The sequence below is a fragment of the Micromonospora sp. HM134 genome (assembly GCF_007833915.1).
Taxonomy (GTDB): Bacteria; Actinomycetota; Actinomycetes; order Mycobacteriales; family Micromonosporaceae; genus Micromonospora; species Micromonospora wenchangensis.
In genome coordinates, this window is sequence record NZ_CP041061.1 from 4,981,014 (window position 1) to 5,211,699 (window position 230,686).

A 230,686-nucleotide genomic window follows, 5' to 3' on the forward strand; every position below is an offset into this window, starting at 1 on the left:
CAGGGAGCCGAGGTCCGGCTCGATGCCGCGCTCGACCAACAGGACAACGAACCGGTCCGCCAGGACGGTGAAGACCGCCAGGTCGACGGCGATCGCGATCAATGGGGCGGTCCACTGCTTGTCGTTCGGCACAACGCCCTCCTCTTTTAGTCAGCTTGACTATATCATCGACGAACAATTACGCTCGGCAGGGAAGTCCTCACCGAGGCGGCAGCTCGGCTGAGCATCTCCATGGGTCGCCCCCTCGGCCCGCACCTCGCAAATCACCCGCAACCGCAGAACCGGACCCGGTTGCATCCATTGACAGTCCAAAAAGGACGAACAGCGAGAGACGTACGAGGAGTGTCTGATGATCGTCGTACTGGTGGCGCTCGAAGTGGAGCGCAGCGAGATCAGGAAACGCCTACGGGACATACGTGTCGAGCGGCACCCCGCCGGCACCCACTTCGACGTGGGCACCCTCGCCGGGACCGGCGACGGGCCAGGCCGCCAGGTCGCGCTGGCGCTCGTCGGACGCGGTAACCCCGCCGCCGGGGTCATCGCCGAGCGCGCCATCAGCCACTACCGGCCGAGCGCGATGCTCTTCGTCGGGGTGGCCGGCGGACTGCGCGACTGGCTCGCCCTCGGCGACGTCGTGGTCGCCACGAAGGTGTACGCCTACCAGGGCGGGCGCAGCGAGGACAGCGGATTCCGGGCGTACCCGCAGGCCTGGCCGATCGCGTACGAACTGGAGCAGGTCGCCCGCCACCTCGCCCTCGACGGAGGCTGGGCGAGCGGCCTGCACCCGGCACCGAAGGTCCACTTCGAACCTATCGCCGCAGGCGAGGTGGTGCTGAACGGGCGCACCACGCCGGAGGCGCAGCGCCTGCACGAGCACTACGCCGACGCCGTGGCGGTGGAGATGGAGAGCGCCGGCGCAGCGCACGCCGGACACGTCAACCACGCGGTGCCGACGGCCACCATCCGTGGCATCAGTGACCAGGCCGGCGGCCGCAAGGACCAGACCGACGCCGAGGGATGGCAGCCCAGGGCCGCGGCACACGCGGCGGCGTTCGCGCTGGCGTTGGCCGCCCGGCTCGACCACGGCGACGCCGGCACGCCGACCGCCCCGGACGACAGCCGCTACACGGTGCACACGTCGGGGGCGCAGTCCCCGGTGATCGGCACCGGCGGCACCATCCACGGCGGCGTGCGCCTCGACTACCGGGGGGAGCAGGGAGATGGCTGAGGTTCCCCGTCAGCACGTACACACCTCCGGGGCCAACTCGCCGATATTCGCGACCGGCGGCACCATCCACGGTGGCGTGCACACGTACTACGTCGGGCCGAACGACCCACCCGAGAAGAAGTACGAGGTGGCGGTCCGCCTGCTCGATGGCGGCATGTCCCGAGCCGCGGAGCAGTTGCTGGCCGAGGTGCTCGCCACCTCGTACGGTCACCGGCCGGGGGTGTGCTACCACTACCTCGTCGCCACGCTCAGCGACCGGACCCTGAGCGCTCTCGACGATCGGCACCTGCAGGCGTTGGGCAACGCCCGACGGCTGGTCGCCAAGGGCGGCGCCCCGGGCCAGGAGAGCGCCAAGGACTTTCTCGACCGCAAGCGGCTGGGCAGCCTGGTGGCCCTCATCGACTTCGCGATGGGCATCAGCGACCGTGCGACGGACGTCGGCGTCAGGGCAACCTCGGGGACCAACCTCGAGGAGATGGCAGCGGCGTACGGGAACCTTCCCGAGGAGCACCAACGGCACCTCGACGGCCTGCTCGCCGGCCCCTTCAAGGACGAGGTGTTCCGTCGGAACGCCGACCGGGTCCGGGAACAACGCTCCGGCGACATCCTCGACCGTCGGCAGCGCGTCTGGAAGTTCTTCGAACCCGACCCCGCTGAGCCCAGGGAACTCGGCGGGGCGCAGGTGCCGCCGTCACGGAGCCTGACCCTGACCCGTTGGGCCGGGCTGGCGCTGGGGGTGGTCGGGACGGTCGGCGTCGCGGTGCAACTCGGCCTGGTCGGCGCGTTCACCACGCTGGCGATCACGCTCGTCCTCGCCGGGATCGGTGTGCCCCTCGCCGGCTACGCGCGGTGGCAGCGGCAGCACCGCCGCACCCTGCTCGCGTTCTACGCTGATCGATTCCACGGTGGCCACGGCCTGGGTGTGACCGTCGATCCGGAGGCGATGGACGCTGCGACCCGCACGGTCGAGGCGGTCTTCGCGAGTCTCGCACCGGGACAGCAGACGAGCTGGGAACCGATGACCCTCGGGCTGCGCCAGTCCCTCGCCCGCGAATTCGCGCTGCTCTACGACGAGTCGGAGCTGCGCAACGGGCACCTGCTGTGGCTCGCCCGCTGGCATGCCCGGCAGACCCGCGACGTTTGGAGCACCCGCCGGCTACTCACCTACGAGGACACGTACCGCGAGCGGCCACTGCTGAGGCGGGCCGAACAGTTCGCGGTTGCCCTGCTGGCGGTCGCGGCGCTGCTGGTGCTCGCCCGGTTGCTGCCCGACGGCAGCACGGAGTCGGGGCTTCCGCTGCTCGTCGCCGCAGGCGGCATCGCCCTGCTCTGGTACTCCCAGCCGAGGTTGTGGACGCGACAGTCGACCTACCGGATCGTGTCCCGGGAGCGGGCCGAGCGGTATGAGGCCGAGCAGGCCGAGTGGCAGCGGTGGAGTGCGGTCCTGAGTGACCGTCCCACCGACCAGGAGATGGCGACGTGGCTGGCCCAGGATGTCTTCGTGTTCAAGGCGGACATGCTCCGTGAACGGGGAATCCCCGCCTCGGAGGTGGCGTACGCCCTTGAGCTGACCACCGGCGCGGCGGGGGCGAGCAGTGCCCGGGTCATCTACGGGCCGATCCGCTACTCGCGCTACGTGCTGACGCTGTTCCTGCTGACCGCGACGGGTATCCGCTACTTCTGCTCCGAACTGGACTTCACCAACGGCGAGCTGCACGGATCGAGCCGTCGCTCGATTCCCTACGGCGGGCTGCGTGAGGTTGAGGTCACCGAGCAGAGCATCCGCCGCCCGGCGTCCCCGATCGCGCAACCGCAGATCACCTCCGGAGGTGTCTCCGTGTTCACCGGTCCCTCCATGGAAGTGCACATCCAACAGCGGCACTTCGTCGTCCGCACCGACACTCTCGGCACCATCAGTCTCGAACTGGGCGACTTCGTGCAGATGCGGGACGGTAGGGAACCGGAGGGGCTGGTCGCCCGGCTGGCCCTCGACAGCACCGGCGTCAACGACGCACTCGACGTCCTCGAAACGGTGGTGGTGGACGGCGCCGCCTGGCTGACCAAGGAGTTGAACCGCCGCCGCGGCGGCGGCCTGTGGGGCCGGGAGCCGGGGGGCATCGAAGCCGGCCAGGAGCGCATCACCGATGCGAACAGCCTCGGGCACGACACCGGCCCGGGGGGTACGCGGTGAGCCGCACGGCGATCGCGGCCGTGATCGCCGTCGTGCTGATCTGCCTGGGTGGCTGCTGCCTCGGCGGGGGCGTCGTCCTCGGCAGTTCCATGCCCTACGAGTGGCAACTGCCCGACGGTGACAATCCGGCCTCGGACAAGAAGCTCGGGATCATGGGGCACGTCGCCTACCAGCCTCCGTTGCTGCCGGTGCAGTTCGTGCTCAACTCGGACGGCAGCGTGGAGGTGCAGACCGACGACGTGTCCATCGTGACTCCGCTGGGGGTGTTCGGGGTCGGTGCCGACGGTGGTGTCCGCGACGCCGGTTCGTCGGTGCGCATCCTGCGGGCGGAGCCCGCCGACGTCACCCAGTTGCTGGTGTGCCCGATCGCGGCCCGCGAGAAGCCCGACGCCACGTGCGAGACCTTCCGGATCAACAGCGGCCGCAAGCTGCGGATCACCATGGACGGCCGCTTCGTGCAGGAGGTGGAGCGCAACCGCATCGTCATCTTCGTCGCGGCCGGTGCGAAGATCGACGTCGCGGACGCGGGTGCGACGTCGAAGAACACCGAGGTGTACGGCCCGGCCCGCATCGACGTCGAGAAGGTGACCTTCACCGTGAACGGTGAACACACCTACCTGGACCTGGAGCGCAGCCAGTCCGGCACGACCGCGGACGTCGCCTTCGACCACGTCACCCACAGACTGGAACTGGTGAACGGGGCACAGGTCTCCCGGGTGCTCCGGCCGCAGATCTTCGACTCGGTGACCACCGACGATCTTCCGAGCGAGGCGGACTGCCTTGCTCAGCGGGAGTGGAGTGACGAGTTTCCGCCGCTCACCGTCGCGCAGCGGATGGTGCGCCTGGGTCGGGGGGTGGACAACCCGGTGGCGGCACCGCTCGCGGCCTGCGTCAAGACCGCCGAGGCTGATCTCGGCTACGTCGTCATCTGGCCGGGCAGCGAGTGGTTCACCGGAAAGCCGAAGTTGACCTTCTACAGTCTCGTCTGGGTGCGGTGACCCGTGGTCGCCGCGTCTCACCGCCAACACCCTGACGCCCGCGTCACTCATTCTGCGTCGCCGGGTTTTCGGGTCCTGTCGGCGTTCCGAACTGGTTTTCGCCGGCACCTTTCCAGGTCGATGCGGATGGTCGGGTCAGCGCTTCACCGCCAGCGTGAGGCCGTCGGCGAAGGACAGCATCGCCAGGTCGACCCGGTCGTCGGCGAGCAGCGAGACGTTCAGCTTCCGGATGGTGACGGTGTCCCGGTCCTGGTGTTCCTCGTCGAGCACCCGGCCGAAGAACACCGTGTTGTCGAGGACGACCAGCCCGCCCCGGCGGACGAGTCGCAACGCGGCCTCGTAGTAGTCCGGATAGCCCGCCTTGTCGGCGTCGATGAACACCAGGTCCACCGCGCCCGGTCCGAGTTCGCGCTCCAGGTCGGCCAGGACCTCCCGCGCTGCACCGATGCGTACGTCGATGCGGTCGGCCATCCCGGCACGATCCCAGTACGGTGCGGCGATCATCGGCCACCGCTCGGAGATGTCCACCGTGATCAGCCGGCCACCGGGTGGGAGGGCCCGGGCCATGCACAGGGTGCTGTAGCCGGTGAAGGTCCCGACTTCGACCACCGGAAGCGACGTCGCGGTCAGTCTGACGAGCAGGGCCAGCAGCTGGCCCTCTTCCGGCATGATCTGCATCGCCCGGCCCATCGGCAGGGCGGCGGTCTCCCGACGAAGGTCGGCGAGGATCTCGTCGTCGCGCAGCGAGACCTGCCGGACGTAGTCGAGCAGGGCCTCGGTGAACTCAGTCTGCTGTGCCATCCGCATCCCATCCGGCTCGTATCTCCAGGGCGTCACGCAGCCCGGTCCGTGAGGTGGCCCCGAGCTTGGGGTAGACCTTGTAAGGGTGTCCGCTGACGGTGCGGTCCGACAGGCGCAGCCGGACGGCGATCTGCTTGTTCGTCAGGCCCTGGGCGGCGAGCCTGGCGACGGACTTCTCCTGCGCGGTGGGCCCGGCCGGTCCTTCGGCGGGCCGGGCGGCACGTAGCTCGTTGCGGGCCCGTGCCGCCCACGGTCTGGCGCCGAGGTCGAGGTCCGTGCGCAGGCAGTAGAGGAGCTGATGCAGACCCGGGTAGGGCAGGTCGGCTTCGGCGGGTGCGCCGGTGACCCACACGACGCGGCGGCCGGCCCGGCGGGCCTGGTCGTCGGTGGCGCGCAGCAGGGCCGTCTTGCCGCTGCCGACCCCGCTGCCGACCAGCAGGGCGGGGAGGCGTGCGCGGCCGCGCAGCAGTGCGTCGAGCAGTTCTCTCTCGGCTGATCTGCCGGTCAGCTCGGGCCGGTCGTGGGGCGGTGCCCGGTGTCGCCCGTCGTCGGGTGCCGGGTCGGCGAGCAGGGCGAGCTGATGCCGGGAAAGCACCTGGTGACTCCCCACCGATCGATGGGATGGACCCTTTCCCCTCGCGGTCATCGGCGCTGGGCCACCGCCAGGACGTAACCGGCCGCGGCGACGCCGCTGCAGCGCCGGAACAGTTCGACCAGCTGGTCGAAGTACGCGGGTACGATCCTGGCGACGAAGTCGGCCCGGACCTCACGCATGCGGTCGGACAGCACCGCGAACGCCCGCATCACGTTGGCGCTGAGGTCGTCGAACTCCAGGGCCTCGGAACCCGCCCGGTCAAGTCTGTCGGGCAGGGCGGCGATGGCGCGGCACTGCGTCACGGCACAGATATTGTCGATTATCTCTTGTTCGGGGCCGCCTGCCGGGTGTCTGTCGATGATGGCGGCGATGACCAGTCGTGCGCCGGGGCGCAACACGGTGCCGATCTCCTGGAGCGCGCGGTCCTGGTCCGGCATGTGGATGAGGGATTCGATGGCGAAGGCCCCGTCGAACATACCGGGTGCAAACGGCATGTTCATGGCGTCAGCGTATCGGAAATGTACGCGGTGGGCGACGCCGAGTTGCCGCGCGCGGGCTCTGGCCGTGTCGATCTGCCCGTGGCTGACGGGGATTCCCGTCAGCACCGTCTCGTGCCGGGTGGTGGCGAGCCGCAGCGACGCGGTGCGGCATCATGTCGGTGAGCCGTCCGGAGGCCTCGGCGACGCAGGCCCGGTCCGCGTCGTCGGTCCAGCAGCCGACGTGGATGTTGCCGTCGAGCAGAGTGGTGAACAGTTCGGTCATGAGGTCGTACATGTGACCGACGTCGGTCGATACCGGCGCTGACTTCGGTTGGCCGCTGTCGCGATTGGATGTGCGGTGACATCCGATCCGACAGCTGGGGGCAAGGTGGCCGAGCCTGTCCTCGTGCGCAGGTTGACCGACCAGGAAGGTCAGAAGCTGCAGCAGATCGTGCGCCGGGGCAGCACAAGCTCGGTGCGGTACCGGCGCGTGATGATGCTCCTCGCATCGGCCGGCGGCAACCGGGTTCCGGTGATCGCCCAGCTGGTGCAGGCCGACGGGGACACCGTCCGTGACGTGTCCACAGGGTCGTTCAGATCGGCCTGGCCTGCCTGGACCCTCTCGTCGTGATCCGTCCTCCCTCCGCGTCGCTTCACGAGGGATAACTAGCCGTCGTAGCGTTGCTGAGCCTCGAGCAGGGCGTCGGTGTGGGCGCCGAACCAGCTCAGCAACGCGCACAGCGGTTCGGCCAGGCTTTCCCCGAGCGCGGTGAGGGTGTAGGTCACCTGCGGCGGCGTGGTCGGCTCGACGTGCCGATCGACCAGGCCCGAGCGGGCGAGGGACTTCAGGTTCTGTGACAGCATCTTCTGGCTGATGCCGCCGATGCGCTGGTGCAGCGCCGAGAAGCGGTGTGGGCCGGTGATCAACGCCGCGATGATCAACGTACCCCAGCGGGTGGTCACCTGATCCGCGATCGCGCGCGAGGGGCACCGGCTGTCGAAGGTGTCACCGGCGAGCAGCCGGTACGCCGACTGCAGTTCAGAACTTACCGCCATGCAAGCAGCTTACGAAAAGGTGCCTACTTACTGCCAGTGAGCAACTTCCCTAGTCTGAGCGGCATGAACGAACTGCAGGACCGCACAGCCCTCGTGACCGGCGCTGCCAAGGGCATCGGAGCCCACCTCGCCTCCGCCCTCGCGACGGCGGGCGCGTCAGTCATCGTCAACTACCGCACCGACGCCGCCGGTGCCGAACGCGTCGTCAATGACATCGTCACCGCCGGCGGACGCGCAATCGCGGTCCAGGGCGATGTCGGCCGGCGTGAAGACGTCCGAGCGCTGTTCACCACCGCCCGAGAAGCATTCGGACCCATCGACGTCCTGGTCAACAACGCGGCCATCGCCACGTTCACCCCCCTGTCCGCTGTCACTGACGAGGACTTCCACCGGCAGGTCGACACCAACTTCCTCGGCCCGGTGCTGACGATGCAGGCTTTCGCCGCTCAGGAGGACCTCGGCCGCTCAGCGTCCATTGTCAACATCTCCACGGCCGGCACATCCAGCCACCCGGCCTACAGCGCGGTGTACGTGGGTACCAAAAGCGCGCTGAACTCGATCACCCGGATCGTCGCCAAGGAGCTGGCCCCACGCGGCATCCGGGTGAACGCCGTGGCGCCGAGCGCCTCGGAGACCGACGGCACCCGGGCGGCGGGCTTCATCGGCTCACCTGCGGCCGAGGCCGCGATCGCCGAGATCCCGTTGGGTCGCTTGGGCACGCCGGAGGACTACGGCCCCGTCGTGACCTTCCTGGCCTCGGACGCCGCCCGCTGGATCACCGGGGAAGTGTTGTTCGCCAGCGGCGGTCAGCGATGACCGGCACCGGCAGCCCGAGGCGCGTCTGTTGATGCGTCCGCCACCTCACCCGGCGAACGTATGCGGCCAGAGCACCAGATGAGCGGCTGACGCCCGCGCCGGGTCGGCGCATCCTCGATCGGGGGTGCGGGGTGGGTGGTCCGGCGCTCGACCTGGCCCGCTCGTACGACGTGGAGGTCGTCGGCATCACGGTCAGCGACGGCCAGGTGGCGGAGGCCACGGCCCGGCGCAGCGTGGGTGACGGTGGCGGGTCCTGGCGTCCGCCGTGGCTCGGATGCCCGCACAGGTGGGTCCGCGCGGCCGGCGACCACCGCACACACGACTGCGGTGAGCCCTGCACCAGCCGGCGGCAGGTAAGACCGAGGGATCATTCGCGACCATACGATCCACGCTGCCCGACGACCTCGTTCACTGTCCGAGGGGGCGGTAGCGCAGGTGTACGACGCCGTTTCCGAATCGGCGCTCCTCAAGGAGCTCAAGCTCGGCGCGCATGCCGGTCGGTAGCCCTGGTTTACCCCCACCGACGACGATGGGCAGGATGAACAGCTCGCACTCGTCGAGCAGCCCGGCCTTGAATGCCTGTGCCGCGAGGTCGGCGCCTCCGACCATCAGGTCGCTGCTGGCTGTGGCCTTCAGTCCGCGGACGGCGGAGGGGTCGAAACGGCGTTCGACCCGGGTGTCGGCAGTGGGGACTTCGGTGAGGGTGGTGGAGTAGACGATTTTGCTCGCCCCCTGCCAGGCGCTGGCGAAGTCGGCCATGAGGTCCGACTTCGCCGCCAGCGCGGGGTCGGTCTCCCAGACGGCCATCGCCTCGTACAGGCGTCGCCCGTAGAGGAACGTGCCCACCGGCCGCAGGCGTTCGGTTTGGAACGCGAACACTTCGTCGTCGATGGGGAACCAGGCGAAGGTGCCGCGTTCGTCCTCCATGTAGCCGTCGAGCGAAACGTTGTTCATGTAGATCAGCTTTGCCATGCCCCTACCTCTCGGTGGTCAGCTGGGCATTCGCCAGGTTGGCGTCCAGCTTGGTGAAGGCTTGACGCCAGCCCTCCTCGCTCGGCCGCGCCAGATGTTCGGGGAGCCACTGGCGGATCTCCAGTCGCGTCCGACCGTCCGCGTCGTCGTGGAACTCGATGCGCAGTCTCGTCTCGAACGGCTCGATGCCCTGTTGCAGCCGCCCACTGACGCGCATGACACCGTCGATCAACTCGCCGTCGACGACGTCGGTGAGGTCGATGTGGACGTGCACGCGAAGGCCGGGGTCAGCGGCGTTGACCTCGGTCCACCGTTGAAATCCGCCGGGGCGCACGTCGAACGCGATCTCGTCGCGCGGCAGTGAGTTCCCGATCGGACCCCACCACGCCGCCAGGTGCTCGGGTTCGGTGAAAGCTCGGTAGACGAGCTTCCGCGGCGCGTCGAACAGACGCGAGATCGCCAGCTGCGGAGTCGCCGGTCTCATTCCCTCTCCTGATCGTCGTGCGTCGCCGGGTCCGTCGCCCGCTCAGCGGCCTGCATCGCGGCGAGATGGACGTCGAGGCGGGTGAGGGACGAGTCCCACAAACGCCGGTAGCGCTCGATCCAGTCGGCCGCCTCGCGCAGCGGGGCAGCCTCGAGGTGGCTCGCGCGCCACTTGCCCGACCGCGACCGCGAGATGAGCGCGGCGCGCTCAAGCACCTTCAGGTGCCGGGACACCGCCGGCATCGAGATCGACAGCGGAGCGGTGAGCTCGGTGACCGTGGCGTCGCGTGCGGCCAACGTGGCGATGATCGCCCGTCGGGTGGGATCGGCGAGCGCCGAGAACACCGCGCTGAGCTGATCGGTGGCTGCCATCGAAAGCCCTCTCACTTAACCAACGTGTTAAACGTATAGTGTCGCGATCGGCACTGTCAACGAAGGCGTGAACCGCCATGCGCGGCGTGGAGGGCGGCGAGGCGGCAGCCGGCCGATTGCTGGACCGCGGCGTCACCGCCGTGGTCTGCGCTTCCGGCCTGATGGCGCCGGGCGCCACCCGGGCTGCCCGCCAGCGTGGCCTGTCGGTCCCCGGCGACGTCCCGGTCGGCGGGGACGACGATTCGCCGCTGATGGCCTTCACCGATCCGCTGCTGACACCATGCGGCCCGGCGTCGGCCAACCCGCCGGGGGTGCGGGGCAGTCCGCCGCCCGGACGACAACGGGTCCCGGCAGACCGACGTCGTGCCGCTCGGCGTCGCCGGCCGATGCCCGCACTGACGGGTCGACCCGTCGGGGAGGTGTGGTGACCACCGCGCCTCCCCGACCTTCCGGCTCGTCCGCACAGGATCGGCGTCGCCGGGTCGGTCCAGGCACGTCGGCGGCTGCCCCCGCGCGGCGCGGGGGCAGCTGCCGGCTCAGCGCCAGAGGGCCGCGTTGCCGAAATTGGCGGGTTCGGTCTCGCCACCGACGCCGACCGCGTCGGTGGTGGTGATGGCATGAGGTGGCTCCTGCGTCGGTCGTGCGGTCTCTGCTCGGGCGTCGTGATGCGGGACACCGTGCGGTTGGCGGTTGTCCGGTGCGGGTGACGCCGTCGCGGCGTGGACGCGTCGGGTGCGGGGTGGGCGGCACGGAGCAGGATGAGGTCGACCGCGACCCCGACTCGGTCGGCGGGAAAAGCTAAACCTGGCGGTCGACGTCGCCGATCGTCAGCAGCCTGGGCGGTGGACACCGGCGGTGACCGGTCGACCGGTCACCGTGAGAGCGTTAACAGGTGCTGCCCGAATATCTTCACCTGCATCTTTGCCGACTCATCAGCCGCTGATCGCACGCGATGCCACCTACATCGACTTTCGTGCATGAAGGCAGCGTCCGTCAAGATGTGACACCAGTTTTCTCGAAACTTCTGAGCCCTCGGTCGCCGACCACTTCCACCGCAAAGCCCGCACCACAAGAGACGCTGCAATGCAACTTCACCTGCTAAAACGCGGCCCAACCCGCTCGGGGATCAGGCCGACGGGTGGAATAATGTTTGCGTTAACAGTTTCGGATCATTGAAGGGCTCCAGCGCGCTCCGGAGCTGCCCGACGACGGCAAAAGGCCCACCGGGGGCCTCCCGGCCTACCCCCGGAGCGCACGGGGCACCCCGACGGGCCGGATTCGCCCGCCCGACCCGCCGCCGGCCGCGCCACCCACATCACCCGCACCACCTGTCGATTTCGCCCGGCCGGCCCGCGGACACAGTGCCAACGCTTCGCCATTTTCCCTGGTGAGGGAGCTTTCGCAGGCTGCCTCGGGCGGCCGGGGCGGGGGTGGAGCACTGTCGACACAACCATTGACACGCTCTGATGTTAACGTTAACTTGCTCCTCAGTGCAGCAGCTGGGTCACGCCCTCTGCCGCCGATTCGGCTGGTCAGCGCCCCCGGCGTCCGGGCCGCCAGCCCCGACGGCACCGACCAGCGGACTCACCGGGCTGCACGGTCACCTCCCGTCTGCCGGAGTTCGGGCCGACAGGCGGCGTAACGCATGGGCCCACCCGAGCGGGCCCGTGACCTCGTCCACATCTGGAGGACTCCATGAAACGTGGCACTGTCCGGCGTCGAGCGTCGGGACCGGTCGCGGCCCTGGCCACGCTGGTCCTGATCAGCAGCGGCACAGTCGGGACGCCCCAGGCGTCCGCGGCGGCCGCCGGCTGCCAGGTCACCTACACGGTCAGTTCACAGTGGCCCGGCGGCTTCGGCGCTGGCGTCACCATCACCAACCTGGGCGACCCGGTCACCAGTTGGCGGCTCACCTGGAGCTTCGACGCCGGCCAGACCGTCACCCAGCTCTGGAACGGCTCCTACACCCAGTCGGGCGCCCAGGTCGCCGTCACCAACGTGTCCTACAACGGCAGCATCCCCACCGGAGGCAGCACCTCGTTCGGCTTCAACGGCGCGGCGACCGGCAGCAACCCGGCCCCCACCACGTTCACGCTGAACGGCACGACCTGCACCGGCGGCGTCACCCCGACCACACCGCCACCCACCACACCGCCGCCGACCACCCCTCCGCCCACCACGCCCCCACCCACCACGCCGCCGCCGGGCACCCGCCTGCCCTGCGACCTCTACGCCGCCGGCAACACGCCCTGCGTGGCCGCGCACAGCACCACCCGGGCCCTGTACGCCGCGTACACCGGCAACCTCTACCAGGTCCGCCGCGCCTCGGACAACACCACCCGCAACATCACCCCACTGACCGCCGGCGGAGTCGCCAACGCCGCCGCCCAGGACACCTTCTGCGCCAACACCACCTGCCTGATCACCATCATCTACGACCAGAGCGGCCGCGGTAACCACCTCACCCAGGCGCCTCCCGGCGGTTTCCCCGGCCCCGCCCCCGGCGGATACGACAACCTCGCCAACGCCACCGCCGCCCCCACCACGCTCAACGGCCAGAAGGCGTACGGGGTGTTCGTCGCCCCCGGCACCGGCTACCGGAACAACACCACCAACGGCATCGCCAAGGGCGACCAACCCGAGGGGATGTACGCCATCCTCGACGGCACCCACTACAACGGCGGCTGCTGCTTCGACTACGGCAACGCCGAGACCAACAGCCGGGACAACGGCAACGGCACCATGGAGGCCATCTACTTCGGCAACAACAAGGTCTGGGGCTACGGCGCCGGCAACGGCCCGTGGATCATGGCCGACCTCGAGAACGGCCTCTTCTCCGGGGTCAACCAGAAGTACAACGCCAACGACCCCAGCATCAGCCACCGCTACCTCACCGCCATCGTCAAGGGCGAGCCCAACCACTGGGCCATCCGTGGCGGCAACGCCCAGTCCGGCAGCCTGTCGACCTTCTACAACGGCGCACGCCCCAACGTGGCGGGCTACAACCCGATGAAAAAGGAAGGCGCGATCATCCTCGGTATCGGCGGCGACAACAGCCACGGCGCGGCCGGCACCTTCTACGAGGGCGTGATGACCGCCGGCTACCCCACCGACGCCACCGAGAACGCCGTCCAGGCGAACATCGTCGCCGCCGGCTACCGGTGACACCTTCTGCGGCAGGTCATCCCACCACCGTCCGGGCAGGAGACCGTCCAATGTCCTCGTCCTCGCTTCGACTGACCCGCCGCGGCCTGCTCGTCGCGGGCGGCGCCACCGGCGTCGCCGCCGCCACCGGCCTGCTCGGCGTCCGCAACGCCCTGGCCACGGCAGGGCCGCAGAGCTACACGCCCACCTGGGCCTCGGTCGACCAGCACCCACCGGCCGCCGAGTGGTTCCAGGACGGCAAGTTCGGCATCTACTACCACTGGGGGGCGTTCACCGTTCCCGCGTTCGGCAACGAGTGGTACCCGCGCAACATGTACAACAACGGCTCGTACGAGAACAACCATCACAAGAGCGCGTACGGCGATCCGGCGGCCTGGCCGTACCACAACTTCATCAACGGGGCCCGCGACAAGGCGGGCAACTGGGTGCAGTTCGCGCCGAAGCTCAGATCCGCCGGCGGCAACTGGGACCCCAACGAGTGGGCCCAGTTGTTCGTCGACGCCGGGGCGAAGTTCGCCGGCCCGGTGGCCGAGCACCACGACGGCTACTCGATGTGGAACAGCAGGGTCAACGAGTGGAACTCCGTGGCGACCGGCCCGAAGCTGGACCTGCTGCGGCTGCACGCCGACGCCATCCGCGCCAAGGGTCTCAAGCTGTTCGTCTCGCTGCACCACCAGTGGAACTTCGGCGGCTATTACCAGTACGTGCCGCAGCAGTCCAGCACCACCCTGCGCAAGCTCTACGGTCAGCTCGACAACGCCACCGAGCAGCAGCTGTGGACCGACAAGCTGCGGGAGGTCATCGACGGCTACCAGCCCGATCTCATCTGGCAGGACCTCTACCTGGGCCGGATCGACGAGGCCCGGCGACTGGACTTCCTGGCGTACTACTACAACAACGCTGTCACGTGGAACCGGGACGTGGTGGTCACCTACAAGGACGGGTTCAACAACCGCGGTGAGGTCTACGACTTCGAGCGGGGCGGCCCGGCGGGCATCCAGTCCCCGTACTGGCTCACCGACGACAGCGTCTCCAGCAGCAGCTGGTGCTACACCCAGGGCATCGGCTACTACTCGACCACCGCCCTGCTGCACGCGTTGATCGACCGGGTCAGCAAGAACGGCACCATGGTCCTCAACGTCGCGCCGACGGCCGACGGTGTCATCCCCTCCGGGCAGCAGACGATCCTGCGGGGCATCGGCGACCACCTCAGGCGGTTCGGCGAGTCGATCTACGGCACCCGGGCCTGGTCCGTCCACGGCGAGGGACCCACCCAGATGGGCGGTGGGTCCTTCGTCACCCCACGCGCGGGCACCAACCGGGACATCCGGTTCACCCGCAACAAGAACAACACCGTCCTGTACGCGACGGTGCTGGGTTGGCCGGGCAGCACCCTGACCATCTCGACGATGACGTCGAGCCGGGTGAACCTGGGCAACCTGACCGGCGTGCAGCTGCTCGGCTCCACCGCCGGCACGTACGTCAACCTGCCCCGGCCCACCCAGGACGGGTCCGGCCTGCACGTCGCCATGCCCTCGGCGAGCGCTCCGTACAACGCACTCGCGTACGTGGTCAAGCTAACCTTCGTCGGCGCGACCCCCACCGCGACGCCGACCCCGACGCCGACCGGCACCACCGCGCCGCCGGCCGGCCAGGCGACGGCGAAGTACACCATCACCAACTCCTGGGCCGGTGGCTTCCAGGCCGACGTCACCGTCACCGCCGGGGCGTCGCCGATCAACGGGTGGAAGGTCTCCTGGAGCTTTCCCAACGGCCAGGCGATCACCCAGATCTGGAACGGCAGTCACACCCAGAGCGGGGCGAACGTGACGGTCGCCAACGTCGCCTACAACGGCACGCTCGCCGCAGGCGCCTCCACCACGTTCGGCTTCACCGCGACGTGGAACGGCACCAACAACCCGCCGGCCAGCATCACCTGCACCACCAGCTAAGCCCCGGGTCGTCGTCCGGGATTGGGCGGCTGGGGGCGAGGTTCGTCCTGCGCGGTCCGCGCGGAGTCTCCGGTGCGTCGACGTGCCCGGCTTTCCGACGACGGACCCCACGGCGCTGCATGCCGTGGGGTCCGTCGGGATGCGGCCGTCCGGGCCGGCCAGGCTGTTCTACCCACCGGGATCGGACGGTGCGGGCCAGGGCCCGGCCATTGCCCGGCCGCTCAGCGCGGCCGGCCTTCGATGATCGACAGCCAGCCCGGCTCCGGTTTGGCGATGACCCGGGTCAGCCGGAGGCCTGCCGCGTCGAACAGGGCGGCGAACTGCGCCCTGGTTCGCTGCCGGCCGGTGAACGAGGCCAGGATGACCAGGTCGATGCTCTTGCCCGGATGGGCGGCGTCACCCTCGGGCAGGACGGTGTCCAGTGCCAACCACCCCGGCCGTCCGGGTGTTCCTGGCCCGCCGGCAGTCGCGCAGGAATGCGCACACACCGGTCGTCGTCCCAGTCGTGCAGGATGTACTGCAACGCGTGGATGTCCCCGCCGGCCGGCACCTCGTCGAAGAAGTTCCCGGGACGGTCGCCCGCGGTGATCGGCGTCCAACGCGGAAAGTTCGTGTCGGCCGAGGCCCGGCACAGCCGCCTGGCCCTGGGCCGGATTTCGCAACTTTGCTTCTGACGGTTCCGAGACGCGGCCGAGTGTGCTGGCCCGAGCAGCTCCAACCCTCGGCGATCCACCGCGGCGCGGCCGGTAGCGTGTAAGGAGCATCCCTCTGGTCCACCAGCAGTGTCAGTGGCAACTCGTCGACGGTGACCAACCAGCGGGACTACACCCCACCGCTGAACAGCAAGCACGGTTCGATCACCGGCATCACCGATGCCGGGTACAGTGCCGCCACCAGCAGCTGGGGTACCCCGAACTGGGTCCGGCTGAAGTCCTCCGACTTCCCGACTACTACGGTCGGCACTCCAACGGATCGGTCCGCATCGACCCGTACGCCTGTCGACCCCTGCCAGGACCAGATGTGGCGGATGGTCCCCGGCCTCGCGGACTCCGCCGGGGTGTCGTTCGAGTCGGTGAACCGCCCGGGCAACTACCTGCGTCACAAGCGGTTACGTGGCAGGGCTCGCCGCCAACGACTACACCGCCCTCTTCCGGGCAGACGCGACCTTCTACCGCACCGCCGGGCTGGCCGACAGCTCCTGGTCCTCGTTCCGCTCCTACAACTTCCCCGACCGCTACCTGTGCACAGCAACTACGTGCTGCGCATCGACCCCCTCAGCGCGAGTTCGCTGGCGACGGACCGCCAGAGCGCCACCTTCCCCGGGTCACGTCCTAGTCGTTCCGCCCGGCGGCCGAGCGGAACGGTCCGGTGACCGCAGGGCGGCTGGTGGTGCGCCGTGTCCGCGCCGTGAGAGCCGGACGTCAGCGGCAGTGGCGACTGTTGGCGAGCAGCGATCCGCGCACCGGGAGGGCATCATGAACAACCCAGTCACCATCATCGGCGCCGGGCTCGGCGGTCTCGTCCTGGCCCGAGTCCTGTCCGGGCACGGCATGCCGGTGGAGGTCTACGAAGCCGAGGCCACGGCCGCGGCACGGTCGCAGGGCGGAATGCTCGACATCCATGACTACAACGGGCAACTCGCCATTGAGGCCGCCGGGCTGACCGACGAGTTCCGCCGCATAGTGCTGGCGGGCCGCCAGGCGATGCGGTTCCTCGGCACGGACGGCACGGTGCTGTTCGAGAAGGGCGACGACGGCTCCGGCGGACGCCCCGAGGTACAGCGCGGCGACCTGAGGCGAATCCTGCTCGACTCGCTCCCGACTGGCGCGGTCCGCTGGGGGGCGAAGGCCAGGACCGTACGCGGTCTCGGCCACGGTCGTCACGCGGTCACCTTCGCCGACGGCTCGACCATGGAGACGGAACTCCTGGTCGGTGCGGACGGCGCCTGGTCACGGATCCGGCCGCTGCTGTCCGACGCCGTTCCGGAGTACACCGGTGAGTCGTACGTCGAGACCTACCTGTACGACGCCACCACCCGGCACCCGAGGGTGGCGAAAATGGTCGGTGAGGGATCGATGTACGCGCCGTCGGCCACCGAAGGGATCGTCGCCCACCGGGAGAGCGGCGGCACCCTGCACGCCTACATCTCCCTCACCCGCCCGCTGGACTGGTTCGACGACATCGACTTCACCGACCGCGCCACGGCCGCCGCCCGGGTCGTTCAGGAGTTCCAGGGCTGGGCCCCCGAACTCACCGCGCTGATCACCGACGCCGACGGCGGACCGGTCCTGCGCCCGTTGCACGCACTGCCGCTCGGCCACCGATGGGATCGCGTCCCGGGCGTCACGCTGCTCGGTGACGCCGCGCACCTGGTCGCCCCGAACGGCGAGGGCGCGAACCTCGCCATGCTGGACGGCGCCGAACTCGGCAAGGCTCTCGCCGCCCGCCCCGGCGACATCGAGGCCGCCATCGCGGAGTACGAACAGGCCATGTTCCCGCGTACCGCCGAGGTCCCGCAGGACGAGGAGCTGATGGCCAGCATCTTCGGCGGCACGCCACCCGACAGCGTGCTCGCGCTTCTGGCCGAAGAAGGTGAGCGCCCGTGAGCCGGTCCGGCCGGTCCGCGACGGCGTGACGCGCCGCGCTACCGGTCGCTGTCGGTCACGGTGCAGGTGGCAGCCGCCACCTGCACCGTGGTCTGCTGCACGCAGCGACGACCCGCCGCGTACGCCGCGTCGAACCCGTCCTCGTCCAGCGCAGTCTTTCCCCTGCGGGTCAGCTCCCTGACCTGCGGGTCGGTGTGGTCGTGCGCGCCGCGCAGGCGGGCGGCGACACCGAGGAGCGCGGCCGATTCGTGGTGTCTTCCCCGCCGGTCGGCAACCGCGGCCATCTGTACTGTCACCTGGGCGAGGACCGGTGGCTCCCGGGTGGCCCGGGCCGCCTCGTGCGCTACCGCCAGCGCCTCGTCGGCGCCGGACAGGTCGCCCAGTTGCAGAAGGAGCGCTGCCCTGGTGCTACTCACCAGCGCGCGGGCGTGATCGGCCGGGTAGGCCGGGATGACGGACAGCCCCCGCTCTGCGGCGTCGATGAGGTCACCCGCACGGTCGAGGTCGCCGAGCCGCACCCTCAGGGCCGCCTCGTGTATGTCGATGAGGACCAGCATCTCCGTCGAGGACGCGCGCCGGGCGCGCGCTCGTGCGGCGTCGAGCAGGTCTGCCGCCAGATCGGTGTCACCGCGGCGCAGGTGCAGGTCGATCCAGCGCAGGTCGCTGTGGAACTGGTCGCTGACGCCGAGCGCTCCGAATCGGCCGGTCAGCGTCCGGGCCTCGGTGAGGTCGGACAGGGTGCCGTCGACGTCGTCGTACCGCCGCAGGGCCGCACGCATCGGTAGCACGGCAGCCGTGGCCCACTGGTCACCGATGCGCCGGAAGTGGTCCAGCGCCACCTCGACGTGACGGCGCATCCGGTAGAGCGCCCCTTCCTTTTCGGCGATTTCGGCCTGGAACATGTGCGCCAGCCCGGCCGACCACCGGTCGTCGCCGTCGGTGAAACGCGTGAAGGTCGCGAGCGCGGCTGGCTCGTCCTGGAGAAACAGAAGGATCGAACCCAGCAGACGGAAGTGGCCCGGCAGGTGCGGATGGGCGAGCAGCCGACCGGCCAGCTCCTGCACCGTCGTTTGTTCGTCGACCTCATACCGCGCGGAGACGCCGGCGGTGATGTCCGCTCGGTTGAGTAGATAGGCGGCACGGGCGCAGTCGCGTGCGACAGTCCATTCGCCGTTCGCCACCGCCAGTGCCTGCCCCAGCCAATGGATGCCGTCGGCATGGCGGCCACGCATCTGCCAGTACCAGGTGAGGTCGAGAGCGAGAGCGATCGCACCCGTGGCGTCCCCGGCGGCGCACAGATGGTCGAGGGCGGCGAGGATGTTGTCGTATTCTGCGTCGACGATCCCGATCGCGGCCAGTTGGTGGGGTCCACGCAGTCGGGGATCCTGCTCGGCCATCAGCGCGGCGAAGTGGGCCGCGGCCAGGTCACGAGCTCGCCCGAGCGTGCCAGCCTCGGCCAGCCGTTCCCTGCCGTACTCCCTGATTGTTTCCAGCATGCGGTAGCGGCCGGTGGTTGGATCTAGCTGGAGCAACGACCGGTCGACGAGTGTGGCAAGCACGTTCGGGACATCGGCGCTCCCCTCGCAGACTGCGGTGGCGGAGCTGGCCGTGGCGCCGCCGGGCAGGATGGCGACGTGTTCCGCGACGGCCCGTTCGCCGGCGTCGAGCAGATCCCAACTCCACGCGATCACCGCGCGCAGGGTGCGGTGCCGCAGTGGTGCGGTGCGGCTGCCCCTGCCGAGCAGGTGGAACCGGTCGGCCAGCCCCTCCGCGAGGTCGAGCAGCGACAGCGTCCGAAGCCGGGCGGCGGCCAGCTCCAATGCGAGAGGCATGCCGTCAAGTCCACGTACGAGGCGCACGACGTTGGACAGCGTCGTCTCGTCGACATCGAAGCCCGGGCGTACGGCGGCAGCGCGAGCGGTGAACAGGCGTACCGACGCGGTCTGTCGGGCCTGCGCGACGTCGGCGTCCGGGCCGGGTAGTTCGAGCGGAGCCAATGGGACGAGCCCCTCGCCGTCGACCGCGAGGGGTTCACGGCTGGTGGCGAGCACCCGCAGGCCGGGACAGCGGGGCAGCAGCGAGGAGACGACGCGCGCCACGGCGTCGATCAGGTGCTCGCAGTTGTCCAGTAGGAGGAGGATCTCCCGGTCGCTGAGTTCGGTGAGGAGGACGTCGGACTCGTCGTCGCCGGTCCGCCCGAGCGGGCCGCCGGTCCGCAGACCGATCGCGGCGAGCAGAGCCGATATGATCTTGGTGGGGTCGGTGACGGATGCGAGGTCGACCAGCCGTACACCGTCGTGGTAGTCGTGACGGTGGCGGCGGCCGGCTTCCAGCGCGAGGCGGGTTTTTCCGGCGCCGCCCGGTCCGACGACGGTGACCAGCCGCCCGGCCGTGAACAGGGCGGAGATCCGGGCAAGGTCGTCGTCGCGGCCGACAAAGCTGGTCAGAGGCACGGGCAGGTCAGCATTCGGCCGCCCGGCCCCGAGGCTCCCGGCCGGGAGCCCGGGCACGACCGGGTCGGCCGTCGAGGCGCCGGGCGCTGGTCGGGGCGGCTCGGGTCGCAGCAGTCGCAGATGACGCTCACGCAGGGCGGTGCCGGGATCGGTGCCCAGCACGTCGGCCAGCGCCTCGCGGACCCGCTCGTAGACGGCGAGGGCCTCTGCCTGTCGCCCCAGACCGGCGAGCGCGTCCATCAGCAGGGCGGCCGCCCGCTCATGTCCCGGCTGCTCCCGTAACAGCACGGACAGCCGGGCGGTCGCGGCTTCGGCCCGTCCGGAGGACAGTTCAGCACCGGCGAGGTCGGCGACCACCTCGATCGAGGTTTGCACCAGGCGGGTCGCGACGGTGGGCGCGACCGCCGCGATGATTGCGGGCTCGACGCCGGGCCGGTCGCCCCACAGCGCCACAGCCTCGGCGAGTGCCGCCTCTCGGCCGGTCGCGGCGAGTTCCTCGAACCGCACGGCGTCGACATCGGATGCCTCCACCGCCAGCCGGTATCCACCCGCGACCTGTCGGACCACCGTGGGATCCGGGGCGTCCGGGGAGAGCGCGCGGCGTAACCGGGAGACGAGTCGCTGGAGCGCCTGCGTGGGGTCGGACGGCGGGTCCTCCCCCCAGATCGCGTCGACCAGCACGGCCGGTGTGACCGGCCGGCCGCCAGCGAGCGCCAGCCGGACGAGCAGATTCCGCAGGCGCGTTCCGGGTACGGCCAGGGTGGTGTCACCGCGGGCGACCCGGAAGGCGCCGAGCAGGGTGACCCGTAGCCGTTCGCCTCCGTCCATCCCCCGATCCTCCCGCGTTTCCCCGTCCGGTCCGGCGGCGGGGCGGTGTCCGCGCGGTGTGTGCCGCGTGTCAGCGCTGCGCCGCAGGCTGACGCCACTGATTCATCTACAGGAGGACGTCGTGACCGACATCAGGCAGCGCACCGCGGCCGCAGTGGCACTCATGGCCAGCGGAATCATCTACTTCACCGGCGAGTTCGTCGCCGCTGCGGCGTGGACGGATCCGCCCTACAGCTACACCCACCACTTCATCAGTAATCTCGGAGTCCACGGGCCGCTCACCGCGTTCGGTCAGTACATGTACTCCCCGCTGGCCATGGTGATGAATACCGGACTCGGGCTGACCGGCCTGGCCGCGCTGGCCGGAGTCGCGATGCTGAAGGGCCTGCCGGGTGGGCGGCGGGCGGCGACGGTCATCTCGGCGGTCGTGCTGGCGGTTGGCATGGTCCTGGTGGGGCTGTTTCCGGGGGACGGCGGCACTGACGGCACCGACTACCACGGGATCGGCGCGATCTTGGCCTTCGTCGCCGGCAACGTGCTCGTCATCCTGCTCGGTCGAGCGTATCGGCTGCTCGGAATGTCGTCCGGGCTGGGCCGTCTGTTGACCATGTCCGGGACGTTCGGCCTGCTCTCGCTCGTGGTCTTCGGGACCATGGTGGCCTCGGGTGCGGGCGTACTCATCGGCCTGTTCGAACGCGGGATCATCTATCCGTTCCTGATCGGCTTCGTCCTCGCGGGAGCGGCACTGCGCAGACGCCGTGCATAGCCGCCGGAGTATTCCGGAGTACGTAGGTTCTGCCGACGCGGACGCGACAGTCGCCAGGGCACGGTGATCCCGTGCGGGACCGCGACATCGGCCGGGTGCCCTGTCGCGTGGGCGCGCGCCCGGTGACGCCCCTGCGCGGTTTGACCACGAGAGACATGGAGATGACATGAGCGACGACATCACCCGTCTGGTCGGTGCCTGGAAGGCGTTGTGGAACGGAGACTTCAGCGACGTCGATGAACTGATCGCACCTGGGGTAAGGGTGCACGCGGCCCTGGCCGACGGCGGCGACGGCAGCGCGATCGACGACGCCGAGGCCATGACGGGTTGGGTGGCACAGCTTCGCGGTCCACTACCCGACCTGGTGTTCGACATCGAGGTCGGTCCGATCGTCCAAGACGACCTGTTGGCCCTGCGTTGGCGTGCCACGGGCACCTACGGCGGAGGCTTCCCCGGCGCCGGGGCACCGGTCGGCACGCCTGTCGACTTCACCGGCGTCGACCTCCTGCGCGTCCACGACGGTCAGATCATCGAGTACTGGCTCAACTCCGACATGCTGCTGCTCCTTACCCAGCTGCGCGTGCAGTCGGTCGAGCCTTCCGCTGTCTGACCGAATTCCCCAGTTGGGCCGGCCGGCGCCGTGCGGCCGCCGGCCGGCCCGGCGATGTCACGCGCCGAGATCGGAGCGGTGCCGGAGTTGCCGCCGAGAGTTGATGCCGAGCTTGCGGAAGATGTTGCGCAGGTGGGTGTCGACGGTGCGCGGGCTGATGAACAGCTGGGCGGCCACCTCGCCGGACGTCGCGCCGGCGGCGACCAGCCGGGCGATGTGCAGCTCCTGAATCGTCAGCTGGTCGTACGTGTGCGGTGACCGTTGGCGTGGCCGTTCCCCGCTGGCGCGCAGCTCGACGGCGGCGCGTCGGGCGAACGCCTCGAATCCGGCCTCGGACAGCAGGCGGTGTGCCGTGCGCAGGTGCGCTCGGCAGTCCCGCCGGCGGCCCTCGCGTCGCAGCCATTCTCCGTACACGAGATGGGCTCTGGCCCGGTAGGCCGACAACGGGCTCCGTTCGAGGTGCGCGACGGCGGTCCGATACTGCTCCTCGGACCCGGTCACCAACCCTCGGGCGTATGCCGCGATGCCCAGACCGGTGGCGGTCCCGCTGGCGTCGGCGCGTTCCACGAGCGATTCCAGCGCCGAGCTGGCGGCCTCGGAGTCACCGCAGCGGACCGCCGCTTCGACCAGTTCGGGCAGGGAGAAACTGGCGAGGAAGAGGGTGCCGTCCGCGACGGCCCGCCGAGCGGCCGCCAGCGCGGCCGGATAGTCGGCGAGGCCGTTGAACAGCACCGCCGACGCCCAGTCGATGTTGCCGGTCAGGAGACCACTGCCGCTGGTGGTCGCCGCGACCGTGGCCTTCTCGAACAGCGCGAGCGCTTCGGCGCGGCGACCACGCAGGGCCGCCAGATGGATCCGGTGGTAGGGCATCGGCGGCCCGCCGATCGCGTCGGCGATGGCCTCTTCCTCGGCGATCGAGGCCATCGCCAGGCCAGGGTCGGCGGTGAGCGCGCCGTACGACCCCGCCTGCGCGAGCCCAAGACGCAGCAGCAGCGGCGAACCGGACTCGCGGCCGGTCCGCACCAGCCACTCGACGATCGCCGCATACCGATGGGGATCCCAGATCTCTGCCGCGAGCATGAGGGCGAGCGCGGGGTGCTCGATCCAGCCGGGCCTGCCGGAACCGTGGCGGCCGTCGAGAACCTGCCGGATCAGCGGGATCGCGCTGCGGTGGCCCGCCGAGTTCAGCAGGCCCAGCGCATCCAGCACGTCCGGCGGACGCGACGCGGTCGCCGGCACCGACCGCACGGCGGCCAGCACCAGATCGAGCACGCCGCTGGCCCGGCCGACGAGCAGACTCGTCTCGATCGCGTCCAGGAAGCACCTGCGGGCCCGTTCCGGATCCAACCCGGCCAACCGCCTTCCCGCGTGGATCATGAACTCTGGGCCGCTCTCGTCCCGGTGGCTCTGGAAGGCGACCTGTCCCCGCAGCAGGTCGGCGTGGGCGAGCTGGAACTCGTCGAGCCCGGTGTGCTCGACGGCTCTGACCAGGATGGCGGCTCGGTCGGGACGGCCCGCGACGAGGGCGGCCTGCGCCGCCGCGAACGTTCGTTCGAGCCGGCCGGCGGGGTCCAGGGAAAGCTCGGCCGCCCGTTCCAGGAAGGCTGCTGCGGCCACCACGCCCCCGCGCGACCGGGCACGGGTGGCCGATCGGACGAGTTCCGCGGCGACGTCGTCGTCGGGGCCGACGGTGGCCTGGGCTCGGTGCCAGGCCCGCCGGTCCGGGTCGGTGCCGGCGTTGGTCGCCTCGGCCAGTGCCCGGTGGGCCCGCTGTCGTTCCCGCGCCGACGCGGCCCGGTAGACCGCGGACCGGGCCAGCGGGTGGCAGAAGCGAATGTCGGCGGCGAACTCGACAAGGCCAGTCGCGGCCACGCCGGCGCTGGCGGCCGGCACGTCGATGCCCAGCAGCTGCGCGGCCGGCCACACCAGGGTGGCATCGCCCGTGGGGTCGGCGCTCGCCGCGGTCAGCAGGAGACGGGCGTCGTCCGGCAGTGCCGACAGCCGGTCCCGGAAGCTGCGCTCGATGCGGGTCGGTACCGGGGAGGTGTCCGGGGGCCCGAAGCCGCCCGCCTCGGGCAGTTCGAGCAATGCCAACGGGTTACCCCGGGCCTCGGCGAGCAGTCGGCTGAGCACCTGCTCGTCGAGGACGAGGTGCCGTCGGCCCGCGAGCACCGTCCGCGCCTCGGCGTCGGTCAACCCGGTGAGGTCGAGGCCGGGCAGTTCGTGCAGCTCGTCCGAGGCGGGCGACCGCAGCGCGAACACCATGGCGATCGGCTCGTTGGCCACCCGCCGGCCGACGAACGTCAACGCCCTCGCCGACGCCGCGTCCAACCAGTGGGCGTCGTCAACCACGCACAGCAGCGGGCGTACCCGGGCTGCGGCGGCGAGCAGACCCAGCGTCGCCACGCCGATGTGGAAGAGGTCGGGCGTGCCCTTCGCCAGTCCGAACGCGATCCGGAGCGCGTCGGCGTGCCGGGGGGGCAGGTCCGCGAGGTGACCCAGCACCGGCACGCACAGTTGATGCAGCGCGCTGTAGGGCAGTTCCCGCTCGAACTCCGCCCCGGCCACGTGGATCACACGTACGCCGGACGCCGCGTCGCGGGCGTGTGCCAGCAGCGTGCTCTTGCCGATGCCGGCCTCGCCGCGCACCACCAGCGCCCCGCCCCGCCCCGCTTGCGCCTCCCCGGTCAGCTCGTGGAGAACCTTGAGCTCGACCGACCTGCCGACCAGTGAGCCCCGGGAGCCAGCCGCGGATCGCACGCCGGCCAGGCTACCCCCTGTCCGGTCCGAAGGTAGCAGCCGAGAAGTCACGCTGTTCGCCTCCTGCAGTGCGCCAGACGGTTGCCGCTTCCCGCTGATGTGAGACCGAGTCAGCGGCCGGGTGACCGACCGCTGACGATCGAGCGGACGACGCGGGTCAGGAGGCCCAGACGGTGCCCCGAGGCTCGTACTCCAGGATGCGCGTCACCAGATCGGCGGCATCCGCGCCGAACTCACGACGAACGAGGTGCAGTCCCAGATCGAGTCCGGAGGTGACGCCGCCGCAGGTGACCAGGTCACCGTCGTCGACCACGCGGGCCTCGGTGACGAGGCCGCCGAACGCCGCGAGTTTGTCCTTGACCATCTGATGCGTGATGCAGCGCCGACCACGAGTCAGACCCGCCGCGCCGAGCAGCAGCGCTCCGGTGCAGACCGAGGCGACGACCAGGCCGGGGCGCGGTGCCGCGGCGAGTGTCCGCGGTAGGTCACCCTTCGCGATCTCCAGTTCGACACCGGGCCGGGTCGGGCCGGTCAAGCCGCTGCCCGGCACGATCAGAAGATCCGCGTCCCACGGCGACCAACCCGTGCCGACCTCGACCCGGGTGCCGCCACCGGCGGTGATCGTCCGCGGGACGTCGGCGGTGACGTAGTCGATGGTCAGCGGCGCACGGGCGGCACTGCGGGCGATGCTGAAGACCTCGTACGGCCCGACGAAGTCCTGCTCCTCGATGCCGTCGTACAGGAGAACCTGCACGCGCAGCGGGCCGGTCGCCGCGTCGGGCCGGTGGTGAGCTGTCATGCCCCGTTAGTCGTCCCGATCGAGGCTCGGGTTCCGGCTCGATCATCTGTCGTCGACATGCCGCCTGGGCTGGGCGAGCCACCCGACGTCACCCGGAGCGTCCGCGACGACCGCAACGGTTACGCAATTCCCACCGACGCGACGCCGCTCTCCGATGACCGATGGTCTCCGTGTCCACGCGCACGAAGTGATTGAGCAGACAGGAAATCTCATGGCAGTCCGCACCCATGTCGTCGCGGAAGCACCAGTCGCGGCACCGACACGCTGGCAGGATCGGACCGGCCGGATCCTGATGGCGATCACGGCAGCCGCCACCCTGGTGCCGTTCGTCGAGGGCGTCTCCCGCCTCGGGGGTCTCCCCAACGACCTGATCCTGACCGAGTACTGGCGAACCTGTGCCTACATCGTCTTCGCCGGGATGTGGGCCATGCTGGCGGTCGCGCCCCGCAAGCAGCGCGGCATGTGGGAACTCCTGCTCTTCCACAAGCTCGCGGTCACCGTCCAGGCCGCATTCATCCTCGACGTCCCGCACGCGCTGCGGACCCTGTTCGCCGACGGGTTCGTCTCGGCGACCACCATCGCCGCCTACGTGCTGTGCCGTGGCTGGCACACCTGGCGCCGCGGGGCGCTGGGCCCCGACGACAACCGCTGACCGGAGGAACACCGTCATGACCAACCCCGTCACCACGAGCACGACCGAGATAGTCCTACCGGGCGTGGTCGATCCGAGCGGGCTGCAGGTATGCGCCCGCGAACTGCCCGCGCCGGTTGCGGGGCAGGTCGTCCTGCGGATGGAGGCGACCGGTGTGTCGTTCGCCGAGCAGCAGATGCGCCGGGGCAAGTACTACGACCAACCGCCGTTCCCCTTCGTACCCGGATATGACCTGGTCGGCACCGTCACGGCCGTCGGACCCGGCGGGGACACCGACCTGGTCGGACGCCGGTTCGCCGCCGTCACCAAGATCGGCGCGTGGGCCACCCATGTGCTGGTCGAGGCCGCCGACCTGGTTCCGGTGCCGGACGGGGTGTCCCCCGCCGCCGCCGAGACCGTGGTCGTCAACGGCATCACCGCCTGGCAGATGCTGCACCGGCTGGCCAAGGTCCGCTCCGGGAACGTCGTCGTCGTGCTCGGGGCGAACGGCGGGGTCGGCTCCACGCTCGTCCAGCTGGCCCGGCACGCCGGCGTCCGCGTCATCGGCACCGCCTCGCCGCGCCACCACGACGCGGTACGCGCGCTGGGCGCCACCCCTGTCGACTACCGCGAGCCCGGCATGTACCACCGGGTCAGGGCGTTGGCCCCGGACGGTGTGGACGCGGTGTTCGACCACGTGGGCGGCCCCGGTGTGGAACGGTCCTGGCAGTTGCTGCGCAGGGGCGGCACGCTGGTGTCCTACGGCACGGCGGCGACGAAGGACGAGGCGGGCAACTCGCGTCTGCCCGTGCTGAAGCTCTTCGCGCAGCTGAAGCTCTGGCACACCCTGCCGAACCACCGAAGCGCCTACTTCTACAACTTCTGGGCGGGCCACCGTAATCTGGCGGCTTTCCGGCGCAACCTGTCCGAGGACCTGACCCAGGTGTTCCGTCTACTCACCGACGGTGTGCTGGACCCGCAGATCGCCGCGGAGATCCCCCTGGCCGAGGCCGCGTCGGCGCTGACGCTCGCCGAGTCCCGCACCGTCGCCGGCAAAATCATCCTGGTGCCCTGATCACGGATGCCGGTGATGGCCCGGTGGGACACCGACCTGCTCGCCCTCGCCCAGGACGACGAACTGACCCATCATCCCGTCGTCCTCGTGGGCGAGCAGGTGGCAGTGGTACATGTACGGCGTGTTCGGATCGGTGTGGTCCCGAAAGCGCAGCGCCAACCGGTAGCGCTTCCCCTGGACCAGCAGGACGGTGTCCTTCCAGCCGCGCAACGGTGGTTCCGGCATACCGCCGTCGACCGTCAGCACCTGGAACTGCACGTCGTGGATATGGAAGTTGTGCAGATACCCGTTGTCGTTCGTCACCTCCCACACCTCCACGGTGCCCTCCCGGACACCGAAGTCGATCCGGTCCATGGCCATCGAGCGCCCGTTGATCCGATTCGACGCGAGCACGAAGGAGCGTTCCTGGGCGACCGCGCGGCCGGCGAGGTCCGGTGCGGCGCCGAGCACGGCGGGCACGGCGGCGTGGCCGGACAGCGAACCCACGGCCCGGAACTGGCAGATGTCGAAGCGGTCGTCGAAGCCGTCGAGCCGTCCCAGCACCCCGCCGTGCGCCGCCGGGTAGGAACGCAGCTCCACCCGCTCCCCCGGCTCGAAGGCCACCACGATCTCCGCGCGTTCCCCCGGCGAGAGGTAGAGCCGGTCGGTCTCCCACGGCGCGGCGAGCAGACCACCGTCCGTGGCGACGAGCGAGAAGTGCCGATCGTCGGAGAACCCGAAGTGGTACAGGCGCGCGTTGGAGCCGTTCAGCATCCGCAGCCGCACGAGCCGGGTCGTCACGTCGAAGTACGGCCCGATCGTGCCGTTGACGAGGATCTCGTCGCCGATCACACCCAGCGAGCCCGCCAGCGGTTCCCGCTGCACGAACTGCTGTTCCTCGTCGAACGCACGGTCCTGCACGATCATCGGGACGTCGTCGACGCCGTACTCCGACGGCAGGTTCAGCGCCTCGACCCGCTCGTCGTCGACGAGGAACAGCCCGGCCACGCCCCGGTACATGTGGTCGGCGGTCGCGCCGTGTACGTGCGGGTGGTACCAGAGCGTCGCGGCGGCCTGGTCGATCGTCCACTGCGGCGCCCAGGTGTCTCCGGCCCCAATCGTCTGGTGCGGGCCGCCGTCCATCACCGCCGGCAGGTGCATGCCGTGCCAGTGCAGCGACGTCGCCTCGTCCAGACCGTTGTGCACCGCGAACTCGACCCGCTCGCCGCGCCGAGCCCGGATCGTCGGGCCCAGGTACGTGCCGTTCACACCCCAGGTGCGGGTGGCCTTCCCGTCCTTGAACCGGGACTCACCCGGCTGGATGCCGAGCGTGAAGACACGGGCGCCCGAGGCGCCACTCGTCGACCGGGCCAGGGCAGGAATCGACAAGGCCGTGTCGAAGGCGAGCTTCCCCACGGTGTCCCGCTTCACGCTCAGGTAGTAGGCGCCGAAGCCACCGCCACCCAGGGCGACCGCGCCCCCCACTCCCCACCCGAATGCCTTCAGCACCGTACGACGTCTCATGGCACAACCGTTTCGCAGCCGGCGATTCCATCGCGTCGGCGACAACTGCGTAGCCATGAGATCAGCCCCGCGCTACGAGAGCAGCTGGAACAGCTCCAGTTGAATTCCATCGGGGTCGCGGAGGTAGAGGATCTTCGTCCCCGCCAACGCCCCCGCTTCGACACCGTCGCCGTCCTCGAGCACGACCGGATCGGCGTTGACATGCACGCCCCGCTCCACCAAGTCCCGGTGCGCCGTGTCGAGGTCGTCGACCTCGAAACACAGGTGCATCACCCCGACGTCACAGTTGCGTCCGGTGAAGGGCTTCGGCTGCGGGCTGTCGTACTGGATGAGTTCCAGGAGGACGTTGTCGCCGGCCAGCGCGAACGATGCCCGCATCGACGCGTTTTCGACCTCGACGACCGCACCGATCGCCGGGTTCGTGGCGGAGATCGTCACGCCGCTCGGCGCGATGCCGAGGACGTCCTCGTACCACCTCAACGATCGGGCCAGATCGCTGACCGGCACGCCAATATGGTTCATCCTCGTCACTCTGCTCATGAACCCATCCTGGCGAGCGAGCCACGGTGGTGGAAGGCACGGATCTTCCGCGTACCGCTGATACCACCCAATCCCCTGACCGTTGGCGGATCATGTGTTCATGAATGACCTCGGCGCTACGCTGCGGGCCTGGCGGGAGCGTACGGACCCGGATGCGGTCGGTCTCCCGAACGCATCCCGTCGCCGCGTCGCCGGGCTTCGACGTGGCGAGCTGGCGACGCTGGCCGGCATCTCCTCCGAATACGTGGCACGCCTCGAACAGGGCCGGGCCGGCACGCCGTCGGCGCAGGTATGCGCCGCCCTGGCCCGCGCATTACGACTCTCCGACGACGAGGAGGCGCACCTGATGCGCCTTGCCGGCTTCGCCGCGGCCCCGGACCGGATACCCTGCCGGATCCCCGGCAGCATGCGCCGCGTCATCGACCACCTGGGCGACGTCCCGGCGGCCGTCTACGACGCCGCGTGGCGACTTCTGCACTGGAACCGGCTGTTCGCGGCCGTCTTCGGCGATCCCGCGCACTGCTCCGCCGACGACCGCAACGCGCTGATCGTCCAGTTCGAATCCCGAAATACCCGCGTCCGCCAGACCGACACCGAGCGCGCCTACTTCGAACAGTCGCTGGTGGCCGACCTGCGCGCCACCAGCGCCCGCTACCCGAATGAACCCGACGTGGCGGCGCTGATCACGCGCATGGCGGGCAACGACCGGTTCCGCCGACTCTGGGCCCTCGGCACGGTGGCCCTGCACGAGAGCGCACACAAGACCGCCCTACATCCGGACGTGGGCCCAATCCCGCTGGACTCCAACGTCCTGACTACTCGGAACACCGACCTTCGCCTCGTCGTCCTCACACCCCGGCCCGACACCACAGCCCGCGAGAAGCTGGACCGACTGGGTTGACGAGGGCCGGTTCCGCGGCAAGTCGGGCTAGAGCCAGCGCATGCGGGGTGATGTTCCCCGGGTTTCACGGAGCCGCGGCTGCCCCCGGCCTTTCGGTCGCCACGGGCGATGTCTGGTTTGTCGCCGCGTGCTCACCGAGTTCGGTAAGCGGCCTCAGGTGGCCCATCGCGCCCGTGCACGGCAGCGGATCCTTGAGCATCGATGGTCGTTGTTCTCGTCATAATGGGTGCTGCGACCATCACCAAGCGGCGTTCGACGGGTCCGTCCCGGTCGGCCAGCGGCCTACCTACCTGTTGACGGTCCCTCCGAGTTCGCCGATGGCGATGCGTCTTATGGTCACGGTGCGAAGACGGTGCCGACTGAGGTCGGGCCGGTGCGGATTCACGTTCCTCGGGACCGGGCGGGATCGTTCACGCTGCGGATCATGCCACGCATGCCCGCCGTCTGGAGGGGTTCAACGAGGCGATCCTGTCCCTGTACGCCAAAGGACTGACGACCGGAAAGATTTCCGCGCATCTGGCGGATGCGTATGACGCCGAGGTGTCCCGGGAGTTGATCAGCCGGGTCACCGACGGCATCCCGGCCGACATGAAAACCTGGCGGCAACGGCCCCTGGACCGGATCTATCCGGTGGTGTTCATCGACGCACTGGTGATGAAGATCCGGCAGGGGCAGGTCGCGAACCGGCCCGTCTACGTGGCGGTCGGGATCAGCCTCGACGGGGAACGCGACGTCCTCGGCATGTGGGCCGGCACCGGCGGTGAGGGCGCCAAGCAGTGGGCCGGCTACCTCACCGAACTGCGCAACCGGGGTGTGGACGACGTGTTCATGGTCTGCTCCGACGGGCTCAAGGGCATGACCGACGCGATCGAGCAGGTCTGGCCCCTCGCGGTGCACCAGCAGTGCGTCGTGCATCTCGTGCGGGCCAGCCTGCGTTACCCGAATCGCAAGGAGTGGCAGAAGATCACTCCCGCGCTGCGGGAGATCTACACCGCCCCACCGTCGCGGCCGTCGAGGCCCGGTTCGAGGCCTTCGCCGCCGAGTTCGGTGACCAGTACCCGGCCGTGATCCGGCTGTGGCGGACCTCGTGGCCGCAGTTCGTGCCGTTCCTCGACTACGACCACGAGGTCCGCAAGGTCCTCTACACCACCAACATCATCGAGTCCCTGAACGCACGGTTCCGGCAGGCCGCCCGCCGCCGGGGGCACTTCCCCACCGAGCAGGCCGCGATGAAGGTCCTCTACCTCGTCGTCCAACAGAAACGCCGGGGCGGCAGCAGCATCACCGGCCGGGTCTACGGTTGGCCAAAGCCCTCAACGCCCTGATCCTCGCCTACAGCGACCGGATCAACATCCAACAACCTCGATCACACCCAGCGGTCAAACACGGAAAACGCCGCAGGCGGGTCTGTCAAACGAACGGCTCTGTCTCACATTCGGTGGTGACGGTGCGTGCCGGTCAGCCGAGCAGGATGCGGTGTCGCAGAAGGTCGAACCCGGCGCGTCCGTACATTTGTCGCTTGATCAGTTTGGTTCTGGTGTTGACGCCTTCGGTGCCGCCGTTGTGGAAGGGATGGGTCAGGGCGGCGTTGACAGCGGCGCGGTCCAGGCCGAGGCCGCGGGTGAAGGTGTGCAGGTAGGGCAGGTCGGTGGCCTTGACCTCGGCGATCCACGAGTCGAGACGGTCGTCGTTGCCGGCTGCTGGCGTGAGGAGCGCGGCGAACGAGCCGATGAAGCCGGTCAGCGCGGTCATCTGTGGACAGGCGGCGGTGAGGGCGTCGACGAGCGTCCGTTGGTGTTCTGTGAGCTGGTCAGGGTCGGTGAGGAGGTAGCGGGTCAGACGCCTGGGCGACAGAGCTGGGCGGTCGGCTTCAACCCGGCCTTGGGTGATGTAGCGGTAGAGCAGGTTGAGGCTGCCGGTGTAGCCGAGTTCTCTGATCTCGGTCAGGAGTTGGGTGGCGCCGATGGCGGGATCTTGTTGGCGGCGGCGCTGTAGGTGCTCGCGGTAGGGGTCGACGAGGGTAGGTCGGTACTGCGGTGCGCGAACCAGGCGTTCGGGTTCGCTGATCCGGGCGTAGCGTTTGACGGTGTTGAGGCCGAGGTTGAGCCGGCGGGCGCATTCGAGCAGGCCGACTCTTTTGTCGAGCAGGTCGTGGACCTGCTGCCACCGCTGCCGGGTGGTCACCGCCCGCTTACCCTCCTGGGGCGGCAGGCCGGCGGCGGCCCAGCACATACTGTGCGCGGTGACCTCTTTGCGGACGGCCTCGGCGAGGTTGTGCCACAGATGCCAACGGTCGGCGACCTGCACCGCTGCGGGCAGGGCACGGCGGATCGCCTCGGCGTAGGCGCCGGAGGAGTCCCGGCACACCACCTCGACACCGGGATGCTCCCGCAGCCACGTCTCCAACGTGTGGGCCTTGCGGTCGGGCAGCACGTCGACGCGCTGGCGGGTGACCGCGTCGATCAGGACGGTGGCGTAACGCTGGCGACGGCACAGCGCGAAGTCGTCGACCCCGAGCACGCGGGGAACTCTCCGTTCGGGCAGCGGAATGCGTAGCAGCGACCGCAGGGCGGTGTGTCGGGACATGACGACCATCGCCAGGACCGACATCAGGCGAGCGCCGCCCCGGCCGGCCAGATGGCGCACCACCGCAGCGACCTGGGAGATCAGTCGGGGTGTGCGGCGCTGGTAACGCTCCAGAACACCCGGAAGCTGTTCGCGGAACGTGCGGCGGCAGCCCCGCGTCGGGCAGACCAGACGGCGCACGCGTACCCGCAGCACCACCGGCCGGGCATCGACCGACACGTCCGCGAGAGTCCGCTGGTGATACCCGTGCACCCGGCCCGTCACCGCATCGCAGCCCGGACAGGCCACAGGCGTCTCAGGGGTCCGAGCCCGCACCAGAATCTGCTCGCCCTCGTCCGTGACGTCATCGATCACCAGCGGGGACAACCCCGAGAACGCCATCTTCATAAGATCATCGATCTTGCACACATGGTCTCAACGACATCGACCACCCTCGGTCACCACCGAATGTGAGACAGAGCCGAATGTGAGACAGAGCCGTTCGTTTTACAGTCCCGGGCAGCCCGGAGATCATGCGCCGAGTCGGGTCCACCACTGGTGTTGTCCCCAATTGGACTGCCCGGTGTAGACCGCGCCGTCGAAGTTGCTGTCCAGGATCAGGCCCGTCGCCCGGTTGCCCCAGAGGTATGAAGAGATCTGGTGATCATTGCCGATCATGTCCCATATCTGGTAGTTGCCTCCGTTGCACGGCAAGGCGTACACAGCGCCGTTGAGATTGCTGTCCAGGCACCAGCCGGAGGCCCGGTTCACGAAGGTGTACCCCCCGTTCACCACGTTGAGGATCCAGTGCTGATTGTGGACGTTCGGATAGCAGGGAAGCGTGTAGACCGAGTTGCCAGAGCTGTCTAGGCATCGCTTCGTGGCGTAGTTCCTGAGGGCCGTGGTGTCGGCGGCCAGTGCCGGCTGGGCGGCGACCACGAGACCGGACGCCACCAAGCCGATGGTCATGGTGACGCGGATCAGGCTGCGGGTGAGCAGGTTCTTCACAGTACCTCCGATGCGAGTGCTTGACGTGAAGGTACGTTGGCGCCGTTCGGCTCCGCGTCGGTGACAACTACGTACGTGGTGCCACGGAAAGTTAGGTGAACAAGCCCTCTCACCACGACCTCTATCGTCGGCAGAGTGCGAGGAAATTGCCTTGTTTACCGTGCTCACGATCGCCGCGTCCGTTCTGGTCGGGCTCTTCCCCGCCGCCCCGGCGCTCGCCGTGCTGCAGGATGGCCAGGCGACCGGGCAATGGAATGTGCAGGGGCAGAGCCAGGGTGGCAAGGTCCACCGGAGTTCCGTCGGCAGACCATCGTGCAGGGAATCCTTGATGACCCGACGGTCCAGGTCCTGGCGTTGCAGGAGGTGGGCAGCGATCCGCCACCGACGGCTCAGCCGACTGGGCGGATCCTCTACGGCGTGGTCGAGTACTGCTGGAACTGCGGCACCGGGACCCGCCCGAACAACGTCTTCGTCTACTGGACCGATGTCCAACAGCAGCGCTACGGCCTCGCGATCGTCACCCGGGAATCGGTGGTCGACGCACGGCGGTTGACGGCACGGCCGTTTCAACATCATCTGGTGATGCCGAGGATGGTGAATGGCCTGGTCATGTTGCGGTTGGCCCACTGGTGGCTTCGGTGATGTCGGTGCGGCCGTTGAGGCGTAGGGCATTGATGGCGAGGTTGCGGAGCGAGGCGAGTACGCAGGGGCCGGAACGGGTGCGGACGCGGGAGTGGTCCTCGCGGTAGCAGGTGTCTCTGACGAAGCGGAGGGTTTCGATGGTCCATTGGCTGGGGTTGAACGCGGCGATCTGGGCCGGTCCCGCGGTTTCGGCGGGGTGGCTGGTGACGCTCAGTTGCGCGGCGGCGGGCTGTTTGCCGTTGGTGGTGGTGACGTAGCGTTCGACCAGCCAGACCTGGTGGACGTTGGGGAACGGTAGGTCGGGCGGGGCGGGTAGGACTCGCATGGTGCGGCGGGTGGTCCGGCCGTGTCCGGTGTCGGTGTTCTCGTGGCCGATCGGGGTGTCGGCCCAGGGCAGCGCGCCGAGGGCGTGGAACAGGGCTTGCCGGTTTTCCTTGACCGGGAGCACGAGGTTGCCACCCTGCTGGTGGATGAGGTCGGCGGTGGCCTTGACGGTGTGCAGGGCGTCGGCGGTCACGGTCACGTCGCGCAGATCGAGGGTTTCCAGCAGGGCGCGGGCGGTTTCTGGTTCTCGGGTTTCGCGCCGTCGGTGGGCGTTTGGGCGGTGACGACGGCGGTCGGGTCGGGGCAGGGTTAGCCGGTCAGGGCGGACAGCAGGTGCGGTTGTTCGCCGTCGAACCCGACGGCGCCGCGCACGGTATTACCGTCCAGGCGTACCTGTGCCGGTGCGTCGCGGCTGCCGCAGGCCTGCTCGCCGGCCTACGACCGGATGATTGGTCTGGACTTGTTCGACGTCAGCGCCGACGGCGCGATCACCAAGGCCCCGTGTGGCGGTGACCGGGCCGGTCGGTCTCCTGTCGACCGCGGCAAGGACGGCATGAAACGCTGCACCGGCGTCGACGGTTACGGCATCCCGCTCGGCCTCGTCGGCGCTCCGGCCAACCGGCACGACGCACCGTTGCTGCGCGGCACCTTCGAGGAGTGCAGCCGCCAACTGCGCCACCAATGGCCGCAGTGGGTCACCGCCCATCTGGACCGCTGATACGACAGCCGTGGCACCCGAGAGCTGCTCGACGAGATCGGCTTCGACGCCGAGTTCGCCCGCAAAGGCCTGCCCGTACCGATCCAGGTCAGCAAGCGGTGAGTGGTCGAGCGGACGAACTCGTCGATGAACGCGTTCGGCAAGATCCGCTGGTGCACCCACCGCGACGCCACAATCACCGACTTCTACCGGTAACTGGCCGCCGCCGTCGTCACCGTCCGTCACTCATCCACCGGGCACGAACCCTCTACCTCGGGGACACCCGGCCCACCACCCGCCGACTCAAGTGACACCTACTGCCGGTCCCTCTAAGTAATTCCTACCGATGCGATGTCGAGCCCCGCTACCGCATGGTCTCTGTGTCCGAGGTCTGGAGGATCTGACGTGGGCTCTGCACGCAAACGGTTGGCCACGATCATCGCGGCGACGACGGCAGCGACGCTGTTGTCCGCAGTCGAACCGATGACACCGGCGGTGGCGGCCCCGCAGGACCGGGTCACCGCGTCCTGGAACATGCAGGGCCAGAGCGACGGGACCGGGGGGCCTCCGGAGTCGCGGTGGCTGACCGGTGTGCAGCAGATGCTCAACCAGGAAGGGGTGCAGATCGCTGCACTCCAGGAGGCGGGCAGCACACCGCCCGACCGAGCGGTGTGGACCGATCGTCGGTTCGCCGATCCCGGCGTCACCGAGCATCTGTACAACATCGGTTCGGAAAGCCGCCCGGACCTGGTGCAGATCTACTGGGCCGACCCCGGTCAGCAACGCAACGGCCTGGCCATCGTCACCCGGGAGACGGTAAGCGACGCCGTGATCCTGCCGGTGGGCGGACGGTTCAACTCGCGGCCGATGATGGGCGTCCAGATCGGCACCGACTGGTATTTCACCGCCCACGCGCTGTCCAACGGTGAGAACAGCGCCAACGACGCCGCCGACATCATCGAGACGGCGCGGCAGTTCATGGCTCGCCGCCCCACCGGCGAATGGATGGTGCTCGCCGACTTCAACCAGAACCCGGCACGGATGCCGGCCGCGCTACAGAACCACATCGTCGCGGCGAACCAGCCCACCCACCAGGGTGGCCATGAGCTGGACTTCGCCTATGCCAGCAACGAAAACAACAACACCATCAACGCCGAGGTTCGCGGCGGAAACTCCGACCACGCGTACGTCCGTTACGTAGTGAACGCCGGCTGCGGCTCCGGCGGGGGCCTCGCACCCCGGACGACCGCCGACCGGGACTGCTACGCCCCGGTCCCCGGCGACACGTACCGCTTCTTCGCCCGTCACATGGAGAACGCGGTGATCGCGTTGAAGACGAACGACGGCGTCGACATCGGACCGCACGTCAGGACGCCGCGCGGCAGCCTCGACGAGGCCATTCAGGTGCGCTTCAGCACGATTGGAGGCCAGTACCAGCTCGCCTGGCCGCAGGCCGACCCGGCGACCGAGCGGTGCCTGACCTGGGAGACGAACTCCCGGAGCACCGGCAGCACCCTCTGCTCCGAGCAGGCGGAGGTTTCGCGGTGGCAGTTCAAGGACGGGCAGATCTTCACGCCCGGGCTCAGCGGCACCCTGCAGCCCTCCGCCGAGGCTCTCGGATCGCGGCTGATGGTCGCGCAGTCCTTCTACCAGTGGCGACCGGAGCCCCGCAACGGCATCGGCCCGCGCTGGGACCCGATCGGGGAGTTCCGGGACGCCACCCCTGCCGGCTCGGAGACCCACTTCCCCGACCTCGACGGCGACGGCGACGCCGACCACGTCATCGTTCAGCCCGACGGTCGGATACCCGCGTGGCGCAACAACGGCCCCCGATCCACCTGGACCGCCCTCGGTGACATCAGCCCGCCGGACCGGGGTCTGCCCACTACGGTGCACTTCGGCGACCTCGACGGCGACGACCGGGACGACTACATCCGCGTGCTGGCCGCTGACGAGTCGCCAAACGGGATCCGGGTCATACAGGTGTCCCGCAACGAGTCCGACGCCGCGCAGAAACGATGGGGAGCACCCACCATCGTGGCCAACAACCTGCTCTACGAGAACCCGCGCTTCGTCGACATCGACGGCGACGGCGACGACGACCTGATCAACTCGGATCGGCTGAGCAACGCCAGCCTCTGGGAGAACCGGTCCCCGGGCCGGATGCCGGTGCCGGGAGACTGGCACTCGGTCAGCGGCTTCGCGACCCCCGCCGACAGCTATTACCAGACCTCGTTCGCGGATGTCACCGGTGACCGCCGGGCCGACGTGCTGCGCGTCGACTACCCCAGCGGCAAAGTGCTGGCCTGGGAGAACACCGGCGCACCGTGGAGCGCGACGACCGGCTGGCGGTCGCTGGGCCCGATCCGTGACGATGGCCCGTTCGCCGGCACCACCGGCCTGTTCGTCGACCTCGACGCCGACCTGATCAGCGACTTCGTCCTGGTCAACGCCGTCTCGGGTGGTCTCGACGGTTGGCTGCTGCCCCGCTACGGCAGCGCTGATCCCGGCCCGGGACAGCCCGGCCAGAGCGGCGGGCAGGACCTGCCGGCCGGAACGCTGCCGGCGTACGGGGGTGGGCCACCGCGACCGCAGCTCGACGGCCGGCTGTTGCAGAACAGCACGTTCACCGGCACGGACAAGCCGTGGTGGACCAACGCGGGGATGACGCCGAAACTGGAGGGCGGGACCTTCTGCGTGACCGCGCCCGCGTCCACCAACCCGTGGGACGTCCTGGTGGGCCATAACAGCATCTACCTGCCCGGCGGCACCACGTACACGCTGCGGTTCCGCGCCCGCACCAACACGGCGGCGAACCCGCTGATCTACCTCGCGCCCTTCGACAACCCGACGAACGTCACGTACCTGAACAAAGGCTTCAACACCGGCACCGCCTGGAAGGAGTACGAGTACAGCATCATCACGACCTACCCGGAGCCATACCGGTTGGCCCAGCTCCAGTTCCGCCTCGGCAAGTCCACCGCGCCGTACGAGTTCTGCATGGACGACGTGACGCTCACCGGCGTCGAGTACGCGTACCGGGCCGACGCCGGGCCGGACATCAAGGTGAACCAACACGGCTATCTACCCAACGGGCCCAAACGGGCGACGTTGCTGTACGGCGCGTCCCAGGCGGTGCCGTGGACGCTGCGCCGGGCCGGCGGCGGCGCGACGGTGGCGACCGGCCTCACCACCCCGACCGGCTTCGACGCGTCGGCCAGCGCCATCACCCACGTCATCGACTTCAGCCACGTCACGACCACCGGCCGGTTCGAGTTGGTGTACGACGGCTGGGTCGACCGGCCCAGTCACGCGTTCGACATCCGCGCGGACCTGTATGACCGGCTGCGCACCGACGCGACACGGTTCTTCTACACCAACCGCAGTGGGATCGCGATCGACGGGGGCATCGCCGGGGCCGCGTACGCCCGCCCGGCCGGGCACGTCGCCGACTCACCGAACGGTGGCGACACCCAGGTGCCCTGCCAGAAGCCGAAGTCGTTCCTGAACAACTGGACCTGCTCCTACCGGCTGGACGTCACCGGCGGCTGGTACGACGCCGGTGACCACGGCAAGTACGTCGTCAACGGTGGCATCGCCACGTACCAGCTCCTGTCGACGTGGGAACGCAACCGGCCGGCGGCGCTCGGCGACGGCACCCTGGCCGTGCCCGAACGCGGCAACGGGGTTCCGGACATCCTCGACGAGGCCCGCTGGAACCTCGACTTCATGCTGAAGATGCAGGTGCCCGACGGTCTCCCGCTGGCCGGCATGGTCCACCACAAGGTGCACGACGAGACCTGGACCGGGCCGCCGATGCTGCCGCACCAGGACAAGAAGCCCCGGGAACTGCACCGGCCATCGACCGCGGCCACCCTGAACCTGGCCGCCGTCGCCGCCCAGGCAGCGAGGATCTACCAGCCGTACGACGCCGGCTTCGCCGCCCGGCTGCGCGCGGCGGCCGAACGCGCGTACGCTGCGGCCCGGGCCAACCCGGCGCTCTTCGCACCGTACGAGGACCGCAGCGGCGGCGGTCCCTACAACGACGGGGACATCTCCGACGAGTTCTACTGGGCCGCCGCCGAGCTGTACCTGACCACCAGGGACACCACCTACCTCACCGCCGTCCGGGTCAGCCGGTTCCACACCGCCGGTACGGCGTTCAGCCAGAACGGCTTCTACTGGGGATCGGTGGCCGCGCTGGCCCAACTCGACCTGGCGCGGTTCGGCACCGAGCTGAATGACCGTGAGCAGATCACAGGGTGGGTGGTCGCCGCCGCGGACCGGTTGATCTCCTTCCAGAAGGCCGAGCGCTTCGGGCAGACCTACACCCCCACCACCGGACGCTACGACTGGGGCTCGAACGCCTCCATGCTGAACAACCAGGTCGTTCTCGCCACCGCCTACGACCTCACCGGCAACGCCAGGTACGCCGACGCCGTCTTCGAGGGCCTCGACTACCTGCTGGGCCGCAACGCCCTCGGGCAGTCGTACATCACCGGCTACGGCAGCAACGACGCGAAGAACCAGCACAGCCGGTGGTACGCGAAATCGTTCGACGCCCGACTGCCGAACCCGCCCGTCGGGTCGGTCGCCGGTGGGCCCAACTCCAGCCTCCAAGACCCGCTCTCGGCGAGTTGGCTATCCGGGTGCGCCCCACAGCTCTGCTACGTCGACAATCTCGAAGCCTGGTCGGTCAACGAGATCACCATCAACTGGAACTCCGCACTGACCTGGGTAGCCGCGTTCGCGGCCGATGTGGCTGGCCGTCGAGGATGACGGGACTGTCAAACGAACGGCCCGATCCTTGCTGAGCCGAGGGTGACACGGCGACGACAGCCGCTGCGGCCGGTCCGCGGACGCTGTCCGGCCTACAAGAAGCGCTCAGGGTCGAAGCTATCGAGGTCGATAATGCGAACCCGGGGATGGACGTTGGTAAAGCAGCCCGCATCCTCCTCGTTGTCGAATACCTGCAGATCTGGCACGCAGCCGTGCTGCTCGTGCTGCATGGCCTGCGCCGGCGCGCTGTGGGGACCCGCCGAAAAACTTCTGCTGTACGACTTCAGCCGACCCGGCGAACTGCCCAGCGCGGTACGCCTCAATGCCACCTTCCGCAGCCTCGGACAGCTCTGCGGACCGGTGGTGGGCTCGGTACTGCTGCTGCTCGGGCCCAGCACCGGCATCCTGCTCAACGTCACGTTCTACCTGCCGCTCACCCTCTGCCTCAGGTCGTTCTTCGTCGGCGCATCCCTGCAGTCGACGATGCCGGCGTTCGCCGAGGATCTCGACGACGGTCACAGCGGCACCGCCTACGGTGTGCTGCTGCTCGCCACCGTGGCGGGGGGCGGTGCTCGGTGTGCTACCCCCGCCACGCCATGGTTAGACATGTGCCGACCATTCGTGGGGTAGTCGCACCGCCGAACCTGCTGGTTGCCGCCGATCGGCCCACAACACCGGTCGGGCCGATCGCAATCAGATGCGCCCACCGCCGATTCCTCGACACCCCCGGAGCGACGACGCCGGCCAGCACATCGAGCGGAACGTCGCCGGCCAGCGTCAAGCGGTACTCGGTCGCCATGGATAGCCCTTCAGTCTCGTCGCAGGATCTGGATTATCGCCCCGCTGCGCGTCACCGCCACCAGTTCCTTCAACCCTGCGATCGGCCAGCCGTCGAACTGCTTCTGCAACGCCGCGAGATCGCCGCGCCAGTCGTGGAGGTTGAACACCACTCGCTGGGTCTGCCCGCTGGCGATCTTGTCGTCAACCCCGCTCCACACGCCTCGCACGCTCTTCGCCGGCGTCGGGGAGTAGCAGTCGAAGACATGCCCCTGCAGCCAGGACCGTGATGGCTTCGTGCAGGTTGTCGTCACCGGCGGACAGGCTGATCTTTCTGTCGGCGACAAGTTGGCGCATCCGGGTACCGTCCAACAGCCAGCGCAGGAACAGCACGGACTGCTGGAAACAGCTCAGCGCGCGCCGCTTGTTGCGGGTGCACGGCGCTGCCGTTCGGCGTGCACCAGCTTCGACAGGTAGAACACGGTCCGGTCGCGTACCGGCAGGGTGGCGGTGTAGGTGATACTCATGGTCGGCGCGGGGCTCCGTGAAGTTGATCCGTGAGAAGACCACTTCGTATCGGAGTTCCGCGTCCTTGCCCACCTTGATCACGCCCATCGGGGCGATTCCCGTACGTCACCTATCATCCCGGACAGTACTCCCGGGGACCGAAGGCTTACCCGGAGCGGCTCACTGGGAGCGTATCGGAGAGTTACCTGAAGAACGTCCGTCATGTCCTATGGGCCGACCTATCCCCCTGTGCTCGAAGTGCCACGATGCGCCCCAGTCGACGAACTCGATCGGAGTATGCGATTCGGCGGTTTGAGCGTTGAGGTGTCGGCTGCCCGCCGTCCGATAGCTTGATGGTGTGGTTGAGTTCGAGGTTCGTGAGCGGGTCGAGGCGGACGAGGCGGCGTTGGCGGCTCTGGGTGAGCAGGTCGCCGACGGGGGCCGGGTCGCCTTCACCATCCGCGACCACGTGCCCGCCGCTGATGTACGGCGGGCCCGGCATCCGGACAGCGTCGGAGTGATCGCAGAGGCTGACGGGCGGCTCGTGGGGTCCGGGTGGGTGCGGTTCGATCGGGCGCGGATCGGCGGGCAGGTGGTGCAGGTAGGGTTTTTGCACGGGCTGGCCGTACACCCGGACTACCGGCGGCAAGGGGTGGCTCGGGCGATGACCGATTTCCGGTTACGGCGCGTCGAGGCGCGCGGTCCGGGGGTGGTCGCCGTGGCTACCATCCAGCGGGGCAACGCCGGGTCGATGGCGAACGCGGAGTGGTGGGCGTCGCGAGTCACCGGGGACCTGCGGGTCACGCCGGTGCCGATGCGGCGGACCCGGCCAGGGGGCGGGGGTGGTTGGACCGTCCGGGCGGCGGTGCGCGATGACCTCGACACGATCGTGGCGGAGCTTGAACGGCGCTACCGGGACTTCGGGGTGGCGCCGGTGACGGGCCGTGAGGAGTTGACCGCCTGGTTGGAGACTGCGGTCGGGGACATCACCGAGGTAAACTCCTACGTGGTAGTGACGGACCGTCAGGGCCGGCTGCTGGCCGGGCTCGGCGTGATCGACGAGGCACGGCTTTCGGAGATGCGGGTACGCGCCATGCGGTTGGCCGGTCGTGCGCTCGGCGTTGTCGGCGCCGGTGGGATCATGCGGAATCTGTCGGTGACGTGGGCCTGGCATCGTCCGGACTCGGTGGCTGCTGGGCGGTTCCTCTGGCAGACCGTCCGCTGGCGGATGCGGGGTCGAGGCACCGCACTGGTCACTACCGTGGACGTCCGCGATCCGATCCGCGCGATGATCTCGGCACCGGGTTGGCTGCCGTCGACGAGCATCGCATTGGTGATCCGGTCGAGTAGTCCGTGGGACGACGCCCGGCTGCTGGCGGTGCCGTCCTGAGCGTCAGGCCGGCACCGGGCGAAAGAGCTCGGGTTGACGGCGGGCCAGATCGGCCAGCTCGTGCCGGCCGGTCACGCCCACTTTGGCGTACAGGTTGGACAGGTGGTACCCCACCGTCTTTCGCGTGATGAACAGCTCGTCGGCGATCTGTGCGTAGCTCATCCCGGAGACGGTCAGGCTCAGCACGTCGCGCTCTCGGTCGGTGACCACGAACGCTGGCGCGGCGACCGGTACGGGCTCGGCGAGGCGCTGCCGGATCTGATGAACGTACGGGGTGGCGCCGAGCCGTCGGTAGGCGGCAAGCGCCTCCTGCAGCAACGGCCGTGCTCTGTCAGGCGAGACCATCCGCGCCTGGTCGACGTGCATGTGGGCGCGGAACAGCGGCAGGTTCATCCCCGGGTCGCGCAGAGCCGGCTCCATCGCGCGCACGGCGCCGGGTACGTCGCCCTCCTGTTCGGAGGCCAGGGCTCGCAGCCACGACGCGCACGCTGGCGCCCAGGCGGGCAACGGGTCGAGCCGCACCAGTTCCTCGGCGCACGTGCGGGTGTGGTGGGTCGCGCCGGCCCAGGTCGCCGCGACGCCGGCACTGAGCAGCCACAGCGCCGTCGGGCGGTACGACCCGGCCAAAACTGCCTCGATGCTCGGCAGTTCGGCTCGCCCGACCCCGCGCATGCGGTCGCGGTCGCCCTCGGCGTGGGCTCGTAACACCATCAGGTGGGTCAGGTTCGAATCGCCCGCTGCGCGGCCCTGCCGCATCTGCTCGACCAGCGGGGCCATCGCCCGATCCATCTCGTCGAAGCGCCCATCGCCCAGTAGCAGGTACAACGGATAGACCGGATCCGGATCGAGCTCCATACCGAGGTGCATCGAGATCCGGGCGTTCGTCCAGTCACCGAGTAGCCACTGCACGAAACCGAGCCCGAGCGGAATGCGACCGTCAGCGCCGGTAAGCTCACCGCCGCGGAATCGGCGCATCACCTCCTGCAGATCGGAACGGGCGATGTCGAACAGGCCGGCCCGCACCGCGACGATCGCGCGCCGGGCCAGCTCGTAACTCGCCTCGACCGGCACGGCGGCGGCGTCGGACAGCGCGGGGTCCAGTGTCCGCCACTGCTGAGCTGGAGACATCCGAAGATGATCGGCCATGGTGCGCACCAACCGGGCGTGGTAGAAGACGCAGGGATCGTTGATACCCAGATCCTCCGCGGCCCCGAGAACCTCATGCACCTCGCTGGCCGGCCGGCTGGTGCGAAGCATCGCGAAGGCGAGCAGCACACCAGCCCGGTGGGCGGTGAGATTGTCCAGACCGGGGGTGTGCAGCACCCGCCCGAGCATGCCCTCCACCTCCTCGAACTGGTGCGCGGCGAGGCGAATTACCGCCAGCACTACCAACGCCGCCGGATCGTCCGCTCCGTCCGACCCGGCCAGCTCGGCGTGCACGACCGCCGGATCCGACGACAACGCATGATCCATCAATGACTCCAGCAGCCTGCGGCGCCGATGCCCGGGGTCGGTCGTGAGGTCGCTCGCGCCCCGCAGATACCGCGCCGACCGTTGCCAGGCGCGCCGTCGGCGCAGGCTTTGGGCGTACGCGTCGAGGTCACCGGCCAACTGGTCGTCATAGCTGGAGGAGGCCGCGAGCCGCTGGCCGAGCACCTCGCCACGATCGGTAAGAACCTTGGCGATCTGGTGATGCAGGTCGCGCCGCAGCGCAAGCGGCGTCTGCTCGTAGACGGCGGCGCGAACCAGTGCGTGCGTCACCCGGACCGCGCCCGGCTCCGAGCGAACCGCCAGCAGCCCCTGCTCGACGAGCACCTCGATCGCCTCGGAAGGATCGGCGGTGGATAACCCGGCGACGTCGCGCAGAGAGTGCCAGTCAGCACCCCAGACCGCGCAGAGCCGCAGCAGCGCCAACGCCGGCTCGCTTAGCCGCGCTGTACGCTGGGCGACCGTGGCGGCGAAGGCGGCCGGGGCAGGCAGCGACTGCCTGGCGGCGAGGTCGGCCGGATCGTGCTCGTCGAGAAGCGCGGTGACGTAGAGCGGATTCCCGTCGGTGTGCCGGTGCAGCGCGACTGCGGCGTCGCGAGAGAGCTTTTGTCCACGTGCCGTCAGCAGAGTCTCGATCTGGTCGATCGACAGCCCGCTGAGCTCGATTCGCACGAAGAGCCCGCTGCCGGTGCGCAGCCGTTGCCAGCGCGGGGCGGCACCGCGCAACCCCGGTCGAGCCCCCACCGCGACGAGCAGTTGGTCGTCGGTGGCCCGACCGACCAGCCAGGACAGCGCGCTGATCGACTCGTCGTCGGCCCATTGCAGATCATCGACGCGTAGCAGCACCGGTCGGTCGAACGCGACTCGGTTCAGATGTTCGCGCAGCCGCTGCGCCGCGAGAAACGGCGCGATCGGCCCGCCAGGTGAGTCATGTGGCAGGTCGACGCCCCACTGAAGCAGGACGCTGTAAGCGAAGCACTCCCCGGGCAGTCCCTCGGCGGCGAGCACCCGAAACCCATCGGCGCGTTCGGCCAATTCGTCGAGCAGCGTGGTCTTGCCGCTGCCCGGCTCCCCCTCGATGAGCATCACGGTACTGCGGCCTGAACGGGCCGACGTCAGCGCCTCGTCGAGCCGACGCCTCACGTCCTCGTGCCACAACCGCACGTCGCCTCCCAGGAAGCCCCTCGTCACGGACTAGGAATTTCGCCCAGGGTGCTGTCGGCCTGGCCGCCGTAGAACTTTATGTGACAACACTGAGCACGCACAGTACGAAGGAGACACCGATGAATCACCTCAGGTTGACGGCCGGCGGACTGGGTCTGGTCCTCGGCGGCGCCGTCCTGGTGGGCATCGCCCCGGCGTCGGCCTCGGCGGCGGACTGCTCGTCGGCCACCGACTACACGGCAGCGGGAACCTACTGTTTCGTCGTGCCCGCCGGTGCCCAGAGAATCAAGTTCGACATCTCTGGCGCGCAGGGGGGCCGGGGCGGAACCCACGGCGCGCCGGGTGGTCTGGGCGCCCAGGTGATCGACGATGTCGCCGTCACCCCCGGCCAGCGACTCACGATCACCGTGGGTGGTTCCGGCGCGGACGGGACGACGGCGCAGGGCGGCGGCAGCGGCTGGGCCGACGGCGGCTTCAACGGCGGCGGCCGGGGCGGTGGCAGCAACGGTATGGTGCCCGCCAGCGGCGGCGGCGGTGGCGGTGCGTCCGACATCCGGAGCGCCGACGGCACGAAGCTGATCGTCGCGGCCGGTGGAGGCGGTGGCGGGGGTGCCGGCGGCGGCATCTTCGGAGGGGACAGCGACGCTTACGGCGGTGGCGGCGGCGACAGCGTGGCAGGTGGATCCGGTCAAGATGGGTTCCGGGAGACCGGATCCTCGTACGAGGGCTCGGGCGGCAAGGGCGGCGGGCAGACCGCCGGCGGCAAGGGACCGAACTTCGAGGGCGGCGCGGCAGTCGCCGGCCCGGGGCAGGGCAACGACGGGGAATGCATCCAGATCGCCGTGTGCTCGCTGAGCACTGACGCGATGGCGCGTACCGGTGGTGGGGGTGGCGGCGGTGGCGGCGGCTGGTACGGCGGTGGCGGCGGCAACGGCGGGCAGGGCGCCTGGCAGGTCGGCGGCGGCGGCGGTGGCGGCGGTGGCAGCAGCAAGGCGTCGGCTTCCGCGACTTACCGACGCGGCGTGAACTCCGGCAACGGACGAGTCCGGATCAGCTACTACTCCACAGTGGCCCTCACCTCGTCGGCCAACCCGAGTACCTACTACAGTCCGGCAGTCTTCACCGCGACCGTCACTCCAGCGGTGAGCACCGGTTCGATGACATTCGCCCTGGGCGGCGTCACGATTTGCCGGGACATCGCGGTACGAGACGGGAGGGCCATCTGTGCTGCCGTCCCCAACACCTCCTGGGTGGTGGGCACGCACGAGATCCGGGCATCGTACTCTGGCTCCACGTCCAGCAGCCCTGCCACGGCCGTCTTGAGCCAGGTGGTCAGGGCCGAGACCTCAATCAAGCTACGGATCTTCGAATTCGGCAACCGGACCGACGACGTCCCCACCGGCCAAGGGCAGGACATCACCCTGGTGGCATCGGTGCAAGCGACGGGTGCACCGGTCCAGCAGCCACTCGGAGCGATCACCATTTACCACGGGACCCGGAAGCTGGGGACCGTCCTGCCGACGGAGACTTCGAGAGGGTTCGCCGAGGCGAGGTATGTGGTCCTGGCAGCCAACATGATCAGCAATTACACGAATTCGTTGCGGGCAGTGTACGAGGGCACCACGACCACGGCCCCGTCCACCGCAACGCTCACCCACTACGTCAACAGTTCCATCACTGGCATCCCCGACAACACGCCCGGGTATCTCAGGTACGTCGGCAGCGGGTGGGCCTACTCCAGCAACCGGCCCTACGGGGACTACGACAATGACATCCACGCCACGGCGCAGGAGGGGGACTACGTCACCTACCTGACACAGGGAGGGCGGCGTATCTCCCTGTTCGGCGAGCGCGGTCCCAACCACGGAACCATCGGCATCTACTGGGACGGCAAGCTGCTAGAAACCGTGGACACCAGCGGCCCAACTGCCAACGAACCCCGGCAACTGCTCTGGACCATGAGGCTGCCCACCGACTACATGTACTCGAACAAAGAGCTGAAAATGGTGAACATGTCGCCGGGCAAGTTGTTCACCGTCGATCAGCTCAACGACGAACCCCGTCCCTGACACGCTGACGGCACCACCGGCCACGGTTCAGCCGACCTTGACACCCACCAGCGATGTCAAGGTCGGCTGAACCGTGCGAGCATAAGCGATCACGTCGGAGCAGTAGTCGGAGACGCAGAGAAGAAGGATTCCCTGGTTCCGGCGGATCCTGCGTGGCGTCTTCACCCATGCAGGACTTCAGAGGGGAAGTTCACGTCCATCGATGGATGTGGTCGAAGGGTCTGTTCCCCACCGGGTTTGATGGAGACTGATGTTCCCCGGGTTTCTCGGAGCCGTGTTGGTTGGCGTCAGGCGACGGATAGGGCGATCGGGTGGAGCCTCTCATACTCGTTCGGGGTGAGCATGCCCAGTGAGCTGTGGCGGCGTTGCCGGTTGTGGAAGATCTCTAGGTACTCGAAGATCGCATTGGCTAGTTCGATGCGGGTGCGCCAGCGGCGGCGGTTGAGCAGTTCGGTCTGCATTCGGCCCCAGAACGACTCGATCATGCCGTTGTCGTAGCAGTCGCCGATGGATCCCATCGACGGTGCCAGGCCGGCTTCCTGGACCCGGCGGGTGAAGGCCCATGAGGTGAACTGGACTCCGTGGTCCGAGTGGATCACGGTGCCGGTAGGTTGGCGGTTGCTGATGGCCATGCTCAGGGCGTTGGTCACCAGGGTGGCGGTCTGGGTGGCGTCGATGGACCAGCCGACGACTTTTCGGGAGAAGGTGTCCAGCACGACTGCGCAGTAGACCTTGCCCTCCCGGGTCGGGTGTTCGGTGATGTCGGTGACCCACAACTGGTTCGGCGACGATCGGGTGAAGTCGCGGTTGACCAAGTCCGCCGCGGTTGGGGTCTGGTGCTTGGGCCGCGGCCTCCGGCTACCGGGCAGCCCGCGGATGCCGGCGCGGCGCATCAGCATCTCGACCGCGTGATAGCCCACGACGAGTCCACGGCCCAGCCGTAGTTCGGCATGCACGCGGCGGGAACCGTAGGTTCCCCTGGAGGCCAGATGCACCGCACGGATCTGTTCGGTCAGCCACGCGTGCCGCAGCGCCCGCTGCGACGGTGGCCGGTTGCGCCAGGCGTAGTACCCGGAAGCCGAGACCTCGAGCACACGGCAGCAGACCTCGACAGGCAACCCCTCAGCGGCCATCCGGTGGATGACCGCGTACCGGCCTTTTGGGGGCACCACCTCCTTGAGCAGTTCGGTCGCACGGCGATGCACGGCCAACTCGGTCTCCAGCTCGGCGATACGCCGCCGAGCGGCGACCAGCTCCGCCTGGTCAGCGGAGCTCACGCCTGGCATCTGACCGGTGTCGATCAGCTCCTGGCGGCGCCAGTTGTAGATCGTCTGATCACTGATGTCCAAGTCACGGACCAGCTCCGCTACCGATCGGCCAGCCTTGAGTAGATCGAGGACCTTACGACGAAACTCGGGTGGGTATCTCCTCGGCACGTCTCTCCTCAACGAATGACGAGCCTGACGAGTCAACCAACCTGACTCCACCGAACCCGGGGAACATCAGACCCTCCGGCGAACCGGGGGAACCTCACTGACAAACCCCATCTCAAACACGCTCTGAGGTTCTTCAACAGGTGCCACCGGTCGGCGACCTGGATCGCGTCAGGTGCTCCCTTGCGGGCGCCGTCGGCATAGCTGCCGCCTCGATCGCGGCAGATGATCTGAACGCCGGGATGCTCGCGCAGCCAGGCGGCGAGGGTGTCGGCGGTGCGGTCGGGCAGCACGTCGATCGGCCGGCGGGTATGCATGTCGAGCAGCACGGTCGCGTAGCGGTGGCCACGACGGCGGGCGAAGTCGTCCACGCCCAGCACCGCCGGTGTCGCCGGCGCCGGGTCGGGGATCCGGCGGATCATCCGGATCAACGTGGAGCGGGACACCGACACCGCCAGCCGCTGCGCCAACCGGCTGCCCGCTCGACCGCCCAAGGCCACCGCGACTGCTTCCAGGTCACCGGCCGCTACGACGGTGTGACGGGCATACCGGCGAGTCAGGCCGGGGACCTGCTCGACGAACGTCCGCCGCCCGCAGTCGGTGTTCACGCAGGTGAATCGGCGGACCGTCAGCGCGACCAGCACCTCGTGACCACCCAACCTGACATCGGCCAGCCTCCGCACATAGCGGCCATGCGCGGTGGTCGACCAGGTGCTGCTGGTATCACACCGTGCCCGCACGGTCTGGGTCGCCGCATCGATCCTGACCCCGACGCCCCGGACCACCACCGCTTCCAACCGCAGGCCCGTCAGGTGCGGCAGCAACGCCGGAATGATCTCCATCCCGGCACCCAACCCGAACTATCGGTGAGCGCGACTCACAAAATGCGTGCCAGAGCCAGTTCCAGTCCGCCGTTGACAGCCGGTGATGCCTCATCCCGGACGCGTCCACGACTTTTTCCGGGGCCCTGCCGCAGTTGGTCCCCTGCGGTACATGCCATCACAGATTCTGCCCGCGCCCGCAACGGCCAAGGGACCGTAGGATGAGGCAACGACCGACCTCCATCGCGAGGCTGCCCGCGAACCCGAATCGACCCGATGAGCCGACTGAACTTTTTCGCAGTCCCCGCTCGATAAAGCCCCAGGTCAGCAAGCGTCGTCCCCGCACGCGCGGGGGTCTTCCCTACTCCCGAGGGTACCCGCCCGGGTCCGTCCAGTCGTCCCCGCACGCGCGGGGGTCTTCCCGCCATCGAGCACCAGCAGCCGTACCCGCAGGCGTCGTCCCCGCACGCGCGGGGGTCTTCCAGTACCGGACCTATCTCGGTCAGGCGCGGGACGGTCGTCCCCGCACGCGCGGGGGTCTTCCGCACCGGCAGCCTTTCCCGTAGGCCCAGTAGGTGTCGTCCCCGCACGCGCGGGGGTCTTCCCAGTGAGAATAGGGGGAACCGGTGGCGCACGAAGTCGTCCCCGCACGCGCGGGGGTCTTCCCGGACCACGGCATGTCGGTCAGCCTCGGCCACGGTCGTCCCCGCACGCGCGGGGGGTCTTCCCATCGATAGCGCTCCTGGAAGGGGTTGGCGCGGGTCGTCCCCGCACGCGCGGGGGTCTTCCCCACATGTCGTCGCCGCCGGCGCGCGGCGTCCAGTCGTCCCCGCACGCGCGGGGGTCTTCCCTGGATTCCGTTGGCCGCGGCGAGCCGAGCGGCGTCGTCCCCGCACGCGCGGGGGTCTTCCCCTGACCGACGACGACTGCCCGCTGTTCCACGTGTCGTCCCCGCACGCGCGGGGGTCTTCCCCGGGGGACGGCGCGGCCTCGGTCTCGTCCTCCGTCGTCCCCGCACGCGCGGGGGTCTTCCCATGGTGCTTCCGGCACGGAGAGCAGTCGTCGTGTCGTCCCCGCACGCGCGGGGGTCTTCCGGCGGGCTTCAGGCCCTTCACCGCGGCGACGAAGTCGTCCCCGCACGCGCGGGGGTCTTCCCCCCTGCCCGCTCATCGCCCGGCCTCCGGGATCGTCGTCCCCGCACGCGCGGGGGTCTTCCCGGGACGGGCACCATCCCACCCGAGGTGATCGCGTCGTCCCCGCACGCGCGGGGGTCTTCCGTACGTGCACGGTGTGGCACACGCCGTGGTGTAGTCGTCCCCGCACGCGCGGGGGTCTTCCGCTGGGTCGGGCGTAGGCACCCTCGTTGCCGGCGTCGTCCCCGCACGCGCGGGGGTCTTCCCGATCGAGCCGATCGAATCCCCGCATCTACCGCGTCGTCCCCGCACGCGCGGGAGTATTCCGGTGGAGGGGATCCCCCTTGACGCGCTCGACGAGTCGTCCCCGCACGCGCGGGGGTCTTCCGTTCGAGACCACCACGTTGCAGTCGCACGCTACGTCGTCCCCGCACGCGCGTGGGTCTTCCGGCGGTGATGCGTGTCCCTATGGGTTTCGTCAAGCGGGGACAGGGCTGGTGGGGCGTGGTTGGTAGGGGATCTTGTCGCGGAGCATGGCGTGGAGGACGTCGCAGCGGCGTCGGGCGAGGCAGATGAGGGCGGCGTTGTGGCGTTTGCCCTCGGCCCGTTTCCGGTCGTAGTAGGCCCTGCTGACAGGGTCGGCCAGGGCGGCGAACGCGGCGAGGAAGAACGCGCGTTTGAGGTTCTTGTTGCCGCCGCGGGGTGGGTGTTCGCCGCGGATGCTGCTGCCGGAGCGTCGGGTCACCGGGGCGAGCCCGGCATAGGCGGCGAGGTGGCCGGGGGTGGCGAAGGCGGTGCCGTCACCGACTTCGAGCAGGATCCGGGCGGCGGTCCTGACGCCGATGCCGGGCATCGAGGTCAGGACCGAGGCGAGAGGGTGCGCATCAAGCATCCCCTCGACCTCGCCGGCGACCTGGTCACGTTGTCGTAGGACGTCGCGGAGGCTGTCGGCGAGGCGAGGCAGGATCGTCTCGGCAGCCTGGGTGCCCGGGACGGTGACGGTCTGTTTGTCCAGTGCGGTCATGATCTGCTCGACCAGCCGCTCACCCATGCGGGGTGCGTGAACGGCGGCGATGGACAGCAGCTTGCGGCGGCCAGCTTTGCGGAGTCCGGCCGGTCCGCCGCAACGTGACAGCAGCTCCAGCACGGCCTTGTGGTGCACTTTCGGGCCGAGGACTCGTTCCAGGGCGGGGTGGATCTGCGTGAGCAGGCCCCGGATCCGGTTGGACACGCGGGTGGCTTCGCCCGCGAGATCGTCGTCGAAGCCGACGAGGACCTCCAACTCGGCCAGAGCCTCGTCACCGGTGTCGACCCGCCGCAGTGTGTGCGGCAGGGTGCGGGCGGCATCGGCGATGACGTAGGCATCGCGGGCGTCGGTCTTCGCCGAGCCGGGATGCAGGTCAGCGATTCGGCGCATCGCCAGGCCGGGCAGGTAGGCCACCTGATGCCCGCAGGCCCTGGCGACCGCGACCGGCAGGGCGCCGATCGAGGCCGGCTGGTCGACCACCACCAGAACCTGGCCGTGACGGGCGAGCTTGCCGAACAGCTGCCGCAGCCGGGTCTCGGTGTTCGGCAACGGCGCGTCGTGCAGCCGCTTGCCGTCCGGCGCCAGCCCGACCGCGTGGTGATCACCCTTGCCGACGTCCAAGCCGAGGTAGACGCCGTATCCGTCGTTCACCGCCACCCGCCTCCACGCATCGCTTCGTGGCCTCGGCCGCAGTCAGGGCGTCGGACTGCCGGCAGCCACGTTACGAAGAGACCTACCCCAACCCTGCGGGTGGCCGTGTCCCTGACTTGTTGAATCGGGGGCAGACGCGAGGGTCTGCAGCCCATAGCGTCCAGGGCGCCGGTCGGCTCAGGTCCGCATGTTCCTTGCCGCCTTTGGGTTGGCTCACTGATAGCGTGCCACGCCGGCCGGCGCCCGGCCGTGGCGTGGCTCGACAGAGGCATGCGATCGATCTTCAAGTCAGGATGCCCACCACGGCGAACGTCACCCCGTCAACGCCGTCGTGGAGAACCTCGCTGTGATCGTGATCGGTATCGACCCGCACAAGTCATCGCTGACCGCTGTCGCCGTCGACAACACAGGGCATGAACTCGCCGCCCGACGCTTCGTCGTCAATGCCGGCACCTTCACCCAGCTGACCAGTTGGGCCCAGCGCTGGCCGCAGCACCGCTTCGCCGTCGAAGGCGCCAAGGGACTCGGCCGCGGCATCGCGCAACAGCTCGCCGCCGCCGGCGCTGACGTCGTCGACGTCCCCGCAACCCTCGCCGCCCGAGCACGGCTGCTGACCACCGGCGGCGGCCGCAAGACCGACGCCACCGACGCTGCCAGCGTCGCCCGAGTCGCCCTGCACCATCACCGGCTCAATCCCGTGCAACCCGAGGATCAGAGCACCATCCTGCGGCTGCTGACCGAGCACCGCGACGACCTCACCCACGAACGCACCCGCATCCTCAACCGCCTGCACGGACTCCTGCGGGAGCTGGTCCCCGGCGGCGCACCCACCGGCCTGTCCGCCGACAAAGCCGCCACGGCCCTCCGAGGCGTGCGACCGGCCACCGCCACCGACGCCTGCCGGCGAGACATCGCCCGAGGTGGGCGCGTCGTCCCCGCACGCGCGGGGTCTTCCGTCCTGACGTCCCCGGCCGGGTGCCGGGGCAGCGTCGTCCCCGCACGCGCGGGGGTCTTCCCGCGTCCGGCCTGGCGGCGTCCCGGTCCGCACAGTCGTCCCCGCACGCGCGGGGGTCTTCCTGCTGCTCGAAGCGGGGGATGCACCACCCGCATGGTCGTCCCCGCACGCGCGGGGCCTTCCCGTGCTCGACCACCCGGTCAACCCGGCTGCCAGTCCTCCCGGATCTCCTGGATTCCCCCTGTCGGGCGGGCTTTCTGCCGTCTCTCCACTCACTGGAGCCCCGCGTGTCGCAGGGAAATATGTTCGATTAGTTCTATCGGCGGAGTCGGGCGGAGAGGATGAGTCCGTCGAGGTCGACGGGTATCCATCGGTCTCGGCCGGCGGTACGAACCGCCCAGCCTTGTTCGTTTCGGGCGGGTTCGATCATGATGGCTTGTCCGTCTCCTACCCGGGTGGCGAGTGTTGTCCAGAGGCGGTCGCGGATACGGGTGCTGGGGTTACCCACGAAGACTCCGGCGGAGACTTCGACCATCCAACGGGTGAGATGGCCGCGGAGTCCTTCGGCGACGGCGGTGAGGACGACAACGGTCAAAAATCCACCTTGGGTTCGTGGACCTCAGGTCCGGTGATGCCGATGAAGGTGGTGGCGTCGAAGGCATCGGCGTAGTCGTTGGCCCAGTTGATGCCGCCGGGGACGGAGCCGAGGGCTTCGTCCCAGAGTTCGAGGGCGTCCTGCTCGGGGGCATCGGCTACCTCGCTGAGCAGAAGTGTCTTGATGTCCTGGACGATGCGGGTCATGAGTTTGCCGTCGGCGACTCGGTCGCGGAAGGCAGTGCGGGCGTCACGTTCGCTGGTGTGGCCTTTGGCGGCGAGGTCAAAGGCGAGGGGGATGGTGTAGTCGGCCTTGTAGAGGTCGGCGATGTCGAGGACGAAGGAAGTGGCGCCGCCAGTGTGGACGAAGCCGAGTCCGGGGCTGGCGCCGAGGCTTACGATCGCGGCGTGGCAGATGCCGTAGAGGCAGCTGTGTCCTGCGGAGAGAAGCCGGTTGACGTCGTCGCCGGTTTCAAATGGTTGGCCGGGTTTGTACAGTCGGCCGTCCCAAGGTACGCCGGTCCGGGCTGAGTGGGTGCGGTAGATCTTCTTGACGCGTGCGCCTTCGCGTCCGCGTAGTTGCTGCATGGTGAGGCCGCTGACGTCTTCGCCGGGGAAACGCATGCCGTACATGCGGCGGGCGACGGCGAGGCGTTCTTTGGTGCGGGTGACCAGGTATGCCTGGCGGAGGAGGAGTTGGGATCCTCGGCTGGGACCGATGCCGGAGGCGTAGAGGCGTACACCTTTCTCGCCGACCCAGCACAGGGCGGTGCCGGAGTCGGCGAGCAGGCGCACGGCGGCGGTGGTGATGCGGGCTCCGGGGCCAACGAGGAGGGTGGCGACCATCGCGGCGGGTATCCGGACGGTGCGTTCGCGGTTGACCAGGACAACCGCGTTGTCGTCACGGTCAATGTGGCAACGTTCGACGTAGACGCTGGAGATACGGTCAGCTACGCGGTGCAGGTCCTGTGGGTCGGCCAGCCACCACATGTCAGGACTCCTGGAGGGGGCGTGGCGGGGCGAGGGTGAGCAGGCCGAAGCCGTAGGCCTTGCCGGTGCCGATACCGTCGAGCAGCGCCGATCGGGTCGCTGCCGGATCGTCGACTTGGAGCAGGCCGTCGAAGGTGACAGCTTCCAGGAGCACGGGTGCGTCTGCGCGGCGGCCATTCTTCTGGAAGCGGAGCCGGTGCCGGTCAGTCGCCCGGACGGCAGACACCTTGTTGTCGTTGATGATGTCGGTCGGGACGGTGCAGCCTGCCCGGTGAAGCTTGGCCAGTAGCCAGTCGACCTGTTCGGGCAGTTTGGTGTGTGCTACCCGAACGCCCCGTGGCCGTTCGCCAGCGAGGCGCTCCGCCTGCGCCTTGGTTGGCCTGATCAACTTCTTGGCGGCGCTGGTGGGGTTGGCCTTGAGTCGGAACGCGAAGGTCCGGCCGCGCTGGATCTGGTCGAGCAGCGGTTCGTACGGTTTGACCAAGGCCTGGGGTTCGTCGGCGTTGGGCCAACCGGCCTGTTCGACAAGGTGTTCCCAGGACGGTTTCGTCTGGGTGAGGACGAGGACGGCTAGATGGTGCTGGTGGGTTTCCAGCCGCCACAGGACGCGTTCTGTGACGGGTTGGTGGCTGAGGCCGCCGAGGACGGCGGCGTGGAGCACTTGGGGGTTGTTCAGCATCCGCTGGGCCTGGGTGCGCAGCGGGTTGAGGTGGATACGGGACAGGTAGGGCATGGTGGCTACCACCCGAGTAGGGCGAAGGGATCATGGTCAGGTTGGCTGTTCTCGGGGTCGCCGGCGGCGAGGCGCACCCATTCTTGGCGGACTCGGCGGGTGTTGAACCCTCGGTGTAGTGGGTCGAACGAGGCGGGCACATCGACGCGGATGTCGTCGCCGTGGTCGTCGTCGACGGTGACCGGCAGGTCCACGGTTGCGGGCATCGTCTTGCGATGGGAGCGGGAGGCGCGGTGGGAGTCGCTGCCTTGCCAGGGCACGCGGTGGAGCACATCGAGGGGCTGTCCGGGCCAGAGTGCGTCACGGTCGACGCGGTGTGTCTCGTCGGGGGTCAGTAGCAGCGGCTGGGTTGGTGGGCAGGATCGCCGGCCGAGGGCCAGGGGGAAGGCCGGGCTACGCAGGGCGTCGACCAAGGTGCGTAGAAGGTCGGTCGGGCCGTTGACGGCGGCGACGAAGACTGCGTCTTGGAGGTAGAAGCGTTGGGTGACGTGGGTGTACTTCGGCGGTGAGGTCGGTTTCTGCACACCCTTGGCGTTGACTGCGGCAGACGGCAGCGGACGGCCTCGGTAGTCGCTGACGGTGTGGTAGTCCCGCAGCAGCGATCCGGGCTGGTCGGTGCGTACACCCAGGCTGAGGCCGAGCAGGGTCTCGATGGAGTCTTGCCGGCGCAGGCCCTGGGCGGCGGCGAGGAGGCCGAGGATCCCGCTCTTGGTGGGCTGGTCGAGGGTGTCACGGCGGTTGAGCTGGCCGCGTCCGCCCCACGACTGCAGAGGCCCGGCCAGCCGGAGTACCAGGCAGAACGTCGAGTCGCTCATCGCGTGGTCGAGGTTCCGGTCAGCCGGGTTCGCACGGTGGCGGTGGTCGCGTCGATCGCGTCGGCGAGGCTGCGCGACTCGCCGAAGGCCCGCGCGATGGTGGAGGCGTCCGCCAGGGCCGGGTCGTAGACGCTGGCTACCGCGAGGGGGGTGAGGCCCCAGGCGTTGCTCGTGCGGTCCACTTCGGTGGCCAGGCGCGTGGTGGCGGCGGCGGCGATGCCGTCGCGGCTACGGATCGGCTTCTCAAAGGCGGTGACGAGGTTGACCGGCTGGTTGGTCCGGACGACGTAGGAGACGAGGCTGGGGATCGTGCGGTGGGCGAAGCTGTTCTGGTGCCCGGTGGGCATGGCAGTGACGAAGGCGTGCAGGAACGCCCGGGCGGCCTCGACAGTCGCCTCAAGGTCTTGGTCGAGGTTGCCGGCGAGCTGCTGCACGTCGAGGGTGGCGAACCGGTACAGGGTCGCGGAGGTGAACTCCACGGTGCCAATCATCGCCGCGCCAGCGTCCTCGTCGGGCTTCTTCTCGTCGTCGACAGCCGTGTAGTAGTCGAACTCGATTTCCACGGGGTGCACCGACAGGGCGTGCGCGACCTGGGTGGCCGCGTCGACGTTGAGGGTGGGGATGTCGGCGACCATCCGGCCGAACAAGGCGACGTCGATCGGGTGCTTGACGGTCAGCTGCGCGCGCACCGGTAGGTCCGCGACGGCCTTGGCGAGCGCGTCGTCGGGCAGCGCGGTCAGCTCGGCGGCCCGGTCGGCGACCAGGTCGACGATCGCGTCGAGTTGGTTCCGGCCGACGAACAGCAGGTAGGCGGTTTCGGTGTCCTTCTTGCCGGGCTTGATGTCCAAGTCGTGTGCCAGCAGCGCGTTGCTCAGCCGGGTCGCGGCCTCGTCGTCGAGGCTCGTCTGGGCGGCCAGCCGTTTGGCCAGCAGCGTTGACACCCGCTTTGTACGGGTTCCCAACTGGCTGGGCGAGTAGTCGAGGTCTTCGGTGAAGGCCTTGCGGGTGGCGCGTTTCCATGCTTGGGAGGAGACACGGGCCCGGCGGGCACCACCGTAGATGGCTTGTTTCGGGCTGCCGGCGTCGTCACGGTTGAGGTTCGACGGCGGAACGGTCTGCAGGATGTGGATGTCGATGTAGGTGTGCGTTTCGGTCACCGGTTCTCCAAAGGTGTGCTGGTGGCTTGCTGGTGTGCGGCCGGGTGCAGGGTGTGTCTCAGGCCGCGGTGCCCGCGTCAGGGGCGGTTTCCGTCTTCTCGCGGTGGGTGAAGTACTGGGATCCCCACCGACGCCGGATCTCGTGCACGTTTTCCGGGTCCTGCCACCTGCACAGGTCCCAGAAGAGCTGGGTGTAGTCCAGTGGCTGTGTCGGTGCGAGGGCACGCAGTTGGGTCACCAGGCCCCGCAGATGGGCGACGACCTCTGTGAAGCTGGTCGCCGTCGCCGCCGCGCCGAACCGGCCAGTGACCGCGTCGGCGCTGAACTTTCCGCTGTCTCGTAGCTTCGCCACTGCCAGGCCCAGTCCGACGTTTGGCTGGTGCACCAGTCTTGACTGGGACTGCTGGTGCAAAGCGAACAGCACCAGCACGGCGTGCTCGGCGTGCAGCTGCGGACTCGCCCAGCCGTCGGCGCGCAGCCGTGTGTAGTGCGGCCACATCGCCGGTACCTCACCAGCCGGTCGTCCCCACCCGCGGCGCAGCGCGGCAAGGTCCGCGCCCTCGGGTGGACTCTTTGCATAGTCCTTTTCCCAGAAGAAGGGGCGGTGTCCCTTCCGCTGGCCCTGATCGTCGGTGCTGGTCATCGCTGCGCCTTCCATTCGCTGGCGTGAGCGGGCTCGACACCGAGGATCTTGCGGACCGCTCCCTCGTACCACGCCTCGGCGAGGCTCGCCCGATACGCCTTCTTCTGCTTTCTGGCTTGCTTGTCGTCTTCCTCACGGCCGAGAAACGCTGTCGGCGGCACGGCCGCCAGCGCGGGCTCCGCGGCTTTGAGCGCCAGTACGTACGCTGACCGCCGCCACGCGTCCTCCGCTTCCTCTCGCCGCTCTGGCTCGCGCTGCAGACCCGCCAGCAAGCGCCGCACCACCCGGTTGAGTTCATGCATCAACGCGTCCCCGGGCCGCAGTCCCTTGTCCCACGGCACCGGATCACCACCGGCGGCCCGCCGCAGGTCGTCGTCGAGCCGGTTACCAGCCCTCCGTAATTCCTCAGCCTGCTCGACCACCGCCTCAACCAGGTGCCGCACCTCACTGGCCCCGAGCGCGGCCAGCGGCAACGGGATCATGTCCGCGAGGATGTCCTCCACCACCGCCGACTGGTTGCCGTATGCGACGCCCACCGTCAGCACCTGCAGCGGCAGGTCACCGACCTCGACGTCACCGAGCTGGGTGAGCAGGATGCTGCTGCTGTACGCGGGCTCGGTGCCCGGCACGGTGGCCAGCATCGGGGTGAGCCCCCGCCACGCATCCCGGCCCGGGGAATGCCGCATCGGCATATGCGATGCCTGGCCGGCGCGTGGCTTGTCGACCCTGCGCCAAGCGGTGTGCGGCTCCACATCCCGCGGTATGAGCTGCAGGCGGTCACCGGCGGTGAGCACCACTCGCCGCACCACGGTCCCCCCACCGGCGTCGCGCTCGGGGATGAGACGTATCCGGCGAGACTGCCAGGTCAGCAGGTCCAACAGCCCCAACGCGGACCGCGTTTCCCAGGCCCCGGTCATCGCTAGCTCACGTCGCCACTGCGGGCGGTCCTCACGCGGCGGCTGCCGCACGATCGGGCTGTTCAACAACAGTGTCTCGAACAGGTTCCGGCCGATCGGCACCACAATGCCCAGCCCGCCACACGGACCGGTGGGGTTCCCGGTGGTCTTGCCGCCCTTCACCTGCGGGTCGTCAGCGGCACCCGACTTGATGGCGGCTGTGTCCCAACACTGCACGGCCAGCATCGCCCTCGCCGCTTCGGCCGGTGTCATCGACGGCGGGTTCGCCTCATTCCGAGACGTGAACAGCGGCACGTTGTTACCGGTCGCGGTCGCCGCGACCAACAAGGAGCTGGGCTTGTCCTCGTCCTTCGCCGTCCGCAGCCCCGCTGCCTGGCCGAACGGTCGGTCGCCGAACAGGTCAAACCGCACCCGATGCTCGTCCAGATACGGCTTGAGTCGACTGAGGTCGACCTGGCCGACCTCCCACCGGTGTTCCCACTCTGCTTCGCTGTTAGGTATGCCGCAGGCGTCCAGGTAGACCGGCAGCAGCACCTGCCGCAGTACCGCCACGGTTTCCAACGGGTTGGAAGTACTTAGTCCGTCGATCTCATGCGCCCGGACCAACACATCCATGAGCGACAAGCACCTCGGATGGCCGCCCTCCACGACCGGTACCCACTCCTGGTCGAGCAGGTTGAACGAGTGTCTCTCCACCAGCACCCCACATGTCTTATGACAACCCCGGTCGCTCGGATCACGCCGACCGGTACGGCGAGCACCTTCGACGGAGCGCGACCTCGCCCACGACGTTCTCGACACAGAAGCCGCTGGCGGGAGCCCCGCGCCTCCGAACCCTACAGTGGATACACAACCTGATATGGCTAAGGGCTACCGGCGTGTTTTGAGACCGTGGCTTGATCAGCGATAGGGTGTGGCTGTCTGGCCAACGCCGGAGTGGTCCGCTGATGTGGCTGGTACAGCGCGGAGCCCGAGGGTGTCCCCGCCAACGCGGGGTGAGTTGCCATGACCGTCATGCCTTGTCTTCCAGCAGTCCGAGCCGGTGGTCGTAGGTGAGTCGCCGGTCACCGAGGACGACCGAGTTGCAGTCGTCGATACAAAGGGCTCGCGCCTTGTGGAGCCACGGGTTGCCGTACCAGCCAGGAAGGGGCTCGAGTGCCTTCGCGGCCTCGGTGACGCGGGCCGGCAGACGTACGGTCGCCCCAATCACCTCCTCGGCGATGCCGCCGGCGCTGACGTCACCGTTAGGGCCGAGGCGACGTCCGCCGAGCGTGTAGTAGCAGTCGCCGATTCTGCGGACAAGGACAGCCTCGACGGTCTCAGGGCCGTCCCGCACGACCGCTGCCAGTTCGTCGTCACTGGGCGCCTCACCCGAGGGACGGTCGTGCAGCCCGGCCAAGGTAGGGGCGCCAAGGTTACTCTCACCGGCGAGCAGAAACTGCTCCGCAGCGTGCCGCCGGGTCTGCTGCTCGGTCTGCCACCTTTTATGCGCAGCCTCGGCTGCCGGCAACCATGCCTCGGGAACGGCGTGGGTGGTGGTGTCGTAGCCTCGGCGAACCAAGTCGGGCACGTCGGCGGGGATGCTCCATCCGCCGACGCCTACGGCTTCGGTGACCAACGCGGCGGCCCGGAGCAGGGAGTAACGCCCGTACACGGCCTCGCTGCCACGCGGGAACGACGGTGGTCCGTCGCGCTGGGCCCGCATACCGGTGACATACACCTTCGGCGAACGCGTACGCCCTGGACGGACATGCCGGTGCACACGGCCGACCCGCTGCAGCGCAAGGTCGATCGGGGCAAGATCGGTGACAAGCACATCCACGTCAACGTCGAAGGACTGCTCGGCGAGCTGTGTGGCCACCACAATCAGCCGGTGCGGGCGCGAGGTCTCACCGCCGGGCGGCCCGAGCAGGTCCAACGCCTTCTGCGTGCGCTCGGCGCGCGCCGCGGTCGTCAGCCGTGCGTGCAGAAGGATCAGGGTGTCGTCGCCCCAACGGTCCATCAGTTCCTGGTAGGTGCGCTGGGCGCGGCCAACCGTGTTGCGGATAACCAAGGCGCAGCCACCGTCACGCAGCTCACCGTCGAGAAGACCCACAACCGGGTCTGGGCTGCCAACGGAGGCCTCCTCCACGATGTCCACGGCCACCCGACTCGCCTCCCGCCATGGAGCTGCTGTCCGGGTCGTGCACGTGGCGGTGTCACCGGAGACAGTCAGCGCGTGCAGAGCGGGATATCCTTCGGTCTCATCGAAGGCCGGCAGCTCGACGTCACGGCGGCCCTGCAGCCCTTGCAGGTAGGCGCGCATCAGGCTCTGCCGCTGCTGCGGCGGCAAGGTCGCTGACAGCAGGATCACCGGCACCCCCGAGTCGGCCAGCCAGCGCAGCGCCTCGTGCAGGAACTGTGACATGTAGATGTCGTAGGCGTGAATCTCGTCCAGGACCACCACTCGGCCGGCCAGGCCGGCATGCCGGAGCATCACATGCTTGGTACGGGTCGCCGCGTACAGCAAGTGGTCAATGGTCCCGACAGTGATCGGCATGAACATGCCCCGCTTCGCCCCAAGGAACCACTGCGCCGGGGCATGCGCGGGACGAATCGTTTGGCTTTGCCCCGTGAGGTCGAACTCGTCCTCGCACCCCATGTCGTCGATACCGGCGAAGTGGATACTGCGCTGGAGGGCGTTCCACTGGGAGTTGAACATGCCCTTGCCGTGCAGCAGACCCACCGGTAGATGCGGATCGACCTTGCCGGCCCACCGCAGCACGCGGTCGAACATAGGGTCACTGGTCGCCTGCGTGGGCATGCCCACGAAGATCCCGTCGAAGCCGAACCGCCGGCCCAGAACCTCGCTGGCAGCCAGCGCCCCCTCGGTCTTCCCTTCCCCCATCGGAGCCTCGATGATCAGCAACCCTGGTACAGCCATCTGCTCGGCCAACGCGACGCACGCGGCCTGCAACGGACGGGCCGCCTTGCCGAACCGCGCTTCTACCAGATCCGGCATCCGACGGTACGCTCCTCCACCCCACCCGCCGCGCAGCTCCAACGTCGCCCAAGCCTTGGCCGCCCGTTCACGCGCCTCAGCCATAGTGACGTCGGGCAGGTGGAAGACACCGCCGAACTGGTCGCTGCTGGCAATCCAGTCCGCCATGATTACGAAACCGGCCAGGCCGAGCTGCTCGCCCCGACGTGGGGTCTTCACCGGAGCCGCACCCGCCAGATCGACGCCGAGGTGACCAGCGACAGCCCGCACCAGCGCCGCCTGCGTCTCCTTCCAGGCGGCACCACTGCCCTGCGCATCAGGGAACCTGCCGGCCGCCGTGAACACGTCGCGACGCGGCGGAACCAAGCCGTGATGGCCAGCCACCATCGGCCAAACCCACTCGACAGCCTCCCGGCTCCACCCCGCCTGCTGCAGCACCGACGAAATGATCACCGCCCCCGCCCGCGTGTGATGCCACCTCATCGACTGCGCATTCAGGCGGCGCCACGTCAGACCGGCGGCCCGGACCCCTTGCGCTATATGATCGACCTTGTTCTGGAACGCCGGGGAAGCCTTCCCCACGTCATGCCAACCACAAAGAAGAGCAAAGAATCGACAACCATTACCGCCGGAGATCTCGTCGAGCCACCACTTAACACGATCAGCGAGATAGCCTTCCCAGATCAACTCCCCGACCGCGGCGGCATCCAGCAGATGCTGCAGCAGCAGGTTGGGATACCCGCCAGCATTCGACTTCCCCCACAAGGCGGCAAGTGCACGGGCATGGTCCGACGACATGGCGGCGACTGTAGAAGCCACCACCGACAAATCCTTACCGTCTACACCTGTTGAGTCGCCTTCCCGACACAAGTCGACTTTGACCCACCCGGGTTCATTTCCGTGCTCGCGAAATCCCATCCAGCGAACCAGCCGTACGACACCGAGGGACAAGACCCTGCGTCGCGTCCGCTGGTGACCAGTGCTCCGAGTGCTCCGTAGGATTGAGCCACACGACGATCGAGAAGGCCCAGCCCACCACCATGACACCGAGACCCACAAAGCTGACCGATGAACCAACTGAATGATTCTGCGATGCCCATGCGATAAATCCCCAGGTCAGCAAGTGTCGTCCCCGCACGCGCGGGGGTCTTCCCCGGGCACGGTCCTGCGGGTGACTTTCCTGGTTGTCGTCCCCGCACGCGCGGGGTCTTCCTCCGTTCACCAAGGAGGTGTCGGTCCAGGTCCCGTCGTCCCCGCACGCGCGGGGGTCTTCCGACCATGAACGTCTTCGGCCTCGAAGGGCGGGAGTCGTCCCCGCACGCGCGGGGGTCTTCCCGGCGCGCTGGTCGGGGGCCTGGCCCTCGTCGTGTCGTCCCCGCACGCGCGGGGGTCTTCCCAGGTTGTAGCCGATGTCGGACCATCCGCGGGTGTCGTCCCCGCACGCGCGGGGGTCTTCCGTAGTTGCCGACGGCGCTTTCGACGTGGCCGATGTCGTCCCCGCACGCGCGGGGGTCTTCCGCAGGAATCCATCCGACGCGAGCTACGCGAGGGGTCGTCCCCGCACGCGCGGGGGTCTTCCGGCGTTGCAGCCGGCGATGGCCGGGGTGCGGCAGTCGTCCCCGCACGCGCGGGGGTCTTCCTCTCGACCTTGCAGGGTTCCTCTGTTGCGCTGGGTCGTCCCCGCACGCGCGGGGGTCTTCCCGCACCCAGCGCGAGGGAGGCGACCACGGAGGCGTCGTCCCCGCACGCGCGGGGGTCTTCCGATCCCGGCGCTCGGCCTGTCGCGGCTGGTCGCGTCGTCCCCGCACGCGCGGGGGTCTTCCCGCCGGGTGGGTCACCCACGCGTACATCGTCACGTCGTCCCCGCACGCGCGGGGGTCTTCCCCCGCCCACACCGCCCGCCGCGTCGCGTACGAGTCGTCCCCGCACGCGCGGGGGTCTTCCGCCCTCTGCCGTCCTCGCGTACCACCCCTGTAGATCGTCCCCGCACGCGCGGGGGTCTTCCTGAGGGTCGGGCCGTACCGACCGGGAGGTCCCCGTCGTCCCCGCACGCGCGGGGGTCTTCCGATCCATACACCCGTACCTGACGCCGCTACCCTGTCGTCCCCGCACGCGCGGGGGTCTTCCCATTGGGGGTCCGGTCGGCTGCGGCACCGACCGGTCGTCCCCGCACGCGCGGGGGTCTTCCCGACGAGATCGGCGGCTGGTCCGTCTCGCACAAGTCGTCCCCGCACGCGCGGGGGTCTTCCCCAGGATGTGTTGAAGGCGTGGCATGCGGCGATGTCGTCCCCGCACGCGCGGGGGTCTTCCGCCGCGGAACAGGGCATCGCGCTGTCCGACCACATCGTCCCCGCACGCGCGGGGGTCTTCCCCGGGGGTGCATCTGCGACGGCCGAGTGTCGAGGTCGTCCCCGCACGCGCGGGGGTCTTCCGGTCGTGAGCAACCCCCGGCCCGGTGACCTCGTGTCGTCCCCGCACGCGCGGGGGTCTTCCCTGGCTGACCCGCACCTTGCGCAGGCCGTTGGTGTCGTCCCCGCACGCGCGGGGGTCTTCCCTCCGGCGGGTCGCGGCAGGGTCCCTAATCCTGGTCGTCCCCGCACGCGCGGGGGTCTTCCCCCTGCAACGGGGAGCCAACCCGGTGACTAGCCGTCGTCCCCGCACGCGCGGGGGTCTTCCCGGCGTACGGGGGCGGCGACCTGCGTGGGAGCGGTCGTCCCCGCACGCGCGGGGTCTTCCCGGGTCGAGTTCGACTTGGCCGGCGCAGTGCCAGTCGTCCCCGCACGCGCGGGGGTCTTCCCGGGTCGAGTTCGACTTGGCCGGCGCAGTGCCAGTCGTCCCCGCACGCGCGGGGGTCTTCCCTCCCGCATCAGCAGGTCGGTGTCGGGGCCCGGTCGTCCCCGCACGCGCGGGGGTCTTCCGTCGGCTGGCACGCGGGACAGGCCGAGGGCCTCGTCGTCCCCGCACGCGCGGGGGTCTTCCTGACGCTGCTGGTGGTGGTGCCGGCTCTGAGCCGTCGTCCCCGCACGCGCGGGGTCTTCCGAGGACCAGGCCGCGACGGCGGTCGAGCGCGAGGTCGTCCCCGCACGCGCGGGGGTCTTCCGCCTCCGCTGGAGCCGGGGGTGATCTTCCGGGCGTCGTCCCCGCACGCGCGGGGTCTTCCCCGGTGGGGTGCTCCCGTAGACCCACGGCAGACGTCGTCCCCGCACGCGCGGGGGTCTTCCGCCGTGGCTCGCCCCGTGGCTGGCCGGACAGGTGTCGTCTCCGCACGCGCGGGGGTCTTCCCTACGCCCGCACCACCGGCGACGTCTCGACCGCCGTCGTCCCCGCACGCGCGGGGGTCTTCCCTGGGCGTCGGACAGGGTGTTGTACAGGCGCGTGTCGTCCCCGCACGCGCGGGGGTCTTCCGAGCGGGCCGTCATCGACGTGCAGCGCACCGACGGTCGTCCCCGCACGCGCGGGGGTCTTCCCTTCACGGCGGAGGGCGTGACCCGGCTGAAGGGTCGTCCCCGCATGCGCGGGGGTCTTCCCCCGCGGGCGTGGTTCGACAGCCTGGACCGCGCGTCGTCCCCGCACGCGCGGGGGTCTTCCCTCGCCAACGACAACCAGGTCGACGCCCTCTGGGTCGTCCCCGCACGCGCGGGGTCTTCCGAGATCGGTTACCGGCTCGGTGCGTACAACCCGGTCGTCCCCGCACGCGCGGGGGTCTTCCCCCGATCGGCATCGTGATCGTGGCATCGGTGCGTCGTCCCGGCACGCGCGGGGGTCTTCCCGGCTTGCCCTGGTCCTCGTAGCGGGGCAGGGTGTCGTCCCCGCACGCGCGGGGGTCTTCCGCGGTTCGAGGTGGTTCAGCCGGCGTCGACAGTTCGTCAGGCTCCCTCGTTTTGAAGCTTGCCGCTGGGATTCAGCATCCCACCTCCGCCGCAGTGCGGGGTGTCAGTCATGCCTGCTTGTGCTCCTGCGGGTTGTGGGGTGTGTATGCGCAGGGTGCAGCTGATGCGGCGGTGGTCGGAGGGCCAGGTGGTGGGGTTGTTGTCGGGTGGGATGTGGATTTGGTAGGTGCCGGGTATGACGGTGGCGGTGTTGAGGAGGGCGTGGTTGGCGAGGATGTAGTCGATGTGTAGGCCGTGGGGGCCGTTGGTGGTGGGTGGGAGTGGGGTGGGTGTGTGGGGGTCGAGTTCGGCGAGGTGGTGGAAGCCGGCGCTGTTGACGCGCTGGTTGGTGGTGGTGTTCCAGGTGCCGATGAGTCGGTCGATGGCGCGGGTGTCGGCGTGCCAGGTTCCGTTGTGGTGGTGGGCTTTGTGGTCGCGGGTGCTGGTGGGGATGTGGGTCCAGTCGGGTGTGGGTAGGTGGGGGCCGGAGCTGGTGGAGTTGAGGTCTCCGGCGATGAGGGTGGGGGTGGGGCTGGTGCCGGAGGTGGCGAGGAGGCGGGCGCGGGCCAGGCGTTGTTCTGGGTCGGCGTAGGGCCAGTGTTCGACGTAGACGTGGAGGCGGTAGGTGGGGTCGGCGCGGAGGCTGAATCGGGTGAGGTTGCGTTTGTCGGGGAACTCGGGTTCTTCTGCGGCGTCGAGGCGGAGTACACGCGGGTCGTAGATGACCGCGGTGGCGAGTGCTCCGGTGTGTAGTTCGCCGACGTAGGGGCGGCCGGTCACCTCGGCGAGGTGTGCCATCGCGGTGTGCAGCGGTCGTCTGCCTCGGGCATGCCAGAACTTCGCTTCGCAGAGCATCAGCAGGTCAGGGTGGGGTCCGTCGAGGAAGGCACGGGCCAGGGGGACGAAGTTGTAGGAGCCGTCGGGTTGGAGTCCGCCGGCTTGGAAGTTGAACAGGGACAGGTCGAGTTCCACGCTCATCGGCTGCTCCCGGGTGCGGTGTTTCGGGCGGTGGCTGGTGATGCCGGCGGCATCACTGTGGAGTGCGTCCAGGGGAAGCCCAGGGCGTCGAGGGCGTCGATGCGGTCGTGGGGGACGAGGTTGCGTTTGCGTTGGTTGCGGAGGTTGTGGGCGATGCTTCCGAGGTTGATGTCGCCTTCGCGGTGGTGGCGGGGCACCCGGAGGTGTCCTTCGCGTGTGTGGAAGGTGGTGAATGCGGCGAGGTGTCGTTGCCAGCGGGCGTCGAAGACTCGCCAGGTGATGCCGAGCTGTTCGAGGGTGAGGATCTGGTCGGGGGTGAGTTCGCTGCGCCGGTGGCGGCCTCGGCAGTTGTGGATGAAGCTGCCGAGGTCGATGTCGCTTTCGCGGTGGTGGCGGGGGACGTCGAGGTGGCCTTCGCGGTGTCGGAAGGTGCGGGCGGCGGTGATGCCTGCGGTCCAGCTTTCGGTGGGTTGGGTGGGTGCTCTGCCGGTGGTGGCGTGGTCGAGGATGCGGATGGTGATGTCCCGCAGGAGGCTGTCGGTGAGGTAGCCGTCGGGCATCCGCAGGAGGACCCGTTCGGGGAGTCGTGGTTGTCGACTACCGGTGCGGGCGTGGTGGTGGCGGGTGTCGAGGTCGGTGGCGAGGGTGTCGTCGTGGGCGCGCATCGCCCACAGCACCTGCAGGGCGGCCATCCACTCGTCGTCGGCGTGCGGCAGTCGGCTGGGGTCGTCGGGCAGCAGCAGGGGAACCAGGATGGTGGCGATACCGGTGCCTCGGGGGTTGCGGCGTAGGGCTCGTCCGACGGTTTGGACGGTCTGGACGGTGGAGCGCATGGGTCGGGTGAGGACGACGGCGTCGACGGCGGGGACGTCGATGCCTTCGGTGAGGGCGCGGGCGGAGGAGATGACGGTCCATCCGTCGTCGGGGGGTTCGGCGAGGCGGTCGAGGTGGATCTGTCGTTGGCGTAGGTTCTGCTGGCCGTCGACGTGGCCGGTGGTCAGCCGGCCTTTCGGCTGTTGTGCGGCGGGGAGTCGGGCTGCTGTTCGGGCGAGGGTGGAGGCGAATTCTCTGCTGTCGGCGACGCGGGGGGTGAAGACGAGGACCCGGCGGAGTCCGAACTCGGCGGCGGCACGCAGGAGTGCGGTCTGGACGACGGCGGTGCGTAGTGGGGCTTCGCCGATGGCGGTGACCCGGTCGTCGTTGACGTCTTGAAGCACACGCAGCGCGTCGTGGGTGCGGATGCCGATGACGACGATGCGGAAGTCGTCGAGCCAGCCGTCGGTGATGGCCTGGCCGAACGGGTACCGGTGCCATACGGGTCCGAACACGCTCGGGTCGTCCATTGATAACGCCTCGTGCGGCTCTCCGTGACGGCGGCCGGGGGTGATGATGCGGGGTGTCGCGGTCATGTTCACCCGGATGGTGGCGGGCAGGTGGGTGTCGTCGTGGATGCGGGCGAACGTCTTGCCCGTGGGGCCGGCGGTGCGGTGTGCTTCGTCGATGATCAGCAGATCGGCGGTCATACCGGCGGCCAGGAGTGCTGTGCCGACGCGGTCGGCGGAGGTGTTGGTGACCGCGAGCAGCCGCATCCGCCCGTGCGGGGCGTGGTGGAGCCATGCGGTGATCTCGTCGGGGTCGGCCAGTACGGGGCAGCTCGTGGGGTCGGTGTGGCCGGCGACGTCGGCGACGGAGTCGTCGCTGCACACCGCCGCCGTGTAGGCGCCGAGGGGCCGCCACACCCGCAGGGTCTGACCGACCAAGGCCAGTGACGGACACACGATCACCACCAGACCCCGGGGACAGCACCGCACTGCCGCGTGCGCCGCGATCAGTGTCTTTCCGGTCCCGCAGGCGGCGATGACCTGTCCCCTGCCGTCGCGGGCGGCACCCTGCACGATCGCCTCGACCGCTTCCTGCTGATATCCGCGCAGCGGCGGCAACGCGTCCAGTAGATGCCTTTGGTGGTCGCGGGGAGCGTCGGGTCGCTGTCCGTCCGCCTTCATACCGCTCGCGGCCGTCATGCCCGCACCACCGGGACAGGAAGGTTCACTGCTGCTCCTGGACTGCTGTTGTCGTGGGTGGTGTGGTGGTGCCGTAGCTGGTTGAGGTGGGCGGTCATGCGGGCGGTGGCGGGATGCCCGGGGTGGGCGCGGTGGTGGCGGGCGATGGTGTCGGCGAGGAGGGCGCGGGCGGCGTCGTGGTGACCGAGGTCGTGCAGGACGAGAGCGGTGGTGGCGCGGACGGCGAGGGTGGAATGCGCGTCAGGGCCGGCGGTGGCGGCCAGGTGATCGGCGAGTTCCCGCAGGAGGTGGTAGGCGCGTTGGTGGTGGCCTACCTGGCGGTGCGCGGTGGCGAGGGTATGGGCGGCGGCGAGGGTGTGCGGGTGGGTGGGGCCGTGGAGGCAGGCGAGGCTGCGATGGGCGTAGTCCGCCCAACGGATCGCCGCCTCGCCATGCAGGAGCGGGGCGAGCAGGTGCGCGGCCTCGGCGTGAACGGCCCCGGTGGCGGTGGTGGTGGGGTCGATGCCGGCGAGGATGTTCCGCAGGACGGTGCGGGCACGCTGCGGATCGGTGCCGGTGAGGTTGCGGGCAAGGTGAAGGTGTCCGGGCGGAACCGGTCGGGGTGGTCGGGTGGTGGGCCAGGTGATGCGCAGGTCGGTGGGATGGTTGCCGGCGGTGATCCGGGTGATCAGCCGGTCGGCGTGGCCGGCGGCGATACTCGCCGCCTTGGGGTGGGTGAGCGTGGGTACGAGATGCGCGGCGTGCCGCAGGACCACTTCACCGACGGCGCTGGCGACTGCTGCCGCGTTCAGCACAGGTCGACGGCACGGTGGTGGGCAGTCATAGACGAGACCGGCCCAGGTGAACACCGCCGTCATCGGGTGTCGGCAGAACCGGCAGTGCAGCAGCCCGTCGGGCAGCAGGACGGGGTCGTCGCTGGTGTGCGTGCTCGATGCGGTAGGTGCTGCGGCGGTGGCATGGGCGCGGGCTGTGGTGACCCAGGTTTGGAGGAGGCGGCGGTCGAGGTGGAGTTCCCGGGCGACGGCGCTGATCGGGCCGCGTCGTCCGGCGGCGCGGGCGGTTTCGACCTGGCGTACGGCGTCGGTGATGACGTCGGAGGTGTAGGTGCGGGGCAAAGCCATCAGGAAGGTCAGTCCCTCGGCAAGACGAACGGGCAGGAAAGCAAACAGGGCGTTGGCGGGGCCGGCCGCAGCGATCACCAGGCCGGCTGGTGGTCAGGGCGTGGGCGCGGTGGCGGGCGTGGTGATGCGGGGCACGAGTGCGGCGGCGGCGTCGATGATGTCCTGCTGGTGGGGGCGCAGCGGTTCGGCCGTATAGCCGGCGACGACCGTGGCGAAGGGGTCGGCGACCCGGGTGGTGGTGCCGGTGAGTTCTTCGAGGACGGCGAGGACGCAGTAGGGCGTGTAGAAGGGGCTGTAGCCGCCTTCGTGGGCGGCGATGAGTCGTCCGTGGCAGAGCCGGTCGGCGGCGTCTACGAGCAGGCGGGTCATCGCGCGGTAGGTGCTGGTGGTGAGCATCTGGCGGGCCATGGGGTCGAAGACGTTGGCGTCGACGCCGTTGGCGAGCAGGATCAGGTCGGGGCGGAAGCGGTCGAGGGCGGGGATGACGACCTGGTGCATGGCCTGGAGGTAGGCGGCGTGGCCGCTGCCAGGGGGTAGGGGCACGTTGAGGGCGTGTCCGGTGCCGTCGGCGATGCCGTTTTCGTGGGTCCATCCGGAGTCGGGTGGGAAGCAGTTGGCCTGGTGTAGGGAGATGGTCAGGACGGTGGGGTCGGGGTAGAAGATGGTTTGGGTGCCGTTGCCGTGGTGGGCGTCCCAGTCGACGATCGCGATGCGGGTCATGCCGTGGAGGGTTTGGGCGTGGCGGGCGGCGATGGCGAGGTTGTTGAACAGGCAGAAGCCCATTCCGGTGTCGGCGGTGGCGTGGTGTCCGGGTGGGCGGGTCAGGGCGTACCCGTTGGTGATGTCGCCGTCGGCGGCGGCGGTGACGAGGGCGAGCAGGCCGCCGGCGGCGAGGCGGGCGATGTCGTAGCTGCCGTGCCCGACCGGGGAGTACCCGTCGCCTGCGTCCCCTCCCCCGCGTCGGTCGCTCTGCGCGCGGATGTGTTGCACGTGTGCGGGGGTGTGAACGCGGAGCAGTTCGGTCATGGTGGCTCGCCGGGGTTCGATGACCATCAGTTCGGCCAGGAGTCCGCAGGCGTGGATGAGTTCGTGGGTGCGGCGTTTCGCCTCGGGGTTCTCGATGTGCACGGCGGGCTGTATCCCGGCGGTGGGGTCGGCGGGTAGCAGGCCGGCGCTGGTGCCGGTGTCGTGCCACAGGTACTCGGGGTGGAAGACGTAGCCGGTGGTCACGGTGATCGCCTCGCAGGGGGGGTTGGCAGACAGGGTTCGGAGCGGTGAGCAGGTGCGCCGAGACGCGGGCAAGCAGGCGCTTGGGAAGCCAGGGCGGCGGGGCGGCAAGCAGCGCGTCAGGGGGTGCCGACGCCGGCGGTGGGTGAAGACGCTCGCCGGGGACGAGGGATCGACCTCGGCAGGTGTGGGTGATCCGGGCCTGGGTTTGAATCCGGCGCGGTGGCGTCGGTGAGGTCGGTGACGAAGGCGTCGATCTGGCCTTGGGTGATGCCGGGCATGCAGATGAGGTGGCTGACGTCGGCGTCGGTGGCGAGGAGCCATTTCGTCCGTACTGCGGTGGGTGGGGTGGGGAGGACGACGGTGAAGGCGTGGGGGTGTCGCCAGGCGGGCCAGCCGGCGGTGGTGAGTTTGTCGACGGTGTAGGCGGCGAGGTGGCGTGCTTCGCTGGCCCGCCATCGGTGTCCTTCGCGGCCGTGGGTGGCGATGGCGTGCCAGAGCAGTGCGGCGGCGAGTCCGCAGCGGGATCCGGTGACGGTGGTGTCGAGGGTTGCGGTGTAGGTGACCGGGGTGCCTTCGCGGCGGAGGCTGTCGCGGATGAGGACCACGCCGCAGGGTGTCGGTACCCCGAGGAACTTGTGCCCGGACACGGTGATGCTGCCGATGCGGCTGTCGTCGTCGAGGCGGAGCCGCCCGTCGAGGGCGAGGGGTATGCCGGACAGGGCGGCGTCGACGTGCACATGCCGGCCGGGCACGTCGTGTTCGTCGAGGATGGTGTGGATGCGGGTGGTGTCGTCGACGGCTTCGGTCATGGTGGTGCCGGCGGTGGCGACCACGATCGCCGGCCACCGCCGGTGGCGGCGTACCCGCACGGCGAGGTGGTCGTAGTTCATCTCCCCGTCCGGGCCAGCGTTGACCACCACGCCGCGTGCTCCGAGCATTTCGATGATCTTCGGGATGGAGTAGTGGGCGGCGGTGGAGTAGTAGATGCGGGCGGTGGGGAGGCGGCGGTGGGCGGTGTGGAGGGCGGAGAGGTTGCCTTCGGTGCCGCCGGTGGTGACGTAGCCCCACCGGTCGTGGGTGGGCATGTGGAGGGTGTCGGCGAGCCAGGCGATGACGGCTTGTTCGAGGATGCGGGTGTGGGGGGTGCCGCTGGTGTCGGTGGGGTCGCCGATGTTGTTCCACAGGCGGTGACCGAGGCGGGCCATCACCTCCCGATGGTCCAGGTCGACCGCGCCGGGGAAACCGATGCTCGTCGGCGCGGCCGTGTCGGCTTCGGCGACCAGGTGGTCCAGGACCGCGGTGACGTCGACCGGGGTACGGCCGAGGTCCGCGGCCTCGGCGAGACCACCCTGACGAGCGGGCGCGGGCGTGGGGGTGTGGGTCATGCCGGACGTCCCGCGAGAAGGTGCCCGGTGAGGGTGCGGTGCAGGCGGGTGAGCTGCGTCCAGGTGTCGCGGGTGACGGTGTCGCCCTGCTCGGTGAGGTGCTCGTGGGGGTTGTAGTGGATGACCCGGTCGGGGTCGAGGGGTTTGGTGCAGCGGATACCGTCGGCGCCGATCGGGGCGTGGGGGTCGCGGTCGACGTGCAGGGCGGTGCCGTCGGTGAGTAGGACGAAGCATTGGCCCTTGAGGTCGAACACCGAACGGCGGCGGTCGTCGCCCGAGGAGCGTAGGGTCCGGGCGAGTTGCTGCCAACGGCCCTGGTCGGAGTCGAGGGTCGTCACGCCCATGCCGACGTAGACGGCACCGGCGGGCAGGGTCATGTCGCCGCCGTTGACCATCGACCCCTGCGGGCCGAGGGGATGCCACCGGCGGCCCGCCGCCCCGGCCCGGGTGATGCTGTCCCCCACGACCTCGGTCAGGTCGGCCAGCAGGCGGGGCAGGTGCTGGGATTCCGGGGAGGCCAGCCACAACCGGTAGGCGGTGTGCAACTGGTAGCCGTGCGGCTGGGCCGCAGCCTCGGAGACGAAGAACAGCATCACCCCGTGCGGGCCGAGCGCGTCACGCTGCCCGTAGCGCTGGTCGGCTTCGATCATGTGTCCGGTGTTCAGGCGTTTCGCCCGGTAGACGATCTGCTGCCGCAGGTCGGCCCACCAGCGGGCCTCGACCGACACCCCACCGTCGGGCTCCCCCGGCTGCGGGGAGGGTGACGGGATGTGCTCGGGCGGGGCCGCATGGACGGGGACGTCCCGGCGGTACGGTCGCTCGTCGGGCATGCGGTAGTCCGGTGGCGGCGGTTGGATCAGGCGGGGTGCCGGTGGGGGTTGGTGGTCCGCCGGTCGGCGGGGGCCGGGCGGTGGTGGCGTCGGCCGGGGTTCGGGTCGCCAGGCCGGGTCCAGCGGATCACTGCTGCTGCGGTAGCCCGGTGCTGCTGGGGTGTGGGCGGTGTAGGTCTTCATGGTCGGGGTGTTCCTCGGGGTTCAGATGGAGATGTGCAGGGCGTCGGGCACGGCGTGGGTCTTCGGGGTGCCATGACCGATGCCGGCGTACACGTCGGGTCGAGTGCGGCGCAGGCGTGCGGCCCACATGCCGCCTGCGGTAGCGGTCGCGGTGAGGATCGCCGGGAGCAGCAGCGGATACGGTGATCCGGGTGCGGCTCCGAGGAGGGAGCCGACGTTGCCGACCATCGCCACCAGGACCACCGACCCGCCGAGCACGCCCAACACCGGTGCGACCTTCCACTGCCAGATTCCGGGGCGTTGACCTCGCACGGCGGGTGGGGCGGCCAGCGCGGCGATCGAGGCGGCGAGGAGGAGGCAGAGCAGGCCGAGTGCGCCGAGGGTGGACAGCCAGGTGAACATCACCGCGACCGGGTCGACCCCGGCGACCGCGAACGCGGCGACGACGAGGGCCGCCACCGCCGTCTGGGTGAGGGAGCCGCCGCGTGGAGCGCTGACCCGGGTCGTGCTATTGGTGCGGGCGAGACCGGTGGGGAGGACACCTTCGCGGGCCATGGCGAACACATAGCGGGCGATGACGTTGTGAAACGCCAGCATCGAGGTGACGACCGCGAACACCAGCACCACCCCGGCAACACCCACCCACACCGTCCCGGCGGGTTCGAGGATCGTGAACGGCAGGCCGGAGGACGGATCGGCGGCTCGGGCGGCGACGGTGTCCGGGCCGGCGGCGACGCCCATCGCCCACGCGGCGGCGGCATACACGCCACCCAGGACGAGAACGGCGGTGATGGTGGCCCGGCCGATCGACCGCCGGTCGACGGCCTCCTCCACGAACGAACCCGGGGCGTCGACCCCCATGAACGCGGCCACGCACAACGCCACCGCCCCACCGATCCCCCCGACCGCCAGACCGGAGACGTCGAACCCCTCCCACGACACCGTCCCGCCGGCCGGGGAGCCGAGGCCGGCGGCGACGAACAGGCCGACGATCAGCAGCGACACCGCGAGGACTCCGCCGAGGACCCAGGTGGACAGGGCGATCGCCCGTACTCCGAGTGCGCTGACGACGGCCCAGGCGATGCCGGCCCATACCCACCAGGTGCCGCCGAGTTGGGCGGCGAGGGTCGCCCCGAACAGGCCGTACAGGCTGGTCTGGATCGCCGTGTACGCGACCAGGGCGACCAGGCCGGCGGCGACACCCCAACCACGGCTGACACTATGGGCGAGGATGCCGTAGTAGGCCGCCGGATGACCGACCTGGCGGGCGAGCGCGGTGTAGCCGACCATCAGCAACGCCACCACTGCGGTGACCAGGAGGAAGGTGAGGGGTAGTGCGGTCACCCGGGTCGTGGCGTAGGTGGTGACCAGACCACCGGCGAGGACCACCATCGGCGCGGACGCCGCCGCCCCGAAGATCGACAGACCGGTCGGGGTCATCGTCCGGCGGGCGAGAGCCACCTGCTCGTGCATGCTCATCGCTGCCCCCGCTGCGGGACGTCCGGGCACGACGGCTTACGGCAGTCCCGTACCGGATGGGTGGTGACGTCGGCGGCGTGCACCGGCACCAGATACACCGCCAGGGGTCGTACCGGGCCGGTGCGCCAGTAGCTGCGGTCGCGGTCGAGCCGCCGCAACGCCACGTCGGCGCGCGGCGTGAACCCGAACAGGTCATGCGTGCCGTCCGGCCACTCCCTGCGGAGCGCGTACCCCCACAGGTGCACCTGGGGTTCGGTGCCGGCGTCGTCCGCGCTGGCGGGGGTGGTGGGGCGGGTGCGGGTGGGGGTGGGGGTCAGCCAGGGCGGCAACCACCACCCCGCTGTACGCCTGCGCGGCGGAACCATAACCAACGGACGCTCGACAACCGTCAACATGAGACAAGCCCTCCTTCGAGGAAACGGGTGCACGGGGTTGACTGGCGGGCCACACGGCCTCCGCCAGCTGCTGATCGGGGGTGACGCCCTACCGGGCGCGCGGTCAGAGAGAACGGTCAGGGAGAACGCGGCGGTGCCGGGAGGAGCCGGCCGCGCAGCGGGGTCACGCCACGGCGCAGCCGTGCCCGTGGGGGTAGCCCGCCACACGCCCGGCTGCTGTCGGGGGCGGGTCGCCACATCCGCCACAGGGCGGGGCCGGCGGGCTCCAGCAGGATCGGTGACCTCGGCTCGTATCCCAGCGCGGCCAGCAGGCTCTCCCGGGGACGACCACCCGGCAGCTCCGCGTACGCCGGAAGACCTTCGGCGTCGAGGGCCCGGTGGTGGGCGGTCAGCAACGTCCGCGCGGTGTCGTCGTGGCCGGGACGCGTGGCGAGGTGCGCCAGGTAGGCGTGGGGGACGTGCGGGACCACGGCGTCGAGGTAGGCGTGCCACAGGGCGAACCGGGACGCGTGCGGGCCGAGGGCCTGGTGCAGGTCGTACATCCACGCCGCCGACGGCACCGGCACCTCCGGCCGCCGCAGCCACACCGCCACCGCCGACCGGTCCCCGGTCGTGTCGACCTGCCCGTGCTCCAGCCCCCATGACACCAGCAGCCGCGCATACCGGCGCAGCACCTCGGGTCGTTCGGCGGCATCCGGCACCAACCAGCCACCCACCGCGCCGACCGACAACGCCTCCGCGACGAGCACCGACAGCGCGTCGAGGTCCGTACCCGAGGCGCGACGTACCACCACCGTCCGCGTCACGACGCCACCCCCGACCCACCTTCAGCGCCGCTGTCCTCGGACGTCTCGGCGACCGCGGTGTCGGTGTGACGTTGTCGCGACGCCCACGCATCCACGTCGAACCCCCGCTGGAATGTCACCGCCACGTGCAGGTCGTCAGGCTCGACACCGCCGATCGGCAGCCACGTCCGCGCTTCCTGAACGAACTCCGGCGGACCACACACCAACACCGCCTGCCCCGCCTCGTAGTGGTGCAGCACCGACCCCAGCAAACTCCCCCGAGCAACCGGATCGACACCACCGTCGCCCGAGAGCACCACCACCACCGTCAACCACTCACCATGCTCCCGCTGCAACTCGTCCAACGCCGCCGCGTCATACAGATCCCCCAACCTGCGAACACCCACCACCAACGTCACCCGCCGCCCGCCCGGCGAGGCCGCAACCTGCTCCACCAACGCCCGCAACGGCGCAAGCCCCGTACCCCCAGCAACGAGCAACAGATCGGCATCACCGGCCGCCGCCAACGACAAGCCCACCTCACACGGCGGCCCCAACCACAGCAACTCCCCCGCCGTCACCTGCCTCACCAGCACGGGCGAGACGACACCACCAGGAACGACACTGACGTGGAACTCCACCGTCCCGTCCGGACGCGGCGCGTTCGCCGGAGACAACCACCGCCACCGCCCCGGCAACCGAGGCGAACACACCGGCACAGCGTCACCCGGCAGATAGTGCAGCCGCCGCACCGGACGCACCGTCACCACCGCGACGCACCCGGACGCCGACACCACCGACTCCACCACACCGAACGTCACCTGCGGGCCGTCGCCCAGCATCTCGGCGCACTGCTCGGCCAGACGCAACACCCGGAAACAACCCTGCTCCCACACCCGGACCAACTCCGGCCCCCACGACTCCCCCGCGAACCGCCGCACCGTGTCCACCACCGCCGCCGCGATCACCGTCCCGTGATACGGATACAGGTCGAACCGCCGGTACAACCGACCCAACACCACCAGCCCCGCCCGATAAGCAGCAGGATCAGCACCGTGCGCGATCAACTCCACCAACGTCGAGAAGAACACCGGCGCAAGCCGCTCCGGCAGAAACCGCACACTCCGATCCACCATGAACGACCAGAAGTACGCCGCCGCCCGATCATGATCGGCGACAGTGCGGGTCAGCGACTGCTCAAGATCAGGCGCGGACATGAACCACTTTCTCCGGTGGATCGTCACGTCCACCCCTCTCGACACCGACATCGGACAACACCGTCCCGGGCACCTCAGGTCCACCCCCTTCGCAATCCATGGAAGGCGCGGAAACGCGGTCACCCGGCAACGGCATCCACGATCATTGACGCGGCCCCGACGCCGCCACCTGTGATCATTGGGAGGTTTCCTTCCCCACAATTCCCCGTGTCGCGGGGAAGTTACATAGACGGCCCGAATTGCGTACGGTGGTGCAGCACCATCGATGGACACGGCTGACGCGGAAGGGCCGCACATGACCGACGGGAATCCCGAGAGCCTGCGGCAGCAACAAACGCGCCTCGCCGCCGAACTACGGTCAGCGGGAAGAACATGGGTCGAGACCGCCGAGGTCTTCCGCGACAGGTTCCGCCTCAATCCCCGCGTCGCCTTGCGCGTCGTGCGCGGATGGAGCCAGGCGAAGGCCGCCGAGGAATGGAACCAGCGCTGGCCCGACGAACCCAAGTCGTTCAAGAGCTTCTCGTACTGGGAGATCTGGCCCGGCAAGGGCGGCTACTCCCCCTCCCAGGACAACCTGGCCCGCCTCGCCGAACTCTACGAATGCAGCGTCGCCGACCTCCTGGCCGACCTGCCGAGCTTCCGCCACCTCGACTCCGCCACCGGATCGACCCCCGTCACGCCCGAGGGGGTGAAACCCGGCCTGCAAGGTGAAATCATGGTGCCGAGCGAGGCGGAGATCCTGCTTCGTGACCTGCTCGGTCGACGCCCCGGCGCCGACGCGGACACCCCGCCACAAGCGGAAACCGCCGGCCTGTACCGCCGACCCGAGGAGGTCAACTTCGCAGAGTTGGCGCAGGTCATCACCATGTGGATGCAACGAGTACCCCACCCCCAGACCCGACGCGACCTCCTCGGCAAACTCACCGCCGCACTCGCCGTCGCCGCGACAGCACCACTGACCGACCTCGCAGGCTTCACCGACAGCGCCACCGCCGCACCCACGCTCACCGATCCCGCACGGTTCGAGCCGGCCACCCTCGCGCACTGCGAAGCCATGATCCCCAACCTGCGTAAACAGGGCGACGTCCTCGGCGCTGCCGCCACCCTGCCCACCGCTCTGGCCTACCGACGCATCGCCGAACACCAAGCCAAAGCCGCACCCCACGGCCCACACCGCGACCACGCCATCGCCACCTACGCCGAACTCACCCAACTCGCCGGCTGGCTCTGCTTCAACATGGGCGACTACCACTCCGCCCAACGCCTCTACGACGACGCACGCACCGCCGCCCACGACGCCCGCGCCGTCGAACTCGTCACCTACATCCTCTGCACCATGAGCCACCTCGCCACCTGGCAAGGCAAACCCCGCATCGGCATCGACCACGCCGTCGCCGCCTCCGCCTGGGCCGACCAGACCGGCAGCCCCTACGCCCGCGCCTACGCCGCCGACGTAGCCGTCCGCGCCCTCACCGCCGACAACCAAAACCACCAATCCAAACAAGCCCTCGACCGCGAGTACGCCGCACTACAGGCAGCGCTAGCCGACCAGAGCCCCAGCCAGTCCTGGTGGTACTTCTACGACGAGTCGTTCTACTGGGCTACCAATGCACAGAACTTGCTGAAGTTCGACGGAGCTGAGCAGGTGCTCGCGGCAACTGAGCTAGCGCTCAACCTCGGCGACCCGGGCAACCTGCACAACCGCTCGTTTCGATTGCTGTATCGCTCGGAGGCGTTTGCACGTCAGAAGAACATTGGTCTGGCCTGCCAGGCCATAACTGATGTCCTAGAACTGACCGCCGTGAAGTCGACACCCCGCGTCGAACAGCGAGTGCAGCAACTGCGGCGCGGACTCGACCCGTGGAAGCGCACCCGAGCGGTGCGGGAGCTCGACCGAGCGATCAACGCCTACCGGTCGCCACCCCTCACCTAACGGAGCGGGCGCACGAACTTGACGTACTCCCGGTAATAAGCACCGGGACCTCCAGGAACAACACCGACCCGCTGCCAGCCCCACCCCTCATAGAGCGCATGGGTACCGGTCGCCGCAGGGTTGGCCGACAGCGTGGCGCGTTCCTCGCGTCGTCCCCTCAGGAACGAATCGTGCAGGCCGCGCCCGATCCCCCGACCCTGCCACGCCTTGCGTACCTCGATCTCAGCCAGGACCACCGTACGTTCGCCACCCCGCTCGTCGGTGAACCCCTCCTCCGGCGGCGGCTGAAGCCCGGCGAACCAGTCCCGGTCCTGCCGCAGGCTGTACCCGAACACGAACCCCACCAACTCATCCCCCACCCGCGCGGTGACCAGCTCATAGTTACGCGCCCCCAACGCCGCCGTGGCCCGACCTCGAAACGCGTCAACCTTTACCGTCGCGTCCTCGCCAGGCACCTGCCCGTACGCATCCGCGTAGACCTCACAAAGCTCGTCCATCAACCCGGCAGCAGCCTCCACACCGAGGCGGGCATACGTCACATCGGTCACGCCCACCACCCTACGGACGCCCCACACCCCACCCCTCCCCGTGCCGCGGGGAATTACGCTGAGCAAGCACCGATGACTCTCGCCGGTCTTTAGCGCCGTGCCGGGCTATTCAGGACCCTTCCTGAAGGCAACGTCACCCTGGGTCCGTGCCGTCGCCGGTAGCCTCGTCGAGCTGCCGGCGCAGTTCTGCGGCCTCGTCGGTCCGACCCAGTCCGTCGAGGACATCGGCGAGGATCTGGTAGGCGGCGAACAACCGCTCGGCGAACACGGCCGGCAACTGTTCGGTCAGACGCTCATAGATGTTGACCGCCTCAGTGACCGCTTCCAGGGCCTCGGCGAAGTTGGCCTGCATGTTCACGCACACCCACCCGTACGCCAACAACGACGTCGCGAGGTCGGGTAGGTAGGCGGCGGGGTTAGCCTCGGCCAACCGCCGGCGGATCGCGACGGCTTCCTCGCTGGGTGCCAACGCCTCCTCCCGCCGACCCACCTCGGCCAGGCGGATGCCGAGGTTGTTCAACGACGCCGCGAGGTCGGGTAGGTAGGCGGCAGGGTTAGCCTCGGCCAACCGCCGGCGGATCGCGACGGCTTCCTCGCTGGGTGCCAACGCCTCCTCCCGCCGACCCACCTCGGCCAGGCGGATGCCGAGGTTGTTCAACGACGCCGCGAGGTCGGGTAGGTAGGCGGCAGGGCTAGCCTCGGCCAACCGCCGGTAGATACCGGCGGCTTCCTCGACGGGAGGGAGGGCCTCCTCCCGCCGACCCAACCTGGACAGCCGGATGCCGAGGTTGTTCAACGACGCCGCGAGGTCGGGTAGGTAGGCGGCAGGGCTAGCCTCGGCCAACCGCCGGCGGATCGCGACGGCTTCCTCGCTGGGTGCCAACGCCTCCTCCCGCCGACCCACCTCGGCCAGCCGGTTGCCGAGGTTGTTCAACGACGCCGCGAGGTCGGGTAGGTAAGCGGCAGGGCTAGCCTCGGCCAACCGCCGGTAGATACCGGCGGCTTCCTCGACGGGAGGGAGGGCCTCCTCCCGCCGACCCAACCTGGACAGCCGGATGCCGAGGGCGTTCAACGACCCCGCGAGATCGGATAGGTAAGCGGCAGGGCTAGCCTCGGCCAACCGCCGGTAGATACCGGCGGCTTCCTCCGCAGGAGGGAGGGCCTCCTCCCGCCGACCCAACCTGGACAGCAGAATGCCGAGGGCGTTCAACGACCCCGCGAGATCGGATAGGTAAGCGGCAGGGCTAGTGCTGTGACCGGAAACGTTGGCCGGGTTGGGTGACACGCCGGTCAGTGGTCGTGGTGGTGGCTGGTGGAGGGTTCAGGCTGTCGGGATGGCAGAACCTGTCCGGGCTCGTCGGCTCAGTGATGACGAGGGCCGGCGACTACAGCAGATCGTGCGGCGTGGGACCGGGTCTCCGATCCGGTTGCGTCGGGCGATGGTGATCATGGCTTCGGCCAGTGGGAACACCGTCGCGGCAATCGCCCGCCTGGTCCAGGGGGACGAGGACGCGGTCCGTGAGGTGATCCACCGGTTCAACGAAATGGGCCTGGCCTGCCTGGACCCTCGGTGGGCGGGTGGCCGTCCCCGCCGAATCAGTGAAGACGACGAAGCGTTCATCGTCGCGACGGCCAAGACCAGACCGCAAGCGCTCGGCCAGCCGTTCACCCGGTGGAGCCTGCGAAAACTCGCGGACTACCTGGCTCACAACCACGGCCCGCGTCGGGTGCTCGTGGGCCGGGAACGGCTGCGGGAGTTCCTGCACCGTCACGACATCACCTTCCAGCGGACGAAGACGTGGAAGGAGACCAACGACCCGAACGCTGAGGCGAAACTCGCCCGGATCGAGGCGGTGACCACGGCGTTCCCGGACCGGGTCTTCGCCTTCGACGAGTTCGGGCCGCTGACGATCCGGCCACACGCTGGCGCGTCCTGGACTCGGGCCGGGCATCCGGACCGGCTCCCCGGCAACTACCACAAGCTGCATGGGGTCCGGCAGTTCCACGCCTGCTACAGCGTCGGCGACGACACCCTCTGGGGTGTCGTGCGCCGGCGAAAGTCCGCGGCGAACACCCTGGCAGCGCTCAAGAGCATCCGGGCCGCCCGCCCTGACGGCGCGCCGGTCTACGTCATCCTGGACAACCTCTCCGCGCATCGCGGCGTCAAGATCCGGCAGTGGGCGGCCCGGAACCGGGTCGAGTTGTGCTTCACCCCGACGTACTCGTCGTGGGCGAACCCGATCGAGGCGCACTTCGGACCGCTGCGGATGTTCGTCGTGGCCGGGTCGAACCATCCCAACCATCCCGCCGCGACCCAAGCCCTGCACAACTACCTGCGCTGGCGCAACGCCAACGCCCGTCACCCCGACGTCCTCGCCGCCCAACGCCGCGAACGAGCCCGGATCCGCTCCGAACGACAACGCCGCTGGGGTCAGACCCCCGCCAAAACGGCGGCCTGAAACCGGCCAACGTTTCCGGTCACAGCACTAGCCTCGGCTAACCGCCGGTAGATACCGGCGGCTTCCTCCGCAGGAGGGAGGGCCTCCTCCCGCCGACCCAAGTCGGACAGCAGAATGCCGAGGGTGTTCAACGACGTCGCGAGGTCGGGTAGGTAAGCGGCGGGGCTAGCCTCGGCCAACCGCCGGTAGATACCGGCGGCTTCCTCCGCAGGAGGGAGGGCCTCCTCCCGCCGACCCACCTCGGCCAGCAGAATGCCGAGGGTGTTCAACGACGTCGCGAGGTCGGGTAGGTAAGCGGCGGGGCTAGCCTCGGCCAACCGCCGACGGATCGCGACGGCTTCCTCGACGGGCGTTAGCGCCTCCTGCCGCCGACCCAAGTCGGACAGCCGCATGCCGAGGTTGTTCAACGACGCCGCGAGGTCGGGTAGGAAAGCGGCAGGGCTAGCCTCGGCCAACCGCCGGTAGATACCGGCGGCTTCCTCGACGGGAGGGAGGGCCTCCTCCCGCCGACCCAAGTCGGACAGCAGAATGCCGAGGTTGTTCAACGACGCCGCGAGGTCGGGTAGGAAAGCGGCGGGGCTAGCCTCGGCCAACCGCCGGCAGATACCGGCGGCTTCCTCCGCAGGAGTTAGGGCTTGGTCGCGGAGACCGGCGTTAGCCAATCGCCGAGCGTGGGTGGAGTGTAGGCGGGCATGCTCGGCGGGGTCGGTGGTGGCGGTCAGTCGGTGTGGGGTGAGGGCGGTGGTGATGGTGGCGGCGGCGATGTCGAGGTCGACGTGCCGGTCGGTGGGCAGAACGCCGTTGATGGCGTCCAGGACATCGGGACCGATACCGGGGATGGTGGCCAGGCGAGTGATGGTGGTGCCGCCGGCGGCCAGAGCCAGGTGCGGGTGTGTGCGCAGGACGGGGTACAGGATGTCGGTGGCCACATGATCCCAGCGGCGGGCAGTCTCCACCAGCACTGTCACGGCGTGCGCTGCCCACGGCGGCGGATCGGTGTCGAAGCGCAGCAGGTGCTCGACGGCGGTGACGGTCCAGTCGTCGCTGTCCCATCCGTCTTCGTCTCCGGTGTGCCGGTGGCCGGGGGTGGACAGGGCGATCAGGTCTTCGCCGAGCCGGTCGGGCTGCAACGCCTGAAAGACCGTGCGGTGGTCCTCGGGTGGGTAGCAGAACCGGTGGTCGTCGATGATCGTGGTGGCGGCGGGTGCGGTGAGCCCGACACGGTGCAGCAGGTCGGTGGCGGTGTCGCGGGGCACGGCGGCGGTGAGCGTGGCCAGATACACCGTACGACCCATCACCTCGGGTGGTGTCTGACGCGGCTCGACCGGACGGTGGTGCAGCGCGTACCAGTGGTCCCGCTCGCGGTCCAGCAGATACGACGACAGCGCGTGCGGGCCGGTCGGCGCTGCCGTGTTGCGGCGGTGGGCGTCGACGGCGACCAGGGCCGCCATGTGCACGGACAGCACCTGCCCGAACGTGTCGTCGGTCAGGTTCGGCGGTGGCCGGAGCCGGTCGGCGTCGGCGACGTCCATCGCGGCGGCGAACCGGTCACGGGCCTGCCGGTACAACACCCCCCGGTCGACCTGCTCCCCCAACGGCGGCAGCGGCTGGCTGGTGGCCTCGACCTGATGGTCACTGCGCAGCCGGGTACGCAGGGCCGGCCACCATGCCGTGGTGGAGCGGGCCAGCAGCAACACCCGCACCGTGACACCGGCCTGCACGTTCATGCTCGTCAGGTGGGTCAGCAGGCTCTGTAGATGGGATACCGACCACCGGTCGGCGTAGTCGACGACCACCAGCAGCCCACCACCGGCAGGCAGGTCCATCCGGTAGCCGCCGGTGAACACCGGCTCGTGCAGCACCCGCCACACCGTCCACCCGGCCTTCGCCCACGCGTCAGCGACATGCCCCGCCAGCCGGGTCTTCCCCTGCCCCCCGGCAGCGTGAATCAGCCGCACCAGCACCCCACCCGGCCGGCCCATCCACTCCGCCACCTCGGCGAGGTCGCCGTCACGCCCGACGAACGGCACCACCCGATGCTGAGCCAACAACAGCCGACTCGGACGCTGCCGCGCCTGTTCCACGGCCACCGTCTCCACCACCGTGGGGAAAGCCTCCACCCGGTACGGCGGCCGAGCGGGGGTGATCGTGACGTCGCCACCCACCCCCGACACCATGATCACATCACCGAACACGACCCCACCATCGAGCCGCTGACCACCCACCGACCGAAACCCGCCCACCGGCTCAGGCACCGATCCCGGCGACGGCCCCACGGGCGCAGTCACGAACTGATGTCCACGTCACTCCGACCCCGCCGAGCACCCTCACCCAGTTCCCACCCGTCACCCGCCAATCATCGACCGCCACACCCGACACGGCACCCTCGCGCCGGGTCGCCTACCCGACACCTGCCAGGAACCGGCAGTCATCAACCGGCGCAGCCACCGAGATCGGAGAGACGGCTCCGATAGGGCCTGACCTCGCCGTACAGACCGACGCGGGTCCACAAGGGCGTAAAAGTCGACTGATCATGGCAGCCGAGGCACGCCGATCATGAGCGCATCGACGGCCAGGCGGTGATGCCGCCATTGCCGCATCGGTCCATCATGGCGTGATGACGCTTGGTAGTCGGCTTCGCGCGTGGGCGGTGGCACTCGCCGTCGGGGTTCTGGTCGCAGGGCTGGGCACGTTCTTGGCGATCCAGGGTCTCGACAAGGCGGATAAATGGGGCAGCGTACTCGGATTGTTCGTCGGTCTGGCGGGTCTGGGCCTGGCGGCGGCCGGTGCGATCGGTGCTCGCCGGCAGGCCGGCGGGCAATTGGTGACCGGTTCGACGATCGGCGGCGGGGTGACCCAGGTACGCGGGGTGGGCGGCAATGTCCGCATCGGCCCGGCCCCCGCGCAGCCTGTGGTGCCGGCACCACCCGGGTCATCGCCGTCGTCGGTGCCGTTTCCTTCACCGAGTGGTGGGCAGGTGGTGGAGGGGTCGTCGACAGCGGGTCCGGTACGGCAGGTCGACGGGGTCGGCGGCGACGTCGAGCTTGACCAGTGACGCGCAGGTGGGGGCCGCCACCGGCTGCCGCGCAGGCGGTGACCGGCAGCGTGGTCTTCGGCGACACCGTGCAGATCGTCGGTGTCGGCGGGGACGTGACCATCAGTCTGGACCGGCCGCCGTACCAGGTCGCCCCGGCTGACGACGCCCCGGTGTCGTTGAGTGCGGCGCGGGCGCGGGCGCAACCGAGTCGGTTGTTGCTGGCCCGGCACCAGATCGTGCCGTTCACCGGCCGTGAGCGCACCCTGGACCGGCTTGCCGACTGGATCGGTGGAGATGCGCCGGTGGCGGCGCTGCTGGTGCACGGTGCCGGTGGTCAGGGCAAGACCCGCCTCGCCGGGCAGGTCAGTGCCTCCTGTGCCGCGCAGGGGTGGGCAGTGTGGCAGGTGACCCACACGCCGACCCCGGTCACCGGGTCCACGCCGGTGTCGCAGGTCGAGCTGCCCGGTGGTGCGGTGCTGGCAGTCGTGGACTACGCCGACCGGTGGCCGGCGTCTGCGTTGCTGGCTCTGCTCACCCAGTTGCGGAATCTGCACGCACGGGCGGGAACCCGGGTACGGGTGCTGATGCTGGCCCGCTCCGACGGCTACTGGTGGCCGGCCCTGGCCGACCGGGCCGACAGCGCCCTGCGCATCGAGGTGGACCAGATGGCGTTGCCGGCGCTGGCCGCCGACAGCGTCGATGACCGGCCGGGTCTGTTCGCCGCCGCCGCGAGCCGCTTCGGGGCCGTCCTGCACGTCGCCGCTCCCACTCAAGGCTGGCCGATGCCGGACCTGAGCGCGGACAGGTTCGGGCAGGTTCTGGCCGTACACATGGCAGCACTGGCCGTGGTCGACGCGGCCGGGCGCGGTGATGCCCTACCCGGTGGCCCGGATGCGGTGTCGTCATATCTGCTGGGGCGGGAACAGGCCTACTGGCATCACCTGCACACCCGAGCCGAAGCGCCCGTGCAGACCCCGCCCGAGGTGATGCACCGGCTGGTCGTCGCGGCGACGTTGACCGGTGCCCGGCCCCGCAGCGACGCCCGCCACGCCCTGACCAACGCCGGGATCGCCGACACGAAACCAGCTACGGACCGGCTCATCGACGACCACAGCACCTGCTACCCGCCGTCGGACGCCCAGACCGTGTGTGAGCCGTTGCACCCCGACCGACTCGGCGAAGACCTCATCGCCCTGTCCACCCCCGGCCATGACAGTGGCACGCGTTTGGCTCGGGACTGGACTTCCGAGGTGATCACCGCCCTGCTCACCACCAGCACCACAGCACCGGCGTGGACCGCGTCCGCGATCACCGTGCTGGTCGAGACCGCGCACCGTTGGCCACACCTGGCCACCACCGTGCTCTACCCACTGATCCAGGCGCATCCACACCTGGCGATCACCGCAGGCGGCGCAACCCTGACCCGGCTGACCCGCATCCCCGGCATCGACCTGACGATCCTGGAAACCCTCGAACCCCTCCTTCCCACCGACCGGCACATCGACCTCGACATCGCCGCCGCCGCCATCACCGACACCCTCACCCACCACCGCCTCACCCACACCACCGACCCCGCCCAGCGAGCCCGCCTGCACGCCACCCACGCCTGGCGCCTCGCCAACGCCGGACAACGACAACAAGCCCTCATCCCCGCAGAGGAAGCCGGCACCATCTACCGCCGCCTGGCCCAAACCAACCCCGACGCCCACCTACCCGGCCTCGCCGCGTCGTTGAACAACCTCGGCGCTTTTCTGTCAGAGCTGGGCCGATGGGAACAGGCCCTCACCCCCACCGAAGAAGCCGCCACCATCTACCGCCGCCTGGCCCAAACCAACCCCGACGCCCACCTACCCAACCTCGCCATGTCACTGAACAACCTCGGCTTGTTCCTGTCGAAGCTGGGTCGGCGGAAACAAGCCCTCACCTCCACCGAAGAAGCCGCCACCATCTACCGCCGCCTGGCCCAAACCAACCCCGACGCACACCTACCCAACCTCGCCATGTCACTGAACAACCTCGGCAACTGCCTGTCGGAGCTGGGCCGACGCGAGCGAGCCCTCACCTCCACCGAAGAAGCCGCCACCATCTACCGCCGCCTGGCCCAAACCAACCCCGACGCACACCTACCGAGCCTCGCCGAGTCGCTGAACAACCTCGGCAACCGTATGTCGGAGCTGGGCCGACGGGAACAGGCCCTCACCCCCACCGAAGAATCCGTCCACATCCGCCGCCGGCTGGCCCAAACCAACCCCGATGCCTATCTACCCGACCTCGCCGCGTCGTTGAACAACCTCGGCATCCGCCTGGCAGAGCTCGGCCGACGCGAACAAGCCCTCACCCCCGCAGAAGAAGCCACCACCATCTACCGCCGCCTGGCCCAAACCAACCCCGACGCCTATCTACCCGACCTCGCCGCGTCGTTGAACAACCTCGGCACTTCCCTGTCAGAGCTGGGCCGATGGGAACAAGCCCTCACCCCCACCGAAGAATCCGTCCACATCCGCCGCCGGCTGGTCCAGGCCAACCCCGACGCCCACCTACCCAACCTCGCCGCGTCGCTGAACAACCTCGGCATCCGCCTGGCAGAGCTCGGCCGACGGAAACAAGCCCTCACCCCCGCAGAAGAAGCCACCACCATCTACCGCCGCCTGGCCCAAACCAACCCCGACGCCTATCTACCCAACCTCGCCGCGTCGTTGAACAACCTCGGCAAGCTCGGCCGACGGGAACAAGCCCTCACCCCCGCAGAAGTGGCCGTCCACATCCGCCGCCGGCTGGCCCAAACCAACCCCGACGCCCACCTACCCGACCTCGCCGAGTCGCTGAACAACCTCGGCATCCGCCTGGCAGGACTGGGCCGACGGGAAGCCCTCACCACCACCGAAGAATCCGTCCACATCCGCCGCCGGCTGGTCCAAACCAACCCCGACGCCCACCTACCCGACCTCGCTGCATCGTTGTGGGCATACGCCTGGATCAGTGTGAGCGTGCAGACCAACCTGCCTCAGGCCCTGGATTCCATCACTGAGGCCATTGCCCTCTACCAGCCCCTCGCCCAGCAGCTACCACAGATGTTCGGTGGACGCCTGTTCTCGGCATACCAGACGCTCGGCGATGTCCTCGATGGACTCGGCCGCAGCGAGGAGGCGACAGACCTGCGCAAACAGCTCGACCAGGCAACCAGCGGGCCGTAGACCAGGACGCGATGACACCCGCTACGACACAGCGGCCTGAACACAGAGATGGCGCGCTCCCGCCGACACACCTCAGTGCGCGCGGAAGCCGTTCTCCAGGTCGAACATCGTGCCCTCGGCCTTGGCGCACAGCGCAGCGACGACCCGGCGTGCCAGCAGCTCCGACATCCGCTCCCGGATCTGCCCTTCGGCGCACCAGGCCCAGCTGCACAGCTCGTCCGGCGGCAGGTGGATGTCGGCCGTGCCCACCTCATCGAGAATGCCACCGTCATAGACGAACATCATGCCCTCGGTGCGACCCGGCCGAGGCGGCACCCAGTCGGTCACCAGCAGCCGACCAGGAACGACCGACTTGCCCAGCTCCTCCTTGACCTCACGGACCGCCGCCTGCCGAGGGGACTCGTCCGCGTCAACGCACCCGCCGACGATCTCCCAGTAGTCCTTGTAGACGGGCTCGACCAGCAACGCCCGCCCACCGGCGTCGGTGAACAAAACTGCCGCGCCCATGCGCTTACGGGGAAGCGTCGCCGTGTAGTCGCCGGATGGTGTGCTCACCTCCGCAGGCTACCCGCGCCAGCGGCCCCTGCACGTCACCTTCGACGGTCTTGGACGGCTGACGAGTCGTCCACTGCCATCGCAGGAAACCGCCCACTCCCTCGTCACAACCGTGATCCTCGAAGCCGGCGTCGAACGGCTGATCAGCTCGTTCGCAGCAGCGTACGACTCTCCCCCGCACCGGCAAGCCGGACCGCTACCTATCGACGCTGCGCTCGGCGATCACGCGGCGCTCGATCCGCTTCCCGGCCCGAGCCCGCACGAGTCGGGTAGCTTCCACTCATGGAGGACTCCCGCCGCCGAACGAACGCCTTCTACCTACCTGAGGAGATGCGCGACAGCAAGATTGCGCCTCAACAGGTCATGTCTGCCCCTCGCCCAGGGTTCGGCACTGTCTATATTCATAAGGGTCGTGACCTAAATCGGCGGGTTGTGTGGGCCGCGAAATGGGTAGACGAAATGCCTGACGGCCAATCGGCGGGTGTCGAGGAATTCGAAGGCACCCGGGACGAGGTTCTGAGGTGGGCAAGGTCGCGTCCGGCAGCGCTCCTCGTTGTGCCGGTAGAATGGGAACCTTACTGGGTTCCGGCACCCGAGAACGATGACGAGATCGATCTCTGATTTCGGTCTGACTGTGTACGGGGGTTGGTGTAGGTCCGGCGCGGGACGTCCTTTCCTGCTGCGCGTAGGGCATTGACCTCGGCATGAGGTTCTCCCTTGCGTCGGTGATACCCCGCGCCGACAACGACACCGTGGCGATCGAGGATGACGCAGCCGACAGGCGGGTCGGACTGGTGGTGCCCAGACCGAACGACGACAGCGTGATCGCGTGCCGCTTCGTAGCCAACTCAAAGCGGACACAATCAGGATGCCTCCTTGAATTTCATCGAGGGTAGGTACGGACGCGGAAGCTACTGGTGCCCGCGAGTGGCAGTGCCACGTCGACCGAGGCCGTCGAGGACTTGCCGTCACGAGCACGGCGTCACCGACCTCCTCGCCGGACTGCCGAGGTTCCGCCACCTCGACGCCGCCACCGGATCGACCCTCACCCCCAGCGGATCGATGGTTTGGTTATGGTCGGCGACGGAGGGTTCGCACGGCTATGTGGGGTGGTGTTGTGGCGAGAACGGTGCAGATCCGTATCTACACTGTCCGGGCGGGGCTGCTGGACGAGTGGGTGGACAAGTGGCAGCGCCTGGTTGTGCCGCTGCGGCTCGATCTCGGTTTCGGTATCCACGGTTCCTGGAAGGACGCCGCGCGCGGTCAGCACATCTGGGTGATCTCCCATGACGGGCCCGAGTCGTTCGAGGAGGCCAATGCCTCTTACTGGGCTTCGGATCGCCGTAAGGCGATGGGGTTGGACCCGGGCGACTACCTGGTGGATGAGGAAACCCGGGAGGTCGAGCAGACGCTATGAGTCCCCGCTGCCCGGAAGCAGGTGGGTTCGCCGCTCGTCGTCGGTAAGCGCGCGGAACACTCGGGTACGGGCTCGGGTGGTCAGCTCGTCCGGGTCGACGGAGTCGGCCCATACACGGGCGGTGCCGTCGGCCGAGCCGGTGACGACATGTCGCCCGTCGGGCAGCCATGCCAGGCTGGTCACGCCGTCGCGGTGGACACCGATCACCTCGCCCTGGTTGTCGTCGACGTCCCAGACCTGGACGGTACGGTCGTCGGAGCCGGAGGCCAGCCGTTGGCCGTCCGGTGCCCAGGCCACCGCGCGGACCCGCTTCTCATGGCCACTGAGCACGAGGGGACGGTCGGTGCCGGTAAGGTCCCAGACGCGGATGGTCCAGTCGGCGGAGCAGGTGGCGAGTCGGTGCTCGTCCGGTGCCCAGCTGAGTCCGTCGACGTAGTTTTGGTGCCCGGAATGGACGGTGCTGTCGCCGGGATATTCGATGTCCCAGACACGCACGGTCCGGTCGTCGGAGCCGGACGCGAGATAGCGACCGCTCGGTAACCATGCCAAGGCACTTACCCAGTCGGCGTGGCCGCGCAGCAGGCCTGCGGAACTGCGGGTGTGGATGTCCCACACCCGCACGGAGTTGTCCTTGCAGCCGGCCGCCAACCGTGATCCGTCCGGGGACCAGGCCAGCGACTCGGCCTCGCCGTCGAGGCGTACGTCGTCGTTGGTGCCGATCAGGTGAACCGCACCGTCGCGCAGGGCCACGGCCAGTGTGTCAGCTGTCGGTGAGCAGGCCAGTGCCACCACCGGCTCCGACCAGCTCAACACCACGGCGGTGCCGTCCGGCTGCCAGACCCGCACGGTGCCGTCGGCGCCCCCGGTGACGACCCGCGCCGCGCGGTCGAGCGCCAGGGTAGTGACCGGCCCCTCGTGGCCGGTAAGCACCTGCTGTTCGGCCCCGCGTGGCTGGATCGTCCATATCCGGGCGGTGCCGTCACCCGAGCCGCTGGCCACCCGCCGTCCGTCGGACGACAGGGCAACGGACCAGGCCACCTGCGCGTGTCCGCGAAGTGCAGCCACCTCACGCAACCGTCGGACGTCCCAGACGTGGATGTTGCCGTCGCCGGTGGCGAACACGATCGTGCGGCCGTCGTCGGGCTGGGCCGGTCGGCGGTAGGACTGACACTGGCGAGCACCCCGCCCAGCTTCCGCGCCTCCACCGAGGCGGTCGCGGTCGGGGCTGAGGCTGGCTTCGAGTCGTCGCTGAATGCGCCGACGATCCCGCTGCCGCAGCAGCACAGGCCGAGAAGTCCGGCGACGGCAACGCCGATGGATTGTTTGGTGGTGAGTGGCTTCGTCACCCGGCCGAGTCTGCTCGCGGCGGGCAGGCCGGTGGATGGGCCGTTCAGACGGAGGCCTGTCCGGAGGCGACTGCAGGTTTCGGTGAACGACATTGTTCCAGCCGACCGTCACGAACACCCCGATGCGTCGGCCTTTCCGCTTCCAACTTCCCGACCCCGTTGAGGCGGACCTCGGGCCGCAGCGCCTGAACCTCTTCGAAGTTGCCGCCCGTCCACAACACGGTCATGGCCCGGCGGGGACCATACCGGCGGTTGCGGGCGGAGAGACTTTTCCGTTTCGGTCGCGCAGCACCTCGTCGGGCACGCCGCCCGTCGCGGCATCACAGCCGGCCATAGCGGTTGCCTCCGTACATCCGCAACGCGCGAGCGACGAGATGCCGATGGGTATGAAGGATGTTGAGCGGGCAGATGCCGACGGCGTTCAGTTTGGGCAGGAAGCGGGGTCCCCATCCGAGGTTGTCGGACTCCGGGAACAGTTCGGGGTTCGAACACCATACGACGAGGTGGTAACGGCCAGCCTCCAGCCGCGTGATCTCGACTCGGTCGAGAGCTTGCCAGGGAAACCAGGAGGTTCCACTGCGGCTGTAGATCTGGATTCCGGCTTTGCCTATCTCCAGCCGGGTGGGATTGCTCGCCAACTTACCGAACGCGATGGTCACGAAGATGAGAAAGGCGTCGGTCAAGCCTAGGAGGACTTTGACGAGGGCAGGGATACCCATAGCGGCGATCACGATAGCCAGGATGATGATCAGGAGTGAGTTGAGGGCAACGACGGTCCAATAGAGGCCACTGTGCGTGGCGAAGGTGGCATATTCGGCCGGCGGGTTGGCCCGGTCGGGGCGCGACACCACCCAGTCGGTTCGTTCGGGGACCGGTCCGGCTGTCAGCTCCACCTGCGGCTTCATCGCGTCGGTACTGGGTGCGGGCTGTTCCACTGGAGGGGACGGCGGTTGCGCATGGTGATGAACGTGCGGTCGCCCGCCGTTGGCGACACGTCGAAGGTCCCAGACGGCGAACCAGAGGAGTCCGAGGAAGGGGACACCGAAACACGCGTTGCCGATCACCGCGTTGCTGACGGTGTTCGGCTCCCATCCCCCGGTGACGGTGATACCGATCGCGAGGACCTCACCGAGGCAGAACAAGCTCGTCATCAGCCACAGGACACCGCGCCCAGTCCATTTCCAGATCGTCAGTCTGCGAGACCTCTTCGCAGCCGCGCTGAGGCCGGCGATGGTCTGCAGGCCGGTAGGCAGACCTGGTCGTGGCGGCGGGGCCTGGATCCACTGCCTGAGCGTCACCGCGTCTGCGGGCACGATTCGACTGCGTACGGCATCCAGCCAGGCAGCCTTGGCGCCGTCTGCGAATCCAATGACGTAGAAGGCGGAGGGTGCGATCTGCCCATGCGCCACCCCGGGCGGCGCGGCATACACCCCGAGGTGGAGAGCGAGTGGTGGTAGCCAGTCGGCGAGGACCTCCCCGGCACCGGTGCGTCCGGAAACAATGCGGTCCCATTGGTCGCGCCACGGTCTCAACCAACTTGCGACCTCGAAGTTGCACGCCAAGAGACCTTCCAGCGCGTACAGGGGAAGTTCCTTAGCTGCGGTCAGGCCGTCGGCGTAGCCGCGGCGCTGGTCATCGAGCCGCTCTTCGGTCGATAGCCCTCCGTCTGCGCGGACACGGGTAATCGTCGCCGGGGGAGGCTCGGCGGGCAGCTGCGTCGTCGGCACGACGGTCGCTCTTGCCACCACTGCCGCTCTGGGCACCGCGGGCGGAGTGACCACAACGGGAGGGACTTGAGCTCTGCGTCCGCCTGGCTCCGCCTGCCGCGCTGTGCCCCTCTGCGAGGGATGCTCGTGGGCTGGGCGGCGGCCGCGGATGTCGACCTCGGCGACGCCGAGATGGCCTTCCTTGGCGAGATGATGGCCGAGAACAAGGATGGAGTCTTCGGTGCGACGAACGACCACGCCGGGTAGTCCGATCCGATTGATCCGCCCCAGAAATTGCGGCTCTGGATCGTCCGTGTCGGCGAGTACCACTGTCAGGTCGTCCGTGAGCATGACGACCGTGTGTTCGTTGACGGCAGTCAACGCACGTATGTTCCCGGCCGGCCCGGACAGGCGCCGCTCCACGGTGAACCGGGACGAGAGTACGAGGAGATCTCCGCCATTCGCCACCACCAGCCTCGTGCTGGTCAGCCAAGTTGCCGCTGTCGCCGAGGTGGGCAGTCGGTACCTCTTCTCGTCGCCTAACTGCGGCCCGACTTTGATCAGGTGAGCCGGCGCAGCCTCGGGTGATCCTCGATCGAGGCACCAGATCGATCCGTCAGGTCTCATCAGGAGATGACTGTCGTGTGGCTTCGCTGACCCGCTGGACACCGTGGTCAGCTGTCCGGCCTTCCAACGCCCGATGCCGTTTCCTCTGGCCATGAAGACGCTGCCATCGGCAGCGGACAGTGAGCCGTTACTGCAGCCCGAGATGGGCACGGCCCAGTTGGCGCGCTTGCCTGCCAGATCCACGGCGAGGATGCCCTGCCCGAGCGTGAGCAGCGGCGTGCGACTCCCCTGGACTCCGAGACCGACGTAACGAAGGTCGTCCTGCGGGATGGGACCGATGGTGGTGACCCGGTCGTCGATCGGTCGCCCCGCAGGTTCGGTCGCCACCCTGGGCGTCGCCGTCGGGTGCTTGAGCAGTTCAGCGATCGGTGTATAGGCGCGGGCCTGGAACGATGCTGCGTCGGTGGCCAGGTCGAAGAGCTCCTGCGGTGACACGAACCCGCTGAGCATCGCCTCCCAGTGGGACTGGTCAAGCAACAGCACGTCGAGGCGTCGGCCCCTGTCGATCTCGGCTATTGCCTCAGCGGTGAAGCCCTTCATCGCCAGAAAGATGCCGGTCACGCCCGCCATACGCTGCTCGACCCGCCGCTGGAGCTTCGCGATCGGGCCCGTGCCTGTTCTTCCCCGCTCCCACTTGGCCTCCAGGATGAAGCGCCGGCCGCCGTAGGTGAAGACAACATCCAACTCGCCGAGACTCCGTTGATCCGACTTTGCCCGCAGACCAAAGGCGGAGAGGAGCTCGGCGATCATCCCGTTGAACCGCTGGCCGCGCGCCTGCTGCGTCTGCCCGGAGCTCAGTTGGCGGAGTGCGTCGTACTCGGCAACAAGCTCGCGCCATTTAGTCGGGTCCTCAAGCACCGTTACATGCTGTCGCATCACGTTCACTGGTCAACAACCACCCGGACAAAGATCCGACCGGACAGGTTGAGCAGGGGTCCGGCTCACGCCCGCATGTCGCTCGAGTCATAGCTGAAACAGTCCTGGTGCCCCTTGAGGTGGCCGCCCGTTCAGCCGCCGCCGGCTTCACCGTGATCGCTCAGCGTATGCGCGCGGTTCAGATCGGGACTCAGGAGATCCGGGCCCGCGTGGCGTCGGTCGGCGGCCACATCGCGCAGGCGCGAAGCGCGGTTGGTGCCGCCGCGGGCCAGGAGTCACCGCAGCAGACAATTGCCGTGTTGGGTTGCGCCGTGGCCACACTGGACGCGGCCACCGCCGCAGTCGCGGCCGCCATCGCCACGCTCGGCGAGCTTCAGCATCTCACCGCCGCATTGCTGCAGGGCGGGCAGCAGGGTCCAATGCTGTCCCAACTGGCGGCGATCAAGCAGGTCCTCGAACAGGTAGGGCAGCGTGGCCATGCTGCGAAGCAACTCGTCGAGGGCGCGTTGGGCGAGGCGCAGGCAGCCGGTGACGTGGGAAAACGACCACGGGTGGCGACGTACCCGGGCAGGGATCGCCGTCACCCCAGCCACCCGTGCACGTCGAAGAAACCGGTCGAAGCCTGCCGGTCCGCAACAAGCGGACGGACCCGACCACTGGGGTATTCAACGGCGAAACCATTGTCAGCCGGGACGATGACGCCTCTGTCGCGGACCTGCACCCGTATCGGGGCGGCGGGTGGCCACGCGTCCTGGTCAGCCACGTCGAGAGCCACGTCGCGGCGCGGATGCGCCGCGACGAACTCGACGAGGGTGAGCTGGTGCTGAACAACACCACATGCGGACTTCGGGATTTCGACCGGGACTGGCCGCTGACCTGCGACAAACTCCTCCCCCCGGTCCTGCCCGCCGGTGCCCGCCTGACTGTCTGGGCGACACAGGACGGCGGACGAACCTGGTGGACCAAAACCTACACAGGAACAGGTGAGAGGGTCAGGTCATGACATACCGCGTGGTGTTCGACATCTGTGAGCAGGAGCTACCTGACGCGGAGGCCGCCCGGGTGTTCCTCGACAAGCAAACGCTGATGATCGGACCACACGGCACCCGGGCGCACGCATTCTGGTTCGCGCCGAGCGGGGCTGACGACGTCCTGCGCCTCGACATCGACTACGACAACGAAAGGGCAGCGCTGCGCTGGCTGCCCGACGGCGGTCACGCGGTGGAACAGCCACCGGCCGAACCGATCGTGGTTCTGGAGTCATCTGACTCCCCTCTGGTCACCATCCCCGCCGAGTTGGCAGTGCTGTCGGTGGAAACCGCCCACCGGGCCGTCATTGAATACATCGCCACCGGTCAACGCCCATCGCTCGTCCGATGGGCAGACCACACGGCATCGCATGAGAAGTAGGGCTGCTGAGGTTGGGAGATGGTCGTGAAGCGGCAGCTGCCGTTTCCGCACACCGTCACTTCACGTTCAAGTCGACGATGACTCCCTGGTCGGCGCAGGCCGACTGCAACCCCGACAGGTGCGTTCCCAGCGGACCCATGAATGCCAGTCCCGCCATCCCGCTGTCGTCGTCCAGCCCCTGCATCTGCCACACCACGTCCACGATCGCCGTTCCGTGCTCGCGTAGCTTCTCGTACCGCGAATCCTCGAAGATCGCCCGTGCCTTCCGGTACTCGGCCTCGGTCATCTTCTTGTCGACGGCGGTGTCACCGCCGGTAGTCTTGGGGCTGCCGTCCATCTTCTTCCCGGCGGCCATCGCCTTGCACGCGGCCACCCCTGAGTCCTCGCGGATGAACTGGTCGTACACGGCGTAACCGCCGAAGCCGAGGACGACGAACACGGCCAGGGCGACGGTCGCGGCAAGGAGGATCGGATTCCCCGTCTTCCCCGCCGACGTGGGTGCCCACGCGGTGGTCCCGGCGTCCGGGTAGTCGTGCTGCTGCCCGTCGGGGCTGACCCACTGCTGCTGCGGGCTGGTGTCCTGCGGGCTGCCGGGGTACTGCGGCATGGTCACGATGACTCCTTGGTCGGATACACGGTTGATGCTGGCCGGTCGGGTCGGCCCGATGGGAGCGACGTCGGCTTGGTGACAGAGAGTGTGGCCAGCTGAGGGATGCGGCTCCACTGGTCGGGCCCGGCATGCACCAACCCGCACCCGAAGGCGAAACCGAAAAGCCACGCCATCCCGCCAGTTTTCTGCGGCTCGATGCCGCAAGCGCAAAGATCGCCAAGCTTTCGGGTAGGGGCCCGTAGGTGGTGCGGCAAATCCCGCTGCCGCCGCCGAACCCGCAGTCGCCTACTCGACAGACGCCCGCCTGAAAGGACCATCCCGCGGCCTGGCTCACCGCCAGCACACTCGGCCGGTGACGAAAGCACTCACCGCCAAACAAACCATCGGCATCACTCTCGCCGGACTATTCGGCGTGTGCTGCTGCGGCAGCGGCCTTGCCGGCGCATTCGGCGACAACAATGACACGAAGCCCGCATCGGCACCGACGGCGTCCGCAACGGTAGAGGCGCGGAAACTCGGCGATGCACTCGCCCCCGACGACACGCCAACCCCCACTCCGAGCCCCACCCGGAAGAAGACCAGCAAGCCGAAACCTGCCCTGTACTACAAGAACTGTGACGCGGTCAGGGCAGCCGGTGACGCCCCGTTGTTCGAGGGGGAGCCCGGCTACCGGCCCGGGTTGGACCGCGACGGCGACGGGGAGGCATGCGAGCCGGGCGGCGGCAACGGCGACCTGGGCGGCTACGACGACACCAACGGCGACGTGTACTACGCCAACTGCACGGCGGTACGCGCGGCGGGCGCGGCCCCGATCCGACGCGGTGACCCCGGGTACTCACGGAAACTGGACCGCGACGGCGATGGGATCGCCTGCGAGTAGCGCCGTCGGTGTGCCGGCTGGGAGGGAACCACCGTCACCTGACCCGGACCGGCCGGCCGCCGCGTCAGGGGATGGGGGGCGTGGGCTTGTCACGGCGATGCATCCCGGGCTCGGGTCCGCTGTATGCCGGGGCCGGTGTCAGTCGCCGGTTGCCTCTCGGGCAGCCCGGTGGGCGGCGACGGCGGCCTGTCGGCGGGCGCTGGCCTCCGCGATGGCCTGGGCGACCCGGTCGGGGCGGCGCAGCGGATTGTGGGGCAGCCGAGGCACGGCTGCCGGGTGGCCGCTGCCGACATCGTCCGGCACCGGTCGGGTGGCTTCGCGCCCGATCGCCCGCAGAGGGGTCGGTCCGCTCGGGGTGTCGAGGGTGGAATCGGGGCCGCCGTCGCGTGTGCGCGCAACAGCAGGGTCCGTACGGACGACGGTGGCTTCTTCCTGGGTTGTCTCGCTCCTCGTGGTTCCTCCTGGTTCCTCTGTCACCCGTTTTCCGGGGGACGTGGGGACGGTTTCCGGGGGACGTGAGGACGCATTTCGGGGGACGTCGTGCCCGGTTTCCGGGGGGCGTGGCCGATCGGGCTCCCCGGTGTCGTCCCCCGTTTCCCGGGGGACGTGAGGGGTGTCGAGGTGCAGGCGGTACCGGGCGGTGTGGGTGCCGTCGCGCCGCAGGGACGCCTTCCGGTCGGTGCTGATCGCTCCTGCGGCGGCCAGGGGGCCGATGGCCCGTTCGACGGCTTTGATGTCGGCGCGGGTGAGCGGTCCGCTCCTGCCCCGGCCGAGGGCGAACTCGGCGAGGGCGTGGTGGCCCCGACCGAACCAGGGGCGGGCGTCGTCGTCTCTGGATACGGCGGCCATGTAGGCGAGTAGTTGCATCGAGGTGGCAGGTACCTTGCCGGCGTACAGGGCGTACGCGGTGAGGACGTTGCTGGAACCCACAGAAGCCGCTCCTGATCTGTCGCGCGGACAAGACGGTGCCGAGCCGAACGGCGGGACAACGCCGCCCGGCTCGGTGGTCAGGGGTCATGCGCTATTACCGGCGCGCGGTTCATGCCTCCCGCATGAATGCCGATGCCACGCTCTGGATGCACATTGCACATTGCACATTGCGTGCGTCTTGGCCTACTGGTTTCGCCCGGGCCGCACGGAGGGCTGACCGCCCAGGCCGGATCGGATGCGGGCTGGCATATCGCCGGTCAGTGGTCCCGGGCAGTCGGACCATCTGTCCTACAGAGACGGCGGTCGCACTGGACGAAGTGCTTGGCCACGTGTTATATCGGCCATTGGCGGAGTTCGACGCGGCGGGCACGTACGCGGTGTTCCACTACGACGACGAGACCGCTGGCGAGGCGATCGAGGACCTCGATCCCGGAGAACTCGTGGCCGACGTCAACGGCAGGTCAGGCGACCTCGGCGGTGACCGGCTCCATCCCGACCGCTGGGTGCCGGACCTGGCCAGGTCGGCGTTCGTCGCCACGCAGGTGCGGCCCGCCGCGCTCCAGCCGCTGATCACCGCCACGACCGACGACGACCGGGCCGTGGTGTGGGGCAGGGACATCGGCCAGGCGCTGAAGGCCGGCTCGCTGAGTCTCGACGAGCTCAGCCCCGACGGCTACCGGCAGTATCCCCATCTGCTCCTGCGGCCACGGACGGACGGCTCGCTGCTGGACGCGATGCGCGCGGCGACGTGGACGATGAGCGCTCCGGACGGCCTGTGCGACATCGGTGCCAGCCTCGTGCGGCACGGGTACGTCACGTCCGAGGTGAGTGTGGTCGACACCCGCTGGGAACCGACCCTGGACCAGATCGGCGACGACGCGTTACGACGACACCTGCACGGGCTGTGCCTCGACGCCCGCTGGGCGCGGATCGCCGGCGCGCACTTCCTCGGCCCCGGTGAATGCCCAGGTCCCCAGATGTGGATACTGCCGTCGCCGGTGGCGAATACGATCGTGCGGTCGTGCGATGCCCAGGCGACCCACCTCACCGGTGTGCCCTGACTACCGATCACGTGCCGGGTTTCGCTGGTTGTCACGTCCCACCCGGACGATCTGGTCATTCCCTCACTTCGCTCCGTCACCATGTCGAGCTTGGCGAGCTCGGGGGACGACACGTATGGCCTCCGCGTCGATGTCAGCCCCTCTGGGTAACCTGTGATCATCGCTCGTTACGAGCCAAAGTGATGAATCGGGCAAACAGAGGGTGATGGTGAGCGCAGTCGAGCAGGTGTTTCTGGAGCGCGACGCGGTCTTTCCAGTGAGTCACGGCGAGGTGTTCACCAGGCGATGGGTCGTCGATGTGCTGCTCGACCTGACGGGCTACACGGTTGATCGCGACCTCGGCGTCCTCTACCTCATCGAACCGTCCTGTGGTTCGGGGGCATTTCTCGGGCCCGCCGTCGAGCGTCTGATCGCCTCCGCGAGCTCCCACGGGCGAGACCTGGCGACGCTGGCTGATGCGATCCGTGCCTATGACCTCCAGCCCGAGCACGTTCGTGCGTCGCGGGCTCTATGCCGGGATCTCCTCGTTGCCGCAGGCGCAGCACAGCCGACCGCGACGTCGCTGGCCGCGACCTGGGTCCGGCGCGCTGACTTCCTGCTCGACGATGTAGGGGACCGCAAGGCTGATGTCGCGATCGGCAACCCGCCCTACATCCGCTACGACGACCTCGACGACGTGACCGCCGCCGCGTACCGCCGGACCTGGTCCACGATGCGCGGCCGTGGGGACATCTACGTCGGCTTCATCGAACGCTGCCTCGCCATGCTCAAGCCAGAGGGCCGCCTCGGCTTCATCTGCGCCGACAGGTGGATGCGCAACCAGTACGGTGCTGCGTTGCGTGAGCTCGTCGCGGCGCGCTACTCGGTCGAGCACATCTGGACGATGCACGACGCCGATGCGTTCGAGGCCCAGGTGTCCGCCTACCCGGCGATCACCGTCCTCGCGAACAGGCCGCAGGGCCCTGCGGTCGTCGCGGACACCACCGCGGACTTCGGAGCGGCGCAGGCGTTCGCGCTCGCGAAGGCCGCCTCGGACAGTTGGTTTCATGACTTTCTCGACGTCGGTGTCAAGGCGCACCGACTGCCGCACTGGTTCGACAGCGGTTCCTTGTGGCCGACCGGATCCCCGGCCAGACTCGCCCTGATCGAGCTACTCAACGACCGGTTCGGCCCGCTCCATGACCCGGATACCGGCACCAGGGTGTCTATCGGGATCGCGACCGGCGCGGACAAGGCGTACGTCACCAAGGATCGCGATGCCGTCGAGCGGGATCGGATGCTCCCGCTCTCGATGCGGCAGGACCTGAGGACCGGCTCGTTCGTGTGGCAGGGCAACTACCTGGTGAACCCGTGGGACACCGACGGCCGGCTGGTCGATCTCGCCGACTACCCTCGGATGGCCGCGTACCTCAGAAAGCACCCGGGCCTGAAGGACCGTTTCGTCGCCAAGAAGGCACCGGGCTCCTGGTACCGGACCATCGACAAGGTGAACCCTGCGGTCACGGGCAGGCCGAAGCTGCTGATCCAGGACATGAAGACCAGCATCCATCCCGTCCTGGAAAAAGGTGGCTATTACCCGCACCACAACCTCTACTACGTCGTCTCCGACGCCTGGGATATGGAGGTGCTCGGAGGGTTGCTGCTCTCCCGGGTCGCGCAGGCGTTCATCGAGGCCTACTGCGTGCGGATGCGCGGGGGAACCCTCCGGTTCCAGGCGCAGTACCTCAAGCAGATCCGCGTGCCGGCACCCGACGCGATCCCCGGTGATATCGCCGACGCGCTCCGTGACGCGTTCCGCAGGCGGGACGTCCTTGCGGCCACGGAGGCCGCGGCCAGGGCCTACGACATCGACCTCTCCAGCTACGAGCTCACCGAAGGACTCTGACCCATGGCCCGTGATGTGCAGCCGCTGCTAGAGAATTGGTGGAAGGCGAAGAACGCCGCCGTCGCCAAGCTCGCCGCCGACGGAAAGTCGAACACCGGGGCCCAGGCCCGGAACGCCAGGCACATGCAGAGCATCGCAGCGTTCGTCCAACAGATGTTCATCGACGCAGGGCTCCCCGAGCACGAGGTGACTATCGACAGCGTCGTCCCCGGCTACTTCCGCCGGTCGAAAAATTGGGACGTCGTGGCGATGCACAAAGGCCACCTAGTGGGCGTCGTCGAGCTGAAGTCGCAGGCGTCGAGCCCGGGCAACAACGCGAACAACCGCATCGAGGAGGCCATCGGCAGCGCCGTCGACGCCAAGACCGTCCAAGAGATGACCAAGGCCTTCGGTACGCTCGGGGTCTGGTCCGCCTGGTGCATCACGTTCAACCGCGACTGCGAGACCGGCGTGCCGATCAAGCCCGTTCCACCAAGGCAGCTACGCGTGCCGGCGATCGACCCCGCGTTCCAGCACATGACCTATGCGACCCAGTACGCCACCGCCATCGAGCGGTTCATCTCGCAGAAGGTCTACGACGCCGGCTGGATGGTCGTCACCTGGGTCAATGCCGACCAGACCGTCGGATACGACGAACCGATCCCGACGGCCACTGCAGAAACCTTATGGACGCAGATCGAGGCTCGCGTCAGGTTCGCCAAGCAGGCTCTGCGTAACGCTTAAAGACCGGCGAGTTGGCTCTCACCGTGCCGGTCAGGGCTGCCGACGACACCCGTTGTTCGAGCGGGAAGCTACCAACCAGAACGGCGACAGGGAAGGCAGGCGAGCCGGGCGGCTACACCGAGTAAAGGTCTGACTTTCAGCCGAGTCGGCGATGCGACCACCATCTTCGCCTTGGAATAGCCGCCTGGTCGCGACGGTGCCGCACCGCCTGGGTCAGCGCGCCGACTGCCCCTTCGAGCGCGGTATCGGCGGCCTGCCGGCCGTCGGCTGCGGCTGCTGCCGGTACAGGTTGTCCGCCGCGTACGCGGACATCGCCACCATCCCCACGACGCCGAGGTCTGCCGCAGCGGTGGTGATGGAACGCTTCCACCACTCGAAGGCCATCACCGCGCCGTGCGAGACCCGAGCTGTGCCGGCCGGCGTGATACTCGAGGAGGGCACCCCCGAGCGCGGTCAACCGCGCTGCCACGAGTTCCACTGCGGGTGATGCGTCGCCATCGCCAATCGGAGATCGATCACAGCGGCGATCAGCTCGGCCGCCACCGTCTCGATCTTCTCGTCCGTGGCGGCCCGGTCGGCCCTGCCTTGCTGCCGTCGGCTGGCTCGCTGATTCCACCGGATACCGGCCAGCGTGAGTACCCCGCCGACGAACGGACCAACAAACAGCGTGAGAACCTCTTGCATAGCGTCGACTCTGGCGCATCCGCGTCGGCGCTACCCCGCCAGAAGTACGGAGATCACAGACCCCCGTTGTCTGCTACTCCCCCATGGTCCACGCCACCAGGCAACTCATCCTCGCCTCGCTCGGATAGACGGCAGCACCGTCATCCGCAGGACGCCGCCGCCAACGACCTGCTGCTGACGGTGCAGCCGGGGTGGATGCCGGCGGACCGTCGAGGTCAGGCCACAGGAGCGTCGAGGTAGGCAAGCATCGCCTCCTGGCTGCGCGGCAGGCCGTAGTCGCCGACGAGCGACGCGAAGTTGCCGAATGACACGCCGTCGATCAGCCACGCCCCGGGCGAATGGGCCAGGACCTCGACGAGCCGCCGTTGCCGGGATGCCAACGCAGCCCGGGGCACCCCGGCGGGCAGCCGTCCGCTGGGGAAGGCCAGGCGCAGCGCCTCGGCCGCCACCGGCAACGCCTGTTCACCGGCGGCGACGGACAGCCGGTCGAGCAGCGCGTCGAGTGCCTGATCGGTGTGCCGGGGGCCGAGCAGGCGCAGGGACATCCCCGCGTACCCGTTGAGGTCGCCGTCGAGGAAAGGCACCTCGGCCCCGCCGGTGGCCGGCCGGTTGTCCGGCTCGGCGGCGGCGGTCCAGGCGAGCAGTTCGTCGACCGTCGCCTCGTCGGCGTCGACGCCGAGCACCCGGGCCCGGCCGATCGCGGCGGCCCAGCGGATCACCGGCCGCGGATCGGACAGCAGCGCGGCGTCGGGCGCGGCCCCGAGCAACCCGGCCGCCACCAGGGCGGTCGCCGCCTCCCCTCGTGCACCTCCATTGCGGCCTCGGCTGCCGCGACGAGCGCGGGGACGCTGCCGGCCGCGTCCTGCGGAAACCAGGCCAGCGCGTACGCCGCACCGGCGCGCAACCCCGGGTCGGCGTCGGTGAGCAGGTCACGGAAAAGCGGCACGCCGGCCCGCACCGCGTCGTAGACGGCCAGCTCGATGTACGCCCACAGCCGCTGTTGGTCCGCCTCGTCGAGCGACTCCACGTACGTGTACTCGACGTACTCCTTGCGGGTCTCGTCGTCGCCGTGCCACGGGGGCGGTTTGGCGGCGAGTAGTTCCCGCCCGCCGTCGGCCGCCCGACGCAGCTCGACCACCGGGACGCCCTGCGGTAGCCACCTCGCGTCGTGGCCCACCGCAAGCACCGTCACCAGGTACAGCACCAGTTCCCGGTCGGGGGTGGCCGGGTCGGCGAGCAGCTCCAGCAGGAACGGCACGGCGTAGGCCGACGCCTCGTAGCGGGTGCCCTGGTGGAAGATGCTGGCGTAGAGCGCACCGAAGGCAGTGTGGCGCTCGTCCTCGTCGGGCGAGCGCAGGGCGCGGAGCAGGCCGGGCACGTCGCCGGCCGAGCCGTAGGCGTGACCGAGCCGTACCCAGTCGATGTCGTCGATCCCGTCGAACACGCGCCCATCCTCGCGCACCACACCGACGATCCCGCCGGACGGGTTGGCACAGGGCAGCGGCGACCCGGCCGCCGGACTCGGGCCCGTGCTGCCCCGCGCGACCGGGACACCGTGCGGGGCAACGAACATCTTGTCGGCGGTGCCCTCACGCTGCGCCTGCAGGGTCTCGGCAGTTGGTCCAGGGCGCAGAACGCCGGACACCGGCGGTCCAGGCCGAGGGATGCCTCGAGGTGATCTGCCTACGCGGCAGCCAGCCGACCCCCGGAGCCCTCGGAATCGGCCTGGATGAAACCTGCATGGGTCTGCCGGCTCAGCATCGCGCCCCAAGCCGGGGGTGACCGACGAGGGGCGCGATGACCACATTGCTGAGGCGGATGGGGTGACGTGGCGGCCGCGAGCCGTGTCAGGTGGCTGCTATGGCCTCGGGTGGGAGGCGCGTTCTTCGGCGGCGGCGATGACCTTGTCGCGGCGGGCTGGGGTGAGGGCGGCGAGGAGGTCGATGTACTGCTGTTCCTGCGCGGTGATCGGTTCGGCGAACGCCTCCCGGTAGGCCTGTCGGGCTGCTTCGTGGGTGGCTTCGATGGGTCCGTGCCGGTCGTAGGGCGGGGCGAGGTCGCGCAGCTGCTGCGCTGCGGTGATGGGGTCGGTGGACAGGGTGGTGTCGTGGATGCGGAAGGTGGCCGGGAGGTCGGCGGCGGTGATCGCGGTGAGCAGGCACAGGTTGGCTTGGATGTGGTGGGCGAACGCCTCGTTGCGGTGGGGCGTTTCGCCGCGGGCACGCACTGCGGCGCGGCCGGCCTGCCAGTCCAGGCGGGTCTCTTCGGCCCGTTTGGCGAGGGCGAGCAGCATGCTGCGGGTGGGGTCCACGGGTGTTCTCCTGTCGTGTGGGTTGTGCCGGGAGGGGTTGGGTTATGCCTGGTCGAACGTGGAGGGGGGCAGTCCGGCCTGGAGGGTCTGCAGGAGCAGGTCGGCGAGTTCGTAGTTGGGGTTGATCTGGAGGGCGCGTTCGACGGCGATGAGGGCCAGGGCGCCGTTGCCGTTGCGCCAGGCGGTGAGGGCCAGGACGGTGGCGGGTGCCGGGACGAGGGGTTCGTCGGCGCGGCGGGTGGCGTCGACCCAGAAGGTGATGTGGTGCTCCTCCGGTTCGGTGAGGTCCACGGCGGCGTCCCGTACCGGGGTTTGCGTCAGGAGCAGGGTGAGCCACGCCATGTCGGTGTCGGAGAGTCGTTTGCCGTCGTCGTGTCGGCGTAGGGCGTAGCGGATGGTGTCCGTGCCGGCCCGTTCGAGGGCGGTGTTCCCGGCGGCGAGCAGGGTGATGAGGCGGGGGGCCGCTTCGACGGTGGCGAGGTGCATGGCGTCGCGGGCGGTGCCGGTGACGGGGGTGATGCGGGCGGCCAGGGCTGCCCGGTTCGGGAGGGCGACCTGCCCGGCGGCGGTTGCCTGCACGGCGACGAGGCTGGTGGTGGGGTCGAAGAGGGTTCCCTCGGGTGGGCAGCAGGTGGGGTCGCCGCAGGTGTGGCTGGTGATCCGGGTGCCGGTGACGCACAGCAGGTGGCGGACGGTGATCCCGCTGGCGGTGAACGCCTGGTCGTAGAGGCGCAGGGCCGGGTCGATGCGGTCGACGGGTCCGTAGCCGATGATCACGGTGTCGGTGATGTGGTGCTGCCGGTTGATGACCGCTGCCAGGTGGGCGGCGTGGTCGAGGAACTCCTGTGCTGCGGCGTCGGCGGCGGGAAGGTCCCCTCGGGCGGCGAAGACGATGCGGTGTTCCCGCATGGCGATGACGACGGCGCTGCCGTCGTCGGGGCGGAAGCCGAGCAGGTACGGCACTGCGGTGGCCAGATCGCTGGAGGAACGGACGGTGAGTTTCTTGTCGGGGAACGACATGGTGCTTGTCCTTGTCTGTGTTGGTGGGAGAAGCCGCAGCCGGGGAGAGCGGGGTTGCCCCTGGCGCTGCGGTGGTGCAGGTCGGGCCGGGACGCGTTCGGCGGTGTCACCAGGTGCGGTGACACCGCCGTACGGCGCGGGATGAGGCGAGGCCGGCAGCGGCTCACCGGGGGTGGGCCGCCGTGGCGAGGGGCCCGTGGTGTGGGCAGCCGACAGGGGTGCTATCCCCCGGGGTGGGCCCTCTGGTGCCGCGTCCGGTGCTGTCAGCCCTGGTCGGTGGACGCTTCGGTGCCGGGGGTGCGGTCGTCGAGGACACGGACGGTGGTGCTGAGCTTGATCGGGAGGTCCTTGTCGCCCTTGAGGAAGGGTTGGATGTCGACCGGGCGGCGCAGGCTTCGGCCGGGGCCGTACGCCTGTTGACGTTCGTGGCCGGAGACCCAGAACCGGTGGTCGGGCTTGGCCCGGATACGCAGGCCGGCGGGGGTGGGTGGCTCCGGTGCGGTGGTGGGGTGCGGTGCGATCCGCACGATCCGCACGTCGGGGGCCGGTCGCCGTTGGCGTTGGTACGCCCTGGTGGTGCCCTTGGGGAGCTTCGCCGCGACGGTGTCGGTCAGTTGTTGGTGGATCAGCAGCCAGGTGGTGATGAGCGGGCCGAGGGGGTGGTGTCCGTCGAGGGTGGCGCGGCGGGTGAGGTGTTCGGTGTGGACGGGGGCCAGCCAGCCGATCTCGTGGCGTAGTGCGGGCATCAGGTCGTCGTCGAGGGCGGTGCCGATGCTGCGGTAGCCGGTGAGTTGCCAGCCGTCGCGGTGGGGTGTCCAGGACGCGGCAGCGAGGTGACCGGTGACGCCGATGGGGGTGGGCCAGGCGATGAGGCCGGCGGGTGAGGCGACGAGGTCGTCGGTGACCGTCGCCGGTGGCTGTGTGGTGGTGACGTCGGCGATGTGGTCGGTGAAGTCCTGGTTGATCCAGTAGAGGGGGGCGAGGTCGAGTTGGTCGGCGAGGGTGCGGCGGTGGCCGGGCTCGTGCAGGGGTGCGGGGAGGTGGTCGGGGCCGCGCAGGAGCCGGGTGAGCCGGTCGCGGATCTTCGGGAGCATGTCGGCGGTGATCCGGGCCGGCGGCCAGTCGGTGGCGGTCAGCAGCGTCCGGTGTTCCCTGCCGAGCAGGATGCACCGGTGCAGGGTGCGCAGGATGAGGTACTCGTCGCTGTGGGGTGGCCACTGCATGCGGGCGGCGCAGTGCGCGGTGAGAGCGTCGACGTCGTCGGATTCGATGTGGTGGGCGCACCGGTAGCAGACGTGCCACTGGTCGTTGTAGGTCTCGACCGCGCCCGCAGCGGCGATCTGGATGAGACCGGTGTGGTAGTTCCACACCGGTGGGGCGCCGGTGCAGGTGTGGCAGCGGTCGAACACGTCCGGCAGCTGGCGGGCGTCGACGGGGACGACGGCGTGCCGGCCCTCGGCGACAGGATGCCGGTACACGGTGCGGCCCTCGTGCGTGGACTCGGTCAGCACCAGGTGGCAGGTCGCGCAGGCGGTGCGGGAGGTGAGGTTCATTCGACGCTCCCGGACCGGTCGCGGCGCAGGTCACGGGGGCGTGGTCCCCGACGGTGTCCCTGCTCGGGCATGACCATGCCGGGCGTGTAGAGCAGGTGCCGGTCGCCGCCGTGGTGTTTGGCCTGGTACATGGCGGTGTCCGCCCGGTGCAGCGGCCCGTCCTCCAGCCGGTCGGTGCTGGCCGTGATCGTCATGCCGACGCTGGCGGTGACGGTCACCGTGACCGGGCCGTTGTCGGCCTGGATCGTGACCGGTGCGGCGATCGCCGTGGTGATCTGGTCGGCGAGGTCGTCGAGGCGGTGGTGGCGCAGGGGCAGGATGGCGGCGAACTCGTCGCCGGACAGGCGGGCGGCGGTGCCGTCGGCGGCGTCGGCGAGGTGTCCGAGCCGGTCGGCGATTTCCATGAGCAGGTCGTCGCCGGCGTCGTGGCCGTGGGCGTCGTTGACCTCCTTGAACCGGTCGAGGTCGAGGAGGATGACGATGAGCGGTCGCGGTGGGCCGGCTGCGACGGCGGTGTGGGCGGTGCGCAGGCCGATGCGGTTGAGCAGACCGGTGAGCGGGTCGTGGGTCAGCTGCCAGGCCGCGTCGGCCAGTTCGGCGCGTAGCCGCTCGACGGTCCGCCGGGTCGCCAGGTAGCCGGCAGCGGTCCCGAGGGTGACGGCCACGGGGATCGCGATCACGAGGAGTGTGGTGGACACGGGTTCCTCCCATCATGGGAAGGACCCGGGACGTACTCCGTGGGCAGGTGGAGTGTCCCGGGTCCTGAACGACGACGGCCCGCCTGCTGGCGGGCCGTATTTTTCGGTGGCCGCCGCAGCGGGGCCGGCGTGGTGAGGTCGACCGATCAGTCGGGCTCGGGGAGGGAGCCGTCGAGGCTCCAGGTGGCGCCGACGTGGGCCGGCCAGCGACCGCAGTGGCCGTCGTCGCCGGGATGCGCTGGCCGGTAGGGGTCGTCGGTGCGTGCGCGCCGGCCGATGAGCCGGTCGGGTCTGGCGGGGCTGCCCGCCGGCCGGGAGGCGTGGCGTTCGGAGCGCAGGGTGACCAGGTCGACGTGGGAGGCGTAGGGCACGTAGACGCCGTGCAGGACGGTGCCGCCGAGCCGGTCGCAGCACGGCACCGACACCGGGTACCAGCCGCTACGTTCGACGGTGACGAGGTGACCGCAGTTCAGCCACAGGTCGAACACCCGCACCGGGTGCGTCACCTCACCGTTCGGCTGCTCACGCACGACGGTCCCGCCGCAGCTGCTGCTCGACGCCGGCGGCGGTGAGCGGAGCACCGGTGAGCCGGGTCGGGGTGTCGATGGGTTTCCAGCCGACGAACTCGCACGCCAGCCAGGTGGTGTCACCGCGGGCGGTGACCGCGACGACGTCTCCGGTGGACAACGATCGCAGCCGTAGCAGCCGGTAGGTGCAGGCGATGAGGAAGTCGGCTTCACCGTGCGGTGCCGCCCGGTTGGCTTCCAGGGTGTCGAGGTCGACGTTGAACAGTGTGTAGATCCAGTCGGCGGTGTGCTGCGGGGTGGCGGTGTCGGGCAGATGCCGCCAGTGGGAGATGACCTGGGTGAGTGTGTGGCCCGGCTGGTAGGGCAGGAAACGACCGTCGGTGTTGTGGTAGACGGCGATGACGTGCAGCGTCATGGCAGGACTCCGTTGCGGGTTCAGGGGTGCGATGCCGGGCCGGCGGGGGTGCCGGTGTCGTCCGGTCTCAGCGGGGGCGGTCCGGTCGGGCGGACACGCAGGATCTGTTCGGGCAGCACCAGCGCGGCGGGCTGACCGGTGATGGGGTTGATGATCGGCTGGTAGTCGGTGGCCCAGAGCAGGTGCCACCGCTCGGCGGGGGCTGCCGCCCGGCTGCCGGTGGGGTCACCGTGGGAGGTGACGCCGAGGTCGGCCAGGTGCGCGGCGGGGTCGCTGGCGCGGTGGTGGGGTAACCGGCCGGCCAGCATCGGGCAGCTGCGGGCGGAGTAGTCGGCGCAGACGGGGTGCATACCCGGTTCGGGGCTGACGAGCAGCTTCAGGTCGCTGTCGCGCATCGCGAAGACGATCCGTGCAGGGTCGAGTGGACCGCCGCAGGTCTGGCAGAGTCGATCGCGCAATGCGCGGCGGTGCCGGTGGTAGTCGACGGCACCGAAGCGGTACCGACCGTCGGGCATGCGGACCGTGATCCACGGCACCGCGAGGCCACCCACCAGCGGGCGGGACGCCAGGAGCGCCGGAACGTCGGGCGCGATCATGCCGGCACCGTCGGGAGGGACCCGGGACCGGCGGCCGTAGGGCACGTCCGGTGGATCGACCGCCGCCGGCAGCTGCCGGTGTCCGGGTCTGGGTATGAGTGGTTGGCCGAGGTGGCCCGCAGCGGGCCGCAGGGGTGTGGCATCGGAATCCTCCGCAGGGGTGGGAATCCGGGCACGACGGTCGGCCGTGCCCGGACGGTGCGCGGGATTGCGCGGTCGGCCGGGCACGGCCGGTGGAACAACAGGGAACGGCGTGACCGGTCCCGGGGCTGCGCCGGGGTGTTACGCAGTCGTGGTCCGCAGCACCGTGTGGGCGTCCTTGAGGTGGCCGGCGAGGGCCTCACCGACCGCACCCGCCGTGGTCAGACGTGCGGTCAGCGCCTGCACGGTGGTGGCGGGCATCCGGGCGAGGCCGCGGAAGCTGCGGTTGTCGGCGTGCCGGGCGGTGTGCTGGATGATCTGGGTGAGGTGGGCCTGGATGAGGTTGAGACCACACAGCAGCCGCCCCAACTCGGTCGTGTCGTGAGTTGCGGCGGCGTACGTCATGGTCTCCCCGACCTGCTCGAGGGCCATGAGAATCACGTACGTGGCGGTGACGGTCGTGGCCGGCCCCAACGGCGCTTCCCCGCCGAACAGGTCGGCGAGCTGACCGATGACGGTGCTGTTGTCGTCGGTCAGACGCAGTGCGTCGGGCAGGGTGGCGAACCAGTCGATGTCGTCCAGGTACCAGGTGTGCTGGAGCATGTCGTCCTCCGTAAGGCAGCACGAAACGGCGAGCACCGGGCGGTGAACGCCTGAGGATGGGTGGAAAACGCTGCTCGCGATCTACAACGCGAGAGGTGCAGCGTGGGATGAACGCCAGATCCGAAACCGACGACGGCGGCCGACCGAACAGGGTGGGCGCGATGCCGTCGCGGAAGGCATCAGATCAGTGGCACGGAAAGTAGGGAGAGTCCCAGGTTAGGTTCCGTCGACGGCAGCGAGGCGACGTGTCAGGTTCGGTGGTCTGTCAGCGCCTGACAGCCCACAGGCGGCAGCGGTACCTGTCCGCCGCAGACTCCGGCGGGACCCCGGCCTGCCGTGGCGCGACCACCGGCAGCCCTGGCGGGGCGGACGGCGGTTCACACCGCCACCCCGCCCCGGATCAGTTCTCCCACCGGCACGGGCTCAGGAATCGCTTGTGTCAACTGCGGCGCAGGACCAACACGTCCTCATGCGCCACCAGGTGCACCGGGATGCCCTCGTCCCTGGCCCGCCGCACGGCCAGCAGCCCGAACATGTTCGCCCGGTGCACGATCCGCCCGTCCCGCACGGCGGCGAGCATCGCCGCACACCGCTGCACCGGCAGCAGACCCACCGACCGGGCCACCGCGAGCAACTCCCCCGGCAGGTCGATCAGATCGTCGCGGTGGCGTCGCACCGGCCGACACGTGATCACTACGAACCCACCCGGACGCAACACCTGGTAGCTGGCTGCCAGGATCGCGGCGAACCCGCCGAACAGCCGCGACCAGCCGCCGTAGGCGAGGTTGCCAGCCTCCCGATCCCCGTACAGGTGGTGGCGCTTGCGGACCCCGCTGCTGGTGAACCGCACGAGCCCGTGGGTTCCCCGCCCGTACGGCGGGGAGGTCAGCACCAGGGCCACCCGCCCGACCACCGATGCCGGCACCAGATCCAGCAGACCCGTGGCGTCGCCGGTGAAGACCTGCCCGCTACCCGCCGCGCCCTGCGACGCCGCGAGCGCCACATTCGCGGCGGCCAACGCGGTGAACCGGGGCTCGACGTCTATCCCGATCCCCTGCCGGCCCAGATGCATGGCCTCGATCATCGTGGTCCCGGACCCGCACATCGGGTCGAATACCAGATCCCCCAGCGAGGTGTAGGCACCGATCGCGTGCGCGGCCAGATGCGGCAGCATCTTCCCCGGGTGGCTGGACGTCGCCGACACGTACCGGCCCCGCCGCTGATCCCGCGCCGGCTGCTGACACGTCAACCACACCGACGTCACCGGCATCGGCTCAACCATCGGCTTGCCCGGCCGACGTCGTGCTGCGGGTGAGGATCAGCACGTCGGTGTGGATGTCGAGCAGGCCCTGGTGGCCGCGTCGCGGCGGCCGGTCGGCCGCCACCACATGCTGCAGGTACGCCAATCCGGCCTGCCTGGCGGCGACAACCACGTCAACCGGCACGATCACGTCCCCGTGCGGCAACAGCACCGCCACACACCCACCCGGCACAAGGTTGGCCCTGCACCGCTGGAAGAAGCCGACCGGGGACGCTGCGGTGGCCGGCCATCCGGTGACGATCAACGTGGCCGGCTCACGACCCCACCCCACGTGCCGGCCCGCGTGCAGGTGGCTGCGTCGTCGGGCGGCGATGACCGCGCGAGCCAACTGCGGCCCCGTAGTCAGATCGATGACCAACCCCGACGGGTGGGTGAGGTTGTGGACCAGCCGTACCCCCATCGCGTCGGACATGGTCTCGCCCGCTCGGGGCGCGGGAACCGGCCATACGGTGATCGGCACCGGCGGATCACCGGGCACCACGTCCCCGACGGGCATCGGCGCGCGGTGTGAATCTGTGTCGGCCATAGGCATGACGGCCCCCGGACCGGCGGACGTACTGACGACCCTCAGTGCGCCACTGACAGACCGATCGAACCCACCCCCGGCCTGACAGAAACTGGCAACCCGCCCGGTGCAGGGTGCCGAGCGTAGTCAGAAGGGCGAGAAGGAGCATGTTTGCTCAGGACGAATCCACGTCAGCTCCCGCCAGTCTGCGGCATGCTAGCGAAGCCCACTGGGCATATGCGGCGGGCCGGCTCCCATGGCCGATGTGCGGGTACCCGGTCGCGGCGGCAGGGTGGCGACGTTGCCCGACCCGTAGCCTTTGACGATGGACCAACCCTTGGAGATGGTGTGGTCGCGGTCGTTGTGCCTCCGATCGAGCGCGACGACAGTTGCCGCCTCCAATGTCCTTATCGTGGCGGAGCGGCACTCGCGCTTGGTGCGGTTGGATCCGCAGACTGGGGAGCTGATGTGGGAGCAGCGCGTCGAGGATTGCTGGGGCGTGACCGCCGTCGCGCAGGGACGCTGCCTCTATTTGAGCCAGCGGGGTGTCTTGCACTGCTTCGAGCTGCAGAGTGGCCGGCCCATGTGGTCGACAGCCGGTCTGGAGTTCCATCGATACTTGAGCGTCAGCGGGTCCGTTGTTGTGCTGGGCGGATGGCGCGGCTATCACCCTGTGACACGAGTTGATCTCGTCAGCGGCACACCCGACCCGTTCAATGCCCCTTATGCCCCAGGCGAATCACTGGCCTGGCTAATTCCCCTCCGGCTCCCACCAGATTCGGATTCGGCTGTCGACGCGCTACTGCTCGCCAGTGCCGACCGGCCCGAACTGCGACTCGAGGACCCGCGGACCGGAACTGCCCTGGGCACATGGCGGCTGCCGGCACCGGTGCAGTTCCCGGACTCCGGCAATGCCTATCACCACAGTGACGACGGCCGCGTCGTGTTCGTCAGCGGCCGACGCACCGTCATGTCATTCCACCCGTCCATCGGGGTGGAGACGCTCTGGCGGCACGACCGGGACCTCGCGCCCCTGGCCCCCGTCCTGATCGAGGGTGTGCTCATCCTGGCCGAAGACTCCCGCATCACGGTGGTCGAGCTGGCCGATGGCGGCACGGAGATCACGACCCTATCCCCCGGCACGGCATGCGCACCCGTCCCCACGGCAAACGGAGCACTGTTCGCACGCTCTGACGGTTACCTCGTCCTGATCGACCGTGACGGTGTCCAAGCCGGCGTGCGGCTACCAACGCCCATCGAGCAACTGTTCACCGGCGACGATCCTCTGGCGTACGCGATCGGCAAGGGACACCTCACCGCGCTCAGCATTCCAACCATCAAACGCTGACCACACTGCTCGATCCGAATGCACAGACCAGCCGCCGAGCACGTTGACGCGCAGCAAGTCGTACCTGGTACATCTCTGATCGCCTCGCGAGGGCATCGTCACGCCAGGGCTGTGCCGCTGACGAGGTCGTGCGCGACGATCAGCCGATGCAGCGTTTCGACAGTGTCGGTGGTGACCTGGTGGTGGGCACCACCGTGCGGGCGACGATCATCAGTCATGAGCGTTGGGGGGGCTCGGCTCGCGTCCTCGGGCATGAAACGGTGAGCGCATCGGTCGATGCCGGCGCCATCGACAGCCTGTCGGGCCGACCTCGCGCGCTGCCCGAGGAGTACCCGCCAGTCAGCGAGCAGGTCGACGCGGTCGTCCAGGAGATCAGCCGCTACCACCCGCCCGTCTGGATACGCCTCACGATGCGTGCCGCGGACCTACACGAGTTCAGCTCGCCATGCGGATGCTGCGGCCAGCTGACGATCCTCAGCCCTGGCGGCGACGGCGTCACCGTCGACGTGCGCAGCAGTGAGGGACCGGGATGTGCCTCCTTCGCCGCACACCGGTCCTGCCTGGCCGGCCGCCTGAACCCTCGACTTCAACGGCGACCGCGCCCGGGTCAACACCGTGGGCCGCGACCAACCAACGCCCTCCGCGAGCGCGAACGAACCGTCCTGACGGCGGCAGCCACCGCCGGACGAACCCCTAAGAACGCACGAGATCACCTGCACGCACATCCCGCAATCGCGCACGGCTGAAGGTTGCAGCCGCTGGCGTACCGGCCCGGGCTGCCCTTCGCGGTACGGTTCGGCAGTGCCTGTCAGCGCCGGACCACCGATGATCTTTATCGACATCGACGGTGTGCTGATCCCGTTCCGGGCCCGGTCTCACCACGGCGGTATTCGTCGCGAGCGACAGCGGGCGGACGATCCCGACCGTCGCGGCAATCCTCTGCTGAATCGTCTCGATCCCGCCGACGGTCAACGGTTGTCCGCCCTGCCGGGTGAGCTGGCCTGGGCCAGCACCTGGATGGCTGAAGCCAACGAGGCCGTGGCACCCCGGATCGGTCTGCCCGCCCTGCCCGTCATCGACTGGCCCGACGACGAGGAACCACCACGTGGAGTGCACTGGAAGACCGTGTCGTTGGTGCGCTGGGCGGCAGGGCGTCCATTCGTCTGGCTCGATGATGAGATCACCGATGCTGACCGGCGTTGGGTCGCCGCACACCATTCACAGCCCGCGCTTCTGCACCGTGTTGACCCGTACGCGGGACTGACCCGTATCGACCTCGTGGCGGTACGTCGATGGCTGGACCGCCGCCATGACGTGATCGTTTGATGCATGTCTGGAATCCGCTGCACGATCGAGGTTGTGCTGGGCGGCATCACGCGGGAGGACATGGACGTCGTGGTCACGGCTGCGCATGAGTCGCTGCTGGGTGGTGGTGTCGACGGGGCGGTCCACCGCGCCGCCGGTCCTCCGCTGGCCTAGGCCGGGCCGCGATCGGCCCCTCCGAGCCGGGTGACGCGATGCCGACGCAGGCGTTCGGCCTCCACCCGCCGTTACGGCACGTCATCCACGCGGCCGGGCCCGGTCTGGTAGGGCGGCGGCCACGATGAGGACGAGGTCTTGACCTCCTGCTAACGCAGGAGTTTGCTGGTCGCCGATGAGCTGGGCACCCAGGGCCGTGGCTTTCCCTCAATCGCCACCGGCGAGTACGGCTTCCCTCCGCGCGGATCGCCGTAGCGGCGGTCAGGTCCGCACCAATGAAGCGTTCAATGGGTAGGACTGATCGCCTGCGGCGAAGGCACCTGGGATCACCTGGATGGTGCGATGGCCGCTACCGCCGGCTGACGGTCGACAAGGGGGTGTTTCGCGATCCGGTACGCGTGGCTGCGCTGGTCGCGTGTTGGGTTCAGTCCGTTCCCCCTCCGCCTGCGGTGTCGAGGTTCGCAGCGTCTCCATACGCGGTGTTCTCCGCGATGGCAGCGGAGTGCCGGTCTGGGACTCCCCGGCCCCGGTGGAAGGTGTCACGATCAGGGCGCGGCGAGTCGTGGCGTATCGATCGCATGGCGGCCCGCGCGGCCGCCATCTTCACCGCTGGGCTTTGGGGCCGACGACGTCGGCGCTGGAAGGTCAGGACCGCGAATCCCGCCGCAAGCGCAACGCCAGTGGGCAATAGATACCAGTACATGTCACCATGGTTGAAGCAACTCGCACCTGGACGCGGAACGCTCTCACCACGTCGCGTCCGCGTTCCACCTGGCTACCCGCGTGTCGTCTGTCAGCGGCCAGTCCGGAATCTCCACGTATGGCCAGTTGTGATGTCACTTCTGGTTACGGCCTGGGCACGACGTCTGACCCGATCGGTCTAGCGGATGAACGCGACCGGTTGTCGAGCCACGTCAGTGCAGGGCACAGGCGATCAGCTGTCCGCGCAGTGGGCGTCGGCAAGGGCCTCGCCGAAGAGCCGTCCGGCGAGTTCCACGCAGCGCATCCGGGCAGGAGAGAAGTCGTAGGGCATCTTGGTGATCGCTGTGGCGGCGCTCATCTGGGTGTCCTCCTCCCCTTTCAGGTCGGCGTCGTAGATCTCGAAGATCTTCTCCTCGGCCGCGTCGAGACCGGCTGCCTCGATGGCCTTATTCAGGGCCATTTGGTGAGCGCATCGCTGTACGGCGAGCTCTTCGACGCGCGGGTCGTCGGGTTCGACGCCGTCGTCGAGGGCGGCCTCGGCCGCCTCAAGACGGTCCTCCTCGGCCCGCAGGTCGGGGTGGGTGGCCAGCACGATGAACGTGCCGGCCTGGATGGCGGCGCCCAGCGGCCCGAAGATCCGCTCCGTGACTAGTGCTGTGACCGGAAACGTTGGCCGGTTTCAGGCCGCCGTTTTGGCGGGGGTCTGACCCCAGCGGCGTTGTCGTTCGGAGCGGATCCGGGCTCGTTCGCGGCGTTGGGCGGCGAGGACGTCGGGGTGACGGGCGTTGGCGTTGCGCCAGCGCAGGTAGTTGTGCAGGGCTTGGGTCGCGGCGGGATGGTTGGGATGGTTCGACCCGGCCACGACGAACATCCGCAGCGGTCCGAAGTGCGCCTCGATCGGGTTCGCCCACGACGAGTACGTCGGGGTGAAGCACAACTCGACCCGGTTCCGGGCCGCCCACTGCCGGATCTTGACGCCGCGATGCGCGGAGAGGTTGTCCAGGATGACGTAGACCGGCGCGCCGTCAGGGCGGGCGGCCCGGATGCTCTTGAGCGCTGCCAGGGTGTTCGCCGCGGACTTTCGCCGGCGCACGACACCCCAGAGGGTGTCGTCGCCGACGCTGTAGCAGGCGTGGAACTGCCGGACCCCATGCAGCTTGTGGTAGTTGCCGGGGAGCCGGTCCGGATGCCCGGCCCGAGTCCAGGACGCGCCAGCGTGTGGCCGGATCGTCAGCGGCCCGAACTCGTCGAAGGCGAAGACCCGGTCCGGGAACGCCGTGGTCACCGCCTCGATCCGGGCGAGTTTCGCCTCAGCGTTCGGGTCGTTGGTCTCCTTCCACGTCTTCGTCCGCTGGAAGGTGATGTCGTGACGGTGCAGGAACTCCCGCAGCCGTTCCCGGCCCACGAGCACCCGACGCGGGCCGTGGTTGTGAGCCAGGTAGTCCGCGAGTTTTCGCAGGCTCCACCGGGTGAACGGCTGGCCGAGCGCTTGCGGTCTGGTCTTGGCCGTCGCGACGATGAACGCTTCGTCGTCTTCACTGATTCGGCGGGGACGGCCACCCGCCCACCGAGGGTCCAGGCAGGCCAGGCCCATTTCGTTGAACCGGTGGATCACCTCACGGACCGCGTCCTCGTCCCCCTGGACCAGGCGGGCGATTGCCGCGACGGTGTTCCCACTGGCCGAAGCCATGATCACCATCGCCCGACGCAACCGGATCGGAGACCCGGTCCCACGCCGCACGATCTGCTGTAGTCGCCGGCCCTCGTCATCACTGAGCCGACGAGCCCGGACAGGTTCTGCCATCCCGACAGCCTGAACCCTCCACCAGCCACCACCACGACCACTGACCGGCGTGTCACCCAACCCGGCCAACGTTTCCGGTCACAGCACTAGCAGGGCGTCCAGATCGCAGGGGCGCAACGCCCCCGGGGGCAGGTGGGTGAGCCGGTCCGTGACCAGTTCGGAGAGCAGCCCCAGCGGGCTACCCACCGCCTGCAGGCGCTGGACAGCCGCGCGCCGACGTTTGATGGCCGCCTCCTGCGCCGCCAAGGTCTCCTCCAGCCTGCTCAGGACCGACTCGATAGCCGGGGCGTGGTCCAGCGCTTCGTCTCCAGCGTCGTCCCGGGCTTCGCCAAAGGCGGCCCGCATGTCGTCCAGGCTGATACCGGCATCAGCCATCTTGCGGATCCACAACAGGCGGGTCATGTCGTCATAGCCGTAGCGGCGACGGCCGTCCCCGCCGCGCTCGGGCTCCGGCAGCAGACCGATCTCGTGGTAGTGGCGGATGGCGCGTGGGGTGATCCCGGCGAACGCGGCGGCATCACCGATCTTGACCTGCCGGGGAGGCGTGAGGGAGGGGTACATCGCAGACCGAACCTTTCGTGCTGTGGTGCTCCGACCCCACCACATGCCGCTACGGCATGTGCAACAACCCCATCCAGGTGCTACCGAGCCAGGCCCTAGCTGCCGCCGGGACCGATCAAGAACAACGAACCATCCGGGAACGCAGAGTGACCACCGGCGGCCAGGTAGCTCCCCGCCAAGTGGCCGCCGCTGGGGAGTTCCCACTGACCGCCGACAGTCGTCGGCACTCGGTGAAAGGTGGGTCGGCGCCAAGCCGAACCGCGTCATTGGCCGAGTGGCCCGCAGCCGCTGGTCGGTCGACAACGAGTATCTCCTGGGGTCCGCGACGGCACCTACGACGATGACCGCACCCGGATCTGTACCGGCACCGGATCATGAGTCGTGGCCGACCTGTGCAACGCCGCCCTGAGCTTCACCGGCGTCAGCGAAATCGCCGCCGCCAACCGACGTCACCCCCGCGACAGCACCCGCCCACTCGCCCTGCTCGGCATCAGCTAAAGAGCACTGAGGCCCCTCCCTCACCTACTGGTGGTGACGCGACTTGATCGCCGACGTGCGCAACGCATCGATCGCGCCCATGTTCATCTCGGCCCAGCGTTTGAGCTCGCGCAGCGGACCGACGAGTGTGTCGCCGAGCGCTGTCAGGGAGTAGTGCACGGCGGGCGGGCTGGTGGGTTCCACCCGGCGATGGGCGAGGCCGTCGTCTTCGAGCTGACGAAGGGTGTGGGTGAGCATCTTCTGTGACACGCCCGGCATGCGGCGGCGCAGCGCACCGAATCGCAGCTCCTGTTCGTCGGCGAGCAGCAACACAATCATGACGGTCCATTTCGATCCCACCCGGTCGAGCAGAAGCCGTGTTGGGCAGTTGGCGTCGAAGAGGTCACCGTGCCGTGGGGTGGTTACTTCAGGGTGACCAAGGATGCCTGACGTGCCCTCTTTCCTGCCCACAGAAGCTCTCCTATCGTTTTCAGGTAACCGATGGTAACTAGGAGTTGTGATGAGTCGTGCCGCCCCGCGCTACCGTTCGACGAGCAAGACGATTCAGCTCGACGATCTTCGAGTGAGCGTGCGCCGAGCCGGTGCGGGAAGCCCCGTCATGTTGCTCCATGGTTTTCCGCACACCAAAGAGATCTGGCGCGAGGTAGAACCACTGCTCGTTGCTGCGGGCCATGAAGTGCTCATGCCCGACCTGCGTGGAACGGGCGACACCGAGCGGACGGCAAGCGGCTACGACGCGGCGAGCCTCGCGACGGACCAGGTTCGCCTCCTCGATGCGCTCTGTCTGCAGGCAGCGCACGTCGTCGGCTTCGATGTCGGTGCCGCGCCCGCGTTCGCGCTCGCCGCCGCCCACCCGGATCGGGTGCTCAGCCTCACCGTCGTGGAGGCGGTCATCAGCGGGCTCGCCGGCGCGGAGGCGTTCCTGGGCTCTGGCAGACCGTGGTGGTTCGGATTCCACCAAACGCCGAACGGTCTCGCTGAGAACGTCTTGAGCGGCGACGAGGACCGCTACATCCGCTTCTTCCTCGCCATCGGGTCCCGCCGTGGCGTGCCGGAGGATCTCGCACAGCACTTCGTCCGCGCCTATACCGGACGAGACAGCCTGCGCGCGGCCTTCGCGCACTACCGCGCGATGCCCGCGAACGCGCAGTGGAATCGTTCCTGGGCCGAACGAGGCCGGCTAACCATGCCGGTGACAGCCGTCGGCGCCTCGACGGTGGGAGACGTCCCGGCGCGCCAGCTCACACTGATCGCAGACCACCTCGACGAGCACCTGCTTCCGCACAGCGGACACATCGTTCCCATCGATGCCCCCGACGACCTCGCCTCGATCGTGGCAGCGGCCGCGGCCCGGGCGACATCGGCTTGCGCCTGACCGCGACCGAGGCGAGCAAGTCCACGCAGAGATGACTGCCGGACTGGAACGAAACCGGTGTGTGGAAACGACTGCACGAGGTGCTGCCGGTCGCCGATCAGCTGGACACGTCGCGGGTGATGGTCGATGGCTCGCACATCCGGGCGCTCAAGGGCGAGCCAAAACCGGTACGAGCCCGGTTGACCGCCACAAGTCAGGCTCGAATCACCACCTCATCACCGACGCGGTGTCATTCCCCTTGCCGCCAGCCTGAACAGCGGCAACCGTCACGACGTCACCCCGCTCATGCCCGTGTTCAACAACATCCCCAGATCAAGAGCACTCGTGGTCGACTTCGGCAACGATCGGAACGCCTCTACGCCGGCCACGGACGGTCGGCATCGTCGGGTCCACCCTCGGCGAGCATCGGGCGCGCAGGGACTTCGTCCGCTGGTTGGCCGTGTGTCGTGCCGAGCAGCGAACCTGTCATGGGCTGACAGGTCCTGTCGCGGTCTGACAAACCGGGTCTCGTGTCAGGTCCTGCTGACCCAATCGGTCGTCTCGGTTCCCGCAGTCAGCGAGGGACCATCTGTCGAGGGGCATCTGCATGACTGCGAACAGCCGTTCCCGTGGTGCCGTGACGGCCCTGACCACCGCCGAGTCGGCGTTCGCGTTGTTGACCTGTGAGCCCGCACCGTTGGTGTTCGATGCCCGTCCGGTGACGGGCCTACCGGATGTGCTGCTGCCGCTGACCGAGTTGCGGGTGTTGCTACGGTGCGAGCGTTTCGACAGCGACACCACCGACGGGTTGTGGCGGCAACTGGCGCAGCATGCCCGCGAATTGGGTCCGGTGTGGGTGGTGGGAGCGATCGGTGTCGCATTGCCCGCGTTGACGCATCTCGCGGCGAAGATCAGTCGTGGTCAGGCAGCCCGGCATGCCGACGATGTGGACTCCGAGGTCCTGGCGGGTTTCCTGCAGGCGCTGCGTACGGCGGACCTTGCCGCGCCCCGGTTGTGGCTACGGCTGTGCTGGGCGGCGTGGCGGGCGGGTGCCGCAGTCGTCAGGGCCGATGAGGGTGAGGAGTTGCCGGCGGATCCGTCTTGCGGGTCGCGGCTGCCGCGGATGCCGTACGGGCATCCGGACCTGCTGCTCGGTCGGGCGGTGGCAGCCGGTCTGATCACGGGGGAGGCAGCCGAGTTGATCAGCGCGACCCGGTTCGGTGACGCGTTGATCGAGCAGTTGGCGGTGGAGCGGGGTGTGACAGCGGCGGCGCTGCGGATGCGTAGGCGGCGAGCGGAACGGGTGGTGGCGGCTGCTGTCGTTCGAGGCGACCTGTCCGGCGGGGTCCGGGTGCCCGGTCCCCGCGAGATCGTAACGGTCTGACCGCATGACGTGGTCGGCATTGCGGGCCATACGCTGGGCGTCGCACGTAACCCCGCAAAGTTCATCGGATCGTCGGGCGGGACTACGCAGAGGGGCCGGGGATGGGCGTCGAGTTCCGGCTGGTCCTGGCCGGTGATCCTGCCGTCGGCGAGGTCGCCGCCCTCACCGCCGCGACCCGCGACGAAACGCCGAAGCCGACGAGGCCCGCTGGGAATGGGAACCCGCCGTCTACGTCAACGTCACCTTCTCGATGCGCGCCGACGACCTGGCCGACAAGGCGAATCCGAACATGCTGGCGGCGGTGGCCCGGGTACTGGCCGGTCGGACCGAGGACGCCGCTCTGATCCAGGACGGCAACTACCTGCGCTGACCCGCACCGACGGAGTCGTCCGCCTGCACCGCAGCACCTGGTGGGACCACTACCAGCTCAGGCACCTCTTCACTGCCTGAACTGGGCTTTCCGGCCACTGCTGCCCCCTGCGCACCGGTCTTCATCCGCGTGCGGCGCGGCGGGACCGCCGGTGAGTCGAGATCACCCCAGGGGCGTCGAGGACCCGCCGGTCTGTGCGGTGCGCGGGCCCGGGAACCCCCCGTTGATCGGTTCGGTCAGGGCGTGACAGGCCTGCGGTGGGTTCGATCGGCCTGACAGCCGAGATCTGGGTGGTGCATGTCATCCACGGCATGCCCGCCCGGTGGGGACCACCTCTGGGACGAGGCACTCGGTTCGGCACGGCTGGCGCGGCGTACTGACACCGCTATCCCTTTCACCACTGGTAAGGGAGGAGCGCCCCCACCGGACCATCGGCCTCGTCTCTCGGTCCCCACCTGGCGGCCCCCGCAGACCCGTTGTGGAGCGCCGCCATGCACCTCACGTTCTCCGTGCTGTCCGACCTCGCTGCGTCGCCGCCGTTGGCGGTGAACAGCATCAACCAGGTCATCGCGAACATCACCGGTTGGATCATGGGCATCATCGCGATGGTTGCGACGATGTTCCTGGTCATCGGTGGCCTGCGTTACATGTCCGCCGGTGGTGATCCGGCGCAGATCGAACAGGCCAAGACGAACTTCAAGTCCGCTCTGGTCGGCTACGCCCTGGCGGTGTTGTCGCCGGTGATCCTGCAGGTGCTGCAGGGCATCCTCGGCGGCTGAGGCCCCGGTCATGGCCATCTGGCTGATGGACGACATGGTCGGTTGGCTCGCCGGGAAGGTCGTCGACCTTCTCGGCGCTCTGCTGGCGTTTTTGACGTCGTCGTTGTTCGTCTCACCGGACGTCACCGTCCTGCCGCAGGTCCAGTCGATCGCCGCCCGCAGCGCACTGGTCGTCAACGCCTGCTTCGTCCTGGCGATCATCGCCGCGGGCGTCACCGTGATGGTCGGTGATGCGGTGGAGACCCGCTACCAGGTGAAGCAGCTGCTGCCCCGGCTGGTGGTCGGGTTCGTGCTGTCGGCGTTCGCGGTCCCGCTGACGGGGGCCCTCATCGACGTGGCGAATGCGCTGACGGTGTCGATGGTCGGGGTGTCCGCACCGACCACCGAGGCGGTGACGTTCGTGCAGGCGCGGCTCACCTCGGCGATGACCGATCAGAGTGCCGCCCTGCTGACGGTGGTGATCGGGCTGCTGATCGTCGGGTTGCTGTTCACCCTGGTGGTCAGCTGGCTGGTGCGGATCGGGGTGCTGGTCATCCTGGTCGGGATCGCCCCGGTGGCGTTGGCCTGCTACGCCACCCCCTGGACGCAGGGCGCCGCGCAGTTGTGGTGGCGCAGTCTCCTGGGTTGTCTGGCCACGCCCACCCTGCAGGCGGTCGCGTTCTCCACCGGCATCCACCTGTTGACCGATCCGGAGTCGAACCTGCCGATGCTGCTCGGCCTGCCCGGCTCCGACGCCCTCAACCTGCTGCTGGTGATCGTCGTGCTCTGGACCACGGTGAAGATCCCCAGCCTGATGGGGCGTTTCGTCACCCGACCCGGCCGCAGCCCGAACATCGCCGGGCTCGTCCTACGCACCGTCACCCTGCAGGGGATGACGCGTGGCCTGGGTCGCCTCGCCCCGGTCCGCCGCCCGAGATAACCCACCACCCCGCCCGCCCTGTCGGGCCGTATGCCTGGAAGAGGCACATGAACAACTCTGATGACGGCAGCCCGCAGGCTGTGGTTCCGGCGAACATCAACGAACCCGACCGGATCGCGTTCGGGTTGACGTTCCGGCAGCTCGGCATCATCGGCGGCACCGGCCTGGCCGGATTCGCCGCCTACCGCACCTACGGTCCGCTGCTGCCACCGGTGGTGTGGATCGTCGCCGGGATCGTCGGGTCCGCTGCCGCGACCGTGGTGGCGTTGGGCCGCCGCGACGGCCTGCCCCTGGACGTGTGGCTACGCCACGGCGTGATGCTGCGCCGCAGCCCACGCATCCTGACCCCGGGGGCGGCACGGGCCAGCGCGGTCGCCGTAGCTGCCGGCACACCGCCGGTGCCGGCACCGCTGCGGTCCCCGGTCACGGCAGTCAGCCCGAGCGGTGTCCTCACCTGCGAGGGCAGCGACAAGGTGCTGATCGCCTGCGGCACCACGAACATCCACCTACGCACCGGCGGTGAGCAGAGCGCACTGCTGGACGGGTTCGGCCGGTTCCTCAACGGCCTGACCGGGCCCGCGCAGATCGTGGTCGCCGCACAACGCCACGACCTGACCGGCTACGCACAGGCGACCGTCGAGCACGCGTCTCGGCTGCCGCATCCGTCGTTGCGGGCGGCCGCCGCCGACTACGCCGACTTCCTGGTCGACCTGGACAACACGCGGGATCCGCTGCGCCGGCAGGTCCTCGCCGTCGTCACCGGCGCACACACCGCCGACACGGCTGTGCGCGCGTTGTCCGGTCTCGGTGTCGAAGCCACCGCCCTGGACGGGCCCGCCGTCACTGCCGCGCTCGCGTGCGCGGTGGACCCGTTCGCTGCCCCACCACCGGGCCCCCGCGCGGTGCCCGGCATCCCGATCACCCTACGGAGCACCCCATGAAACGACCCACGATCATGACGAGGAATACCGCGGGTGGGGACCCGATGCCCTCCCCCGCCGCCGTGTCGGTCAACCCGGGATATGTGCAGGTCGGCGACGGTTACGCCGCCACCTACGTGCTCTGCGGCTACCCCGCCGAGGTCGGTCCGGCGTGGTTGGATCCGCTGCTGTCGTATCCCGGGCGGGTCGACGTCGCGGTGCACCTGGACCCGGTGGCGCCGCAGCTGGCCGCGCCGATGCTCAAGCGGCAACGCGCCCGCCTGGAGTCGTCCCGCCGTCTCGACGCCGACCGTGGACGTCTCGACGACCCGATGGTCGAGGCGGCAGCCGCCGACGCGGCCGGTCTCGCCGACCGGGTCGCCCGCGGCGCGGCGAAGCTGTTCGACGTCGGTATCTACGTCACCATCCACGCCCGTACCCTCGACGAACTCGCCACCGTCACCGCCGGGGTGAAGGCCGCCGCCGCGGGAGTGCTGCTGGATCTGCAACCGGCCACGTTCCGCCACCAGCAGGGCTGGATCGCCACCCTGCCCGTCGGGGTGGACCCGCTGCGGATGCGCCGCATCCTGGACACCACCGCCCTCGCCGCCGCGTTCCCCCTCGCCTCAGCCGACCTCGCCGCCCCGGCCCCCGGCGTGATCACCCCACCCGACGGGGTGCTGTACGGGGTGAACACCACCAGCAACGGGGTGCTGATCTGGAACCGGTGGGCGCAGGACAACCACAACTCCGTCGTCCTGGCCCGCTCCGGAGCCGGCAAAAGCTACTTCGTCAAACTCGACGTCCTACGCAACCTGTACCAGGGCACAACCGTCAGCGTCATCGACCCCGAAGACGAGTACACGGCCCTGGCCGACCACGTCGGCGGCACCGTCATCGCCCTCGGCCGGCCCGGCGTCCGCCTCAACCCCCTCGACCTGCCCGCCGACACCCGCCCCGACACCCTGACCCGCCGCGGCCTCTACCTGCACACCGTCGTCGCCGTCCTTCTCGGCACGCCACCACCACCGGCCGAACGCGCCGCCCTCGACCGGGCCATCACCGCCACCTACCACCGGGCCGGCATCACCGGCGACCCGACCACCTGGACCCGACCCGCGCCGCTGCTCCGCGACCTGGCCGATACCCTGACCGCCGACAGCGACTCGGCCGCCCGGCAGCTCGCCACCCGGCTGGCCCCGTGGACGGTGGGGAACTTCGCCAGCCTGTTCGACGGGCCGACCACCACCACACCGGGCGGGCACCTCGTCGTGTGGTCGCTGCGGCACCTACCCGACGAGCTGCGCACCGTGGGCACCCTGCTGGCGTTGGATGCGATCTGGTCGGGCATCGACACCCCGGCCCCCGGGCCGCGTCGGCGGCGGCACCTCGTGGTGGTCGACGAGGCATGGCTGCTGATGCGCGACGGCGAGGGCAGCCGGTTCCTGTTCCGGATGGCCAAAGCCGCCCGCAAACGCTCCGCCGGGCTCGCCGTCATCACCCAGGACGCCGCCGACGTGCTGTCCACCGACCTCGGACTCGCCGTGGTGTCCAACGCCGCCACCCAGGTACTGATGCGGCAGTCCACCCAGTCGATCGACGCGGTCAGCGAAGCGTTCGGTCTGACCGCGGGACAGTCGCGGCTGCTGCTGTCCGCGTCGCGAGGTGAGGGCCTGCTCGTCGCTGGCGGCAGCCGCATCCCGTTCCGCAGCGTCGCATCGGCCGCCGAGCACACCCTCGCCGTCACCGGCATCGGGGAGGCCGCATGACGACCACATCATGGCCGGCGGACCTTGCACAGTGGGTCCTGGTCCGGCCGTGGCTCGGTGTCGTCGCCGCCGCCGCGATCGTCGTTGCGGTGATCAGCTATGACCAGGTGCTCGCCTGGCGGCATCGTCGGTTGACCGCCGGGGCCCGCTGGTTGACCATCGCCGCGCCCCCGGAGGTCACCGCGCAGGCCGCTGCCGTGTTCTGGACCCTGATGGTCGGTGCGCTGACCCCACCGGCGTGGCGGCGACGGGTGTTCGGCTACCCGCATGTCGGCTGGGAGTACACCTGGACCGGCCGGGCTCTGACCATCCGGGTGTGGGTGCCGGCAACGGTGCCGCTGGGGGCGGTCGAGGCCGCCGTCCGCGCCGCGTGGCCCGCCGCCACCCTGACCGTCAGCGATACTGCCGCGCCGATTCCCACCGACGTCGGCGTGGAGGTGGGTGGGGCGTACTGGCCGCAGCGTCCCGACGGGGTGCCGCTGCGGACCGTGCACGACACGGATCCGCTGCGGGCGTTGCTCGCCGCCGGGGCCGAGGTCCGTCACCGGGAACACGCCTGCGTGCAGATCCTCGCCCGCCCGGCGTCGACGCGCCGGGTCCGCGCCGCCCGCCGCGCGGCGGCGACCGCAGCCACCCACCCCCACGGTCGACCGGACCTGGCCGCCCGGGCGGTGTCGCAGGTGGCCGGGATGGCTGTCGCCCTGCTGCTGTGGTTCCTCGACGTGTTCACCCCCGGGTCGCCTCGACCGGGCACCCTGGCGTCGGGGGTGCGGGTGGCGGAGCGGGACCCGGTGGCTACAGCCGACGCCCGGACGGTCGTGGAGAAGGCGGTGCGGGTGCCGCACGTCGAGATCGCCGTACGGTTCGCCGTCGCCGCCGACGAGAGCCCCACCGACACCGACCGCGTGGCGCAGCTGCGGGCGCGTCTGATCGGGCTCGGGCACACGATCGCCACGGCCGCCGCCGCGTACACCGGCCCGAACCGGCTACGGCGGATGAGGATGCCGCAGCCGGTCGCGACGCTCGCCGGCCGCCGGTTACGCCGCGGGTTCCTGGCGACCGTCCCGGAACTCGCGGTCCTCGCCGCGCTACCGCAGGACCTCGCGGTGCCGGGCCTGGACCGGGCACGCGCCAGAGCGGTGCCGGCGCCGGTGCAGGTGCCCTCCGGTGGACGGGGGGTGAAGGTGCTGGGCCGCTCCCAGCTCGGCGGTCACAGCGTCGGGTTGGCGGTGGCCGACGCCCGGCAGCATGTGCACGTGGTCGGCAAAACCGGCGTCGGTAAGTCCACGCTGCTGCTGAACATGATCCTCGCGGACATCAGGGCCGGCCGGGGAACCGTCGTGGTCGACCCGCGTGGGGACCTGGTCACCGACGTCCTCGACCGGCTCCCCGCCTCCCACGCCGACAAGATCGTCATCATCGACCCGGACCAGGAGAACCCGGGCTGCTTCAACCCCCTCGACGACCAGGGTGACCCGCACCTGGCAGTGGACAACCTGGTCGGGATCTTCGCCAAGATCTTCGCCGGGCAGTGGGGGCCACGCATGGACGACACGATGCGGGTCGCGTGCCTGACGCTGATGCGGCACGCGAAACCCACGCTGAGTCTCGTGCCGTCACTGTTGCAGGACCGCCAGTTCCGGGGCCGGTTCACCCACGGCCTGGACGACCCGGACGGCCTCGGCGGGTTCTGGCTCTGGTACGACGGCATCAACGACCAGTTCCGCGGTCAGGTCATCGCCCCCGTCCTCGCCCGGCTGCGGGCGTTCCTGCTGCGCGACTTCGTCAAAAGCGTCATCGGCAACGCCCACTCCTCATTCGACATGGGTCGGGTCCTCAACGGCGGTGTGCTGCTGTGCCGCCTCCCCAAGGGTGTTCTCGGTGAGGAAACCAGCCGCATCCTCGGATCGCTGATCGTGGCCCGGGTGTGGCAGGCCGCCATCGCCCGCGCCAGCATCGCCGAGGACCGCCGCCGCGACGCCGTCCTCTACATCGACGAATGCCAGAACTTCCTGACGTTGCCCGGCAGCATCGGCGACATGCTCGCCGAAGCACGTGGCTTCCGCCTCGGTCTCGTGCTCGCGCACCAGGACCTCGCCCAACTCCCCCGGGACGTGGCGGCGGCGGTGTCGGCCAACGCCCGGTCGAAGCTGTTCTTCACCGTCGACCCGGCCGACGCCCGGGAGTTGTCCCGCCACACGAAACCCGAACTCGACGAGCACGACCTCGCCCACCTCGACGTCTACACAGCCGCCGCCCGGCTGCTCGTCGGCAACCGGGAGCTACCCGCGTTCACCTTCACCACCCACCCGCCGACGCCGGTGATCGGTGCGGCGACCGCGATCCGGAAAGCCTGCGCCACCGCCCACACCCGCACCGACAGCGAGCCGCCGATGCAGCAACTCGCCCGCACCGCGATGAGGCGACGGATGACCTCCCGCGACCGCTGACTCGTCTGAGGGGCCTGCGCGTTCGGGGGCTCGACCGGGTACGGCATCGGGGGCTCGTTTGGGGGTGTCCACGACACGAGCCCACAAACGAGCCCCCACCACCGGACCTGTCAGGTGCCCCACCTGCGCACACCCTGGCGTCGGCCCCCACGACAGGACGATCAACTCATCCAGACTCCCTACGGGACTCTCTCTCCACGGGGTGACCCTTCATGCCCACACCACGTTCTCCCGACCTGCTGTCCCTCTACCCGCACATCACCGCCCGCGACCGGGCCCTGCTGCACCTCCTCGATGACCACCAGGTCCTCACCACCGACCAGATCCACCGCCTGTTCTTCCGAGCCCGCCGCACCTGCCAGATCCGCCTCGGTGAACTCGCCGGCCTCGGCCTGCTGGACCGGTTCCGGTTCGCCCGCGCCGGCGGCGGCAGCCAACCCTGGCACTGGACCCTCGGCCACCAGGGACACCGCTTCCAGGCCGCCGCCCACCGACGCCCGGAGCCCACCCTGCGGGCAACCCGCCAGGCCGTGCACCGGCTGTCGGCGAATCCGCACCTGACCCACCTGCTCACCGTCAACGAGTTCTTCGTCCGGCTCACCACCCACACCCACCACCATCCGGGGACCTACCTGGACCGGTGGTGGTCCGAGGCACTGACCACCCGCCAGTTCCGCACCATCACCGCCGACGGGCACGGCCTGTGGCGCGTCGGCGACACCACCGTCGGGTTCTTCCTGGAAGCCGACACCGGCACCGAACCCCTCACCCGGGTCATCGCCAAACTCGACCGGTACGCGCAGCTGACCCGCCGCGGCGGCCCCCGCTACCCGGTGCTGTTCTGGCTCGGCAGCCAACGCCGCGAGGAGCATCTGCACCGGGCTCTGCGCGACCGGCACGACGACGTCCCCATCGCCACCGCCACCCACCCCGGCGACCCCGCCGAAGCGGTATGGCTGACCACCGGCACCACCGTCCGGGTCCCCCTCGCCGAGCTACCCAGCAGCCACGGCCAGCCCGTGGCGGACAACCCGAACTTCGACGACGACGGAACCTTCGTCTGTTGACAGCGCTGCTCGCGGCGTCGCAACCGCTCGCTGCCTGCCTGATGGGCCCCTCCGCTGGCGACATCCATCGACCGCGCATCTCCAACCGGTTACACGGCTGCTGTCGTTAGAGTCCTGCCCGTGAATGTCTCCGCTGCGGCGCGTAGCTCGCTGGCCGCCACCGGTGTCGCTGTCGTGGCGACCTTCTTGGTGCGGGCAAGCCACCTGCGGATGGTGCAACTCGACTACGACGACGGGGTGTACTGGCAGACGGCGCTGGCGGTGGCCGACGGACACCAGCCCTACGCGGAGGTGTTCTTCGCACAGCCACCGCTCTACGCATGGCTGTCCGCCCTACCGTTCGCACTCAACGGCGGGGAACTGGCGGCACGGATCCTCACGATCGGCTGGGCGGTACTGCTCGCCGCCGGAGCCGGCATCCTGGGCCGTGGGCTCGCCGGCCGGTACGCCGGGATGGCTGCGGCGCTTCTGGTGGCATTGCTGCCGCCGGTGCAGCGATACTGCTTCCAGTTCGGTGCTGATCTGCCCACCGCTGCCCTGGTCACCTGGTCGGTGGTGTGCGCAGGCCGGGGACGGCTGCGCTGGTGGCTTGCCTCGGGGACGCTACTGGGTGTGGCCCTGGCCATGAAGCTCATCGCGGTGGTCGTGCTGCCTGCCCTACTGGTCGTGACGCTGATGAGCCGACGACGGCTGCCCGCCCTCGCATCGATGTCAGTCGCGGCGGTGGCGGTGTGCGTGCTGACGCTGATCGTGACCAGGCCGCCAGCGGTGGCGTGGGACCAGGTTGTCGCCCTGCACCTCAGCGCGGCGGACGCTCCAGGACAGCCGGTCCCCGCTGGGGCGACCACCATGCTCGCCGTATGGATCGTGCCGTTCGGCCTGCTGTCCGCAGCCGGGGCGTTCCTCTGCCTGCGTCGCCTGTCCCGGGCGCAGCGTCCCCTGGTGCTCGCGCTGCTGGTGTGGGGTGTCAGCGGAGTGGTCTTCGCGGGTCTGCACCGGCCGATCTTCGAGCACCACCTGTTGCTGTTCGTCGCTCCGGGAGCGGCGATCATCGCCGCCGGCTTCTTCACGCTGCTACGCCCAAGGATGCACCTGGTGACGACAGCGGCACTCGTGCTGACCTGTGTCGTGCAGGTGCTGACGATGCCGGTCAGTCCGCGCCTGGAAGCCAGCGCCATGCTGCGCTGCCTGCGCACCCTGCCCGTCGGGTCAGTCCTGGTCACTGACGATCAGGAGATCGCCGCCCGGGCCGGCCTGCGTACACCGCCATGGCTGGCCGACACCTCACGGGTACGGATCAGCAGTGGCTACCTCACCACCAGCGACATCATCACGGGGGCGCAGGGTGCCGTGGGTGTCCTGTTCGCCCCGCCGGACCGGGCCAAGTTCGTTGATCCCGCCATCGCCGAGTGGGCACGGCAGGAATACCCCGCCACCTACAGGGCCGACGGCTACCTCTTGGCAACCGTCACTCCCCTGGGCTGCCGCCAGTGACGGGCACCTCACTTCGGTGCCGTCGGTCTGGATCCGCCGCTCTCGACAGTGCCGCTGGTGCCGTACCACCCGCCGAGAGCGTGGCGCATGCTCAGCGGGCGGCGGTGATGTGCGCCTGCCCGTCCTGGTCGAGACTGTCGTGGGCGAACCACTCACGCAACTGGCGGTGGCGGAACTGATAGCCGATCCCGGAGATCCGCATCAGCCCTGCCAGGTATGCCCAGTCGAGGAACGCGCCGAGCCGCCACGGCAGGTCACCGCGAAGCTTCATGATCGTCATGGCGATGACGTAGCGCAGCCACGCCTGCAGGCTGAGGACGAAGGCGCCGGCGAAGCCCAGGATCGCTCCCATGGCAGCACCGGCCCACAGCGGATAGCTGAGAAAGATCGGGAAGACCGTGCCGCAGAGCACGGCGCAGAGCAGCGCGAGGATGAGGTCGTTCTGCCAGGCGGTTCGCAGGTCGCTGCCGCCAGAGAGCCCTCGGTCCAGCCGGACCTTGTCCATGACCAGGCCGAAGAGGATCGCAACCACGACCCCCACGACGGCACCGACGATCCAGCCGCCGACCAGCCAGGCCAGAAGGCCCAGCGCCGCGCCGATCGCCAGGCTGATCTCCGCAGCTGCGGCGACGCGCTGGGGGACGGTCATCTGCCGCATCGCGCGGCTGCGGTACTGCGCAGTTTTCGTTTTCGACCGTCGGGGCGTGGGGGTGATGGCGAGCCACCCGGCCCAGACGATCAGCACGATGCCGGCGCCAGCCAGCCAGACCAGGGCGACCGTCTGCTGCTCGGAGAGCCGCACCGAGCCGCTCCAGAGAGCACGCAGTGCCGACCCGCCGTGCCCTGCACCGCCGACGATCGCGAGCAGGCACGGGATGAGGAACCCCAGCGCGCACGCCAGGTGGATCACCAGGTGAACGAGACGCACCAGGTGCTGTCCGGCGATGGCCCACATCGTGTGTAGGGCCAGTGTGGAGTTCGAATAGCGGGCCAGTACCCGCAGCCAGCGCCGCAGTACCTGCTCGTTCGGCACCGTGAAACTCGATCCGGACCCGTCACGCTGTCCCGGCCGGATGATCCTCTGCTCTTTCCGACGGCGGTTCAGCATCGCCGACGGGAAGGCATCCAGCAGCATCGCCTCGAACCGTCCCGCCGTCTCACCGAGAAGCGTGGTGGGATCCAGCACGTCGGCGTCTGCCGCGGCCGTCAGCGCGAGGGTGAGCCGCCACGGCGTGCGCAGCAGATGGTACGCCGCCCCGTCTGCTCCGGTCCTCAGCGACGTGAGTACTGGAAGCCACCGCTGCTGCTCCACGCGGTCGCCGTCGAGACGCTCACTGACGAACTCGGTGATCTGATCAACGCTCAACGCACCGACCCGCACGACAACGGCCGCCATGACTGGAGGGTCGAGGGACTCGTAGACCGCGTCCCGGCACGTCAGCACCACCCCGGCGGTGTCCTGATGCGATCTGCGGAAATCGTTGATGCGGTCGACAGCCCACTGCGGGTCCCGTGGGCTGTCCGGCGCGGGCTCCATCTCGTCCAGACCGTCCAGCACCGGCAGGATCAGACCGGAGAGAGCAAGTTCCTCGGCGTCCTCGCGGGGAACCTGGTACTGCGCCTGGAGTTGATGGGCGAGAAACCCGGAGAGGTCACCATCCGACCAGTTCGCCAGATTGAACCGGATAGGGACTGAGTTGGGTTCGGCTGGCCACTCCTCGTTGGACAGCCCAGCATCGAGGAGCTGGATAATCAGCTCCGTCGCCAGCACCGTCTTGCCCGCGCCCGGCTCACCGAGAATGACCAGACGCTTCGCCGAGAGCGCCCGATAGTAGTTCGCCACCTCACGCAGCGACCCGGACGGAAGATCACTACGGGCGGGTCGACCAGTCAGTACGTTGTCGGCCTCGATCGGGGTGAAGGTCAGGTCCGCCGGGAGTTCGGAAGGCCCCTTGTGCAGCAGCACCGAACGACCATCGAGTTCCTTGGTACGCACGACCAGCGCCAGCTGCCGGGCACACTCGCGCAGTCGGGCGGGATCAGCGGCACCTGACCTCTCATCCATGTACGCCGCCTTCGATGGTCCCGAGCGGAACCCGGTCACCAGGAAGAGGGCAGCCATGCCTCCGCTGACCACCATGATGCTGTACAGCAGGGTCGACCGCGCATAGAGCGGGGCGGTCAGGAACCCGGCGAGGCACAGCACGCCGAGCCCCCAGGCGCCCACCTGACTGTAGTGGCGGAAGATGTTGATCTGCTTGGCGCCGGGAGCGGCGATCGGTGCGATGCCGCCATAGACGTTGATGGTCTGGTGGTGCGTCTCCGGCGGCGGGCGGGACTGCGTGGTCACGTGCCCGGCGGTGGGGTGTTGAAGGTGTTGGTCTGAGTCCCACCAGGACCCACGATCGGTGCGATGCCGCCGTGGACATTGATGGTCTGGACGCCGCTGGGCGGCGGTGGTCCGCCGTCGCCTGCCGGCGGCGACGTCGGGCTCGGCATCGGATTCGCTGATCGTCGTGCCGTCACCAAGCCGAGAACGCCGAGTACGACAGTCCCGATGAAGGCCGCGACACTGGACCACTTGTCGGCCTTGTCCAAGCCCTCGCTGATCAGGAACACGGCCCAGAGCGCAGATGCCGCACCGGCCACGAAGAACGCCACAGAGGCCCGACCCAGGCGCATATCGTCATCATGCCCGACATCGAGGCGACGAGACGGCCCTCGCGTGGGGTGCCGCTGAGTACAAAACCTGACAGAGGCCCGACACCATCTGTCAGCACAGCTCAGCCCCATGATCACGATTCCTGACAGCGCCGGTGCTGTCAGGTCACCACGCTACGGTGCGGCTTCTTCTTTCTGCTCGCACCGCCGCCCGTCTGTCCCCTTCCGGACCTGCCCCCGCGCCACGGGATCACCCCAGCCCACCCTCCCGGTCGGCCCGTGATCCCCACCCGCACCCCCAGGCAGTGCTCCGCCGCAGACGCCGCACCCCGGTGACCCCACCCCACACACCACCTCACCCTGCCCTGTCGCGAAGGGAGCACTCCGTCATGCCCACCCCCATTCCCCCCACCGGCCACGTGATCACCGTCTGCTTCACCCCCGGCGTGGACGCCGACTGGTTCGCCGCCTCGGAGAAGGTCCACGACCTGCTCCACATCAACGGCACCCCCATCCGCCGTTACCGGGTCCGCCACCGCCCGCTGATCGGTTGGCTGACCCGGTTCTTCGGCTACTGGCTGCTCGACGCCGCCCGACGGTGCGGCGCGGTCACCCTCGCCGCCGGAGGCCGCAAGAGCCGCCTGGACCTGACCGGCACCGCCGCCCGCGCCGCCCGCGACGCCGCGCTGCGCTGGCGGGCCTGGAACACCCACGTCGGCGCCACCACCAAACCGGCCCGTCCCTTCGAGGACTTCCTCGCCCAACACCACATCGCTCCGAGCACCGTCACCCTCTACGAGGCCCGCCGCCGCTTCGAGCTGCAACCCCGCGTCCTGGCGATGCTCGCCCACACCTTCGACCCCTACGAACTGTCCCTCTACCAGGCAGGGGAAGCGACCTACGCCGGCCTCCACTGGCGCATCGCACTCATCGGCAACGCCCTGATCACCACCGACGGCCGTCTCCTCACCCCCGCCACCGACTCCGTCGCCGACCAGTTCCGCTTCCTCAACGAGGCCTGCACCTATCTGCACGCCCTGCGCTCCGACGCCCGGCTGTGCGCCATCGCCACCGCCTGAACCCCCACAAGCCCTCGAAGGCCGGTCACCGCCCCGCGCGGTGACCGGCCTTCGCCATCCCCGTCTGTGAAGGAGACCCCGGTGTTCCTGACCGACCCCGCGCTGCGACGTATCGCCGCCGACACCAACGACGTCCTGCCCGAACCCCTGTGGCGACACGACACCGCCACCCTCGACCCGCTCGGCGACCTCGCCCGCCTCCTACACCGCACCGCCCGCGACTTCACCGACAGCACCACCACCCTCGACCAGACCCTCACCCGGCTCGGTGCGCTCGCCGACACCACCCGACACCGGCTCACCTCCCACGCCGACGGACCCCTGACCGGCTACCCGCACACCCTCACCGACGTGCTCACCGCCCACGAACGTCACCGCATTCTCGGCGCCCTGCTCACCGCCTGCTACCGCGCCTGGCGCAGCCACCGGCCGATCAGCGGCACCGACGAACGGCACCTGCTGCTGCACCCCGGCGACCCCGCGCAGGGTGTCGCCACGCTGCGCCGCCACCCTGACGGCACCTGGCTGGTGATGCCCGACGCCGAAGCCGCCACCGCCTTCGACATCCCGTACGCCAACCGCATCGTCGGCGAGGTCACCGACACCGACCAGGGGTGGACGCCGACCGCATACACCGACTCTCGACACCGCCACGGCCCGATGGCGTACCCGCTGCCCGACTGCGACGACCTCCCCACCGCCTGCCGGGCGCTGCTGCGCTGGTGGCAGCTGCGCCACTCCGACGCGTGGCGCAACCGCACCCCCGCCCAGCTCACCCCCACCGAACTCGCCCACCTCACCAGCTGACCCCGGGACACCTGATGCCGCACCTCGACCCGGTCAACCGGTGGATCACCCTCACGACCGGCCGCACCCTCGACCAGCACGCCACTGACCCGATCCCCGCCGCCGCGCACCTCCCCGACGCCGCCGCCACCCTGCGGCACCTACGCACCGAACTGCTCCTCGCCGCCGACCAGCTCCGCACCCGGCTCATCAACACCGATGACCTGAGCGACCCCACTGCCACGGTCACCGGCGTCGTGCAGACCATCACCGACCTGGGCCGCGAGTACCGGCAGGCCCGCGACCGCGTCGACACCCTCATCGCCGACACCACACGGACCGTCCACGCGCAGACCCACGAGGGCAGGGTGGTGCAGCGGCGCTACGTCAACCCCGGCGACACCGTCCTGGTCGTCCTGCCCCACACCGACTCCTGCCGCCGGCTGCACCTCGCCGGCCACGCCACCCACATCACCGTCGGTAGCTGCGACGCCCGGCTGCGACCGTCCGGCAGCGTCGAGCCGCTGCGACTCGCCCACCCCGACGCCGGTATCTACCGCGATCCGACCACCGGACGCCTCTACATCCTGCGCACCAGCACCGGCCACTGACGTCGCCGACGAGCCCATGCCACCCGTCGGGTCGAGCACCACCGCACGGCAGCGCGGGCCCGTGCTCGCCGCTGCCCACAACCCCGACACACCGCCGTCCGACACCGGGTCGGACGGCTCTCACCCCAGGAGGGGAAACCCTGATGAACGACCTGTCCCTGACACCTGCCACGCAGGCCGTCCTCGACGCCCTGACCGAACTCGGCCAGGGCGACATCCACGAGTTGGCCGAGAAGGCCGGCAAGGCCCGATCGACCACCGACAAGGCAATCAAGACCCTGACCGACGCCGGCCTGATCATCGCGGTGGACGCCGACACCGACCAGGCCGACGGCATCCCCACCCGGTGGACCCTCACCACCGCCGCCGGTGACACCGCGCCGCCGGACACCGAACCCGGCGACGCGCACACCACCGGGGCCGACACCACCGTCAACCAGAACGGAGACACCGAGACCGGTGAACGGACCGACCAGCCGGCTGAGGACACCGGCAAGTCGACCAACCACATCGAGAGCAACCCCGACGACGGCAGCAGCGACCGCGACGGCACCGAGGTAGGGACCACTCCGCCCGACCGAGACGACGACACTGACGCGAACGGGCCGGCCGTCCCCGACGAGGGGGCCCACATCAGCGGCGACGACACCGAGCTGAACTCCGACGTGCAGGCCACGGCACAGCCGGCAGCCGCCGCACCGCCTGCCCGCCCAGGTGACCGCAAGGTCATGACCATCAAGGCAGTCCTGGCCGACCACGGCGACATCGGGGCGACCCTGGAGGTGATCGTCGCCGAAAGCGGCATCGGACACCCGACGGCCACCCGGCTGCTGACCGCGATGGAGCAGGCCGACGCCGCCCGACGCCTACCCGGCCTGCCGCCACGGTGGATCCCGGGACCGACCAAGGCCAGCGAGGTCGACCCGAACCCGCAGCCGCCCCGCTGCCCGCTGTGCTCCCAGGCCATCCGAGGACTGGCCACCGCACCGAACGCCACGACGGCAGTACAGCCGCTGATCCACCCGGACGGCACCCTGCACATCGTCGCCCCCGACGGCGAGACCCACATCGTCGTCCTACCCACCCGCCCCACCCTCCGCGCGGCGAGCACCACGACCCGGGGCGGTGACGCCACCGTCAACGCCGACGGTAGCCAGCCGTTCGGCCGCGGCGAACTGGAACGTCTGACCCTCGACTACCTCGCCGCCCACCCCGGCCGTCAGATGACCCCGCAGGACATCACCACCGCCCTCGCCGCGCAGCTCAACAGGGCGGTCAGCAACGGGGCCGTCCGCAACAACCTCACGAAGGCCGCCGCTGCGGGCCGCATCCTCCTGGTCGCCGACAACCCGCTCACCTTCCTCCACCCGGCACCCGCCGAGACCGGCACCGACGCGGGCACCCCCGACCAGTCCTGACCATCACCAACCACTGCGGGGGCCGAGCCACACGCTCGGCCCCCGCACCCGTATCGACAGGAGAACCCCTGTGCCACACGAACTGGAAACGTTCGCCGACGGGACGACCGCCTTCGCGTCCGCCCGCGTATCCGCCTGGCATCAGCTGGGCACCGTCACCCAGGACACCATGAAAGCCGAAGAGATCATGGCCGCCGCCCGCCTCGGTGACTGGGGCGTACGCACCATCCGCACCGTCGGCATCGACCTCGTCGACGGCGTCGAGGTGCAGGTCCCCGCCGACGACAAGCGGATGACCGTCCGCCGTAACCCGGCCACCGGAGCCACCGAGTACCTGGGCATCGTCGGCACCGACTACACCGTGGTCCAGAACGAACAGTGCGCCGAGATGCTCGACCGCCTCGTCGACCAGGTCGGCGGCGCCCACTTCGAAACCGCCGGCAGCCTCCGCGGCGGCAAGAGCGTCTTCGTCACCATGAAACTCCCCGACGCGATGCACATCGCCGGCGTCGACCGCCTGGACCTCTACCTGATCGGCACCACCTCACACGACGGCACCGCCGCCCTGCGCGTCGACGCCAGCCCCATCCGGGTGGTCTGCGCCAACACCCAACGCGCCGCCTTCCAACACACCGTCGGGCACTACACCTTCCGGCACACCTCGAACGTCACCTCACAGATCAGCCAGGCCCGCGAGGCCATCGGCCTGATGTGGACCTACATGGAGACCTTCGAGAAGGCCGCCGAGCGGATGCTCAACACCGACCTGACCATGCGCGAGTTCGAACAGATCGTCGGCCAGGTGTGGCCCGTCAAGGACAACGCCTCCGAGCAGACCCGCAACAACGCCAAGCAGCGCCTCGGCACCCTCAAGTACCTGATCCGCGAAGCCGACACCCAGAAAGCCATCACCGGCAGCCGATGGGCCGGATACCAGGCCATCACCGAGTACCTCGACCACTACCAGCCCGCCAAGAACGACACCGCCCGCGCCAACCGGGTCGTCACCGGCAACGTCGGTGACCTTAAGATCACCGCTTTCGACCTGCTCACAGTCTGACCACCAACAGCCCGGGGCAGTGGCCATCGGTGCCGCTGCCCCGGGCCCCGACCTCCGATGGCGCCGACCCCACCGGCCCACGCTCAGGAGCACCGCCGTGGCCTACGCGCCGTCGTGGCAGCGACTCTGCGACTGCCGCTGCACATCCATCACCAGCTACCACCTACCGCGAGTCGGACTGCGCCTGCACCATCCCTAGGCAACCCAGCCCCTTGGCACTCCTCGCGGAGCCTCGGAGCCGCGTCTGGTTCCTCGACCAGCACGACACCGTCCGGCACGTCCCCGCCATGTCCAACGGCACCTGGGACTGGGCGTACGCCGCAACCATCGACACCCGCTCCGACCATCCCCACACCAGCCGCGCCATCGACAACCTGCTCCGCCGAGCCGGCCACTTGTTCATCCCACCTCCCACCGCACCCTGACCGCCACGGTGGGCCGTCTCTTCCGGGCGGCCCACGGTCCTTTTCGTGCTTCACCATCCGACACGGACGAGATACGCAGCCACGAGAACGGCTTCGGTGTTGCTGTCCGTCAGCCCCGATCGTCCCCACCTGACCACCAACATCCGTTCGCACACGACGCAAAGGACGTGTCGTCACGATGACCAAAGTCATCATCGGAGTTGTCACCGTGGTCGTCGTAGCCTGCCTCGGCCTCCCCGCGGCCCTCATGTCGGCCACCACCCGCTCCGGCACCTGCGACACCGCCTCCGCAGCCCATCCACCCTCCGACCAGCCACCCGACACCGGCACGTGGGATACCGAGCAGCTCGACATCGCCACCACGATCATCGACGTCGGACAGGCCAGGGGCATGCCCCGCCGAGGCTGGATCATCGCCGTCGCCACCGCACTGCAGGAATCCGGACTACGGAACCTGCCCCACCTCGGCCACCACAACGACCACGACTCCATCGGTGTGTTCCAGCAACGCCCCAGCCAGGGCTGGGGCAGCGCAGCCCAACTGGCCGACCCCGCCTACCAGGCCAACGCCTTCTACCACAAACTGCTCGCCGTTCCCGGCTGGGAAACGATGCCACTGACCCAGGCCGCACAAGCAGTACAGATCTCCGCCTTCCCTGACGCCTACACCAAATGGGCCGACGACGCCTCCCACCTGGTTCAACGCCTCACCGGCACACTGACCGACTGCGCCGCCACACCTACTTCCCTACCGGCCGGCTTCAGGGTGCCGGCCGACACTCCGCCGGCCGTCGCGACCGCCATGACCTGGGCCATCGGCCAACTCGGCACCCCATACCACTTCGGCGGTTCCTGTACCGCTCCGCACTCCGGCGACCCTGCCAGGCAGTGTGACTGTTCATCCCTCATGCAGGTCGCGTACCGGACGGCCGGCATCACCATCCCCCGCACCACCCACGATCAGATCCACGCCGGCACCCCCGTCACCGACCCGGCGCAACTCCACCCCGGCGACCTGATCCTCATCCCCGGCAGCCAGGGCACCCGAACCACACCCCGCCACATCGGCATGTATCTCGGCAGCGGACTCATCATCCACGCGCCGAGTAGCGGTGATGTCGTCAAGCTCGCGACACTGAACGGCTGGGCCAACCAGATCGCAGCGATCCGCCGCATCGTGCCCCGCTGAGCGTCAAGCCTCCGTAGCACTCCGACCGGCCCCCAGCACCCTGACCACATCGGGATCTCCCGGGTGGAGTGCGATACAGGGCATCGCTCCGGTGGTACCTGGTGCGGCGCAGTGACGCGTCGTCACCCTTGCCGTGGCTCTTCAGCCCCGGATTCGGTCGGGCCCGCACCTGGGCCCGCTGATGCTGGTTTCAGGACGTCGAGGATCGCCTCCAGCCGGTTGTCGAGCGGTCCACTCAACTCCAGGACAGGAGTGTCATTCCAAGCATCGAGGGGGTCGTCGTAGACGAGTTCCAGGAGCGCGTCGTTCATGCGCGAGCGGAGCCCGGACAGCTCCGCGGCGGGCAGGACTCGTTCAGTCTCCGGCGTGATCACCGCGATGACCAGTAGATCGAGCGTCGCGAACGCGGGACGCAACATGAAGGCGTCAGCCTCCTGCGCCGGGTCTGCCCCGTTCGCGGCCAGGTAGGCGAGGTAGTCCAGTGGTGTGCGGTTGAAGACGGCCCTGGAGGGTGGCGGCGACCGCAGGCTCCGCACCGAGCAGGCCAACATCGCCCGGTAGTCCTCCCGTGACGGCGGAAAGTCGAACTCGTACCCCTGCTCTTCCAGGAGGTAGTACGGCTCGTCGACCATGACGTGACCCGGCAGACGCGCACACAACGCGTCGGCAAGAGTGGTCTTACCGATTCCGTGCGTCCCGGAGATCGCGACCCGCATCGGCCCCCACCCTTCACGATCTCGCTGATCATAGGATCGCACCAGCACAGCCGAACCGTCGCACCGGCACGGTGATGTCGAGGCGGAGTATCGCGAACTGCCGCGCCGATCGTGCGCCGCACCACGCAAGTGGTGCCCCCGGGCCCGGCACGGAGGACGAACCCGACACGCCTGCCCGGCGGGCCGGAACGTCGGACGATCCTGATGCTCAGTCGTCTTCGATGTATCCGCTGCAGGCGTCGATGGTGTCCAGTAAGTCACGGATGTTCGTGGTGTGCTCGTCAAGCGACAGGATCGCCGTCGGGCTGACGCCGAAGCCGTAGCCGGGGTTCGGCCCGCTGAGCCACGTGTAGTCGGTGCCACCGAACGCGTTCGAGCAGAGAACGAAGGTCTCTCCATCGACCTCAAGCGTGTGGGACGTGGCGTCGGCCGACCCTGTGGTCTCGGGGCGCAGACCAGGCACAGCCTCGGGATCCCCCTCTCGGTCGCCGTCGCCGTCGTCAGGGTAGATCGCCTTCACGGCACAATCCGCCAGGTGATCGCCAGCATGTTTTTGATGTGGACGAGACCATCGTTGACGAGTCCCGCGAGTACGGCACCTGGGCAGACTGGCTCGGCGTACCACGCCACACGTTCTCCGCCGTCTTCGGCGCAGCCATCGCCCGCGGCCCCGACTACCGGGAAACCTTCCAGGTCTTCCGACCAGGATTCAACCTGACCCAGGAACGGCAACGCCGCACCACAGCAGGACAACCGAATCAATCACCGAAGACGACCTCAACCCCGACTTCCGCCCCTGCCTGACCGCGCTACCCGCCGCAGGACTCCAAGTCGGCCTCGCCGGTGACCAGACAGCACGCGCAGAAGCCATCCTCCGCGCCCTGAACCTACCGGTGGACGTCATCGGCACCTCGGACAGCTGGGGCGTGGAGAAACCCTGCCTTGCCTTCTTCGACCGGGTAGACCGAAGCCGGCTGCCGCGCCGACCAGGTGCTCTACGTCGGAGACCGCCTCGACAACGACATCCGACCAGCGCAAGAAGCAGGAATCCCCACCGCACTCATCCGCCGAGGCCCCTGGGCACACATACTCAACGACACAGCGATCAGCGACCGCGGCCTGTTCCACCTCGACTCACTCACCGAACTACCCGAACTCATCCGCAAACACAACAAGCCAACCACCTGACCAACCCGAAGAGCCGCCCAACCGCCCGCAATGACGGCACGCGGCACACCGCGGATCCGGGCGTCGCGCGGCTCAGCCGATCCGCTCGGCCAGCGAGACGACGATCCCCTCCGGCCCCCGGACGTAGGCCATCCGCCACGCACCCTCGTACTCGCCGATGCCACCGACCAGTCCGTAACCCTCGCCCGCAGCCCAGTCGACGACGGCCCGCACGTCGTCGACCTCGAACGACACGTTACGCAACCCCAACTCGTTGGCCATGGCCACCGGCGAACCCGGCACGGCATCCGGCCGGACGAATCTCGCCAGCTCCAGACGGGCACCGCCGTCGGGTGACCTCAGCATGACGATCTCGGTACGGGAGTCGGGAATACCGCACACCGTCTCCAGGAACTCCCCCTCGACGAACGCCCTCCCCTCGACCTCCAGGCCAAGCGCCACGAAAAAGGCCGTCACGACATCAAGATCCGCCACCGTGATACCGACGTGGTCGAAGCGTCGCACATGTGCCATGGACCGCACCCCCGTCCTATCGATCAAGCATCCTCCCGCTGACGCTACCCGCCCCAGCTGCCGATGATCTGCGACGCGCGGTCCACGACAGGAGCGAAGCTGGCCCCCACCTACGGCGCGGGTTCCAGCACCACGACAGGGATCTCGCGGCCGGTCTTCCGCTCGTAGTCGGCGAAACCCAGGAACGCAACCTTCTGCGCGTCCCAGATCCCTTCCCGCTCCTCCCCGTGGCGACCATGGCGACCAACTCGACCGTGTCCGTAAGAGACGTCTCGCAGATCCGAGCGGGGTTCGCAGCCGGATGCAATCCTCGGTGCATGAGGGGCCCAGCGCAGGATGACGCCGAGGTTGCCTACCTGCGGGAGGTCACCGCGCTGACCGAGAGCGTCATCACCGCGGAGGATCCTTACGAGGTAGCGCTGAACATCCACGGGGTGTCCGCGCATACGTCGATCGAAGTGGATGCGGCGGCTCCGTGTACTTCATCTGGGGCGAACTTACCGACTGGTGGAACTCAAGCCTGACGAGCATGAGCAGGCCACAGCTGAGATGGTCCGGGCAGCACGGGAGTGGCTATCGCTGGACCTCGCCAATCGCGAGGCCGTGGCCAGGTATCTGGACTACTGGGTGTACGACGTTTGCGGCTATGAAAGGCGGGCCGGACCTCGGGCATTGCCGAGATGCTGAACGGGCGGCCCATGGTGGCCGACGGCGGCCACCGCAGGAACCCCGAGTGATCATGCCCTCCCGCAAACCCGCCGACGGCAGCTCGCTACCCGCCTGAAAGGAAGCCCTGAACCTCGAGCACCGGACCGTCCGAGCGGGGGTCGAACATGCCCTGGCCAGGATGAAGTGCTTCAAGGCCCCTTCATGACTACCACCGTGCCGCCCACACATTGGCCGAGCCCTGTTTGTGCAGCTCTGGGTTTACTTGCTCAGGCTGGTACGCAGCTGGGTGGCCAGGGTGATGGTGTCATCGTGGGGTTGGGTGTCGAGGTCGATAAGGGCTTTGGTGAGGGCGCGTAGGAGGGTGCGGATGCCGTCGGCGTCGCCGAGGGCGTAGCGGGCGTGCATCGCTTTGACGTAGAGGGCTTCGTTGTAGTGGTCGAGGGTGATGGCTTTGTCGAGCAGGTCCGATGCAGCCTGCGGATCATGGTGGAGCAGGTCGTCGGCGAGGAGAAGGTGGGCTTCGGTGCCCCAGCGTCGGATGGTCTCGCGGTGTGGGGGTAGCCATTCGTAGTCCTGGCCTTCGGCCAGTGGCGCGGCGCATAGGTCGCAGGCGGTGGTGAGGAGTTCCCGGCGGCGGGGTCCGGTGGCGATGGTCGCGTTGCGCATCAGGTCGCGCAGGGTCCACACGTCGACGTCGACGGTCGTCGGGTCGAGTCGGTACCGTCCGGCGGTTTTGATGACGTAGGCGTTCTTGGTGTCTGCGGTGCCGGCACGACCGAGTACGTGTCGCAGGTTCGACACGTTGGTGTGGACGCGTTGGTCGGCTTGGCTGAGGCGGGCGTCGGGTTCGAGGTACTCGCCGATTTCGCGGGTGGCGGCCCCGTCGGGGTGCACGGCGAGGTACACCGCCAGTTCGAGGGCTTTGGCGCGCAGCGGACGTCCCGGCCCGGTGATGCCTTCGATGCGCGGTGGACCCAGTACCCGCAGTCGAGCGCGTCCCGTGGGGACATCGTCGGCGGGCCGGTCGGTGCCCGGCGGTGGTGCGGTGTCGGCGGGCGGCGTGTCAGCTCGGCTGGTGTGCAGGGGCACGGGCACGGCGGGTGCGGCGGCGGGTGGTGTGCCGGTGTGCGCCTCGCGGAGGGTTTGCAGGATCTGCATCGCCGTGGCGGCTTCCAGCACCGGCAGTTGCGGCGGCACCGGTCCGGCGGGCTGCTCGGCCACAGGGTGGGTGTGTCCGTCGGTGGTGACGTCGACGGTGGTGCCGGGTGTCCATTCACCGAGCAGGAGCGCGGACACGTGCAGGTCCGCGCCCAGGGTGAGGGCGGTCTTGGTCCGCATCCGGGCAGTGGGGGGTGGTGCTTCGGTGATCAGGACGATCGGTGGCAGGGCTCCCGCGTCGGGGGTTTCCGGGTGTGGGGTGGTGTCGAGGTCGGTCAGGGTGTGTTCGTCGAGGATGCGGCTGCGGTGCAGCAGGTGGGTTTCGATCGTGGTGAGTGCGTCGGTGAGGGTGTCGACGAGGTGCAGCCGTGGCCACGGGGTGAGGGTGGTGGCGTCGGGGCCGAGGAGGGTGGTCAGGGTGGCGGTGTCGATGATGATTTCGCTGCGCGCGTCGGGGTGGTGGGGGTCGCCTGCGGCGAGGACGGCGACGAGGGTGGCGCGGGCGGCGGCGTGCGCGCCGTCGCCGACGATGCCGATTCCACCACCGGGCGGCGACGTGAGTACGGGGTGCAGGCGCGGTGGCTGCTCGTCGCTGCCCGGCTCTGATGGGTGGGCGGTGACGGCGCGGCGGACCTGGACGACCGGTGCCGGCAGCGCGGTGAGGGGTTCGCTGTCGGGTTCACCGGTGTAGCGGCGGCGACGGTGCAGCCAGACCATCGTGGCGGCGGCGCTGATCGCGGCGGCCAGCGACCAGGGCAGCCACTCGGTGGCCGACAGCCGCACCCCATGTCCGTCGGTGGTCGTGGGTTCGGTCGGGTCGACGGTCGTGGGTTGTTGCGGGGTGGGGGTCGGCTCGGTGGGTGAGGGCGCTGACGGCGTCCCGCTGATGGTCGGGGTTCCCGGCGTGCTGCTCGGGCTGGCTGGCGGCGTTTCGGTGGTGGTGTCGGACGGTCGGGTGGTGGGTCCTGAAGGTTGCGGGTCGGCGCTGGCGGAGGCCGGTGGTGGCCCCGAACGGGGCGGGGCTTGCGATGGTGGGGTGGTCGGGGTCGCTGGGGTCGCGGCGTGTGGTGGGCGGGCGTCGGCGGGTAGCCGCAGTTCCCAGCCGGGGTAGATGAGGTCGCAGTCGCGCAGGGTGCCGCCGGTGCCGGGGAAGTGTCGATGCTTGTTCAGCTGGCAGATCTGCGGCCACCGGTTCGCGTCGCCGAGCCATTCCTTGGCGACCTTGGACAGGGTGTCGTGGCGTTCGACGGTGTAGAGGTACCGCTGGTCGGCGACCTGGATGATTGCCGGGCCGGAAGCGGGGGCCTGGCGGGGAACATCGATGTGTTCGGCGGTGGCGACGGGAGCCGTCGGCCGGTCAGGTGTTGCCGCCGCGTCGAGGGAGCCTGCGGAGGTGACGGCGAGCGCGGCGGTGCCGGCCAGGCCGAACACCAGGCGGTGCAGGGGTGCCGGCAGGGTGAGCGCCGGGATGCGCCACCGGGTCAGCGTGGTGACGAGTTCGGCGACGAGGAGCAGGGCGAACACCGCCCACAGCAGCCACATCACCCAGAACGCCGCGCCGATGAGGACGTCGGGGGTGAACCGTCCGCTGGAGCGTTCGAACCAGGCGGGGATCTGCGACCACTGCGGTAGCCGCCGCAGCGGGTTGCCGCCGGCGAGCCACAGCACGGCTGGCACGACCACCAGGAGGATGCCGGCGGCGGCCACGACCCGGGCTCCGGTGGCGACGGTGCGGGAGAGAGGTACTCGACGGTGAGGGCTGTCGCGGGGCGGATGGACCGTAGCCCGTGTGCCGTACTCGGCGAGTCTGTCGCCCCTGTCCGAGGACACCTTCGGCACCCGTCCCTCCCTGCGACTCATCGGTGAAGCTCTCCGCTTACAGGAGAATGCACGTCGCTGGCTATTGCGTCGAGAAGGATTCTCACCATCCGCGCACAAAGGATCACGCGGACAATCAGGGTTGACGTCGCCACACCCCCACGGGCCAGACTGCCCCCCATGCCACACGGGGACACCACGGCAGCCGTCGATCTGAGTTCCGCCGCCATCGCCGCCACCGTCAGCCGCGACGGTGTCCGCGTCCCGATCCTCATCGACGGCCGCCTCGTCATGCCCCCCGGTGTCGTCATCGGCCCCACCGGGCACCTGTACGTCGGCGTCGACGCAGCGACGTCCATCCCGGCGGACCACCGCTTCGTCGACGACCCGACCGCCCTGCTCGGCAAACCCGCCCCCACCACCCCCACTGATGCCGCACCCACCGACCCCGTGGACCTCCTTGCGGCATTACTGCGGCATGTCGGCCAGCACGCCGCCCACCAAATCGGTCAGCCGATCACCGCCCTCACCGTGACCATCCCACCGAGCTGGGGGCCACGCCGCCGCCACCAGGTCACCGAAGCCGCACAGCGCGCCGGACTACCGTCCCCTGCCCTGGTCACCGCACCCGCCGCGCTCGCCGCCCACGCCACGACCCTCGGCCACCCCACACCCGCCGGCTCCTGCGTCCTCGTCTGCCAGGCCGACCGGCACCCGGCGACCCTCACCGTCCTGCACACCACCGACGGCGGCTACACCGAACTGGCCACCCGAAGCCTCGACGACACCCCCGACCTCGACCGCCTCATCACCGACCACGTCATCCACACCGCCACCGGCGACGACGATCCCCTCCGCACCACCGACGACGATCCCGCCACCGCAGACGACCACCGCGCCCTCACCGACGCCGTCCGCACCGCCCGGCAACTCCTCGTCACCCAGGAACGCGCCCCCGTCCTCCTCCCCGCACCCCGCCAACCCGCGATCATCACCCGCGCCGACGTCACCCGCGCCGCGCAACCCGTCCTCGACCAGATCCCCCGCGCCGTCACCGACCTCCTCGACGCCGCCGACGTCGACACCGGCCACCTCACCGCCGTCATCCTGCGACCAGACCCCACCCTGCCCGCCGTCGCCGAGCACCTCGCCCACACCACCGGCACCACCCCCGTCCTCGTCGACCACCCCCACGCCCTCACCGACGGCGCCCTGACCCTCACCGCCCACCACCAGCCCGCACCCCGCGCCACCGCCGCTCGGCTGCCCCGCGTCCGGCTGCGCATCAGCGACCTCACCGGCACCCTTCTCATCGGCGCCTGCTCCCTGGCGCTGCTCGTGCAGGCCGTCCTCACCGCCGACATCACCATCCACAACACCTGGGTCGTCGGCGCCCGCACCTCGCTGCCGCAACTCGGTACCGCCGGTGCCCTCGCCATGCTCACCGCCATCGCGATCGCCCACCTCGCCCCCACCACCTGGCTCACCGGCACACCCACCACCCCCACCGAGGAACCCACCACCGGCAGCCTCATCCGCCGCAGCTACCTCGCCGCCGCCGTCGGCGGCACCATCACCGCCACCCTCTACGGCCTCGCCACCGGCACCGCCTTCTCCTTCGACTACACCTCCTACCTCAAATGGACCCTCGGCGGCGCACTCCCCCTCGCCGCCTGCGCCACCCTCATCGCCGCCACCGCACCCCGCATCCCCGCCCACGCCCTCCCCCACTGGCTCACCCTCACCCGCCCCGCCATCACCCACGCCGCCACCGCCGCAGCCGGCATCTGGCTCATCCGCGCCGCCTACACCCTGTCCACACCCATCGACCTCACCGGCATGCCCGGCCTCGCCAGCACCATCGGCGCCGCACTCCTCGGCACCGCCACCGCCCTGACCGTCAGCCGCACCCGCACCATCCGCCTCATCACCACACCCGGCCTCACCATCGGCTACGCCCTCGTCATCAGCTACAACACCCACAGCGCCCTGATCATCGGCTACCTCGTCGCCCTCACCTGGTGGGGCATCCGCCTCACCGCCGACACCCTGCGACTCGCCTTCCCCCACACCGGAAACGCCCTCCGCCGCCTCATCGATCGCCCCGGCAACTGACGATCCGAGGAAACGCAGACCAGCGCCGTACGCTGACAGCCCGACGAACCCGCATGCCGGATCGGCGGCGGGGCCGGGCACGGCGTGGAGAGGTTGACCGTGATCAGCTGGCTCTCGGATGTGTGGTCACGGACGCACGTCGTGCGGATCCTCGACGGCGGCGAGGACGCCGGCCCCCTGGCCGACCGGGCGACCCTGGCCGAACTACGTTCCCCCTCCACGATCGAAGCGGCGCGAAAGCTGACCACGACCGGCCGCTTCACCGAGAACATCTGCCGCTGCCCCGGCGACACCACCATCGCACTCCACGATGACTCCGATGAACTCGTCACCACTGCCAGCCTCCACGGCTACGGCAACATCAGCTGGGAACGGCAACGCCTACACAACGACCTGCACGTGGCAGATCCCGCCGCGCTGCACCTGCTCCTGGCCACCCACGGCGTCCCGGACCAGATCCCGCTGTTCCTGGCACCACTGACCGACCTGCTGAATCTGCACGAAGGACACCCACAGTTCCGACCCGCCGGAGACGCCGGCAGGCAGCACCTGACCGAACGGGCCGTCCCCCACGTACTCCATCCGGTCCTGCTGCCCCTCACCGGCCAACAAGTAGGCGAACTGTCCACCACACAACTTGATGCCATGAACGATCAACTCACCACCATCGCACCTTCACCGGTCGACCGCGCGCGAATCCTCCTGTCATGGCTCGGTCGACTCCCCGTCCCCGCCGAGGCGTTCTGGGGCGAAGGCGCACTCATCCGGCACCTCCTCGCGGACATCCCCCGGGCCGACATCGCCACCGCAGCCCGTCATGCATCCACCGGACACACCGCAATGGGCGTAGTCAACCTGGCCCTACATACCGGCGACGACGGCACCCTCGCCACCGCCATCAGACCAGCCCTGCGGCGACTACTGTCAGTCGCCCCCGCTCGCGCTGAGCGTTGAACGATGTCGCCACGTCGCGGCGAGTTGTGTGAACTCGCAGGTGGTCGGCGAGTTTGCGGATGCTCCACCGGGTGAACGCCGCCCCAGTTTCTCGGAGCGGGTGTTGGCCGTCTCGACGATGGATGCCTCGTTATCTGGGCTGATCTGGCCGGGACAGCCCCCACCGCCCGCCTCGGTCGGATCGGTGAACCGGCTCCCCGACGGGTGACTCTGAGCAGCTGCTGACCTTCTTGATCACTGAGCCGCCGCACGCGTACAAGATCTGCCACAGCCTGATCGCCACGACGCCGCCCCGACCGACACCACGGGCGGCGTGTCAACCAACATCGTGAACGTTCATGGTCACGGCACAACCCGCACCCGGCCAGGGGTTCCCGGTCAGGTCCGCTTACGGCTCGCGATCTGGTCAGAGAGTTGCCGCACACGGGCGGGGTCCGCGTCCCGGGCTAGGGCGACGTAGTGGTCCATGACGGCCGGCCGGTAGCGCACGGGCAACGTCTGCCCCGGGGCGAGTCGGGTGAGCTCGGTGATCGTGAGACCTTCGTCGGCGATACCGCGGAACGAGATGCCCTCGGCGGTCTCCACGTCGAACATCAGGACCACGCGAGGGTTGCTGTTCACCTCCCGCCAGCCGACGAGGACACCGAGCGCAAGCACCCCAGTACGTAGGTCCGCATTGCGCTTGCGTGCGTCACTGCTCAGGAGCGGGTTCGGGGCGACGCCCGGGAAGTCGGGCCCGACGCCCAGTGACTCCCGGCTCAGGTCAGGCCTGAGCTGCGCCACCATAGCGTCGAGCTTCTTCTTCCGACCGAACATCCTGACCCCTCCCTCACCGGTGCCGGGATCTCGGCCTGACGCCTCGCCACCATCGCGATCATACGTCGCCAGTCATTCCCTTCCGACCCAGGCGTCCCAGCGCTTTCAGGAGCATCCCCTCGAACAACGACCACTGGGCATCCGAAAGCAACATGCCTAAGCATCAAACGTTGCGCGCATTGACATGACCCCGAACGAGATCCGCCAGATCGTAGGCGATGCGCGGCTACTCGCAGTGTGTGCAGGTCGGCTTCCGTGACGACGTGGCGGAGCCGAGGCTGGTCCGCCAGCAGCGCCTGCGCATCCGTGCGGTCTTCGAGTTGTGTGTTGGCAGGTGCCGTCGCGCGGAGGGCCAGCGAGCAGCTGCCGGTCGGCCCGCCGCGGTTGCGCAACCCGGTGCGGAGAGGCGTGCCGGGCCCCGGGTCCGACCGACACCGGGGCGGGGGGTGTGCCGGCGGGTGCGGTCCTCAGCGGGCCGTTGTTCGGCACCGCGCACGCCGCCCGTAGACCACGTCACCGCTGGGCTGGCCGGATAGTTCCGTGTTGATCCCGACAGCGCGGGCGGCGGCCACGCTCGCCGCGATGGCTTCGGCCGGCAGTTGCCGCCGGTCGCCGCGGGTGCCGCAGACGGCGTGGTGATGGGCGTCGTCGGCGAGGCCGAAGGTCGTCGTCCTGCCGACCGGCACGGTGTGGGCGATGCCCAGCTCGACCAGTTGCTGCAGCACCGGATGCACGGTTGACAGTTCCACGGCCACACCACGGGCGAGCAGGGCTTGATACAGCTCGTTCACGGTGAGGTGCCCGCGGCCACCTACGGCGTGGGCGAGTTGGTCGAGCGCTCCGCGCCGGGCTGCGGTGTTGCGCAGGCCAGCGCGGCGTAATCGCTGCATCGCGGGGTTCACCCGCTCGGTCTCCGATGTGGTCAACCGCCGCTCCTCGCCGCACGATCACCAGTTCTATTGCAAGATAGTGGCAAGAGCGTAAGATTGGCAGCAAGTCCGAGGAGTTCTGATGGCGGTCTACACCCTGCCCGATCTGCCCTACGACTACGGCGCGCTGGAGCCGGCCATGTCGGGGCAGATCCTGGAGCTGCATCACGACAAGCACCACGCCGCGTACGTCAAGGGCGCCAACGACGGCCTGGAGCAGCTCGCCGAGGCCCGAGCGAAGGGAGACTTCTCGACCCTGGTCGGCCTGGAGAAGACGTACGCGTTCAACCTGTCCGGGCACGTACTGCACTCGATCTTCTGGAACAACCTCTCCCCGGACGGCGGTGACCGTCCCGACGGCGAGCTGGCCGCCGCGATCGAGGAGCACTTCGGCACGTTCGACGCGTTCGCCGGGCAGCTGTCCGCCGCCACCAAGGGCGTGCAGGGCTCCGGATGGGGCGTGCTTGCCTGGGAACCACTCGGACAGCGGCTGATCGTGGAGCAGGTCTACGACCACCACGGCAACGTCGGCCAGGGCTCCGTTCCACTGCTGGTCTTCGACGCCTGGGAGCACGCCTACTACCTGCAGTACCGCAACGTCCGGCCGGACTACGTCGACCGGCTGTGGAACCTGGTCAACTGGCCGGACGTGATCGCCCGCTTCGACGCCGCCCGCGCCACCACGCCAAAGATCTGATCGGCGTGACCAGCCCCACCCCGGCAGCGGCCGAACTGGTCCAACGCGCCGCCGGGGTCATCGCGGCCAAGCACCGCGGTGACCTCGGCGGCGCCGAGGAGCTGCTCGCCGCGTTCGGTTCCGAGCAGGCCAAGAGCCTCGGCTTCTACCTGCTGGCCGATCTGAGCCTCGGGCTGCTCCGCGCGCAGAGCGGCCAGTCCATGGACGATCTCGTGCGGGAACTGTCCCTGCTCGTCGCCGTCACCGCCACTCCGCCCGACAGCTGACGGCGGTGGTCATCCGGTCGGTGCCGCCGGCACCACCAGACGTGCCGACGGCACCGACCGGTGGGAATCCGGGACTGCCCCGCAGCGGTGAGTGGGAACGACCGCCGTCACCAGCACTGGGCCGCACGGCCTGGGAAGCGACGGCCAGTAGGAGATCCGGCATCCGGATCACGCCCACGAGTCCGAAGACCTGCCCGCGCTGCGCATCCACGAGGTGGGTGCGCTGCCGTCGACCTCGCGGGCGGGTCGGGCGGGTGATGCGCTGCGGCGTGTCCTCGACGTGCGTGCCGGCTGGTCGGTCGGTGTGCTTCCCGAGGACGGATGAACCATGCACGAGAGCACCACACTCACCGGCCGGCCCCCGTCGGCGTCACGGCTGACCCTGTCGCAGATCATGGACCAGCACCACACCAACCTGATGGGCACCGTCCACGGCGGTCGGATCCTCAACCTCATCGACTCCGTCGCCGGAGTGGTCGCCGCCCGACACTCCGACGGCCCGGCGGTCACCGCCGCCATCGACGAGACCGCCTTCCTACGGGCCGTACGGGTCGGCGACGTCGTGCACGTCGATGCCCGGATCACCTGGGCCGGCCGCAGCTCGATGGAGGTCGCCGTCAAGGTCAGCGCGGACCGTTGGGACCGGGCGGTACCGCCGGTGGACGTGGCCACCGCCCACCTGGTGATGGTCGCCGTCGACGACGACGGTCAGCCGCGAGCCGTGCCGCCGCTGCTGCCGGAGACCGATGGTGACCGGCGTCGTTACCGGGAGGCGCAGATCCGGCGGGAGCACCGGCTCGCTCTTCGGCGGGCGTTGCTCGACGGTGCTGAGGAGGGCTGAGTGGTGCTCGGGCTGTCCGTGGCCACCCTGGCCGGCTACCTTGCCGCCATCGCCGTCCTCATGGTCACTCCTGGGCCGGACATGATGTTCGTCCTGGCCAATGCGACCCGCTACGGCGCCCGGGCCGGCGCGGTCGCCGCGCTCGGGGTCGCGGCCGGGCGAGGCGGTACATGTGGCGACGGTGGTCTGTGGTCTCGCCGCAGTGGTCTCCGCGTCGCCGGTGTTGTTCGCCGCGATCCGCTGGGCCGGGGCGGCGTATCTGATCGTCCTCGGGGTTCGGGCCCTCCGCGACGGCAGGGCGACGGCTTCCACCACGGCGCAGCGGAACAGCCGCAGTGGCGGGGCGTTCCTCCGCGGGTTGGTGACCAATCTCCTCAACCCCAAGATGATCCTGTTCAGTGTGGCTTTCCTGCCGCAGTTCGTCAGCCCGGCGACTGGCGACGTGACGGCGCAGCTGGTGCTCCTCGGTGCGATCTTCGTCGTGGTGCAGCTCACCGTCGATGTCACTCTCGGAGCCGGGGCGGGCAGGTTCGCCGGCCGGGTGACCGACGGTCGGTGGTCTCGGCGGATCAGCCGGGTCTGCGCGGTGGCCTTCATCGCCCTGGGTGTCCGCCTGGCCACCAGCGGATGACCGCGCTGTCCCACGGCTGGTCCCGGATCGGCGGCCCGCCGTGGTCCGGTCGTCGGCGCTGTGCGGAGTCCCCGTGCCCGACGACCGGCACGGGGACCCCGCAGTCAGGCCGCAGCCGACGGTGGTTGACCGGCGGTGTTCGCCACCACTACACCTCCGCCGCCGTCATCGCCGATGGCACGGCCCCGCCTGCCGGGGATCCGGTGGCCGACTACGTCCCCACCGGCCGGCCGGGCCACCGTCTCCCCCACGTCTGGCTCGACCCGGAACAGACCCGGTCCACCCTCGACCTGGTCGCAGGCGACGGTTTCATCCTGCTCGCCGGCCCGACGCGGCCTGGGCCTCGACTGCGGCCGAGCAGCAGAAGGTCGGGTTTCCACTGACCGTCCACCACCTCGACCGAGTGATGTCGCCATCTGCGCGAACGGTCTTCCTCGACCAGTGCGGCCTGCACGACACCGGTGGCCTTCTGGTGCGACCGGACGGCCACATCGCCTGGCACACCCCCACACGCCACCCGACGGCCTCCCCACCATGATGAACATCGTGCGATAGCCGCCGCTGAAGGCCAGCGAAGGCACGCCCAGCAGGAGGAGATGAACGATGCGACAGCATGTACCGGGCCGGATCGCCCTGGCGTTGCTCGCGGGAGCGGCGGTCGCGATCGCGCCGGTCGGCCCGGCGCAGGCGCACGTCTCGGTAAGCCCCGCCCAGGCCGCGCCAGGTGGATTCACCACCCTGACGTTCCGGGTGCCCAACGAGCGCGCCGAAGCGCCGACGACAAGCGTACGCATCGTGATGCCCGAGACCACACCGATCACCTCGGCGGCGGTCCACAAGCTGGCCGGGTGGCGGGCGACCGTCGAGGACGGCCCACTCGCCGCGCCGGTCAAGGTCGGCTCGGCAACGGTGACCGAGGCGATCACCTCGGTGACCTGGACGGCGGCAACCGCCGAGGACGCCATCGACGGCAACCAGTTCCAGGAGTTCAGCGTCTCCGTGGGCCCGTTGCCCACGACCGGCGACCGGATCGTGTTCAAGGCTCTCCAGACGTACGCCGACGGCGTCATCTCCCGCTGGATCGAGGAACCCCCGGCCGGCGGCCCCGAGCCGGAGAACCCCGCCATCGTCCTACGCCTGACCGAGGCTGCGGCCAGCGGCGTCGACGAACACGGGATGCCGATCACCGCACCCCCGCCGACGGCCGCCGCCGACCGGCCGGCCGGGGTCGCGCTGGCTGTCGCCGTGGCCGGTGTCGTCCTCGGTGCCGCGGCGCTCCTGTTGGGACTACTCAATCGGACACTCGGGAAGCCACGTCGGTAGCCCGACCACCCACACAATCAGAGGTAGTCGGACAGCACCACCACCGGGTTCCCACCCCGTCAGGAATAGTCGCCCGCTGACAAACACTGATCGGTCACGGCAGGAACGCATAGACCCTCCCTAGCCTGAACAACGACGTCCGACGAGTGGAGGCTCACATGGCAGCCGACGGCCTGGTACACGTGCTCACCCTGTGCGGCAACTGCAACTGCGGATGCCCGGAGCTGTACATCGACCCCGCAGCGCCGGCCGAGCAGCGAGTCGTCATTACCGATGATTTCGGCAACGCGATCCGACTCAGCGGCGGCCAGCTCAGCGACATCGTCGGCCTCGCCCGCTCGGGCGCGCTGGACGACGTGGCCTCCGCCTAGATTGACGTCCGACATCCCCGGCACCCGATGCTGGGTGATGAGCCACCGCCCCTCGGACGCCATCGACGACCGGTCGCCAGGTCCCCGCCGGACTATGCTCGATCCGATCTCCGGCAACCCATGGCTCACCGGGTGGTGGCCGCAGCGGGCTGTGCACCAGATCGACGTTCCGGGCTTCCGAATGGTGCTGCTCGGTCCCTGCCCCCTGTCACCCCGACTCCTCACCGAGCAGGTCAGCCGGGCTGTGCGGCGTCATGCGTTCGGCGCGCTCGCCCGACTGCCCGGCAGCTACCTCACCTTCGTCCGCGCGCCGTACGGCACGTACGTTGCCGGCGATGTGGCGGGAGTCTGCCGGCTCTGGCTCGGTGATGGGGTCGCCGGCACTCGACCCGGGCCCACCGCGGTACTCCTGCCCGAGGCTACCGGGGCGCTTCTGTACGACGACGGAGCGGTTCGCCACGAGCGGTACTGGACGCCACCCGCCGCCGAGACAGCGGCCACCATCACGGGACCGCTCGTCGCGCACCGGCTGCGGATGGCCGTGCGCTGCCGACTCGACCTGCTCGGGTCAAGCCAGCAGCACTCGGGCCGCATCGCCCGCCGGCTCGCCGAGGGCGAATCGGTCGGCTTGAGCACCTCGATGCTGCTCTCTCCCACCGGGCTGGAAGAGATCCTCGGACCCGGGCCGGCGCCGCACCGTATGGTCGGGCGGAACGGCAAGGCAGACCGTCTCCGGCTCGTACGTGCCCAGTCATCTCCCTTTTCCGGGTCGGCTGACTTGTGCGTGCACCGCCCCCTTCTCGACGCCCATGTGATGGAGGCTGCCCTCGCCACCCGAGAACGCGACGTCCGGCGCGGCGCACTGCGCCGCGAGACGATGCTGGTTCTCGATCAGATGTCGAGTGAATGACCACGTTCTGCTGAACCGCGTCGACATTTCCCGCGTACCATGGTGCGGAGCCGGGACACGCCACCGCAGGACCATCCGCGGTGTGCCACCCAGGGTCGACACCAGGGCAGGGTGCCGCCCCCGTTCTCCGCCGCACATCGTGCGGATCCGGCTGACTCGAAAGAGGTCATCGTGCAATCCACGTACCAGGTTCGGGGTATGACCTGCGGGCACTGCGCCCAGTCCGTCACCTCCGAACTCACCGCATTGTCGGGCGTTCAGACCGTCGAGGTCGATGTCGAGGCGGGCCGTGTCACCATTCGCAGCGCCGAGGCGTTGCCGCTGGCCGAGGTTCAGCGGGCGGTAGACGAGGCCGGCTTCGAACTGGCCGGCAGCCCCGCGTGACCACCACCGTTGACCAGCTGCTCACATCGCTGACGATCGGGGGCATGACCTGCGCGGCCTGCGCCAACCGCATCGAGCGCAAACTCAACCGGATCGACGGCGTACGGGCCACGGTCAACTTCGCCACCGCCACCGCCACGGTGGAGCACACCCCGGCGGTAGCGGTGCCGGAGTTGGTAGCGACCGTAACCGCGATGGGCTACACCGCCCGGCCGCCCGCGCCGACGACCATTGCCCAGGACGACGACCAGGCCAGCAACGACATGGGGCGACGGCTGCTCGTCGCGGCGGCGTTCGCCGCCCCGGTAATGGTGATCTCGATGACACCAGCCGCCCAGTTCCCGTACTGGCAGTGGGTGGTCGCCACGCTGACCGCGCCGGTCGTGGCCTGGGCGGGTTGGTCGTTCCACCGGGCGGCGCTGATCAACGCCCGCCACGGCGCCGCCACGATGGACACGCTGGTCTCCCTCGGCGCGTTGGTGTCCTTCCTGTGGAGCCTGTGGGCGCTGCTGGGCACACCCGCCGGTCGGCCAGGCCTGCGGATGAGCCTGTCCTGGTTTTCCGGGCACGACCACCCGCTTTATTTCGAGGTCGGCGCGGCTCTGGTGACGTTCCTGCTGGCCGGGCGCTGGCTGGAGGCGCGGGCCCGGTACCGGGCCGGTTCGGCCGTGCGTTCGCTCGCTCAGTTGGGCGCGAAGGACGTCGCCGTCCTCGACGCGAATGGCACCGAGCGGCGAACCCCGGTCACCGACCTGCGGGTCGGTGATGTGTTCGTGGTCCGCCCGGGCGAGAAGATCGCCACCGACGGGGTGGTCGAGGCTGGTGTGAGCGCGGTCGACGTCGCCCTGCTGACCGGGGAGAGCGTCCCCGTCGAGGTGGGTCCCGGTTCGGCGGTGACCGGCGCCACCGTGAACACCGGCGGTCGGCTCGTCGTGCGGGCGAGCCGGGTCGGCGCCGACACGCGGCTCGCGCAGATCACCCGCCTGGTGGCCGAAGCACAGGCATGCAAGGCCCGAATTCAGCGCCTTGCTGACGAGGTCGCGGGCGTCTTCGTCCCCTTCGTTCTGATGATCGCCCTGGCCACCTTCGCCGGCTGGTTGGTCCTCGCCCCCACCGCAACGGCGGTCGGGGTTGCCGTGGCGGTGCTGATCGTCGCGTGTCCCTGCGCTCTGGGCCTGGCCACACCCACCGCGCTTCTCGTCGGCACCGGTCGCGGCGCACAACTCGGCGTGTTGATCCGCGGAGTGGCGGCGCTGGAGTCGGCCCGTCGCATCGACACCATCGTGCTCGACAAGACCGGCACCCTGACCACCGGCCGGATGCGGGTCACCGGCGTGCATCCCCTCCCCGGCGTGGACCGCAGCGAGCTGCTGCGCCTGGCGGCTGCGGTCGAGGCCTGCTCCGAGCATCCGGTCGCCCATGCCATCGTGATCGCCGCCGGAGCCGAGCACGGGCGGGACCTGCCGCAGGCCGATGGCTTCCGCGCTGAGCCGGGGCTCGGGGCCCGCGGCACCGTCGACCAGGTCCGGGTGACCATCGGCAACGCCCGGCTCCTGGCCCTGGACGGCATTAGTGTCGACGAGGCGGCGGGCACGGCGGACACGGTGGTCTACGTCGCGTGGGACGGGCAGCTTCGTGGTTGGATCGCCATCGCCGACACACTGCGGGAGTCCGCAGGGCCGACGGTACGACGGCTACGCGCGCTTGGCCTGCGACCGGTCCTGCTGACCGGTGACAGCCTCGCAGCAGCAGCCAGCGTCGCCGCCCAGGTGGGGTTGACGGAAGTCATTGCCGAGGTCACGCCCGAAGCGAAGGCTGCCACCGTCCGGCGGCTGCGCGACGAGGGCGCAACGGTGGCCATGGTCGGCGATGGAGTCAACGACGCGGCCGCCCTCGCCGAAGCCGACCTCGGCGTGGCGATCGCCACCGGCAGCGACATCGCCATCGAGGCCAGCGACGTCACGATCGTCCGCGCGAGTGCCGGCACCGTGGATCTCATCGCCGTGGTCGACGCGCTGGCCCTGGCCCGGGCCACCCTACGCACCATCAAGGTCAACCTGTTCTGGGCGTTCGCCTACAACAGCCTGATGATCCCGCTGGCCGCTGTCGGTCTGGTCACCCCGATGCTCGCCGCCGCCGCGATGGCCTGCTCCAGCCTGCTCGTCGTGCTCAACAGCCTTCGTCTGTTCCGCTGGCGACCGGCGGCCGTGACCGCCGGCGAGGCAGCGAAGCAGCCCGCGACAACGACCGCCGCACGTTGATCCGCTGACGGATCTTGTCCGTACCGGGAGGCGAAGCGGTGCCGTAGGCTCATTCGGCGACCTACCCGAACCCGTCGTCGACGTCGATCGGTTCGTGGTGGTTCAGGACGCCCGGGCAAAACCGGACACGGAGGTACCAGGTGACCGACGACGACGCGGAGATCACCGCCTGGGCTCTCGCGGCCGGCCGGGGCGACCAAGACTCGGCCACCCGGTTCATTCGGGCGACCCAGCAGTACATATGGCGGTTCGTCGCCCACCTGATCAGCCCGTCCGAGGCCGACGACCTGACCCAGGAGACGTATCTGCGAGCGATGCGCTCGTTGCCGTCATTCGCCGCGCGCTCGTCGGCCAGGACATGGCTGCTCGGGATCGCCCGGAAGGTAGCGGTCGACCACGTACGCGCGGCGACGAGACGGCCGCGTACCACGCAACTGTCAGACCGGCACGATGTCCCCGACGCTGGCGGCAGCGCCTTCGATGGTGCGGTCGTGCTCAACGATCTCCTGTGCTCGTTGGCGCCGGACCGACGCGAAGCGTTCGTGGCGACCCAGATCCTCGGCCTGTCCTACGCCGAGACCGCCGAGGTGTGCGGGTGCCCTGTCGGCACCATCCGTTCCCGGGTGGCACGGGCTCGAGAGGACCTGGTTGCCGCAGTCGACGCGAGCTCTTGGCCGGCGCGGCGGCAGCGCGGCAGCGCGGCCAGCTGAAGGCGACCGACCGAGGACGCAACATCCCCGGTCAACCCGGGAACCAGGACACCCTGTCAACCGACTACCGGTGCATGGGGTGTGAGCAGTGGCGGGAGATCCTGTCAGCGCAGTTGGACGGCGAGGCAACCTTTGCTGAGCAGGCCGGGGTCGACGTTCACCTCGACGGGTGCGCGACCTGCCGGCGATGGTACGACCGGGCCGCTGCCGTGACCCGGCGGACCCGCCTGACGCTTACCGCGCCCGGACCCGTTCTCACCCACGTCGTCGTGGTCGCACCCCCCGCGCCTCGACGCCTGCGGGACCGTCTCGTGCTCCCCCTGCGAGCAGGGCTTGCTCTCATCGGTGCTGTTCAGCTGGTGCTGGGCCTGGCGCAGATCGGCCGTGGCCCGACCGCCCCACACGCCCACGACGCCCTCGGCGCCCTCGGCTCCGGGCACCTGTGGCACGAGGCTGCCGCCTGGAACATCGCCGTCGGCGCCGGGTTCCTCTTCGTGGCAGCCCGGCGTACATCCTCCACCGGGCTGGTGCCGACCCTGAGTGCCTTCGTCGGCACGCTCATGCTGCTCTCGGTCAATGACCTGATGACCGGCCGGGTGGAACCCTCCCGACTGGTCAGCCACGGTTTCCTGCTCGCCGGGTACGTGATCGTCGTCGCGTTGTCGCAGACCAGGCGGCACCGTGACGAGCCTCCGACGCACAGCCGGACCGCCCGCCCCGCCGGGCGCTCCGCGGCAGGTGACGAACCACAGGCCACTCGGCCGAGGCTGCGACTGGCACCGCCCCACCCGGGCACGGCACGGATCAGCGACCGGTCAGCGGCCTGAACGGCGAGAACACCCACCACTGCGCCAGCCGTTCGCCGCGCCAGCCGTGACCACGTGACGGCCATTACCCGCCAGCCCGGAACTTTCACGCTGCGACGACCGACCAACGAAGCAGCAAGCAACCATCGGAGGCAGAATTCATGCGCACCACCAGCCCTTTCGGATCGCGCCGACGCTCGGCCTTTGTCCTCGCCACCGCAGCTGCGCTCGTCGCAGTCGGTGCCGGCGGATGCGCCTCGTCCGACTCGTCGTCGACCGCGCAGCCGAGCCCGTCCGCGTCGGCCAGCGCCGCCGCGGGTGTGGTCACGATTCGCGATCCGTGGGTGAAGGCAGCCGACAAGGGGATGACCGCGGCCTTCGGGACCCTGGTCAACGACGGCGACACCGATGTGACTCTGACCAGCGCCACGACCTCCATCTCCGCGATGGAGTTGCACGAGATGGCCATGAAAGACGGCAAGATGGTCATGCAGCAGAAGCAGGGCGGCATCGTGATCAAGGCCAAGAGCACCCACGCGTTGGAGCCCGGCGGTGACCACCTGATGCTGATGGATATCACCAAGCCCGTCCAGGCCGGCGACGAGTTGACCTTCACGCTCACCTTCTCCGACGGCAAGACCCAGCAGTTCACCGCGGTCGCCAAGCCGTTCACCGGCGCGCAGGAGACCTATGCCCCGGGGCACGGCGAGCCGATGCCCGGCATGAGCGCCACGCCGGGGATGACCATGACCCCAGCATCGTGACGCAGACACCACCCGTCCACCCGGTGAGCAGGCGTGGCCTGCTCACCGGCGGCGCGCTGGCCGCCGGCGGGGTACTGGCCGGTGGGGCCGCCGTTGTCGCGACCCGCGCAGGGCAGACCGGCCCCCCGTCGGTGGACGCCGCCGGCACGACGCCGGTGGCGAGTGTCGGCGGACTGGTCGAGCCGTTCTACGGCGTTCGGCAGGCCGGGATCGCCACCGAACCGCAGGCGCACGGGTCGTTCGTGGCGTTGACACTGCGGGCCGGCACGGACCGGGCCGCGCTGGGTCGATGGCTGCGGCTACTGACCGACGACGCGGCCCGGCTCACCCAGGGCCGACCCGCTCTGGCTGACACCGAGGCCGAACTCGGGCTGTTGCCCGCACGGTTGACCGTGACCTTCGGCTTCGGGCCGGGCCTCTACCGGGCGGGCGGCGTCGACGATCGCCGGCCGGCGTCGGTCGCCGACCTTCCGTCGTTCCGCATCGACCGGCTTCAGCCGGCCTGGTCCGGTGGTGATCTGCTGCTGCAGATCTGCGCCGACGACGCGATCAGCGTGGCCCATGCCCAACGGGTCCTGATCAAGGACAGCAGGCCGTTCGCGACCGTGCGATGGGTGCAACAGGGCTTCCGGCGTAGCCCCGGCGTCGAGCCGGGCGGCCACACACAGCGCAACCTGTTCGGTCAACTCGACGGCACCGCCAATCCCCAGCCGGGGGTTGCGATGGACACGGCCGTCTTCGTGGCCGACGGACCGGCATGGCTACGCGACAGCACCACCCTGGTACTGAGACGAATCAGCATGAACCTGGAGACCTGGGACCTGCTCGGCCGCACCGACCGCGAACTCGCCGTGGGCCGACGGCTCGCCACCGGCGCACCGCTGACCGGAACCGCCGAGCACGACGAACCCGACTTCGCCGCCACCGGCCCGGACGGCCTCACCGTCATCCCCGACTTCTCCCACATGACCCGCGCACACGTCACCGACGACCGGTACAAGATCCTGCGCCGGCCCTACAACTACGACGGTGCGCCGACGGCGGAGGGTCACGCGGACAGCGGCCTGATCTTCGCGTCCTACCAGGCCGACATCACCCGTCAGTTCCTGCCCATCCAGCGCCGGTTGGCCGATCGGGATCTACTCAACGAGTGGACCACCCCGATCGGGTCCGCCGTCTTCGCCGTCCCTCCCGGTTGTCAACCGGGAGGATGGATCGGCGAGCAGGTACTCGGATGATCACGTCCACCGGAGTTTCGTCATGACCGCACCGTCGTCCCGCCCCACCGCCGTTCGACTCGGCGCGGCGGTGCTCGCCGCCGTCGTGGCGCTGCTCATTCCGGTCAGCCCGGCGTGGGCACACAACACGCTGCGCTCGGCGGCACCGGCCCAGGAGTCGACGCTATCCAGCGCACCCACCGAGATCGTGCTCGAGTTCGTCGAACGGCTGGACCCGACGTTCACCACCATCGTGCTCACCGACGCCGCCAAACGGAAGGTACCCACGGGCGATCCGGTCGTCGGTGGCGCGAAGGGATCGGTCCAGGTGACCGGGGCGCTGCCCAACGGCACCTACACCGTCGCCTACCGGGTCGTCTCCACCGACGGCCACCCGGTCCAGGGGTCGTACCCGTTCACGGTGGCCGACCCCAACTCCAGCGCCGCGCCGATCGTCGTTACGACCACCGACGCGCCGTCCGCGGCGGCGTCGGTGCAGGGCGACGATGGGCCGGGCACCGGCGTCCTCGTCGCCGGCGGCGCGCTGGCCGCCGTCGTCGTGGTGGTCGTTGGTGGGCTGCTCCTCCGACGGCGAGCGAACCGTCGTTGACCAGACCGTTCTCCTGCGGTCGCGTCCCATCACCACTTCACAGGTCAAGGTCACCACGTGTCCGACACAGATTCCCGGCAGGTCGCCGCCGACGGCTCCGGTACCACCATCCCGGTGCCGGCGGCGACATCCGCCAGCCGGTTCCGGTCCACCGCATCGACGGCCTACGACTGGTTCCTTGTTGTCACCGCCTGCGCCTCGGGGATCGCTGTGCTGCTGTCGGGCCTGCGGGTCGGGGGTGCCCTCGCCGCCGTGATTCCAGGCCTACCCGATGCGGGACCAGCCACGACCTGGGCGCTACCGGTGGTCCGGCTCCTCGGTGACGGCCTCGCCACCGTCACCGTCGGCATGCTGGTGACCTCCGCATTCCTGCTGCCCGGCGACGGGCGCACCGTCTCGCCCCACGGCTACCTGCTGCTACGGCGAGCGAGCCTCACCGCGCTCGGCTGGGCGGTGGCGGCGCTGTCGCTGATGGTGCTGACGGTCTCAGACCTGCTCGGCCAGCCGCTGGAAACGCTCAAGCCCGCGACGGTCGTCAGTTTCGCCACCATGATCTCGCAGGGCCAGTCCCTCATGCTGCAGGCGGGGCTGGCCCTGACCGTGGCGCTGCTGGCCCGCGCCGGGGTGTCCCGAGGGCTCGCCGCGACGGTCACGATCCTGGCCCTGATCGCGGTGCTACCTCCGGCTTTCACCGGCCACGCCGCCGGAGCCGGTAACCACCAGATCGCGGTCACCAGCCTGGCCCTGCACATCCTCGCCGCCGCGGTGTGGATCGGTGGACTCGTCGCCCTGCTGATGGTGCGGCGCAGCCGAATGCTGGCCGAGGCCGCTGCCCGGTACAGCCGCCTGGCCCTGGGCTGCATCGTCGCCGTGACGGTGAGCGGGCTGGCCAACGCCGCTGTCCGCCTCGGCACGGTCGACCAGCTCTGGCAGTCCCGCTACGGCTGGCTGGTCCTCGGCAAGGTCGCCGCCCTGCTGATCCTCGGCGTGCTCGGCGCGGCACACCGCTGCCGTACCCTGCCGGCGTTGCGCGCCGGCAGTCGATGGGCGTTCACCCGACTGGCCGCCGGTGAACTGATCGTGTTCGCCGCCACCGTGGGCCTTGCCGTGGCACTGTCGCGCAGCCCCACCCCCGTCCCGGTGTCCGGCATCGACGCCGACCCGATCACCGAGTTGCTCGGCTTCCCGATGCCTGCGGCACCCACGGCGGGCAACCTGCTCGGGCAGCCGCTGCCGGACATGTTCTTCCTGACCCTCTGCGCTGTCGGCGTCGGCGGGTACCTGGCCGGGGTACGCCGGATGCACGTCGCCGGGCACCGGTGGCCTCTCGCCCGGACGGCGAGTTGGGTGGGCGGGTTGCTGTTGCTCGCCGCGACGACCAACCTCGGTGTGGCCCGCTACGCGTACGTGCTGTTCAGCGCACACATGGCCCAACACATGGTGCTGTCGATGCTGGTGCCGATCCTGCTGGTCGGCGGCGCACCGGTCACCCTCGCCCTGCGTGCCCTGCGCCGACCGGCCGACCCACAGGTACGCGGCGCCCGGGAGTGGCTGCTGATCGCCGTGCACAGCCGCGTCACCAAGCTGCTCACCCACCCACTCGTCGCGCTCGGCATCTACACCGGCAGCCTGTTCGGTCTGTACTTCAGCGACCTGCTCGGCGTGCTGATGCGCTCCCACCTCGGTCACCTGGCGATGCTCACCCACTTCGTGGTCGCCGGCTACCTGCTGTTCTGGGTGCTCATCGGTGTCGACCCCGGTCGTCGACGGCTCCCCCATCCCCTGCTGGTGATCATCCACCTCGCGTCGATGATGGCCCACGGCTTCTTCGGCCTGGTCCTCATGCAGACCACCACCGTCATCGCCCCCGACTGGTACATCGCCGTCCACCCCGCCTGGGCGTCGTCGCTGCTGGCCGACCAGAACCTCGGCGCCGGCATCGCCTGGGCCTTCGGCGAGCTACCTGCCGTCGTCGTCATGATTATTCTTGTTCGTCAGTGGATCCGCGCCGATGTGCGCGAGCAGGCCCGCCTCGACCGGGCGGCCGACCGGGCGGACGCAACCGGCGAGGAGGACGACCTCGCCCGCTACAACGCGTTCCTCGCCGCGTCCGGACAGGCCGACAGTGGCGCGCGGCGCGCGACCGGGTCCGACCAGCACTGACAACGCTGCGGCCTGGTGCCGTCCGAGAGATTCTCGGGAACCTTGAGGGCTTGCGTTCCGACTACCTCACCAAGCCGGAGCAACGCAATGAACCACCGGGCGACCATGCCAGCAGGAGAGGCACCCCCTGGCGGGGGTGCTTCTCGCCAATGCCGATCGGAAGAACATGTCTCTCACCGAATTGTCCGGCGGGTCGACGCCGGAACCCGCCACAGCCACCGAAACACCTGCCCGACCGGCCCGACGAACGTCACCGTTCGGTGCGCTGCTGCTACGGCTGCACTTCTACGCCGGTATCCTCGTCGCCCCGTTCCTGGTGGTCGCCGCCCTGACGGGGCTGGCCTACACCACCACCCCGCAACTGGACAGCATCCTCTACAGCGACCAACTGACCGTCGCTGAGGTGGGTGACCGTCCGCTGCCGCTGGCCGACCAGGTCGGTGCCGCCCGCAACGCCCACCCGGAGGGCAGCATCACCACCGTGCAGCCCGGCGAGGGTGACCGGACCACCCGGGTGACGTTCGCCCTGCCAGAGCTCGGCGACAAGCAGCACACCGTCTACGTCGACCCGTACACCGCGCAGGTCCAGGGCCAGCTGACCACCTGGTTCGGCTCGACCCCGGCCACCACCTGGCTGGACGACCTGCACCGCAACCTGCACCTGGGCGTGGTGGGCCGGCACTACTCCGAGCTGGCCGCGAGCTGGCTGTGGGTCCTCGCGCTCGGCGGGGTGATCCTGTGGTGGCGTCGACGCAGCGCCTCCCGGGCCACCGCCCGGCACCTGCTCGTACCGGACCTGTCCGCCGGCAAGGGTGTCCGCCGCACCCGGGGCTGGCACGCCACCACAGGCATCTGGCTCACCGTCGGCCTGCTGTTCCTCTCGGCCACCGGGCTCACCTGGTCCCGCTATGCCGGGGCGAACTTCGGTGCAGGCCTCGACGCGCTCAGCGCCCGCGCCCCGGAGATCTCGACCAGCCTCACCACCGTCCCGGACGAGCCGGCCGAGACCGGCGGCGGCCACCACGAGGCCAGCGGTGCAGGCGGAGTGGTCGAGTCGGCTGCTTTCGATCGGGTGGTGGCGGCCGCCCGTACGGCCGGCCTGGACGGCCCGGTCGAGATCGCCCCGGCTGCCGAGGCGGGCTCGGCCTGGACGGTCACGCAGGTCGACAACACCTGGCCCGTCGCCAAGGACCGCGTCGCCGTCGACCCGGCCGGCGGTCAGGTCACCGCCCGCAGCGACTTCGCCGACTGGCCGCTGCTGGCGCAACTCAGTGGTCTCGGTATCCAGGCCCACATGGGTCTCCTGTTCGGCCCGGTCAACCAGATCCTGCTCGCGGCGCTGGCGCTCGGGCTGCTCTGCGTCATCGTCTGGGGCTACCGCATGTGGTGGCAACGTCGACCCACCCGCGCCGACCGACGCGCCCTCGCCGGCACCCCGCCGCCCCGTGGCGGTGTCCGCGGCATGCCGCTGTGGGTCCTGCTCATCGGCGTACCGGTGACCGTGGCGATCGGTTGGGCGCTGCCCCTGTTCGGGATCACCCTGCTCGCGTTCCTCGTCATCGACGTCGTCGTGGGCGCGGTGTCGCGACGACGCCGTCCAGCCGTGGTCCCCACCTCCCCCGCGCCAGCCGGCAGCTGACGCACTGACAGGGTTCGGCCGTTCGTCCGCCGAACGGGCGGCCGAACCCCGCGTCTGGTGGGCCAGCAGCACGCCCAATCCGATGCCGGCTGGTCACCCCCGTTGCCGTGATCAGTTCGCCGGACGTCGCCTCTGGTCAGGGCGGCGAGACCGGTGGGTGCGTACCGGGTGTCGGGAACCAGCGGGGTCGGCGGTGCGACTACCCCACCAGCGGGCGGCGCATGCCGTACCGGGGCGTGGCGGGGGGGGTACCGGATGACGGGCGTACACATCCTGGCGGTGGGTCTGGCCGTGACGGTCTGCCTGCTCCTGACGGCCGGGCGACGTGTTCCTGATCTATCCGGAGACACCTCCGTGGAAACCGAGGTGCCATCGTCGCCTGGCCAGTGCGCGGAGCCTGACCACGCCGCAACCGGCCCGGCCCGCTGCTTCCCCGACCCTCGACACCCGACGACTCGTCGACGGCAGGTGACCGCACCAGCGATCACGGCGACCAGGGCGGTACGCGGTCACGGGCGGCGACATGGCCCGGGTCTGCGGCTGAGTCACCGGACGGCCGGCTACACCACGGGGAAGACTCAGGATCTCGGTCATGTCCTCAGCTGCGCGCCTCGTGCCCGTGGGCGTCACGAGGCGCTCAGCGGGCCGCAGCGGCACCAGCGATGGCCAGCCGTGCTCGCGGTGTCCGCCCTCGCACTGACGCTGATCGCCGCGGTGACGGTGCCACCGGTCACCGCGCAGGCAGCCCGTGACCGCGCGTTCTGTCCCAAGCGTCAGTCGGTGGCGATCAGCGGGGACGGCCACACTCTGCACGTGTGGTTGCAGCGCGACACCGCGTCTCCCCTCCTGCACCTCTGCTGGACCAACGACGGCGGCCCCGCCGACGAGATCCGCGGCTGGGCGGCCACCGCTGTGGACGCCACCGCTCCCGAGCTGCGGACCGATGTCGAGGTTCTGGCGCTGACCGCTCAAACCGCGATCGGACACGTGGCCCTTACCCCCGGTCACGTCTGGCGGCTGTCCTTCGAGCTGGACACGGACTCCGGCGCCCTCCCGACTCTGTCGACGGCCATCCGGATCTGACCGGTCGTCGCACGAGCCGGAACTCCAGCAGGGTCTCGAACGACCAATGAGGCAGCACCCGCCCGAAGGCGGCAGTGCGACGAAGCCTCGGGTGGAAGGTCCACGGATGTCCAAGAAGCGCAACCGCCCCGCAAGGCCGACCGCCGACGGCGGTAGGACTGGCGGTTCCGGAGCAGAGCGCAGCAGGAAGGCGTCTGACAAGGCTGCCAAGGCGATGCGCGCCCGACGTGTGAGCACCAACACCAAGATCACTTTCGGGCTGTTGGCGATCGTGCTCGCCGGACTCGCCGGGCTGTTCGTCTTCGTCCAGAACAGCAGTGACAAAGCTCGGCAGGCAGCTGGCGACCGGGTGGTGAGGGCGGACAGCCACCGGCTCACCGCCGCCGAGGACGGCAAGGTAACCATCGTCGAGTTCCTCGATTTCGAGTGCCCGTCCTGCGGACAGGCGTTCCCTGGCGTGGAGAGACTCCGCCAGGAGTACGCTGGCAAGATCACCTATGTGGTCCGGAACTTCCCGCTGACCCAGCACGCCAATGCACAGAACGCCGCCCGCGCCGCCGAGGCCGCCGCGCGACAGGACAAGTTCGAGCAGATGTACGTCAAGCTGTTCGAGAACCAGTCCACGTGGGGCGGGCAGCAGCAGGACCAGTCGGTCGTCTTCGAGGGCTACGCCCAGCAGCTTGGCCTCGACCTGGCGAAGTTCCGCACCGACCGCGACGACCCGGGCACCGCGGCCCGTATCCGTGACGACCAGAGCGACGGGACCGCCGCCGGGGTCCAGAGCACCCCGTCGTTCTTCATCAATGGCCAGCGCTTCGACGGGCAGGCCACGTACGCCGGGCTCAAGGCCGCCGTCGACGCAGCGCTCGCCGGATGAGCGGGCAGGTCACGACCGCTCCCGGCCCGGTGGTCGTCGCAGCGGACCCGACGGCGCCGTTCGCGGCGCGCATCATCGGCTGGGTGCTGGCCGTCTGCGGTGCGATCGGTAGCGCCGCAGCGCTGACCCTGACCATCGAGAAGATCAACCTTCTGACCGATCCGAGCTATCGGCCCAGTTGCAGCATCAACCCGATCCTGTCCTGCGGCTCGGTGATGACCACGCCGCAGGCGGCCGCGTTCGGTTTCCCCAACCCTCTGATCGGTATCGTCGGGTTCAGCGCGGTGACCACCATCGGTGTCGCGGTCCTGGCCGGCGCCCGACTACCGCGCTGGTTCTGGCTCGGCCTGCAACTCGGCGCGACGTTCGGTATCGGGTTCGTGCACTGGCTGATCTTCCAGAGCCTCTACCGTATCGGCGCGTTGTGTCCGTACTGCATGGTGGTGTGGGTCGTCACCATCGCGATCTTCTGGTATGTCACCCTGCACAACGTCCATCGCGAGCAGTTGTTCACTTCCCGGGGGGCTGTGCTCCTCCGGTATCACACCGTCGTCCTCACCGTCTGGTACGTCATCATCGTCGCCCTCATCGGCGAGCAGTTCTGGTTCTACTGGCGCACCCTGTTGACTTGAGCGGGTATAACTGCCGGTGATCAGCCGGGTGCCGAACCCTCCCCAGCCCCCTGACGTTGACCGTCGACCAGGACGATGCGAACCCGCAGGGGACCCTTGGCACCACCCCGTGTGGCCTCGGCCGGCTGTGCGCCGATCAGTGTGCCCACGCCCGCAGCCGCACTACCCGCCAGCACTGCCCGTCGCCTCATGAGGAGCACCTCCCGACACCCGTCGATGTACAAACAGTCGCCGGCCGGGAGGAGAAAGTTCCTGGCCGTGGGTGAAGGTGCGGTGGGTGTCGCCGAACCAGACGGCAGACTCGGCGGTCCATGGTGGACCGGAGCACCCGTCAAGGCGACAGCATGCGGCCGGCCCGCTCCACTACCGACGGTGGCGCGGTGTCCACGGAACCTGCCTGGTACGGCGGCTCCGGGGCGTACTCGATGATCAGCTGCACGGTCTGTGCGGCCTCGTCGCCCATGATCCGGCCGGCCAGGATCAGCGCCATGTCGATGCCTGCGGACACGCCGGCCGCGGTCACGTAGTGGCCGTCGATCACCACCCGGTCCTTCACGGGCGTCACCCCGAAGCCGGTGAGCATGTCGAGCCCGGCCCAGTGGGTCGTCGCCCGTCGGCCCGTCAGCAGTCCGGCGGCGGCCAGCACGAACGCGCCGGTGCAGACGGACGTCGTCCATGTGGTGGTCCGGTCGACGGCCCGCAACCACTCGATCAGCGGGCCGTCGTCGGCCATCTGGTCCTGCTGGCCCGCTCCCCCGCCGACCAGCACGATGTCCGGCTCGGACACGTCGGCGTACGTCGCGACGGCGTCGACCGACAGGCTGCCCAGGTCGTTCACGACCAAGCCCGGACGCTCGGCGACGAACACGACCTCGGTGTCCGGCAGACGACCCAGAACCTCGTACGGCCCGAGGACGTCGAGCGCCGTGAAACCGGGATAGACGACGATGGCGACCTGCATGTCACGATCCCTCCGCGATGGCGAAGCGCTGTGGTGCCGCCCGGAACTGCTCCCGGCACCAGTCGCCGCAGAAGTGCCAGGTACGTCCGTCCAGTTCGAGGGTGATCGGGGTGTCGGGGGATACCGGCATCTGACATACCGGACACACCGGCTGTTCCGGGTTTACCGCCGCAGGCTCGGTGAACTCGGCGTTGCTGTCGGGGTGCATCCAGCCCGTGCCCTGGTATTCGAGGTAGGTGGCGGTACGCTGCGCGACGGCGCGCCCGAAGTAGCGTTCGACGATCCGCAGGGCCAGGTCGGTGCCCGAGGTGAGCCCGCCGGCGGTGGCGAGCCGGCCGTCCTCGACGTAGCGGACCCCGGCGACGACGGTGAGGGCGGGAAACATGGCCTGGAGTGCCTGGTAGGCGCTGTGGTGGGCCGTTGCGGTCCGGCCGTCGAGGAGGCCCGCCTGGCCTAGTACGAACGATCCGTTGCAGACCGACATGGTCACTGCGGTGTTCTGATGGACACGCCGCAGCCAGTCCAGCACCTCGGGGGCGAGCTTGCCGGTGTCCAGGGCCGGGACGACCACGATGTCCGGTGCCGGCACTGTTTCGACGGCGTGACCGGGCACGACGACCATGCCTCCGGAGATCGGGACAGGGTCCGTCGTAGCCGCCACCGTGGTCAGCGTGAACGGGGTACGCCCGTCGTCGAGGCGGGCGTACTCGAACACGCCCCACGGGCCGGCGAAGTCGACCAGTTCCGCGTGCGGTGAGAGAACGACGGCCACGGTGATGGTGCCGGTCGCAGGTGGTTCGAGGGGTGCGGTGAGCCTGGCGTCGGGAACCGGCTCGCCGGGCGGGCTCTGCATGGTCATCTGGAAATCTCCCGTTCGGAACACGGCGCCGCGAACACCAGGTGCGGCTGACCGGTGAGTGGGTGGGTGGTCGTCGCTCCCCGTACGCCGAAGACATCGGCCAGGCGTTGCGGGGTGAGCACGGTGACGGGATCGTCGGCCGCGACGACCCGGCCGTGGTGCAGCAGCACGACGGCGTCGCAGTAGGACATCGCGTGGTCGAGGTCGTGCAGGGCGGCGACGGTGGTGAGCCCGAGTTCGCGGATCAACTCGAGCAGTTCCAGTTGCGCGCCGATGTCGAGGTGGTTGGTCGGCTCGTCGAGCAGCAGCACCGGGGTGTTCTGGGCGAGCGCGCGGGCGAGTAGGACCCGCTGACGTTCGCCGCCGGACAGCGTGACGAAACGCCGCCCCTCGGCCCACTCGATGCGGGCGCGGACCAGCGCCTCGTCGACGATGGTGCGGTCGGTGATGCTCTCCCGTTCGAGCAGTCGCTGGTGCGGGATCCGCCCCATGGCGACGATGTCGCGGACGGTGTAGTCGTTGTCGAGTTCCTGGTCCTGGGCGACCACCGCCCGTAACTGGCCGGCCCGGCGGGCGGGGACCTGCCAGACGTCGTGATCGCCGATGTGCACGGTGCCCTGCTGCGGCCGGATGATGCGGTACAGGCAGCGCAGCAGTGTGCTCTTGCCGGATCCGTTCGGCCCGATCAGTCCGGTCACCCGGCCGTCGGCGGCGGTGAACGAGACGTCATCGAGGATGGTCGTGCCGTCGATGGTCACCGAGACGCCGGTCGCCACGACCCTCATCGCACCGCCCCGGACTGGCTGCGCAGCAGCCACAGGAAGAAGGGCGCGCCGAGCACGGCGGTGAAGATGCCGATCGGCATCTCGTTCGGCCGGTCCAGGGTGCGCGACAACAGGTCGACGAGGATCAGGAAGACCGCCCCCAGCAGCAGCGACACCGGGATCACCCGGCGATGGTCGGGGCCGACCAGCAGCCGGACCGCGTGCGGCACCAGCAGGCCGACGAAGCCGATCCCACCCGCGACGCTGACGATCGTCGCGGTCAGCAGCGATGCCACCGCGAGCAGTCCGAGACGCAGCCGGTTGACGTCGATCCCCAGCCCGGCCGCCGACGTCTCGCCCATCGTCAGCGCGTTCAACCGGCGGCCGTCAACCAGCAGCCAGAGCAGGCAGACCAGCAGGGCGGCGGTGGGTGCGGGTAGGTCCGGCCAGGACGCGGCGGCGACCGAGCCGAGCACCCAGAACAGGATGCCGCGTAGTTCGCCCGGGTTGGCCTGCAGTTGGATGTAGCTGGTGACGGCACTGCCCAGATAGGCGACGGCCACTCCGGCCAGGATCAGCCGGCCCGGCGCGACCCGGCCGGCCCGCTGTGCCAGCCCCACGACCAGTGCGACGCTGACCACCGCCCCGAGGAAGGCCGCGCCGGAGACACCCAGTCCGGCGATCGCCGCGGGCACGAAGCTCAGCGCCAGGGCGGCGCCGATGGAGGCGCCTCCTGAGATGCCGAGCAGGTAGGGATCGGCCAGCGGGTTGCGCACCAATGCCTGCAGACAGACTCCGGCGATGCTGAGACCCGCGCCGGCGACCCCTGCCAGCAGCACCCGGGGCACGCGGAAGTCCCACACGATCTGGTCGTAGAGCAGGTTACGCTCGGTGTCTCCCGGCGTGAGGTGCGCCCAGGTCACCGCGACCACGTCGCCCAGCGGCACCGGTACCGTGCCGACGGCGATCGCGACCGCCGCGGCCAGCACGACCGCGACGGTCAGGAGCACGATCAGCAGCGGAACGGCGCCATCGGGTACGAGGTGGGCACGGGCCGCTTCCGGGCGGGTGCGGTCAGTTCGCTGCGTGGACGGCATCGCTGATCTTCTTCACCGCGACCGCGTTCAGCGGTCCGAGGTAGAAGCTGTCGGAAACCGACGTGTAGGTCTTGGTCTTCGACGCCGGCCACTGCGGATACTGCGCGAACAACTGCTCCGCGAACTTCTTGGCGTCGTCGTCCGGCTGGTACAGGCCGATCACCAGCACCTCTACGTTCGCCGCGGCGAGGGCCTCGACGTTGAGTGCGGTGAGTTGCTGGTCGGTCAGGCCGCCGAACGCGTTGACACCGCCGGCCCGGGTGATGATGTCGTCGAAGATGCCGCCGCCGAACACGGCAGGCACCTTGAGACCCATCGCCGACCCCATACTGGGATAGGCGGCCAGCACCCGCTTGGGCGCCCCGGTCGGCGACGGGATGGCGGCCAGCGCCGCACGCGACTCCTGCACGACCTGCGCCGCCTTGCCTTGAACGTCGAAGATGACCCCGAGCTGGTTCAGCAGCTCGTACGACGACTCGACCGACCGCTTCGCATACGTGGCCGTGTCCTGCGGTCGGGGCGAGGTCGCACCGTTGGCGCAGTTCGACGGGGACACGAAACTGTTGATGCCGGCCTTACCGAGCTCGTCGCGGGTGATCGAGCCGATCTTGTCGTCGAACCCGCCCGCCCACGTCGAGATCACCAGATCGGGTGACTGGGCGATCACCTGCTCGCGGGGGACCTCGAAGTTCTTGTTCAGCTTCAATCCGCCGGTCGGGATGGCCTTGATCCGTTCGACCATCGTCGGGTCGTCGGAGACGCCGTAGCTCTGGCTGTTGGCCACGATGGTTCCCTCGACACCGAGCGCGATCATCGACTCGACCTCGGCCACGGACGCGCCGTTGAGCAGCACGACCCGGCGGGGCGCCTGGGAGAACGTGACCTCACGGCCGCAGTTGTCGATCGTCAGCGGATACGTGGTTCGGGGACCGACGGCGACCGACGCGTCGGCCGATGCGACCGGAGCGTCCGGCACCGTCGTCCCCGAGCAGGCGCCGAGCGCGACGACGAGGCCGATGGCCAGCGTGGAACGGACAATCCGGTCTGGAACGAGAGTCACGTCGAGCTCACATCTCTGTCATGAAGCGTGTGCGGAAAGCTGAAGATGGCGCAAAGATATCCATTTCGCCATATGTCAGGAAGCTTAGAAGCGACCCGCGCTCACGCCTATGACGTACCGGCCAACAAATCTGCCATCGGCGGAGATCCATCGGGGATCACCGGCTCCTTCGCCGACGCGCGGCGATACTCGGTCGGCGAAATGTCGAGTTCGCGCAGGAACGCCCGGCGCATCGCCTCCGCCGACCCATATCCGCAACGGTGAGCGATGCCGAGCACACCATCCGTGGTGTCGGTCAGCATGCGCCGCGCGGCCTCCAGCCGGATCAGGTCCACGTACCGGCCCGGTGGCATCCCGACCTGTTCCCCGAACGCCCGGGCGAACTGCCGCGGAGACAGCCCGGCGCGCTCCGCCATCGCCGGGACGGACAGGTCGGCCGCCAGGTTCGCGGCGGCCCAGTACTGCACCTCGCGCAGCGGGTCGGTCCGGGCGATCTGGGTCGAGAGCTGGACGCTGAGCTGGGCCTGATTGCCCGGCCGGCGCAGGTAGCACACCAGCAGCCGGGCGATGCCCAGAGCCACCGCACGACCGAAGTCCTCCTCGACCAGCGCCATGGCCAGGTCGACCCCGGCTGTCGCCCCCGCCGACGTGGAGATCGTCCCGTCCCGGACGAAGATGGCGTCCGGGTCGAACGCCACCCGGGGAAACATCTCCGTCAGGTAACCGCAGGCCTCCCAGTGGGTGGTGGCCCGGCGACCGTCCAGGAGACCCGCCTTGGCCAGCAGGTAGGCCCCGGTGCACACCGAAACCACCCGCGGAACGCCGGGAGCACGCTCGGCGAGCCAGGCGACGAGCCGGTCGTCGACGTCTCCCACACCCGGCCCGCCCGGCACCACCAGCAGGTCCGGATCCTCGACGCCGCCCAGGTCGCCGTCCGGGACGAGGCACAGACCGCCGGCGGCCCGGACCGCCCCACCGTCGAGAGAGGCGGTGCGGATGACGTACGGCGGGGTGTCCGCGTCATCCACGAAGCGGGCGGCCGACGTGAACACGTCGACCGGACCGGCCACGTCGATCGGCTGCACCCCGTCGAACAGGATGACCAGCACCATCCGGGTGCGCACCCCGGCGATCCCGGCGTCGGAAACGTCAGTCATCACGTCGGGTTGGTCGCGCCGTGGACGGCTTTAGTTCCCTGTTCCGACCTTCCACCAGCAGCGGAGCGGGTCCCTCGCCCACAGACCCGCCAGCGTCAGCAGCGTGGAACCAGCCGAACCCGACGGCCTGCTCATCACCGGCGACGCCATGGCCCGCCGGGGGACGGTCGCCTCCGGTAACGCGGAACGCTCTGCCCGAACCGAATGACGCCCGTCGTGGGCCGGTTCGCGCGGGCCGGGCCGACGGCGGTCGCCTTCGCAGCGAAGATCCGGTCAGCCCGTCCTGCGCAAGGCGATCACATTGTCGGTCACCTCGGCCGTCTGGCCACCCGGGCCGGTGGCCGTCCGATCGCGGGCTTCGCAGCGAAGCACATGCCAGGACGTGGAATCGAGGGCCAGACCGGCCAGGGTCTCGTCCGGGGTGGGAATCGTGGCCCCCTGGTTCCAGGACCATGGTGCTACTGAACCGTGGTCGACGATCAGCAGCATGCCACCGGGGTTCACCTGCTCGCCGAGATCACGCAGGATGCGGGCCCTGGGGAAGTCGAAGAGGCTGTGCAGGTAATGAGCGCTCACCAGGTCCCAGGTGCCCCGGGGTAGGAATCCGCCAGATCATGCCGTTCGGTACAGATCCTGTCGTTCAGTCTCTGCTGGGCGGCACGTTCGTTCACCCGTTGCAGGGCGGCATCGGCTATGTCGACCGCGGTGACCTGCCAGCCGCGTTGCGCGAGCCACAGGCTGTCGCCGCCCTGGCCGCAGCCCAGGTCGAGAGCGGCACCCGGCGGAAGGTCGCCGGCCGTTGCGGCAAGGATCGGGTTGACGCGTACCTCCCACTGGGCGTCGGCCACCTGCTGGTGCAGACTCTCCCAGAACTCGGCCGGGGTTGCCGCGTCCGGGCGCTCGATGTACTTCATACGCTCACGTCCTCACGATCGATCAGGCTCGACCGGCATGGTGCCCCCTGTCACGCGATGCCGGCGAGGAAACTTGCCGGATCGGCAAACGACCTTCGGAGGGACAACGAGGGCTCGGGCGCAGGGGTGCACGCTGGGATCGGGGCACGGCACCGTGACCGACTCGCCTCGGGGACACCCCGTCGCCGGATCGGAGCAGGTGCCAGGCACCGGTTCGGACTGTGGCGGGGCTGCGTGAGGCAGAGCCGACATCGCCACACTCCCGCGCCCGGTCGGCGTACCGCATCACCCGACTGGTTCGCCGATCCGGTCGCCGGCTCACCTTGAGGGAACTTTCGCTTGTCGTCAGACGACTATGTCTGTGAATCACCCCGGCCTCCTTCTCGAGGTAGGGGTGTCCGCCACCCCTGGTCAGCGCAGATGCCACTCTGGAAGGGTCATTGATGCGTGTCGCTTGCTATTCGGACGAAGGTTCCTCGCTGCTACGGGCCTGCCGACCAGCCCGGGCGCTGGCCACACTGGCGGTGCTGGCTGCTCTGGTGGCAGGTTGTGCGGCCAGCGGATCCGGGGACGTCGATCGAACCGCCGCGACCGGCGGCACGCTGCGCGTGGCGAACGCGAACGAGTACGGCGACCAGGACCCGCACGACTACAACGGGGACTGGTTCATCGCGCCGATGGTCTTCGAGACGCTGGTGAAGTACGGACAGGGTGGTCGCCTGGAGCCGGGCCTGGCCACGTCGTGGCAGGTCGCGGCGGACGGACTCACGATCGACTTCGAGCTGCGGACCGGTGTGAAGTTCCACGACGACACGCCGTTCGACGAACAGGCGGCGAAGTGGAACCTCGATCGCTGGGTGGGCAAGGAGTCGCATTCCTGGCTGGCCGCCTCGAAGATCATCAAGGCCGTGGAGGTGCCTGGGCCGATGAAGCTGCGGCTGCGCCTCGAACGCGCCTACGACCCGCTGCTGCAGGAACTGACCTTCACCCGGCCCCCCGGCTTCATGAGCCCCAAGGCCGTCGACGCTTCCGGGAAGTTCACCAAGGCCATCGGCACCGGGCCATGGCGGCTGGAACAGATCACGACGACGGCCGCGAGCCTGGTCCGCAACGACGGCTATTGGGGCGCCAAACCGAAGATCGACCGGGTTGAGTTCAGCGTCAGAAAGGACTCGCAGACCCGGGTCTCCGCGCTGCGCGCGGGCGAGGTGGACATGCTCGGCGGTAGTTACCTTGCGCCGATCTCGCCGACCGAGGCGGTCACCCTCGGCAAGGACGAGCGGGTCACGGTGCTGCACGGTGATCCGGACATCACCGTCATGCTCGGCTTCAACCTCAACGGCATCGCGGGCGACAAGGCGATCCGCGAGGCGGTGCGGTACGCCCTGGACCGGGAGACCCTGACCAAGGTGCTCTACGCCGGACAGGCCAAGGCCGCGACCACGCTGTTCGCGCCGGGAATCCCGGACGCAGGGGCGCCGCAGAGCCTGCCCTTCGATCCCGACCAGGCCCGCCGGATCCTCGATGCGGCCGGGTGGCGCCAGGAGGGCAAGGGCCGGGTCAAGGATGGCAAGCAGCTGGTCCTGTCGCTGCGGATCCCGTCGACGGCCGCCGTCGGCTGGCAGGACTCGCGGCTCAGCGCTCAGGCCGTCGCCTCGGCACTGGGCGAGGTCGGGATCACGGTGAACATCGTCGCGGTCGACGAGGCCACGTTCTACGACGACCTGCACGCCGGCAAGTACGACCTCGCCTTCATGGAGACCTACGGCGCCCCTTACGACCCGTCGGGGTTCGTGGTCGGCTTCCTGACCGGCGACCGTAAGGATCCCGGACTGTGGAAGACCGACGAGGTCGAACGGCTCATCGACGGAGCGTTGTACGCCCGGGACGCCGCCACCCGCGCCAAGAACTACCAGGACGCCTGGGCCGTGCTGAACCGGGAGGCCGCCTTCGTGCCGATCGCGTACCGGCCACGGGTGTGGGCCGTCGGCCCGGCGGTCAAGGGCTTCCAGGTGCCGCACACGGAGTACGACTTCGACCTGTCCACGGTGACGCTGCAACGATGAACGATCTGCTCGTGCGTTGGACTCGGCGGTCGGCCCGGCTGGCCGCCGAGTTGGCTCTGGTTCTCGGAATCACGTCGCTGCTGGCGTTCGGGCTCATCGCGCTGGCGCCCGGTGACGCCGCCACCCGGCTCGCGCAGCAGCGGGCCGGGCACCCCGGCGTCACCGAGGACCAGGTCGCCTCGGCCCGGCGTGAGCTGGGAATGGAGGGCAGCATCCCCGAACGTTACGTCCGTTGGCTCGGCCACGCCGTGCAGGGTGATCTGGGGAAGTCCGCGCGCACCGGCCGGCCGGTCCTGACCGAGTTGGCGGAACGCGTCCCGGTCACGCTGTCGCTGGCCGGGCTGGCGGCGGTTGTGGCGTTGCCGCTAGGCATGCTGGTCGGTGCGCTGGCCGTCATGCTGCCGTGGCGCCCGGCTCGACGCGGCCTGCGGCTGACGGGCCTGCTCGCCGTCTCGTTGCCCACCTTCTGGGTCAGCTATCTACTGGTCGTCGTGCTCACCGAGCAACTGGGTCTTCTACCCACCTCCGCCGACGGCGGTCTCGCCGGATACGTGATGCCGGTGGTCGTCCTCGCCCTACCGGCTGTCGGCCTACTCAGCCGTGTGGTCGCCGTGTCACTGCGCGAAGCACTCGCCCAACCGTATGTACGCGCCGCGCAGGCGCGGGGCACGCCGACGGTGTCGATCGTCGTGCGCGACGCGCTGCCCAACGTCGCCGGCGCCGTCCTCAACACGATCGGCCTGATCGTCGGCGGCATGCTCACCGGAGCGCTGGTGGTGGAGACCGTCTTCGCCCACAACGGTATCGGTGACTACTTCGTCCAGGCCGTGAACTTCCGCGACCTGATGGCGATCCAGGCGTGCGTGCTGTGCTTCGCGCTGGCCTTCACCGCGACCAACCGGCTGGCCGACCGGCTACACGGCCGGATCGACCCGCGGGTGAGCAACGGATGACGGCGTCGGGGGCGGGCCGCCGGCGTCGTACCGTGATCTGCGCACTGCCGTTGCTGGGTTTCGTCATAGCCGGGGCCCTGGCACCGGTCATCGCTCCGTACGACCCGATCGCCAACGATCTGATGGCCAGCCTGGCGCGGCCGTCGATGGAGCATCTGCTGGGCACCGACCAACTGGGCCGGGACCAGTTGTCCCGCCTGCTGTACGGTGCGCAGGCCTCACTGATACTGGCCGCGGCGGTGCTCGCGGTATCCGTCACTGTCGGGGTGGTGATCGGTGCCGCCGGAGGCTTCCTCGGCGGCTGGCCGGATCGCGTGGCGTTGTGGTTGATGGACGTGACGCTGACGCTGCCCTCACTGATCGTCGCGCTGGCCATCCTGGGCGTACGCGGTCACGGCAGCGCCAACCTCGTTCTGGCCCTGTCCCTGACCGGTTGGCCGCCATTTGCCCGGTTGGCGCGCGGGCGGTTCGTCAGTCTCCGCCGCAGCACCTACTTCGACGCGCTGCAGGTGCTCGGCGCGTCCCGGTTCCGGATCCTCTTTCAACATGCATTGCCCGCCCTGGCAGCACCAGTGCTCGTCTACGCGAGCATCGAGATCGGTTTCATCGTGCTGTCGCTGGCGTTCCTCAGCTTTCTCGGTCTCGGCATCCCGCCGCCCGAACCGGAGTGGGGGCAGATGCTCATCGACGCCCGCCCGTATCTGGACTCCGCCCTGTGGCTGGCGTTGCCACCCGGCCTGGCCATCGCCGCCGTCGTCCTCGCCAGCAACCTGCTGGCCGAGCAGTTCGCCACCGACAACCTGCCGCTGGTACGGCTCGGGATGCCGCGGCGGCGCGCCCGGATGAACGGCTCGACCGCCGGCCCGTACCGGGTCGAGGAACTCGCGGTCGCCTTTGCCGGACGAAAGGTGGTGGACGGTATCGACTACCGCGTAGCCCCTGGCAGGGCGTTGGCGATCGTCGGGGAGAGCGGGAGCGGCAAGACGTTGTCCACCCTCGCCCCGCTCGGGCTGGTCGATGCCACCGCGCGGGTCAGCGGTCGCGCGGTCCTGGGCCAGGTCGACCTGCTCGGCGGCGGACCGGCGATCCAGGAGGCGGTGCGGGGGCGCCGGGTCGGTGTGGTGTTGCAGGACGCGCGGGGTGCGCTCAACCCGGTACGGACGGTGGGCGCGCTGCTCGACGACGCGGTGCGGCACGCTGGCGTCGTCCCGCGCGGCCGTGAGCGCGCCCGATCGCTCGAGCTGTTGAAGATGGTCGGTCTCCCGGAACCGGAGTCGCAGGTCTACGCCTACCCGCACACGCTGTCCGGTGGAATGTGCCAGCGGGTGATGATCGCCCTGGCCCTGGCCGGAGAGCCGGAGATCCTGATCGCCGACGAACCAACCTCGGCGTTGGACGTCACCACCCAGGCCCAGATCCATGCTCTGCTGGCGGATCTGCGCGAATCCATCGGGATGGGGCTGATCCTCATCAGCCACGACATCGCGGCGGCGGCCCGGATAGCCGACGACATCGCGGTCTGCTACGCCGGCCGCATCGTCGAGGTCGGGCCGGCAGCCGACGTCGTGAGCCGGCCCGACCATCCGTACACACGCGGCCTGCTCGACGCGGTGCCGTCACCCAAGGCGGTGCCCGGAACCCGGTTCCGGACCCTTCCGCCCGCGGAGCCGGCCCGACGCAAGGTGGGTGCCTGCGCATTCGCGCCGCGCTGCGCACATGCCACGAAGCGATGTCACGTCGAGGAACCGCCGCTGCAACCGGTGACGCCAGGGCACACCTCTGCCTGCTGGGTGCGTCCGACGGTGGCGCGGCCGATCGGGTACGACGGTGCTTGAGCTGACCGCAGTACGAGTGGCGTTCCCGATCGCCGGCAGGCTCGTGCCGGTGGTCCGCGACGTCGACCTGAGTGTCCGCCCCGGCGAACTGCTGGCGCTCGTGGGTGAGTCCGGTTGCGGCAAGTCGACAATCGCCCGGACCGTGGTGCGGCTCGAACGCCCGATCGCCGGCACGGTGTCTCTGGACGGCGCGGATGTCCACGCGCTGCGTGGTGACGCCCTCCGGGCGTACCGGCGGGCGGTACAGATGGTCTTTCAAGATCCGTTCCAATCGCTGAGTCCGCGGCAGACGGTCGCCCGTGCGCTCGCCGAACCACTGCACATCCACCGCATCGGCTCTCGGGCGGCACGCCGCCAGCGGGTGGCGGAACTACTCGAACTGGTCGAGCTGGACCCGGGCCTCGCCGGGCGGCGGCCGAGTGAGCTCAGTGGAGGGCAGCGCCAACGCGTCGCGATCGCGCGCGCTCTCGCGGTACGGCCCCGGCTGCTGATCTGCGACGAACCGGTCACGGCCCTCGACGCGCCCGTGCAGGCCACCGTCCTCAACCTGATCCGGGATCTGGTGGACAGGCTCGGGCTCGGCTGCCTGTTCATCGCGCATGACCTCGCCGTGGTGCGCCAACTCGCCGACCGGGTGGCCGTCATGTACCGGGGCCGAATCGTCGAGAGCGCGCCCACGCTGCGCCTGATGGATGCCGCTCGGCACCCGTACACGCAGGCGTTGCTTGCGGCCGTCCCACGCCTCGACGCGGACCCTTCGCCGGCTCCTACGCTGCGCGGGGAGATGCCCGGCCCGCTCGCCAGCATCGACGGGTGTGCCTTCAACCCGCGTTGTCCACAGGCGTTCGACCGGTGCGAAGCCGAACGCCCGCAAATGATCGTCGGGCCCCGTCCCGACGAGTCCGTCGCCTGTCACCGACAGAATCAGGAGCAAGCATGATCGACCAGACGATCGCGCAGGCCTCGTTCGCCGAGCTGCTGCGCCGCTGGGATGTCCAGCAGGACATCTACATCGAGCAACGCGAGCGGGTGTTCACCGTGATGTTCGACGTCCTGGAGCAGCTCTGCCCGCAGCCCGGCCTGACGGTGCTCGATCTCGCCTGCGGTCCCGGCGCCATCAGCGAACGCTTTCTCCGCCGCTTTCCCGAGGGCCGCGCGGTGGCGCTTGACACCGATCCGGTGCTGCTCGCCATCGGCGAGGGCGGGCTCGGCGACCAGGGCGGGCGGCTGCGTTGGGTCCGGGCTGACCTCCGTGATCCGTCGTGGGCGGAGCGGCTCGGCCCTGAATCCGGTGAGGGCTCGTTCGATGCCGTCCTGTCCAGCACGGCGCTGCACTGGCTCACGCCGCCCGCGCTGACGGCGGTCTACCGCACCGCGGCCGGGTTGCTCCGCCCGGGTGGCGTCCTGGTCAACGCCGACTACCTACCACTACCTGCGGGCAGCCGCCTCCGGGCCGCCTGTGAGGCCATCGACCGGGGGCGCCAGCAGCATGCGATCGAGGCCGGCGCGGAGCCGTGGGAGGACTGGTGGGCGGCCGTCGAAGCGCACCCGGCGCTGGCCGACGCCGTCGCCGAACGGCAGACGCTGTGGCCAGCAGGGGCCCGTGACTGGACGGGTGCCACGCTCGACTATCACCAGGCAGCTCTCGTGGAGGCAGGGCTGACCGAGGTCGGCGTGGTTTGGCAGGATCTCGAAGAGCGGGTCCTGGTCGCGATCCGCTGAGCAACGGATCTCAGCTGTACGCCGTGGTCGGTGGCGGGTTGCCGGTGAGCAGGTGCGTGCCGAGTTCCCGGGCCTTGTAGGCGACTGGATCGTGGACGGTGAGCGTTCGGGCGTCACGCCAGAAGCGGTCCAGTCCGGATGAGCGTGTCGTGGCGCGACCCCCGGTGAGTTCGAAGATCCGGCTCGTTGCCTCCATCGCGAGGCGGGTGGCTACGACCTTCGCGGCCGAGACCGTCAGCGCGGTCCGGCCACGTTCGGCCGGGGTCAGGTCCAGGCCCCGCCGGTCGGCCTTGGCGAGGGCGCGGGTCGCGTCGTCGGCCAGCAATCGCGCCGCGTGGAGGCTCGCGGCGAGTTCGCCGTATCCGGCGAGCACGTGTGGGTCGTCGACGGCCCTGGCCAGCCCGCTGGCTGGCCAGGGCCGGGACTGCTCCCGCGTGTAGCGGGCAGCCTCGTCCAGCGCTCCCTCGGTGATGCCGACGAGTATCTGGGTGAGCACTGTTTGGAAGGCGAGGGAGACGAGCGACAGTTGCTGCCATCTCGGGCTCGTCTCGTCCTCACCGGGCGGGAAGGTGCCCAGCACGTCGGCGGGGCCGGCCGTGACATCCCGCAGGACGATGCTGCCGCTGGCCGTCAGGCGCTGGCCCAGGTTGTCCCAGTCCGGTGGATGCGAGAGCCCGTCCGCGTCAGCGGGTACCACTACCACGATGCGGGACTCCTGGTCGTCGCGAATCGCGCCGACCAGGATCCGGTCAGCGACCGCACATCCGGTGGCGAACGCGCCCCGGCCGGAGACCGTGAACGTGTCTGCGGTCGTGGTCGCCACGATGGTGTCGCGTGGGTTGCTGACGGACGCCACGAAGAGCCCTTCGGATCTGACGTCTTGTCGCAGTCGGCGGGCCAGGTCGGCGTTGTCGTACAGGCGGGCGCGCCAGAGGTGTGTGTAGTGGTAGCCGAGGAGGTGTCCGATCGAGGCGTCGGAAGCCGCGATGATGCGGGTGACGAGGTGCGTGGTCTCGAGGTCGTCGGGATCGGCCGCGAGCAGTCCGCTGCCACGTAGCAGTTGGATCTCGGCCCGCGGCGGTCGGTTGGCGCGCTCGCGCGCGACCACGTCTTCGTGCAGGCGCCCCGCGACGGCGCGGGCCGCGGCGACTGCGTCGGCCGGGGTCATCGGGGACCCACCGGTGCGGGCGCGGGGTGCCGGAGCCTTCGGTGCACCAGTACGACCAGGATCGGCAGCAGCATACACTGGGCGGCCACGGCCAGCCATAGCCCGGGCAGGTGTCCGGCGGTCTCGAACGCCTGGTAGACGACGCCGCCGACGACACCGCTGAGGAGCGCGCCGACGCCTTCGGCGAGCCGCTGGTGCCCGAAGACCACCGCCGCCGAGCGGGGGGTGCCGGCGAGCGCCTCGAGGACGTTCTTGAGAAAGAGTATCGAGTTGCCCACGCCGAGGGCGACGATGCCGGCGGCGATCGTGAGTTCGTGCCCGCCGGCGAACGCGGTCATGCCGATGGCCAGGCCACCGAACCCGATCGTCATCGCCTGGGTGTACCGCATCTGTTCGACCCGCCCTGCCAAGAGTGGTTGCAGCACGACCAGCAGCAGCGAATAGCCCATCATGGCCGATCCGTAGAACACCGTGGGCACCCTTCCTTCCGCATAGGACGCAAGATATTGATAGAAGTAGAGGTGGAGGTAGATGGTCAGGGCAGTCACCGTGAACGGCAGGACCGCCAGCCCGCTCAGGGCACGGTGCAGCGGCTCGACGGCCCGGGTGTGGCCACGCGACTCCTGCGGCAGGAGCGCGTGCCCGATCGTCAGCGCGGCATGCAGGGCGCCCGCGGCGGCGAACATCACCCCCGGGTCGTTGATGAACAGCGCACCTACCACCGGACCGAGGGCGATCCCGGCGTTGCCGGTGGCGTAGCTCGCCGACACCAGCCGCGGCTGCTCGTCCGGGTCCGCGCCGTGCACCGTGTAGGCGCGGACCGCGGGCGAGTACAGCGCGGTGGCCGCCGACCGGATCATCAGCGCCAGGACTGTCACCGGCGGCCATACCTCGCCAGCGAGCAGTCCCAGCGAACCGAGCGTCTGCAGCGCCATCGCCAGCAGCAGCGAACGCCGCAGGCCGAGGTGCTCCGCCAGCACCGCGCCCGGCGCTCCGCCGGCGAACTGCACGAATGCCGTCAGCCCCAGGACGACGCCGACCTGATCCATGCTGAGGTCCATGCGCTGCCGCAGCAGGATCGCCAGGTACGGGTAGACGGAGAAGCCGATCAGGTTGACGAGCAGCCCGCTGCCGAGCAGGGCGATCCGCACCCCGGTGAACGAGCCGAGTGCGGCGGGTCTCACCCGCTTCCCTTGCTGCCCCGGATGATCAGGCGGGTCGCGTGGGCGTCGTAGGGGCCGCCGTCCAGATTGCCGAAGCACTCGATCTTCCCGAATCCTGCCTCCGCGAACATGGCGCGCAGTTCGGCGGCGCTGTAGACGTAGCAGGTGAGGGAGGTGTGCGCGGCTGTGTCGCCCCGCACCAGCGTCCAGTCGGTTCGGTAGCGGGTCCAGTCGTCCAGAATCGTGTCGCGCATCACCACCATGCCGCCGGGCACGTCGACGATCTTCGGTGGTCCGACCCACGACGCGTAGGTCTCCTTGCTCAGCAGATCGACGAGCAACTGGCCTCCTGGAGCGAGGGACCGGTGGGCGTTGTGCAGCACCCGCATGTTGTCCTCGTGGTCGTCGAAGTAGCCGAAGGAGGTGTACATGTTCACCACGACGTCGTACGCCTCCGGCGCCCCGTACTCGCGAACGTCCGCTCGTACGAAGGACGCCGTCGCGCCGGCGTCGGCGCACGCGGCCGCCGCGCGTTCGAGCAACTCGGGGTGCAGGTCCACGCCGGTCACCTGGTAGCCACGGCGAGCCAGTGGCGCGGTGAAGAACCCCGTGCCGCAGCACTGGTCGAGCACGCGGCTTGCGGGAGCGAACGCGAGCAGGGGTGAGGTGGCGACCGCATCGGCGGCGGCCCGCGCACGCTCGGGGGTGAAGAGCACCTCCGAGAAGCCGGACCACAGGTTCATGTCCTCGTACCAGTTCACTGTCGACTCCGTTTCGGGCTGGCCGCGGGCGCCACCCCGAGCCCGGGTCCGTCGCCCAGGACGATCCACCCGCCCTCGAGTCCGAGCCCGCGGAAGGGTTGATCGCGGAGGTAGAGGTGGCCGTCGAGGTCGATGTGGTCGGCCAGCGGGGCGAGCAGCGCGGCCTGGCTGATGGCGAGTTCCGACTCACACATGCAGCTGAGCAGCACCGTGAGCCCGGCCTGCCGGGCGGCTGCCATGACCCGTCGTGCGGCGCGGACGCCGCCCGCCTTGCACAGCTTGACGACGATGCCGTCGGAGTGTTTCCGGGCGGCGTGGACGCTGGCCACGTCGGTGCATCCTTCGTCCAGGACGATCGGGAGCCGGTCGGGAAGCTCTCGGTAGCGGACGTAGTCATCGATGCGGCTTCGTGGGAAGGGCTGCTCGACGAGGTGGACGCCGAGCGCGCGCAGACGTGGCGTGAGGGCGCGCGCGGTGCTGAGATCCCACGCCTCATTCGCGTCGATCCGGATCGGCAGCGGTGTCACCTGCCGGATGGCGTCGAGGACATCGATGTCGTCGGGGCCACCGACCTTCACCTTGAACGCACCCACCTGCGGTGCGTTGCGGACCGCAGTAGCGGCCTCGGCCGGACTCGCGATCCCGATCGTGTACACCGTCGGCCCGATCCGGCGGGGCGCGGCGAGGATCTGCCAGGTCGGCCGTCGGCCGACCTTGCCGATCCAGTCGTGCAGCGCGCCGTCCAAGGCCATCCGGGCACCTGCCGGCGCGTCCCAGGCGTCGACACGTTCGAGCGCCGCCTCCGCGTCGGTCAGGTCGGGACCGAGCAGGGCAGAGCCGTCGGCCTCGATGGCCCGTGCGACATCGTCCGCGGTGACCCCGTCGTACTCGATCGGCGTGCCCTCACCGTAGGCAACGATGCCGGCATGGGTGACGGTGACCATGCAGGTTTCCACGGCGTCGATCTCACCGCGGGAGCTCCGCACGGTCTCGGTCAGCCGCAGCGAAACACGCTCGACGGACAGGCTCAGCATGACATGCCTCTCTCCGATCGTTCGACGCGCCGGAACCGTTCGGGAACCGGCAACGACATATACAAGGAGGTAGATCTGACCGGTGGCGAAGGGAACGGCGATGGAGTGGTTCGAAGACGAGTCGATGTGGACCGATTTCTTTGCGGTGTTCTTCGCGCCCGAACGTGCCGCGGAAGCCGAGACGAGAGTCGCCTCGTCGCCGCTGCTGCGGCTGTCGCCCGGCACCAGGGTGCTTGACCTGGGATGCGGGCCAGGCACGTACACGATCCCGCTGGCCCGCCGCGGTGCCCAGGTGGCCGGGGTGGACCTGAGCGCAGCGCTGCTCGATCGGGCCGCGACGGCGGCGGTCGAGGCCGGGGTCGACGTGCGGCTGCTGCGGGCGGACATGCGCCAGTTCGTCGAGGCCGGCCAGTTCGACCTGGTGATCAGCATGTACACGTCGTTCGGCCTGTTCGACGACCACGACGAGAACATGCAGGTGCTGCGCAACGCGCTCACCAGCCTCACACCCGGCGGCCGGCTCCTCATCGACCTGTACGGCAAGGAGGTCGCGGCCAGAGACGGGGCCGCGCCGATCATTTCCGACGTCGATGGAGGCACGCTGATGGTGCGCGGCACCGTGCTGGATGACTGGACCCGTTTCCGGGACGACTTCTACCTCGTCCGCGGCGGCCGGGCCCGGCAGGCTTCCATCACGCATCACCTCTACAGTGCCGCCGAGCTCAAGCGGATGCTCACCGCAGCGGGCTTCACCGGCGTCGAGTGTTTCGGCGGATTCGATGCCGAGCCCTTCGACAACCACGCCCGACGGCTCATCGTGCGCGGCACCCGGCCCTAGCACGCGGGGCGGGTCTCGACACGCACGGCACCCGCCGCGGCCACGGCGCGGTGCGTGGCGATCTCCGCGGTCGGCCCCTCGGCCAACAGGATCCCCACGTAGCCGCGCCCGTCGTTGAGGTGCTCGATGGAGGCGCCGACCGCCCTGGTCGGGTACCACTCGGGTCGACCGGGATAGCGGGCGATGTCGTCGAGGCCGTGCACGGCGACGAGGTCGCCGGACCTGTCCGGATACGCCAGTACGAACGCCACAGCCGGTCCACCGCCCAACGGCATGTCGAGCAGCCGCGGGCGGCGGCCCAGCGCGAGGTCGATCATTCCCCCGTAGACATTCACATCCAGGGCCCGGCACATCGACTCGCCCACGAGCGCACCGCCGATCCGCGGATTCACCTCGATCAGGCGCGGCCCGTCGGCGGTCATGGCCAGCTCGACATGGGCGAACCGGTCGGTGTAGCCGAGGACCGCCAGCACGTCACCGAGCCAATCCTCGATCGCCCGGAACTCGTCGGGCGGCAACGCCACCGGAAACGCGGTCACGTCCTCCCGGAACCAGGGCTGCGGCGACATAAGGCGGCTCGACATCCCCAGCATGCGAGTGCGACCGGCCCAGGTCACAGTCTCGGCGCTGTAGACCGGACCGGCGAGGAACGGCTCCGCGAACAACCGCCCGAACAGCGTCGCGCCCGCAGCCTGCCGTTGCAGGCGGGCGAAGTCGTCGGCGTCGCGGACGAGCCACACGTTCCGGCTGCTGGTACCGGCTGTGTCCTTGACAACGGCCGGCAGGCCGACGGCTGCCGCCAGTTCGTCGAGCGACAGCGAGGCCACGTCGTCCACGGCGAACGCCGGGAACGGGCTCAGCCTACTGCCGTGGAGCAGGTCCCGGACGCGTGACTTGTCGCGCGCCAGCCGGATGACCGCCGGGTCGATACCCGGTAGACCGAGCTCGACGGCGAGCTCGGCACCGGTCACGCCCCACGTGTCGGTAGAACTGATCAGACCCCGGAGGTCCTCGATCGCGCGCAGCGCCTGGGAGACCGCCTCACGATCGTTCGTGTCCACGGCAACGACCTGGATCGCCTCGGGCGGCAGCTTCGCGAGTTCATGCAGGTACAACTCCTCGACACCGGTCAGCAGCACGATCCGCTCACCGGCAGCCCGGGCGGCACGTACGAGGTGGGCGAGCCCGAAGGAGAGCATCTCGAGGCAGGCAATCGTCACGGTGTATATGTCGTCCCGCCGACCCGAAGAGTTCCCGACCTATTGCATCGACTACGGCGGAACTAATGCGGCCGCCGACCCGACTTACCATCCGACACAGACATGCGTCGGCTTCAATGCGTTTGGAGTGTCTACGCCATCCACCGGCTTCAACCCCAGGGACGACCGCCGATGTCACTGCCGAACCCGCCCGACGTGCCAACGACCGTCCACAGCCACATCACCGACGCGATCCGGGCTCCCAGCCTGATCAGACTGTCGGACAACGTCGTGCTGCTACGGTTCGAGACCTTGAAGATCTACGCCGCGCTCGGCGCCGTCCGGGCCCTGCTCGCCGACGGCACGATACGGCCCGGCGATACCCTCGTCGACAGCTCGAGCGGCATCTACGCATTGGCACTGGCGATGGTCTGCCACCGCTACGACCTGCGGTGCCACATCATCGCCTCCACCACGGTTACACCTACCATCCGGGCCCAACTGGAGATCCTCGGTGCCACCGTCGATCAGATGCCGGCCGAGCACGATCTGCGGCTCGACCAGAACCGGCGAGTCGAGCGGGTACGCCAGCTGCTGCGCGCCAATCCCGGCATGCACTGGATGCGCCAGTACCACGACCCGGTCCATTATCTCGGCTACGCCGAACTCGCCGACCTGGTGCGCGCCGCGCTGCCGGACACGCGCCTTGCCGTGGTGTCCAGCGTCGGCACCGGCGCGTCCAGCGGGGGGCTGATCCAGCCGCTGCGAGCACACGACCCGGCAACCCCGCTCGTCGGCATCCAGCCGTTTGGCAGCGTGAGCTTCGGCAGCGAACGGTTCCAGGACCCCGAAGCCATCATCGCCGGCATCGGCAGCGCCATCCCGTTCGACAACGTCCGGCACAACCTCTATGACCAGATTCACTGGCTGACATTCCGATACGCCATGGCCGGCGCGATCGGCCTGATGCGCGACCACGCGGTCTTCGCAGGCCTGTCCACCGGCGCCGCCTACCTCGCGGCGGCCTGGACGGCACGACGGGACCCCGGTCGCACCCACCTCGTCGTGGGGGCAGACACCGGGCATCGCTATGTCGAACGGGTCTTCGCCCGCTACCGCGAGGCCCTGGACCCCGACACGCTCAAACCCATGGAGATCGACTCGCTCGACGGACTCGCGCCGCCCTGGTCGGTCATGCACTGGAGGCGCCACCCGAGAGCTCAAGATTCCTGAACCGCATGGCTGGAGCCAGGTGCCCACGGCAACGATGTCAACGCGCGCGGACGGATCGAGGGTTACCGGGAACTTCTGTGGTGTGGTGGCCCACCACACGGAACCGCCGCCTGCACCGTTCCCGGGCGTGAGTTGGGAGAGTGGGGTGCCCTCGTCACCCCCGCATCCGCAGGGAGCAGTCGCCGGTACGCGATGCTGTACGTAGCGAAATTGGATCACCCCACCTACGTGAGGACCGATGCCTTGCTCGCTAGTGCTGTGACCGGAAACGTTGGCCGGGTTGGGTGACACGCCGGTCAGTGGTCGTGGTGGTGGCTGGTGGAGGGTTCAGGCTGTCGGGATGGCAGAACCTGTCCGGGCTCGTCGGCTCAGTGATGACGAGGGCCGGCGACTACAGCAGATCGTGCGGCGTGGGACCGGGTCTCCGATCCGGTTGCGTCGGGCGATGGTGATCATGGCTTCGGCCAGTGGGAACACCGTCGCGGCAATCGCCCGCCTGGTCCAGGGGGACGAGGACGCGGTCCGTGAGGTGATCCACCGGTTCAACGAAATGGGCCTGGCCTGCCTGGACCCTCGGTGGGCGGGTGGCCGTCCCCGCCGAATCAGTGAAGACGACGAAGCGTTCATCGTCGCGACGGCCAAGACCAGACCGCAAGCGCTCGGCCAGCCGTTCACCCGGTGGAGCCTGCGAAAACTCGCGGACTACCTGGCTCACAACCACGGCCCGCGTCGGGTGCTCGTGGGCCGGGAACGGCTGCGGGAGTTCCTGCACCGTCACGACATCACCTTCCAGCGGACGAAGACGTGGAAGGAGACCAACGACCCGAACGCTGAGGCGAAACTCGCCCGGATCGAGGCGGTGACCACGGCGTTCCCGGACCGGGTCTTCGCCTTCGACGAGTTCGGGCCGCTGACGATCCGGCCACACGCTGGCGCGTCCTGGACTCGGGCCGGGCATCCGGACCGGCTCCCCGGCAACTACCACAAGCTGCATGGGGTCCGGCAGTTCCACGCCTGCTACAGCGTCGGCGACGACACCCTCTGGGGTGTCGTGCGCCGGCGAAAGTCCGCGGCGAACACCCTGGCAGCGCTCAAGAGCATCCGGGCCGCCCGCCCTGACGGCGCGCCGGTCTACGTCATCCTGGACAACCTCTCCGCGCATCGCGGCGTCAAGATCCGGCAGTGGGCGGCCCGGAACCGGGTCGAGTTGTGCTTCACCCCGACGTACTCGTCGTGGGCGAACCCGATCGAGGCGCACTTCGGACCGCTGCGGATGTTCGTCGTGGCCGGGTCGAACCATCCCAACCATCCCGCCGCGACCCAAGCCCTGCACAACTACCTGCGCTGGCGCAACGCCAACGCCCGTCACCCCGACGTCCTCGCCGCCCAACGCCGCGAACGAGCCCGGATCCGCTCCGAACGACAACGCCGCTGGGGTCAGACCCCCGCCAAAACGGCGGCCTGAAACCGGCCAACGTTTCCGGTCACAGCACTAGCTCTGCCAGCCAAGGATCACCCCGCTACGCGGGGAGGTGTTGCGGTGCCGACGATTGCACAGGGGGAAGCGTTCGGGCACCCTCACTGACATCCGGACGCGAAGCGGCCCCGCCCCGCCCTCGCCTGCACGGGCATCGGCAGACAGAGACGGCACCACAAGACGTCAAGCGGGCTGCCCCCGCCCCAATCGATCCATTGCACCGTATGCCTCTTGAAGCCGGCCAGTTACCTCGACTGCGTTGTCAAGGCCAGCGCAGATCTGACTCACGGCGATCCGATGGCCGGCGACCCACGAACTCGCTCGGGCAGCTGCCCTGACCTGGTCGACCGGTACCTCGACAGCGTGCTCGATGTCGTAGGTGACGCTGTTCAGGATGACAAACACACACGCATCGAAGCTCCAGCTCCGAAAAGGAGAGTAAACGTGGGTACGACGGCTGCCGGGCTCGATGACACGGCACTTGACCTGCAGCAAGGCCCCATCCGCCGCGCGAACGTCCCAGCTCTTCTCCGACTGCGGTGCGAGTTCGCCACGATAGGCCTTCGCGACGACGTATTCCGCCAAGTCCCCGGCAGGGGCGTTGCGCGACCGAACAACGCCACGCCGGATCAGCTCAGAGAGAATGCGAGAGTAGAGCCCAAGCAGTTGCCGGACGCTCATCGATCGGAGATCCACATCGGTGGGCGCCTGCACGACGTCACCGTACACCTGTGCGCGTACGAGCTCATCTCCCCCACTCGTAAGACTACAAGTGCGTACGACCAGGCAAAGGCGCACGACGCTGCCGCTGGCGTCCACCGTGGATATCACAGTGCGGTACTCGTCCTGCTGGGCCACGTTCACCGGCTACCCGACGGTGAGCGAGTGGTCGCTGGAGCGGGACGTGGGGCCGCTGCTGGTGGACGCACTGCGGGTCCTCGCGCTGAAGGCGGCGGTGGGACGAGATGGTCCACGCCGTGCTCGCGCAGTTCACCCTGATGAGCCGGATGCAGGCCGACCTCCAGGTGGTGTTCCCCCACGCCACCGAACTGGAGGACTTCGGCTACACCCGGGGATGCGTGACCGACGACTACTACGCGGCGGCCGGATGGGGCGAGCAGCCGCTGCGGTACTGGCTCGACGCGGCCGAGGTCACCCGCCGGCTGGGCATCCTCGACGCCCACTACGGACCCGCCGGGTTCGGCCGGGGCGGGCGAAGCCACACCATCACCTTCGACACCCAGCCCACCCCCGCGGCGGTCTGACCCCCGGCTACCGGTTGGCGAGTTCGACGGAGAGCACCCGGCGGAGGGTCTGCACGACCACGCCGGGTGCGAACCGTTCACCCGCCTGCCGTTCCGCCCGCGCGACCGCCGTGAACAGCTGCTCGGGTGCCGCAACCCGCAGCGTGGCGACCAGCCACCCCTCCAGGTCGTCCACCTCGGTCGGCAACTCCAACGCCGCCGGGCTCGGCGTGGGGACCGCCGCGCTCGGCGCTGGCAACGGCACACCGGCCGAGGCGTACCGGCCCGGCGGCATACCGACGCGGTACGGGTGCACACACACCGGATGCCCGTCCCGGTCGACCCGCCAACCCGCTGCCCGGTCGTACGCGAAATCAGGGCCCGGCCGGTCGACCACGTCGAACCGGCCCGGACCCAACTCCTGCGCCGGACACACCACACAGGTGCGCTCACACCACTCGGGCAGCGGACCATCCACCCACCCATGCTATGACCAGGAAGGGCACCGACAGTGACCACTCTCGCCATGCCACGGCACCCACTCGTCCGCCACGCCCTCACCGACGCCCGCACCTGGTGCGCCGGGCAGACCATCGACGAACGACCCGCCCTCGCCCACGCCGTCCGGGTCGCGGTCACCCTCACCCGACACCTACCCGACGCATACCCGGAGCTGACCGCCGCTGCGCTCCTGCACGACGCCCCGGAGTTCGCCCCGCCCGACGTGGACCTCGACGGCATCCTCACCGCCAGATACGGGCCAGAAGTGCCACGAATCATCCGCGCGTTACAGGTCGAACACCACGCCCTCGACCAACCCGACCCACCGATCGCCACCGACGACCGACCCGTCCTGCTCGCCTCCACCGCTGACAAGGTCGTCGCCCTCGCCTCGCTACGACGACGCGCCCACTCCAGCAGCAACCCGAACGCCTTCTTCACCGCCCGACCCGGCCTCCTCCAACTCCTCCCGCACTTCCAGGACCTTCCTCCTCTACACCCGCGACTACAGCGAATTCTGTGACCGGATCGCCGGCCGGTTCATCCACCACGAGCCGGAGGACGGCAGCGAGTGGGGGCCGACCGTCCCCACCCGCAGGGCCGTGCCACTGGCCCGGGCCGTCGACGCCATCGGCTACCAAATCGACCGGCCGCTGTGGCATGGCAAGGCGGACTGCACGCAGTGCCACGCCGGGTACACCGACAGCCCGACACGCTGAGCTGAACCGCACCCCGCCGCTGCGGCGACCGTAGGCTGCATGCGTCTACGGTCGCCGCAGTCAGCGAGGGAGCGGGATGCCCGACCGCCACTGGGAGGACCTGCCAGCTACGGTTCGGCTTGCCATCGAGTCCCACATCGGCCCGGTCCGGGCAGCCCGGTCGGCGTCCACCGGTTCCGTGTCAAGCCTCGCCGCGACCCTGGACACCGACGGCGGGCGCATCTTTTGCAAGGCCATCCAGACAAGCGACCCCTTGGCCCGGATGCACCGCGCCGAGGCCCGAGTCAATCCTTGGCTACCCGACATCGCACCCAGGCTGCGGTGGAAGATCGAGGAAAGCGACTGGCTGGTTCTCGGCTTCGATCACGTGCCCGGCCGGCACGCTGACCTGACCCCCGGATCCACCGACCTGCCCGTCATCGCCGACACCCTGACCGCGCTCACACAAGGGCTGACCCCGTGCCCGCCGGTCCGAGTTCAGGCGGCGACCAAGCGCTGGGAGGGCCGCATCGCCCCTGAGTTGGTCGACGGGGAAGCCCTCCTGCATACCGACGTCACACCGTTCAACTTCCTGGCCGACACCCGGGTGCACGTCGTCGACTGGTCCATGCCGTGCCGGGGCGCGGCGTGGATCGACACCGCCCTGATGATCGTCCGACTCGTCCGAGCCGGACACAGCCCGGCGGACTCCGAAGAGTGGGCCGACCAGATCCCAGCGTGGAAGCAGGCCGCACCCGACGCAGTCGACGCCTTCGCCGCAGCGCTCGCTGACCTGTGGGAGCAGCGGCGGCAGGAGAGCCCGGCCCCGCATCGCGGACCGCTCGCGGTTGCTGCCCGCTCCTGGGCCAGCTACCGGGGCGCGTCGGCATGACCAACTGCTCCTAACTAAATGAGGTTGGGCGTAACTAAACGGATGTGAGGACCGTTCTGTCCGAACGTGAGAGGGCAGTCCGCAGTAGCTTGATCTGATCTATGCGTTGAGTCCGGTTGGCAGCGGCCGCACCCCCACCCACGACCTCGGGTCTGCTGCACCGATAGGTGACATCTGAGATGGCTTGCCCTGCGGGCGGGCTGGAAGGATGTTGCTGTGCCCAAGCCCTACCCCCGAGAGTTCCGCGATGACGTCGTGCGTGTCGCTCGTGACCGCGAGCCAGGCGTGACGGTCGAGCAGATCGCCAAGGACTTCGGCGTGCACCCGATGACGTTGTTCAAGTGGCTGCGCCAAGCCGACGTCGACGCCGGCGCCGCAGCCGGGACGGCCGGCAGTGAGTCGGCCGAGCTGCGGGAGGCGCGTAAGCGAATCAGGTTGTTGGAGCAGGAGAACGAGGTCCTGCGCCGGGCCGCTGCCTACTTGTCGCAGGCGCATCTGCCGGGAAAGGGCTCTACCCGCTCGTGAGCGAGCTGGCCGCCGACGGGATCGGCGTGGCGGTGACGTGCCGGGTGTTGAAGATCGCTCGTCAGCCGTACTACCGGTGGCTGGCCCGACCCGTCACCAGCGCCGAGCAGGTGGCGGCGTACCGGGCCAACGCGTTGTTCGACGCCCACCGCGATGATCCGGAGTTCGGCTACCGGTTCCTCGTCGACGAGGCCCGCGACGCCGGGCAGCCGATGGCCGACCGCACCGCGTGGCGGATCTGCTCCGGTAACGGCTGGTGGAGCGCCTTCGGCAAGCGCAAGCGTCGCGGCAAGGGCCGCAAGGTCGGCCCGCCGGTGCATGACGATCTCGTGCGCCGGGACTTCACCGCCCAGCGGCCCAACCAGTTGTGGCTGGCCGATATCACCGAACACCACACCGCCGAAGGCAAGCTCTACCTGTGCGCGATCAAGGACGTCTGGTTCCACCGGATCGTCGGCTACTCCATCGACTCACGGATGAAGTCCCGCCTGGCCGTTCCGCACTCGACAACGCCGCCGCCAGACGCGGTGAGCTGGCCGGCTGCATCCTGCACACCGACCGCGGATCCCAAGGCGGACTCAACCGGTCGTCGCAACACCTCGTGGTCAGGGAGGTGTTCGATGGTGCGTCGGCAGCAGCAGGCAGATCGGGCTTTGCGCCCGGCGATGCGTTCGCCGGGCCGGCCGATGCCGGCCCGGCATGTGGAGCGCGCGTTCTGGCGCCTGATTGCGCAGGGCAAGCGCACCGAGGAGGCAGCGCTCGAGCTGGGCGTGTCGACACCGGTCGCGGTGCGCTGGTTTCGGCACGCTGGCGGCATGCCGCCATTGAGTCTGGCCGAGCCCACCGGCCGCTACCTGTCGTTCTTCGAGCGCGAGGAGCTCGCCCTACTCAAGGCGCAGGGTCACGGCGTCCGCGCGATCGCTCGGCAGCTCAATCGGGACCCCGGCACGATCTCACGGGAGCTACGGCGCAACGCCGCGACCCGCGCCGGCAAGCGGGAGTACCGGGCAGGCGTCGCGCAGTGGAAGGCGCAGATCGCGGCGCGGCGCCCGAAGCCGGTGAAATTGGCGGGCAACTCGCGGCTATGCGAGTACGTCCAAGCGCGGCTGAGTGGACAGTTGCAGCGGCCCGACGGAACCGTTGTCGCCGGCCCGTCGACGACCTGGAAAGGGCTGAACAAGCCGCACCGCGCCGACCGACGTTGGGCGACGGCCTGGAGCCCGGAACAGATCAGCCGGCGGCTGGTCATCGACTTCCCCGACGATGAGGACATGCGCATCAGCCACGAGGCGATCTACCAGGCGCTCTACACCAAGGACGCGGCGCGCTCAAGCGTGAGCTGGTCGCCTGCCTGCGCACCGGCCGGGCGCTGCGCAAACCCCGGGAACGGTCCCGAAACAGGCCGCAGGGTCACGTCACCGCCGATGTCGTGCTCAGTGAACGGCCCGCCGAAGCCACAGACCGGGCGGTTCCGGGGCACTGGGAGGGCGATCTGATCATCGGTTTGAACCGGTCGGCGATCGGTACCGTCGTGGAGCGCAGCAGCCGCTACACACTCCTGGTCCACCTGCCCCGCCTCGAGGGCTACGGAACCGTCCCCCCTGTGAAGAACGGGCCCGCCCTGGGCGGCTACGGCGCCCTCGCGATGAAAGACGCTCTCACCACGACGATGACGACGATACCGGCCGAGCTGCTGCGGTCGCTGACCTGGGACCGCAGCAAGGAACTCTCCGCACACGCCCAATTCAAGATCGAAACCGGCATCGCGGTCTACTTCGCCGACCCCCACTCTCCCTGGCAGCGCGGAACCAACGAGAACACCAACGGCCTGCTGCGCCAGTACTTCCCCAAGGGCACCGACCTGTCCCGCTGGAGCCTCGATGACCTCCTCGCCGTCCAGGCCGCCATCAACAGCAGACCCCGCAAAGTCCTCGGCTGGAAGACACCCGCCGAGGCCCTCAACGAGCACCTACAATTGCTGCACAGCAGCGGTGCAGCAGACCCCTCCGCGAGATCTTCAACGCCATCCTCTACGTCAACCGCACCGGCATCGCCTAGCGCTACCTACCCCACGACTTCCCACCTCACCCGACGGTATACGGCTACTTCGCCGCCTCAAGCAAAGAAGGCATCCTCACCGCACTCAACTACCAACTCACCGGCCTCGTCCGCGACCACCGCGGCCGCACCACCACACCCACTTCATCCATCATGGACAGCCGAAGCGTCAAGACTCCGCCAACGTCCCACTGTCCACACAGCGCACCGACGCGGGGAAAAAGATCGTCGGCCGCAAACGCGGCATCATCACCGACACCCTCGGCCTCCTCCTCGCCGTCATCGTCACCGCCGCAAGCGCCAGCGACAACACCATCGGCATCAACCTGCTCAACCAGGCCACCACCACCTACCCCACCCTGGCCAAAACCTGGGTCGACGCCGGCTTCAAAAACCGCGTCGTCGAACACGGCGCACACCTCGGCGTCGACGTCGAGATCGTCACCAAACACCCACAGATCAAAGGCTTCAGCGTGATCGAGCGCAGATGGGTCGTCGAACGCACCATCGGCTGGCTCATGCACCATCGCCACCTCGTCCGCGACTACGAAACCCCGACCCCACAACTCCGCCAGCATGATCGCGCTCGCCATGATCGACAACCTCGCCAAACGCCTCACCACCGAAACCACCCCAACCTGGCGAGAACCCCACAACCACAAAACACACAAGATACGTGAATCAGACGTCCTCTCAATGGCCGCTGTCAAAGGTCCGCAGACTTACCCCCGGAGGGGCGGCGGGACAGCCGGAACATGCCTTGCGGCCGGGGCGGCTGGGCAGCTCGTGAGTGCGTCGCCGACAGCAGTATCGCCGCGGCGAGAAACGTCACCACCTTGCCGATGGCCAACGCGAGTGAGGTGGTAGAAAGCCAGCTCGGGATTAGCTCGACGAAGGCCATGTATCTGTAGCGGCCGGAGCCGCCAGGATCCGCGTAGAGGAAGGCGCCAGTGAACCACCCCGGCGTGATGCAGGCGGCGCCTAGCACGATCGAGAACAGCGCCCAGACGGCGGTCACGACCGTTGACCCGCTACGCGAGCCTGCGAGGTAGCACCACACGCCAAAGACGATCATGAGCAGACTCACGATGACGGTGATGACCACAGCGAACGTCATCGGCCCCGTGGGAGGACTACCGGTCATGCGATCGAACTGCTCGTTGATTGATCCGATCACAGTAGCGGCGACCACCGCCCCAGCAATTCCCATGGCCGCGCTGAGCAAGGCGAGCATACTTGCCCAGACCTGGCCTCGGGAGCGGCGCGGTGGCCGCAAGTGCCTCGTCATGCGAAGGATGATGTCACATCAGTAAATTGTGTCACCACTGATAGATTGGCCAGCGCGGAGGTGGCGCCGCAGTTCGACGTGAGCGTCTACGTACTCGACGTCAGTTGGCCGAAGCGCCAGTGATGGCGAGGCTCGACGGACGTGGAAGCTCTGACGGCCGCTGCTGGAGCACGTCAACGCACGACTGGGTGGCCTGACGGGGGTAGTGAGCGTCGCGGAAGCGTTGCATGCGCAGGTCGCTCACGCCCGCGCTGTGCCGCTGCCGGCAGGGACGCGTACGTGTCGCGTCAAGGCCAACCAGCCGAGCTTTGTACGCCCAGGACTTAGGCGCAAATCATGCACTGGTTCCCCGGACGCCGTCGATTCCTCACTCGCGCATCGGGGTGATCAGCCGTCCGCTTGCAAGATCATCGTCTCCTTGACGATCTGACGGATCTGGGCGCTGCAGTCCGCCTGCATCTGCGCAGCCAACTGGTCCCGCAGAGCGGCGTCGTACTGCCCGATCCGGCCAAGCGCATTCGCCAACTGCCTACGTACCTCGGAGGAGGCGTCAGCCGCGAGGTCTGCACCGAGATTGCGGTTCACCGGATTACGCGACCAGAGCACGGCCGCCATCTGCCGCGCTGCCGGGCTCTCGTGCCTCGCGAGGACACGGATCGCGTCGGTGCCGCCAGGATCGATGTCGATGAAGTGGCGCAGACCCTGGACGCCGTTCCGTTTCGCTAGGCGACTGAGAGCCAAAGCGTGGACCCGTTGGACCTGGTCCTGCCTGACAGCCAACTGTCCTACCGCCCCAAACACAGCATCCTCAAGTCGACCTCGGAAAATGCCCAGGTCCAGATCGCCGGGGGCCAGCCCGCCGATCAACAGCCACGCCTTGTCGAAAACCTCCTGCCGCTTACCTTCGTCAAGTGCAGGAGCAAGATCTGTCACCGCAATCATGGCCGCCGCGCGATGGTCTTCTGTGGTGAAACCGTCCGAAGCGATCTCGATGAGCTTGTCGGCGAGCCTGTCCCGGTCCTCCATTAACAGGGCATGACCGAAGTAGCCGCTGGATTCGTGCGTCGTCCCACCGGACTCGTCGGTCGTGACGCGAGGGCCGGTAGGAGCCTGATGCACCTGCTCGACGGCGCGCACCGCCTGCTCGTTCACAGCGGGGTGAGATATCTGCATCCGAGCCAGGAGCTCAACGGCGCCAGCCCGAACAGTTTGATTCGGGTCGCTGGCCTGAACCTCCAAGACGTCTCTCAAGCGGTGCAGGGCGGGCCCGGCTTCCCACAGGAGCGCGGTATGGCCCGGTTCTGGCATGTCCCGAATGGCGGCGGTGAGCGCCTGCGCGGGCGCAGGGTGCCCAGGGTTCGCCCGCAGCATCCTGGCAATGGTTTTAATCGCTCGATGCATTGAAAGCTGGGACACCAGATGGTTGAGGTACGGGGTGAGCGCGTCCGTCACCTCCGCGATGTTGTCACCTCGAAGCGCGAAAGCCAGGTTAGACAGGGCACCGATGGCGGTCTCGCGAATGCCGTTGTCGGTCCAACCGGAGGCGGGCGCGACCTCAAGCCGGGTGAGTATCCACGGTACATACGAGTCGGACCTGTCCGCAGGCACGATGTCGGCGACGACACTAAACGCTGCCAGCGCTGCCCTGATCGCCCATGGGGCCAGCGGCGGATCATTCAGGCAGCCCGCCGCGTCTGCACCGAGCTCCCTGGCTGCCGCGATCGCCATCTCGACCTCGCCGGCTGCTACGGCGTGGCGCAGCGCCTCAGCGAATTCGGAGGTGGTCATGTGGAAGTCGGCCAGGTTGGTGTGCGCCTCCTGCTCGCCCACCAGGTCACCTCGCACCCATGATTCGAGCAGTTGTTGACGAAGGGCGTGGCGAACGACTCTGGCCCCCGGGCGACATCGGCGGATCGGATGCTGGAAGGCGCGCAACTGCTGCAGTGCGTTCGTCTCGGTTCGGGAGCCCGCGAAGAGCGCCCGGCCTTCGCGGGCGACGGCCCTTGCGCGCTGCCCGTACTCCATGACCTCGAAGGTGAGTCCGTTGCCGAAGCTGGCGTGCAGCCCCCGCAATGCCCACAGGTAGTCCTGAACGTCTTCTCCGAGCTGGGCGAGACCGGCGCCTTTGACCGCCTCAAGCCATTGAGCGTTGGCCTCGTTCGGTTTGCTCAGCCACATCAGCCATCGCGCATACCGGGCGTGCACGACCGCGCTCAACTGCGGGGTAATGGTTCCTGATCGCGCTTCCGTTACAAGGTCCCAGTACTGGCCGGTCACATCCGCCACCACGAGGCGCAGCCGCACGCGGTCCTCCGCCTCGACGGCGTCGGCCGCGGGCAGCAAGCGTGGCAGAACCTGTTGAGCCATCCGTACGACCCGTCCCAGCACCATGGTGTCGGCGTTGATGAGCGCGATCTCTGCCAGCCTCCGCAGTGCGGCGACTGCTGCGCTAGTCGGGCCCCCGTCGGACATGACGAGCAGTTCGGTGGCCTCTGCTGCCCTCGTCAGCACCTCGCCCGGCTCGTCGAGGGCGGCGTCGACGGCCAAGAGGGCTATAGATCGCTGAATACGTGGATCGGTCACTGCCCATATCGGTGACGGGCTGGACGGTGCGCTGGCGGCGTGGCGAGCGAAAGGTGCCCGGAGCTGCCCTGCCGTCAGGACGGAGCGGGCCGACAGCATTAGGTTGAGGTCCGGGGATGATGAGGACGCGTGGCCAGAGTCAATGTGGTGCTCCAGCGACACCAAGCACTCTTCGTATACGGCTTCCACCTCGCCTGCGGCAAGCAGGAGTGAACGAGCCTCCGTAAGGTACTGCACGGCGTGTGGTGCGAACCCCTTCGCCGCCAACCGCTGGGCGACATCCCTCAACATGGCGGCGGCCTCGCGCGGACTCGTGTTCCTCAGGAGTTCGGCGGCGTTGACTCGCTGCGTCAGGTACATGCCCTCCAGAGGCCCGCGAAGGAATGCGTCCGTGTCCTGGGCCGCGATCAGCGTCGGAGCGTGAGGATGGGCGCCGTACACGGCCGCGACGACGTATTCGCCAAACCATCGCAGAGTAACGTCCCGGTGCTGAATCAGATCACTGGTGAACTTGCGTCGGTCCCGCAGTGAAATTGTGCGGCCTGGGTAGGCGGCGCGAAGGGCCGCCAACTCTTTATCCACGGCGACGTCGTTCACGTCGCCGGCCCAGCACAACTCGAAGTGGCACGCGTCGAACGGCGGCTCGTCCTGATCAAAGTAGTCCCGAACGGCTTTGCGTAGCTTGGCGGCCGTAAGTCTCTCGTCGCGGCATCGCATCTGATAAACAGCGCGGGTGCCATCGCGGCGAGTGCCGTACACGTCGATCCCATCCTGGGTGTCCCCCGAGCCGCCGTAGATCCGGGCGTCGCGGAGCGCGTCCAGCCGTTCGACGGCCTCCAGCCCGAATCCCTCGAACCCGGTCCCCCCGCGGTCCAGTAACGGCAGATACCTGCCGTTGACGCCGGTGGACGGCAATGGAAAAGACGCTGGCGGACGGACGATCTGTTCGCGGGCGATCTCACGTCCCGGGGCACCCGGGACAGCATCGCTACGGTGCGCGGCCACCTGCACACTCTAGGGTCGCTCGCAGTGGAACCGATCCCTGGCCCGCCCGGTGAGAGTCAAGCAGCTTGAGAGGCCGGTTGCCTTTCCCAACGCCCGTACCGGACACGCGGGCGTGCGCCGCGGTGAGCCTCAGCGTCGAACGGACCCTCTGGCAGGACGTCGGGTTCGGATTCCGGCAGCTGACCGACATCGCGGAACGTACCCTGTCCTCCGGGATCAACGACACCACCGCCGCGGTTCGCAGTGTTCAGGAGATGCACGGCCTGCTGCGCCCCCTGGCCGGCCGTCGGGGTCACCGCCTGCTCGTAGGCGACCCCGACGGCACACCGTGGTACCGGCGCGGGCGCCAGGACCTCGACGGTTTCCTCGCGGTCGCGGTCGACAACGTCCGGCGGGCGGGACGCGACCAGCCGCGGATCACCCTCCTCCTCGACGACGTGCTCGCCGGCCTGCATTCCGTGGCGCTGCCGAAACACCTGCCCGACATCACCACAGGCGTAGCGACGAAGGTGAGTGCCATGACGGCGTCCAGCGAACCGGCCAGCAGTTCCGGCGCCTCGAACCCCGCCAGCCGAACCGGCACGCGGCGAGCACACCAGCCCAAGAGCTGGAACCAACGTCAGAAGGTGTTGTAGCCGAGCTGGTCCTTCTCGTTCTGCATCGCCGCGATAATCGGCGGCGGTACTCGTTTTGGAGTCGTCACTGGGACGGTCCAGGTCCAGTGTGCGGCATCTGATGAGTTCGTCGGTCTTCCGCACCGGCACGTCCACTGGTCCATGTCCTTGTCGACCGAATCTGGCGGGTAGAACCGCAGCTTCAGTTCCTCGACTGAGGAGGTGTCGCGGTGCGGACGCAGCACGCCCACGAACACGCGTACCGGCTTGCCGGCGACGTGGGTCATACCGTTCATCGAGAGAGTCGACCTGCTGTTGCCCTGCACGGCATCGCCGAGGATCCGATACGAGTGCTTGGGGACGAAGGTGAAGAACAGGTTTTCCTCACCGGTGCGCGGGTTGCGCTCGATGACGAACGTCGCGTCCGGGTCGCCCGGACGGTAGAACTCATGATCGCGGTCGAGTTCAACCTGCGCGACCTTGGCGGCTGACTCCGCGGATGCCTTGGCGTGGACCGCGGAAGTCTCCGATGCATCGGCGGATCGTTGCGAGGCCGCGGCGCTTCGGGCGCCGTATACCCAGGACACGATCAGGGCCGCGACGCTGACGACGACGGCAGCGACGGTAAGAGTGGTATTCACGGCGCCGGAGCGTAGAGCCAGGGTGCGACAGTCTCTGCATTGGGAGGTCTGTCGCCGGCGAACTCTACTGCTCCGCTCGAGCACGCAGCCGGACCCTGTTGACGGCTCCACTTTGGGGTGGTCAGCGAGCGGTCGGCGCCTACCCTGTGCGGGTGATCTCCGCAGCGGTGCAGAAAGTCGACGTCGTTCACGACTGGATGGATTGGGTCCAACTGCTGTTCGGCGTCCTGGGTGCCCTCGCGCTCTGGTTCGCACTCATGGCCAACGCCGCCGGTTACGCATCACGTCGACCCGGGCCTGGGCCTGGGCCAACGAGATCGGGCATTAACCCAGATGCCGGTGGTCCCCTACCCCCGGGCTGACCAGTCAGCGCTGCCAGGACAACCTTAGGACACGCCCGCCGCCGCGACGGACAGCCCTGGCCCTGCCCTCAACGACTTACATCGATCATCAGCGATCATGGCGCCGCGCCTGAGCGTTCGACATCAGCCGTGAGCGATCGAGGCTAGGACGTTGGAAACTGGGCGACCGCATGCCTCACTCCTCGCATTGGCGTCGCATCTCCATCAGATCGAAACTCTCTGCCGCGAAGTCCGTGGCGTCTTTCATCGCCTCGCGCTTCGTAGTAATCCCGCTCTTCATCAGTTCGCGTATGTTGGCGGCGGTTTCAGATATTTCCCTCGACTGCAGGAGACCCTGCTCTCCGATGAGTGAGCAGGGCAGTGCAGTGGGCCAGGAGCGCTCCTGTACTTGCGCCGACCCAACGAGGATGCCTACATAGGCCAGCCGCAAGTCCTCGCCTCCGATGTCGGTACCGCCACCACCGCCAGGCATCCAGGCTGGCGAGTATGCGACGGGCAGCGCGGAATCAAGCACGTCGGCCACACCAGGCTTACCAGGCAGCCGACCCGCCGCCGCGACACCGTCGGGCACAGGTCGACCGGGCGCATTGGCTTGTGCTTGGCAGAACCGGCGGCCCGCTTCCTCACGGGCGAAGGTCAGCAGCCGCCGCTTTCGATTGTCCACGGGGGGCTCCCAGCGAACACCGAGCCGATTTGCGAGCGATTGGCCTCTGGCATTTGCTGCCGCGACTTGGGCGGCCAGTTGTTCCGGCGTACGAGATGGCAGGACCAGGGAGCACCAGGCAGGCGGAATCGCCTGTAGCTGCCAGCCCAGGCTGTCGGCAAGCTTTGGATCCTCGGCGCGGACCCGGAGCAGATAGGCGGCCATGTCACGGCGGATCCAGCGCGCTCGCGGCCTACGATAAACGTCCTCTCCCCGATCGGGAATGTATTGGTCCGCGAGGCCGGCCTCCTTGGCCCCGAGCTTGTCATCGGGATCCCCTGCGGCGCTCAGCCGGTCCCAGGCGGTGGTGGCAGGAGCGACAGAAACAGGCGGCGAGTTCGAATCAGCCGTAGGTGAGCCGCCCACGCCGGAGCGCGCCGAAGGCGATGCCTGGGGACCCGACGTGCCACCGGAACAACACTGCTCCGGCGTGGCAGATGAGCTGCACCCGGCCAGGACGATCGTCAGGGCGGTTAGCAAGCTGTAAAGGGGGACCGCCCACCATCGACCTGCACCCTCACCATGACTCACAGATGGCTCCCGATGGACTCGACAATTCGCGACATCAACCAGCAGTGCCACGCATTGATCGGCGTGGTTGTGTGAATCGCCCCGGACGGCATACGCCTTGACACAGAGGTGCCATTAGATCCACAGGCCCGCGGCTGATGCAGCGGATTCTAGGGCTTGGGTCAGTTTGCGTAGTTGTGCTTCCAGGTCAGCGAATTGCCCCGGAGTTCCGGCTGCCGCCATTTCGCGACGCAGAGCGGCGAGGTATTGCTGGTGGAGGAGGTGTACTCGGTCGTCGGAGAGTCCCCATGTCCGGGCCACTTCGATAAGGGCCGCCACCTCGGCGTGACTGAGGACATGGTCGACAAGGGCACGGTCGAGTACGTCGAGGTATGCGTCGCCGCGGAAGTCGCCGATGGTTGCGGTCTGTACGCGGGCGGCTACGCCGGCAAGACTGATGCGGATGTTGGGCTTGCACGTACCGTGGCCGACGGCAGTCGACGGACGCGCCAGGGTAGCGCCGTGGCCGGTCGGCGCTGTCCAAGTGAGAGGGAGTTCTAGGGGATGGCAGCCGAGTTCGGCAAGGTTGGTGACGCCGGCTTGCCGGGCGCGGTTCAGGTACTTCTTGAGTAGCTGTGCGGTGGCCGTTGCGTCACCGAGCGCGGAGTGCGCTGCTTGTAAGGGAATGTCTTCGGCAATGCAGAGATCTGCGAGTCGGCGGGTTGCCCCGCCGCCATATCGGTGGGACATGCTAAGGGTGCAGAGTGCGGGCCAGGCCGGGGCGGGGTAGCCGAGGTGGTGGAACTCGGCGTCGAGGAAGTTGAGGTCGTAGCGTAAGTTGTGCGCAACGACGATGGCGCCGCGCAACTGATTGGCGAGTTCGCCGGCGATGTCACTGAAACGCGGAGCGAGGGCAAGGTCGGCGGCGGTGAGGCCGTGTACGCGGGTAGGTCCTGGGTCTCGGCCGGGGTTGATCAGGGTGTTCCATCGATGTTCGATCTGTCCAGCGGGAGACAGCCGTACGACCGCGACTTCGATGATCCGGTCGCCTCGGTGTGCGGCGAAGCCGGTGGTTTCCAGGTCGACGACCGCGAAGGGTGTCTGTCCGAGCTGAGCCAGCGGTCGTATAACCGGCCGTGCTGCTGATCGGTCAGGTGCTGAGCGGGGTGTGGGCGGTGCGTTGCTGCGATCGTGCTTCATGGTCCCGGCGGCGAGCACAGAGGCTTGCTCGGGGCGAGGCATTGCGGCCATCGACCGCAGCGCGTGCCAGGCTTCCGGTACGTCGAGGGCCCGCGCAGCGTAGGCGATGGTGAGCAGATCGTCCGTCAGGTACTGGTCGTGTTTTTCTGATGCCTTGTTCGGCACCGCCGAGGCGAGCGCCGAAGGGTCGGGTGGCGTCTCGTCGGCGAGCTGTCTGAGGGTTTCCCATAGCCCGGCAGGGTCGGTGCCTCGGATGGTCAGGGCGACGCCGTCGTGGCCGACCTCTAGTCCTTCTCGTGTGAGGGCTACGGCGAGGGTGTTCATGATTCTGTCGCCTCGCCAGGGGAACAGGAGGGTGTCGTTGCCCCAGCCGAGAATCGCGTGGCTGTCCAGCGCGTACCTGTTGAAGGCTGCACGTCCTTCTTGGAGGAGTGTTTGGGCCTGGCGGTCGAGGTAGCGGGGCGTCTCGGTCGTCGTGTAGATCGTGCGCATGCGTTGTCGGACGGCGTCGGCGACTTCGCCGCCGCTTCCTGAGAAGCTCGGGGGGCGGCCACCGCCGGATCTGACCAGGTCGATGACTTTCTGCCTCGTGTCGATCGCGACGATCTTCCAGCGTCGGCCGCTGAAGATCAGCAGCATTCCAGGGGTGATCGGGTTGTCGACAGGCAGCGAGCCGATGGTGCGGCCGTCGGCGACGAGGCGGAACTCTTCTGGGGTTGTAAAGGCTGTGTAGAAGCTGTAGTGGTTGACGAGGCGGTCGCCGACGCCGCCGGGCAGCAGCAGGCCTTGCGAGTCTTGGGTGAGCAGGTCCTGCTTGCCCATGCAGCGTAGGAGAGCGATGAAGGTGCTCTTGTCGACGCGCGCGAACGGGCCGTGTCCGGACAATGCGTCGTAGAGCTGCTGAGGTTGTGCACCGCCGCGTTGGGCGATGACCGACAGGATCTGTTGGGTGAGGGTCGACAGGTGCATGCTCTCGGTGTCCGGTGGCTCATACCACTTCGCGAGCAGTAGGTCGACCATCGCGACGCTTTGGACGAGCTGGCTGCGCAGCGTGTCGGCGGGGGGTGTGCGGTCGGTGAGTTCGGGTTCCGAGACGTACATCCGCAGTACGGCGGGTTGGTCGATTCGGCGTCCGGAGCGCCCGAGTCGTTGCCGCATTCCAGCGACGCTGGCTGGTGCTCCGATCTGGGCCACCGAGTCGACGGAGCCGATGTCGATTCCCATTTCCAGGGTTGACGTGCAGATCGCGGTGACCGGGGTGGTGCGGTCTTTGAGTCGTGCTTCGACGTGCTCACGGATCTCCTTGGAGAGATTGCCGTGGTGCGGGAGGAACTCGCTGGGGACATTGTTGTTCTTGCACCGCCGGTCGAGCATGTCGGTGTAGAGCTCGACGGCGCTGCGCGAGTTGGCGAAGACTAGGTTGTCGCTTCCCCGCAGGGTACGGAAGAGGTGGTCGGCGATCCCAGCCTTGTCCCACGATTCATCCTCGTCGTCCGACTCAGCGGTGGCGGTGCCGGATGGAGGTGCGGCGGGCGCCCTACCGGAGGGGGACGGGGCGGCGGCGACGTAGCCCCGAAGCTGCAGTCGTATCTCTCGGGCGTCATCGTCGGACGCGATAACGCTCACCGCCTCGCCGCAGCCAGGGCGCAGGAACTCTGCCGCTGCAGTGAAGTCGCCGAGGGTAGCCGACAAGGCGATACGAGGAATCCTGCGTCGCAGAACTAGGTCCACCCGATGCAGCAGTGATTGCAGTTGGGCGCCGCGTTCGGTGCCGATGAACGCGTGCAGCTCGTCGATGACGACGTGGCTGATGTCCCCGAGGATGCGAGCGACCTTGCCCCCGTGGTTGACGAACAGTGACTCCAGCGATTCGGGCGTGATCAGCAGAATGCCGTCCGGCTCGCGCAGAACGCGCGACTTGCGCGAGCCCGCCACGTCGCCATGCCATCGGTGAACCGGAACATCGAACCGTTCGCACAGGCAGGTGAGCCGCTCGTACTGGTCGTTGATCAAGGCCTTGAGTGGCCCGACGTAGAGCGCGCAGACTCCGGCAACGTCGTCGCTCGCGTCCCGCCGAGCTGCGATGGCTGAGCAGATTGGCAACCAGGCTGCTTCCGTCTTTCCGCTGGCGGTCGCGGCAGCGATGATGACGTCGGTGTCGCCTGCGAGGATCGGTCGAGCGGCGCGTTCCTGTGCGTCCCGCAGTTGGTCCCAGCCTTGATCGTGAATCCACCGCTGCACTTTGGGATGCAGTAGGTGATATGCCGACGATGAGCCGGCAGCGCGTCGCGGCTCCGCTGTTGTCGTGACCTGCTGCTGAGGGTCAGAGGCGGAAGGAGGCAAGTTCGTCGTCATCGGGAGGCAGCTGGCTGGCGGTCACCGTTACGGCTGGCGTGTGAGAGAAGCTATGGCTTCCCGTGGAAGCGGTCGGTTTTTGGTGTTGTTCGTCGGCGGTCTGGCCAGTTAGTTCGCCTGCGTTGTCGAGAGGTTCCAGGTCCGGGTCCGTCTCGGCGGCGATGTGAATCGCGCCGATGAGGGACCTCCAGTCTTGTCCGGGGTTCTGTTCGAGGATCGCTAGCAAATCCAGAAAGCCCTTGATGGTGTTTCGCGGCGTGCGGAAGTAGGCGTCCCCGATGCGGGAAGCGCAGTGGTTCATGTACGCGTGCAAGGCTTCGTCGGGCATGAGGTAGGCCGCCGGATCGCCGGCGGCGTAGACGTGACGCAGCTTGGCCAGCAGGACGTAGAAGTCCTCAGGTGACAGGTTGGCCAGGCGCAGAACGGGACCGGAGTAGTCGACGAGCCCGGCGGCGGCGTAGGTGTTCTCAGCTAGGCGGGACTGCAGGGCGGCGTAGGAGTAGAGGCCGCGGCGGGTGTCGAGCAGGAAATCGGGTGTTCCGCCGAAGAGGAACCCGAGGCCCGACGCGGTTCCTTGCAGACTGTCGTTGAGGATGCGCAGGATCTGCTCATAGTTGGCGTTGCGGGCTTGGGAGTTAGCCAGCTTGTACAGGTTGACCATCTCGTCGAGGCAGACAAGCAGGCCGTCGTAGCCGGCCAGGCGGACGAACCGGGACATCAACTTGAGGTGGTCGTAGAAGGACGCGTCGTCGACGATGGTGCGCACACCGAGGGCGTTGCGGGCGTCGGTGCGGGTGGAGAACTCGCCGCGCAGCCACCTGACCGCGTCGATCTTGAGTTGCTCGTTGCCGGTGTCGTGGCCCTGCCAGTACTTGGCGATGACATCGGCGAAGTCGTAGCCGCCCGTTAACTCGCTGAGCGCGTCAAGGCGGACACGGATGACCACTTGTGGATTCTGGCCAGTGTCGCATGCCTCGATCAGCGCCTGGGTCACGAACCGTTCGACGACGCTGGCCAGCGCACCACCGTCGGGCTTGGCGCGGGTGGCCATGTTGCGCATCAGTTCGGCGTACAGGCTGCGTGCTTGCCCGCCGGTGGCATGCAGCCGACGGTCGGGCGACAGGTCCGCGTGAACGGTGACCAGACGCTTCTCCAACGCGATGGAGCGAACCAGGTGCAGGAAGAACGTCTTGCCTGAGCCGTACTCTCCGATTACGAAACGACTGCCGGCCCCACCGTCAGCGATGCGGGTGGTGTCGGCAACAAGAGCCTGCACCTCGGCGGCCCGACCGACCTGGACGTGTTGTTGCCCGGCGCGGGGCACCACTCCCGCGCGCAGCGACTGGATGATCGCGTCGCGCTCGCGGGGCCTGATACGGGCACCCTGGCCGGTGGGGGAAGTAACGCTCATCGCAGTAGCTCCTGAAGCGCGTAATCGTTGATCTCAATATCGTCGTCGCCCTCGGCGACAGGTTCCCCCGCAGCGTCCATGGCGACCTCGTTGAGCAGGTCCAACGCACCAGCCGGCATCACACCGTGCCGCTCGGCGAGGTCCTCATACGCCGAGCGGGTCCACGTCGTCTGCGTTGCCAGGGACCGCAGGAGTTCGCTGTGCACGGCATCCAAACCGGGAATGAGGGCTTGCGTGGTGGGCTCAGCGACCGGCCCGCCATTGGGGGCACCCGACATCGTTGCCAGCTGGGGTGAAGGCGGTTCGTCGTCAGTGAAGATGGTCGACAGCAGCGCCGAGACGGCCGCGGTCTCGGCCAGCTTCACGGCGATGACGTCTTCGTCGAGAACAACGCCGGAAGCCCCTGCTGGTGCTCGTTGACCGTTGCCCCAGGTAGATGATCGGTGAGCTGCCGCTGGTGCGGGCGGCAGCGTGTATCCCGCTGATGCGGGCCCGGCTGGGCGCACGACGACGGGCACTGTGGCTGGCGGTTGACTCACGGCGAAAGCGGCGGGACTAGTGACCTGTTGATGGAGGCGACCGTAGATGAGGTCCGGGTCAAGGGCGAGGAGCTTATAGATCTTCGTGAGGCTCGTGACCTCTTCCGGCGAGATGACCCCATCGGCGGCGGCTACCGTGATCAGAAAGTCGCCGATGGTCTCCCGCTGGTCTGCCCGGAGCAGGGCGAGGCGTCTCTTCAGCCCGGTGAGCTTGACGCCGGTGACGGCCAGCCACCGTAGGTGCGCCTGCAGACGGGTTCTTTCGGGGGCTGTCAGATGCAGCGCAGCTTGGAGATGGGCTGTCAGGTGGTGCTGTTCCTGGTCGCTGATGGTGCCGTCCGCAGCGCTGACCGCAACCGCCAGGTGCAGCAGGGTGGCAGCGGCGGTGTAGGCGGGCGTTGCGGTATGCGGGGCATCGGCGGAGACGCGAAACAGAACGGCAGGTCCGACGGACAGTGCTGATGCGCCGAGCCGGACGTCTGGCTCCACGCCGACGCCGATACGCCCAAGAAGTTGAGCGAGAGACACCGCCTCAGCCTTGGTCATCTTCTCGGGCTGAGCAGTCGGCCAGAAGGCAACGAGTTCTGGCGCGTCGACGACAACATAGTGCTCGTCTGCCAGGCGCGCGTCGCACCAAGCGCGCAGCGCGCCGACCTGCCCTGCCTGCTGATCAAGCAGCTCGGAAGGCAGCACGGCGGCTGCGGCGAGCGACCCACGACCATCTGGGTTGCGGCCAAGCCATCGGCTATAGGCGTCCAGGTCATCAGTGACGGCATCGACGAGCTCGGTCAGCTTGCGGGCAGGTCCAGCGAGTTCGACGACGTCAGGCAGATCGAGCTGCACACTGGCGCTGTCGATACCCGCACTGGCCGCCCGGTAGATCACCCCGATTCGTGCCTTACCTGGCCTGATACGGAAGCCGTCCTTGAACCGCTCCGCGTAACGGCTGGCGAACAGTCGGTCGAACTCTTCACGGCACCGGGTCTGAGGGGTGCGTGGGTACAGCGACGGCAGGTACCACGCCCAAGCGCGCGCCCATTCGGCTGGTACGGGAGTGCCGCTGGCGGCGAACTCACCTAACGCAAGCCGTAGCTGCATCGGGATGGGCCACCGGTCAGGCGCGAGCTTTGGTGGTCGTCCTTCGCTGGCGCCGGATTCAGCCGCGCCGATCAACTCGAGAACCTCAAGAAATCCGCGAGCGTAGGAGCGGAACGAGCCGTTGGCACCATAAATGGCGAGGAGCCGACGGACCTCGGCCGCGATCGCCGGTAACTCTCGACGTAGGGCCCGGTCGTTCGGCATGTCAACCAGAACGCGCCGCTCAAGGCCATAGAAGAAGAGGAAGACGTAACCAATGGGCACGGCGCCGAAGCGACGCCCATCGGCTAACCACGTCAGGTAAGCGGCCCTACTGCTCGCAGGGAGCGAGCCGTACGACGGCCAGTAGTCCAGCCCTTTCCCGTCCCAGTCGGGTCGATTCCTGTCAATCCGAAGCGTCGGGTCAATGAGTGCAGGCTCGGTCCCGCCATTGGAAGCCGTCAGATGCCTGCCAACATAGATCAAGCCTCCCGGGATCGGATATCCGGCGACGGTCGTCGGCTGTCCGGCCGGAACCCAGATCGTCTGCTGGCTCGCGGTCCGGACCGCCGGAGCCACCTGTCTAGGTGTCGCCGGCTGGTGCCACGCAGGCGCAGGCTGACCCGTCGCCACACCACCGGCCGGGCCGGACTCCTCATCTTGCGCCGCAATACGTCGGAGCCTGTCGAAGATGCCCACACAACCCCCACTCCCCCATGAACGGCGACTCTTGTCGCCGCGCAGGTCTGGTGTCGACCGCCCGACCCCGCACCTTTCCGCCCGGTCAAGGCACCCGCGAACAGAGCGGACCAAAGCCTAGGTTGTGACCCTTCGTGGCGAGGACCGTACTTTCGGTCGGAAAGTGGCACTGTTGGATCAGGAATGATCGGCCGATGGCGTAAGCCGGGTACGCCAGGGGGAGCAGCGACCACCTGGCCCATCAGCCAAGCGTGGAAACCACAGTGACACCTGCGAGGCGCAGCTAACGCCCTTCCCGGCGCACCCCCGGCGGTGCCGCGTTGCTGAACCAGCAAGCATCATTTCGACGCCTAGTGCTGTGACCGGAAACGTTGGCCGGTTTCAGGCCGCCGTTTTGGCGGGGGTCTGACCCCAGCGGCGTTGTCGTTCGGAGCGGATCCGGGCTCGTTCGCGGCGTTGGGCGGCGAGGACGTCGGGGTGACGGGCGTTGGCGTTGCGCCAGCGCAGGTAGTTGTGCAGGGCTTGGGTCGCGGCGGGATGGTTGGGATGGTTCGACCCGGCCACGACGAACATCCGCAGCGGTCCGAAGTGCGCCTCGATCGGGTTCGCCCACGACGAGTACGTCGGGGTGAAGCACAACTCGACCCGGTTCCGGGCCGCCCACTGCCGGATCTTGACGCCGCGATGCGCGGAGAGGTTGTCCAGGATGACGTAGACCGGCGCGCCGTCAGGGCGGGCGGCCCGGATGCTCTTGAGCGCTGCCAGGGTGTTCGCCGCGGACTTTCGCCGGCGCACGACACCCCAGAGGGTGTCGTCGCCGACGCTGTAGCAGGCGTGGAACTGCCGGACCCCATGCAGCTTGTGGTAGTTGCCGGGGAGCCGGTCCGGATGCCCGGCCCGAGTCCAGGACGCGCCAGCGTGTGGCCGGATCGTCAGCGGCCCGAACTCGTCGAAGGCGAAGACCCGGTCCGGGAACGCCGTGGTCACCGCCTCGATCCGGGCGAGTTTCGCCTCAGCGTTCGGGTCGTTGGTCTCCTTCCACGTCTTCGTCCGCTGGAAGGTGATGTCGTGACGGTGCAGGAACTCCCGCAGCCGTTCCCGGCCCACGAGCACCCGACGCGGGCCGTGGTTGTGAGCCAGGTAGTCCGCGAGTTTTCGCAGGCTCCACCGGGTGAACGGCTGGCCGAGCGCTTGCGGTCTGGTCTTGGCCGTCGCGACGATGAACGCTTCGTCGTCTTCACTGATTCGGCGGGGACGGCCACCCGCCCACCGAGGGTCCAGGCAGGCCAGGCCCATTTCGTTGAACCGGTGGATCACCTCACGGACCGCGTCCTCGTCCCCCTGGACCAGGCGGGCGATTGCCGCGACGGTGTTCCCACTGGCCGAAGCCATGATCACCATCGCCCGACGCAACCGGATCGGAGACCCGGTCCCACGCCGCACGATCTGCTGTAGTCGCCGGCCCTCGTCATCACTGAGCCGACGAGCCCGGACAGGTTCTGCCATCCCGACAGCCTGAACCCTCCACCAGCCACCACCACGACCACTGACCGGCGTGTCACCCAACCCGGCCAACGTTTCCGGTCACAGCACTAGCTCGGTTGTCACCCTGCATCGCCTGGCGCTGCAGGTCAGCCGGTTAGCTGGATACGATAAATATCACCCGAAAGGGTGATCGACCAGCACGAGTCGTCCGAGGCCCCCCACTCTGGGTGTGGGAACCAGGACGGAGTAGACGCACCGCTCGTGGAGGTCCTATGGCGACGAGGGCGATGGCAGACCCGGGACGGAGCACTCTTACGACCTGAGCCGCCGGGCAGCGGAAGCTACGGCCAGAACGATTCGCCCCGGCCGCGGATAGACTGCGCTTCGCGTTCTACGGACGGATGTCCACCATCGGCTTCCAGGATCGGGCCTCGTCTTGCCGGTGGCAACGCGACCACGCCGGCGACCTGGTCGCCGGTCATGGCCGGATCGTGTTGGAGTGCGACGAGGGCGTTTCCCGCCGAGTGCCCTGGCCGGACCGGCCGCAGGCATCACGGCTGCTCGCCGCGGTGACGGACGCGGCACGCGGTTTCGACGCGATCGTCGTCGGCGAGTACGAGCGCGCTTTCCACGGCCAACAGTTTGAACAGTTGACCTCTTACCCTCGTTCGGCACGGCGTGCAGCTGTGGCTGCCAGAAACCTACGGGCCGGTGGACTTCGATAACCCGCGGCAGTTGGCCTTGCTGGACCTGCTCGGCGTGCACTCCCAGCGGGAGGTGTCCCGAGCCCGGCATCGCACGACCGTGGCATGCGCGCTCAGGCAGAGTTACAGGGCCGACATCTCGGCGGCTGGCCACCCTACGGCTACCGGCTCGCCGACGCCGGCCCCCATCCGAACCGCGCCCACGCCGCCTGGGGACGGCGCCTACACCGCTTGGAGCCCGACCCTGCCACCGCACCCCACGTCCGGTGGATCTTCGAGCAGCGGCTCGCTGGCCGGAGCGTGGCCGGCATCGCCCGCGCCCTCAACGACAATGGCGTCCCGTGCCCGTCCGGCGCCGACCCAGCGCGTAACCCCCACCGCAGCGGCCGCCAATAAATGCTCACCGCTGTCGCGGCGATCCTGGCCAACCCTCGTTACACCGGGCGGCAGGTCTGGAACCATCAACGCACCGACCGTGATGCCCTCCCTGACGAGGGAACATTCGATCGACACCACGAGATCCAACGGTGGAGCGCCTCAACTGACTGGGCCGTCTCCCGCGAGATCGCGCATACTCCGCTGGTCAACGAAGAACACTTCATCGCCGTCCAGGCAATCCACATCGCGCCGACCCCAGCCGACGGCATCCCCCGCTGCCATGCTGCGGCGGGTGCGGCCGGATCATGGGCTCCCGCTGGGTCCACGGCCGACCCGGTTACCGATGCCGACACGGACACACGAGCACCCGCACCAGGATCTTCGCCCAACCGAAGATCCTCTACATCCGGGAAGACCACCTGCTCGACCGCATCCGATACGACCGCGGGCTACACCGTCGCCATCCCGCACTGCGCAGCCCCGACCCAGAAAAGCTTGCCGCCTACTTAGTACTGCAACGGCAGTTGTTAGGGGTAGCCGCGTTGGCGGTAGTGGCAGGTTCGGGCTTGGTGTTGGCGTCGTCTGCGCCATCGGGACCAGGCCCAGACGTGCTCTGGTGGGTGGGTTGATCGCACTGCGAGTGCGGTGAGGAGTCTTCGGATCTCCGGTACCGTGTAGCCGATCATCATGCCGTCACCGGGGCTGAATCCCCTTTTGCCGCAAGGGATCTGGCTGCGGACAGCCAGGCGTGGGCGGCCATCGCGAGGGTGATGTGGGCGTACCAGGCCCGCCAGTCACGGACCTGGTACTCGTCGAGGCCTGCTTCGTTCTTGGCCTGCTGGAAGCACTCCTCGATCGCCCACCTCGCGCCCGCGACACGGGCGAGGTCGACCAGGCGGGTCCGACGTGGTCCGTAGCAGACGTAGTAGGCGATCTCGCCGGTAGTGATGCTGCGCCGGGCCAGGAGCCAGTGTCCGCGGCCCGGCCGCCAGCAGATCCGTACCGGCACCCGAGCCCACCAGTACTCGCGTGGGCCGTGCGCGCCGGCGCCGGCCGAGAGCCGGCACCACGCCCGAGCGGGCAGACCGGCGATGAGTTGGTCGGCGCGGGCAGTTCCCATGGTGGTGGTGATCATGTCGTCGTTGCGGCGGGTCGCGACCACATAAGCCACATCCCGGTGTTCCAGCCACACCCGCAGGGACTTCGACTGCCCGTAGGCCTCGTCCATCGTCACCCACCCCACCGGCACCCCCGCGTCCAGGGTGCGGGCGAGCATGGTGCGGGCCATCTGCACCTTCGTGGCGAACTCCACCTCGTCGGGGATCCCGGCGGCCCGGCACCGGTCCCGGTCATCGGTCCACGAGGTCGGAAGGTAGAGCTGCCGGTCGATCAAGGCGTGACCCTTCGCTGACCGGTAGGCCAGGAACACCCCGACCTGGCAGTTCTCCGTCCGACCAGCCGTGCCGGAGTATTGACGCTGCACCCCCGCCGACCGGACGCCCTTCTTCAGGAACCCGGTGTCATCGACGATCAACACCCCCGCCGGGTCACCGAGATACTCGACCACGTAGTCACGCACATCGTCCCGCACGGCGTCGACGTCCCAGTCCGCCCACCGCAACAACCGCTGCATCCCGTCCGGCGACACATCCCCGGCCTGCTCCGCCAAGGTCCAGCCGTTCTTACGACCCAGGCCGGAGACCAGCCCACACAGGTACTGCCGCGCCCGCCGACGCGGCTCCGACCGACGAAACCGTGGCCCGATCCGGGCATGCAGCCGGTCCAACTCCCCACGCCAACGATCAACATCAACGTTCGCCACAGGCAGACCAACGAACCCGACCCGAAGACGATTCGCCTACTGCCGTTGCAGTACTAGACGAAGGGGCCAGCCCAGCCGTCGTGACTGCATGGATCGCCGAGGCCGAACAGCAGCGGGACCAAGCGCTCGCAGCGCACCCACCAGCGGCTAGTGCTGTGACCGGAAACGTTGGCCGGGTTGGGTGACACGCCGGTCAGTGGTCGTGGTGGTGGCTGGTGGAGGGTTCAGGCTGTCGGGATGGCAGAACCTGTCCGGGCTCGTCGGCTCAGTGATGACGAGGGCCGGCGACTACAGCAGATCGTGCGGCGTGGGACCGGGTCTCCGATCCGGTTGCGTCGGGCGATGGTGATCATGGCTTCGGCCAGTGGGAACACCGTCGCGGCAATCGCCCGCCTGGTCCAGGGGGACGAGGACGCGGTCCGTGAGGTGATCCACCGGTTCAACGAAATGGGCCTGGCCTGCCTGGACCCTCGGTGGGCGGGTGGCCGTCCCCGCCGAATCAGTGAAGACGACGAAGCGTTCATCGTCGCGACGGCCAAGACCAGACCGCAAGCGCTCGGCCAGCCGTTCACCCGGTGGAGCCTGCGAAAACTCGCGGACTACCTGGCTCACAACCACGGCCCGCGTCGGGTGCTCGTGGGCCGGGAACGGCTGCGGGAGTTCCTGCACCGTCACGACATCACCTTCCAGCGGACGAAGACGTGGAAGGAGACCAACGACCCGAACGCTGAGGCGAAACTCGCCCGGATCGAGGCGGTGACCACGGCGTTCCCGGACCGGGTCTTCGCCTTCGACGAGTTCGGGCCGCTGACGATCCGGCCACACGCTGGCGCGTCCTGGACTCGGGCCGGGCATCCGGACCGGCTCCCCGGCAACTACCACAAGCTGCATGGGGTCCGGCAGTTCCACGCCTGCTACAGCGTCGGCGACGACACCCTCTGGGGTGTCGTGCGCCGGCGAAAGTCCGCGGCGAACACCCTGGCAGCGCTCAAGAGCATCCGGGCCGCCCGCCCTGACGGCGCGCCGGTCTACGTCATCCTGGACAACCTCTCCGCGCATCGCGGCGTCAAGATCCGGCAGTGGGCGGCCCGGAACCGGGTCGAGTTGTGCTTCACCCCGACGTACTCGTCGTGGGCGAACCCGATCGAGGCGCACTTCGGACCGCTGCGGATGTTCGTCGTGGCCGGGTCGAACCATCCCAACCATCCCGCCGCGACCCAAGCCCTGCACAACTACCTGCGCTGGCGCAACGCCAACGCCCGTCACCCCGACGTCCTCGCCGCCCAACGCCGCGAACGAGCCCGGATCCGCTCCGAACGACAACGCCGCTGGGGTCAGACCCCCGCCAAAACGGCGGCCTGAAACCGGCCAACGTTTCCGGTCACAGCACTAGAACTCAGGCCGTCGAGGCGATGACCGTTGATGACATCGCCTCGCTGGTTGCCGAGTTGGGCGACATCGCCGGAGCCCTCACCGAGGCTGAGCCTGAGCACAAGCTCGACCTGTACCGGCTCCTCCGGCTCAAGCTGACCTACAACGACGAAACACAAACGGTGCGCGCCATAGTGGATCTTGGCGCACACCGTTGGGATTTGGTTCGTGTCCGAGGGGGGACTTGAACCCCCACGCCCTATACGGGCACTAGCACCTCAAGCTAGCGCGTCTGCCATTCCGCCACCCGGACCTGCCCGTCCAGCCTACCGTGTCGGCTCCGGTGGCTTTCACCCCGGTCAGCCGCCCTGGCGGGCCGCACGGGGCATTACTGTACACGGCCCGTATGGATCATGCACATCGCCGCCCGACCCACCGACGGGAACCGGATCATCGCAGGTCAGGAGCCCGTTCGTCGCGCCTGCACCGGGCGGGTAGCGTCCGGACCCGCTCAGACGGCAGCATTGCTTGCGTGTCCGTACCCTCACCCCTCGCCGCAGTCCAGCACCGGGCCCTCGCCCTGCGTTCCGCCGGTGACCTGTCGGCGGCCCGCCGGCTGCTCACTGACACGATCGCTTCGGCCCGTCCCGCGTACGGTGAGGACCACCCGGAGATCATGGGGACCGCGCACCTGCTCGCGAGGCTGCACCGGGAGGCCGACGAACCGGCCGCCGCCCGTCGGGTGCTGGAAGAGGCGTACGCGGCCGGCGAGCGGCGGTGGAACCCGGCCGACCCGCTGATGCTCGCCCTGGCCTTCGACCTGGCGGGGGTCGCCGAGGAACTGGGCAACCGGCACGAGGCCCGCCGCAACTACACCCGCGTGGCCACCGCCGGGCCCGCCGCGCTCGGCGAGCAGCATCCCGCCGTACGCGCCGCCCGTCAGTACCTCGGCATCCCCGACGGTCAGCCACCGCCCCCGTCACCCGGTGCCGCACCTGCGACCGCCTCACCGCCGTCTCCCCCGTCGGCCCCTCCCGGCTACTCCCCGACGCTCCCCCACCAGGGATACCGGCCGCTCCCGACGCCCCGGCCCGGGTCGGTACCGCCGTCGCCCCACCCTGTCTCCGCGCCTCCCACCCCCACCGCACCCGGCCCACCGGCCTCGGCCGGCCGCGCGCCCTCACCGGGCCAGCCGGTACGCCCGTCGGCACCACGGCCGGGCCCCGCACCGGGCGGCCCCGCTCCGGGCGTCGAGCCCCGGGTGCCACTACCCCGACAGATGTACGGCGTCCAGCCCACCCACCGGCCCGCCGTACCCCGGCCCTATCCACCCTCCGCCGCACCGCAGTCCGGGCCACCGGCGTCCCCGCCACCCGCCGCTCCCCCGGGGCCGGACGCCGCCCCGGAGGCTGTCCCGCCGCAGCGGCATCCGACGTCACCCGCTCCGGTCTCCGGTGGCGCACCGCCCAGGTCTCCCTGGGCACCCCCGCACTTCCAGCAGCCCTCCCCTTCGTCGCCGCACCCGTCGTCGCCGGTCCCGCCGGGAGAACCCGTCCCGCCGAGAGGACTCGTGCCACCGGGAGGGCCCGACCGGTCGGCTGTTCCCCCGACCGCACCGCACTCCGGGCCGCCGGCTGCGGCGCCGTCCGGGCCGCCGGCCCAGCACGGGCGACCGGTCCCGATCCCCACCGGGCCGCCCACCGGCCCCGGCCAGCCGAGCCTGTCACCGGCCGGCGCACCCATCCGGCACGGCCAGCCGACGGCCCTCCCACCCGCGCCGGGTGGGGCCGGCCCGGTACGCCCCCTCCCCACCGCCACCCCGCCCGCTCCGGCCAACCCCTTCGCCGGGCCGGTCAGCGCGCCACCGGCCGGCCTCCCGCAACAACCGACCGGCCCCGCCCAGGCGCCCACGGAGCAGCAGGCCGCATCAGCACAGGTCCCTGACGTCCGCCCGATCGGGGAGAGCGCAAACCCGCCAGCCGTCGAACATCCCGCGCACCGGGTGGGACCGGGGAACCTCCCGACCGCCACGTCAGCCCCGACCGGCGACCGTGCCGCACCGGGCACCGCACCCGCCGACGCGCCGGTATCCGCACCGCCGGTCGCGCCCGGACCGGCGGCGACTCCGGCAGCCCCGCCCGTACCGGGCCCTGCTGCGGCCCCACCCGCGCCGGGCTGGGACCGGCCGACGGTACGCGTCCAGCAAATCGGCCCCCTGCTGGATGAGCAGCACCGCGATCCCGCGCAGACCCCGGCGACAACCGCACCCGGCGGTACGGCACCCACGGCGTCATCCGCCGACCCGGCCGACTCAGCACGCAGCGCGACCTCCGGCGACACCACCGCCGGAACGGCACCCACCGCGGCAACCGGACACACGGCCGGCCCGGTTCCCGCCACAGCACCCGGCGCCACAGCTGCTCCGGCGTCCCCGGCCGCAGCCGATCCACCGCCCACCCTGACCGCACCTGTGGATCGTCCACCGGCATCCGCAGCGGCACAGGCGCACTCCTCGCCACCGGCACCACCGCAGACGGCGCCGGCACCAGCGGTTCCCCCGCCGTCAGCCATCCCGCCGCCACCGACGACGAACCCCCTGTCAGCAACCACACCGCCGACGACGAACGCCCCGCCGGCAGCCACATCGCCACCGGCTACGGCGATCCCACCAGCGGCAGCACCGCCGGCAGTGCAAGCAGCCGTCCCACCACCTGCACCCGCAGCCATCAGCGATTTCGACCTGCGGAACGAGCATCCGGCGGTGACCACTCCACCAGCACCGCCACCCCCCGCAGAACCGGGACCGGGACCGGATCCGACCGGAGCGGCGCAACCGATCGGGGCGGAACCCGATCGCATCGATGCGAAACCGTCGGGCGATGCTCCCGTCGACGACGCGACGTGGGACGACGTCGCGTCGGGCCGGTCGATCATCATGCCGCTGGTACCGATGACCGAGCCGGTCCCCGGGCCGCCACCGGCTACGGAGCAGGCCGCCGGACAGCCGCCGTACCCGGGACGCACCGCCGGCTCACCGCCAGCGGTGGCGCAGGCCCCCGGACGGCCACCGAACACGGAACCGACCCCAGGATGGCCACCGAACACGGAGCAGGCCACCGGATGGCCGTCGGACTCGGGACAGGACCCTGGATGGCCGTCGGGCTCGGGGCGGGACCCCGGGTCGCCGTCGGATGACGGGTACGACGCCGGTGCGCTGCCGGCACGGAGAACCGCGCAGGAGCCCGATCCACAGTCGGGGCAGGGCACCGGGTCACCGCCGGCGCCGGCACCCGGAGCGGGCTTCGGATCACCGGCACCGGACAGCACGCACGAGTTCGGGCCACCCACCGCCCACGAGCCTGCGCTGCGAACGAGCGCGGAGCCCGGACCACGGGCAGGGGCGGAGCCGACCGGGTCGTCGGCCGGGGCGCCCGGCCCGGACGGGCAGCGTGCCACCGACCGGGGCGTACCGCCGGTGCCGGAGGGGACGGGATATCCGGAGCTTGCGCCGTCGTACCCGGTGCGGGACGGGCGGGCGCGCCGCCGGGGCCGGACGGTGGCCGTGGTGGCGGGGGTGGTCCTGGTGCTGACCGCCGGGGGCACGGTCGGGGCGTTGACCCTGGGCCAGGACGCGGACGGGCCGCAGCGGTCGACCGGCACCGCGCCCCGGGAGACGGCCGGCCCGCCCCCGGCCGACCTGAAGTTGCGGGACGACGCGGCCACCATCACGGTCACCTGGTCGGACCCGAGCGGCGGGTCGGTGCCGTTCATGGTCGCGGGTGGACGGACGGGGCGGGCGCTCGGGGTGATGGCGACCGTCGACCCGGGACAGACGAGTTTCACCGTCAACGGTCTGAACGCCGACGTGGACTACTGCTTCACGGTGCTGGCGGTCTACTCGACGGACTCGTTCGCCACCTCCGGTCAGGTCTGCACCGACCGGGTCCGGCCATCGCCGAGCGGCTGACCGGGCGGCCGCGGCCTGCACGGCGACGGCTCGCCACCCGCTGACCCGGCACGCTGGGTGTCCGAAGCGGAACGGTACGGGTTTCCTCGTCCCGGATCGGCCCCTATGATGGCCCACGGTTCAGGCGAGGGCGTTCGGCACCCGGCACGCCGCCCCGGGCCACCGGACGGAGGGCGACCCGCTGTGGCCAGCATCGACGATGCCGCGAGCGCCGGGGGTGGCGCGTCCCGCCGCCGGTCCCGGTTGCGGGGTGGGCTGGTCACGGTCGGTACGGTGACCGCGCTGGTGGCGGCGTTGGGCCTCACCCTGCTGGGTCGGGGTGCCGCCGAGGAGGCGTTGGCCAGCTTCGACGCCAGCAGTTGGCTGTGGAGCAGCACCCGGGGCGAGTTGGCCCGGGTCAACGGGATCACCGCCAAGGTGGACACCCGCAAGGAGGTTCCCGGGGCCCGGCAGCATCCGGTGCAGGTCACCCAGACCGACCGGCTGCTCATCCTGCGCGACCTGGAGACCGGCCAGGTGAGCGCGCTGGACCTGGCCACCCTCCAGATCACCGCGACCACTCCCACCACGCCCGGTCTCGGGGTCAACGTGGTGCTGCACGAGGATGCCGCCTTCGTGGTGGACGCGGTGCGCGGCGTGGTGCGTCAGCTCGATCCCCGTTCGCTGGTGCCGGTGGGTGACCCGGTGTTGTTTCCGCCGGGCATCACGGCCGGCGCGTTCGACGGCCGGGGCCGGTTGTGGATCGCGGTGCCGTCGGAGGGCACCGTCGCGGCGGTCACCGCCGCCGCGCTGCCGTCCGGGCCGGCGTCGGGGGCGGCGGACGACCGGGGGCCCCGGCGGGTGCAGACGCATCCGGTGGCCGAGCCGAGTCACGAGTTGACGTTGTCCACCCTGGACGACGGGGTGGCGGTGCTGGACCGCACCACGGGCACGCTGGTGACGGTCCGGGGCGGGCAGACCCGGCGTACGGTGCTGGAGGCCGCCGCGGGTGGCGCGGTGCCGGCGCGGACCAGCGGCCCGGTGGTGCCGGTGACGATCGGCGGGGAACGGCGGGTGCTCGCCGTCGGTGACGGCCGGGTGGTCACCCGGTTCGTCGTGCCGGGCAGCGGCGACCGGGTGGGGCCGGCCGTGGCCTGGGCCGGCCGGTTCTACTGCGCCGACGGGGTCACCGGCGCGGTCTACGCGTTCGACGGGGCCGGGCAGCTGGTGGAGACGATCCGGCCGGGTCGGGCGACCGGCCCGCTGGAGCTGGAGGTGCGGGAGAACCACCTGTTCATCAACGCCCCGGGTTCGGCCACCGCCCGGGTGGTCGACGACGCGCACCGGGTACGCACCGTCGACAAGTACGCCAACGACGTGCTGGGCGGGGACCCGCCGCCGGACCCGCCCCCGCCGCCTCCACCGCCGAAGCCCCGGGTGGGCAAGCCCGGCGCGCCGGGTCAGGTCACCGCCACCGCCGGGGACGCGCGGGCCCGGATCGCCTGGCGGCCGGCCGCCGCGAACGGCTCCGCCGTGCTGCGGTACGTGGTGCAGGGTGCCGGGCGTCGGCACGAGGTGGGGGCGAACCAGCGGTCGCTGGAGGTCACCGGCCTGACCAACGGGTCGACGTACACGTTCACGGTGTACGCGGTCAACGGCAGGGGCGACGGCCCGGCCCGGCGCAGCAACCCGGTGACCCCGACCTCGGCGGTGCCGGCCCCACCGGCCGGGGTCAGCGCGCAGGCCCGCCCCGACGGCACCGTGCTGGTGCGGTGGCCGGCCGCCGACGGCCAGGGCAACCGGATCGCCCGGTACGCGGTGACCGCCACGTCGGCCGGCGCGAACGCCCCGGTCGGCGAGTCGCGCCGCACCGAACTGGTGGTGCCGGCCGGTGAGCTGACCTACGGCACCCAGTACGCGTTCACGGTGATCGCGGTCAGCGACCGGGGTGCCGCCTCGGTGGCCTCCCCGATGAGTGAGCCGGTGGTGCCGTTCACCGCCCCCGGGCAGCCGGCGGGCCTGCGGGCGGCGACGGTGGCCGACCGGGCGGGCACGGTCGCGGTGCAGTGGTCGGCGGCGGCGGCGAACGGCCGCCCGGTGACCCGCTACCAGGTGGACGTGGGCGGGCGGACCAGCGAGGTGACCGGGACCGACACGACCGTCACCGGGCTGGGCGACGGGCAGAACGTGCTGGTGCGGGTGCGGGCGGTCAACGAGGCCGGGTCGGGGCCGGAGGCCAGCGTCACCGCCCGGACGGTGGCGGCGCCCCGGGTGACGGTGACCGGGTCGTCGGCGGACGCGACGTCGGTGACGGTGACGTTCACCGTGGACGCCGGGGGCGGGGAGTCGACCTGCACCGCCGCCACCGGCGGGAAGAGCGCCACGGGCAGCTGCGCCAGCCTGCGGGTGACCGGCCTGACCCCGGGCACCGCCTACACGGTGACGGTGACGGCCGCCAACGCCGCCGGTCGGGGCACCGCCACCCGGGCGCAGGTCACCGACCCGCTGTACGGGGTGGCGACCTGCGTCAACGGCCCGGACGGCGACCAGCGCACCTACTGTGACGCCGATGTGGACGGTCGCAACGGCAACGAGGTCTTCTCGGTGCCCCGGCAGGACAACGACAAACAGGTCGGTTGGGCGAAGCCGGGCACCCGGCTGCGGGCGTACTGTCGGCGGCAGGGCGACAACGTCGACTCCTGGATCTACAACGGCCAGAAGCAGTCCACCTGGTGGGTCCGGGTCGACTACAAGGGGCGCAACTACATCCCCTGGGCCTGGCTCAACCTGGCCGGCGGTGACGACATCGCCGTGCTGCCCACCTGCTGACCAGCGCCGCCGTAGCCGAGGAGCATCCCGCCGTCGTGAACGACACCCCCGCACCGCTGGGCCAGCCGGAGGTCCAGGGTTTCGCCGCGCTGGCCGCCCGGCTGGCCGAGAACGTCAACGCGGTCGTGCTGGGCAAGCCGGAGGTGGTGCGGTTGGCGTTGACCGCCCTGTTCGCCCAGGGGCACGTGCTGCTGGAGGACGTGCCGGGGGTGGGCAAGACCACCCTGGCGCGGGCGGTGGCGGCGACCGTGCAGGGCCAGTGGCGGCGCATCCAGTTCACCCCGGACCTGCTCCCCTCCGACGTCTCCGGGGTGACGATCTTCAACCAGGCCAGCCGGGGGTTCGAGTTCCACCCGGGGCCGGTGTTCGCCAACATCGTCATCGCCGACGAGATCAACCGGGCCTCGCCGAAGACCCAGTCGGCGCTGCTGGAGGTGATGGAGGAGCGGACGGTCACGGTGGACGGGGTCCGGCATCCGGTGCCGCAGCCGTTCCTGGTGGTCGCCACGCAGAACCCGGTGGAGATGGACGGCACGTACCGGCTGCCCGAGGCGCAGCTGGACCGCTTCCTGGTGAAGCTGTCGGTGGGTTACCCGGACGAGGCGGTCGAGGTGGAGGTGCTGCGCGGGGCGACGGTCCGCTCCCCCGACTCGCTGCAACCGGTCACCGACACGGCCACCGTCGGGGAGATGGTCCGGATGGCCCGCCGGGTGCACATCGCCGAACCCCTCTACGGGTACGCCGTGCGGCTGGCCACGGCCACCCGGCAGCATCCGCAGGTCCGGGTGGGGGTCAGCCCCCGTGGGGTGATCGCGTTGACCCGGGCGGCGTGCGCGTACGCGCTGATCGACGGCCGGGGCTGGATCATGCCGGAGGACCTGAAGGCGCTCGTCGAACCGGTCTTCGCCCACCGGCTGCTGCTCACCGCCGACGCGCAGGTGCGCGGGGTGACCGCCGCCGACGTGCTGCGTCAGGCGGTGGCGTCGGTGCCGGTGCCGCTGCCGTCGGGCCAGTCGACCCCGACGCACGGCTGACGGGGCCGGCGTGGGGCTCACCGCCCGGGGCACCGGGCTGCTCGGCGCCGCGACCGCGTTGCTCGGCGCGGGGTTGCGGTTCGCGTACCCGGAGCTGGCCGTGCTGGGGGCGGCGGGCGCGGTGGCGGTCGGGCAGGCGGTGCTGGTGGCGGCCCGTACCCCCCGGCTGGTGGTGTCCCGCACCGCCGACCCGGACCGGGTGGCGGTGGGTGAGCCGGCCCGGATGGCGCTGACCGTCCGCAACGCCGGGCGGCTGCGGGTGGGCAGCCTGCTGGCCGAGGACCACTGCGCGGGCCGGCCGGTGCCGGTGCCGGTGCTGCGGCTGCGTCCCGGCCGGGACACCGGCGTCGGGTACGACGTGCCGACCCGTCGGCGTGGGGTGCTGCCGGTGGGGCCGCTGCGGGTGACCCGCCGCGACCCGCTGGGCCTGTACGCCGCGACCCGCGCGTACGGGCCGACGGCGGTGGTCCGGGTGCATCCCCGGGTGTACCCGTTGACGGCGGTGCCGACCGGGGCGGGGCGCAGCCTCGACGGGCGGGTGGACGGGGTGCCGCACGGGTCGATCACCTTCGACTCGTTGCGGGAGTACGTGGTCGGTGACGAGTTGCGTCGGGTGCACTGGCGGACCAGCGCCCGGGTGGGTGAGCTGATGGTGCGGGAGAACGTGGACACCAGCCTGCCCCGGCTGGTGGTGCTGGTGGACAACCGGGCCGCCGCCCACCCGGAGCGCTCCGGCGGGGTGGCCGCGTCGTTCGAGGCGGCCTGCGAGGCGGCGGCGTCGCTGGTGGTGGCCGTGTTCCGGCAGGACCTGCCGGTGGTGCTGCTGCTGGTGTGCCCGGCCGACGACCGGACGGCCGACCCGCCGCTGGACCGGCTGGCCGCGGTGACCCTGGTCGACTCCCCGGGACGCGACCGGCGGGGCACCGGCCGACCGGTCGGCGGCCCGGACACCCCGCAACCCGGTGCCGCCGGTGGGCCGGGCGGGGGTGGAGCCGGCGGGCTCGGACCCGGCGGGCCGGGCTGGGGCGGGACAGGGCCGGGTGGGCAGCGGTCGGGGGCCGGGGCGGCCGGCGGCGACCCGGACGGCGCGGCGCTGGACGCGACGTTGACCCGGCTGCGCGCCGACCGGCCCGGCGACACGCTGGTCTTCCTCACCGGCCCCGGTGGCCGCGACGACGTGGGGCGGGTGGGCGCGCTGCGCGGGGCGTACCCGTCGGTGCTGGTGGGGGTGTTGGGGGCGGCCGGGCCGACGCCGACGGCGGCCGGGCCGGTGGTGCTCGACGCGGTCGACGGCGCGGCGTTCGCCGCCGCGTGGGACGCGACCGGCCGATGGTGACGGTGGCCGACCGGCCCGACGCCGTCCGACCGGACCCGGCGCGGGAGGGTGGCCCGGCCGGCGGTGGGCCGGGCCGGTTCGTCGCCCGGCTGCTGCGGGCGGCCGTGGTGCCGGCGACGCTCGTCGCCGCCGTCGGCCTGGCCGGCGTGGCGCTCGACCGGGTGTACGCCGGTGACCTGCTGACCCGGCTGGTGTGCGGCGCGGCCCTGGGGGCGGTGCTGGTCAGCGTGGCCGCCCGCCGGTTGCCGTCCTGGCAGGTGGCGCCGCTGTCGGTGGCCGTCATGCTCGGCGCGACGGCCTGGTCGGTGCGGCTCGCCGCCGCGCACGCCGACCTGCCGGGCGGTTTCCTCGACGTGACCGCCGACGCCGTCGGCAACGCGGTGCCCCGGCTGCTCACCGCGATGATCCCGGTCGAGCCGGCCCCGGACACAGTGCTGGTGCCGGTGGTCGCCGCCTGGTTGGCCGGGCTGGCCGGCGCCGAGGTGGCGCTGCGCGCCGGTCGGGTGCTGCTCGGTTTCCTCCCGGCCACCGCGCTGTACGCCGGGGCCGTCTACGTCGTCGGCCCGAACGCGGAACCGGCGGTCGGGCCGACGGTGGTCTTCGCCGGGCTGGTCGCGCTCGCCCTGGCCGCCGGCCGCACGCCGGGAGGCGACCCGGTCGCCGGGCTGCCGCCGGCCGTACGCGGCCCGGTGCGCGCCCGGGCGACGGTGGTCTCCGCCGCCGGGGTGGCGGTGGTGGTCGGGTCGGCCGCGCTGCTCGGGCCGGCCCTCGCCGGTCGGATCGACGACCGGCCGGTCGACCCGCGCCGCTACGTGCCGCCGCCCCGGGTGGAGTCGCTGGACGAGAACCCGCTGATCCGGATCTCCGGCTGGGCGTTGGAGCCGCAGCAGAAGCTGCTGGACGTGTCGACCCGGGGCCCGGGCGATGGGCCGACCACGATCCGGCTGGCCGTGCTCAGCGACTACGACGGGGTGACCTGGCGGGTCGGGGCGACCTACCGCACGGCCGGTCGGGTCCTGCCCGGCGGTGACCCGCAGGCGTCGGACACGGTCCGGCAGGAGATCACCGTGGCCGGGTTGACCGGCCGGCTGCTGCCCGCGGTGGCCACCCCCCGCACGGTCGACGGGGCCCGGGTGGCGTACGACCCGCAGAGCGGCACGTTGATCCGGCCGGAGGGGCTGACCCCGGGGTTGAGGTACACGGTCACCTCGGCGCGGGAACGGCTGGACGCGAACCTGCTCGCCACCGCCGACGTACCGGCCGGGGCGCAGGTGGCCCGGGTGCTGCGGGTACCCGACGGGACGCCGGAACGGTTACGCCGGCTCGCCACCCACCTGGCCGAGGAGAACGGCGCCCCGTACGCGCGGGCGGCAGCGGTGGAGCAGTTCCTCGCCGAGCACTACCGGCTGGTGGCGGACGCGCCGAGCGGGCACGCGTACCCGAATCTGGAGTTCTTCCTGTTCGGGCCGCGCGGTGGCGGCGGCCAGCGGGGCACCTCGGAGCAGTTCGCCGCCGCCTTCGCGG

Annotated in this window: 187 protein-coding genes, 1 tRNA gene, 17 pseudogenes, 2 CRISPR repeat arrays and 1 riboswitch (2 of these 208 only partly in view); of the genes and pseudogenes, 102 read left to right on the forward strand and 103 right to left on the reverse strand. The window is 69.4% G+C overall.

Annotated features, from left to right (window positions below; all coding sequences use genetic code 11):
• Window positions 1–132: the 5' portion of an NUDIX domain-containing protein gene (locus FJK98_RS21365; protein ID WP_145920618.1), read on the reverse strand. Its footprint begins 600 nt before the window's first position; 132 of the gene's 732 nt are visible here — the first part of the coding sequence; it begins with the start codon at window positions 130–132; the stop codon falls past the left edge of the window.
• Between the two features lie 217 nt (window positions 133–349).
• Between FJK98_RS21365 and FJK98_RS21370 the strand changes: the two genes are divergently transcribed.
• From FJK98_RS21370 to FJK98_RS21375, 3 genes are read left to right on the forward strand one after another with little or no spacing between them, the layout of a single operon-like run.
• Window positions 350–1,228, forward strand: a complete 879-nt coding sequence (locus FJK98_RS21370; protein ID WP_205789126.1) for a 5'-methylthioadenosine/S-adenosylhomocysteine nucleosidase — start codon at window positions 350–352, stop codon at window positions 1,226–1,228.
• The gene (locus FJK98_RS33680) at window positions 1,221–3,419 is read left to right on the forward strand and encodes a hypothetical protein (protein ID WP_205789128.1); all 2,199 of its coding nucleotides are present in this window, start codon (window positions 1,221–1,223) and stop codon (window positions 3,417–3,419) included. The genes FJK98_RS21370 and FJK98_RS33680 overlap by 8 nt, the downstream gene beginning before the upstream one ends.
• Window positions 3,416–4,417, forward strand: coding sequence for a hypothetical protein (locus tag FJK98_RS21375; RefSeq protein ID WP_145920619.1), 1,002 nt, complete (start codon window positions 3,416–3,418; stop codon window positions 4,415–4,417). Before FJK98_RS33680 ends, FJK98_RS21375 begins: the two co-directional genes overlap by 4 nt.
• A gap of 135 nt (window positions 4,418–4,552) precedes the next feature.
• Here FJK98_RS21375 and FJK98_RS21380 read toward each other — a convergent pair whose 3' ends face one another.
• From FJK98_RS21380 to FJK98_RS21390, 3 genes are read right to left on the reverse strand one after another with little or no spacing between them, the layout of a single operon-like run.
• Window positions 4,553–5,218, reverse strand: a complete 666-nt coding sequence (locus FJK98_RS21380) for an O-methyltransferase (protein WP_145920620.1) — start codon at window positions 5,216–5,218, stop codon at window positions 4,553–4,555.
• On the reverse strand, window positions 5,202–5,813 hold the full coding sequence (locus tag FJK98_RS21385; RefSeq protein WP_240762221.1) for a LuxR family transcriptional regulator: 612 nt from the start codon (window positions 5,811–5,813) through the stop codon (window positions 5,202–5,204). The genes FJK98_RS21380 and FJK98_RS21385 overlap by 17 nt, the downstream gene beginning before the upstream one ends.
• A gap of 47 nt (window positions 5,814–5,860) precedes the next feature.
• Window positions 5,861–6,418, reverse strand: coding sequence for a methyltransferase domain-containing protein (locus FJK98_RS21390; protein ID WP_168222528.1), 558 nt, complete (start codon window positions 6,416–6,418; stop codon window positions 5,861–5,863).
• Window positions 6,419–6,680: 262 nt separating this feature from the next.
• Here FJK98_RS21390 and FJK98_RS21395 point away from each other — a divergent pair, with 262 nt between their 5' ends.
• Window positions 6,681–6,923 (forward strand): hypothetical protein, encoded by a 243-nt coding sequence (locus FJK98_RS21395; protein ID WP_240762223.1) that lies wholly within the window; start codon window positions 6,681–6,683, stop codon window positions 6,921–6,923.
• Window positions 6,924–6,958: 35 nt separating this feature from the next.
• On the opposite strand, the gene FJK98_RS21400 is transcribed toward FJK98_RS21395, so the two are convergent.
• Complete coding sequence (locus FJK98_RS21400; protein WP_145920623.1) at window positions 6,959–7,348, reverse strand: helix-turn-helix domain-containing protein; 390 nt, start codon at window positions 7,346–7,348, stop codon at window positions 6,959–6,961.
• Window positions 7,349–7,411: 63 nt separating this feature from the next.
• Here FJK98_RS21400 and FJK98_RS21405 point away from each other — a divergent pair, with 63 nt between their 5' ends.
• Window positions 7,412–8,164 carry an SDR family NAD(P)-dependent oxidoreductase gene (locus FJK98_RS21405; protein ID WP_145920624.1) on the forward strand — a complete coding sequence of 251 codons (753 nt, stop codon included), beginning with the start codon at window positions 7,412–7,414 and terminating at the stop codon, window positions 8,162–8,164.
• A 408-nt stretch (window positions 8,165–8,572) separates the two neighbouring features.
• Here FJK98_RS21405 and FJK98_RS21415 read toward each other — a convergent pair whose 3' ends face one another.
• The 3 genes from FJK98_RS21415 to FJK98_RS21425 are packed head-to-tail and all read right to left on the reverse strand — an operon-like array spanning window position 8,573 to window position 9,991.
• Window positions 8,573–9,136 carry a dihydrofolate reductase family protein gene (locus FJK98_RS21415; protein ID WP_145920625.1) on the reverse strand — a complete coding sequence of 188 codons (564 nt, stop codon included), beginning with the start codon at window positions 9,134–9,136 and terminating at the stop codon, window positions 8,573–8,575.
• Between the two features lie 4 nt (window positions 9,137–9,140).
• Complete coding sequence (locus FJK98_RS21420) at window positions 9,141–9,620, reverse strand: SRPBCC domain-containing protein (protein WP_145920626.1); 480 nt, start codon at window positions 9,618–9,620, stop codon at window positions 9,141–9,143.
• Complete coding sequence (locus FJK98_RS21425; RefSeq protein ID WP_145920627.1) at window positions 9,617–9,991, reverse strand: helix-turn-helix transcriptional regulator; 375 nt, start codon at window positions 9,989–9,991, stop codon at window positions 9,617–9,619. Before FJK98_RS21425 ends, FJK98_RS21420 begins: the two co-directional genes overlap by 4 nt.
• A gap of 83 nt (window positions 9,992–10,074) precedes the next feature.
• Here FJK98_RS21425 and FJK98_RS34840 point away from each other — a divergent pair.
• From FJK98_RS34840 to FJK98_RS21440, 3 genes and pseudogenes are all read left to right on the forward strand, one after another.
• Window positions 10,075–10,419, forward strand: a pseudogene (locus tag FJK98_RS34840) (substrate-binding domain-containing protein); the annotation flags it as partial.
• Window positions 10,420–11,686: 1,267 nt separating this feature from the next.
• The gene (locus FJK98_RS21435) at window positions 11,687–13,156 is read left to right on the forward strand and encodes an arabinofuranosidase catalytic domain-containing protein (protein WP_145920629.1); all 1,470 of its coding nucleotides are present in this window, start codon (window positions 11,687–11,689) and stop codon (window positions 13,154–13,156) included.
• A 50-nt stretch (window positions 13,157–13,206) separates the two neighbouring features.
• Entirely contained in the window at window positions 13,207–15,108 is a 1,902-nt protein-coding gene (locus tag FJK98_RS21440) for an alpha-L-fucosidase (RefSeq protein WP_145919164.1), read from the forward strand.
• A gap of 221 nt (window positions 15,109–15,329) precedes the next feature.
• Here the strand turns inward: FJK98_RS21440 and FJK98_RS34210 are convergent, their stop codons facing one another.
• Both FJK98_RS34210 and FJK98_RS34845 read right to left on the reverse strand, forming a co-directional pair.
• Window positions 15,330–15,536 (reverse strand): hypothetical protein, encoded by a 207-nt coding sequence (locus FJK98_RS34210; RefSeq protein ID WP_240762225.1) that lies wholly within the window; start codon window positions 15,534–15,536, stop codon window positions 15,330–15,332.
• Window positions 15,537–15,622: 86 nt separating this feature from the next.
• Window positions 15,623–15,958 (reverse strand): annotated as a pseudogene (locus tag FJK98_RS34845) (hypothetical protein); the annotation flags it as partial.
• Window positions 15,959–16,220: 262 nt separating this feature from the next.
• Here FJK98_RS34845 and FJK98_RS34575 point away from each other — a divergent pair.
• Window positions 16,221–16,289, forward strand: a pseudogene (locus FJK98_RS34575) (hypothetical protein); the annotation flags it as partial.
• Between the two features lie 294 nt (window positions 16,290–16,583).
• The gene (locus FJK98_RS21455; protein ID WP_145920630.1) at window positions 16,584–17,714 is read left to right on the forward strand and encodes an NAD(P)/FAD-dependent oxidoreductase; all 1,131 of its coding nucleotides are present in this window, start codon (window positions 16,584–16,586) and stop codon (window positions 17,712–17,714) included.
• Window positions 17,715–17,752: 38 nt separating this feature from the next.
• On the opposite strand, the gene FJK98_RS21460 is transcribed toward FJK98_RS21455, so the two are convergent.
• A complete protein-coding gene (locus FJK98_RS21460) occupies window positions 17,753–20,848 on the reverse strand; it encodes a BTAD domain-containing putative transcriptional regulator (RefSeq protein WP_240762227.1) in 3,096 nt (1,031 codons plus the stop codon).
• Between the two features lie 268 nt (window positions 20,849–21,116).
• Between FJK98_RS21460 and FJK98_RS21465 the strand changes: the two genes are divergently transcribed.
• Together FJK98_RS21465 and FJK98_RS21470 are read left to right on the forward strand one after the other, a co-directional pair.
• Window positions 21,117–21,761, forward strand: coding sequence for a DUF998 domain-containing protein (locus FJK98_RS21465; RefSeq protein WP_205789131.1), 645 nt, complete (start codon window positions 21,117–21,119; stop codon window positions 21,759–21,761).
• A 166-nt stretch (window positions 21,762–21,927) separates the two neighbouring features.
• The gene (locus FJK98_RS21470) at window positions 21,928–22,371 is read left to right on the forward strand and encodes an ester cyclase (protein WP_088642409.1); all 444 of its coding nucleotides are present in this window, start codon (window positions 21,928–21,930) and stop codon (window positions 22,369–22,371) included.
• Between the two features lie 57 nt (window positions 22,372–22,428).
• Here FJK98_RS21470 and FJK98_RS21475 read toward each other — a convergent pair whose 3' ends face one another.
• Together FJK98_RS21475 and FJK98_RS21480 are read right to left on the reverse strand one after the other, a co-directional pair.
• Entirely contained in the window at window positions 22,429–25,131 is a 2,703-nt protein-coding gene (locus FJK98_RS21475) for an AAA family ATPase (RefSeq protein ID WP_145920632.1), read from the reverse strand.
• A gap of 157 nt (window positions 25,132–25,288) precedes the next feature.
• Window positions 25,289–25,930 (reverse strand): DJ-1/PfpI family protein, encoded by a 642-nt coding sequence (locus tag FJK98_RS21480; RefSeq protein WP_145920633.1) that lies wholly within the window; start codon window positions 25,928–25,930, stop codon window positions 25,289–25,291.
• 292 nt (window positions 25,931–26,222) lie between these two features.
• On the opposite strand from FJK98_RS21480, the gene FJK98_RS21485 reads away from it, so the two are divergent.
• Window positions 26,223–26,582, forward strand: a complete 360-nt coding sequence (locus tag FJK98_RS21485; RefSeq protein WP_145920634.1) for a hypothetical protein — start codon at window positions 26,223–26,225, stop codon at window positions 26,580–26,582.
• A 16-nt stretch (window positions 26,583–26,598) separates the two neighbouring features.
• On the forward strand, window positions 26,599–27,636 hold the full coding sequence (locus tag FJK98_RS21490; RefSeq protein WP_145920635.1) for a medium chain dehydrogenase/reductase family protein: 1,038 nt from the start codon (window positions 26,599–26,601) through the stop codon (window positions 27,634–27,636).
• Here FJK98_RS21490 and FJK98_RS21495 read toward each other — a convergent pair whose 3' ends face one another.
• Together FJK98_RS21495 and FJK98_RS21500 are read right to left on the reverse strand one after the other, a co-directional pair.
• Entirely contained in the window at window positions 27,637–29,139 is a 1,503-nt protein-coding gene (locus tag FJK98_RS21495) for a multicopper oxidase family protein (protein WP_145920636.1), read from the reverse strand. It lies immediately after the preceding gene.
• Window positions 29,140–29,211: 72 nt separating this feature from the next.
• The gene (locus FJK98_RS21500; RefSeq protein WP_145920637.1) at window positions 29,212–29,679 is read right to left on the reverse strand and encodes a VOC family protein; all 468 of its coding nucleotides are present in this window, start codon (window positions 29,677–29,679) and stop codon (window positions 29,212–29,214) included.
• 100 nt (window positions 29,680–29,779) lie between these two features.
• Between FJK98_RS21500 and FJK98_RS21505 the strand changes: the two genes are divergently transcribed.
• Both FJK98_RS21505 and FJK98_RS21510 read left to right on the forward strand, forming a co-directional pair.
• Window positions 29,780–30,580: a helix-turn-helix transcriptional regulator gene (locus FJK98_RS21505; protein ID WP_088642512.1), complete on the forward strand. Its 801-nt coding sequence runs from the start codon at window positions 29,780–29,782 to the stop codon at window positions 30,578–30,580.
• A 489-nt stretch (window positions 30,581–31,069) separates the two neighbouring features.
• Window positions 31,070–31,905, forward strand: a pseudogene (locus tag FJK98_RS21510) (IS256 family transposase).
• Window positions 31,906–32,038: 133 nt separating this feature from the next.
• Here the strand turns inward: FJK98_RS21510 and FJK98_RS21515 are convergent.
• Window positions 32,039–33,553: an ISL3 family transposase gene (locus FJK98_RS21515; RefSeq protein WP_168222384.1), complete on the reverse strand. Its 1,515-nt coding sequence runs from the start codon at window positions 33,551–33,553 to the stop codon at window positions 32,039–32,041.
• A 123-nt stretch (window positions 33,554–33,676) separates the two neighbouring features.
• Window positions 33,677–34,153 (reverse strand): RICIN domain-containing protein, encoded by a 477-nt coding sequence (locus FJK98_RS33300; RefSeq protein WP_168222529.1) that lies wholly within the window; start codon window positions 34,151–34,153, stop codon window positions 33,677–33,679.
• A 312-nt stretch (window positions 34,154–34,465) separates the two neighbouring features.
• Here FJK98_RS33300 and FJK98_RS33305 point away from each other — a divergent pair, with 312 nt between their 5' ends.
• The gene (locus FJK98_RS33305; protein WP_088642401.1) at window positions 34,466–34,795 is read left to right on the forward strand and encodes a hypothetical protein; all 330 of its coding nucleotides are present in this window, start codon (window positions 34,466–34,468) and stop codon (window positions 34,793–34,795) included.
• Here FJK98_RS33305 and FJK98_RS21525 read toward each other — a convergent pair.
• Window positions 34,761–35,318, reverse strand: a complete 558-nt coding sequence (locus FJK98_RS21525) for an ISAs1 family transposase (protein ID WP_240762229.1) — start codon at window positions 35,316–35,318, stop codon at window positions 34,761–34,763. The two genes, FJK98_RS33305 and FJK98_RS21525, sit on opposite strands and share 35 nt — an antisense overlap.
• Before the next feature lie 246 nt (window positions 35,319–35,564).
• Between FJK98_RS21525 and FJK98_RS21530 the strand changes: the two genes are divergently transcribed.
• Complete coding sequence (locus FJK98_RS21530; RefSeq protein ID WP_145920640.1) at window positions 35,565–35,837, forward strand: transposase; 273 nt, start codon at window positions 35,565–35,567, stop codon at window positions 35,835–35,837.
• A 384-nt stretch (window positions 35,838–36,221) separates the two neighbouring features.
• The gene (locus FJK98_RS21535) at window positions 36,222–40,595 is read left to right on the forward strand and encodes a glycoside hydrolase family 9 protein (protein WP_168222530.1); all 4,374 of its coding nucleotides are present in this window, start codon (window positions 36,222–36,224) and stop codon (window positions 40,593–40,595) included.
• A 92-nt stretch (window positions 40,596–40,687) separates the two neighbouring features.
• On the opposite strand, the gene FJK98_RS21540 is transcribed toward FJK98_RS21535, so the two are convergent.
• A complete protein-coding gene (locus FJK98_RS21540) occupies window positions 40,688–40,825 on the reverse strand; it encodes a hypothetical protein (RefSeq protein ID WP_194822630.1) in 138 nt (45 codons plus the stop codon).
• Between FJK98_RS21540 and FJK98_RS21545 the strand changes: the two genes are divergently transcribed.
• Entirely contained in the window at window positions 40,824–41,225 is a 402-nt protein-coding gene (locus FJK98_RS21545; protein WP_205789132.1) for a hypothetical protein, read from the forward strand. The genes FJK98_RS21540 and FJK98_RS21545 overlap by 2 nt on opposite strands.
• Before the next feature lie 179 nt (window positions 41,226–41,404).
• Here the strand turns inward: FJK98_RS21545 and FJK98_RS33310 are convergent.
• Window positions 41,405–41,650, reverse strand: a pseudogene (locus tag FJK98_RS33310) (hypothetical protein); the annotation flags it as partial.
• Window positions 41,651–42,237: 587 nt separating this feature from the next.
• Between FJK98_RS33310 and FJK98_RS21560 the strand changes: the two are divergent.
• Window positions 42,238–43,269, forward strand: a complete 1,032-nt coding sequence (locus FJK98_RS21560; protein ID WP_145920643.1) for a GNAT family N-acetyltransferase — start codon at window positions 42,238–42,240, stop codon at window positions 43,267–43,269.
• A gap of 3 nt (window positions 43,270–43,272) precedes the next feature.
• Here FJK98_RS21560 and FJK98_RS21565 read toward each other — a convergent pair whose 3' ends face one another.
• On the reverse strand, window positions 43,273–45,921 hold the full coding sequence (locus tag FJK98_RS21565) for a LuxR C-terminal-related transcriptional regulator (protein WP_168222532.1): 2,649 nt from the start codon (window positions 45,919–45,921) through the stop codon (window positions 43,273–43,275).
• A gap of 119 nt (window positions 45,922–46,040) precedes the next feature.
• On the opposite strand from FJK98_RS21565, the gene FJK98_RS34705 reads away from it, so the two are divergent.
• Window positions 46,041–47,990 carry an Ig-like domain repeat protein gene (locus FJK98_RS34705; RefSeq protein ID WP_168222533.1) on the forward strand — a complete coding sequence of 650 codons (1,950 nt, stop codon included), beginning with the start codon at window positions 46,041–46,043 and terminating at the stop codon, window positions 47,988–47,990.
• Between the two features lie 287 nt (window positions 47,991–48,277).
• Here FJK98_RS34705 and FJK98_RS21580 read toward each other — a convergent pair whose 3' ends face one another.
• The 3 genes from FJK98_RS21580 to FJK98_RS21590 all read right to left on the reverse strand — a co-directional run bounded on the left by FJK98_RS21580 (window position 48,278) and on the right by FJK98_RS21590 (window position 53,055).
• A complete protein-coding gene (locus FJK98_RS21580; protein ID WP_145919019.1) occupies window positions 48,278–49,426 on the reverse strand; it encodes an IS3 family transposase in 1,149 nt (382 codons plus the stop codon).
• 32 nt (window positions 49,427–49,458) lie between these two features.
• Entirely contained in the window at window positions 49,459–50,265 is an 807-nt protein-coding gene (locus tag FJK98_RS21585) for an ISL3 family transposase (protein ID WP_240762231.1), read from the reverse strand.
• 312 nt (window positions 50,266–50,577) lie between these two features.
• Window positions 50,578–51,826: a CRISPR direct-repeat array (repeat unit 28 nt; unit sequence GTCGTCCCCGCACGCGCGGGGGTCTTCC).
• 29 nt (window positions 51,827–51,855) lie between these two features.
• Complete coding sequence (locus FJK98_RS21590) at window positions 51,856–53,055, reverse strand: IS110 family transposase (protein WP_145922919.1); 1,200 nt, start codon at window positions 53,053–53,055, stop codon at window positions 51,856–51,858.
• A gap of 352 nt (window positions 53,056–53,407) precedes the next feature.
• Between FJK98_RS21590 and FJK98_RS34235 the strand changes: the two genes are divergently transcribed.
• On the forward strand, window positions 53,408–54,355 hold the full coding sequence (locus FJK98_RS34235) for a transposase (protein WP_240763038.1): 948 nt from the start codon (window positions 53,408–53,410) through the stop codon (window positions 54,353–54,355).
• Here the strand turns inward: FJK98_RS34235 and cas2e are convergent.
• The 18 genes from cas2e to FJK98_RS21685 form a co-directional block, all read right to left on the reverse strand.
• Window positions 54,327–54,545, reverse strand: coding sequence for a type I-E CRISPR-associated endoribonuclease Cas2e (gene cas2e, locus FJK98_RS21600; protein ID WP_240763040.1), 219 nt, complete (start codon window positions 54,543–54,545; stop codon window positions 54,327–54,329). The two genes, FJK98_RS34235 and cas2e, sit on opposite strands and share 29 nt — an antisense overlap.
• A 56-nt stretch (window positions 54,546–54,601) precedes the next feature.
• Window positions 54,602–55,594 carry a type I-E CRISPR-associated endonuclease Cas1e gene (gene cas1e, locus FJK98_RS21605; protein WP_145920647.1) on the reverse strand — a complete coding sequence of 331 codons (993 nt, stop codon included), beginning with the start codon at window positions 55,592–55,594 and terminating at the stop codon, window positions 54,602–54,604.
• 1 nt (window position 55,595) lies between these two features.
• On the reverse strand, window positions 55,596–56,327 hold the full coding sequence (cas6e, locus tag FJK98_RS21610) for a type I-E CRISPR-associated protein Cas6/Cse3/CasE (protein WP_145920648.1): 732 nt from the start codon (window positions 56,325–56,327) through the stop codon (window positions 55,596–55,598).
• Window positions 56,328–56,332: 5 nt separating this feature from the next.
• Entirely contained in the window at window positions 56,333–57,142 is an 810-nt protein-coding gene (cas5e, locus tag FJK98_RS21615; protein ID WP_145920649.1) for a type I-E CRISPR-associated protein Cas5/CasD, read from the reverse strand.
• Complete coding sequence (cas7e, locus tag FJK98_RS21620) at window positions 57,139–58,299, reverse strand: type I-E CRISPR-associated protein Cas7/Cse4/CasC (protein ID WP_145920650.1); 1,161 nt, start codon at window positions 58,297–58,299, stop codon at window positions 57,139–57,141. Before cas7e ends, cas5e begins: the two co-directional genes overlap by 4 nt.
• A 58-nt stretch (window positions 58,300–58,357) precedes the next feature.
• On the reverse strand, window positions 58,358–58,942 hold the full coding sequence (casB, locus tag FJK98_RS21625; RefSeq protein ID WP_145920651.1) for a type I-E CRISPR-associated protein Cse2/CasB: 585 nt from the start codon (window positions 58,940–58,942) through the stop codon (window positions 58,358–58,360).
• Window positions 58,939–60,561 (reverse strand): type I-E CRISPR-associated protein Cse1/CasA, encoded by a 1,623-nt coding sequence (gene casA, locus FJK98_RS21630; protein ID WP_370516915.1) that lies wholly within the window; start codon window positions 60,559–60,561, stop codon window positions 58,939–58,941. The genes casB and casA overlap by 4 nt, the downstream gene beginning before the upstream one ends.
• Window positions 60,562–60,871: 310 nt before the next feature.
• A complete protein-coding gene (gene cas3 / locus FJK98_RS21635; protein ID WP_145920652.1) occupies window positions 60,872–63,637 on the reverse strand; it encodes a CRISPR-associated helicase Cas3' in 2,766 nt (921 codons plus the stop codon).
• Window positions 63,638–63,964: 327 nt separating this feature from the next.
• A CRISPR array of direct repeats spans window positions 63,965–66,669; the repeat unit is 28 nt; unit sequence GTCGTCCCCGCACGCGCGGGGGTCTTCC.
• Between the two features lie 36 nt (window positions 66,670–66,705).
• Entirely contained in the window at window positions 66,706–67,686 is a 981-nt protein-coding gene (locus FJK98_RS33320; protein ID WP_168222534.1) for an endonuclease/exonuclease/phosphatase family protein, read from the reverse strand.
• Complete coding sequence (locus tag FJK98_RS21645; protein WP_145920654.1) at window positions 67,683–69,707, reverse strand: DEAD/DEAH box helicase; 2,025 nt, start codon at window positions 69,705–69,707, stop codon at window positions 67,683–67,685. The genes FJK98_RS33320 and FJK98_RS21645 overlap by 4 nt, the downstream gene beginning before the upstream one ends.
• Window positions 69,704–70,828, reverse strand: a complete 1,125-nt coding sequence (locus FJK98_RS21650) for a hypothetical protein (protein WP_145920655.1) — start codon at window positions 70,826–70,828, stop codon at window positions 69,704–69,706. Before FJK98_RS21650 ends, FJK98_RS21645 begins: the two co-directional genes overlap by 4 nt.
• A 93-nt stretch (window positions 70,829–70,921) precedes the next feature.
• Window positions 70,922–72,058, reverse strand: a complete 1,137-nt coding sequence (locus FJK98_RS21655; RefSeq protein WP_145920656.1) for a class II histone deacetylase — start codon at window positions 72,056–72,058, stop codon at window positions 70,922–70,924.
• Window positions 72,059–72,174: 116 nt separating this feature from the next.
• Complete coding sequence (locus FJK98_RS21660) at window positions 72,175–73,443, reverse strand: histidine decarboxylase (RefSeq protein ID WP_145920657.1); 1,269 nt, start codon at window positions 73,441–73,443, stop codon at window positions 72,175–72,177.
• Window positions 73,440–74,456 carry a hypothetical protein gene (locus tag FJK98_RS34240; RefSeq protein ID WP_240762232.1) on the reverse strand — a complete coding sequence of 339 codons (1,017 nt, stop codon included), beginning with the start codon at window positions 74,454–74,456 and terminating at the stop codon, window positions 73,440–73,442. The genes FJK98_RS21660 and FJK98_RS34240 overlap by 4 nt, the downstream gene beginning before the upstream one ends.
• Window positions 74,457–74,477: 21 nt before the next feature.
• Entirely contained in the window at window positions 74,478–75,935 is a 1,458-nt protein-coding gene (locus FJK98_RS21670; RefSeq protein WP_145920658.1) for an APC family permease, read from the reverse strand.
• Complete coding sequence (locus tag FJK98_RS21675) at window positions 75,932–76,264, reverse strand: hypothetical protein (protein ID WP_145920659.1); 333 nt, start codon at window positions 76,262–76,264, stop codon at window positions 75,932–75,934. Before FJK98_RS21675 ends, FJK98_RS21670 begins: the two co-directional genes overlap by 4 nt.
• Window positions 76,265–76,446: 182 nt before the next feature.
• On the reverse strand, window positions 76,447–77,136 hold the full coding sequence (locus FJK98_RS21680; protein WP_240762233.1) for an N-acetyltransferase: 690 nt from the start codon (window positions 77,134–77,136) through the stop codon (window positions 76,447–76,449).
• On the reverse strand, window positions 77,133–78,383 hold the full coding sequence (locus FJK98_RS21685; RefSeq protein ID WP_240762234.1) for an FAD-binding oxidoreductase: 1,251 nt from the start codon (window positions 78,381–78,383) through the stop codon (window positions 77,133–77,135). The genes FJK98_RS21680 and FJK98_RS21685 overlap by 4 nt, the downstream gene beginning before the upstream one ends.
• Window positions 78,384–78,597: 214 nt before the next feature.
• Here FJK98_RS21685 and FJK98_RS33325 point away from each other — a divergent pair, with 214 nt between their 5' ends.
• The gene (locus FJK98_RS33325) at window positions 78,598–80,265 is read left to right on the forward strand and encodes a helix-turn-helix transcriptional regulator (protein ID WP_168222535.1); all 1,668 of its coding nucleotides are present in this window, start codon (window positions 78,598–78,600) and stop codon (window positions 80,263–80,265) included.
• Here FJK98_RS33325 and FJK98_RS21695 read toward each other — a convergent pair.
• The 3 genes and pseudogenes from FJK98_RS21695 to FJK98_RS34245 all read right to left on the reverse strand — a co-directional run.
• The gene (locus FJK98_RS21695; protein WP_240762235.1) at window positions 80,262–80,813 is read right to left on the reverse strand and encodes a GNAT family N-acetyltransferase; all 552 of its coding nucleotides are present in this window, start codon (window positions 80,811–80,813) and stop codon (window positions 80,262–80,264) included. The two genes, FJK98_RS33325 and FJK98_RS21695, sit on opposite strands and share 4 nt — an antisense overlap.
• A gap of 133 nt (window positions 80,814–80,946) precedes the next feature.
• Window positions 80,947–81,885, reverse strand: a complete 939-nt coding sequence (locus tag FJK98_RS21700) for a tetratricopeptide repeat protein (RefSeq protein ID WP_240763044.1) — start codon at window positions 81,883–81,885, stop codon at window positions 80,947–80,949.
• A gap of 93 nt (window positions 81,886–81,978) precedes the next feature.
• A pseudogene (locus FJK98_RS34245) lies at window positions 81,979–82,098 on the reverse strand (hypothetical protein); the annotation flags it as partial.
• A gap of 49 nt (window positions 82,099–82,147) precedes the next feature.
• Here FJK98_RS34245 and FJK98_RS21705 point away from each other — a divergent pair.
• Window positions 82,148–83,272 carry an IS630 family transposase gene (locus FJK98_RS21705; protein WP_145920661.1) on the forward strand — a complete coding sequence of 375 codons (1,125 nt, stop codon included), beginning with the start codon at window positions 82,148–82,150 and terminating at the stop codon, window positions 83,270–83,272.
• On the opposite strand, the gene FJK98_RS34580 is transcribed toward FJK98_RS21705, so the two are convergent.
• The gene (locus tag FJK98_RS34580) at window positions 83,245–85,467 is read right to left on the reverse strand and encodes a tetratricopeptide repeat protein (RefSeq protein ID WP_255470025.1); all 2,223 of its coding nucleotides are present in this window, start codon (window positions 85,465–85,467) and stop codon (window positions 83,245–83,247) included. The genes FJK98_RS21705 and FJK98_RS34580 overlap by 28 nt on opposite strands.
• A 422-nt stretch (window positions 85,468–85,889) precedes the next feature.
• Between FJK98_RS34580 and FJK98_RS21715 the strand changes: the two genes are divergently transcribed.
• Together FJK98_RS21715 and FJK98_RS34710 are read left to right on the forward strand one after the other, a co-directional pair.
• Window positions 85,890–86,327: a hypothetical protein gene (locus tag FJK98_RS21715; protein WP_145920662.1), complete on the forward strand. Its 438-nt coding sequence runs from the start codon at window positions 85,890–85,892 to the stop codon at window positions 86,325–86,327.
• Window positions 86,328–86,521: 194 nt separating this feature from the next.
• On the forward strand, window positions 86,522–89,503 hold the full coding sequence (locus FJK98_RS34710) for a tetratricopeptide repeat protein (protein WP_305070080.1): 2,982 nt from the start codon (window positions 86,522–86,524) through the stop codon (window positions 89,501–89,503).
• A gap of 72 nt (window positions 89,504–89,575) precedes the next feature.
• Here FJK98_RS34710 and FJK98_RS21725 read toward each other — a convergent pair whose 3' ends face one another.
• Both FJK98_RS21725 and FJK98_RS21730 read right to left on the reverse strand, forming a co-directional pair.
• The gene (locus tag FJK98_RS21725) at window positions 89,576–90,058 is read right to left on the reverse strand and encodes an NUDIX domain-containing protein (protein WP_370516916.1); all 483 of its coding nucleotides are present in this window, start codon (window positions 90,056–90,058) and stop codon (window positions 89,576–89,578) included.
• Window positions 90,059–90,633: 575 nt separating this feature from the next.
• Entirely contained in the window at window positions 90,634–90,825 is a 192-nt protein-coding gene (locus FJK98_RS21730) for a hypothetical protein (RefSeq protein WP_240763049.1), read from the reverse strand.
• 362 nt (window positions 90,826–91,187) lie between these two features.
• Between FJK98_RS21730 and FJK98_RS21735 the strand changes: the two genes are divergently transcribed.
• A complete protein-coding gene (locus tag FJK98_RS21735; RefSeq protein WP_240762236.1) occupies window positions 91,188–91,475 on the forward strand; it encodes an NIPSNAP family containing protein in 288 nt (95 codons plus the stop codon).
• Here FJK98_RS21735 and FJK98_RS21740 read toward each other — a convergent pair.
• A pseudogene (locus tag FJK98_RS21740) lies at window positions 91,470–92,612 on the reverse strand (WD40 repeat domain-containing protein); the annotation flags it as partial. The gene FJK98_RS21735 and the pseudogene FJK98_RS21740 overlap by 6 nt on opposite strands.
• 529 nt (window positions 92,613–93,141) lie before the next feature.
• The gene (locus tag FJK98_RS21745) at window positions 93,142–96,012 is read right to left on the reverse strand and encodes a restriction endonuclease (RefSeq protein WP_168222536.1); all 2,871 of its coding nucleotides are present in this window, start codon (window positions 96,010–96,012) and stop codon (window positions 93,142–93,144) included.
• Between the two features lie 185 nt (window positions 96,013–96,197).
• On the opposite strand from FJK98_RS21745, the pseudogene FJK98_RS34850 reads away from it, so the two are divergent.
• The 3 genes and pseudogenes from FJK98_RS34850 to FJK98_RS21760 form a co-directional block, all read left to right on the forward strand.
• A pseudogene (locus FJK98_RS34850) lies at window positions 96,198–96,503 on the forward strand (DUF6244 family protein); the annotation flags it as partial.
• 122 nt (window positions 96,504–96,625) lie between these two features.
• Window positions 96,626–97,033: a DddA-like double-stranded DNA deaminase toxin gene (locus FJK98_RS21755; RefSeq protein WP_145920667.1), complete on the forward strand. Its 408-nt coding sequence runs from the start codon at window positions 96,626–96,628 to the stop codon at window positions 97,031–97,033.
• Complete coding sequence (locus FJK98_RS21760; RefSeq protein WP_145920668.1) at window positions 97,030–97,440, forward strand: Imm1 family immunity protein; 411 nt, start codon at window positions 97,030–97,032, stop codon at window positions 97,438–97,440. Before FJK98_RS21755 ends, FJK98_RS21760 begins: the two co-directional genes overlap by 4 nt.
• Before the next feature lie 55 nt (window positions 97,441–97,495).
• Here FJK98_RS21760 and FJK98_RS21765 read toward each other — a convergent pair whose 3' ends face one another.
• Window positions 97,496–98,053: a hypothetical protein gene (locus FJK98_RS21765; RefSeq protein ID WP_145920669.1), complete on the reverse strand. Its 558-nt coding sequence runs from the start codon at window positions 98,051–98,053 to the stop codon at window positions 97,496–97,498.
• Between the two features lie 349 nt (window positions 98,054–98,402).
• On the opposite strand from FJK98_RS21765, the gene FJK98_RS33690 reads away from it, so the two are divergent.
• The 4 genes from FJK98_RS33690 to FJK98_RS21785 all read left to right on the forward strand — a co-directional run bounded on the left by FJK98_RS33690 (window position 98,403) and on the right by FJK98_RS21785 (window position 103,529).
• A complete protein-coding gene (locus FJK98_RS33690; RefSeq protein WP_240762240.1) occupies window positions 98,403–98,930 on the forward strand; it encodes an excalibur calcium-binding domain-containing protein in 528 nt (175 codons plus the stop codon).
• 1,247 nt (window positions 98,931–100,177) lie between these two features.
• A complete protein-coding gene (locus FJK98_RS21775; protein ID WP_145920670.1) occupies window positions 100,178–100,921 on the forward strand; it encodes a hypothetical protein in 744 nt (247 codons plus the stop codon).
• Between the two features lie 208 nt (window positions 100,922–101,129).
• Window positions 101,130–102,806 carry a class I SAM-dependent DNA methyltransferase gene (locus FJK98_RS21780; protein ID WP_145920671.1) on the forward strand — a complete coding sequence of 559 codons (1,677 nt, stop codon included), beginning with the start codon at window positions 101,130–101,132 and terminating at the stop codon, window positions 102,804–102,806.
• Window positions 102,807–102,809: 3 nt separating this feature from the next.
• Window positions 102,810–103,529 (forward strand): PaeR7I family type II restriction endonuclease, encoded by a 720-nt coding sequence (locus tag FJK98_RS21785; RefSeq protein ID WP_145920672.1) that lies wholly within the window; start codon window positions 102,810–102,812, stop codon window positions 103,527–103,529.
• Window positions 103,530–103,742: 213 nt separating this feature from the next.
• On the opposite strand, the gene FJK98_RS33330 is transcribed toward FJK98_RS21785, so the two are convergent.
• The 14 genes from FJK98_RS33330 to FJK98_RS34260 form a co-directional block, all read right to left on the reverse strand.
• The gene (locus FJK98_RS33330) at window positions 103,743–103,916 is read right to left on the reverse strand and encodes a hypothetical protein (protein ID WP_168222537.1); all 174 of its coding nucleotides are present in this window, start codon (window positions 103,914–103,916) and stop codon (window positions 103,743–103,745) included.
• A gap of 66 nt (window positions 103,917–103,982) precedes the next feature.
• Window positions 103,983–104,213 (reverse strand): hypothetical protein, encoded by a 231-nt coding sequence (locus FJK98_RS21790; protein ID WP_145920673.1) that lies wholly within the window; start codon window positions 104,211–104,213, stop codon window positions 103,983–103,985.
• A gap of 215 nt (window positions 104,214–104,428) precedes the next feature.
• Window positions 104,429–104,932, reverse strand: coding sequence for a hypothetical protein (locus tag FJK98_RS21795; protein ID WP_168222538.1), 504 nt, complete (start codon window positions 104,930–104,932; stop codon window positions 104,429–104,431).
• Window positions 104,929–105,657, reverse strand: coding sequence for a hypothetical protein (locus FJK98_RS21800; protein ID WP_145920675.1), 729 nt, complete (start codon window positions 105,655–105,657; stop codon window positions 104,929–104,931). Before FJK98_RS21800 ends, FJK98_RS21795 begins: the two co-directional genes overlap by 4 nt.
• 414 nt (window positions 105,658–106,071) lie before the next feature.
• Window positions 106,072–106,524, reverse strand: a complete 453-nt coding sequence (locus tag FJK98_RS21805) for a hypothetical protein (protein ID WP_145920676.1) — start codon at window positions 106,522–106,524, stop codon at window positions 106,072–106,074.
• A 42-nt stretch (window positions 106,525–106,566) separates the two neighbouring features.
• Window positions 106,567–107,544: a DUF4192 domain-containing protein gene (locus FJK98_RS21810; protein WP_145920677.1), complete on the reverse strand. Its 978-nt coding sequence runs from the start codon at window positions 107,542–107,544 to the stop codon at window positions 106,567–106,569.
• Window positions 107,545–107,807: 263 nt separating this feature from the next.
• Window positions 107,808–109,097, reverse strand: coding sequence for a hypothetical protein (locus tag FJK98_RS21815; RefSeq protein WP_145920678.1), 1,290 nt, complete (start codon window positions 109,095–109,097; stop codon window positions 107,808–107,810).
• Window positions 109,094–109,795 carry a GGDEF domain-containing protein gene (locus FJK98_RS21820; RefSeq protein WP_145920679.1) on the reverse strand — a complete coding sequence of 234 codons (702 nt, stop codon included), beginning with the start codon at window positions 109,793–109,795 and terminating at the stop codon, window positions 109,094–109,096. The genes FJK98_RS21815 and FJK98_RS21820 overlap by 4 nt, the downstream gene beginning before the upstream one ends.
• Before the next feature lie 146 nt (window positions 109,796–109,941).
• On the reverse strand, window positions 109,942–110,325 hold the full coding sequence (locus FJK98_RS21825; RefSeq protein ID WP_145920680.1) for a hypothetical protein: 384 nt from the start codon (window positions 110,323–110,325) through the stop codon (window positions 109,942–109,944).
• Window positions 110,318–110,737 (reverse strand): hypothetical protein, encoded by a 420-nt coding sequence (locus FJK98_RS21830; protein ID WP_145920681.1) that lies wholly within the window; start codon window positions 110,735–110,737, stop codon window positions 110,318–110,320. Before FJK98_RS21830 ends, FJK98_RS21825 begins: the two co-directional genes overlap by 8 nt.
• 20 nt (window positions 110,738–110,757) lie before the next feature.
• Window positions 110,758–111,333: a hypothetical protein gene (locus tag FJK98_RS21835; protein ID WP_145920682.1), complete on the reverse strand. Its 576-nt coding sequence runs from the start codon at window positions 111,331–111,333 to the stop codon at window positions 110,758–110,760.
• Between the two features lie 282 nt (window positions 111,334–111,615).
• On the reverse strand, window positions 111,616–112,077 hold the full coding sequence (locus FJK98_RS21840) for a hypothetical protein (RefSeq protein ID WP_145920683.1): 462 nt from the start codon (window positions 112,075–112,077) through the stop codon (window positions 111,616–111,618).
• 439 nt (window positions 112,078–112,516) lie between these two features.
• Window positions 112,517–113,359: a TRM11 family methyltransferase gene (locus tag FJK98_RS21845; RefSeq protein ID WP_145920684.1), complete on the reverse strand. Its 843-nt coding sequence runs from the start codon at window positions 113,357–113,359 to the stop codon at window positions 112,517–112,519.
• Window positions 113,352–113,555, reverse strand: coding sequence for a hypothetical protein (locus FJK98_RS34260; RefSeq protein ID WP_240762242.1), 204 nt, complete (start codon window positions 113,553–113,555; stop codon window positions 113,352–113,354). Before FJK98_RS34260 ends, FJK98_RS21845 begins: the two co-directional genes overlap by 8 nt.
• 673 nt (window positions 113,556–114,228) lie before the next feature.
• Between FJK98_RS34260 and FJK98_RS21855 the strand changes: the two genes are divergently transcribed.
• From FJK98_RS21855 to FJK98_RS21870, 4 genes and pseudogenes are all read left to right on the forward strand, one after another.
• Window positions 114,229–115,251 carry a PQQ-binding-like beta-propeller repeat protein gene (locus tag FJK98_RS21855; protein WP_145920685.1) on the forward strand — a complete coding sequence of 341 codons (1,023 nt, stop codon included), beginning with the start codon at window positions 114,229–114,231 and terminating at the stop codon, window positions 115,249–115,251.
• A gap of 146 nt (window positions 115,252–115,397) precedes the next feature.
• Window positions 115,398–115,997 (forward strand): hypothetical protein, encoded by a 600-nt coding sequence (locus tag FJK98_RS21860; RefSeq protein ID WP_145920686.1) that lies wholly within the window; start codon window positions 115,398–115,400, stop codon window positions 115,995–115,997.
• A gap of 79 nt (window positions 115,998–116,076) precedes the next feature.
• Window positions 116,077–116,577, forward strand: coding sequence for an HAD domain-containing protein (locus FJK98_RS21865; protein ID WP_145922929.1), 501 nt, complete (start codon window positions 116,077–116,079; stop codon window positions 116,575–116,577).
• A 3-nt stretch (window positions 116,578–116,580) separates the two neighbouring features.
• A pseudogene (locus tag FJK98_RS21870) lies at window positions 116,581–117,093 on the forward strand (macro domain-containing protein).
• Between the two features lie 571 nt (window positions 117,094–117,664).
• On the opposite strand, the gene FJK98_RS21880 reads toward FJK98_RS21870, so the two are convergent.
• From FJK98_RS21880 to FJK98_RS21895, 4 genes are all read right to left on the reverse strand, one after another.
• Window positions 117,665–118,024 carry a hypothetical protein gene (locus tag FJK98_RS21880; RefSeq protein WP_205789133.1) on the reverse strand — a complete coding sequence of 120 codons (360 nt, stop codon included), beginning with the start codon at window positions 118,022–118,024 and terminating at the stop codon, window positions 117,665–117,667.
• 87 nt (window positions 118,025–118,111) lie between these two features.
• On the reverse strand, window positions 118,112–119,236 hold the full coding sequence (locus FJK98_RS21885; protein WP_145920661.1) for an IS630 family transposase: 1,125 nt from the start codon (window positions 119,234–119,236) through the stop codon (window positions 118,112–118,114).
• Window positions 119,237–119,314: 78 nt separating this feature from the next.
• Entirely contained in the window at window positions 119,315–119,797 is a 483-nt protein-coding gene (locus FJK98_RS21890) for a MerR family transcriptional regulator (protein WP_240762244.1), read from the reverse strand.
• Window positions 119,798–120,319: 522 nt separating this feature from the next.
• On the reverse strand, window positions 120,320–120,745 hold the full coding sequence (locus FJK98_RS21895; protein WP_240762246.1) for a helix-turn-helix domain-containing protein: 426 nt from the start codon (window positions 120,743–120,745) through the stop codon (window positions 120,320–120,322).
• A 49-nt stretch (window positions 120,746–120,794) separates the two neighbouring features.
• On the opposite strand from FJK98_RS21895, the gene FJK98_RS21900 reads away from it, so the two are divergent.
• The 10 genes and pseudogenes from FJK98_RS21900 (at window position 120,795) to FJK98_RS21945 (ending at window position 132,801) form a co-directional block, all read left to right on the forward strand.
• A complete protein-coding gene (locus tag FJK98_RS21900; RefSeq protein ID WP_145920688.1) occupies window positions 120,795–121,670 on the forward strand; it encodes an alpha/beta fold hydrolase in 876 nt (291 codons plus the stop codon).
• Between the two features lie 616 nt (window positions 121,671–122,286).
• Window positions 122,287–123,033, forward strand: a complete 747-nt coding sequence (locus FJK98_RS21905; protein ID WP_240762248.1) for a hypothetical protein — start codon at window positions 122,287–122,289, stop codon at window positions 123,031–123,033.
• Window positions 123,034–123,265: 232 nt separating this feature from the next.
• Window positions 123,266–123,403, forward strand: a pseudogene (locus FJK98_RS34855) (hypothetical protein); the annotation flags it as partial.
• A 491-nt stretch (window positions 123,404–123,894) separates the two neighbouring features.
• Window positions 123,895–124,182, forward strand: a complete 288-nt coding sequence (locus FJK98_RS21915) for a pilin (protein WP_145920690.1) — start codon at window positions 123,895–123,897, stop codon at window positions 124,180–124,182.
• Window positions 124,183–124,192: 10 nt separating this feature from the next.
• A complete protein-coding gene (locus FJK98_RS21920; RefSeq protein WP_145920691.1) occupies window positions 124,193–125,101 on the forward strand; it encodes a conjugal transfer protein TrbL family protein in 909 nt (302 codons plus the stop codon).
• Between the two features lie 47 nt (window positions 125,102–125,148).
• Window positions 125,149–126,042 (forward strand): PrgI family protein, encoded by an 894-nt coding sequence (locus FJK98_RS21925; RefSeq protein ID WP_145920692.1) that lies wholly within the window; start codon window positions 125,149–125,151, stop codon window positions 126,040–126,042.
• A 44-nt stretch (window positions 126,043–126,086) separates the two neighbouring features.
• Window positions 126,087–127,790 carry a VirB4 family type IV secretion system protein gene (locus FJK98_RS21930; RefSeq protein ID WP_145920693.1) on the forward strand — a complete coding sequence of 568 codons (1,704 nt, stop codon included), beginning with the start codon at window positions 126,087–126,089 and terminating at the stop codon, window positions 127,788–127,790.
• Window positions 127,787–130,240 carry a type IV secretion system DNA-binding domain-containing protein gene (locus tag FJK98_RS21935; RefSeq protein WP_145920694.1) on the forward strand — a complete coding sequence of 818 codons (2,454 nt, stop codon included), beginning with the start codon at window positions 127,787–127,789 and terminating at the stop codon, window positions 130,238–130,240. The genes FJK98_RS21930 and FJK98_RS21935 overlap by 4 nt, the downstream gene beginning before the upstream one ends.
• A gap of 212 nt (window positions 130,241–130,452) precedes the next feature.
• The gene (locus FJK98_RS21940) at window positions 130,453–131,307 is read left to right on the forward strand and encodes a replication-relaxation family protein (protein ID WP_145920695.1); all 855 of its coding nucleotides are present in this window, start codon (window positions 130,453–130,455) and stop codon (window positions 131,305–131,307) included.
• A 120-nt stretch (window positions 131,308–131,427) separates the two neighbouring features.
• A complete protein-coding gene (locus FJK98_RS21945; protein WP_145920696.1) occupies window positions 131,428–132,801 on the forward strand; it encodes a glycosyltransferase family 39 protein in 1,374 nt (457 codons plus the stop codon).
• Window positions 132,802–132,892: 91 nt separating this feature from the next.
• On the opposite strand, the gene FJK98_RS21950 is transcribed toward FJK98_RS21945, so the two are convergent.
• Window positions 132,893–135,151, reverse strand: coding sequence for an NACHT domain-containing NTPase (locus tag FJK98_RS21950; protein ID WP_145920697.1), 2,259 nt, complete (start codon window positions 135,149–135,151; stop codon window positions 132,893–132,895).
• Complete coding sequence (locus FJK98_RS21955) at window positions 135,148–135,462, reverse strand: hypothetical protein (protein WP_145920698.1); 315 nt, start codon at window positions 135,460–135,462, stop codon at window positions 135,148–135,150. The genes FJK98_RS21950 and FJK98_RS21955 overlap by 4 nt, the downstream gene beginning before the upstream one ends.
• A gap of 389 nt (window positions 135,463–135,851) precedes the next feature.
• On the opposite strand from FJK98_RS21955, the gene FJK98_RS21960 reads away from it, so the two are divergent.
• From FJK98_RS21960 to FJK98_RS21990, 7 genes are all read left to right on the forward strand, one after another.
• On the forward strand, window positions 135,852–136,541 hold the full coding sequence (locus FJK98_RS21960) for a hypothetical protein (protein WP_145920699.1): 690 nt from the start codon (window positions 135,852–135,854) through the stop codon (window positions 136,539–136,541).
• An 81-nt stretch (window positions 136,542–136,622) separates the two neighbouring features.
• Entirely contained in the window at window positions 136,623–137,348 is a 726-nt protein-coding gene (locus tag FJK98_RS34715; RefSeq protein WP_145920700.1) for a hypothetical protein, read from the forward strand.
• Between the two features lie 14 nt (window positions 137,349–137,362).
• On the forward strand, window positions 137,363–137,938 hold the full coding sequence (locus FJK98_RS21970; RefSeq protein WP_145920701.1) for a hypothetical protein: 576 nt from the start codon (window positions 137,363–137,365) through the stop codon (window positions 137,936–137,938).
• A gap of 143 nt (window positions 137,939–138,081) precedes the next feature.
• On the forward strand, window positions 138,082–139,356 hold the full coding sequence (locus FJK98_RS21975) for a MarR family winged helix-turn-helix transcriptional regulator (protein WP_145920702.1): 1,275 nt from the start codon (window positions 138,082–138,084) through the stop codon (window positions 139,354–139,356).
• A gap of 70 nt (window positions 139,357–139,426) precedes the next feature.
• On the forward strand, window positions 139,427–140,416 hold the full coding sequence (locus FJK98_RS21980; protein ID WP_145920703.1) for a DUF932 domain-containing protein: 990 nt from the start codon (window positions 139,427–139,429) through the stop codon (window positions 140,414–140,416).
• A 212-nt stretch (window positions 140,417–140,628) separates the two neighbouring features.
• Window positions 140,629–140,841, forward strand: coding sequence for a hypothetical protein (locus FJK98_RS21985; protein ID WP_145920704.1), 213 nt, complete (start codon window positions 140,629–140,631; stop codon window positions 140,839–140,841).
• Window positions 140,842–141,019: 178 nt separating this feature from the next.
• Window positions 141,020–142,030 carry an NlpC/P60 family protein gene (locus tag FJK98_RS21990; protein ID WP_145920705.1) on the forward strand — a complete coding sequence of 337 codons (1,011 nt, stop codon included), beginning with the start codon at window positions 141,020–141,022 and terminating at the stop codon, window positions 142,028–142,030.
• A gap of 122 nt (window positions 142,031–142,152) precedes the next feature.
• On the opposite strand, the gene FJK98_RS21995 is transcribed toward FJK98_RS21990, so the two are convergent.
• Both FJK98_RS21995 and FJK98_RS22000 read right to left on the reverse strand, forming a co-directional pair.
• Window positions 142,153–142,746, reverse strand: a complete 594-nt coding sequence (locus tag FJK98_RS21995; RefSeq protein WP_145920706.1) for an AAA family ATPase — start codon at window positions 142,744–142,746, stop codon at window positions 142,153–142,155.
• 208 nt (window positions 142,747–142,954) lie between these two features.
• On the reverse strand, window positions 142,955–143,266 hold the full coding sequence (locus FJK98_RS22000) for a hypothetical protein (protein ID WP_145920707.1): 312 nt from the start codon (window positions 143,264–143,266) through the stop codon (window positions 142,955–142,957).
• Window positions 143,267–143,304: 38 nt separating this feature from the next.
• Between FJK98_RS22000 and FJK98_RS22005 the strand changes: the two are divergent.
• Window positions 143,305–143,934: pseudogene (locus FJK98_RS22005) on the forward strand (HAD family hydrolase).
• A gap of 72 nt (window positions 143,935–144,006) precedes the next feature.
• Here FJK98_RS22005 and FJK98_RS22010 read toward each other — a convergent pair.
• The 3 genes and pseudogenes from FJK98_RS22010 to FJK98_RS22030 form a co-directional block, all read right to left on the reverse strand.
• Window positions 144,007–144,390: a VOC family protein gene (locus FJK98_RS22010; protein ID WP_240762252.1), complete on the reverse strand. Its 384-nt coding sequence runs from the start codon at window positions 144,388–144,390 to the stop codon at window positions 144,007–144,009.
• Between the two features lie 167 nt (window positions 144,391–144,557).
• Window positions 144,558–144,709 (reverse strand): annotated as a pseudogene (locus tag FJK98_RS34275) (nitroreductase/quinone reductase family protein); the annotation flags it as partial.
• Window positions 144,710–145,374: 665 nt separating this feature from the next.
• Window positions 145,375–147,951, reverse strand: coding sequence for a LysM peptidoglycan-binding domain-containing protein (locus FJK98_RS22030; protein WP_240762254.1), 2,577 nt, complete (start codon window positions 147,949–147,951; stop codon window positions 145,375–145,377).
• A 321-nt stretch (window positions 147,952–148,272) separates the two neighbouring features.
• Between FJK98_RS22030 and FJK98_RS34585 the strand changes: the two genes are divergently transcribed.
• Window positions 148,273–150,207: an Hsp70 family protein gene (locus tag FJK98_RS34585; RefSeq protein WP_145920711.1), complete on the forward strand. Its 1,935-nt coding sequence runs from the start codon at window positions 148,273–148,275 to the stop codon at window positions 150,205–150,207.
• A 141-nt stretch (window positions 150,208–150,348) separates the two neighbouring features.
• A complete protein-coding gene (locus tag FJK98_RS22040; protein WP_145920712.1) occupies window positions 150,349–151,161 on the forward strand; it encodes a hypothetical protein in 813 nt (270 codons plus the stop codon).
• Window positions 151,162–151,539: 378 nt separating this feature from the next.
• Here FJK98_RS22040 and FJK98_RS22050 read toward each other — a convergent pair whose 3' ends face one another.
• Both FJK98_RS22050 and FJK98_RS22055 read right to left on the reverse strand, forming a co-directional pair.
• Complete coding sequence (locus FJK98_RS22050; protein WP_145920713.1) at window positions 151,540–151,977, reverse strand: hypothetical protein; 438 nt, start codon at window positions 151,975–151,977, stop codon at window positions 151,540–151,542.
• A gap of 467 nt (window positions 151,978–152,444) precedes the next feature.
• Window positions 152,445–152,903 (reverse strand): Fur family transcriptional regulator, encoded by a 459-nt coding sequence (locus tag FJK98_RS22055; protein WP_145920714.1) that lies wholly within the window; start codon window positions 152,901–152,903, stop codon window positions 152,445–152,447.
• An 85-nt stretch (window positions 152,904–152,988) separates the two neighbouring features.
• Between FJK98_RS22055 and FJK98_RS22060 the strand changes: the two genes are divergently transcribed.
• The 19 genes from FJK98_RS22060 to FJK98_RS22150 all read left to right on the forward strand — a co-directional run bounded on the left by FJK98_RS22060 (window position 152,989) and on the right by FJK98_RS22150 (window position 171,091).
• The gene (locus tag FJK98_RS22060) at window positions 152,989–153,603 is read left to right on the forward strand and encodes a superoxide dismutase (RefSeq protein WP_145920715.1); all 615 of its coding nucleotides are present in this window, start codon (window positions 152,989–152,991) and stop codon (window positions 153,601–153,603) included.
• Window positions 153,604–153,608: 5 nt separating this feature from the next.
• Entirely contained in the window at window positions 153,609–153,869 is a 261-nt protein-coding gene (locus FJK98_RS22065) for a hypothetical protein (protein ID WP_091285980.1), read from the forward strand.
• 56 nt (window positions 153,870–153,925) lie between these two features.
• A riboswitch (cobalamin riboswitch) is annotated at window positions 153,926–154,058 on the forward strand.
• Between the two features lie 139 nt (window positions 154,059–154,197).
• Window positions 154,198–154,710, forward strand: coding sequence for an acyl-CoA thioesterase (locus FJK98_RS22070; protein ID WP_145919155.1), 513 nt, complete (start codon window positions 154,198–154,200; stop codon window positions 154,708–154,710).
• A 172-nt stretch (window positions 154,711–154,882) separates the two neighbouring features.
• The gene (locus FJK98_RS22075) at window positions 154,883–155,341 is read left to right on the forward strand and encodes a LysE family translocator (protein ID WP_240762256.1); all 459 of its coding nucleotides are present in this window, start codon (window positions 154,883–154,885) and stop codon (window positions 155,339–155,341) included.
• 603 nt (window positions 155,342–155,944) lie between these two features.
• The gene (locus FJK98_RS22080) at window positions 155,945–156,664 is read left to right on the forward strand and encodes a YcnI family protein (RefSeq protein ID WP_145920716.1); all 720 of its coding nucleotides are present in this window, start codon (window positions 155,945–155,947) and stop codon (window positions 156,662–156,664) included.
• Between the two features lie 158 nt (window positions 156,665–156,822).
• Entirely contained in the window at window positions 156,823–157,035 is a 213-nt protein-coding gene (locus tag FJK98_RS22085; protein ID WP_088643418.1) for a hypothetical protein, read from the forward strand.
• A gap of 94 nt (window positions 157,036–157,129) precedes the next feature.
• Window positions 157,130–157,945, forward strand: coding sequence for a hypothetical protein (locus FJK98_RS22090; protein WP_145920717.1), 816 nt, complete (start codon window positions 157,130–157,132; stop codon window positions 157,943–157,945).
• Between the two features lie 168 nt (window positions 157,946–158,113).
• Window positions 158,114–158,329: a heavy-metal-associated domain-containing protein gene (locus tag FJK98_RS22095; RefSeq protein WP_088643315.1), complete on the forward strand. Its 216-nt coding sequence runs from the start codon at window positions 158,114–158,116 to the stop codon at window positions 158,327–158,329.
• Between the two features lie 44 nt (window positions 158,330–158,373).
• Window positions 158,374–160,590 (forward strand): cation-translocating P-type ATPase, encoded by a 2,217-nt coding sequence (locus FJK98_RS22100; RefSeq protein WP_145922931.1) that lies wholly within the window; start codon window positions 158,374–158,376, stop codon window positions 160,588–160,590.
• A 140-nt stretch (window positions 160,591–160,730) separates the two neighbouring features.
• On the forward strand, window positions 160,731–161,300 hold the full coding sequence (locus FJK98_RS22105) for a sigma-70 family RNA polymerase sigma factor (RefSeq protein ID WP_145920718.1): 570 nt from the start codon (window positions 160,731–160,733) through the stop codon (window positions 161,298–161,300).
• 74 nt (window positions 161,301–161,374) lie between these two features.
• On the forward strand, window positions 161,375–162,127 hold the full coding sequence (locus FJK98_RS34860; protein WP_145920719.1) for a zf-HC2 domain-containing protein: 753 nt from the start codon (window positions 161,375–161,377) through the stop codon (window positions 162,125–162,127).
• A gap of 140 nt (window positions 162,128–162,267) precedes the next feature.
• On the forward strand, window positions 162,268–162,870 hold the full coding sequence (locus FJK98_RS22115) for a copper chaperone PCu(A)C (RefSeq protein ID WP_145920720.1): 603 nt from the start codon (window positions 162,268–162,270) through the stop codon (window positions 162,868–162,870).
• A gap of 23 nt (window positions 162,871–162,893) precedes the next feature.
• Window positions 162,894–164,108, forward strand: a complete 1,215-nt coding sequence (locus FJK98_RS22120) for a Dyp-type peroxidase (protein ID WP_088643313.1) — start codon at window positions 162,894–162,896, stop codon at window positions 164,106–164,108.
• A 22-nt stretch (window positions 164,109–164,130) separates the two neighbouring features.
• The gene (locus FJK98_RS22125) at window positions 164,131–164,697 is read left to right on the forward strand and encodes a copper resistance CopC family protein (RefSeq protein ID WP_145920721.1); all 567 of its coding nucleotides are present in this window, start codon (window positions 164,131–164,133) and stop codon (window positions 164,695–164,697) included.
• Between the two features lie 57 nt (window positions 164,698–164,754).
• Window positions 164,755–166,860: a cytochrome c oxidase assembly protein gene (locus tag FJK98_RS22130; protein ID WP_240762257.1), complete on the forward strand. Its 2,106-nt coding sequence runs from the start codon at window positions 164,755–164,757 to the stop codon at window positions 166,858–166,860.
• Window positions 166,861–167,026: 166 nt separating this feature from the next.
• Window positions 167,027–168,499, forward strand: coding sequence for a PepSY domain-containing protein (locus FJK98_RS22135; protein ID WP_145920722.1), 1,473 nt, complete (start codon window positions 167,027–167,029; stop codon window positions 168,497–168,499).
• A gap of 672 nt (window positions 168,500–169,171) precedes the next feature.
• Window positions 169,172–169,582 carry a hypothetical protein gene (locus FJK98_RS22140; RefSeq protein WP_088643310.1) on the forward strand — a complete coding sequence of 137 codons (411 nt, stop codon included), beginning with the start codon at window positions 169,172–169,174 and terminating at the stop codon, window positions 169,580–169,582.
• 106 nt (window positions 169,583–169,688) lie between these two features.
• Window positions 169,689–170,459: a thioredoxin domain-containing protein gene (locus FJK98_RS22145; protein ID WP_228543885.1), complete on the forward strand. Its 771-nt coding sequence runs from the start codon at window positions 169,689–169,691 to the stop codon at window positions 170,457–170,459.
• Window positions 170,456–171,091 carry a vitamin K epoxide reductase family protein gene (locus FJK98_RS22150; RefSeq protein WP_145920723.1) on the forward strand — a complete coding sequence of 212 codons (636 nt, stop codon included), beginning with the start codon at window positions 170,456–170,458 and terminating at the stop codon, window positions 171,089–171,091. Before FJK98_RS22145 ends, FJK98_RS22150 begins: the two co-directional genes overlap by 4 nt.
• 331 nt (window positions 171,092–171,422) lie before the next feature.
• On the opposite strand, the gene FJK98_RS22155 is transcribed toward FJK98_RS22150, so the two are convergent.
• The 8 genes from FJK98_RS22155 to FJK98_RS33700 form a co-directional block, all read right to left on the reverse strand.
• Window positions 171,423–172,052, reverse strand: a complete 630-nt coding sequence (locus tag FJK98_RS22155) for a DJ-1/PfpI family protein (protein ID WP_145920724.1) — start codon at window positions 172,050–172,052, stop codon at window positions 171,423–171,425.
• Window position 172,053: 1 nt separating this feature from the next.
• Complete coding sequence (locus tag FJK98_RS22160; RefSeq protein ID WP_145920725.1) at window positions 172,054–172,911, reverse strand: AraC family transcriptional regulator; 858 nt, start codon at window positions 172,909–172,911, stop codon at window positions 172,054–172,056.
• Window positions 172,908–173,696, reverse strand: coding sequence for an ABC transporter ATP-binding protein (locus FJK98_RS22165; protein WP_145920726.1), 789 nt, complete (start codon window positions 173,694–173,696; stop codon window positions 172,908–172,910). The genes FJK98_RS22160 and FJK98_RS22165 overlap by 4 nt, the downstream gene beginning before the upstream one ends.
• Window positions 173,693–174,685 (reverse strand): iron ABC transporter permease, encoded by a 993-nt coding sequence (locus FJK98_RS22170; RefSeq protein ID WP_205789135.1) that lies wholly within the window; start codon window positions 174,683–174,685, stop codon window positions 173,693–173,695. The genes FJK98_RS22165 and FJK98_RS22170 overlap by 4 nt, the downstream gene beginning before the upstream one ends.
• Before the next feature lie 64 nt (window positions 174,686–174,749).
• Complete coding sequence (locus FJK98_RS22175; RefSeq protein WP_205789137.1) at window positions 174,750–175,604, reverse strand: ABC transporter substrate-binding protein; 855 nt, start codon at window positions 175,602–175,604, stop codon at window positions 174,750–174,752.
• Between the two features lie 335 nt (window positions 175,605–175,939).
• Window positions 175,940–176,989: a GlxA family transcriptional regulator gene (locus FJK98_RS22180; RefSeq protein WP_240762259.1), complete on the reverse strand. Its 1,050-nt coding sequence runs from the start codon at window positions 176,987–176,989 to the stop codon at window positions 175,940–175,942.
• A 273-nt stretch (window positions 176,990–177,262) separates the two neighbouring features.
• Complete coding sequence (locus FJK98_RS33695) at window positions 177,263–177,565, reverse strand: hypothetical protein (protein ID WP_145920729.1); 303 nt, start codon at window positions 177,563–177,565, stop codon at window positions 177,263–177,265.
• Window positions 177,562–177,903 carry a bifunctional 2-polyprenyl-6-hydroxyphenol methylase/3-demethylubiquinol 3-O-methyltransferase UbiG gene (locus tag FJK98_RS33700; RefSeq protein WP_145920730.1) on the reverse strand — a complete coding sequence of 114 codons (342 nt, stop codon included), beginning with the start codon at window positions 177,901–177,903 and terminating at the stop codon, window positions 177,562–177,564. The genes FJK98_RS33695 and FJK98_RS33700 overlap by 4 nt, the downstream gene beginning before the upstream one ends.
• A gap of 608 nt (window positions 177,904–178,511) precedes the next feature.
• On the opposite strand from FJK98_RS33700, the gene FJK98_RS22195 reads away from it, so the two are divergent.
• From FJK98_RS22195 to FJK98_RS22215, 5 genes are read left to right on the forward strand one after another with little or no spacing between them, the layout of a single operon-like run.
• Window positions 178,512–179,969 (forward strand): ABC transporter substrate-binding protein, encoded by a 1,458-nt coding sequence (locus FJK98_RS22195; RefSeq protein ID WP_158224148.1) that lies wholly within the window; start codon window positions 178,512–178,514, stop codon window positions 179,967–179,969.
• Window positions 179,966–180,922 carry an ABC transporter permease gene (locus tag FJK98_RS22200; RefSeq protein ID WP_145920732.1) on the forward strand — a complete coding sequence of 319 codons (957 nt, stop codon included), beginning with the start codon at window positions 179,966–179,968 and terminating at the stop codon, window positions 180,920–180,922. Before FJK98_RS22195 ends, FJK98_RS22200 begins: the two co-directional genes overlap by 4 nt.
• A gap of 32 nt (window positions 180,923–180,954) precedes the next feature.
• Window positions 180,955–182,757, forward strand: a complete 1,803-nt coding sequence (locus tag FJK98_RS22205) for a dipeptide/oligopeptide/nickel ABC transporter permease/ATP-binding protein (RefSeq protein WP_168222539.1) — start codon at window positions 180,955–180,957, stop codon at window positions 182,755–182,757.
• Window positions 182,750–183,697, forward strand: coding sequence for an oligopeptide/dipeptide ABC transporter ATP-binding protein (locus FJK98_RS22210; protein WP_145920734.1), 948 nt, complete (start codon window positions 182,750–182,752; stop codon window positions 183,695–183,697). Before FJK98_RS22205 ends, FJK98_RS22210 begins: the two co-directional genes overlap by 8 nt.
• Window positions 183,694–184,479 carry a class I SAM-dependent methyltransferase gene (locus tag FJK98_RS22215; protein ID WP_145920735.1) on the forward strand — a complete coding sequence of 262 codons (786 nt, stop codon included), beginning with the start codon at window positions 183,694–183,696 and terminating at the stop codon, window positions 184,477–184,479. The genes FJK98_RS22210 and FJK98_RS22215 overlap by 4 nt, the downstream gene beginning before the upstream one ends.
• A gap of 10 nt (window positions 184,480–184,489) precedes the next feature.
• Here FJK98_RS22215 and FJK98_RS22220 read toward each other — a convergent pair whose 3' ends face one another.
• The 4 genes from FJK98_RS22220 to FJK98_RS22235 are packed head-to-tail and all read right to left on the reverse strand — an operon-like array spanning window position 184,490 to window position 188,605.
• Window positions 184,490–185,647 carry an acyl-CoA dehydrogenase family protein gene (locus FJK98_RS22220; RefSeq protein WP_145920736.1) on the reverse strand — a complete coding sequence of 386 codons (1,158 nt, stop codon included), beginning with the start codon at window positions 185,645–185,647 and terminating at the stop codon, window positions 184,490–184,492.
• Window positions 185,644–186,798, reverse strand: a complete 1,155-nt coding sequence (locus FJK98_RS22225; RefSeq protein ID WP_205789139.1) for an MFS transporter — start codon at window positions 186,796–186,798, stop codon at window positions 185,644–185,646. Before FJK98_RS22225 ends, FJK98_RS22220 begins: the two co-directional genes overlap by 4 nt.
• 29 nt (window positions 186,799–186,827) lie before the next feature.
• Window positions 186,828–187,571 carry a trans-aconitate 2-methyltransferase gene (locus tag FJK98_RS22230; RefSeq protein ID WP_145920738.1) on the reverse strand — a complete coding sequence of 248 codons (744 nt, stop codon included), beginning with the start codon at window positions 187,569–187,571 and terminating at the stop codon, window positions 186,828–186,830.
• On the reverse strand, window positions 187,568–188,605 hold the full coding sequence (locus FJK98_RS22235; RefSeq protein ID WP_145920739.1) for an enolase C-terminal domain-like protein: 1,038 nt from the start codon (window positions 188,603–188,605) through the stop codon (window positions 187,568–187,570). Before FJK98_RS22235 ends, FJK98_RS22230 begins: the two co-directional genes overlap by 4 nt.
• Window positions 188,606–188,705: 100 nt before the next feature.
• Between FJK98_RS22235 and FJK98_RS22240 the strand changes: the two genes are divergently transcribed.
• Window positions 188,706–189,443, forward strand: a complete 738-nt coding sequence (locus tag FJK98_RS22240) for a class I SAM-dependent methyltransferase (RefSeq protein WP_145920740.1) — start codon at window positions 188,706–188,708, stop codon at window positions 189,441–189,443.
• On the opposite strand, the gene FJK98_RS22245 is transcribed toward FJK98_RS22240, so the two are convergent.
• Window positions 189,440–190,663, reverse strand: coding sequence for an ATP-grasp domain-containing protein (locus tag FJK98_RS22245; protein WP_088643290.1), 1,224 nt, complete (start codon window positions 190,661–190,663; stop codon window positions 189,440–189,442). The genes FJK98_RS22240 and FJK98_RS22245 overlap by 4 nt on opposite strands.
• Window positions 190,664–190,834: 171 nt before the next feature.
• Between FJK98_RS22245 and FJK98_RS22250 the strand changes: the two genes are divergently transcribed.
• Window positions 190,835–191,875 carry a pyridoxal-phosphate dependent enzyme gene (locus tag FJK98_RS22250; protein ID WP_145920741.1) on the forward strand — a complete coding sequence of 347 codons (1,041 nt, stop codon included), beginning with the start codon at window positions 190,835–190,837 and terminating at the stop codon, window positions 191,873–191,875.
• Window positions 191,876–192,215: 340 nt separating this feature from the next.
• The gene (locus FJK98_RS22255) at window positions 192,216–193,340 is read left to right on the forward strand and encodes an IS630 family transposase (RefSeq protein ID WP_145920661.1); all 1,125 of its coding nucleotides are present in this window, start codon (window positions 192,216–192,218) and stop codon (window positions 193,338–193,340) included.
• Between the two features lie 195 nt (window positions 193,341–193,535).
• On the opposite strand, the gene FJK98_RS22260 is transcribed toward FJK98_RS22255, so the two are convergent.
• Window positions 193,536–194,066 (reverse strand): hypothetical protein, encoded by a 531-nt coding sequence (locus FJK98_RS22260; RefSeq protein WP_240762261.1) that lies wholly within the window; start codon window positions 194,064–194,066, stop codon window positions 193,536–193,538.
• 251 nt (window positions 194,067–194,317) lie between these two features.
• On the opposite strand from FJK98_RS22260, the gene FJK98_RS22265 reads away from it, so the two are divergent.
• Window positions 194,318–194,617, forward strand: a complete 300-nt coding sequence (locus FJK98_RS22265) for a hypothetical protein (protein ID WP_240762263.1) — start codon at window positions 194,318–194,320, stop codon at window positions 194,615–194,617.
• A 7-nt stretch (window positions 194,618–194,624) separates the two neighbouring features.
• Here the strand turns inward: FJK98_RS22265 and FJK98_RS22270 are convergent, their stop codons facing one another.
• Window positions 194,625–195,074: a hypothetical protein gene (locus tag FJK98_RS22270; RefSeq protein ID WP_145920742.1), complete on the reverse strand. Its 450-nt coding sequence runs from the start codon at window positions 195,072–195,074 to the stop codon at window positions 194,625–194,627.
• Between the two features lie 48 nt (window positions 195,075–195,122).
• Here FJK98_RS22270 and FJK98_RS22275 point away from each other — a divergent pair, with 48 nt between their 5' ends.
• From FJK98_RS22275 to FJK98_RS22305, 5 genes and pseudogenes are all read left to right on the forward strand, one after another.
• Window positions 195,123–195,620 (forward strand): metal-dependent phosphohydrolase, encoded by a 498-nt coding sequence (locus FJK98_RS22275; RefSeq protein ID WP_240762265.1) that lies wholly within the window; start codon window positions 195,123–195,125, stop codon window positions 195,618–195,620.
• A gap of 272 nt (window positions 195,621–195,892) precedes the next feature.
• Window positions 195,893–196,687, forward strand: coding sequence for a hypothetical protein (locus tag FJK98_RS22285; protein ID WP_145920744.1), 795 nt, complete (start codon window positions 195,893–195,895; stop codon window positions 196,685–196,687).
• Window positions 196,688–196,903: 216 nt separating this feature from the next.
• The gene (locus FJK98_RS34300) at window positions 196,904–197,212 is read left to right on the forward strand and encodes a transposase (protein WP_240762267.1); all 309 of its coding nucleotides are present in this window, start codon (window positions 196,904–196,906) and stop codon (window positions 197,210–197,212) included.
• A gap of 620 nt (window positions 197,213–197,832) precedes the next feature.
• Window positions 197,833–199,211: pseudogene (locus FJK98_RS22300) on the forward strand (IS30 family transposase); the annotation flags it as partial.
• A pseudogene (locus FJK98_RS22305) lies at window positions 199,148–199,915 on the forward strand (IS5 family transposase); the annotation flags it as partial. The pseudogenes FJK98_RS22300 and FJK98_RS22305, both read left to right, overlap by 64 nt.
• Window positions 199,916–199,976: 61 nt before the next feature.
• Here the strand turns inward: FJK98_RS22305 and FJK98_RS22310 are convergent.
• Together FJK98_RS22310 and FJK98_RS22315 are read right to left on the reverse strand one after the other, a co-directional pair.
• The gene (locus tag FJK98_RS22310; RefSeq protein ID WP_145920745.1) at window positions 199,977–200,504 is read right to left on the reverse strand and encodes a hypothetical protein; all 528 of its coding nucleotides are present in this window, start codon (window positions 200,502–200,504) and stop codon (window positions 199,977–199,979) included.
• Between the two features lie 441 nt (window positions 200,505–200,945).
• Window positions 200,946–204,146 carry a hypothetical protein gene (locus FJK98_RS22315; RefSeq protein WP_145920746.1) on the reverse strand — a complete coding sequence of 1,067 codons (3,201 nt, stop codon included), beginning with the start codon at window positions 204,144–204,146 and terminating at the stop codon, window positions 200,946–200,948.
• Window positions 204,147–204,268: 122 nt separating this feature from the next.
• Between FJK98_RS22315 and FJK98_RS22320 the strand changes: the two genes are divergently transcribed.
• Window positions 204,269–204,781 carry a DUF2254 family protein gene (locus tag FJK98_RS22320; RefSeq protein ID WP_205789141.1) on the forward strand — a complete coding sequence of 171 codons (513 nt, stop codon included), beginning with the start codon at window positions 204,269–204,271 and terminating at the stop codon, window positions 204,779–204,781.
• Here the strand turns inward: FJK98_RS22320 and FJK98_RS22325 are convergent.
• The 6 genes from FJK98_RS22325 to FJK98_RS22350 all read right to left on the reverse strand — a co-directional run bounded on the left by FJK98_RS22325 (window position 204,766) and on the right by FJK98_RS22350 (window position 215,763).
• Window positions 204,766–205,401: a hypothetical protein gene (locus FJK98_RS22325; protein ID WP_145920748.1), complete on the reverse strand. Its 636-nt coding sequence runs from the start codon at window positions 205,399–205,401 to the stop codon at window positions 204,766–204,768. The genes FJK98_RS22320 and FJK98_RS22325 overlap by 16 nt on opposite strands.
• Window positions 205,402–205,938: 537 nt before the next feature.
• The gene (locus tag FJK98_RS22330; protein ID WP_145920749.1) at window positions 205,939–206,631 is read right to left on the reverse strand and encodes a hypothetical protein; all 693 of its coding nucleotides are present in this window, start codon (window positions 206,629–206,631) and stop codon (window positions 205,939–205,941) included.
• Between the two features lie 480 nt (window positions 206,632–207,111).
• Window positions 207,112–210,417 (reverse strand): DEAD/DEAH box helicase, encoded by a 3,306-nt coding sequence (locus FJK98_RS22335; RefSeq protein ID WP_205789156.1) that lies wholly within the window; start codon window positions 210,415–210,417, stop codon window positions 207,112–207,114.
• 82 nt (window positions 210,418–210,499) lie between these two features.
• Window positions 210,500–211,942, reverse strand: a complete 1,443-nt coding sequence (locus FJK98_RS22340) for an ATP-binding protein (protein ID WP_145920751.1) — start codon at window positions 211,940–211,942, stop codon at window positions 210,500–210,502.
• Window positions 211,939–214,257 carry a TerB N-terminal domain-containing protein gene (locus FJK98_RS22345; RefSeq protein WP_168222540.1) on the reverse strand — a complete coding sequence of 773 codons (2,319 nt, stop codon included), beginning with the start codon at window positions 214,255–214,257 and terminating at the stop codon, window positions 211,939–211,941. Before FJK98_RS22345 ends, FJK98_RS22340 begins: the two co-directional genes overlap by 4 nt.
• Window positions 214,258–214,638: 381 nt before the next feature.
• Window positions 214,639–215,763: an IS630 family transposase gene (locus FJK98_RS22350; protein ID WP_145920661.1), complete on the reverse strand. Its 1,125-nt coding sequence runs from the start codon at window positions 215,761–215,763 to the stop codon at window positions 214,639–214,641.
• A gap of 788 nt (window positions 215,764–216,551) precedes the next feature.
• On the opposite strand from FJK98_RS22350, the pseudogene FJK98_RS34305 reads away from it, so the two are divergent.
• Window positions 216,552–217,334, forward strand: a pseudogene (locus FJK98_RS34305) (recombinase family protein).
• 17 nt (window positions 217,335–217,351) lie between these two features.
• Here FJK98_RS34305 and FJK98_RS22360 read toward each other — a convergent pair.
• Window positions 217,352–218,646, reverse strand: a pseudogene (locus FJK98_RS22360) (IS701 family transposase).
• Between the two features lie 237 nt (window positions 218,647–218,883).
• On the opposite strand from FJK98_RS22360, the gene FJK98_RS22365 reads away from it, so the two are divergent.
• Window positions 218,884–220,008 (forward strand): IS630 family transposase, encoded by a 1,125-nt coding sequence (locus tag FJK98_RS22365; protein ID WP_145920661.1) that lies wholly within the window; start codon window positions 218,884–218,886, stop codon window positions 220,006–220,008.
• Between the two features lie 50 nt (window positions 220,009–220,058).
• Complete coding sequence (locus FJK98_RS22370; RefSeq protein WP_145920754.1) at window positions 220,059–220,265, forward strand: hypothetical protein; 207 nt, start codon at window positions 220,059–220,061, stop codon at window positions 220,263–220,265.
• Here the strand turns inward: FJK98_RS22370 and FJK98_RS22375 are convergent.
• Window positions 220,247–220,330, reverse strand: a tRNA-Leu gene (locus FJK98_RS22375). The two genes, FJK98_RS22370 and FJK98_RS22375, sit on opposite strands and share 19 nt — an antisense overlap.
• A gap of 93 nt (window positions 220,331–220,423) precedes the next feature.
• Between FJK98_RS22375 and FJK98_RS34865 the strand changes: the two are divergent.
• From FJK98_RS34865 to FJK98_RS22400, 6 genes and pseudogenes are all read left to right on the forward strand, one after another.
• A pseudogene (locus FJK98_RS34865) lies at window positions 220,424–220,723 on the forward strand (hypothetical protein); the annotation flags it as partial.
• 2,769 nt (window positions 220,724–223,492) lie between these two features.
• On the forward strand, window positions 223,493–223,984 hold the full coding sequence (locus FJK98_RS34870; RefSeq protein WP_168222353.1) for a fibronectin type III domain-containing protein: 492 nt from the start codon (window positions 223,493–223,495) through the stop codon (window positions 223,982–223,984).
• A 183-nt stretch (window positions 223,985–224,167) separates the two neighbouring features.
• Window positions 224,168–226,792: a fibronectin type III domain-containing protein gene (locus FJK98_RS22385; RefSeq protein WP_205789158.1), complete on the forward strand. Its 2,625-nt coding sequence runs from the start codon at window positions 224,168–224,170 to the stop codon at window positions 226,790–226,792.
• Between the two features lie 35 nt (window positions 226,793–226,827).
• Window positions 226,828–227,826: a MoxR family ATPase gene (locus tag FJK98_RS22390; RefSeq protein ID WP_145920756.1), complete on the forward strand. Its 999-nt coding sequence runs from the start codon at window positions 226,828–226,830 to the stop codon at window positions 227,824–227,826.
• A 10-nt stretch (window positions 227,827–227,836) separates the two neighbouring features.
• Window positions 227,837–229,162 carry a DUF58 domain-containing protein gene (locus FJK98_RS22395; RefSeq protein ID WP_145920757.1) on the forward strand — a complete coding sequence of 442 codons (1,326 nt, stop codon included), beginning with the start codon at window positions 227,837–227,839 and terminating at the stop codon, window positions 229,160–229,162.
• A protein-coding gene (locus tag FJK98_RS22400) for a transglutaminase domain-containing protein (RefSeq protein WP_240762269.1) crosses the window boundary here: on the forward strand, window positions 229,138–230,686 show its 5' portion. It continues 800 nt past the right edge of the window; only the first 1,549 of its 2,349 coding nucleotides appear in the window; the start codon lies at window positions 229,138–229,140; its stop codon lies beyond the right edge, outside the window. The genes FJK98_RS22395 and FJK98_RS22400 overlap by 25 nt, the downstream gene beginning before the upstream one ends.

Coding starts and splice junctions, on each gene's coding strand:
- FJK98_RS21370 (WP_205789126.1), top strand. CDS start 350: ATGATCGTCGTACTGGTGGCGCTCGAAGTGGAGCGCAGCGAGATCAGG.
- FJK98_RS33680 (WP_205789128.1), top strand. CDS start 1,221: ATGGCTGAGGTTCCCCGTCAGCACGTACACACCTCCGGGGCCAACTCG.
- FJK98_RS21380 (WP_145920620.1), bottom strand. CDS start 5,218: ATGGCACAGCAGACTGAGTTCACCGAGGCCCTGCTCGACTACGTCCGG.
- FJK98_RS21400 (WP_145920623.1), bottom strand. CDS start 7,348: ATGGCGGTAAGTTCTGAACTGCAGTCGGCGTACCGGCTGCTCGCCGGT.
- FJK98_RS21405 (WP_145920624.1), top strand. CDS start 7,412: ATGAACGAACTGCAGGACCGCACAGCCCTCGTGACCGGCGCTGCCAAG.
- FJK98_RS21415 (WP_145920625.1), bottom strand. CDS start 9,136: ATGGCAAAGCTGATCTACATGAACAACGTTTCGCTCGACGGCTACATG.
- FJK98_RS21420 (WP_145920626.1), bottom strand. CDS start 9,620: ATGAGACCGGCGACTCCGCAGCTGGCGATCTCGCGTCTGTTCGACGCG.
- FJK98_RS21425 (WP_145920627.1), bottom strand. CDS start 9,991: ATGGCAGCCACCGATCAGCTCAGCGCGGTGTTCTCGGCGCTCGCCGAT.
- FJK98_RS21435 (WP_145920629.1), top strand. CDS start 11,687: ATGAAACGTGGCACTGTCCGGCGTCGAGCGTCGGGACCGGTCGCGGCC.
- FJK98_RS21440 (WP_145919164.1), top strand. CDS start 13,207: ATGTCCTCGTCCTCGCTTCGACTGACCCGCCGCGGCCTGCTCGTCGCG.
- FJK98_RS21455 (WP_145920630.1), top strand. CDS start 16,584: ATGAACAACCCAGTCACCATCATCGGCGCCGGGCTCGGCGGTCTCGTC.
- FJK98_RS21470 (WP_088642409.1), top strand. CDS start 21,928: ATGAGCGACGACATCACCCGTCTGGTCGGTGCCTGGAAGGCGTTGTGG.
- FJK98_RS21480 (WP_145920633.1), bottom strand. CDS start 25,930: ATGACAGCTCACCACCGGCCCGACGCGGCGACCGGCCCGCTGCGCGTG.
- FJK98_RS21485 (WP_145920634.1), top strand. CDS start 26,223: ATGGCGATCACGGCAGCCGCCACCCTGGTGCCGTTCGTCGAGGGCGTC.
- FJK98_RS21490 (WP_145920635.1), top strand. CDS start 26,599: ATGACCAACCCCGTCACCACGAGCACGACCGAGATAGTCCTACCGGGC.
- FJK98_RS21495 (WP_145920636.1), bottom strand. CDS start 29,139: ATGAGACGTCGTACGGTGCTGAAGGCATTCGGGTGGGGAGTGGGGGGC.
- FJK98_RS21500 (WP_145920637.1), bottom strand. CDS start 29,679: ATGAGCAGAGTGACGAGGATGAACCATATTGGCGTGCCGGTCAGCGAT.
- FJK98_RS21505 (WP_088642512.1), top strand. CDS start 29,780: ATGAATGACCTCGGCGCTACGCTGCGGGCCTGGCGGGAGCGTACGGAC.
- FJK98_RS21515 (WP_168222384.1), bottom strand. CDS start 33,553: ATGAAGATGGCGTTCTCGGGGTTGTCCCCGCTGGTGATCGATGACGTC.
- FJK98_RS21530 (WP_145920640.1), top strand. CDS start 35,565: ATGATTGGTCTGGACTTGTTCGACGTCAGCGCCGACGGCGCGATCACC.
- FJK98_RS21545 (WP_205789132.1), top strand. CDS start 40,824: ATGGCCTGCGCCGGCGCGCTGTGGGGACCCGCCGAAAAACTTCTGCTG.
- FJK98_RS21540 (WP_194822630.1), bottom strand. CDS start 40,825: ATGCAGCACGAGCAGCACGGCTGCGTGCCAGATCTGCAGGTATTCGAC.
- FJK98_RS34705 (WP_168222533.1), top strand. CDS start 46,041: ATGAATCACCTCAGGTTGACGGCCGGCGGACTGGGTCTGGTCCTCGGC.
- FJK98_RS21585 (WP_240762231.1), bottom strand. CDS start 50,265: ATGGAGATCATTCCGGCGTTGCTGCCGCACCTGACGGGCCTGCGGTTG.
- cas2e (WP_240763040.1), bottom strand. CDS start 54,545: ATGGTCGAAGTCTCCGCCGGAGTCTTCGTGGGTAACCCCAGCACCCGT.
- cas1e (WP_145920647.1), bottom strand. CDS start 55,594: ATGTGGTGGCTGGCCGACCCACAGGACCTGCACCGCGTAGCTGACCGT.
- cas6e (WP_145920648.1), bottom strand. CDS start 56,327: ATGCCCTACCTGTCCCGTATCCACCTCAACCCGCTGCGCACCCAGGCC.
- cas5e (WP_145920649.1), bottom strand. CDS start 57,142: ATGAGCGACTCGACGTTCTGCCTGGTACTCCGGCTGGCCGGGCCTCTG.
- casB (WP_145920651.1), bottom strand. CDS start 58,942: ATGACCAGCACCGACGATCAGGGCCAGCGGAAGGGACACCGCCCCTTC.
- cas3 (WP_145920652.1), bottom strand. CDS start 63,637: ATGTCGTCGGACCATGCCCGTGCACTTGCCGCCTTGTGGGGGAAGTCG.
- FJK98_RS33320 (WP_168222534.1), bottom strand. CDS start 67,686: ATGAGCGTGGAACTCGACCTGTCCCTGTTCAACTTCCAAGCCGGCGGA.
- FJK98_RS21645 (WP_145920654.1), bottom strand. CDS start 69,707: ATGACGGCCGCGAGCGGTATGAAGGCGGACGGACAGCGACCCGACGCT.
- FJK98_RS21650 (WP_145920655.1), bottom strand. CDS start 70,828: ATGGCTTTGCCCCGCACCTACACCTCCGACGTCATCACCGACGCCGTA.
- FJK98_RS21660 (WP_145920657.1), bottom strand. CDS start 73,443: ATGACCCACACCCCCACGCCCGCGCCCGCTCGTCAGGGTGGTCTCGCC.
- FJK98_RS34240 (WP_240762232.1), bottom strand. CDS start 74,456: ATGAAGACCTACACCGCCCACACCCCAGCAGCACCGGGCTACCGCAGC.
- FJK98_RS21670 (WP_145920658.1), bottom strand. CDS start 75,935: ATGAGCATGCACGAGCAGGTGGCTCTCGCCCGCCGGACGATGACCCCG.
- FJK98_RS21685 (WP_240762234.1), bottom strand. CDS start 78,383: ATGTCGGTGTCGAGAGGGGTGGACGTGACGATCCACCGGAGAAAGTGG.
- FJK98_RS33325 (WP_168222535.1), top strand. CDS start 78,598: ATGGACACGGCTGACGCGGAAGGGCCGCACATGACCGACGGGAATCCC.
- FJK98_RS21705 (WP_145920661.1), top strand. CDS start 82,148: ATGGCAGAACCTGTCCGGGCTCGTCGGCTCAGTGATGACGAGGGCCGG.
- FJK98_RS21715 (WP_145920662.1), top strand. CDS start 85,890: ATGACGCTTGGTAGTCGGCTTCGCGCGTGGGCGGTGGCACTCGCCGTC.
- FJK98_RS21760 (WP_145920668.1), top strand. CDS start 97,030: ATGACATACCGCGTGGTGTTCGACATCTGTGAGCAGGAGCTACCTGAC.
- FJK98_RS21785 (WP_145920672.1), top strand. CDS start 102,810: ATGGCCCGTGATGTGCAGCCGCTGCTAGAGAATTGGTGGAAGGCGAAG.
- FJK98_RS21790 (WP_145920673.1), bottom strand. CDS start 104,213: ATGCAAGAGGTTCTCACGCTGTTTGTTGGTCCGTTCGTCGGCGGGGTA.
- FJK98_RS21810 (WP_145920677.1), bottom strand. CDS start 107,544: ATGTCGTTCCCCGACAAGAAACTCACCGTCCGTTCCTCCAGCGATCTG.
- FJK98_RS21815 (WP_145920678.1), bottom strand. CDS start 109,097: ATGAACCTCACCTCCCGCACCGCCTGCGCGACCTGCCACCTGGTGCTG.
- FJK98_RS21830 (WP_145920681.1), bottom strand. CDS start 110,737: ATGACGCTGCACGTCATCGCCGTCTACCACAACACCGACGGTCGTTTC.
- FJK98_RS21835 (WP_145920682.1), bottom strand. CDS start 111,333: ATGATCGCGCCCGACGTTCCGGCGCTCCTGGCGTCCCGCCCGCTGGTG.
- FJK98_RS21840 (WP_145920683.1), bottom strand. CDS start 112,077: ATGCTCCAGCACACCTGGTACCTGGACGACATCGACTGGTTCGCCACC.
- FJK98_RS21845 (WP_145920684.1), bottom strand. CDS start 113,359: ATGGTTGAGCCGATGCCGGTGACGTCGGTGTGGTTGACGTGTCAGCAG.
- FJK98_RS21855 (WP_145920685.1), top strand. CDS start 114,229: ATGGACCAACCCTTGGAGATGGTGTGGTCGCGGTCGTTGTGCCTCCGA.
- FJK98_RS21860 (WP_145920686.1), top strand. CDS start 115,398: ATGCAGCGTTTCGACAGTGTCGGTGGTGACCTGGTGGTGGGCACCACC.
- FJK98_RS21865 (WP_145922929.1), top strand. CDS start 116,077: ATGATCTTTATCGACATCGACGGTGTGCTGATCCCGTTCCGGGCCCGG.
- FJK98_RS21885 (WP_145920661.1), bottom strand. CDS start 119,236: ATGGCAGAACCTGTCCGGGCTCGTCGGCTCAGTGATGACGAGGGCCGG.
- FJK98_RS21890 (WP_240762244.1), bottom strand. CDS start 119,797: ATGTACCCCTCCCTCACGCCTCCCCGGCAGGTCAAGATCGGTGATGCC.
- FJK98_RS21900 (WP_145920688.1), top strand. CDS start 120,795: ATGAGTCGTGCCGCCCCGCGCTACCGTTCGACGAGCAAGACGATTCAG.
- FJK98_RS21915 (WP_145920690.1), top strand. CDS start 123,895: ATGCACCTCACGTTCTCCGTGCTGTCCGACCTCGCTGCGTCGCCGCCG.
- FJK98_RS21920 (WP_145920691.1), top strand. CDS start 124,193: ATGGCCATCTGGCTGATGGACGACATGGTCGGTTGGCTCGCCGGGAAG.
- FJK98_RS21925 (WP_145920692.1), top strand. CDS start 125,149: ATGAACAACTCTGATGACGGCAGCCCGCAGGCTGTGGTTCCGGCGAAC.
- FJK98_RS21930 (WP_145920693.1), top strand. CDS start 126,087: ATGCCCTCCCCCGCCGCCGTGTCGGTCAACCCGGGATATGTGCAGGTC.
- FJK98_RS21935 (WP_145920694.1), top strand. CDS start 127,787: ATGACGACCACATCATGGCCGGCGGACCTTGCACAGTGGGTCCTGGTC.
- FJK98_RS21940 (WP_145920695.1), top strand. CDS start 130,453: ATGCCCACACCACGTTCTCCCGACCTGCTGTCCCTCTACCCGCACATC.
- FJK98_RS21960 (WP_145920699.1), top strand. CDS start 135,852: ATGCCCACCCCCATTCCCCCCACCGGCCACGTGATCACCGTCTGCTTC.
- FJK98_RS21970 (WP_145920701.1), top strand. CDS start 137,363: ATGCCGCACCTCGACCCGGTCAACCGGTGGATCACCCTCACGACCGGC.
- FJK98_RS21975 (WP_145920702.1), top strand. CDS start 138,082: ATGAACGACCTGTCCCTGACACCTGCCACGCAGGCCGTCCTCGACGCC.
- FJK98_RS21990 (WP_145920705.1), top strand. CDS start 141,020: ATGACCAAAGTCATCATCGGAGTTGTCACCGTGGTCGTCGTAGCCTGC.
- FJK98_RS21995 (WP_145920706.1), bottom strand. CDS start 142,746: ATGCGGGTCGCGATCTCCGGGACGCACGGAATCGGTAAGACCACTCTT.
- FJK98_RS34585 (WP_145920711.1), top strand. CDS start 148,273: ATGCCACACGGGGACACCACGGCAGCCGTCGATCTGAGTTCCGCCGCC.
- FJK98_RS22050 (WP_145920713.1), bottom strand. CDS start 151,977: ATGTTCGGTCGGAAGAAGAAGCTCGACGCTATGGTGGCGCAGCTCAGG.
- FJK98_RS22060 (WP_145920715.1), top strand. CDS start 152,989: ATGGCGGTCTACACCCTGCCCGATCTGCCCTACGACTACGGCGCGCTG.
- FJK98_RS22070 (WP_145919155.1), top strand. CDS start 154,198: ATGCACGAGAGCACCACACTCACCGGCCGGCCCCCGTCGGCGTCACGG.
- FJK98_RS22080 (WP_145920716.1), top strand. CDS start 155,945: ATGCGACAGCATGTACCGGGCCGGATCGCCCTGGCGTTGCTCGCGGGA.
- FJK98_RS22085 (WP_088643418.1), top strand. CDS start 156,823: ATGGCAGCCGACGGCCTGGTACACGTGCTCACCCTGTGCGGCAACTGC.
- FJK98_RS22090 (WP_145920717.1), top strand. CDS start 157,130: ATGCTCGATCCGATCTCCGGCAACCCATGGCTCACCGGGTGGTGGCCG.
- FJK98_RS22100 (WP_145922931.1), top strand. CDS start 158,374: ATGACCTGCGCGGCCTGCGCCAACCGCATCGAGCGCAAACTCAACCGG.
- FJK98_RS34860 (WP_145920719.1), top strand. CDS start 161,375: ATGGGGTGTGAGCAGTGGCGGGAGATCCTGTCAGCGCAGTTGGACGGC.
- FJK98_RS22115 (WP_145920720.1), top strand. CDS start 162,268: ATGCGCACCACCAGCCCTTTCGGATCGCGCCGACGCTCGGCCTTTGTC.
- FJK98_RS22125 (WP_145920721.1), top strand. CDS start 164,131: ATGACCGCACCGTCGTCCCGCCCCACCGCCGTTCGACTCGGCGCGGCG.
- FJK98_RS22135 (WP_145920722.1), top strand. CDS start 167,027: ATGTCTCTCACCGAATTGTCCGGCGGGTCGACGCCGGAACCCGCCACA.
- FJK98_RS22145 (WP_228543885.1), top strand. CDS start 169,689: ATGTCCAAGAAGCGCAACCGCCCCGCAAGGCCGACCGCCGACGGCGGT.
- FJK98_RS22150 (WP_145920723.1), top strand. CDS start 170,456: ATGAGCGGGCAGGTCACGACCGCTCCCGGCCCGGTGGTCGTCGCAGCG.
- FJK98_RS22155 (WP_145920724.1), bottom strand. CDS start 172,052: ATGCAGGTCGCCATCGTCGTCTATCCCGGTTTCACGGCGCTCGACGTC.
- FJK98_RS22160 (WP_145920725.1), bottom strand. CDS start 172,911: ATGACCATGCAGAGCCCGCCCGGCGAGCCGGTTCCCGACGCCAGGCTC.
- FJK98_RS22165 (WP_145920726.1), bottom strand. CDS start 173,696: ATGAGGGTCGTGGCGACCGGCGTCTCGGTGACCATCGACGGCACGACC.
- FJK98_RS22180 (WP_240762259.1), bottom strand. CDS start 176,989: ATGACTGACGTTTCCGACGCCGGGATCGCCGGGGTGCGCACCCGGATG.
- FJK98_RS33700 (WP_145920730.1), bottom strand. CDS start 177,903: ATGAAGTACATCGAGCGCCCGGACGCGGCAACCCCGGCCGAGTTCTGG.
- FJK98_RS22200 (WP_145920732.1), top strand. CDS start 179,966: ATGAACGATCTGCTCGTGCGTTGGACTCGGCGGTCGGCCCGGCTGGCC.
- FJK98_RS22215 (WP_145920735.1), top strand. CDS start 183,694: ATGATCGACCAGACGATCGCGCAGGCCTCGTTCGCCGAGCTGCTGCGC.
- FJK98_RS22220 (WP_145920736.1), bottom strand. CDS start 185,647: ATGACCCCGGCCGACGCAGTCGCCGCGGCCCGCGCCGTCGCGGGGCGC.
- FJK98_RS22235 (WP_145920739.1), bottom strand. CDS start 188,605: ATGCTGAGCCTGTCCGTCGAGCGTGTTTCGCTGCGGCTGACCGAGACC.
- FJK98_RS22240 (WP_145920740.1), top strand. CDS start 188,706: ATGGAGTGGTTCGAAGACGAGTCGATGTGGACCGATTTCTTTGCGGTG.
- FJK98_RS22250 (WP_145920741.1), top strand. CDS start 190,835: ATGTCACTGCCGAACCCGCCCGACGTGCCAACGACCGTCCACAGCCAC.
- FJK98_RS22255 (WP_145920661.1), top strand. CDS start 192,216: ATGGCAGAACCTGTCCGGGCTCGTCGGCTCAGTGATGACGAGGGCCGG.
- FJK98_RS22265 (WP_240762263.1), top strand. CDS start 194,318: ATGGTCCACGCCGTGCTCGCGCAGTTCACCCTGATGAGCCGGATGCAG.
- FJK98_RS22275 (WP_240762265.1), top strand. CDS start 195,123: ATGCCACGGCACCCACTCGTCCGCCACGCCCTCACCGACGCCCGCACC.
- FJK98_RS22285 (WP_145920744.1), top strand. CDS start 195,893: ATGCCCGACCGCCACTGGGAGGACCTGCCAGCTACGGTTCGGCTTGCC.
- FJK98_RS22310 (WP_145920745.1), bottom strand. CDS start 200,504: ATGCTCGCCTTGCTCAGCGCGGCCATGGGAATTGCTGGGGCGGTGGTC.
- FJK98_RS22330 (WP_145920749.1), bottom strand. CDS start 206,631: ATGGCCGCCTATCTGCTCCGGGTCCGCGCCGAGGATCCAAAGCTTGCC.
- FJK98_RS22340 (WP_145920751.1), bottom strand. CDS start 211,942: ATGAGCGTTACTTCCCCCACCGGCCAGGGTGCCCGTATCAGGCCCCGC.
- FJK98_RS22350 (WP_145920661.1), bottom strand. CDS start 215,763: ATGGCAGAACCTGTCCGGGCTCGTCGGCTCAGTGATGACGAGGGCCGG.
- FJK98_RS22365 (WP_145920661.1), top strand. CDS start 218,884: ATGGCAGAACCTGTCCGGGCTCGTCGGCTCAGTGATGACGAGGGCCGG.
- FJK98_RS22370 (WP_145920754.1), top strand. CDS start 220,059: ATGACCGTTGATGACATCGCCTCGCTGGTTGCCGAGTTGGGCGACATC.